This is a genomic window from Thermomonospora sp. CIF 1 (assembly GCF_001896795.1).
GTDB classification, from domain to species: Bacteria; Actinomycetota; Actinomycetes; order Streptosporangiales; family Streptosporangiaceae; genus Thermomonospora; species Thermomonospora curvata.
In genome coordinates, this window is sequence record NZ_MOYN02000011.1 from 1 (window position 1) to 228,458 (window position 228,458).

188 protein-coding genes, 2 tRNA genes and 1 pseudogene are annotated in these 228,458 nt (G+C 71.7%); 109 read left to right on the plus strand and 82 right to left on the minus strand.

The genetic code is table 11. The features are described from left to right. Positions 1 to 583: 583 nt before the first annotated feature. A complete protein-coding gene (locus BUE48_RS04685) occupies positions 584 to 1,285 on the minus strand; it encodes an HAD family hydrolase (protein ID WP_286989036.1) in 702 nt (233 codons plus the stop codon). 73 nt (positions 1,286 to 1,358) lie between these two features. On the opposite strand from BUE48_RS04685, the gene BUE48_RS04690 reads away from it, so the two are divergent. Continuing rightward, a complete protein-coding gene (locus tag BUE48_RS04690) occupies positions 1,359 to 2,144 on the plus strand; it encodes a dienelactone hydrolase family protein (protein ID WP_012851319.1) in 786 nt (261 codons plus the stop codon). A gap of 303 nt (positions 2,145 to 2,447) precedes the next feature. On the opposite strand, the gene BUE48_RS04695 is transcribed toward BUE48_RS04690, so the two are convergent. The 5 genes from BUE48_RS04695 to BUE48_RS04715 form a co-directional block, all read right to left on the minus strand. After that, on the minus strand, positions 2,448 to 2,906 hold the full coding sequence (locus BUE48_RS04695; protein ID WP_286989038.1) for a hypothetical protein: 459 nt from the start codon (positions 2,904 to 2,906) through the stop codon (positions 2,448 to 2,450). Positions 2,907 to 3,853: 947 nt separating this feature from the next. Continuing rightward, positions 3,854 to 5,023: a sporulation protein gene (locus tag BUE48_RS04700; protein ID WP_286989039.1), complete on the minus strand. Its 1,170-nt coding sequence runs from the start codon at positions 5,021 to 5,023 to the stop codon at positions 3,854 to 3,856. Between the two features lie 915 nt (positions 5,024 to 5,938). Next, positions 5,939 to 7,273 (minus strand): NsdA family TPR-like regulatory protein, encoded by a 1,335-nt coding sequence (locus BUE48_RS04705; protein ID WP_012851322.1) that lies wholly within the window; start codon positions 7,271 to 7,273, stop codon positions 5,939 to 5,941. A 584-nt stretch (positions 7,274 to 7,857) separates the two neighbouring features. After that, the gene (locus BUE48_RS04710) at positions 7,858 to 9,012 is read right to left on the minus strand and encodes a CaiB/BaiF CoA transferase family protein (protein ID WP_012851323.1); all 1,155 of its coding nucleotides are present in this window, start codon (positions 9,010 to 9,012) and stop codon (positions 7,858 to 7,860) included. Positions 9,013 to 9,045: 33 nt separating this feature from the next. Continuing rightward, positions 9,046 to 9,687 (minus strand): TetR/AcrR family transcriptional regulator, encoded by a 642-nt coding sequence (locus BUE48_RS04715; protein ID WP_012851324.1) that lies wholly within the window; start codon positions 9,685 to 9,687, stop codon positions 9,046 to 9,048. Between the two features lie 184 nt (positions 9,688 to 9,871). Here BUE48_RS04715 and BUE48_RS04720 point away from each other — a divergent pair, with 184 nt between their 5' ends. The 7 genes from BUE48_RS04720 (at position 9,872) to BUE48_RS04750 (ending at position 18,579) form a co-directional block, all read left to right on the plus strand. After that, positions 9,872 to 11,248 carry a 4-hydroxyphenylacetate 3-hydroxylase N-terminal domain-containing protein gene (locus tag BUE48_RS04720; RefSeq protein WP_286989042.1) on the plus strand — a complete coding sequence of 459 codons (1,377 nt, stop codon included), beginning with the start codon at positions 9,872 to 9,874 and terminating at the stop codon, positions 11,246 to 11,248. Beyond that, positions 11,245 to 12,471 carry an acyl-CoA dehydrogenase family protein gene (locus BUE48_RS04725; protein WP_286989044.1) on the plus strand — a complete coding sequence of 409 codons (1,227 nt, stop codon included), beginning with the start codon at positions 11,245 to 11,247 and terminating at the stop codon, positions 12,469 to 12,471. The genes BUE48_RS04720 and BUE48_RS04725 overlap by 4 nt, the downstream gene beginning before the upstream one ends. Positions 12,472 to 12,500: 29 nt before the next feature. After that, positions 12,501 to 13,622, plus strand: coding sequence for a homogentisate 1,2-dioxygenase (locus BUE48_RS04730; RefSeq protein WP_286989046.1), 1,122 nt, complete (start codon positions 12,501 to 12,503; stop codon positions 13,620 to 13,622). Then, a complete protein-coding gene (locus tag BUE48_RS04735; protein ID WP_012851328.1) occupies positions 13,619 to 14,803 on the plus strand; it encodes an alpha/beta hydrolase family protein in 1,185 nt (394 codons plus the stop codon). The genes BUE48_RS04730 and BUE48_RS04735 overlap by 4 nt, the downstream gene beginning before the upstream one ends. Beyond that, the gene (locus BUE48_RS04740) at positions 14,788 to 16,326 is read left to right on the plus strand and encodes a class I adenylate-forming enzyme family protein (RefSeq protein WP_286989048.1); all 1,539 of its coding nucleotides are present in this window, start codon (positions 14,788 to 14,790) and stop codon (positions 16,324 to 16,326) included. The genes BUE48_RS04735 and BUE48_RS04740 overlap by 16 nt, the downstream gene beginning before the upstream one ends. After that, on the plus strand, positions 16,323 to 17,456 hold the full coding sequence (locus BUE48_RS04745; RefSeq protein WP_012851330.1) for an acyl-CoA dehydrogenase family protein: 1,134 nt from the start codon (positions 16,323 to 16,325) through the stop codon (positions 17,454 to 17,456). Before BUE48_RS04740 ends, BUE48_RS04745 begins: the two co-directional genes overlap by 4 nt. A 205-nt stretch (positions 17,457 to 17,661) precedes the next feature. Next, the gene (locus BUE48_RS04750; protein WP_012851331.1) at positions 17,662 to 18,579 is read left to right on the plus strand and encodes a hydroxymethylglutaryl-CoA lyase; all 918 of its coding nucleotides are present in this window, start codon (positions 17,662 to 17,664) and stop codon (positions 18,577 to 18,579) included. A 73-nt stretch (positions 18,580 to 18,652) separates the two neighbouring features. On the opposite strand, the gene BUE48_RS04755 is transcribed toward BUE48_RS04750, so the two are convergent. Then, entirely contained in the window at positions 18,653 to 19,822 is a 1,170-nt protein-coding gene (locus BUE48_RS04755) for a hypothetical protein (RefSeq protein ID WP_286989050.1), read from the minus strand. Positions 19,823 to 20,157: 335 nt separating this feature from the next. Here BUE48_RS04755 and BUE48_RS04760 point away from each other — a divergent pair, with 335 nt between their 5' ends. Genes BUE48_RS04760 through BUE48_RS04770 form a run of 3 tightly spaced genes read left to right on the plus strand, consistent with a single transcriptional unit; the run spans position 20,158 to position 21,782 of the window. Further along, a complete protein-coding gene (locus tag BUE48_RS04760; protein WP_012851333.1) occupies positions 20,158 to 20,346 on the plus strand; it encodes a hypothetical protein in 189 nt (62 codons plus the stop codon). Next, entirely contained in the window at positions 20,343 to 21,038 is a 696-nt protein-coding gene (locus BUE48_RS04765) for a hypothetical protein (protein ID WP_286989051.1), read from the plus strand. The genes BUE48_RS04760 and BUE48_RS04765 overlap by 4 nt, the downstream gene beginning before the upstream one ends. Positions 21,039 to 21,086: 48 nt before the next feature. Next, positions 21,087 to 21,782: a histidine phosphatase family protein gene (locus tag BUE48_RS04770; protein WP_012851335.1), complete on the plus strand. Its 696-nt coding sequence runs from the start codon at positions 21,087 to 21,089 to the stop codon at positions 21,780 to 21,782. Here the strand turns inward: BUE48_RS04770 and BUE48_RS04775 are convergent, their stop codons facing one another. Next, complete coding sequence (locus BUE48_RS04775; protein WP_286989054.1) at positions 21,783 to 22,628, minus strand: ion transporter; 846 nt, start codon at positions 22,626 to 22,628, stop codon at positions 21,783 to 21,785. It lies immediately after the preceding gene. 236 nt (positions 22,629 to 22,864) lie between these two features. Continuing rightward, positions 22,865 to 23,230 carry a BlaI/MecI/CopY family transcriptional regulator gene (locus BUE48_RS04780; RefSeq protein ID WP_012851337.1) on the minus strand — a complete coding sequence of 122 codons (366 nt, stop codon included), beginning with the start codon at positions 23,228 to 23,230 and terminating at the stop codon, positions 22,865 to 22,867. A gap of 549 nt (positions 23,231 to 23,779) precedes the next feature. On the opposite strand from BUE48_RS04780, the gene BUE48_RS04785 reads away from it, so the two are divergent. After that, entirely contained in the window at positions 23,780 to 24,670 is an 891-nt protein-coding gene (locus BUE48_RS04785; protein WP_012851338.1) for a M48 family metalloprotease, read from the plus strand. 57 nt (positions 24,671 to 24,727) lie between these two features. Here the strand turns inward: BUE48_RS04785 and BUE48_RS04790 are convergent, their stop codons facing one another. Then, complete coding sequence (locus BUE48_RS04790) at positions 24,728 to 25,000, minus strand: hypothetical protein (RefSeq protein ID WP_012851339.1); 273 nt, start codon at positions 24,998 to 25,000, stop codon at positions 24,728 to 24,730. 87 nt (positions 25,001 to 25,087) lie between these two features. Beyond that, complete coding sequence (locus BUE48_RS04795; protein WP_012851340.1) at positions 25,088 to 26,116, minus strand: magnesium transporter CorA family protein; 1,029 nt, start codon at positions 26,114 to 26,116, stop codon at positions 25,088 to 25,090. A 103-nt stretch (positions 26,117 to 26,219) separates the two neighbouring features. Between BUE48_RS04795 and BUE48_RS04800 the strand changes: the two genes are divergently transcribed. After that, the gene (locus BUE48_RS04800) at positions 26,220 to 27,458 is read left to right on the plus strand and encodes an MFS transporter (protein WP_012851341.1); all 1,239 of its coding nucleotides are present in this window, start codon (positions 26,220 to 26,222) and stop codon (positions 27,456 to 27,458) included. On the opposite strand, the gene BUE48_RS04805 is transcribed toward BUE48_RS04800, so the two are convergent. Next, complete coding sequence (locus tag BUE48_RS04805) at positions 27,455 to 29,056, minus strand: dolichyl-phosphate-mannose--protein mannosyltransferase (protein ID WP_041439324.1); 1,602 nt, start codon at positions 29,054 to 29,056, stop codon at positions 27,455 to 27,457. The genes BUE48_RS04800 and BUE48_RS04805 overlap by 4 nt on opposite strands. 400 nt (positions 29,057 to 29,456) lie before the next feature. Between BUE48_RS04805 and rsmI the strand changes: the two genes are divergently transcribed. Further along, the gene (gene rsmI / locus BUE48_RS04810) at positions 29,457 to 30,302 is read left to right on the plus strand and encodes a 16S rRNA (cytidine(1402)-2'-O)-methyltransferase (RefSeq protein ID WP_012851343.1); all 846 of its coding nucleotides are present in this window, start codon (positions 29,457 to 29,459) and stop codon (positions 30,300 to 30,302) included. An 83-nt stretch (positions 30,303 to 30,385) separates the two neighbouring features. Continuing rightward, positions 30,386 to 30,700 carry a hypothetical protein gene (locus tag BUE48_RS04815; RefSeq protein WP_012851344.1) on the plus strand — a complete coding sequence of 105 codons (315 nt, stop codon included), beginning with the start codon at positions 30,386 to 30,388 and terminating at the stop codon, positions 30,698 to 30,700. Here the strand turns inward: BUE48_RS04815 and BUE48_RS04820 are convergent. Next, positions 30,694 to 32,175, minus strand: coding sequence for a hypothetical protein (locus tag BUE48_RS04820; protein ID WP_286989057.1), 1,482 nt, complete (start codon positions 32,173 to 32,175; stop codon positions 30,694 to 30,696). The two genes, BUE48_RS04815 and BUE48_RS04820, sit on opposite strands and share 7 nt — an antisense overlap. Before the next feature lie 291 nt (positions 32,176 to 32,466). Between BUE48_RS04820 and BUE48_RS04825 the strand changes: the two genes are divergently transcribed. Together BUE48_RS04825 and BUE48_RS04830 are read left to right on the plus strand one after the other, a co-directional pair. Then, the gene (locus BUE48_RS04825) at positions 32,467 to 33,759 is read left to right on the plus strand and encodes a glycosyltransferase family 2 protein (protein WP_012851346.1); all 1,293 of its coding nucleotides are present in this window, start codon (positions 32,467 to 32,469) and stop codon (positions 33,757 to 33,759) included. A gap of 67 nt (positions 33,760 to 33,826) precedes the next feature. Further along, positions 33,827 to 35,614: a hypothetical protein gene (locus tag BUE48_RS04830; RefSeq protein ID WP_286989059.1), complete on the plus strand. Its 1,788-nt coding sequence runs from the start codon at positions 33,827 to 33,829 to the stop codon at positions 35,612 to 35,614. A gap of 7 nt (positions 35,615 to 35,621) precedes the next feature. Here the strand turns inward: BUE48_RS04830 and BUE48_RS04835 are convergent, their stop codons facing one another. Next, complete coding sequence (locus BUE48_RS04835) at positions 35,622 to 37,178, minus strand: glycosyltransferase family 39 protein (RefSeq protein WP_012851348.1); 1,557 nt, start codon at positions 37,176 to 37,178, stop codon at positions 35,622 to 35,624. Positions 37,179 to 37,324: 146 nt separating this feature from the next. On the opposite strand from BUE48_RS04835, the gene metG reads away from it, so the two are divergent. Both metG and BUE48_RS04845 read left to right on the plus strand, forming a co-directional pair. Next, positions 37,325 to 39,124 carry a methionine--tRNA ligase gene (gene metG / locus BUE48_RS04840; protein WP_012851349.1) on the plus strand — a complete coding sequence of 600 codons (1,800 nt, stop codon included), beginning with the start codon at positions 37,325 to 37,327 and terminating at the stop codon, positions 39,122 to 39,124. A 70-nt stretch (positions 39,125 to 39,194) separates the two neighbouring features. Further along, complete coding sequence (locus BUE48_RS04845; protein WP_286989062.1) at positions 39,195 to 40,025, plus strand: TatD family hydrolase; 831 nt, start codon at positions 39,195 to 39,197, stop codon at positions 40,023 to 40,025. A 13-nt stretch (positions 40,026 to 40,038) separates the two neighbouring features. Here BUE48_RS04845 and BUE48_RS04850 read toward each other — a convergent pair whose 3' ends face one another. After that, complete coding sequence (locus BUE48_RS04850; RefSeq protein ID WP_286989064.1) at positions 40,039 to 40,461, minus strand: hypothetical protein; 423 nt, start codon at positions 40,459 to 40,461, stop codon at positions 40,039 to 40,041. 675 nt (positions 40,462 to 41,136) lie between these two features. On the opposite strand from BUE48_RS04850, the gene BUE48_RS04855 reads away from it, so the two are divergent. Further along, positions 41,137 to 41,937, plus strand: coding sequence for a resuscitation-promoting factor (locus BUE48_RS04855; RefSeq protein WP_012851352.1), 801 nt, complete (start codon positions 41,137 to 41,139; stop codon positions 41,935 to 41,937). Positions 41,938 to 42,083: 146 nt separating this feature from the next. Here the strand turns inward: BUE48_RS04855 and BUE48_RS04860 are convergent, their stop codons facing one another. Together BUE48_RS04860 and BUE48_RS04865 are read right to left on the minus strand one after the other, a co-directional pair. Continuing rightward, the gene (locus BUE48_RS04860) at positions 42,084 to 43,400 is read right to left on the minus strand and encodes a hypothetical protein (protein WP_286989067.1); all 1,317 of its coding nucleotides are present in this window, start codon (positions 43,398 to 43,400) and stop codon (positions 42,084 to 42,086) included. Continuing rightward, a complete protein-coding gene (locus BUE48_RS04865) occupies positions 43,397 to 43,918 on the minus strand; it encodes a SigE family RNA polymerase sigma factor (RefSeq protein ID WP_012851354.1) in 522 nt (173 codons plus the stop codon). Before BUE48_RS04865 ends, BUE48_RS04860 begins: the two co-directional genes overlap by 4 nt. Before the next feature lie 98 nt (positions 43,919 to 44,016). Between BUE48_RS04865 and rsmA the strand changes: the two genes are divergently transcribed. From rsmA to BUE48_RS04895, 6 genes are all read left to right on the plus strand, one after another. Then, positions 44,017 to 44,967 carry a 16S rRNA (adenine(1518)-N(6)/adenine(1519)-N(6))-dimethyltransferase RsmA gene (gene rsmA, locus BUE48_RS04870; RefSeq protein WP_286989069.1) on the plus strand — a complete coding sequence of 317 codons (951 nt, stop codon included), beginning with the start codon at positions 44,017 to 44,019 and terminating at the stop codon, positions 44,965 to 44,967. After that, positions 44,897 to 45,940: a glycoside hydrolase family 26 protein gene (locus BUE48_RS04875; protein WP_041439327.1), complete on the plus strand. Its 1,044-nt coding sequence runs from the start codon at positions 44,897 to 44,899 to the stop codon at positions 45,938 to 45,940. The genes rsmA and BUE48_RS04875 overlap by 71 nt, the downstream gene beginning before the upstream one ends. 29 nt (positions 45,941 to 45,969) lie before the next feature. Then, complete coding sequence (locus BUE48_RS04880) at positions 45,970 to 46,881, plus strand: 4-(cytidine 5'-diphospho)-2-C-methyl-D-erythritol kinase (RefSeq protein ID WP_041440911.1); 912 nt, start codon at positions 45,970 to 45,972, stop codon at positions 46,879 to 46,881. Between the two features lie 114 nt (positions 46,882 to 46,995). After that, positions 46,996 to 47,289 (plus strand): hypothetical protein, encoded by a 294-nt coding sequence (locus tag BUE48_RS04885; RefSeq protein ID WP_286989071.1) that lies wholly within the window; start codon positions 46,996 to 46,998, stop codon positions 47,287 to 47,289. A 79-nt stretch (positions 47,290 to 47,368) separates the two neighbouring features. Continuing rightward, entirely contained in the window at positions 47,369 to 47,662 is a 294-nt protein-coding gene (locus BUE48_RS04890; RefSeq protein ID WP_012851359.1) for a hypothetical protein, read from the plus strand. Between the two features lie 183 nt (positions 47,663 to 47,845). Next, positions 47,846 to 49,612: an ABC-F family ATP-binding cassette domain-containing protein gene (locus BUE48_RS04895; protein WP_012851360.1), complete on the plus strand. Its 1,767-nt coding sequence runs from the start codon at positions 47,846 to 47,848 to the stop codon at positions 49,610 to 49,612. Positions 49,613 to 49,933: 321 nt separating this feature from the next. On the opposite strand, the gene BUE48_RS04900 is transcribed toward BUE48_RS04895, so the two are convergent. Then, entirely contained in the window at positions 49,934 to 50,434 is a 501-nt protein-coding gene (locus tag BUE48_RS04900) for a MarR family winged helix-turn-helix transcriptional regulator (protein WP_012851361.1), read from the minus strand. A gap of 363 nt (positions 50,435 to 50,797) precedes the next feature. Between BUE48_RS04900 and BUE48_RS04905 the strand changes: the two genes are divergently transcribed. Then, positions 50,798 to 51,682 carry a trans-aconitate 2-methyltransferase gene (locus BUE48_RS04905; RefSeq protein WP_012851362.1) on the plus strand — a complete coding sequence of 295 codons (885 nt, stop codon included), beginning with the start codon at positions 50,798 to 50,800 and terminating at the stop codon, positions 51,680 to 51,682. 178 nt (positions 51,683 to 51,860) lie between these two features. Here the strand turns inward: BUE48_RS04905 and BUE48_RS04910 are convergent, their stop codons facing one another. The 3 genes from BUE48_RS04910 to BUE48_RS04920 all read right to left on the minus strand — a co-directional run bounded on the left by BUE48_RS04910 (position 51,861) and on the right by BUE48_RS04920 (position 54,295). Further along, the gene (locus tag BUE48_RS04910) at positions 51,861 to 52,139 is read right to left on the minus strand and encodes a hypothetical protein (RefSeq protein WP_012851363.1); all 279 of its coding nucleotides are present in this window, start codon (positions 52,137 to 52,139) and stop codon (positions 51,861 to 51,863) included. Between the two features lie 366 nt (positions 52,140 to 52,505). Beyond that, the gene (locus BUE48_RS04915) at positions 52,506 to 53,204 is read right to left on the minus strand and encodes a TetR/AcrR family transcriptional regulator (RefSeq protein WP_245536979.1); all 699 of its coding nucleotides are present in this window, start codon (positions 53,202 to 53,204) and stop codon (positions 52,506 to 52,508) included. Between the two features lie 143 nt (positions 53,205 to 53,347). After that, a complete protein-coding gene (locus BUE48_RS04920; protein WP_286989075.1) occupies positions 53,348 to 54,295 on the minus strand; it encodes an acyl-CoA desaturase in 948 nt (315 codons plus the stop codon). 572 nt (positions 54,296 to 54,867) lie between these two features. On the opposite strand from BUE48_RS04920, the gene BUE48_RS04925 reads away from it, so the two are divergent. Next, on the plus strand, positions 54,868 to 56,559 hold the full coding sequence (locus BUE48_RS04925; protein WP_286989077.1) for a helix-turn-helix domain-containing protein: 1,692 nt from the start codon (positions 54,868 to 54,870) through the stop codon (positions 56,557 to 56,559). Positions 56,560 to 56,599: 40 nt separating this feature from the next. Here the strand turns inward: BUE48_RS04925 and BUE48_RS04930 are convergent. After that, positions 56,600 to 56,672, minus strand: a tRNA-Gln gene (locus tag BUE48_RS04930). Between the two features lie 327 nt (positions 56,673 to 56,999). On the opposite strand from BUE48_RS04930, the gene glmU reads away from it, so the two are divergent. From glmU to BUE48_RS04980, 10 genes are all read left to right on the plus strand, one after another. Beyond that, positions 57,000 to 58,451, plus strand: a complete 1,452-nt coding sequence (gene glmU, locus BUE48_RS04935; RefSeq protein ID WP_012851367.1) for a bifunctional UDP-N-acetylglucosamine diphosphorylase/glucosamine-1-phosphate N-acetyltransferase GlmU — start codon at positions 57,000 to 57,002, stop codon at positions 58,449 to 58,451. A 29-nt stretch (positions 58,452 to 58,480) separates the two neighbouring features. Continuing rightward, complete coding sequence (locus BUE48_RS04940) at positions 58,481 to 59,458, plus strand: ribose-phosphate diphosphokinase (protein ID WP_286989079.1); 978 nt, start codon at positions 58,481 to 58,483, stop codon at positions 59,456 to 59,458. A gap of 239 nt (positions 59,459 to 59,697) precedes the next feature. Beyond that, positions 59,698 to 60,300 (plus strand): 50S ribosomal protein L25/general stress protein Ctc, encoded by a 603-nt coding sequence (locus tag BUE48_RS04945; RefSeq protein ID WP_286989081.1) that lies wholly within the window; start codon positions 59,698 to 59,700, stop codon positions 60,298 to 60,300. A 234-nt stretch (positions 60,301 to 60,534) separates the two neighbouring features. Continuing rightward, on the plus strand, positions 60,535 to 61,119 hold the full coding sequence (gene pth / locus BUE48_RS04950) for an aminoacyl-tRNA hydrolase (protein WP_286989165.1): 585 nt from the start codon (positions 60,535 to 60,537) through the stop codon (positions 61,117 to 61,119). A gap of 232 nt (positions 61,120 to 61,351) precedes the next feature. Next, the gene (locus BUE48_RS04955) at positions 61,352 to 62,827 is read left to right on the plus strand and encodes a sugar transferase (RefSeq protein ID WP_286989082.1); all 1,476 of its coding nucleotides are present in this window, start codon (positions 61,352 to 61,354) and stop codon (positions 62,825 to 62,827) included. A gap of 257 nt (positions 62,828 to 63,084) precedes the next feature. Then, on the plus strand, positions 63,085 to 63,912 hold the full coding sequence (locus BUE48_RS04960; RefSeq protein WP_012851372.1) for a 3'(2'),5'-bisphosphate nucleotidase CysQ: 828 nt from the start codon (positions 63,085 to 63,087) through the stop codon (positions 63,910 to 63,912). A 27-nt stretch (positions 63,913 to 63,939) separates the two neighbouring features. Next, positions 63,940 to 64,854, plus strand: a complete 915-nt coding sequence (gene cysD, locus BUE48_RS04965) for a sulfate adenylyltransferase subunit CysD (protein WP_012851373.1) — start codon at positions 63,940 to 63,942, stop codon at positions 64,852 to 64,854. 2 nt (positions 64,855 to 64,856) lie between these two features. Next, positions 64,857 to 66,125: a sulfate adenylyltransferase subunit 1 gene (locus BUE48_RS04970; RefSeq protein ID WP_286989085.1), complete on the plus strand. Its 1,269-nt coding sequence runs from the start codon at positions 64,857 to 64,859 to the stop codon at positions 66,123 to 66,125. 123 nt (positions 66,126 to 66,248) lie between these two features. Next, positions 66,249 to 67,154 carry a glycosyltransferase family 2 protein gene (locus BUE48_RS04975; protein ID WP_012851375.1) on the plus strand — a complete coding sequence of 302 codons (906 nt, stop codon included), beginning with the start codon at positions 66,249 to 66,251 and terminating at the stop codon, positions 67,152 to 67,154. A gap of 92 nt (positions 67,155 to 67,246) precedes the next feature. After that, the gene (locus BUE48_RS04980; RefSeq protein WP_012851376.1) at positions 67,247 to 67,963 is read left to right on the plus strand and encodes a hypothetical protein; all 717 of its coding nucleotides are present in this window, start codon (positions 67,247 to 67,249) and stop codon (positions 67,961 to 67,963) included. A gap of 20 nt (positions 67,964 to 67,983) precedes the next feature. Here BUE48_RS04980 and BUE48_RS04985 read toward each other — a convergent pair whose 3' ends face one another. The 8 genes from BUE48_RS04985 to BUE48_RS05020 all read right to left on the minus strand — a co-directional run bounded on the left by BUE48_RS04985 (position 67,984) and on the right by BUE48_RS05020 (position 79,042). Continuing rightward, the gene (locus BUE48_RS04985) at positions 67,984 to 69,159 is read right to left on the minus strand and encodes an RCC1-like domain-containing protein (protein WP_245536980.1); all 1,176 of its coding nucleotides are present in this window, start codon (positions 69,157 to 69,159) and stop codon (positions 67,984 to 67,986) included. Between the two features lie 281 nt (positions 69,160 to 69,440). After that, positions 69,441 to 70,760 (minus strand): ParB N-terminal domain-containing protein, encoded by a 1,320-nt coding sequence (locus tag BUE48_RS04990; protein ID WP_012851378.1) that lies wholly within the window; start codon positions 70,758 to 70,760, stop codon positions 69,441 to 69,443. Continuing rightward, positions 70,744 to 72,354 carry a lipopolysaccharide biosynthesis protein gene (locus BUE48_RS04995; protein ID WP_012851379.1) on the minus strand — a complete coding sequence of 537 codons (1,611 nt, stop codon included), beginning with the start codon at positions 72,352 to 72,354 and terminating at the stop codon, positions 70,744 to 70,746. Before BUE48_RS04995 ends, BUE48_RS04990 begins: the two co-directional genes overlap by 17 nt. Further along, positions 72,341 to 74,140, minus strand: coding sequence for a tyrosine-protein kinase domain-containing protein (locus BUE48_RS05000; protein WP_012851380.1), 1,800 nt, complete (start codon positions 74,138 to 74,140; stop codon positions 72,341 to 72,343). The genes BUE48_RS04995 and BUE48_RS05000 overlap by 14 nt, the downstream gene beginning before the upstream one ends. A 150-nt stretch (positions 74,141 to 74,290) precedes the next feature. Then, on the minus strand, positions 74,291 to 75,685 hold the full coding sequence (locus tag BUE48_RS05005) for a YveK family protein (RefSeq protein ID WP_012851381.1): 1,395 nt from the start codon (positions 75,683 to 75,685) through the stop codon (positions 74,291 to 74,293). Then, complete coding sequence (locus BUE48_RS05010; protein WP_012851382.1) at positions 75,682 to 76,551, minus strand: sulfotransferase domain-containing protein; 870 nt, start codon at positions 76,549 to 76,551, stop codon at positions 75,682 to 75,684. The genes BUE48_RS05005 and BUE48_RS05010 overlap by 4 nt, the downstream gene beginning before the upstream one ends. Then, complete coding sequence (locus tag BUE48_RS05015) at positions 76,548 to 77,750, minus strand: phosphotransferase (RefSeq protein ID WP_012851383.1); 1,203 nt, start codon at positions 77,748 to 77,750, stop codon at positions 76,548 to 76,550. The genes BUE48_RS05010 and BUE48_RS05015 overlap by 4 nt, the downstream gene beginning before the upstream one ends. After that, entirely contained in the window at positions 77,747 to 79,042 is a 1,296-nt protein-coding gene (locus BUE48_RS05020) for an O-antigen ligase family protein (RefSeq protein WP_012851384.1), read from the minus strand. The genes BUE48_RS05015 and BUE48_RS05020 overlap by 4 nt, the downstream gene beginning before the upstream one ends. Positions 79,043 to 79,317: 275 nt before the next feature. Here BUE48_RS05020 and BUE48_RS05025 point away from each other — a divergent pair, with 275 nt between their 5' ends. Then, on the plus strand, positions 79,318 to 82,149 hold the full coding sequence (locus BUE48_RS05025; protein ID WP_012851385.1) for a PKD domain-containing protein: 2,832 nt from the start codon (positions 79,318 to 79,320) through the stop codon (positions 82,147 to 82,149). Positions 82,150 to 82,623: 474 nt separating this feature from the next. Here BUE48_RS05025 and BUE48_RS05030 read toward each other — a convergent pair whose 3' ends face one another. Further along, positions 82,624 to 84,144 carry a CBM96 family carbohydrate-binding protein gene (locus BUE48_RS05030; RefSeq protein ID WP_012851387.1) on the minus strand — a complete coding sequence of 507 codons (1,521 nt, stop codon included), beginning with the start codon at positions 84,142 to 84,144 and terminating at the stop codon, positions 82,624 to 82,626. A gap of 630 nt (positions 84,145 to 84,774) precedes the next feature. On the opposite strand from BUE48_RS05030, the gene BUE48_RS05035 reads away from it, so the two are divergent. Continuing rightward, entirely contained in the window at positions 84,775 to 85,647 is an 873-nt protein-coding gene (locus BUE48_RS05035) for a beta-1,6-N-acetylglucosaminyltransferase (RefSeq protein WP_012851388.1), read from the plus strand. Positions 85,648 to 85,781: 134 nt separating this feature from the next. On the opposite strand, the gene BUE48_RS05040 is transcribed toward BUE48_RS05035, so the two are convergent. The 4 genes from BUE48_RS05040 to BUE48_RS05055 all read right to left on the minus strand — a co-directional run bounded on the left by BUE48_RS05040 (position 85,782) and on the right by BUE48_RS05055 (position 90,102). Then, positions 85,782 to 86,561, minus strand: a complete 780-nt coding sequence (locus BUE48_RS05040) for a WecB/TagA/CpsF family glycosyltransferase (protein ID WP_012851389.1) — start codon at positions 86,559 to 86,561, stop codon at positions 85,782 to 85,784. A gap of 116 nt (positions 86,562 to 86,677) precedes the next feature. Further along, positions 86,678 to 87,655, minus strand: coding sequence for a sulfite exporter TauE/SafE family protein (locus tag BUE48_RS05045; protein ID WP_502694593.1), 978 nt, complete (start codon positions 87,653 to 87,655; stop codon positions 86,678 to 86,680). A gap of 69 nt (positions 87,656 to 87,724) precedes the next feature. After that, positions 87,725 to 89,212: an adenylyl-sulfate kinase gene (gene cysC, locus BUE48_RS05050; protein WP_012851391.1), complete on the minus strand. Its 1,488-nt coding sequence runs from the start codon at positions 89,210 to 89,212 to the stop codon at positions 87,725 to 87,727. Between the two features lie 179 nt (positions 89,213 to 89,391). Then, entirely contained in the window at positions 89,392 to 90,102 is a 711-nt protein-coding gene (locus BUE48_RS05055; protein WP_148232930.1) for a class I SAM-dependent methyltransferase, read from the minus strand. 227 nt (positions 90,103 to 90,329) lie between these two features. Here BUE48_RS05055 and mfd point away from each other — a divergent pair, with 227 nt between their 5' ends. The 7 genes from mfd (at position 90,330) to icmF (ending at position 102,340) form a co-directional block, all read left to right on the plus strand. Then, entirely contained in the window at positions 90,330 to 93,836 is a 3,507-nt protein-coding gene (gene mfd / locus BUE48_RS05060) for a transcription-repair coupling factor (RefSeq protein ID WP_286989092.1), read from the plus strand. Between the two features lie 44 nt (positions 93,837 to 93,880). Continuing rightward, a complete protein-coding gene (locus BUE48_RS05065) occupies positions 93,881 to 94,546 on the plus strand; it encodes a hypothetical protein (protein WP_041439330.1) in 666 nt (221 codons plus the stop codon). 1 nt (position 94,547) lies between these two features. Further along, entirely contained in the window at positions 94,548 to 95,537 is a 990-nt protein-coding gene (gene mazG / locus BUE48_RS05070; RefSeq protein WP_012851395.1) for a nucleoside triphosphate pyrophosphohydrolase, read from the plus strand. 103 nt (positions 95,538 to 95,640) lie between these two features. Next, the gene (locus BUE48_RS05075) at positions 95,641 to 98,031 is read left to right on the plus strand and encodes a transglycosylase domain-containing protein (RefSeq protein WP_286989095.1); all 2,391 of its coding nucleotides are present in this window, start codon (positions 95,641 to 95,643) and stop codon (positions 98,029 to 98,031) included. A 92-nt stretch (positions 98,032 to 98,123) separates the two neighbouring features. Next, the gene (locus BUE48_RS05080) at positions 98,124 to 98,345 is read left to right on the plus strand and encodes a hypothetical protein (RefSeq protein ID WP_148232931.1); all 222 of its coding nucleotides are present in this window, start codon (positions 98,124 to 98,126) and stop codon (positions 98,343 to 98,345) included. Between the two features lie 130 nt (positions 98,346 to 98,475). After that, positions 98,476 to 99,012 (plus strand): MarR family winged helix-turn-helix transcriptional regulator, encoded by a 537-nt coding sequence (locus tag BUE48_RS05085; RefSeq protein WP_012851398.1) that lies wholly within the window; start codon positions 98,476 to 98,478, stop codon positions 99,010 to 99,012. An 82-nt stretch (positions 99,013 to 99,094) separates the two neighbouring features. Continuing rightward, entirely contained in the window at positions 99,095 to 102,340 is a 3,246-nt protein-coding gene (gene icmF / locus BUE48_RS05090) for a fused isobutyryl-CoA mutase/GTPase IcmF (RefSeq protein ID WP_286989097.1), read from the plus strand. Positions 102,341 to 102,416: 76 nt separating this feature from the next. Here icmF and BUE48_RS05095 read toward each other — a convergent pair whose 3' ends face one another. Then, on the minus strand, positions 102,417 to 102,863 hold the full coding sequence (locus BUE48_RS05095; RefSeq protein ID WP_012851400.1) for a DUF4334 domain-containing protein: 447 nt from the start codon (positions 102,861 to 102,863) through the stop codon (positions 102,417 to 102,419). Between the two features lie 47 nt (positions 102,864 to 102,910). Here BUE48_RS05095 and BUE48_RS05100 point away from each other — a divergent pair, with 47 nt between their 5' ends. Next, on the plus strand, positions 102,911 to 103,672 hold the full coding sequence (locus BUE48_RS05100; protein ID WP_012851401.1) for a helical backbone metal receptor: 762 nt from the start codon (positions 102,911 to 102,913) through the stop codon (positions 103,670 to 103,672). After that, positions 103,669 to 104,757 (plus strand): NAD(P)-dependent alcohol dehydrogenase, encoded by a 1,089-nt coding sequence (locus BUE48_RS05105; protein WP_012851402.1) that lies wholly within the window; start codon positions 103,669 to 103,671, stop codon positions 104,755 to 104,757. Before BUE48_RS05100 ends, BUE48_RS05105 begins: the two co-directional genes overlap by 4 nt. 4 nt (positions 104,758 to 104,761) lie before the next feature. On the opposite strand, the gene BUE48_RS05110 is transcribed toward BUE48_RS05105, so the two are convergent. From BUE48_RS05110 to BUE48_RS05120, 3 genes are read right to left on the minus strand one after another with little or no spacing between them, the layout of a single operon-like run. After that, positions 104,762 to 105,637, minus strand: a complete 876-nt coding sequence (locus BUE48_RS05110) for an ABC transporter permease (RefSeq protein ID WP_012851403.1) — start codon at positions 105,635 to 105,637, stop codon at positions 104,762 to 104,764. Beyond that, positions 105,627 to 106,445: an ABC transporter ATP-binding protein gene (locus BUE48_RS05115; RefSeq protein WP_012851404.1), complete on the minus strand. Its 819-nt coding sequence runs from the start codon at positions 106,443 to 106,445 to the stop codon at positions 105,627 to 105,629. Before BUE48_RS05115 ends, BUE48_RS05110 begins: the two co-directional genes overlap by 11 nt. Further along, positions 106,442 to 107,491, minus strand: coding sequence for an ABC transporter substrate-binding protein (locus BUE48_RS05120; protein WP_286989101.1), 1,050 nt, complete (start codon positions 107,489 to 107,491; stop codon positions 106,442 to 106,444). The genes BUE48_RS05115 and BUE48_RS05120 overlap by 4 nt, the downstream gene beginning before the upstream one ends. A gap of 218 nt (positions 107,492 to 107,709) precedes the next feature. Between BUE48_RS05120 and eno the strand changes: the two genes are divergently transcribed. The 9 genes from eno (at position 107,710) to BUE48_RS05165 (ending at position 115,813) form a co-directional block, all read left to right on the plus strand. After that, on the plus strand, positions 107,710 to 109,002 hold the full coding sequence (eno, locus tag BUE48_RS05125) for a phosphopyruvate hydratase (RefSeq protein ID WP_012851406.1): 1,293 nt from the start codon (positions 107,710 to 107,712) through the stop codon (positions 109,000 to 109,002). Between the two features lie 10 nt (positions 109,003 to 109,012). Next, positions 109,013 to 109,435 (plus strand): FtsB family cell division protein, encoded by a 423-nt coding sequence (locus BUE48_RS05130; protein ID WP_012851407.1) that lies wholly within the window; start codon positions 109,013 to 109,015, stop codon positions 109,433 to 109,435. A 22-nt stretch (positions 109,436 to 109,457) separates the two neighbouring features. Then, positions 109,458 to 110,006, plus strand: coding sequence for a DUF501 domain-containing protein (locus tag BUE48_RS05135; protein ID WP_012851408.1), 549 nt, complete (start codon positions 109,458 to 109,460; stop codon positions 110,004 to 110,006). Next, positions 110,003 to 110,929, plus strand: coding sequence for a Ppx/GppA phosphatase family protein (locus tag BUE48_RS05140; RefSeq protein WP_012851409.1), 927 nt, complete (start codon positions 110,003 to 110,005; stop codon positions 110,927 to 110,929). The genes BUE48_RS05135 and BUE48_RS05140 overlap by 4 nt, the downstream gene beginning before the upstream one ends. Beyond that, positions 110,926 to 111,831, plus strand: a complete 906-nt coding sequence (locus tag BUE48_RS05145; protein ID WP_012851410.1) for a uracil-DNA glycosylase — start codon at positions 110,926 to 110,928, stop codon at positions 111,829 to 111,831. The genes BUE48_RS05140 and BUE48_RS05145 overlap by 4 nt, the downstream gene beginning before the upstream one ends. 152 nt (positions 111,832 to 111,983) lie before the next feature. Further along, complete coding sequence (locus tag BUE48_RS05150; protein ID WP_041440933.1) at positions 111,984 to 113,348, plus strand: NAD(P)/FAD-dependent oxidoreductase; 1,365 nt, start codon at positions 111,984 to 111,986, stop codon at positions 113,346 to 113,348. Between the two features lie 18 nt (positions 113,349 to 113,366). Continuing rightward, positions 113,367 to 114,644, plus strand: a complete 1,278-nt coding sequence (locus BUE48_RS05155) for a class I SAM-dependent methyltransferase (protein ID WP_286989106.1) — start codon at positions 113,367 to 113,369, stop codon at positions 114,642 to 114,644. 211 nt (positions 114,645 to 114,855) lie between these two features. Then, positions 114,856 to 114,933 (plus strand) — tRNA-Leu (locus BUE48_RS05160). Between the two features lie 94 nt (positions 114,934 to 115,027). Continuing rightward, a complete protein-coding gene (locus BUE48_RS05165; RefSeq protein ID WP_012851413.1) occupies positions 115,028 to 115,813 on the plus strand; it encodes a Bax inhibitor-1/YccA family protein in 786 nt (261 codons plus the stop codon). 285 nt (positions 115,814 to 116,098) lie between these two features. On the opposite strand, the gene BUE48_RS05170 is transcribed toward BUE48_RS05165, so the two are convergent. The 4 genes from BUE48_RS05170 to BUE48_RS05185 all read right to left on the minus strand — a co-directional run bounded on the left by BUE48_RS05170 (position 116,099) and on the right by BUE48_RS05185 (position 120,405). After that, positions 116,099 to 116,323 carry a DUF4287 domain-containing protein gene (locus BUE48_RS05170; RefSeq protein ID WP_012851414.1) on the minus strand — a complete coding sequence of 75 codons (225 nt, stop codon included), beginning with the start codon at positions 116,321 to 116,323 and terminating at the stop codon, positions 116,099 to 116,101. Between the two features lie 184 nt (positions 116,324 to 116,507). Beyond that, positions 116,508 to 117,728, minus strand: a complete 1,221-nt coding sequence (locus BUE48_RS05175; protein ID WP_012851415.1) for an acetyl-CoA C-acetyltransferase — start codon at positions 117,726 to 117,728, stop codon at positions 116,508 to 116,510. Between the two features lie 166 nt (positions 117,729 to 117,894). After that, positions 117,895 to 119,235, minus strand: coding sequence for an outer membrane protein assembly factor BamB family protein (locus BUE48_RS05180; protein WP_286989109.1), 1,341 nt, complete (start codon positions 119,233 to 119,235; stop codon positions 117,895 to 117,897). Between the two features lie 138 nt (positions 119,236 to 119,373). Beyond that, positions 119,374 to 120,405 (minus strand): SGNH/GDSL hydrolase family protein, encoded by a 1,032-nt coding sequence (locus tag BUE48_RS05185; RefSeq protein ID WP_012851417.1) that lies wholly within the window; start codon positions 120,403 to 120,405, stop codon positions 119,374 to 119,376. 199 nt (positions 120,406 to 120,604) lie between these two features. Here BUE48_RS05185 and BUE48_RS05190 point away from each other — a divergent pair, with 199 nt between their 5' ends. Continuing rightward, positions 120,605 to 121,972 (plus strand): cystathionine beta-synthase, encoded by a 1,368-nt coding sequence (locus BUE48_RS05190; RefSeq protein WP_012851418.1) that lies wholly within the window; start codon positions 120,605 to 120,607, stop codon positions 121,970 to 121,972. 169 nt (positions 121,973 to 122,141) lie between these two features. Here the strand turns inward: BUE48_RS05190 and BUE48_RS05195 are convergent, their stop codons facing one another. Next, the gene (locus tag BUE48_RS05195) at positions 122,142 to 124,313 is read right to left on the minus strand and encodes an MMPL family transporter (RefSeq protein WP_286989111.1); all 2,172 of its coding nucleotides are present in this window, start codon (positions 124,311 to 124,313) and stop codon (positions 122,142 to 122,144) included. A 159-nt stretch (positions 124,314 to 124,472) separates the two neighbouring features. Between BUE48_RS05195 and BUE48_RS05200 the strand changes: the two genes are divergently transcribed. Then, positions 124,473 to 125,624 carry a cystathionine gamma-synthase gene (locus BUE48_RS05200; protein ID WP_012851420.1) on the plus strand — a complete coding sequence of 384 codons (1,152 nt, stop codon included), beginning with the start codon at positions 124,473 to 124,475 and terminating at the stop codon, positions 125,622 to 125,624. A gap of 116 nt (positions 125,625 to 125,740) precedes the next feature. After that, on the plus strand, positions 125,741 to 126,799 hold the full coding sequence (locus BUE48_RS05205) for an alpha/beta hydrolase (protein WP_245536984.1): 1,059 nt from the start codon (positions 125,741 to 125,743) through the stop codon (positions 126,797 to 126,799). A gap of 13 nt (positions 126,800 to 126,812) precedes the next feature. Here BUE48_RS05205 and BUE48_RS05210 read toward each other — a convergent pair whose 3' ends face one another. From BUE48_RS05210 to BUE48_RS05220, 3 genes are all read right to left on the minus strand, one after another. Then, complete coding sequence (locus BUE48_RS05210) at positions 126,813 to 127,301, minus strand: hypothetical protein (RefSeq protein WP_012851422.1); 489 nt, start codon at positions 127,299 to 127,301, stop codon at positions 126,813 to 126,815. 46 nt (positions 127,302 to 127,347) lie between these two features. Then, positions 127,348 to 129,315: a VWA domain-containing protein gene (locus tag BUE48_RS05215; protein WP_012851423.1), complete on the minus strand. Its 1,968-nt coding sequence runs from the start codon at positions 129,313 to 129,315 to the stop codon at positions 127,348 to 127,350. 67 nt (positions 129,316 to 129,382) lie between these two features. Then, a complete protein-coding gene (locus BUE48_RS05220; protein WP_012851424.1) occupies positions 129,383 to 130,798 on the minus strand; it encodes a sigma 54-interacting transcriptional regulator in 1,416 nt (471 codons plus the stop codon). A 165-nt stretch (positions 130,799 to 130,963) separates the two neighbouring features. Between BUE48_RS05220 and BUE48_RS05225 the strand changes: the two genes are divergently transcribed. Genes BUE48_RS05225 through ilvA form a run of 3 tightly spaced genes read left to right on the plus strand, consistent with a single transcriptional unit; the run spans position 130,964 to position 134,345 of the window. Beyond that, positions 130,964 to 132,133 (plus strand): FIST signal transduction protein, encoded by a 1,170-nt coding sequence (locus BUE48_RS05225; protein WP_012851425.1) that lies wholly within the window; start codon positions 130,964 to 130,966, stop codon positions 132,131 to 132,133. Continuing rightward, the gene (locus BUE48_RS05230) at positions 132,133 to 133,086 is read left to right on the plus strand and encodes an ROK family protein (RefSeq protein WP_012851426.1); all 954 of its coding nucleotides are present in this window, start codon (positions 132,133 to 132,135) and stop codon (positions 133,084 to 133,086) included. The genes BUE48_RS05225 and BUE48_RS05230 overlap by 1 nt, the downstream gene beginning before the upstream one ends. A 50-nt stretch (positions 133,087 to 133,136) precedes the next feature. Further along, positions 133,137 to 134,345 (plus strand): threonine ammonia-lyase, encoded by a 1,209-nt coding sequence (gene ilvA / locus BUE48_RS05235; protein WP_012851427.1) that lies wholly within the window; start codon positions 133,137 to 133,139, stop codon positions 134,343 to 134,345. 43 nt (positions 134,346 to 134,388) lie between these two features. On the opposite strand, the gene BUE48_RS05240 is transcribed toward ilvA, so the two are convergent. The 5 genes from BUE48_RS05240 to hppD all read right to left on the minus strand — a co-directional run bounded on the left by BUE48_RS05240 (position 134,389) and on the right by hppD (position 140,957). Then, complete coding sequence (locus BUE48_RS05240) at positions 134,389 to 135,816, minus strand: M1 family metallopeptidase (protein WP_353745271.1); 1,428 nt, start codon at positions 135,814 to 135,816, stop codon at positions 134,389 to 134,391. 137 nt (positions 135,817 to 135,953) lie between these two features. Continuing rightward, positions 135,954 to 137,402: a M1 family metallopeptidase gene (locus BUE48_RS05245; protein WP_286989117.1), complete on the minus strand. Its 1,449-nt coding sequence runs from the start codon at positions 137,400 to 137,402 to the stop codon at positions 135,954 to 135,956. Positions 137,403 to 137,509: 107 nt separating this feature from the next. Next, a complete protein-coding gene (locus BUE48_RS05250; protein WP_012851430.1) occupies positions 137,510 to 139,093 on the minus strand; it encodes a M1 family metallopeptidase in 1,584 nt (527 codons plus the stop codon). 84 nt (positions 139,094 to 139,177) lie between these two features. Beyond that, positions 139,178 to 139,813, minus strand: coding sequence for an RDD family protein (locus BUE48_RS05255; RefSeq protein ID WP_012851431.1), 636 nt, complete (start codon positions 139,811 to 139,813; stop codon positions 139,178 to 139,180). Between the two features lie 76 nt (positions 139,814 to 139,889). Further along, a complete protein-coding gene (gene hppD, locus BUE48_RS05260; RefSeq protein ID WP_245536986.1) occupies positions 139,890 to 140,957 on the minus strand; it encodes a 4-hydroxyphenylpyruvate dioxygenase in 1,068 nt (355 codons plus the stop codon). Between the two features lie 153 nt (positions 140,958 to 141,110). Between hppD and BUE48_RS05265 the strand changes: the two genes are divergently transcribed. Then, positions 141,111 to 141,587, plus strand: a complete 477-nt coding sequence (locus BUE48_RS05265; protein ID WP_012851433.1) for an Lrp/AsnC family transcriptional regulator — start codon at positions 141,111 to 141,113, stop codon at positions 141,585 to 141,587. A gap of 77 nt (positions 141,588 to 141,664) precedes the next feature. Here BUE48_RS05265 and greA read toward each other — a convergent pair whose 3' ends face one another. Both greA and BUE48_RS05275 read right to left on the minus strand, forming a co-directional pair. After that, positions 141,665 to 142,165, minus strand: a complete 501-nt coding sequence (greA, locus tag BUE48_RS05270) for a transcription elongation factor GreA (RefSeq protein WP_012851434.1) — start codon at positions 142,163 to 142,165, stop codon at positions 141,665 to 141,667. Between the two features lie 141 nt (positions 142,166 to 142,306). After that, on the minus strand, positions 142,307 to 142,696 hold the full coding sequence (locus BUE48_RS05275) for a DUF4307 domain-containing protein (RefSeq protein ID WP_012851435.1): 390 nt from the start codon (positions 142,694 to 142,696) through the stop codon (positions 142,307 to 142,309). Positions 142,697 to 143,006: 310 nt separating this feature from the next. Between BUE48_RS05275 and mca the strand changes: the two genes are divergently transcribed. The 3 genes from mca to BUE48_RS05290 all read left to right on the plus strand — a co-directional run bounded on the left by mca (position 143,007) and on the right by BUE48_RS05290 (position 145,499). Continuing rightward, the gene (gene mca / locus BUE48_RS05280) at positions 143,007 to 143,861 is read left to right on the plus strand and encodes a mycothiol conjugate amidase Mca (protein ID WP_174315342.1); all 855 of its coding nucleotides are present in this window, start codon (positions 143,007 to 143,009) and stop codon (positions 143,859 to 143,861) included. Beyond that, positions 143,852 to 144,124, plus strand: coding sequence for a hypothetical protein (locus tag BUE48_RS05285; protein ID WP_012851437.1), 273 nt, complete (start codon positions 143,852 to 143,854; stop codon positions 144,122 to 144,124). Before mca ends, BUE48_RS05285 begins: the two co-directional genes overlap by 10 nt. A 193-nt stretch (positions 144,125 to 144,317) precedes the next feature. Next, positions 144,318 to 145,499: a low temperature requirement protein A gene (locus BUE48_RS05290; protein WP_169312997.1), complete on the plus strand. Its 1,182-nt coding sequence runs from the start codon at positions 144,318 to 144,320 to the stop codon at positions 145,497 to 145,499. Positions 145,500 to 145,508: 9 nt separating this feature from the next. Here the strand turns inward: BUE48_RS05290 and BUE48_RS05295 are convergent, their stop codons facing one another. After that, a complete protein-coding gene (locus BUE48_RS05295) occupies positions 145,509 to 145,985 on the minus strand; it encodes a pyridoxamine 5'-phosphate oxidase family protein (protein ID WP_012851439.1) in 477 nt (158 codons plus the stop codon). Positions 145,986 to 146,056: 71 nt separating this feature from the next. On the opposite strand from BUE48_RS05295, the gene BUE48_RS05300 reads away from it, so the two are divergent. From BUE48_RS05300 to BUE48_RS05335, 8 genes are all read left to right on the plus strand, one after another. Continuing rightward, positions 146,057 to 147,007 carry a ribonuclease Z gene (locus tag BUE48_RS05300; RefSeq protein WP_012851440.1) on the plus strand — a complete coding sequence of 317 codons (951 nt, stop codon included), beginning with the start codon at positions 146,057 to 146,059 and terminating at the stop codon, positions 147,005 to 147,007. A 59-nt stretch (positions 147,008 to 147,066) separates the two neighbouring features. Then, positions 147,067 to 149,055, plus strand: a complete 1,989-nt coding sequence (locus BUE48_RS05305) for a thioredoxin domain-containing protein (protein ID WP_286989122.1) — start codon at positions 147,067 to 147,069, stop codon at positions 149,053 to 149,055. Between the two features lie 277 nt (positions 149,056 to 149,332). Beyond that, positions 149,333 to 150,514 (plus strand): C40 family peptidase, encoded by a 1,182-nt coding sequence (locus tag BUE48_RS05310; protein WP_286989123.1) that lies wholly within the window; start codon positions 149,333 to 149,335, stop codon positions 150,512 to 150,514. Between the two features lie 98 nt (positions 150,515 to 150,612). Continuing rightward, positions 150,613 to 151,125, plus strand: coding sequence for an ATP-binding transcription factor AbmR (gene abmR / locus BUE48_RS05315; RefSeq protein ID WP_012851443.1), 513 nt, complete (start codon positions 150,613 to 150,615; stop codon positions 151,123 to 151,125). A 116-nt stretch (positions 151,126 to 151,241) separates the two neighbouring features. Then, positions 151,242 to 151,847 (plus strand): hypothetical protein, encoded by a 606-nt coding sequence (locus BUE48_RS05320; protein ID WP_012851444.1) that lies wholly within the window; start codon positions 151,242 to 151,244, stop codon positions 151,845 to 151,847. Between the two features lie 53 nt (positions 151,848 to 151,900). Continuing rightward, positions 151,901 to 152,701 (plus strand): isoprenyl transferase, encoded by an 801-nt coding sequence (locus BUE48_RS05325; RefSeq protein ID WP_052305637.1) that lies wholly within the window; start codon positions 151,901 to 151,903, stop codon positions 152,699 to 152,701. Between the two features lie 165 nt (positions 152,702 to 152,866). Continuing rightward, positions 152,867 to 154,192: an RNA 5'-3' helicase PhoH2 gene (phoH2, locus tag BUE48_RS05330; RefSeq protein ID WP_012851446.1), complete on the plus strand. Its 1,326-nt coding sequence runs from the start codon at positions 152,867 to 152,869 to the stop codon at positions 154,190 to 154,192. A 462-nt stretch (positions 154,193 to 154,654) separates the two neighbouring features. Further along, positions 154,655 to 155,473 carry an aggregation-promoting factor C-terminal-like domain-containing protein gene (locus tag BUE48_RS05335; protein WP_012851447.1) on the plus strand — a complete coding sequence of 273 codons (819 nt, stop codon included), beginning with the start codon at positions 154,655 to 154,657 and terminating at the stop codon, positions 155,471 to 155,473. A 10-nt stretch (positions 155,474 to 155,483) separates the two neighbouring features. Here the strand turns inward: BUE48_RS05335 and BUE48_RS05340 are convergent, their stop codons facing one another. From BUE48_RS05340 to BUE48_RS05350, 3 genes are all read right to left on the minus strand, one after another. Then, positions 155,484 to 156,878, minus strand: coding sequence for a class II fumarate hydratase (locus BUE48_RS05340; protein WP_012851448.1), 1,395 nt, complete (start codon positions 156,876 to 156,878; stop codon positions 155,484 to 155,486). An 87-nt stretch (positions 156,879 to 156,965) separates the two neighbouring features. Then, on the minus strand, positions 156,966 to 158,234 hold the full coding sequence (locus BUE48_RS05345) for a serine/threonine-protein kinase (protein ID WP_012851449.1): 1,269 nt from the start codon (positions 158,232 to 158,234) through the stop codon (positions 156,966 to 156,968). A 472-nt stretch (positions 158,235 to 158,706) separates the two neighbouring features. After that, positions 158,707 to 160,347 carry a fumarate hydratase gene (locus BUE48_RS05350; protein WP_012851450.1) on the minus strand — a complete coding sequence of 547 codons (1,641 nt, stop codon included), beginning with the start codon at positions 160,345 to 160,347 and terminating at the stop codon, positions 158,707 to 158,709. A 203-nt stretch (positions 160,348 to 160,550) separates the two neighbouring features. Between BUE48_RS05350 and BUE48_RS05355 the strand changes: the two genes are divergently transcribed. Further along, positions 160,551 to 160,985: a GntR family transcriptional regulator gene (locus BUE48_RS05355; protein WP_286989126.1), complete on the plus strand. Its 435-nt coding sequence runs from the start codon at positions 160,551 to 160,553 to the stop codon at positions 160,983 to 160,985. 27 nt (positions 160,986 to 161,012) lie between these two features. Beyond that, the gene (locus BUE48_RS05360) at positions 161,013 to 161,258 is read left to right on the plus strand and encodes a hypothetical protein (protein WP_012851451.1); all 246 of its coding nucleotides are present in this window, start codon (positions 161,013 to 161,015) and stop codon (positions 161,256 to 161,258) included. 273 nt (positions 161,259 to 161,531) lie between these two features. Here BUE48_RS05360 and BUE48_RS05365 read toward each other — a convergent pair whose 3' ends face one another. Further along, positions 161,532 to 162,734, minus strand: a complete 1,203-nt coding sequence (locus BUE48_RS05365; protein ID WP_286989128.1) for an MFS transporter — start codon at positions 162,732 to 162,734, stop codon at positions 161,532 to 161,534. Positions 162,735 to 162,879: 145 nt separating this feature from the next. On the opposite strand from BUE48_RS05365, the gene BUE48_RS05370 reads away from it, so the two are divergent. Then, complete coding sequence (locus tag BUE48_RS05370) at positions 162,880 to 163,494, plus strand: DUF1707 SHOCT-like domain-containing protein (protein ID WP_245536988.1); 615 nt, start codon at positions 162,880 to 162,882, stop codon at positions 163,492 to 163,494. A gap of 32 nt (positions 163,495 to 163,526) precedes the next feature. Here the strand turns inward: BUE48_RS05370 and BUE48_RS05375 are convergent. After that, positions 163,527 to 164,484: pseudogene (locus BUE48_RS05375) on the minus strand (class II fructose-bisphosphatase family protein). 220 nt (positions 164,485 to 164,704) lie between these two features. On the opposite strand from BUE48_RS05375, the gene BUE48_RS05380 reads away from it, so the two are divergent. After that, positions 164,705 to 165,424 (plus strand): TetR/AcrR family transcriptional regulator, encoded by a 720-nt coding sequence (locus tag BUE48_RS05380; RefSeq protein WP_012851455.1) that lies wholly within the window; start codon positions 164,705 to 164,707, stop codon positions 165,422 to 165,424. A 20-nt stretch (positions 165,425 to 165,444) separates the two neighbouring features. Then, positions 165,445 to 166,161, plus strand: coding sequence for a DUF4245 domain-containing protein (locus BUE48_RS05385; protein WP_245536989.1), 717 nt, complete (start codon positions 165,445 to 165,447; stop codon positions 166,159 to 166,161). A 126-nt stretch (positions 166,162 to 166,287) separates the two neighbouring features. Here BUE48_RS05385 and BUE48_RS05390 read toward each other — a convergent pair whose 3' ends face one another. The 3 genes from BUE48_RS05390 to BUE48_RS05400 all read right to left on the minus strand — a co-directional run bounded on the left by BUE48_RS05390 (position 166,288) and on the right by BUE48_RS05400 (position 168,549). Beyond that, a complete protein-coding gene (locus tag BUE48_RS05390; protein WP_012851457.1) occupies positions 166,288 to 166,521 on the minus strand; it encodes an exodeoxyribonuclease VII small subunit in 234 nt (77 codons plus the stop codon). 10 nt (positions 166,522 to 166,531) lie between these two features. Beyond that, a complete protein-coding gene (gene xseA / locus BUE48_RS05395) occupies positions 166,532 to 167,743 on the minus strand; it encodes an exodeoxyribonuclease VII large subunit (protein WP_012851458.1) in 1,212 nt (403 codons plus the stop codon). A gap of 110 nt (positions 167,744 to 167,853) precedes the next feature. After that, positions 167,854 to 168,549, minus strand: coding sequence for a DUF8129 domain-containing protein (locus BUE48_RS05400; protein ID WP_012851459.1), 696 nt, complete (start codon positions 168,547 to 168,549; stop codon positions 167,854 to 167,856). A gap of 311 nt (positions 168,550 to 168,860) precedes the next feature. Between BUE48_RS05400 and BUE48_RS05405 the strand changes: the two genes are divergently transcribed. Then, positions 168,861 to 169,823: a 4-hydroxy-3-methylbut-2-enyl diphosphate reductase gene (locus tag BUE48_RS05405; RefSeq protein WP_012851460.1), complete on the plus strand. Its 963-nt coding sequence runs from the start codon at positions 168,861 to 168,863 to the stop codon at positions 169,821 to 169,823. A 13-nt stretch (positions 169,824 to 169,836) separates the two neighbouring features. On the opposite strand, the gene BUE48_RS05410 is transcribed toward BUE48_RS05405, so the two are convergent. Both BUE48_RS05410 and BUE48_RS05415 read right to left on the minus strand, forming a co-directional pair. Beyond that, positions 169,837 to 170,451, minus strand: a complete 615-nt coding sequence (locus BUE48_RS05410) for a DUF6542 domain-containing protein (protein WP_012851461.1) — start codon at positions 170,449 to 170,451, stop codon at positions 169,837 to 169,839. Further along, positions 170,448 to 171,953: a DNA recombination protein RmuC gene (locus BUE48_RS05415; RefSeq protein ID WP_012851462.1), complete on the minus strand. Its 1,506-nt coding sequence runs from the start codon at positions 171,951 to 171,953 to the stop codon at positions 170,448 to 170,450. The genes BUE48_RS05410 and BUE48_RS05415 overlap by 4 nt, the downstream gene beginning before the upstream one ends. A 158-nt stretch (positions 171,954 to 172,111) precedes the next feature. Between BUE48_RS05415 and BUE48_RS05420 the strand changes: the two genes are divergently transcribed. The 14 genes from BUE48_RS05420 (at position 172,112) to typA (ending at position 191,530) form a co-directional block, all read left to right on the plus strand. Further along, positions 172,112 to 173,119, plus strand: a complete 1,008-nt coding sequence (locus BUE48_RS05420) for an alpha/beta hydrolase (RefSeq protein ID WP_012851463.1) — start codon at positions 172,112 to 172,114, stop codon at positions 173,117 to 173,119. 58 nt (positions 173,120 to 173,177) lie between these two features. Then, a complete protein-coding gene (gene ychF, locus BUE48_RS05425) occupies positions 173,178 to 174,269 on the plus strand; it encodes a redox-regulated ATPase YchF (protein WP_012851464.1) in 1,092 nt (363 codons plus the stop codon). A gap of 287 nt (positions 174,270 to 174,556) precedes the next feature. Then, complete coding sequence (locus BUE48_RS05430; protein ID WP_286989129.1) at positions 174,557 to 175,591, plus strand: conjugal transfer protein; 1,035 nt, start codon at positions 174,557 to 174,559, stop codon at positions 175,589 to 175,591. An 80-nt stretch (positions 175,592 to 175,671) separates the two neighbouring features. Next, positions 175,672 to 175,953 carry a hypothetical protein gene (locus tag BUE48_RS05435; protein WP_012851466.1) on the plus strand — a complete coding sequence of 94 codons (282 nt, stop codon included), beginning with the start codon at positions 175,672 to 175,674 and terminating at the stop codon, positions 175,951 to 175,953. A 245-nt stretch (positions 175,954 to 176,198) separates the two neighbouring features. Continuing rightward, complete coding sequence (locus BUE48_RS05440; RefSeq protein ID WP_286989131.1) at positions 176,199 to 179,597, plus strand: TcpE family conjugal transfer membrane protein; 3,399 nt, start codon at positions 176,199 to 176,201, stop codon at positions 179,595 to 179,597. Positions 179,598 to 180,000: 403 nt separating this feature from the next. Further along, positions 180,001 to 182,466: an ATP-binding protein gene (locus BUE48_RS05445; protein WP_012851469.1), complete on the plus strand. Its 2,466-nt coding sequence runs from the start codon at positions 180,001 to 180,003 to the stop codon at positions 182,464 to 182,466. A gap of 206 nt (positions 182,467 to 182,672) precedes the next feature. Continuing rightward, the gene (locus BUE48_RS05450) at positions 182,673 to 183,362 is read left to right on the plus strand and encodes a hypothetical protein (protein WP_286989132.1); all 690 of its coding nucleotides are present in this window, start codon (positions 182,673 to 182,675) and stop codon (positions 183,360 to 183,362) included. A 251-nt stretch (positions 183,363 to 183,613) separates the two neighbouring features. Then, a complete protein-coding gene (locus tag BUE48_RS05455) occupies positions 183,614 to 184,744 on the plus strand; it encodes a TrbL/VirB6 family protein (protein ID WP_286989167.1) in 1,131 nt (376 codons plus the stop codon). Positions 184,745 to 184,852: 108 nt separating this feature from the next. Then, the gene (locus BUE48_RS05460) at positions 184,853 to 185,356 is read left to right on the plus strand and encodes a hypothetical protein (protein ID WP_286989133.1); all 504 of its coding nucleotides are present in this window, start codon (positions 184,853 to 184,855) and stop codon (positions 185,354 to 185,356) included. Between the two features lie 43 nt (positions 185,357 to 185,399). Next, on the plus strand, positions 185,400 to 186,449 hold the full coding sequence (locus BUE48_RS05465; RefSeq protein WP_012851472.1) for a C40 family peptidase: 1,050 nt from the start codon (positions 185,400 to 185,402) through the stop codon (positions 186,447 to 186,449). A 45-nt stretch (positions 186,450 to 186,494) separates the two neighbouring features. After that, the gene (locus BUE48_RS05470; protein WP_286989134.1) at positions 186,495 to 188,318 is read left to right on the plus strand and encodes a serine/threonine-protein kinase; all 1,824 of its coding nucleotides are present in this window, start codon (positions 186,495 to 186,497) and stop codon (positions 188,316 to 188,318) included. 137 nt (positions 188,319 to 188,455) lie between these two features. Next, positions 188,456 to 188,899 (plus strand): MarR family winged helix-turn-helix transcriptional regulator, encoded by a 444-nt coding sequence (locus BUE48_RS05475; RefSeq protein ID WP_012851474.1) that lies wholly within the window; start codon positions 188,456 to 188,458, stop codon positions 188,897 to 188,899. 102 nt (positions 188,900 to 189,001) lie between these two features. Beyond that, complete coding sequence (locus tag BUE48_RS05480; protein ID WP_012851475.1) at positions 189,002 to 189,439, plus strand: (deoxy)nucleoside triphosphate pyrophosphohydrolase; 438 nt, start codon at positions 189,002 to 189,004, stop codon at positions 189,437 to 189,439. 237 nt (positions 189,440 to 189,676) lie between these two features. Further along, a complete protein-coding gene (typA, locus tag BUE48_RS05485) occupies positions 189,677 to 191,530 on the plus strand; it encodes a translational GTPase TypA (protein WP_012851476.1) in 1,854 nt (617 codons plus the stop codon). Positions 191,531 to 191,670: 140 nt separating this feature from the next. On the opposite strand, the gene BUE48_RS05490 is transcribed toward typA, so the two are convergent. From BUE48_RS05490 to BUE48_RS05520, 7 genes are all read right to left on the minus strand, one after another. Next, on the minus strand, positions 191,671 to 192,090 hold the full coding sequence (locus BUE48_RS05490) for a DUF4282 domain-containing protein (protein WP_012851477.1): 420 nt from the start codon (positions 192,088 to 192,090) through the stop codon (positions 191,671 to 191,673). Positions 192,091 to 192,257: 167 nt separating this feature from the next. Then, complete coding sequence (locus BUE48_RS05495) at positions 192,258 to 193,427, minus strand: FHA domain-containing protein (RefSeq protein ID WP_012851478.1); 1,170 nt, start codon at positions 193,425 to 193,427, stop codon at positions 192,258 to 192,260. Then, positions 193,424 to 194,152, minus strand: coding sequence for a 4Fe-4S single cluster domain-containing protein (locus BUE48_RS05500; protein WP_012851479.1), 729 nt, complete (start codon positions 194,150 to 194,152; stop codon positions 193,424 to 193,426). The genes BUE48_RS05495 and BUE48_RS05500 overlap by 4 nt, the downstream gene beginning before the upstream one ends. Then, positions 194,149 to 196,068 (minus strand): AAA family ATPase, encoded by a 1,920-nt coding sequence (locus BUE48_RS05505; RefSeq protein ID WP_012851480.1) that lies wholly within the window; start codon positions 196,066 to 196,068, stop codon positions 194,149 to 194,151. The genes BUE48_RS05500 and BUE48_RS05505 overlap by 4 nt, the downstream gene beginning before the upstream one ends. Further along, a complete protein-coding gene (locus BUE48_RS05510) occupies positions 196,065 to 197,210 on the minus strand; it encodes a response regulator receiver protein (protein WP_286989139.1) in 1,146 nt (381 codons plus the stop codon). The genes BUE48_RS05505 and BUE48_RS05510 overlap by 4 nt, the downstream gene beginning before the upstream one ends. 502 nt (positions 197,211 to 197,712) lie before the next feature. Continuing rightward, the gene (locus tag BUE48_RS05515) at positions 197,713 to 199,650 is read right to left on the minus strand and encodes a serine/threonine-protein kinase (RefSeq protein WP_286989140.1); all 1,938 of its coding nucleotides are present in this window, start codon (positions 199,648 to 199,650) and stop codon (positions 197,713 to 197,715) included. 161 nt (positions 199,651 to 199,811) lie between these two features. Further along, positions 199,812 to 200,276 (minus strand): DUF4282 domain-containing protein, encoded by a 465-nt coding sequence (locus BUE48_RS05520; RefSeq protein WP_012851483.1) that lies wholly within the window; start codon positions 200,274 to 200,276, stop codon positions 199,812 to 199,814. 405 nt (positions 200,277 to 200,681) lie between these two features. On the opposite strand from BUE48_RS05520, the gene sdhC reads away from it, so the two are divergent. The 4 genes from sdhC (at position 200,682) to BUE48_RS05540 (ending at position 205,149) form a co-directional block, all read left to right on the plus strand. Beyond that, complete coding sequence (gene sdhC / locus BUE48_RS05525; protein ID WP_012851484.1) at positions 200,682 to 201,482, plus strand: succinate dehydrogenase subunit SdhC; 801 nt, start codon at positions 200,682 to 200,684, stop codon at positions 201,480 to 201,482. A gap of 31 nt (positions 201,483 to 201,513) precedes the next feature. Then, positions 201,514 to 203,445 carry a fumarate reductase/succinate dehydrogenase flavoprotein subunit gene (locus BUE48_RS05530; protein ID WP_012851485.1) on the plus strand — a complete coding sequence of 644 codons (1,932 nt, stop codon included), beginning with the start codon at positions 201,514 to 201,516 and terminating at the stop codon, positions 203,443 to 203,445. Beyond that, positions 203,442 to 204,212: a succinate dehydrogenase/fumarate reductase iron-sulfur subunit gene (locus tag BUE48_RS05535; RefSeq protein ID WP_286989142.1), complete on the plus strand. Its 771-nt coding sequence runs from the start codon at positions 203,442 to 203,444 to the stop codon at positions 204,210 to 204,212. The genes BUE48_RS05530 and BUE48_RS05535 overlap by 4 nt, the downstream gene beginning before the upstream one ends. Positions 204,213 to 204,426: 214 nt before the next feature. Beyond that, the gene (locus BUE48_RS05540; protein ID WP_286989143.1) at positions 204,427 to 205,149 is read left to right on the plus strand and encodes a Crp/Fnr family transcriptional regulator; all 723 of its coding nucleotides are present in this window, start codon (positions 204,427 to 204,429) and stop codon (positions 205,147 to 205,149) included. 33 nt (positions 205,150 to 205,182) lie between these two features. On the opposite strand, the gene BUE48_RS05545 is transcribed toward BUE48_RS05540, so the two are convergent. The 8 genes from BUE48_RS05545 to BUE48_RS05580 all read right to left on the minus strand — a co-directional run bounded on the left by BUE48_RS05545 (position 205,183) and on the right by BUE48_RS05580 (position 214,313). Then, entirely contained in the window at positions 205,183 to 205,935 is a 753-nt protein-coding gene (locus BUE48_RS05545) for a hypothetical protein (protein WP_012851488.1), read from the minus strand. Between the two features lie 192 nt (positions 205,936 to 206,127). Further along, positions 206,128 to 207,180, minus strand: a complete 1,053-nt coding sequence (locus BUE48_RS05550) for a LysR family transcriptional regulator (RefSeq protein WP_012851489.1) — start codon at positions 207,178 to 207,180, stop codon at positions 206,128 to 206,130. Positions 207,181 to 207,371: 191 nt separating this feature from the next. Beyond that, the gene (locus tag BUE48_RS05555; protein WP_012851490.1) at positions 207,372 to 208,127 is read right to left on the minus strand and encodes a succinate dehydrogenase/fumarate reductase iron-sulfur subunit; all 756 of its coding nucleotides are present in this window, start codon (positions 208,125 to 208,127) and stop codon (positions 207,372 to 207,374) included. 17 nt (positions 208,128 to 208,144) lie between these two features. After that, positions 208,145 to 210,085: a fumarate reductase/succinate dehydrogenase flavoprotein subunit gene (locus BUE48_RS05560; protein ID WP_012851491.1), complete on the minus strand. Its 1,941-nt coding sequence runs from the start codon at positions 210,083 to 210,085 to the stop codon at positions 208,145 to 208,147. Between the two features lie 2 nt (positions 210,086 to 210,087). Then, positions 210,088 to 210,786 carry a succinate dehydrogenase cytochrome b subunit gene (locus BUE48_RS05565; protein ID WP_012851492.1) on the minus strand — a complete coding sequence of 233 codons (699 nt, stop codon included), beginning with the start codon at positions 210,784 to 210,786 and terminating at the stop codon, positions 210,088 to 210,090. Between the two features lie 131 nt (positions 210,787 to 210,917). Next, complete coding sequence (locus tag BUE48_RS05570) at positions 210,918 to 211,415, minus strand: response regulator (protein ID WP_012851493.1); 498 nt, start codon at positions 211,413 to 211,415, stop codon at positions 210,918 to 210,920. Further along, complete coding sequence (locus tag BUE48_RS05575; RefSeq protein ID WP_286989148.1) at positions 211,408 to 213,102, minus strand: sensor histidine kinase; 1,695 nt, start codon at positions 213,100 to 213,102, stop codon at positions 211,408 to 211,410. Before BUE48_RS05575 ends, BUE48_RS05570 begins: the two co-directional genes overlap by 8 nt. Continuing rightward, on the minus strand, positions 213,099 to 214,313 hold the full coding sequence (locus BUE48_RS05580; RefSeq protein ID WP_286989150.1) for a PP2C family protein-serine/threonine phosphatase: 1,215 nt from the start codon (positions 214,311 to 214,313) through the stop codon (positions 213,099 to 213,101). Before BUE48_RS05580 ends, BUE48_RS05575 begins: the two co-directional genes overlap by 4 nt. Before the next feature lie 349 nt (positions 214,314 to 214,662). Here BUE48_RS05580 and BUE48_RS05585 point away from each other — a divergent pair, with 349 nt between their 5' ends. Both BUE48_RS05585 and BUE48_RS05590 read left to right on the plus strand, forming a co-directional pair. Further along, positions 214,663 to 216,405 (plus strand): ABC transporter transmembrane domain-containing protein, encoded by a 1,743-nt coding sequence (locus BUE48_RS05585; RefSeq protein WP_286989151.1) that lies wholly within the window; start codon positions 214,663 to 214,665, stop codon positions 216,403 to 216,405. Beyond that, positions 216,402 to 218,141: an ABC transporter ATP-binding protein gene (locus tag BUE48_RS05590; protein WP_286989152.1), complete on the plus strand. Its 1,740-nt coding sequence runs from the start codon at positions 216,402 to 216,404 to the stop codon at positions 218,139 to 218,141. The genes BUE48_RS05585 and BUE48_RS05590 overlap by 4 nt, the downstream gene beginning before the upstream one ends. 13 nt (positions 218,142 to 218,154) lie before the next feature. Here the strand turns inward: BUE48_RS05590 and BUE48_RS05595 are convergent, their stop codons facing one another. Beyond that, positions 218,155 to 220,233 carry a S9 family peptidase gene (locus BUE48_RS05595; protein ID WP_286989154.1) on the minus strand — a complete coding sequence of 693 codons (2,079 nt, stop codon included), beginning with the start codon at positions 220,231 to 220,233 and terminating at the stop codon, positions 218,155 to 218,157. A gap of 264 nt (positions 220,234 to 220,497) precedes the next feature. On the opposite strand from BUE48_RS05595, the gene BUE48_RS05600 reads away from it, so the two are divergent. From BUE48_RS05600 to BUE48_RS05620, 5 genes are all read left to right on the plus strand, one after another. Beyond that, positions 220,498 to 222,156: a serine/threonine-protein kinase gene (locus tag BUE48_RS05600; protein ID WP_286989155.1), complete on the plus strand. Its 1,659-nt coding sequence runs from the start codon at positions 220,498 to 220,500 to the stop codon at positions 222,154 to 222,156. Between the two features lie 13 nt (positions 222,157 to 222,169). After that, a complete protein-coding gene (gene mshB / locus BUE48_RS05605) occupies positions 222,170 to 223,063 on the plus strand; it encodes an N-acetyl-1-D-myo-inositol-2-amino-2-deoxy-alpha-D-glucopyranoside deacetylase (protein ID WP_012851500.1) in 894 nt (297 codons plus the stop codon). A 51-nt stretch (positions 223,064 to 223,114) separates the two neighbouring features. Beyond that, positions 223,115 to 223,654: a hypothetical protein gene (locus BUE48_RS05610; protein WP_041439338.1), complete on the plus strand. Its 540-nt coding sequence runs from the start codon at positions 223,115 to 223,117 to the stop codon at positions 223,652 to 223,654. Between the two features lie 42 nt (positions 223,655 to 223,696). Then, complete coding sequence (locus BUE48_RS05615) at positions 223,697 to 224,227, plus strand: flavin reductase family protein (protein WP_286989158.1); 531 nt, start codon at positions 223,697 to 223,699, stop codon at positions 224,225 to 224,227. A 291-nt stretch (positions 224,228 to 224,518) separates the two neighbouring features. Next, positions 224,519 to 225,769 carry a serine hydrolase domain-containing protein gene (locus BUE48_RS05620; protein ID WP_245536992.1) on the plus strand — a complete coding sequence of 417 codons (1,251 nt, stop codon included), beginning with the start codon at positions 224,519 to 224,521 and terminating at the stop codon, positions 225,767 to 225,769. 69 nt (positions 225,770 to 225,838) lie between these two features. On the opposite strand, the gene rocD is transcribed toward BUE48_RS05620, so the two are convergent. Beyond that, positions 225,839 to 227,038 (minus strand): ornithine--oxo-acid transaminase, encoded by a 1,200-nt coding sequence (gene rocD, locus BUE48_RS05625; RefSeq protein WP_012851504.1) that lies wholly within the window; start codon positions 227,036 to 227,038, stop codon positions 225,839 to 225,841. Between the two features lie 173 nt (positions 227,039 to 227,211). Between rocD and BUE48_RS05630 the strand changes: the two genes are divergently transcribed. Together BUE48_RS05630 and rraA are read left to right on the plus strand one after the other, a co-directional pair. Beyond that, on the plus strand, positions 227,212 to 227,703 hold the full coding sequence (locus tag BUE48_RS05630; protein ID WP_286989162.1) for an Lrp/AsnC family transcriptional regulator: 492 nt from the start codon (positions 227,212 to 227,214) through the stop codon (positions 227,701 to 227,703). 81 nt (positions 227,704 to 227,784) lie between these two features. Then, positions 227,785 to 228,264 (plus strand): ribonuclease E activity regulator RraA, encoded by a 480-nt coding sequence (rraA, locus tag BUE48_RS05635; protein ID WP_012851506.1) that lies wholly within the window; start codon positions 227,785 to 227,787, stop codon positions 228,262 to 228,264. Positions 228,265 to 228,458 lie beyond the last annotated feature (194 nt).

The following is a 228,458-nucleotide window of genomic DNA, read 5'->3' on the forward strand; positions in this document are numbered from 1 at the left end:
GGCCTCTTCCCCGCGCGAGTGGGGTGATCCGGTTCGGCGGCGGGTGACGGCCGCTGACATCACGTGTTCCCCACGCAGGCGGGGTTGTCAGGTGGAGGGCGCTATGGCCCTCTCAGGGGCAGGTGCTGCTTATGTAGGCGGAGGTGATCCAGTAATACGTCCGAGAATTGGGTGCAGGCGTTGTGCTCTCTGCGCAGGCGAGGGTAGATAGCTTGGGTCATCCTGGTTGCATCGTCCTTAGTAATGCTTGTGGACTGAGAATTCGCGGTGGACAAGGCCGGTTAGTCTTGTGGGAAAACAAAGAGGGTTCTTGGTCGCATCGGGGATTCCTGGATTTGGGGTGCTTCATCGCAGGTCGGGGAGGGCTGAGGAGGTTTTTCGCTCTTCGGTGCTCAAGGTTGCTCGCGGAAGACTCGATCAGTGGGCGGGCCAGATCTTTTCAGGGCGTGGCTTTGGGGGCCGAAGAGAGGGTCTCGGGGGGCGTCCGGTGATGTGACGGCCTCGGGCGCGGTGTCCTTCCCGGCTGCGACGCACCTGTTTCGGTCGGCGGAGACGGCAGGTTGGCAAGGCCCGCTGGGAGGGGTCATTTCGCGGTGGGCGTCAGGATCGCCTTGAGGATGGTGGGGGTGTCGGTGAGGTCGGGCAGGACGAGGTCGGCGCCGGCGGCTCGCAGGGCCGTCTCGTCGCTGGGGCCGGTGGCCACGGCGATCACGCGGGCGCCTGTGAGGCGGGCGGCCTGGACGTCCAGGGGGGTGTCTCCGATCAGGACGGTGCGGTCGGCTGTGATCAGTTCGCCGTGGGCGGCGGCGGTGCGCTGCCGGGCCAGGGCGACCAGCGGTGGGCGGGTGGCGGCGTCCATGCCGTAGGCGCCGATCCGCAGGTCCAGGTGCTCGTCGAAACCGAATGCGGCCAGTTTCGCCTCTGCGATCGGTCGCATGTTCCCGGTCAGCACCGACTGGATCACCTGCGGTTCGGCGGCCAGTGCCTGGACGGCGGCGTGCGCTCCGGGGAGTGCGCGCCCTCGGGTCCGGATCTCTTCGGTCCGTGCGGAGTAGTGGTCGGCCACGGCGCCGGCGAACGCGCTCACCAGTTCGGCGGTGGGCGTCAGGTGGCTGAGCCGCAGCGTCTCGGTGATGATCGCAAGGTCGGTCTTGCCCGCCATCGCGGGCAGCCTCGCCGGCCGGCGGCCGGTGACCTGGCGGTGCGCGGTGGCGTAGACCTCGGCGCTGAGGCCGTCGACGCTGAGCAGGGTACGGTCGATGTCCCACAGCACCAAGGTCCGCATCGAGTGGATGATAGACGTCCGGCTTGCCCAGCCCGCGTGACCGGGAGGAGATGAGCATGCAGGGGGAAGTCCAGTGACCGCCCACCGGAGCGTGCCGGGTGCCGTGGACCCGGCGGCGGTGCTGAGCGAAGAGGTCACCGTGGAGCGGGACGGGATGCCGGTCCGCGGCTACCTCGCCCGCCCGCGGAGCGGGACGCCCGCGCCGGGACTGCTGGTGCTGCACGAGGCGTTCGGGCTCAACGAGCACATCCGTGACCTGGCCCGCCGGTTCGCGGGGGCCGGTTTCGTCGCGCTCGCGCCGGACCTGTACAGCCGTACGGGGGCGCCCGACCCCGCCGACATGCCCGCGGTGCTGGAGGCGATGTTCGCGCTCCCCGACGAGCAGGTGGTGGCCGATCTGGACGCGCTGGCCGCCTACCTGCGCGGGCGTTCCGACGTCACCGGCGCCGTCGGTGAGATCGGGTTCTGTGCCGGCGGCCGGCAGGTGCTGCTTCATGCGTGTTCGAGCCGGGCGGTGGACGCCGCGGTGGACTGCTGGGGCGGGTACATACGGCGGGCCCGTCCCGAGGCGGAGGTGACGGCGAGCCGTCCGGTGCCGGTGATCGATCTGGTTCCGCGGCTGTCGTGCCCGCTGCTGGCGGTGGGCGGCGTGGAGGACACCAACCCCTCGCCCGCCGACCTTGCCGAGTTGGAGACGCGGCTGCGCGCGGCGGGCAAGCCGGGGAGGGTCCGGGTGTTCGACGGGGCGGGCCATGCCTTTCTCGCCGACTACCGGCCCACCTATCGTCCGGAGGCCGCCCACGCCCTGTGGGGGGAGGTCATCGAGTTCCTACGCGCCCACCTGGTGAAGCAGGACTGAGCTTGCACTGCGTGCGTGCTTCCAGGCCCACGGTGTCGTCGCGAAGGCGCGTCGAATCGTCCGGCCACTCCCTTGACATCTGCTCTTCGCGTCGAAGGACGGGCTGTACGGAACCGGGGTGTCCTCCCGGGCATGCCTGTGAGGTGGAGCTCGCTTTCGCCCGGCGGGCCGGACGAGAGCGACGCGGCCTGCGGGCCGGTCCCGCCGAGCCCGCCACGAAGACGCCGCAGGTGGAGGGTGCCGGTGCGGAGCGCTTGATCCGCACCGGCACGTCCAGTGCTCTCGGGGAAGTGGCGCGGCGGGTCAGCCGCAGGAGCCTTCCCTCTTGCGCTTGGCGGCCAGTGCCTCGGCCCCGAGCCGGTAGTCGGCGATGGTCTCGGCGTCCGGCTGGAACCGCCACCGGCCGTCCTCGTACAGGTACTTGTAGCTGAACTTGAAACCGAGCCGTTCGAACCGCACCACTGCGACGGTCTTGGCGGCGTTCAGCCTGACCGCATCGACCTTCATCGGAACGCCCTCGGCCAGTTGCGGGCACAGCTCGTTCAACCGCACGTATCCGGCCTGGTCGAGCACCTTTTTGGCGCTGTTCGACCAGCTTTCCCAGGCTCCGGCGTAATCGCCGGAGACGTAGGCGTCCACATGCTCCTGCGCGGCCTCCCGGACGGCCTCCTCCGTCTGCGGCTGCGCCGGCGCCGAGGCGGCGGGCGCCGGCTCTTGCGGGGCGGCCGAGGGGGCGGATTCACCGCCACAGCCGACGAGCATGAACGGAAGAACGACAGCGGGTATCACGCGATGCACAACAAACTCCTGAACACATCAAAAACAAAAAGCAGAGCTTTGAGGACGAACCGTAACAGCGAATTGATCATGGTGTGGGAGGATTCGCTGTGTCTAGCCGGGACAGGCCAGGAAAACCTGTCCGATAACGTGGTTCACCCTCTCATTCGAGGGAGGTCCTTGAACCGGACATGTCAGTCCGGTGTTTTGGGAATGGCCTTATTGGCCGGAACTATCGCACTGCCGTCGCGCCATCCCTAGACCTTTCAATGTGTGAGCACAGTCCTGTGCGCGGGGTGCCGGGGGCGTCTGGATTCTGGAGGAAGTAGATCGTGGCGTCGGTGAGTGGACGGGTCCGCTCTTCGCCCGGACGGGCCGACGGCGACTCGCGTTAGGGCACGGCCGTGTCCGTAGGCCGGAGTGCTGTCGCGGAAGGCCCGAAGTGTCGCTCTGCTCCGGCGCCGGCTTCTCGGGGCGCAATCAGGTTGGAGAGAGTCTGGGCTTGGAATGAGTTCTTGGGGGTTCTCGACGGAGCGGGGCGCGCGCCGTGTCGGCTTTTACCAGAGTCGTGGTGTGCTCAATCTGCTCCGGGTGAGCGTCCTCTGCCGGTGAAAGGACGCTGGTTTCGTACGCCCCCGGTGACGTTCTGTCGATATTTCACTCCGGCTCGGGCGGCAGGGGAGTTTTGCAGCCGGCCCTTCAGCCGGTTCCACGCACGGTACGGGAGGGCGGCGCGAGCTCGACGCCGCCCTCCCAAGACGGGTCGGTGAACCCGGTCAAGACCCGTTCCCCGCGGGCCGGAAGGGGTGGGGCAAGGGCACCGTCACCGGCTCCGACGGGCAACCGTTCCCCGCGGGCCGGAAGGGGTGCGTCGCGGCCGGGGGAGGCGGTGGCGCGGGGCGCCACCTGGGCCCGGCGTTCCCGGGGAAGAGTCAGTCCTCGTCCTCGAAGATTTCGGACGCCTCTTCGTAGGCCTCTTCATAGGCCGCCTCGTAGGCGGCCTCATAGGCATCTTCGTAGGCGTCTTCCACGGCCTCTTCGATCGCCTCCTGGTAGGCGACCTGGTACGCGGCCTCGTAGGCGGCGGCCTGGGCGGCCTCGACCACGTCGGTCTCTTGCTCTTCCTCTTCCTCCTCGGAGTCGTCGTCGAGCAGTTCGTTCACCACCGCGCCGGCGACGAATCCGGCGGCGGCCCCGGCGGCCACGCCCGCCCAGCCCGGACCGCCATGCCCGCCATGCCCGCCGTGCCCGCCGTGACCTTCGAAGTGGCCGTGAGAGCCGTGGCCGCCGTGCACCTCGTGGTGACCGTAGGTGACGTGCCCGCCGGACAGGCGGCCGATGACCGCCTGCAGCCAGTTGGTGATCTCGTGCTCCCACGCCATGTACAGGGCCTGGTCATGGGGGACGTGGAGGCGGCCGTAGACGTCCTCGCCCTCGGAGAACAGGTCGCCGCGGCGGTCGGCCTCCAGCACCACCACCAGGTGGTGCGGGTCGGTCACGAACGTCAGCTCGACCTCGTTGATGTGGCCGCTGTACTGCGGCGGGGCGTAGAACTCGATCTCCTGGTAGAACGGCAGCTGCTGGTTCAGCCCGGAGATCTGGCCGTATTCGAGGTCGGCGTTTTTGAAGACGAAGCCCAGCTCGGCGAAGGCGTCCAGCACCCGCTGCTGGGACGGCAGGGGAGTGACCGCGATCGGGTCCAGGTCGCCCTTGTCGAGCTGCCCGGCCACCTCCACCTCGGTGCGCACCCCCAGCACCATGCCGTCCAGGTGCCGCCCGTACACCTGGGTGATCGGCAGTTCCCACGGCAGCGGCACTTGGAACGGGATGGTGTGGAACTGGTGGGCGCCCACGACGAACCCGCCGGTGATCGCGCCCTGGTGGAACTCCAGCCCCGCGGTGCCCTCATGGTCGTCGTGCTCGAACTCCGCCTCGGTGACCAGGCTGAGCACGATCCGGTCGATGTAGGCGTCCTGCTCGCCGCCCTGCAGCCGCACTTCACCGGTCAGGATCTCACCCGGCCGGCACTGCGCGGACGTCAGCACCGTCTCCACCGAAGGGCCGCCCACGCCGAACGCGCCCAGCATCTGCCTGAAGATCATCGCTCCCCTACTCGTCTGCGATCGGTGATGTGCCTGCCGTCGGCGTCAGCGACGCCGGAGCCCCCGGTGGCGTCTGCGCGGGCACGAGCGGTCCGGCTGCGACCACCGCTTTCCGTCCGGCGACGCGCCGCCGCTCCTTCGGCCGGGCCGACGCCCATGGAGGCTCCCTCCACGCTTCGGGTCCTGGACGCGGGCGGGCGGCCCGGTCCGGTGTCCTCCCGCCGATCCGCTCCCGCTGCAGGGAATCAACCTTCGGGAGCGGGACGGCGGCAATACTTATTACTACTACACTTGTAGCAGATCGATCGGAGACCCGGCAGACCAGTCAGCGCATCGAGCGGCACGCACCCCAAGACGCGTGGGCCCCGGCATCGATGAGGGCGGAGCGGCGTGTCCGGCGCCGTTGTCCACCTCGACCGTTGGAGACGGGCCGCCCGGCAGTGCGCCCTTCCGGCATCTCCGTGGAGGGGGCGCGCTGAGGTTTTCTCAGTGATTCGGCACTGCCGGCAGGTGGTATCGGGGTGCTGATCGGCGGCCGGTGAAAGCGGGGGAGGACGGCATGGAGCGACCGGTGGAAGGGACATGCCGTCGCCATTAGGGGTGAGGGGCGTCCGTCTGAGGGCCGGGGCCGGGTGTGCCTTTGCCCTGAGGGTGCCGCAGCGCGGTCCCCACCTCGGTTCGCTGAGAAAGCTCGCTGTTTCCCGGCGTACAGAGCCGGCGAGAGCGCTTCAGCGGCCGGGGATGCTGCGGTGGGCCTTTTCGACACGTCGTTCTCACAGACGGCACGCGAGGTCCCGCGGTCAGGGGCGATGCCGTGAGCCGCAGCGGCGCGGCACCGAGGAACGTAGGCGCTCCCGGTGTCTTGGGCCGCGTGCCCGAAAGAGATTCACCCTTGCTGAGGTGCCGTCGCGAGGGTCAGGTTTTGCCGGCGGCGAGGGCGCGGAGTTCTCGGGCGGCGGGGAGGGCGCGGGTCTTCTCGTCGGGGAGGGCTTTGATGATCTCCTCGGTGATGCGGCGGCGGCTTGAGCTGGTGGGCATGCCGTTCAGGGTGGTTGCGGCGTGGTTGAGGCCCTCGGTGATGTCGCGGTCGTGGACGAGGGCGAGGGCACGCATGAGATTGAGATTTGTGCGGCTTCCCGAGCGCTCCTCGGGCATGAGGGAGAGGGCTTGGTCGATCGCGGACGTGGCGTGCTTCGTGTCGCCCAGCATCACGTGGGTGAAGCCTTCAACCTGTCTCAGGGAGCTTTCGGGAAAGCCGTGTGGTGATATCCGGTCTTGGAGGACGTGCTCAGGGAGGCGGCCGAATACCTCGTGTAGATCGCGGATCGCCTGCTTGGCTCCTGTCGCGTCCCCTTGGGTGGCAAGGAACTTGGCGCGTGTGCCGAAGGCTTTGGCCAGTCCGGAGGATGGTGTGCCGGAGGCATGTTTGAAGGCGTCGGCGAGCAGGTTGCTGATGACCTCTGGGGGACGGTTTTCCCATAGTGCTCTCGACGCTCGATACCAGCGGACCCAGACGGACAGTTCGCGGTCGCCGGACTCGTCGGCGGCGTGGGTGGCGGCCTGGAGGGCTCGGCCGGCGTCGCGGTAGCGGCCCAGGTCGCTGAGTTCCTGGGACATGTAGGTGGTGAGCTGGGCGCTGACCCGCAGCAGATCTTTGCGGGCGGAGGGGTTCTTTTCGCGTTGCAGGGCCACGCCAAGATCCATGATGTCGGCGGCCAGGTCGCGCATCAGGGCGCCGACCGGTTGGACCCAGATCTCTTGGGAGTACTCCCAGGCGAGGTTCTGCCAGCCGGGGGCGTCCAGTTCGGTGGCGGGGGCGTCCAGGGAGCTTTCCAGGGCGGCGAGCACGGCGGCGACCGTGCCCGCGGGCACTGCCGCTCCGGCGCCGAGGGCGGCCATCAGTTCCAAGAGCGCACGGCGTTTCACGTCGTCATCCCCATTGTCGGGACGGGTCTTCTTTTCAACGGTACCCGTGGGAGTGGTGCTTTGACCCCCTGGATAGGGGCATGCGGAGCCGAAAAGATCTTTTTCGTCCAGTTTGAAAGCGGTGGCGTAGGTGGTGGCCCAGTCGCGGGGAAAGACCTCTCCGGCTTCCCAGCGGTGGATCTGCCGGGCGAGGTTTCGAATCGAACCCCGTTCGATGTGGGATGCGGCCAGTAGCCGCCGGGCCATCTCGTGCTTACCCCAACCTCGGGCCGATCGTTCGGCTTCGAGCCTGACCGCCCATGCGGGGCGCCGCTTGTCGGTCATAAGCGCAGCCTCTCATTCGCTCCGGGCGGATGTGAGGCGGGCACAAAAGTGTCCGCAAAGTGTCCGCATCGTGTCCGCCTGATGTCCGCCCTGACACCCCCCGAAAGTGTCTGCAAAGTGTCAACATTGTCAGCCTTCCGGAGATTGCGTGTCCTGTCCTTTACTGAACGTGACCGGAAGCGGCCTCGTGGGCAGGTGCACCGGCAGAGTTCTGGAGTGGGGCGGCGCGGGACCCGGGGGTCTCGTGGGGCGTCGATCCGGTGGCGGGCGGCAAGGAAACCGAGTCAGGCACTCGATCACGGGACGGGACGCCGAGCATGGTTCGACAGGGGCCTGTGCAGAGCCCGCCATGTGGACTGCTCTTGTGACAAAGAGCGTCCTGCCGGGGGATCTGCGGCTTTCGGGACGTGGTGGCGCGGCGTCTCCCAAGGTCCCCGGCGTGTGCTTCACCCCGGGCGTCCCGTTCGCTTGCGTTGAGAAACCCCGGGGAACCCGAGTGGGAGGCTGCCTGCTGACGGATACCGCCGGGCGGGACGGAAGGCCGCAGGAAACCTCGGTCCCGGCCCGGCGGCGTCGCAGGCGGGTTACTCGTCCCCGCCGAACTCGCGGCGTACTGCTTCGGTGTGTTCGCCAAGTTCCGGGCCCGGGCGGCGGATGGTGCCCGGGGTGCGGGTGAACTTGGGGACCACGCTGGGCATCGGGATCGGTCGGGGGTAGCCGGGGGCCTCCAGGCGGGTGATCATCTTGCGGGCGGCGTACTGTTCGTCGGCCAGGATGTCGGCGGGGGTGTAGATCCGGCCGCGGGGGACGCCGTGGTCGTCGAGCAGGGCCTCGACCGTTGCGGCGTCCAGGGTGCCGACCCAGGACTGGATGATTTCGTCGAGTTCCTCGGCGTGGCGGCCGCGGGCCTGGTGGGTGGCGAAGCGTTCGTCGGTGGCCAGCTCGGGGCGGCCCATCGCCTGGCACAGGCGCTGGTAGATCGCGTCGGCGTTGGCGGCGATGAGGATCTCCACCCCGTCGCACGTCTTGTAGACGTTGGAGGGGGCGACGCCGGGCAGGGTGCTGCCGGTCCTGGTTCGCTGCACGCCGCCGATCTCCCAGTCCGGCAGCAGGGATTCGGTCAGCGCGAACACACTCTCATACAGGCCCACATCGACCTCTTGGCCGCGGCCGGTGCGGTTGCGTTCATGAAGCGCGGCCAGGGTGCCGATCACCGCGAACATCGCCGCGATCTCGTCTCCCAGGCTGATGCCGGCGCGCACCGGGGGGCGGTCCGGGTAGCCCATCAGGGCGCGCAGGCCGCCCATGGCCTCGGCGACGCTGCCGAAGCCGCGGTCGTGGGCGCGCGGCCCGTCCTGGCCGAAGCCGGAGACGTGCACCATGATGAGGCCGGGGTTGTCGGGGGCGACCGAGGCGTAGTCCAGGCCCCATTCGGCCATCCGGCCGGGGGCGAAGTTCTCCAGCACCACGTCGGCGCCGACCATGAGCGAGCGCGCCAGCTCGCGGTCCTTCTCGGTCTTCAGGTCCAGGACGACCGATTCCTTGTTGCGGGCGATCGCCGGCCACCACAGGCTGCGGCCCTCGTGCAGCACGCCCCAGCGGCGCATCGGGTCCCCGCCGGGGGGCTCGACTTTGATCACTCGTGCGCCGTAGTCGCCGAGCAACTGTCCGGCGAAGGGGCCGGCGATGAAGCCGCCGAACTCGATGACCGTGATTCCTTCCAGCGGCCCGGTGCTCATGTCACACCCCCGGGGGAGATTGCGGCCGTCCGGTCACGCCGAAGGGGCCGCGCCGTAGACCGTGCGGTACCAGATCTCGGTGAGCGTGGTGATGGCGGTCTCGTCGTCGGGAGGGGCGACATCGGCCTCACCGCCCGCCCCCAGCCACGTCCAGCAGAACGACTCCAGCAGGCTGACCAGGGCCGAGGCCAGTGTCGGCAGGTCCAGTCCGATGGTGTGGCCGGAGCGTTCGGCCGCGTGCAGGCCGCGCAGCACGCCCCGGATGCCGGCGGCCCGGTGCTCCCGCCACCGCTGCCGGAAACGCTCGTCCGTCATGGACATCTGGAACAGGCCGATCATCTCCGGCAGGTACTTGCGGTAGGTGTGCCAGTAGGCGGTGACCGCGGCGCGGACGCCCTCGTAGGGGTCGCCGGATCCGGACTCCAGCGTCGAGGCCGTCATGACCTCCTGGGCGAACTCCTCCAGCAGCGCTTCCAGGAGCTGTTCTTTGTTGTCGTAGTAGTTGTAGAACGACCCGGGCGAGCGGCCGGCCGCCGCCGCGATGTCGGAGATCTTGGTGTTGAAGTAGCCCTTCTCGGCGAACGTCCGCCGCGCCGCCTCCAGGAACGCGGCCTCTGTCCGCCGGCCCTTGGGCGTGGCCGGCTGGGCCTTCGTCGTGGACGCTCCGTCGCTCATCGATCTCTGTCTCGTCTTCTGCAGCGCTGGGTGGGGAGGGTTGCGCCCCGGCGATCACGTCCGCAAGCGCCCTTGCCGCCTGTGCTCGGACCATCATCTCCCCTCGGATTCCGCCCTTGCACACTTCTGAATCTGAATCTAGCCTCAGAAATGCCCCCGGAGCGACCCCCAGGAGAGCCCCCAGATGGCGATGATGAACAGGTCCCAGTACCTGGCCTCCCTCGACGACGGCCGGCGGATCTTCGCAGAGGGCCAGGAGGTCAAGGACCTCGCCTCCCACCCGCAGTTCGCCACCGCGATCAAGCTGGTGGGCGACGGGTACGAGGCGCACTACCGGCCGGGAGAGGACGCCAGCGGGCCGTACTTCAAGATCCCCCGCAGCCGCCAGGAGCTGAAAGAGATCCTGGAGGACCTGCTGACCTGGGACATGGTCACCGTGACCACCAGCCAGGGGCTGCTGGCCCTGCTGACCGCCGCGGCGCGGATCCGCCCCGCCCGGCCCGAGTACGCCCGCCGGATCGAGGAGTACTTCGAGTACTGCCGCGCCAAGGACCTGCGCTGCGTCCAGGCGATCACCGACGCCAAGGGGGACCGCCGGCTGCCGCCGAGCAAGCAGCACGACCCGGACGTCTACACCCGCATCATCGAGCGCCGCCAAGACGGCATCGTCGTCCGCGGCGCCAAACTGCACATCTCCTCGGCCGCGGTCAGCCACGAGCTGATCGTCATGCCGACCAAGAACATGAAGGAGGGCGAGGAAGACTACGCCGTCGCCTGCGCCATCCCGGTGAACGCCCCCGGCGTCCGCATCGTCAACACCAGCTACGCGCCCCGCGAACGCATCGAGGACTTCCCCGTCAGCTCCCGGCACAACATGCCCGAGGGCTTTGTGATCCTCGACGACGTCTTCGTCCCCAACGAGCGGGTGTTCCTGGCCGGAGAGATCGAGCACTCGGCCACCTTCGCCCACGCCCTGGGGCTGTGGGAGCGGCTGGGCGGCACCGCCCACCTGGCCGAGTTCGGCGACCAGCTCGTCGGCCTGGCGCAACTGGTCGCCGAGGCCAACGGCACCGACCGCATCCACCACATCCGGGAAAAGATCGCGGAGATGATCATCTACGCGACGCTGGTGCGCGCCGGGCTGGAGGCCGCCATCGCCAACGCCGAACCCAGCCCAGAGGGCTGGTACTTCCCCAGCGAGCTGTACACCAACGCCGCCAAGCACTACGCCGCCGCCGAATACAGCCGCATGGTCCGCCACCTGCACGACATCGGCGGCGGCGCGATCGTCACCGCCCCCTCGGTGCGGGACCTGGAAAACGAAGAAGTCGGCCCCTTCATCCGCAAGTACATGGCGACCAAGGAGGACATCGACGGCGAGTACCGCACCCGCCTGTTCCACGCCGTCCGCGACTTCACCGCCGACGCCTACGGCGGCTGGCAGCTGGTCACCATGATCCAGTCCGGCGGCGGCCTGTACGCCCAGCGGCTGGTGGCCCGCAAGCACTACGACATGGAGCGGGCGAAGGACCTGGCGCGCAAGCTGGCGGGCCTGGCATGAGCGCCGCCCCCCTCGACCCCCCGCGGGATCTGGCCGCCTTCGCCGGCTTCCTGCGCGAGCGGCTGGCCCCCCTCGTCGCCGAGCACGCCCGCCCGGCCGAGGCCGACCCCGACGACGACCGCATCGCGGCCGTCGAGGAACTCAGGGAAGGGCATGAGGAAGAAGTCGCCCGGGCGCGCCGCTTCCAGCGGGCGCTGTATGAGGCCGGCGTGGCCTGGCCCAGCGGCCCGGTCGAGTTCGGCGGCCTCGGGTTGACCGACGCCCACGACGAGGTCCTCGAAGACGTGCTGGCGGAGATGGGCTTCCCGTCGCGGGAGGCGTTGTTCGTCGGGCTCAACATCGTCGCCCCGGCCCTGCTCCACCACGCCACGCCGGCGCTGCGCGAAGAGATCGTGCCCGCGCTCTACCGCGCCGAGCTCATCGGCTGCCAGATGTTCTCCGAACCCGGCGCCGGCTCCGACCTCGCCGGCGTCGCCACCCGCGCCGTCCGCGACGGCGACCACTGGGTCCTCACCGGGCAGAAGGTGTGGACCTCGATGGCCCACCTGGCGGACGTGGGGGAGGTCCTGGTCCGCACCGACCCCGCCGCGCCCAAGCACGCCGGGCTGACGATGTTCCTGCTGGACATGCACGCCCCCGGGGTGACGGTCCGGCCGATCCGGCAGATGACCGGCGGCGCGGCGTTCAACGAGGTGTTCCTGGACGGGGTGCGCGTGCCGGACGCCCGGCGCATCGGGGGAGTCGGCGAAGGCTGGCGCGTCGCCCTCACCAGCCTCGGCTCCGAGCGCAGCACGATGAGCGGCGCGGCCGGCCCCCTCACCCCGCAGGTGATGGAACGGGTGACGCGGCTGATCCGCCGGCTCGGCGCCGAGGACGACCCGGTGCTCCGCCCCCAGCTGGCGCGGACCGTGGCGGCCGTGGTCGCCATGCGGGCCGCCGCGAACCTCACCCCCGGCTCCTACACCCACCGCCTGGAGCCGGTCTCCGGGTCGATCCGCAAGATGCTCATGAACCGCGCCGCCGACCACATCGCCCGCCTCGCCCAGGACGCACTGGGCGAAAAGGCGTTCGTCGATCTCGGCGAGAAAGACACCTACGCCTGGTCGGAGTTCGTGCTCGGCGTCCCCGCCCTGCACATCGCCGGGGGCACCGACGAGATCCAGCGCAACGTCATCGCCCAGCGCGGGCTGGGCCTTCCCAGATCCGCACCGCGCGCGTCGTGAACGGCACCAGCCAGTGAGGAGCAGCGCCCATGGAATCGTTCGTCCAGCTCCGCCGGGGGAGGACCCCGCGGCAGATCCACCGGGACGTGGGGGACCTCAAAGACGACGAGCTCGGCCGCTACGGCTTCACCGGCCGCACCGCCCACCTGTACCGCCGCAACGACCCCACCCGGTTCCGCATCGAGGGCGACCTGGCCGCCGTCAACGTGCAGACCGGCGAGCTGAAGCCCACCGACCTGGAGGCCGACGGCGAGCCGCTGGTGATGTTCCACAACCCCGACTGCCGGATCCTGCTGAGCCGCCGCGGGCAGGTCGCGCCGTTTTACACCCGCAACATCGACGGCGATGAGCTGATCTTCGTCCACGAGGGGACCGGGCATTTCGAGACCGAGTTCGGGCGGCTGCCGTACCGGCCCGGCGACTGGGTGTACCTGCCCAAGGGCACCACCTACCGGCAGATCCCCCAGGACCGCTCCCACCTGCTGATCATCGAGGCGACCGAGGAGTTCCGGGTGCCCGAGGCCGGCACGCTCGGCCGGTTCTTCCCCTTCGACTCGTCCCTGATCACCATCCCCGAGCCGGAGGTCTTCCCCGACGACGGCCGGGAGGAGTACGAGATCCGCCTGCGCCAGCGCGAGGGCCGCTCCTCGCTGTTCTACCCGTTCAACCCGCTGGACGTGGAAGGGTGGCGGGGCGACAACTTCCCCTTCACCTTCAACATCGCCGACTACGACGTCATCACCTCCGACGACGTCCACCTGCCCCCCACGGTGCACCTGTTCATGCAGGCCACCGGGGTGTACGTGCTGAACTTCCTGCCCCGCCCGGCCGAGGGCAAGCCGGGGGTGGAACGGGTCCCCTGGTACCACCGCAACACCGACTACGACGAGATCGCCTTCTACCACGGCGGCAGCGTCTTCGGCGTGGACATGCCCGCCGGGCTGATCTCGCACGCCCCCCAGGGCATCCACCACGGCGTCCCCGAGCGGGCCCGCCGGCGCGCCCGGCGCCTGTTCGAGCAGGAAAAACGGGTGGAGTGGAAGGTCATCGCGATCGACACGCGCCGCCGGCTCATCCCCACGCCGGTGATGCTGGGCGCCCAGCCCACCCAGACCAAGGAAGAAGCCGACAAGAAAGAGGTGCGGGCGTGAGCGAGCGGAAGAGATTCGAATACGAGCGCAAGCCGTACCTCATCGTCTTCGAGGACACCTCGGCCTACCGCGACACCTACGGCGGGGTCAGCGAGCACGTGGTGCTGGAGAGCTACCTGCTGCGCCCCAAGGGCGTCCCCTCCGACACGGTGATCGTGTTCATGCACCCCATCGGCGGCGGGGCCTACCTGCCGATGACCAACGCGCTGCCGCGCGCCGGCCACCACGTGATCTACTGCAACAGCCGCTACCGCGGCGTCGACAGCGCGCTGATCATGGAGAAGGTCGTCCAGGACCTGGCCGCCTGCGTCAAGGACGCCCGCGAGCGCCTGGGCTACCAGAACGTGATCTTGGGCGGGTGGAGCGGCGGCGGCGCGCTGTCGCTGTTCTACCAGCAGCAGGCCCAGCACCCCACGGTCACCTGCACGCCCGCCGGCGACCCGCCCGACCTCACCCGGCTGGACCTGCCCCCGGCCGACGGGATCATGCTGCTGGCCGCGCACATCAGCCGGCACGGCACGCTCACCGAGTGGCTGGACCCGTCCATCCTGGACGAGCAGGACCCCACCAAACGCGACCCCGAGCTGGACATCTATAACCCCGACAACCCCAACCAGCCGCCGTACTCGCCGGAGTTCATCGAGCGCTACCGGGCCGCCCAGATCGCCCGCAACCGCCGCATCACCGCGTGGGTGAAGGAGACCCTGGCCGACCTCAAGGCTCAGGGCGAGCCGCTGATGGAGCGGGGGTTCGTGGTGCACGGGACGATGGCCGACCCGCGCTGGCTCGACCCGACGCTGGACCCCAGCGACCGCCCGCCGGGCCGCTGCTACCTGGGCGACCCGCGGATCGTGAACATGGGCCCGGTGGGGCTGGCCCGGTTCAGCACGCTGCGCAGCTGGCTGTCGCAGTGGAGCTATGACGACGCCAACGCCGACGGGCCCCGCTGCGCGGCCGACATCAAGGTGCCGACCCTGGTCATCGGGAACACCGCCGACGACGCCTGCACCCCCAGCCACACCCACCGGCTGTTTGAGGCGATCGGGCACCCCGACAAGGAAATGCACATGATCAAAGGGGCGACCCACTACTACGCCGGCCCCGACCAGGTGCCGCACCTCAACCAGGCCGTCGACATCATCACCCGGTGGCTGGGTGAGCGGTCATGGACGGCGCTGTGACCCCCGACTGGCCCCGGCCCACGGTCGATCAGGCCGTGCGGCGGCACGCCGCCGAACGCCCCGATGAGGTGGCCGTCGTCGGGCCCGCCGCGTCCCTGACGTGGGCGCAGCTGGACACCGCCGCGGACCGGGCCGCCGCCGTCATCGCCGCCACCGGCGGGGCCGGCTCCCGCGTCGCCTGGCTGGGCGCCAACGACATCGGCTACCCGGCCACGCTGCTGGGCGCCTGGCGGCAGCGGTCCGCCCTGGTCGGCCTCAACTGGCGGCTGCCGGACCGCGATCTGGCCGCCTGCTGCGCCGAGACGGCGGTGACGCACATCTTCACCAGCACCGCCTTCGCCGGCCGCGCCGAGGCGATCGCCGGTCCCGGGGTCCACATCGAGGTCGTCGACCAGACCACCGCCGGCATGTGGCCCGGCCGGGCGGCGGCCGCGCCGCTGGAACCGGCCGCAGACGATGTGGCGATGGTGTTCTTCACCTCCGGCTCCACCGGCCCGCCCAAGGCGGTCCCGCTGGAACGGCTGGCCATGGAGATCGGGGCGACCACCCCGGTGGTCCACGGTTTTCAGCCGGACTCCCGGCTGCTGATCGTCCCGCCGGTCTTCCACCTGGCGGGGGCCTACTGGGTGCAGTACGGGCTGCTGTACGGCTCCCGGCAGGTCTACCTGGCCGACGCGGCCCCCAAGAGCATCGTGGCGGCCATGGCCGGGCAGCGCATCACCCACGCGGTGCTCGTGCCCACCCTCATCCGCGCCCTGATCGACCAGCTCAAGATCGAGCCCACTCCGCTGCCGGAGCTGCGTCATGTGGCCTACGGCGCCTCGCCCATCCCGCCGCCCACGCTCCGGGAGGCCCTGGAGGTGCTCGGCTGCGAGATGTGCCAGGTGTACGGGATGACCGAGGCCGGCGGCGTGGTGACCTACCTGCCGCCCGAGGACCACCGCACCGACGGTGCGCACACCGGACGGCTGGCGTCGGCCGGGCGTCCCACGGTGGGCGTCGAACTGCAGGTCCGCGACCTGGTGACCGGCCAGGTCGTCCCGCCCGGGACCTCCGGGGAGCTGTGGTTCCGCACCCCGTTCATGGCCAAGGGCTACCTGGGGCGGCCCGCCGAGACCGCCAAGGTCTTCGTGGACGGCTGGCTGAACAGCCGCGACGTGGGGCACCTGGATGCGGACGGCTACGTGTACGTCGAGGGCCGCTCCGACGAGATGATCATCACCGGCGGGGAGAACGTCCACCCGCTGGAGGTGGAGTCCGCGCTCTGCGAGCTGCCGGACGTCGCGGAGGCCGCGGTGGTGGGGCTGCCGGACCGCACCTGGGGGCAGCGGGTCTGCGCCGCCATCGTGCGGCGCGAGGACCGCCTCACCGAGGAGGCGGTCCTCGCGCACTGCCGGGCCGAGCTGGCCGGCTACAAGGTGCCGCGGACGGTCGTCTTCCTCGACGGGCTGCCCAAGACGGCCAGCGGCAAGATCTCCCGCTCGGCGCTGGTGGACCTGCTCTCCCGACAGGAGCCGCGATGACCCACGACATCAGCCCCGATGAGGTCCGGGCATCCCTGCGCGCCTTCTTCGGCGACCACCCCGGCATCGCGGAGGCGCGGCGCCTCCGCGACGCCGGCGGCGGAGCAGACGACGACCTGGCGCGGGCCGGTTTCGATGAGCGCCGCTGGGCGGCGATCGCCGAGCAGATCGGCCTGACGGCGATGGCCGCCCCCGAAGACCGCGGCGGCCTTGAGCTCGGCGTCGCCCACCTGGTCGCCGCCGCCGAAGAGTGCGGGGCCGCCCTCTACCCGGGGCCGGCGCGGGCGGCGCTGCTGGTCGGCTGGTCGCTGCGGGCGCTGCCGTCCTCCGGCCTGCCGCAGGAGCTGGAAGAGCGGATCGAACGGTTCCTGACCGGCCGGGCCGTGCCCGCCCTGGCCGCCGCCGGCGAGGACGCCCCCGCGCCCACCCTCACCGCGGGACGGCTGCACGGCACCGCCGCCCGGGTGACCCACGGCCGGGTCGCCGACCTGGTGCTCTGCCCGGTCCGCACCGACCAGGGACCGGCCATGGCGCTCGCCGCGATCCCGCCGCAGGCGGCGCGCAGCGCACTGGCCACCGTGGACCTGACCACGCCCCGGGCCGACATCACCGTCGACGGCGCACCGGCCGTGCCCGTCACCGCCCCCGGCGACCGGGCCGACCTGGAGCGGCACCGCACCGTGGCCTGGCTGCTGGCGGCGGCCGAACAGGTCGGCGGCGCCGAAGGCTGCCTGGCCGCCATGGTCTCCTACGCCGCCGTCCGCGAGCAGTTCGGCCGGCCGATCGGCAGCTACCAGGCGATCCAGCACCGCTGCGCGGACACCGCGATCGACGCCACCGCCGCCCGCGCCCTGGTCGCGGCCGGCGCGAACGCCTGCGACGGCGGCGACCGGGAGAACGCCCACCGGCTCGCCCTGCTGGCCCGCGCCGAGGCCGCCGAGTGCTTCCTGGCCGCCGCCGGCGGCCTGATCCAGGTGTCCGGCGGCGTCGGCTTCACCTGGGAGCACGACGCCCACCTGTATTTCCGGCGCGCCCGGGCCACCGCGGTCGCCGAGGGAACCCCCGAGCAGTTCCGGCACCGCGCCGTCGAAGCCGGCTGCCTGGAGCTGCTGACCGCTCCCATCTCCTGACCCGGGCGCGCGTCCGTGCAGGGAAAAGGCCCGTACCGTTCTCGGCCGCGCCGCGTCCGGGACGGTCATGCAAGATCGAGGAGGAGCCGGGTCCGGTCGGCCGGTACGCCGTCCCCACGGGCCGCGGCGGGAGCCCGGCGACCGGGAGGATGCGGCCGCCGGCGCCGCACGAGGGGTTCGGCGGCGACGATCAGGGAGGTGAACGATGACGGCACCGGTCCGCATCGTGGAGGTGGCGCCGCGCGACGGCCTGCAGAACGAGCCGACCCGGCTGACCACCGAGCAGAAACGGCGGCTCGTGGAACACGCGGTGCGTTTCGGGGCCCGCAATATCGAGGTCACCAGCTTCGTGCACCCGGCGAAGGTGCCCGCGATGGCCGACGCCGAAGACCTCGTCGCCATGCTGCCCCCCGCAGACGGGGTCACCTACAGCGCGCTCATCTTGAACGAACGCGGCCTGTCCCGCGCGCTGGCGGCCGGGATCACCGAGGTGAACGTGGTGGTGCACTGCACCGACACCTTCAGCCGGCGCAACCAGGGCACCGACATCGCCGGGGGGATCGGCATCTGGCGGCGGATCGCGCGCGATGCCGAGGCGGCCGGCATCAGGGCGAACGTCACCCTCGCGGTGGCGTTCGGCTGCCCCTTCGAAGGCGAGGTCCCGGTGGAGGCGGTGCGCTCCGTCGCCGAGCAGGTCCTGCAGGAGCGGCCGCCGGCGGAACTGTCCCTGGCCGACACCATCGGGGTCGCCGTGCCCCGGGACGTGGCGGCCAGGGTCGAGGCCGTCCGCGACCTGCTGCCGGAGGGGACGGCGCTGCGCGCCCACTTCCACAACACCCGCAACTGCGGCATCGCCAACGCGCTCGCCGCGATCGACGCCGGGGTGGGCGTGCTGGACGCCAGCCTCGGCGGGATCGGCGGCTGCCCGTTCGCCCCCCGCGCCACCGGCAACATCGCCACCGAGGACCTCGCCTACGCCCTGGAACGGTCGGGGATCGACCACGGCCTCGACACCGCCGCGCTGCGGGAGGCCGGCCGGTGGCTGCAGGAGCAGATCGGCCGCCCGCTGCCGGCGATGGTGCTCCACGCCGGTGGATTCCCCACCGGCGACGCCGCCGCCTGAGACGGGCTCTTGCGCCGGGCCCCGCCGAACGGACGGCGCTTTTTTGAAGGAGAAGACCCCCGGGGCGGTGCGGCTACTGCGGTGCCGTCGAGGGCAGGTGCTCGCAGACCCCGCTCGGCGACCCGTCCGATGACCCGCCGAGGGCATGCAGGAGCAGCTGCTGCCCGGCTTGGGGATGGCCGTTGCGGTCGGCGCGGTCCAGCCAGGCCGCGGCGTCGCGAAGCCTGCCGATGCGCAGACAGTGCAGGCCATACCGGTAGGCCGCGTCGGCATGCCCGAGACCCGCGGCGCCCCGGTAGAACACCGCCGCCGAAAAGGGCAGGCCCTCCCGGTCGTACTCCAGGCCGATCTGGTAGGCGATCTCGGCGCCCTGCCAGTAGGGAAAGGCCGGCGCGGCGGCGGGATCCCAGGCGGCGGCCAGCTCGGCGGCCCGGCCGTGGCCGGCACGGGCGGCGCGGCGCAGCCAGTACAGCGCTTCGGCGGGACGGTCCGCGCAGGCCAGCAGCGCGGCCAGGCGGTAGGCGGGAATCCCCTGTCGTTCGCCCTCATCGCCTTCGGCCTGGCGCAGCAGCCGCATGCCGGTGCGCCCGAAGGCCTCCGCGTAGCGACGCCGCATGATCGTCGGCTCGGGCGGCGGCTCGCTCCCCGCACCGGAGGACTCATCGGGGCCGGAGGCTCGGGGGAGCGTTCCGGTGGACGGACGATCGACCTCACCGGTGGGAGAGGCGGGGACCTTGGGGCCCGGCCGGCTTTCTTGCAAGGTGTGTCGTCCCGGATCCGGGTCGCCCGCGTGGGGATCCGCCGGCTCGGCCCGCCAGTCCGCCGGGACGGGGGCGGACAGCGGCGGCCGGGGCGGTCTGCTCTGGGCGAGGGCCGCGCGGACGGCCCGGTATTTGGTGTGCCACTGGGCCGGCGTTCCGATGGCCTCCGGATCGAGGGCGTTCTCCACCGCCGCGTCCCGCAGCACCAGCACGAACGACATCACCCACGGCCAGGGCGGCAGCCTGTGCCGCTTGCCGCTCAGATAGTCGTGGGTGGTCGAGTGCGCCAGCGGCAGAATGCGGGGCCCGCCGTCGCGATCGGCGTTCTGGTAGCGGCGCGACAGCGTCTCCAGCCGCTCATACGTGGGCGGCCCGGCCAGCTCGAACGCGGTGCGCAGGTCGGCGATGAAGTCGTGCAGCGCGGCAAGGGCGCGAAGGTCGTCCGGCATGGCCAGCCCGATCGCTCTCCGGTAGGTGTCCACACGATGCGGTGGGCACATGCTCCCACCGCCGCCGCGGCCGTTCTGCCAGATATCACACACACGGAATCGGTCGGGGAGCAGAACGGCCCGCTGAAAAAGCTCCGATGGACGCCGCGGCCGGCCCCCTCCGATGCCATCCGGACGCATCCGCCGGCATCCGGGACCGTCCGCCGGCGGCCGCGGCACGCCCAAGGGATCCGGGTCCGGCGAAAACCGGCCCGGCGGCCGGCCGCGGGGGCCATAGTCACCCCATGACGACGTTGACCCGGCCGTCGCCGGGATCTGCGCCATGCCACCCGCCGAGCCCCTCGGCCGATTCCCCGGGCGGGGAGACGATGCCCGACGACCCCTGGCCGTGGCATCCCCGAAGCGATGACGACCTCATCGCCTACACCCTGGCGGTGCTGTGGGCCCTGACCACCGGCCGCGCCCTTCGAACCGACGTGCCGCCGCGGCAGTGGCACGAACGCGAGCTGATCGACTTTTGGTCCGACCCCGTCTTCGAAGAGGTTGCCCGCCCATGAGCATCTCCCGGCACGACCAGCCGCCCGTTCTGCAGACCGTGCGCCCGCCGGACCCTGCGCCCGCCTGGACGGCCGCCCCGGCGGAACCCGTCACCTGGATCACCTCGCCCCTGGCCGTGGCCGTTCCGCTCATGGCCGTCGACATCGCCGCCTTCGGCGACCCCATGCGCGACGGCGACGCCCAAGCCCACCTGCGGCGCACGCTGTATGAGCACCTGGCCGAGTCCTTCGCCCTGACCCAGGTGCCCTGGCAGGAGTGCTACCTGGAAGACCGCGGCGACGGCGCGGTCATCGTCGCGCCCGCCCAGGTGGACCCCGCCTACCTGCTCGACCCGTTCGCCCACCACATGACCGCCCTGCTGCGGCGGTCCAACCGGCTCGCCAGCCGGGCCGGCCGGCTGCGGCTGCGGGTGGCCGTGCACACCGGCCGGGTCCGCCACGACGGCCGGGGCCTGCTGGGGCACGACCTCATCCACCTGTTCCGGATGCTGGAGGCGGCGGCGTTCAAACGGGCGCTGGACGCCTGCGACGCCGACATGGGCATGATCGTGTCCGATCCGCTCTATGCCGACACCCGCGCCCGGGGCGGCCTGTTCAACCCGGACGCCTACCGGCCGCTGGAACTGCGGCACAAGCGGACCCGGGCCCGCGGCTGGCTGTGGCTGCCGCCGGCCTTCCGGCCCGCCGGCTGAGCCGGCCCGGCCTTTCGGCGGGCCGTGCCCGCATGCCAGCCTGTGGCCATGACCAAGGTGCGACGGGTGTGGCTGATCCGGCATGGGCAAAGCGAATCGAACGCCGGGCTGCCGACGAACGGGCCGGGCGCCTCCCCCCTCACAGAGCTCGGACGGCGGCAGGCGGCACGGGTGGCCGAGGCTTTCAGCGCACCGCCCGCCCTGGTGGTCAGCTCATCGTTCGTCCGGGCACGGCAGACCGCCGAGGCGACCATCGAGCGGTTTCCGCACGCGCCCTATGAGGAGTGGCCCGTCGAGGAATTCACATACCTGGGCCAGTTCCATGCCCTGCAGACCACGACGGAGCAACGCCGGCCTTTCGCCGAAGCGTATTGGAAGCGCTGCGACCCTTCTTATGTCAACGGCGGAGGTGAATCCTTCAAAGCGCTCATCACCCGCGTCCGCTCCTTCCTCGACCGGCTCGCCGGCCGCCCCGAGGACGGACTGATCGCGGTGTTCACGCACGGCCTGTTCATGAAGGCCGTGGTCTGGTCGCTGTTCACCGGCGTCACCGACCCCGGCGAGGCGGACATGCGCGCCTTCCACCACTTCCACGGGGTCTGCGACATCCCCAACTGCGCCATCATCGAACTGTGGCGCCCCAGCGGCCCGCATGGATTCCGCATCGTCGGCGGCGAAATGATGCACTTGGCGGGAACCCCCATCGCCACCCAGCACTCGGCTTCCACCACGATCCTGGATTAGCTATGAGACCGACTGCCCCGAGCGGTCCTCTTCTGGGATGCCGTGGGTTTTGCGCAGGGCCTGGATCTCCGCGCGCAATGCGGAGATCTCGGCGAGCAGCAGGGCGATGTCCGCCTGGGAGGCCTTGTCCGGGTGGGCCGCCCGTTGGGAGGCGGCGGCCTCGCCCTCCTCCATGGCCCGGACGACCACCGCTATGAACAGGTTCAGCACGACGAACGTGCACACCAGGATGAAACCGACGAAGAAGAGCCACGCCCAGGGGTGGTGGTCCATCACGGCGCGGGCCACGTTCGACCACGACTCCCCGGTCATGACCTGGAACAGCGTGAACAGGGAGGAGCCCAGGTCGCCGAAGTACTCGGGGTTGGTGGCGCCGTAGAGCTTGGCGGCCATGACCGCGGCGACGTACAGCACCAGCATGAGCAGGGCGGCTATGGAGGCCATGCCGGGGATCGCCGACAGCAGCGCCGACACCACGCGGCGCATGCTCGGCACCGTCGAGATCAGCCGCAGCGCCCGCAGGATGCGCAGCGCCCGCAGCACCGACAGGCCGGCCGAGTGCGGCACCAGGGAGATCCCCACGATCGCGGCGTCGAACAGGTTCCACGGGTCGCGGACGAAACCGGTGCGGTAGGCGCAGGCCTTGGCCGCCAGCTCGATCACGAAGATCGCCAGCGCGATCCGGTCGATGGCCTGCAGCAGCGGGCCGTGGTGCGCCGCCACCTGCGGGACGGTCTCCAGGCCCAGGGCCGCGGCGTTGATGAGGATCACCGCGATGATCACCCGCTGGGTGATCTGAGACTCCACCACGCCGCGCACGCCGCCGTGGCGTTTGGCGATCGGCATCTGGTCGGTTCCCCCCGCTCGCTGGCCGCTCGAGGCGATGCGGCCGGTGTCCGAAAGGCCCCACCGAACACCGGCATGGTCGGCGCTCGTCCCTTCAGCCCGCCGGTGCACCGATCACCGCATCCGCCGGTCCTCGGGCCGCCCGCAGGTAATCGACATCGGAACGGGACTTAAGGGCGATATTTGCTACGACTCTTGTAGCAGATCGGCCGGGAGGCACACGTCCCGATCCGCCGTTACGAGGAGTCCCGGTCCAAGGAATCGAGGATCTGGCGCAGCGCCTGCTCCTCGTCGGGGCTGAGGGTCTGCACGAACTGGCTCAGCACGCTGCGCGGATCGTTGGCGTACCGCAGATGGTCGTACATGCGGCCGGCCACCAGGCGGGACTCGTCCACCGCCAGCCGGTACAGATAGCGGCGCCCGTCACGGATCCGGGTGACGAGCTTCTTGTCGTGCAGCCGGGACAAGATGGTGTTGACCGTGGTGTGGGCGGGCTGCCCGGCCAGCCGGGCCCGCAGCTCCGCGGCCCCGGCGGGACGCTTCAGGGCCGCCAGCGCGGCCAAGACCTCGGCCTCCAGCTGTCCCAGGGGTCTACGCGCCACGATTCCCGGCCTCACGAGCTCACATGGTGAACGCCATCCACTGAACCCTTCGCAACATGCCGTCCCCCGTGGGCCGGGACGGGGCACCGCCGTCCAGGACGGTGCCGCTGGCTGCGATGGGCCTCGCCGGAGCCCCTCCTCGGCTTGCGAAGGACGGGTGTTGAAAAGGGTTCACTGATCAGCCTAACGGTCTTGCCGATCGTGTCACCTTCACCGGGGAGGCGACGGAGCGAGGCTTCTGCGCGTCCGGAAGCGCTCTTTCGAAAGCGGCAGGCGCCCTGGACGTCTGAAACCGCGGCCCGGCCCCGCCACCGGCCGCTCCCCGCCCGTCACACCCACCGGTTGAACAGGGCGGATACGGCGCGCTTGGGAACCGGCCGGGCCCCGGGGCCGGTCCTATGATGGGGGCCGTGCACGGCGGCCTGTGGCAGAGGTCCTGACTTCCTCCCCACGCCTGACGGCGGGGGATCTCCTCATCCTGCGGAGGAGATGGGACGAGGGGGAGGCTTTGCGCGAGATGGCGAACCGATCCGAGGCCGGAGACGTGCGGTGAGCTGGCTGACTCTCCTGCCCATGGCCTTGGTGCTGGCGGTGGGCGTCGCGTTCGGCGCGGCACCGCTGCCGCTGCATCCGCACTGGGCGGCGCGCACGCTGGCCACCATCGCGGCCGCCGCCACCGTCACCGCCGTCGGCACCCTGGTGTTCATCACCGTCAACTACGCCGCCGGCATCTTCCCCCGCGCCGCCGAACGGGTGCCCGAGTGGGCGCTGTTCGGCGACGACCGGCCGGTGCCGGACGCCATCGGCGTCCCCGCCGTCGTCTTGACCTGCCTGGTCGCCTTCCTCATCGTCCGGCTGGCGGTCGGCTGGAGCCGGCAGATCCGCCAGGCCCAGCGGTCCTGCCGGCAGGTGCTGGACTGCGACGCCCCGCTGGCGCTGGCGGTTCCCGGCCGGCGCCGCGGCGGCGTGCTGGTCTCCCGGGGGCTGCTGCGCATCCTCGACCGGGCCCAGCTGGCGGCGGTCTTCCAGCACGAGGCCTCCCACCTGCGCCACCATCACCACCGCTACCTCGCCCTGGGGGAGCTGGCCGCGACCATCCTGCCGCCGCTGCGGCGCTTGAACTCCCGGCTGCGCTTCGCCCTGGAACGCTGGGCCGATGAGGACGCCGCCGAGGCCGTCGGCGACCGCGCCCTGGTCGCCCGCACCATCGCCCGCGTCGCCCTGGCCCGCTCGGCGGCGGACGCCGCCCCGCCCGGCATGCCCGCCTTCACCGAGTCCGGCGTCGTCGAACGCGTGCAGGCGCTGCTGGAGGCCGCACCGGGCAGGAACACCATCACCGGCCCCCTCAGCCTCACCGGCGCCGGCCTGACCACCGGCTGCCTGGCGTCGCTGGCCTGGCAACTGGATCGCTTCTTCGGCCTCACCCTGCCCTACCTATAGGGGGCGGGCTTTTGGGAACGCGCAAAAACGCAACCGGCCCTTTGCCCGGGGCGCTTTTCAGGGCCGTTGATCCTCGGCGGTTTCCGGCCGAACGGTCTCCCCGCCGCGGCCTTTGCCGGCGCGGCGGGGGACCCGGGAGTAATCCTGACCGTCGATCTTGGTGATGTCCTCGGCCGGAACATGGGCGGTGCGGCCCTGCCGGCTTTCCCCCTCGACCTCCAGCCAGGCGATGTCGGCCTCCCACGCCCCCTCCGGGGACCGTATCCAGGCCAGCAGATAGGCGGGGCCGTTGGCGGTTCGGGAATGGACGATCGGCGGCACGTGCGGCATGTGAATTTTCTACCCGAGTCGTCCGACATTCGCCTGACGAATCGGCGCGGAGGTACATCGCCGAACGGGCGGGGCCGCGTCCGCCCCTCATAGCCAGTCCCGCCACTTGAACATGACGTACAGCACGACACTGACGGCGATCATGATGAGGGAACTGGTGATGAAACCGGAAAGCTCCAAGTAACCGGGGTAGGGCACGTTCTGGCCGTAGAAACCGGTCACGGCGGTGGGCACCGCGACGATGGCGGCCCAGGAAGTGATCTTCTTCATCACCTCGTTGAGCCGGTTGCTCTGCAGGGCCAGCCGGGTCTCCAGCAGGTCGGCGATCAGCTCCCGGACGCTGTCGGCCCGCTCGGCGGCGTGCACGGCATGGTCGTAGACGTCGTGGAAGTAGGGCCGCAGCTGAGGTGGGACCAGCTCCAGGTCGCGGCGCATCAACGTGGCGACGATCCCCTCCATGGGCAGCATCGCCCGGCGCAGCCGCAGCAGGTTCTTGCGCAGCAGGAAACTGCGCTGCTGGATGTCGCGCACCGAGGCGGACTCGTCGAAGACCAGCTCCTCCAGGTCGCCGGTCTGCTCATCGAGCGCCATGACGGTCGCCAAATGCCCGTCCACCAGCAGGTCCAGCAGCCCGTACAGCAGGTACGTCACCCCGTGGCCGTCCGGCGGCGCCGCCTCGTCCCAGCGGGCGATCAGCGCATCGACGTCGAACCCGGTGTCGTGCCGGACGGTGATCAGCGCCCGGCCGGTCAGGAACGCCGAGACCTCGTGCAGCTCCAGCCTGCCCGCGCGCAGCCCGGCGGCGTAGGCGTTGAGGAACAGGTAGCCGTCGTAGCGGTCCAGCTTGGTCCGCTCCTGGCGGGTGGCGGCGTCCTCCACGGCCAGGCCGTGCAGGCCCAGCTCGTCCCCGAGCACCTGCAGCCCTTCCCGGCCGGGCCCGCACAGGTCCACCCACACCACGGTGTCGGCGTCGGCCAGCCGGCCGGCGAGGTCGGCGACCGGGAAGCCCTCGGCCACCACCCGGCCGTCCCGCCAGGCCCGGGTGCGCGGCGGGTGCGTGCCGATCCGGTTGTGGGGGTGGGCGCTGGGGTCCACCTCGCAAGGACGCCGGGTCATGGTCGGTTCTTTCCCGCCGGCCGCCGGGACGGACGGAAACGGAGTGGAGCGGCCGTCCCCATCGGTGATACGTATGACCGACCGGACTCAAGGAGGCTGCACGGTGCGTGCCTACGTGGCGCTGCTGCGGCTGCCGCACGCCGCCCGGCTGCTGGGCGGGACGCTGCTGGGACGGCTGCCCAACGGCATGGGCGCGCTGGCGATCGTGCTGCATGTGCGCGCCGAGGGCGGCAGCTACCCGCTGGCCGGGGCGCTGGCGGCGGTCTACGGGCTGGCCACGGCGGCCGGTCAGCCCGTCCTCGGCCGTGCCATGGACCGGTTCGGCCAGCCGTGGGTGCTGCTGGGGAGCGCCTGGGCGGCGGCGGCCGGGTTCGTGCTGCTGGCGGCGGTGGGCGCCGATCCGCCGGCCGCGGCGGTGGCGGCGGTCGTGCTGGCCGGGTTCGCCACCCCGCCCCTGGAGGCCGGGCTGCGCGCGCTGTGGCCGGCCGTGCTGCCCGGGCCCGCCCACGTCCGGGCCGCCTACGCGCTGGACGCCGCCTCCCAGGAGGTGCTCTTCACCGCCGGGCCGCTGATCGTGGTGGCCGCCGCCGCGCTGTCCACCGAGGCGGCGCTGTGGCTCACCGGGGCGCTGGGCGTCGCCGGGACGCTGGTCGTGGCCTCCTCACCGCCCTCGCGCCGGTGGCGGGGCGAGCCGCGGGCCGCCGACTGGGCCGGGCCGCTGCGTTCGGCGGGCATGCGGACCCTGCTGACGGCGCTGGGCTGCGCGGGGATCGCGCTGGGCGTCTACAGCGTGGCGGTGGTCGCCTACGCCGAACGGTTCGGCCGCGACGCGCTGTCGGGGATGCTGCTGGCGGCGATGTCGGCCGGTGCGCTGACCGGCGGCCTGGTGTACGGGACGCGGCCGTGGCCGGGGGAGGACCACCGGCGTCTGCCCTACCTGCTCGGGGCCCTGGCCGTGGGCTATCTGCCGCTCGCTTCGGCCCCGGCGCCGCCGGTCATGCTGCCGTTGGCCTTCCTCAGCGGCATCTTCCTGGCTCCCACGCTGGCCTGCAGTTTCACCCTGGTCGACCGGCTGGCCCCGCGCGGCACGGTCACCGAGGCGTTCGCCTGGATCGTGGCGGCGATCGGGGTGGGCGCGGCCGCCGGCTCGGCGGTCGCCGGGTTCGGCCAGGACCTGGCCGGCGTCCCCGGCGCCTTCGCCGGAGCCGGTGCGGGCGGCCTGCTGGCCCTGGCGGTGTGCCTGGCGGGCCGCCGCACTTTGCGTCCCGTCCCGCCCGCCCCGGCGTCCGGCGGCCGGGACGCTCCGGCCAGGCGCCGGGAAGAAGAGCTGAACGGCCTTTAAATCCAGGAGTTGAACCAGATCCGGGCGTGCCAGTCCTCATACGGGATCGTCTCGGCCGCCAGCAGCGGATAGAGGTAGGCGAAGTTGGCCAGCACCACCAGCAGGTAGGCGCCCGCGAGCGCCGATCCCAGCACCCGCCGGCTGCCCGGCGCCGCGAGGGGATCACCGGCCGGATCCAGGGTCTCCTGACGGGCCGGGCCGATCAGCATGCCCAGCGCCAGCGCCAGGGCCAGCGCCATGAACGGCAGCAGCGGGGTGGCGTAGAACAGGAACATCGTGCGGTTGCCGAAGGCCGGGATGAACCACGGCAGCCACCCGGCCAGGAAGCCCGCCAAAACCGCCCCGGCCCGCCAGTCGCGCCGCAGCAGCCACACGCCCACCAGCACGATGAGCGCCACCAGCGCCCCCCACCAGAACGCCGGCGTGCCGATGCCCAAGATCTCCTGGGAGCAGCGGGCGGCCTCGCAGCCGGTCTTGGGCTCGGTGTAGTAGAACGCCACCGGACGGCGCAGGATCGGCCAGTCCCACGGCCACGACTGGTAGGTGTGCGGGGTCTCCAGCCCGCTGTGGAAGTCCAAGATGGCCTTGTGGTAGGCGAGCAGGTCCGGCAGCGCCTCGAACGGACGCGCCAGCACGTTGGCGGCGACCTCGCCGCGGCCCCAGCCGCCCGGCCGGAAGATCCACCCCCACCAGGTGGCCAGGTAGGTCAGCGCGCCCACCACGATCAGCGACACGAACGCCGGCACGGACTCCAGCAGCAGCGCCCCGGCGTGCGGGCGCTGGACGCGAGCGGCCTTGCGGGCGCCCGCGTCCCACAGCACCACCATGATCCCGAAGGCGGCGGCGTAGTACAGGCCGGTCCATTTGGTGGCGCAGGCCATGCCCAGGCAGATGCCGGCCGGGATCCGCCACCAGTGCATGACGAACGGCCCCAGCCCGGCGCCGCCGCTTTGCTCGACCTTGTCGGCCAGGCGCCGCCGGGCCAGGTCCCGGTCGATGAGCAGGCAGGCGAAGGCGGCCAGGATCCAGAACATCACGAAGATGTCCAGCAGCGCGGTGCGGCTGGTGACGAACGCCAGCCCGTCCACCGCCAGCAGCAGCCCGGCCGCGCAGCCCAGCAGGGTCGAACCGGTCATCCGGCGGCCCACCCGGCACAGGATCAGCACCGACAGCGTCCCGATCAGCGCGGGCATGAACCGCCAGCCGAACGGGGTGGCGCCGAACAGCCACTCGCCGATCGCGATCATCCACTTGCCGGCCGGGGGGTGGGCGATGAAGGCCGCCCCTTCCGCCCAGATGCCGTCGGTGCTGTCCTGCTCGATCAGGAGTTTGTCGGCGTCTTTGACGGAGTTGTGCTCCCAGCCGAACTCCAGCAGCGCCAGCGAGTCCTTGGCGTAGTAGGTCTCGTCGAAGACCACGGCGTCGGGCGTGGACAGCCGGTGGAACCGCAAGAACCCGGCCAGCAGCGTGACCAGCAGCGGACCGGCCCATCCCCACAGCGCGCCGCCGGGAACCGGAGGCGCCAGCCAGTCCCGCAATGACGGCGGGCGGCGGTGTTGCGCCGAGTCCGTCGCCGGCTTGATCTCCGTCATCGCCATCCCGCCATCGTATGGGGGTCCTCCCTGAGCTCTACGCGAGATCATCAACCGGCCTGATCCGGCCAGCCGGGGCGATGGTGGTCATTGCCGGTCGCAGTGGCCGAAACCCCGGCTGTCCCGGCATTGGAAATACGCACCATGCGCCCCTTGGGGATCGCATGCGCGTCCCATGCGCCCGTGCCGGCCCGGAACACCGGCGGGCGCGCCGGGAATGGCGTTCCTGGAACGCCAAAGCGCATCCATGTCACCCCCGCCTTCCGGCCAGGCCCTGAAATGCGCCGCTGGAGGCACCACCGCGCCGGCTCCCGGCCCCTGCCTACCCCGGTGCCGTCCATCGCCGAGAAACGATCCCGGAAAGATGCGGCCCGCCGGAGCACGGCCGGGCCAATAGGCTCGATGAGTGTCGCAGGAAACCGGAACGCTGACGTTGGCCGCCGCGCCGATCGGGCGGGTGGAGGACGCCTCGGCGAGGCTGCGCCGGGCGCTGGCCGACGCCGAGATCATCGCCGCCGAGGACACCCGCAGGCTGCGGCGCCTGGCCGCCGAGTTGCAGGTGGAGCTGCGGGCCAAGGTGGTGTCCTACTACGACCACAACGAGCGCGCCCGCACCGGCGAGCTGATCGCCGAGCTGCTGGCCGGCCACGATGTGCTGGTGGTGACGGACGCGGGCATGCCCGGGGTGTCCGACCCCGGGTACCGGCTGGTCGCCGCCGCCGTGGCCGAGGACGTGCCGGTGACCGTGCTGCCGGGGCCGTCGGCGGTCACCACTGCGCTGGTGGTCTCCGGGCTGCCGTCCGACCGGTTCTGCTTTGAGGGCTTTTTGCCGCGCCGGCCCGGCGAGCGCAGCCGCGCCCTGCACCGCCTGGCCGGCGAGACCCGCACGATGGTGTTCTTCGAGGCCCCGCACCGGCTGGCCGCCACCTTGGCGGCGATGGCCGAGGCGTTCGGCGCCGACCGTCCGGCCGCCGTCTGCCGGGAGCTCACCAAGACCTACGAGGAGGTCCGGCGCGGGCCGCTGGGCGAGCTGGCCGACTGGGCCGCCCACGGCGTCAAAGGCGAGATCACCGTGGTGGTCGGCGGGGCGGCCGAACCGGAGGGCACCGACGACCCGGCCGAGCTGGCCGCCGCCGTCGCGGCGCTGGAAAGCGGCGGCACCCCCCGCAAGGCCGCCATCGCCGAGGTGGCCCGCCGCAACGGCCTGCCCAAACGGGTCGTCTACGACGCCGTCGTGGCCGGCCGGAACTGACCGGGCCCTGCCGGATGCGCCCCTGAGCGGGGCACAATTGAAGTGGCGGCGATGCGACGGCTCACCACCGGGAGGTGGGAGCGATGCACAAGATGGCGCACGAGACGTGGACCACCCACGAAAGCTGGGTCTACCAATGCACCCGATGCCTGGAGACCTGGACCGAAGAGTATGACGCCCGGCACGTCGCCGACGGGCACGGCGGTGAGGCGGTGGCCTACCGGCACGACGGGCAGCCGTGCATATCGCCCTGGTGCGACCACATGTGCCCCCGCTGCCACGGCTACAGCGTCAAGGCGTTCGCGGCCCCCTGGAGCAGGACGGCCTCGGCCCACGCCCGCCGTGACATCGCAGACCAGCTGCTGGTGTCCCGGCTCCGCCGGATGGGCGCCTACTGACCGCCGGAGGGCGGCCGACCGGCCCGCCCCAGCGGCCCGGTGAACGCCAGCGCGGCGGCCAGCGACGCCAGCGGCACGGCCGGCAGCACGTACCGGTAGTCGAACTCGGCGGTGGCGGCCGGGGCCAGCAGCAACCCGGTCGCCAGCGTCCACGGCAAGAACACCGCACCGCCCAGTCGCCGCCACAGCGGCACCATGCCCGCCAGCCCGACCAGCAGCAACGCCCCCACCATCGTGCCCCGCAGATAGAAGTGGTCCTGGTAGAAGCGGATCATTCCGGCGAACGGCTCCACCACCTGAGTCTGCGCCGGGCCCCCCTCATAGGCGACCGCCACGTCGGCGGCGGTGGAGTCGGCGTCCATCCGCCACACCGGCAGCGGCACCGCCGACTTTTCGAACTCATACAGCCGGTAGGTCTTCAGGTCCGGGAACACCGTGCGCTCCCAGCGGAACGCCCGGAAGAAGTCCCCGGCCACCACCGCCAGGTAGTCGCCCGGCTGGGCCATGATCGCCTTGCGGGAGAAACCGCCGGCGATCTCGTTCTGCCGGGGCCCGAAACGCTGCAGGTCCACCACCCGCTTGAGCGGGGAGCGGCGGTCCCAGATGCCGTCTTGGGAGTTGGGCAGCTTGTTGCCGGGCTGCACGCACAGCTGCTGCTCATCGACGGTCAGGTTGGGGATCTTGTGGCAGTCGGCGAACTTGTAGGCGCGGGCGAACAGGAACACCCCGTCGCTTTCGGTCATCGCGAACTTGCCGTGCGCGGAGGCGAACCAGCTCATATAGGCCACGGCCGGCACCGCGCAGGCCGCCAGCATGACCGCCAGCGGCCGCCAGCCGTCCCGCCGCAGCAGCATGAACACGCACACCCCGGCCAGCACCGGCAGCCCCACCGTCCGGGTCAGCCAGGCCGCCGCCAGCAGCAGCCCCACCGCCGCGGCGATCCGCAGCGGCGGCCGCCCGTGCCACAGCAGCAGCGTGACCGCGGCGACCACCAGGAACGAAAACAGCGTGTCCGACAGCACCAGGTGCTCCAGCTGGATCTGGTAGGCGTCCAGCAGCACCGGGGCCGCCGCCAGTGCCGCGCCCCAGCCGGGCAGGCCGAACCGCCGCCGCAGCACCGCGTAGATCATCACGCCCATGGCCAGGCCCATCAGGTGCTGGACGAGGGCCACCAGCGTGAAGCTGTGCAGCGGGCGGAGCACCAGCAGCAGGAACGAGTAACCGGCCGGCCGCAGCGGATGCGGATAGGGCTCGACCGCCACGTGCAGGTAGTCGAAGCTGTCGTTGAAGTACATCACCGGCCGGTAGCCGAGCATCGCCACCAGCCGCAGCAGCACACCCAGCCCCAGGACCACGGCGAACGCCGGATGCCGGGCGATCAGCGCCGCCGGCCGCCGCAGCGGGGCGGCGCCCCGGCGACCCGCGCGCCCCCCGTCCGGCGCACCGGCGGTCGTCGCGGGGGGCGCGGCCGTCATGGCCGTCCGTCCCCTCGTCCCGGCAGCCCCATCCGTCAAGGCCGACCCCAACCTTTCTGGGCCGTGGTGCCCGTATGCTTAGTCCCCCAACCCCGCCGCCCAGGGTTCTCCGGCCGAGATCGTCACGTTGCGGCTTCGCAACACGATACGGGCGTTTCGGATTGCGAAGAGAGCGTGTCGCAGGGTGCGGGCCGTGCATCATGGAGTGCGGCCGTCCGCTCGCCGGAGCAAGCAGGAAAGTATATCGACAGCACCCAAAGACGGTCACCATCGGTAACGAAGGAGATCTCCGTGGAACTCTCCGTGGTGATGCCGTGTCTCAATGAGGCCGAGACGCTGGAGACGTGCATACGCAAGGCGCTCGGGTTCTTCGAAGAACACGGCATCGACGGCGAGGTCGTCGTCGCCGACAACGGCAGCACCGACGGAAGCCAGCAGATCGCCCGTGCCGCCGGCGCCCGCGTGGTGCCGGTGGCCGACCGGGGCTACGGCAACGCGCTGATGGGCGGCATCCGCGCGGCCCGCGGCCGGTACGTCGTGATGGGCGATGCGGACGACTCCTACGACTTCACCGCGCTGATGCCGTTCCTGAAGGAACTGCGCGACGGCGCCGACCTGGTGATGGGCAACCGCTTCAAGGGCGGGATCGAGCCGGGGGCGATGCCGCCGCTGCACCGCTACCTGGGCAATCCGGTGCTGAGCTTCATCGGTCGGCTGTTCTTCGGCAGCAAGATCGGCGACTTCCACTGCGGGCTGCGCGCCTTCCGCCGCGACTCCATCCTGCGGCTGGGGCTGCAGACCGGCGGCATGGAGTTCGCCAGCGAGATGGTGGTGCGCGCCACCCTGGCCGGCTACGACATCCGCGAAGTCCCCACCACGCTGTCCAAGGACGGCCGCTCCCGCCCGCCGCACCTGAACACCTGGCGGGACGGCTGGCGCCACCTGCGCTTCCTGCTGCTGTACAGCCCGCGCTGGCTGTTCCTCATCCCGGGCCTGCTGTTCATGCTGATCGGCCTGGCGGCCGGGATAGCGCTGTCGTTCGGCCCGGTGCGGGTGGGCGATGTCGCCTTCGACGTCGACACCCTGGTAGGCGCCGGAGCGGCCATGGTCATCGGCTTCCAGGCGGTGCTGTTCGCCCTGTTCACCAAGGTCTATGCGATGGAAGAGGGCTTTTTGCCGCGCGACCGCCGGGTGGACCGGCTGGTGGCCTGGTGGACGATGGAACGCGGCCTGGTGCTGGGCGGGCTGCTGGCGCTGGCCGGGCTGGCCGGCCTGGTGGCCTCGCTGCTGCACTGGCGGGTCAACAACTTCGGTGAACTGGACCCGCGCCAGTCGCTGCGCATGGTCGTCCCGTCGGCGACCGCGCTGGTGATGAGCTTCCAGGCGATCTTCGCCTCGATGTTCGTCAGCATCCTCTACATCCGCCGCCGCGAGCACCCGCGCCTGCCGGACGCGGCCGAGGAGGCCGCCGTGGTGGTGGACGCCGCCGCCGACCGGGTGGCCGCCGAGGAGACCGGCGACGGCAAGGTCTCCGCCGCTCGCGCCGCCGGACGCGACGAGGAGGGGGCGCAGGCCGCCGGCTGAACCGGCGCCTCCCCGCCCAGGGGGCCGGTTGGAGCCCGCCGCCCATGCTGTGCCAGGCTGCTGCGACATGACCACCAGGACCACCGGCTCCCTGCTGCTCGCGCCGCAAGCCCCACGGTCCTTCGGGGACGGTGCGGCAGGCGCGCGACGGCCCCTGCCGTGGGGGCTGTTGCTGGCGGCCGGCTGGCTGGCGCAGGCCGGGGTGCGGATCTGGCTGGCGTCCGGGCAGAGCGCGCCGGTGGCCAACCCCGACGAGACCGGCTACCTGTTCGCCGCGCGCCTGATCACCGGCGGCCCCGCGGCCGACATCTCCAGCAGCACCCCCTACCGGGGCGGCTACCCGCTGCTGCTCCTGCCCGCCTTCTGGCTGGGCGGCCAGGACCCGCAGGCCGTCTACCGGCTCGTCATGGTCATCAACGCGCTGGTGGGCGCTCTGCTGTTCCCCCTGGCCTACCTGCTGGCCCGCCGGTTGGGCCTGACGCGAGGGCGGGCGCAGGCCGTCGCGCACGCGACGGCGCTGCTGCCCGCCGCGGTCTTCTTCACCCAGTACGCCCTGACGGACGCGGTGCTGCCGGTCGTCCTGCTGGGCTGGCTGCTGTTGCTGCACTCGTGGCTGTGTCAGGACGCCTCCCCGGCGAGAACGGCGCTGCCGGGCGCGGCCGCCGGTCTATTGGCGGGGTACGCCTACGCCCTGCACTCGCGCGGCGTGGTGGTGCTGGTCGTCCACGGCGGCGTGCTGGCGGCGGCGGTGCTGCTGCGCTGGCGGCCCTGGTGGTCGGCGGGCGCGAGCGCCCTGGCGGCCGGCTGTGTGGCCGGCGGCGGCATGCTGCTGAACGGCTGGATCTGGCCGCGGCTGTACCCGCGCGGCTCCTACGACATGGGCGCGATGCTGGTCGAGCGGCTCACCACGGTGGACGGCCACGCCTGGACGCTCGGGGTGGGGGCCGGGCAGATCTGGTACCTGATCGTCGGCACTTGGGGGGTGGCGGGTCTCGGGCTGGCGGCCGTGGCGGCCGTCGCGTTCGGCCGCACCGCCCCGCCCCGGCTGCGGGCACTGGCGCTGGGAGTGCTGGCCACCGTCGCCGGGATCGCCTTCGCCACCGCCGCCGCCCTCCCCGATGAGCAGCGCGTCGGCAACCACGCCTACGGCCGCTACCTGGCCTGCCTGGCGCCGCTGCTGTTCACGCTGGGGACGGCGGTGCTGCTGCGCGCACGCCGCCGCACCGCCGCGGCGGCCGCCGCCGCGGTCGCCGCGGTGACCGTCGCCATCGCCGTGGTGATCGAACTGCGGGCCGGCGCCCGCTTCGACGAGTATGTGTTCTTCCCCTTCGACTTCCCCGAGACCGGCTTTTTGACCTGGGACTGGACGTCGCTGCACCTGTGGGCGGCGACGCTGGCGGGGCTGGGGCTGCTGGCGGCGGCGCTGGCGGTCGCCTCCTGGCGCCGGTGGGGGGCCGCCGCGCTGGTGGGGCTGCTGGTGGTGGTCAACGCGGCGGCGAGCACCGCGGCGGCCTGGCGGGTGTCGCGCCCGTTCGTCCGCGACATGCGCGCCGCCTCCGACCTGGGCGCGATCGCCGACCCGCGAGGCAGGCCGCAGGTGGCCATCGACAGCACGATCAACTGGAAGATCTGGGTGATGCAGCTCTACCAGATCTCCTGGACCGAGGTGCAGTGGTTCCGCGGCGACTCCCAGCGCCCCCCGGCCGGGGCCGAGGTGGTGCTGCTGGCCTGGGACGGCACCGCGCCGCCCGAGCGGACCTGGCCGGACGCCCCGCCCGGCTGGCGCGTGGCCGGCAGCCGCCGCAGCCACGAAGGCCACTGGGTCGCCTGGACGCGGCGGCCGTCCGTCCCCTAGCCGCAGGTCAGCGCGCCCAGATCTGCAGCAGCCCGTCGGAGGAACGCCACAGCAGCCGGTAGCCCTCCTCCTCCGTCAGGCGGGTGTTGGCCACCATGGGCGGCTCCTGGCCGCGCCACCGGGTGTACAGGAACGGCCCGTCCGCGGCGATCACCGGGATCGCCCGGTACTCGTGGGGGAAGGACCGGATCCGCCCGTCCCACAGCCGCTCACCCCACACCGAGCGGGTGTAGAAGGTCAGCGTCTGCGCCAGCCGGTGGTCCGACCAGATCACCGGCAGGTCGTCCCGCCCGGCCAGCCAGGCCCGCAGCTCCCGCCACGCCTTGTCGCGCGGCAGGTCCGGCACCTGCGCCACGGACACCGGAACGTAGAGCGCGGCCAGCGCGCAGACGGCCGCCGCCACCCCGGCGCGCACCCGCGCCCGGGGAATCCCGCCCGCCAGCAGCACCAGCGCGCCCAGCCCGCCGGCCAGCAGCGCGGGGAACACCGCGAACCAGTACCGCACCAGCCAGCCCCGCAGCGTGATGTGGTCCGGGTTCAGCAGCCCCGACAGCAGGGTCAGCGGCACCGCCAGCGTCACGAACCACACCAGCGTGAACGCCAGCCGCCGGTCCCGCGTCACCGCCCAGCCGATCACGTTCAACGCCAGCAGCGCCACGAACACCCAGCCCAGCGGGTGCCAGTCGGTCATGGCCCGCTCAAAGGACCGCAGCGCCAGCATCCGGGTGACCGGCTCGCCGGGCGTCCCGCCGTGCCCGGCCGCCGACCGCAGCGCCGACATGGCGTTGCCCCACACCAGCTGGTTGTGCAGCATGCTCACCGCCAGCACGCCCAGCATCGGCGCGGCGATCACCGGCAGCTTCCGCCAGGAGATGTCCAGCAGCCGGAAGAACACCGGGATCGCCACGTACATGAACGCCACGAAGTCGCGGATCAGGAACGCCGACCCCAGGCACAACCCGGCCGCCACCAGCAGCAGGGTCTGCTTGCGGCCGCTGCGGCGGCTCGCCGCGATGATCCCGGCGACCCCGAACGCGAACAGCCCCGCACCCGGCATGTCCGGCAGCAGCACCCCCGCCGACCAGGTCACCTCCCGGCTGAAGGGGTTGGTCAGCAGAAAGAACGGGTGCACGATCAGCAGCAGTGCCGCCGGCAGCCCCACCTTGTCGCCGAACAGCGAGCGGATCACCAGGTAGCAGCCGACGAAGAAGACGATCCCGCCGAGCGCGGCCATGGCGAAGTAGGCGGCCTGCCCGTCCCCCAGCAGCTCCTGCAGCAGCCGGGTGGGCAGCACCAGCCCGATCCGGGAGACCTGGTGGGGCACCTCGTTGAACGGCCAGCGGTCCAGCGGGATGTCCGGCCAGCGCCGCGCCCCCTCGAACACGTAGTAGGGGTCGTAGTACAGCGGCGGCGTCATGATGACCCACTGCACGGCCACGGCGGCCGCCGCGACCAGCGCCGACAGCCACACCACCCGGCGCCGCAGCAGCGGTCTGCGGGCCGGTTTCACGGCCTTGGGGGAGTCTTCTTCCGTGGCGGGCTCGCGCACCGTCGTTGGGGCCATGCCGAAATCCGAACCTCTGCCTTGGGCCGTTGCGGGAAAACAGTCGCGGGATCGTCGGCCTAGCGTATCGGCGCCGACGCCGCATGCCGGGATGGAGCGGCGATATCGAGACGACTGAAGATGCCAAGGCGACTAGGCTTGGCTGCATGTCCTCGTCGAGTCAGTCCAGGCACATCCTGGCCGCGCCCGCCTGGCCATATGCCAACGGGCCCCGCCACATCGGGCACGTCTCCGGTTTCGCGCTGCCCTGTGACATGTTCAGCCGCTACCAGCGGATGGCGGGCAACAAGGTCCTGATGGTCAGCGGCACCGACGAGCACGGCACCCCCATCCTGGTGCAGGCCGATAAAGAGGGCGTCGGGCCGCGCGAGGTCGCCGACCGTTACAGCCGTGTCATCGCCGGCGACCTGCAGGCCCTCGGCATGTCGTATGACCTGTTCACCCGGACCACCACCCGCAACCACTACGCGGTGGTCCAGGAGATCTTCAAGGGCCTCTACGACAACGGCTACATCTTCCCCAAGACCACCCTCGGCGCGATCTCCCCGTCCACCGGGCGCACCCTGCCCGACCGCTACATCGAGGGCACCTGCCCGATCTGCTCGTACGACGGGGCGCGCGGCGACCAGTGCGACAACTGCGGCAACCAGCTGGACCCGGTCGATCTGATCAACCCGCGCAGCCGCATCAACGGTGAAAAGCCACAGTTCGTGGAGACCGAGCACTTCATGCTCGACCTGCCGGCCTTCACCGACGCGCTCAGCGACTACCTGCGCAGCAAGCAGGGCCAGTGGCGGCCCAACGTGCTGAAGTTCTCCCTCAACCTGCTGGAGGACCTGCAGCCCCGCGCCATCAGCCGCGACCTGGACTGGGGCGTGCCGGTGCCGCTGGAGGGCTGGCGGGACCGCCCCGACAAGCGGCTGTATGTGTGGTTCGACGCGGTGGTCGGCTACTTCTCCGCCTCGGTGGAGTGGGCGCGCCGCTCCGGCGACCCGGAGGCCTGGCGGGCCTGGTGGCAGGACCCCGACGCCCTGTCCTACTACTTCATGGGCAAGGACAACATCGTCTTCCACTCCGAGATCTGGCCGGCGATGCTGCTGGGCTACAGCGGCAAGGGCGACAAGGGCGGCAAGCCCGGCTCCCTGGGCGCGCTGAACCTGCCCACCGAGGTGGTGGCCTCGGAGTTCTTGACGATGGAGGGCCGCAAGTTCTCCTCCTCCCGCCAGGTGGTCATCTACGTCAAGGACTTCCTGGAGCGCTATGACGTAGACGCGCTGCGCTACTACGTGGCGGTGGCCGGGCCGGAGACCCAGGACACCGACTTCACCTGGCAGCACTTCCGCGAGCGCAACAACAACGAGCTGGTCGCCCAGTGGGGCAACCTGGTCAACCGGTCGCTGAACATGGCCGCCAAGGAGTTCGGCGCCATCCCCGAGGCCGGGGAGCTGACCGACGTCGACCGGGCGCTGCTGGAACGCAGCCGCGCCGCCTTCGACCGGGTCGGCGCCGAGCTGGGCCGCTCCCGCTTCAAGAACGCCGTCACCGAGGCGTTCGAGGTCGTCCGGGAGGCCAACGGCTACCTGTCCACCCAGCAGCCGTGGAAGGTGGAGGACAAGGCGCGCAAGGGCACCATCCTGCACGTGGCGCTGCAGGTGGTCGACGACGCCAAGACGCTGCTCACCCCGTTCCTGCCCAAGTCCTCCGACAAGGTCCACAAGATGCTGGGCGGCGAAGGCGTCTGGGCGGCCATGCCGGAGATCCGCGAGGTGGACGAAGAAGGCGGCCCCTCGTACGCGGTGATCACCGGGGATTACACCGTCGAGCAGGCCCGCTGGGAGCACCGGCCGATCCGCCCCGGCACCCCGCTGGCCAAGCCCAAGCCGCTGTTCGCCAAGCTGGACGCCTCGATCGTGGAGGAGGAGCTGGCCCGGCTGGAACAGTCCTGACCGGCACCTCGTTGAACATGGTGGACGGGTGGCCGCCGCCCGGCGGCCACGGTCTCACACGGAGTGGGTCATGACCAGCGAACGGGCCGGCGACGGCTTCATCGGCGCGAGCTTTCCTCCCCTGCCGGAGGCGCTGCCGGTCGACATCCTCGACAGCCACTGTCACCTCGATCTGCTGAAGGTGCCGGTGCCGCAGGCGGTGTCGGCCGCGCACGCGGTCGGCATCCGCCGCATCCTCACCATCGGCTGCGACCTGAAGTCCTCCACCTGGGCGGCCCAGACCGCCCGGGAGAACCCCGACGTCTACGCCGGGGTGGCCATCCACCCCAACGACACCACCGGCGTCAGCGACGACGTCCTGGACGACATCGCCGAGCTGGCGGCGCGGCCGGAGGTGCGGGCGGTCGGGGAGACCGGGCTGGACTACTACCGCGACTGGGCCCCCAAGGAGGACCAGCACCGCTCCTTCCGGGCGCACATCGACATCGCCAAGCGCACCGGCAAGCCGCTGATGATCCACGACCGGGAGGCCCACGAGGACGTCCTGGCCGTGCTGGAGCAGGAGGGCGCCCCCGAGCGGGTCGTCTTCCACTGCTTCTCCGGCGACGCCGAGATGGCCAAAAAGTGCGCCGACCGCGGCTATGTGATGAGCTTCGCCGGCAACGTCACCTTCAAGAACGCCGAGCCGCTGCGCGAGGCGCTGCGGGTGGCCCCGCTGGAGCTGATCCTGGTGGAGACCGACGCGCCGTTCCTGACGCCGGTCCCGCACCGGGGCAAGCCCAACGCCTCCTACCTGATCCCGCTGACGGTCCGTTTCATGGCCGAGGTGAAGGGCGTGGACGTCGCCGAGCTGTGCAGCGCCATCGCCGCCAACGGGGAACGCCTGTTCGGCCCCTGGTGACCGGGAGGCCGCACTAGGAGAGGGCGAAGCGGCCGGCGTCGGCGAGCAAGGCCGGCACCAGGTCCCGCAGCAGCGGGTCGGTGCCGGGCTCGATGTGGCGGGCCCACCGCCGGAACGTGCCGGGGCCGACCGTGGCGACGTGACGGCCGGACCGGTCGCGGACGAGGTACCGGTCGGCCGGCTTGGGCGGCTGCGGGTCGTGTTTCAGTGAGCCGACGCGCTGTCCGTCGGCGCGCAGGAACTGGACGCGGGCAGGCGACCCGTCCAGGCGCCGCACCACGCCACGGGCCTGACCCTCGGCAGTCAGCGGCCAGGTCTCCGGATGGTTCGCCCCTGCGGGGCGGCGCTCGATGATGAACCGCACCGCGCCGGAGGGGGTCTGCGCGGCGAGGAAACGCTCGCGGCGGCGGGGATTGGCGGCCAGGTGGAACGCCACGTCGAAGATCGTGGCGCTCTTCTTCCCGGGTTTTGAGCCCGGAAGAGACACCGGGACGTGACCGGGCGGCGCCGGGACCGGACGCAGCACCAATGTCCGCCCGTCGGCGGCGCCCGGCCGGCAGCGCACCCGGCCGGGACAGCAGCGCGCGGCCATGGACCCGGACGCGCACCATCGCCCAGGACAGCATGACCGTGCCCACCAGCAGGGCGACGCCGGTGATCACCGGTGCGGTCAGCCACACCCACTGCCGGGACGGCCCGCCTGCGTAGACGCCCACCGGCCCGGCCTGCGCGCTCACCCGCCGTCCTTCCTCGCCGTGCCAGACCTCCTTGACGGTCCCTTCGTGCACCCGCCCGGCCGAATCGCGCCAGGTGCCGCGGCAGTGCCGGCTCTTGCGTTCGTAACGGCACTCGGTGATGTGGACGGTGACCTGCTCTCCGGCGATCTGGTTGTAGATCAGCAGGGCGGGATAGCAGTTGAACGCCCCGATGAGGGCCACCACCGTGGCGAGCAGGGTCAGGCGGGCGGCGAGCGGCATGCAGGACGCCATAGCAAGCGGTGCTGAGACCGTCCACGTTGGCGGGGAAGTGTCCCGGTTTCGGTGGCGGTGGGGTGGTGAATGCCCCTATCGTCTGGCGCGGTTGATGCTGTCGTGCCCTGGAGGGACCTTTGGTGCGCCGGACCCCCGCGATCGCGCTCACCGCCGCGCTGCTGGCGGCGGGCACGTCCGCCTGCGGCGGCGATGACGGCGGCTCCCGCAAGGCCCTGGCGGCGGACGCGCCCCGGGCCACCACGCCCGCCCCCAGCCCCCGCCAGGTGACCATCACGGTGGACGGCGAGACGACCACCGCCATGACCACCGGCACCACCGTCCGCGAGGTGCTGGCCCAGGCCGGGGTGGAGCTCGGCAGGTACTACCTGGTCAAACCGAAGATCGACGAACCGGCCGGGGACGCGATCAAGGTGCGGCGGCTGCTGTCGGCGCCGGTGACCAGAAAGATCAAGATCGACCCGCCGGTCAGGCGCCGGAAGAACCAGCAGCTGGCGGCCTGGACCACCAGGACCGTCCGGCAGGGCCGGCCCGGCATCAAGGTCGTCATGATCGCCTACGTCCGCAACAGCAAGGGCAAGAAGGTCAAGGCGGTGGTGGCCCAGAAGATCCTCCGCAAGCCCGTCACGCAGATCCTGGAGATCGGCCCGCAGCCGGCCAGCGTCGGCGGCCCCGTCGCCGGCCTCAACTGGGCGGCCCTGGCCAAGTGCGAGTCCGGCGGCCGTCCCAACGCCGTCAACCCCGCCGGCTACTACGGCCTGTACCAGTTCTCCCTGCAGACCTGGGCCTCGGTGGGCGGCACCGGCCTGCCCTCCCAGGCATCCCCCGAAGAGCAGACCTATCGCGCCCAGCTCCTTTACAACAAGGTGGGCGGCCGCTGGCAGGGCCAATGGCCCCACTGCGGCAAGTACCTGTTCAGCTAGCGCTCGGTGCCCGCAACGGGCCGTCCTTCGTCACGCGGCGCAGGCAGCCATCCGGATGGCTTCCGGATGGCCGCCCGTATTGGCGGGGACCGGTGTTCACCCTGGTGCGCCCGGCCCCCGCGGACGGGTGCGCCACCCGGTGGAGGTCAGCGGATCTTCGCCAGATCCACCAGGACGTAGGAGTCCTTGCGGTCGATCGTGAAGAGCCGGTCATAGGGCTCCTTGACCGGGCCGGGCACGGAATAGCTGCCGTCCTTTGCGGTCGGCAGCTCCATCGCGCCCACCTTTCCGGTCTGCACGTCATAGAGCGCTATCTTCGGGGCCGGCCGGCCGTCCTTCCTGGACTCCAGCGTGTAAGCCAGGAAACGGTCGTAGGCCAGCAGACCGGGCTCGGGCGGGAAGGGCGTGACGCCTCGCAGGACGCGGCCCTGAGTGCCGTCCCGGCGCTGCAGATAGACCGGTGACTCGAGCTCCGGCCCCGTCCGCTTCTGCGGCGGGGTCCGGTAGCCCACGCACCAGGTGATGCCGCAGTTCCACGGCCCGGGAATCCGGGCCAACGCCGCGGTCTGCGTCCGCCCGGTCCGCAGGTCGCGCAGCGTGCCGTGGTAGCGGTCGCCGGCTTTGCCCTCGCCGAACTCGCTCGGGCCCGGCGCGCCGATCCAGGGCCATGCCAGCACCTGGAACCCGGCGCTGCCGGGCACCTTGCCGGCCGGGCCGCCGCTCAGGGGAACCTCATACACGCCCTCGGGAGACCCGCCCCACTCGCCCATGGACCAGTAGATCTTGCCGCCGCCGATGGTCAGCAGCCGCACGTCCTCCTGCCCGCGGCCGCGGTCCATGGCGGCGACCCGGCGGCCCTCACCGCCGCCCAGCGGGGCCGCCCAGATCTCGATGACGCCCCGCCCGGCGGTCCTGCGCTTGATCCACCAGGCCACATGGCCGCCGCCCACGGAGAAGTCCGAAGGGAAGACGACGGCGTCAGAAGGCACGGGCACCCGGATGGCCCCGGTGACCCGGCGGGCATCGAGGTCATAGGTCAGCAGCTGGTCGGTCTTTTCGAAACCGGACTCGGTGGCCACCAGCAGCCTGGTGTCGTCCAGCAACGTGATCGGCCGGTAGCGGCGGCCGCCCGGCAGCCGGTCGGGGACGGTCCGCACCGCCTGCGGCCACAGCCGCTCCAGCGGGACCGGTTCGGGCGGCGCGGCGGGCGTCAGCGGGCCGGGGGTTGCGCGCATGGCGGGCTGCGCCGGGTCCGGGGCGTCCTTGGAACCCACCGCGGAGACGACGGCGCCGGAGCCGCCGATCACCGCCAGCGCCGCCACCGCGGCCAGCCCCGCCCGGCCACGGCGCCGGGACCGGTGCCGCCGCTCCACCCGCTGCAGCAGGTCCGGCTGCGGGGCCGGCGCGTCCTGCGCGGCGGCCTGCAACGTCGCCCTCAAAGCTTCGGTCAGTTCGTCGGTCATCGTGGGCTCCCGCTCTCGGCACGGTCGGGGGACGGCCGCCACTGCGCGCGGAGCTTGTCCAGGGCGCGTGCGGCCTGGCTGCGCACCGTCCCCCGGGAGATGCCGAGCGTCGCGGCGATCTCCTCATCCGACATGTCCTCGTAGTAACGCAGCACCAGCACCGCCCGCTGGCGGCGGGGAAGCGCCGTCAGCAGGTCCCATAGCCGCGGGTCGTGCTCGGCCCGCTCCAGGCCCCGCTCGATGTACCCCGCCTCCGGCAGCTCGCCGACCGGACGCTCGCGCCTGCGCCGCCGCCAGACGCCGATGTGCTGACGCGCCATGATCGTCCGCACATAGCTTTCGGGGTCGCGTTTGTTGACGACCCTCGGCCAGGCGGCGCGCAACCGCACCAGGCTCTCTTGGAGCAGGTCGGCGGCGTCGTGGGGGTCACCGGTCAGCACGTAGCCGTAGCGGAGCAGCGACTGGGCACGGCTGGTCACGAACGACTCGTAGGTCGCGCCGTCATCGTCCACAGGCATCCTTTCTGTCGCCTCCAGGACGCGCCAGGGGCCCGAGCTGTTGCACGATCCCCCGGCGGGCGGCACGGGCAGGGCCGCGGGGCTGGGACACTGGGCCGGTGGGGGACTCACAGGTGTTGCTGGGCCCGGCCGAAGTACGTGAGCTGGCCGCGCGGTTGGGCGTGCGGCCCACCAAGACGCTCGGGCAGAACTTCGTCATCGACGCCAACACGGTGCGCCGCATCGTCCGCGAGGCCGACCTGGACGAGACGGACGTGGTGGTCGAGGTGGGGCCGGGGCTGGGCTCGCTCACCCTGGCGCTGCTGGAACGCGTGCAGCGGGTGGTCGCCATCGAGATCGACCCGGTGCTGGCCGGGCAACTGCCGCACACCGTGCGCCGGCGGGCGCCGCGGCTGGCCGGCCGGCTGGAGGTGGTGCACGCCGACGCGCTGCGCGTCACCGAGCTGCCCGGCCCGCCGCCGACCGCCCTGGTGGCCAACCTGCCCTACAACGTCGCCGTCCCGGTGGTGCTGCACCTGCTGGCGGCCTTCCCGACGCTGCGCCGCGGCCTGGTGATGGTGCAGGCCGAGGTCGCCGAACGCCTGGTGGCCCGGCCCGGCGGCAAGGTCTACGGGGTGCCGTCGGTGAAACTGGCCTGGCACGCCCACGCCCGGCGGGCCGGGCCGGTGGGACGGGCGGTGTTCTGGCCGGTGCCCAACGTCGATTCGGCCCTGGTGGCCTTCACCCGGCGCGCCGAACCGGTGGCGCAGGTCTCCCGCGAAGAGGTCTTCGCGGTGATCGACGCGGCCTTCGCCCAGCGCCGCAAGACGCTGCGGGCGGCGCTGGCGGGCTGGGCGGGCTCGGCCGAGGCGGCCGAACGGGTGCTGCGCGCCGCCGGAGTGGACCCCAAGGCCAGGGGAGAGGCCCTGGATGTGGCCGCCTTCGCCCGCATCGCCCAGTATCGTCCTCTCATCGCTGTGGACGAACCTACGGAGGAGCATGGTGAAGGGGCGGTCGCGGGTCGTCGGAGCGATGATGCTCGCGGCGGTGCTGGCGCTGCCGGCCTGTAGTGGGGACACCAAAGCCGCACCGAAGATCCAGACCACGGCCCGTCCCGGGGTCGCGCCCGTCCCTCCGGCCAAGGGCGCCTACTTCGGGGCCTGGGTCGATCCGGACGGCGCACGGCCGTCGCCGTCGGCCTCACCGTCCCCCGCTGCCGCCGACCCCGACCGGGCGCAGGTGGCGGCGGTCACCGAGTTCGAACGCGACATGGGACGGCGGCTGGACATCGTCGCCGCCTACCGCTCCTGGAAGCAGCGCTTTCCCCGCGACTCTGACAGGGAGCTGGTGAGCGGCGGCCGCCACCTGCTGCTGACCTGGTCCGGAACCGACACCCGCGAAATCGCATCCGGTGAGCACGACGCCCACATCCGGCAGCGGGCCCGGGCCATCCGGGAGCTGGACAAGCCGGTCTTCTTGCGCTGGCAGCCCGGCATGGACGCCGAGAAGGTCCGCGAGCGGATCCACTCCCCGCAGGACTTCACGGCCGCCTGGCGGCGTCTGCGGGAGATCTTCCGGCAGGAACGGGCCGACAACGTCGCCTGGGTGTGGTCGCCGACCGCCGCCGGTTTCCGCAGCGGCGCCGCCACCGCCTACTACCCCGGCGACGACCAGGTCGACTGGATCGCGGCGGACATCTACCCCGGCGGCACCTACGCCTACCGGGACTTCTCCGAGGCCGCCCGCTTCTTCATGGAGTGGGCCCGCGAACACCCCAAGCCGATCATGATCCCGGAGTTCGGGGTGCCGCGCGCCTACGGCAAGCGCCGCGCCGAGTGGCTCCGCAAGACCGCCACCTACCTGCAGGACCCGCAGGTCAAGGCGGTCGTCTACTACCACTCCGACGACGATGCCGAAGACGCCGGCGACCGCCGCCACATGTATGCGCTGACCGGCGACCGCCCGGCCGCCTCGGCGCTGCGGGAGATGGCCACCACCCCCTTCTTCAACCCCCGCAGCCTCCCGGTCACCACGGGACGGTGACCGGCGCGCCCGCCGCGCCCGATACGATCATGGCCGTGACAGCTGTGACCGTCCGGGTGCCGGCCAAGGTGAACCTGCAGCTGGCCGTGGGGCCGCTGCGCGCGGACGGCTACCACGACCTGGTCAACGTCTTCCACGCCGTCTCCCTGTTCGATGAGGTGACGGCCGAGCCCGCCGACGAGCTGACCGTGACGGTGCGCGGGGAGTCGGTGGAAGGCGTGCCGGTGGGCGAGGACAACCTCGCCGCCCGCGCCGCCCGGCTGCTGGCCGAGCGGATCGGCGCGAGGCCGGACGTGGCGTTGACCATCCACAAGACGATCCCGGTCGCCGGCGGCATGGCCGGCGGCAGCGCCGACGCCGCCGCCGCTTTGGTCGCCTGCGCCCGGCTGTGGGACGCATCCGGCGTCCGCCTTGCGGACCTGGCCGCGGACCTGGGCAGCGACGTGCCGTTCGCCCTGCTCGGCGGCACCGCGATCGGCACCGGGCGGGGCGAGGTGCTCACCCCCGTCCCGGTGGGCGGCCGCTTCCACTGGGTGTTCGCCCTCGCCGACGGCGGCCTGTCCACCCCCGCCGTCTACGCCGAGTGCGACCGGCTGCGCGAGGCGGCCGGGCAGCGGGTCGGCCCGCCGCGCCGCTCCCAGGCCCTGCTCGATGCGCTGGAGCGCGGGGACGCCGAAGCCCTCGGCGCCGCCCTCGCCAACGACCTGCAACCGGCGGCGCTGTCGCTGCGCCCGTCGTTGCGCCGCACCCTGCAGGCGGGCCGGGAGGGCGGCGCGCTCGGCGCCCTGGTCTCCGGCTCCGGCCCGACCTGCGCCTTTTTGGCCCGTTCGGCCGGGCACGCCGCCGAGCTGGCCGCCGCCTTGTCCGAGGCCGGCCTGGTGCGCGCGGCCGTCAGCGCCCATGGCCCGGTGCCCGGCGCCACCGTCGTGGCCGGCGGGTGAGGCCCGGGCGAGCCGCCCCGCGGATTTTCCGCCCGTGAACTTCCGGGCGTCGTGCACCATCGAAAGGTGCGTATCCGGCGAGCAGCGCCGGAACCGGCTTCCGGGAGGATGCGGATGTGGACTTTCGTCGTGGCGGGCGCCGTCGTTTTCCTCATGCTGCTGCCGATGGCGCTGGCCGGGATTTTGGCGTTCTTTCTGATCCGCAAGATCCGGAAGACCGTGCCTCCGGTCTCCCCGTACTCGCCGGCCGGCTACGGCCACAGGGGACGGTGGGGCGGACCCCGGCCGTGGGGGCCCGTTGACGTCGGCGGCGGCTTCTCCTCCTCCTTTTCCAGCGGTGATAGCGCTTTCCAGGACTTCTCGTGCGACAGCGGCTCCTCCGACGGCGGATCGTCCTCCTGCGACTGAGCCCGCTTGCGGCCGTCTGCGCCGGAACCGATGACTTTCCGGCCCCGTCCAAAGCGCAACCGGACCAGTTGGAGGAACCATGCCGGGCATCGCCGTCGTGTCGATCCTCACTTTCGCCGCGCTGATGTCGCTCGCCACGGTCGTCCTGCTGGGCGTGCGGCGCAGGCGGCGGGCGCGCCGCTTGCAGGCCGAGCCCTGCTCCGAAAGCACCGCGTCCCGCACCACCGAACGGCGGGATGAGCCGTACGGATCGGGCGCATCGGACATCCGCCCCGTCGTCCCGGTGATCTGCGACCCCGGCCCCACCACGGTGGTCTCCGACACCGGCTCCAGCGTGACGGTCTGCGATGCGGGCGGCGCCGTGGGGTGCTGACGGCCGGGGAGACGGCGCCGCGCCTTCTGCGAGCACGCCGTTCCCGCAGGCCGCATCCGGGACGTCGCAGGTCGGGGACGACGCCGTGGCCTGTGACGACGTGCTTTCGGGCAGCGCCGGGGCTCCCGTCCGGGCCCGCTGAGGCCACGTGGGGAAACAAGGCCCACTAGCCTGGGTGGTGCCGTGAACTTGATCAGTCTTGAGACCGTCAGCAAGTCCTACGGGCCCAGGCCGCTGCTGCAGGAGGTGTCCCTCGGCGTCCACGACGACGACCGGATCGGCGTGGTCGGCCGCAACGGCGGCGGCAAGAGCACCCTGATCTCCCTGCTGACCAAGCGCATCGAGCCCGACGCCGGGCGGGTGACGCACGCCCGCGGGCTGCGGCTGGGATACCTGGCCCAGCGGGACGAGTTCGCCCGCGATGCCACCGTCGCCTCCGTGGTCCTGGGGGACCGGCCCGAGCACGAGTGGGCCGGCGACACTCGCATCCGCGACATCCTGTCCGGGCTGCTGGCCGACGTGCCGCTGCAGGCACCGCTGGCCGGCATGTCCGGCGGCGAGCGGCGGCGGGTCGCGCTGGCCGCCCTGCTGGTGCCCGATACCGACCTGCTGGTGCTGGACGAGCCCACCAACCACCTGGACATCGAGGCCATCGACTGGCTGGCCCGCCACCTGAAGGCCCGGCGCGGCGCGCTGGTGGTCGTCACCCACGACCGCTGGTTCCTGGACGAGGTCACCGAGCGCACCTGGGAGGTCGTGGACGGCCGGGTCGAGCGCTACGAGGGCGGCTACTCCGCCTACGTGCTGGCCAAGGCCGAACGCGCCCGGCTGGCCGCGGCCGCCGAGGCCAAGCGGCAGAACCTGCTGCGCAAGGAGCTGGCCTGGCTGCGCCGCGGCCCGCAGGCCCGCACCTCCAAGCCCAAGTTCCGGGTGGAGGCCGCCCAGGCGCTGATCGCCGATGAGCCGCCCCCGCGCGACAGCGTGGAGCTGACCCGTTTCGCCACCGCTCGGCTCGGCAAGACCGTCCTGGACCTGGAGGACGTCTCGCTGGAGCTGGCCGGCCGCACCCTGTTCCACCGCCTGACCTGGCGGCTGGGCCCCGGCGACCGGGTCGGCCTGGTGGGGGTGAACGGCAGCGGCAAGAGCACCCTGCTGCGCCTGCTGGACGGCGCGCTGGCCCCCACGGCGGGCCGGATCGTCCGCGGCCGCACCGTCAACCTCGCCCACCTGACGCAGAACCTGGAGGAGCTCGACCCGTCCCGGCGCGTCCTGGAGTCGGTGGAGGAGATCCGCCGCCGCATCACCGTGGGCAAGCGCGAGTGGACCGCAAGCCAGCTGCTGGAGCGGCTGGGTTTTCGCGGCGAGGCCCAGTGGACCCCCATCGGCGACCTGTCCGGCGGCGAGCGCCGCCGCCTGCAGCTGCTGCGGCTGCTGATGGGCGAGCCGAACGTGCTGCTGCTGGACGAGCCCACCAACGACCTGGACATCGAGACGCTGACCGAGCTGGAGGACCTGCTGGACGGCTGGCCGGGCACGCTGGTGGTGGTCAGCCACGACCGCTACTTCCTGGAACGCGTCACCGACCATGTCGTGGCCCTGCTCGGCGACGGCCGGGTGAGCCTGCTGCCCGGCGGGGTGGACGAATACCTCGCCCGCCGCCGCGCGGCCCAAAGCGAGCGGGCCCGCGCCTCTTCCTCCTCCTCGGCGCCGCCGGCCAAGGCGAAGGCCAAGCCCGCCGCGCAGAGCTGGAAGATCAAAAAAGAGCTCGACCGCATCGAACGCCGCCTGGACAAGCTCGCCCGCCGGGAGGCGGAGCTGCACGAGCAACTGGCCGCCCACGCCACCGACTACGAAAAGCTCACCGAGCTCAACGAGCTGCTCAAGGCCGTTCAGGCCGAGACCGCCGAGCTTGAGGAGCAGTGGCTGCTGCTGGCCGAGGAGACCGGCTGACCTGCTCGGCGAGCGCCCGGTCTGCGGCAGGACTCCGGCCGCGGGGGCCCGGGCGTGTTCGCCCAGCGGTGCCGGGCAGGCGGCGGCGGTTTCGTCGCGGGCGCATGCGTTCGGGGTTCGGCCGGGGGAGAACGGCGTTTGCGGGGCCTTGACGGCCGGGGAGATCGTCGGCGGGCGCCGCATGGGCATGTCCCGCAAGCCGCGAACTCGCCCCACCGCGCCCGCCGCGACCGGCGGGGGCGCGCCGCGTGACCGTCGCTCACGAGTGCCGCAGGGGCTCACCCCCGGCCATGGCCGTGGGAGGCGCACCGCCCCGGGCGGTCATGGGTTCGGCGGTGCGTCGAAGGGGGCCAGCAAGGTGCGCAGCAGGTTCGCCAGCGTCTCGCGGTCCGATGGGCTGAGGCCGCTCAGGAGGTCGTGTTCGCGGGCCAGCAGGTCGGCGAAGGCCGCGTCCACCCGGGTGCGTCCCCGGTCGGTCAGCCGCACCTGGACGCCGCGCTTGTCGGCCGGGTCGGGGTGGCGGCGCACCAGACCGGCCGCCTCCAGCCGGTCGATCCGGTTGGTCATCGTGCCGGACGTCACCAAGGTGGCCCGCAGCAGCTGTCCCGGGCTCAGCTGGTAGGGGTGGCCGGCGCGGCGCAGCGCGGTCAGCACGTCGAACTCCCAGGGCTCCATGTCGTGCGCCGCGAACACCGCCCGCCGGGCGCGATCCAGGTGCCGGGCGAGCCGGGAGATGCGGCTGAGGACATGCAGCGGCTGGACGTCCAGGTCCGGCCGTTCGGCGCGCCAGGCCGCGACCAGCCGGTCGACCTCATCCTCCATGGCAGGGAGCCTACATGTCTCGACATCAAGAAGATTGCCCTGATGCCGTGTCACGGTCTCCCGGCGGACGGTGCCCGGGGCGGCCGATCCGCCGGGATGCCGCGCCTGCGTCGCTTCCCGGAAGCGTCGCCGACCACCTTGAGGAGGGCGCGCGCCGTTCGCCGGCGGGAGTGGGCGGGGCGCCGTTCGCTCGGCACTGCCGGTCCGTTTCCGCGGCCCGGTCGGCGGATCTGCGCCGGATTGTCCTGTGATCAACGTTTCCGCGTGCCGGAAAGCCCGTTCGGTAACCCTGACGTGCGGTTTTTGATTTCTCGGCGCAAAGATACTTGACATCAAGATATTTGCGGGCCATGCTCTGTCTTGATGTCGAGAGAAGTCGTCGCGCCGCAGCACGGGCCCGTCCTGTGGGACCCCGCGCAGTACGGCCTTTTCGGAGCCGAGCGCGCGCGCCCGTTCGGCGAGCTGATCGCCCGCATCCCCCTGGCGGCGCCGCGCCGCGTGGCCGACCTGGGCTGCGGGACGGGCGAGCTCACCTTGCTGCTGGCGCGCCGGTGGCCCGAGGCGACGATCGACGCCATCGACATCTCCCCACAGATGATCACCGCCGCCCTCTCCGGTGCGGACGTCCGCACCGACGGGCAAGCCGGCACCGCGCTCGGCGGCCGGGTGCGCTTCGCCGTGGCGGACGTGCGCGACTGGCGCCCCGCCCGGCCGGTGGATTTGATCGTCTCCAACGCGGTGCTGCACTGGGTGCCCGGCCACGAGGAGCTGCTGGCCCGCTGGGTGGACTGCCTGACGGCCGGGGGATGCCTGGCCTTCCAGGTGCCGGGCAACCATGACGCGCCCAGCCACACTCTGCTGCGAGAGCTGTGCCGGTCCGCGCGCTGGCGGGACCGGCTCGCCGACGCGCTGCCCGACCGTCCGGTGCGCGACGCGGCCGGCTACCTGGACCTGCTCAGCGGACTCGGCTGCGCCGTGGACGCCTGGGAGACCACCTACCTGCAGGTGCTCGGCGGCCCGGACCCGGTGCTGGAATGGGTCAAGGGCACCACACTGCGTCCCGTGCTCTCCCTGCTCGACGAGGAGGAGAGCGGCGAATTCCTCGCCGAGTACGCAAAGCTGCTGCGCCGGGCGTATCCGCCGCGGCCGAACGGCACGGTCTTCCCGTTCCGGCGCATCTTCGTGGTGGCCCGCCGCCTTGGGAACGAGGCGGGCACCGCCTCGAGCCGGGCGGGCCCCTCGCCCTGAGGTTTCCCGAGCGGGGTGCCGCCCATCCGCGCGGACGAGGTGTTTCGTTTCCCCTGCGGTGTGCCCGTTGCGCGATGGGCGGCACCCGTGATGATCCCGGACTCGCGACCCGAGCCCGGCGACCCCTGGCCGGCGGCCGCCTGGACGAACTTCGGACGGCCGCCGGCATGACACCCTCTCACGGCGGCGCCTTCTGCCACTGCGACAGCAGCTCGTGCAACCGGTCGAGCAGCCGGCGCAACTGCCGGATGTGCTCATGCCGCCGCGCGGCGCCCGCGAACGCACAGGCCGGTGCGCGCTGGGCGTCCAGCAGCACCCACAGGGCCTCATCGACGGCGCTCAAGAACGCCGTGGCGCAGTCGTCGGCCGGGGTATCGCGCTCATCGTGCGGGCTCCGGCGAGCAGCGGCGCGGAAACCGCCCGATTCCTCCCAGCGGTGACCGGTGAACGAGTCCATGACGACCTCCCAGATTCGAATGTGTGTTCGAATCTAAGGGTGAGGTGTGACATTTCCTCGCTGGGCCAAGGCGCTGCGTTCCACGCGGCCGCAGGGAGCACTCGGGCGGACCCCGGCCCTCTCCCGGAACCGAAACCGATGCGGCCCACCCGTCTTCGGACATGGCCGCACCCCGCCCTCGTTCTCCGTCCCGGAAATGAAAAAGGCCGCCACACCCCACAAGGTCGGAGTGCGGCGACCGCAGCGGGCCCCACACCTTTCCGGCGCAGCCGGGAACGGGAACCTCGGCCTCACCTCGTTCCCCTCACCGTCGCCGCCGCCCGCACCATGGCGTCCGGCCTGCGGAGACGGTGAGGTGGAAGGGCTTCAGCGCTCCTCGGCGACGTCCTGGGGATCCTCCTCCGGCGGCCGGGCCGGCTCGGCGGCCTGCTCCTCAAGGTCGCCCCGGCGCGCCTTGCGCTGCGCCTTCTCCGCGCGGGCCGCCGCCTTCTCCTGCCTGGCGGCCTCCTTCTCCCGCAGCCGCTTCAGCCGCTCCCGTTCCTTACGGCGCCGCTTGGGATCCAACGTGGGACGCTGCTCCAGGCCCGACAACCCGTTCCAGGCCAGGTTCACCACATGCGCGGCGACCTCCTCGCGCTTGGGCTTGCGCGCGTCCAGCCACCACTGCCCGGTGAGCGCCACCATGCCGACGAGCATCTGCGCATACATCGGAGCGTGCTTGTCGTCATAGCCGTGCCGGTCGAACTCCCGCGCCAGCAGGTGCTCCACGTGGCTGGCGATCTCGCTCAACAGGCTGGCGAAACTCCCGGTGCCCGTCCCGCCGTGGGAGTCGCGCACCAGGATGCGGAAACCGTCGCTGCTCTCCTCGATGTACTGCAACAGCGCCAGCGCGGCCTTCTCCAGCTTCTGCCGGTAGTGGCTGCCCGCCATCAGCGCCTCGGTGATCAGACCGAGCAGTCTTTCGAACTCCCGGTCCACCACCACCGCATACAGACCCTCTTTGCCGCCGAAGTGCTCGTAAACCACGGGTTTGGAGACCCCCGCCGCAGCGGCGATCTCCTCCACCGAAGTCCCCTCGAGCCCTCGCTCGGCGAAGAGGGTCCGGCCTATTCCAAGAAGCTGCTCGCGTCGTTCCTTGCCAGTCATCCTCTTACGGCGAGAGCGCGGGGCGGGTTCAGTCACAGGTCAATTGTCCCGTGAACTGGGCCTCAACCAACCCGTTTGGCGGCCAGCCGCTCCTGATTGGGCCAGCGCACCGCCGTCGCCCAGCCGAGCTTCTCAAAAGCCCAGATGATCCGGGCGGAGATGTCCACCTGCCCCTTGAGAACGCCGTGGCGCGCACAAGTGGGGTCGGCGTGGTGCAGGTTGTGCCAGGACTCGCCCAGCGACGGGATGGCCAGCCACCACACGTTGCGGGACTTGTCGCGCGCCTCGAAGTGCTCCTTGCCGAAGGTGTGGCAGATGGAGTTGACCGACCAGGTCACGTGGTGCACCAGCGTGATCCGCACCAGCCCGGCCCAAAACAGCGCGGTCAGCGCGCCCTGCCAGGACCAGGTCAGCAGCCCGCCCAGCAGCGCCGGCAGCAGGAACGAGGCGGCCACCAGGGCCGGGAACCACCGCTGCACCCGCACGATGTCCCGGTCGGCCAGCAGGTCGGGCGCGAAGCGGCGCTTGGAGGTGCGGGCCCCGTCGAACAGCCAGCCGTAGTGCGCCCAGAACATGCCCTTGGTCAGGGCCTTCCAGTCGTTGCCGAACCGCCACGGCGAGTGCGGGTCGCCCTCCTTGTCGGAGTACTTGTGGTGCCGGCGGTGGTCGGCCACCCAGGTGATGACCGGCCCCTCGATGGCCATGCTGCCGGCCACGGCCAGCGCGATCCGCAGCGGCCGCTTGGCCTTGAACGAGCTGTGGGTGAAGTGCCGGTGGTAGCCCACCGTGATGCCGGCCGCCGTCACCAGGTAGAAGACCGCCATCAGCGCGATGTCCACCCAGCCCAGGAAGTTCCCCCAGGCCATCGGGACGGCCGCGAACAGGGCCAGGAAGGGCACACCGGTGAACAGCCCGATGAGGACCCGTTCTCCGGTGCCCGCGCGGTCTGGTTCGATGTCGGGAAGAGGCCGGCGGCCGGTAGGTGGGTCGAGTACGGGGGCTGTAGCCATGCGAAACGCTCCAGGTCGGGAACCTTACCTACGCCACCGTAACCTACGGAACCGTAGGTTGGACAGTGCTCTTCGGCAAAAACAGGGTGGCCTGTCTCCGAGGTCACATAGCGCCGGCCCGGCCGCACCCGCCGGGGGGACGGCCGAGGCCGCCCGCCTGCGCGACCGGCACACGCCACCGGCCCAGGTCTCCCTGACCGGGCCGCCGCTCGGCGATGCCTCCGGAGAACAGTCCTTCTCCCTCCGCGACGGAACGTCCTGCCTGGCACCCGGCCCGCCGCCCGCCTGCGGGGCGAGCAGACCGCATGAAAGAGGTCTGCTCGGTAAGCGAGCCGCTAAACCGGGACGGGCCGCATTGATCGGGTGATCTCGGTCAAGGTTCGCCAGGGGGTGCGTCAGCCCTCGGAGATCGTCGCGCCGCATCCCCTCCCGGCTCGGCCTCGCATCGTGACAACGCCATGCGCGCAGGGCTCTCCACGCTGCGGCGGCCTCCCCGCCGAGCCGCCCCGATGTGAACGCGTTAAGTGTGGAATCGGTCACAAAGTGTCAGATGTGTGCGCTACGGTGCGCATATGTCAAATGACCCTCGGTATGAAACCCTCCGCCGCAGGGCCGTCGCCCTCCGCCGCTCCGGCAAGTCCACCCGCCAGATCAGGGAAACCCTCGGCATTGGCAAAAGGCTGACCGCCGAGCTCGTCCGGGGCGAACCCCCGCCCGAGTGGACCAAACGCCCCAACGCCAAGGACGACCTGCGCGCCCGTGCCCGCCGACTGCGCGCACAAGGCAAGTCCTACAGCGAGATAGCCGCCGCCCTCGGAGTCTCCAAAAGCTCTTGTTCGCTGTGGCTGCGCGACATGCCCCGCCCGATCGACAAGGCAGAGCAGATCCGCCGCTCGGTCGAGGCCCGCCGCCGGTCCGGCCGGACCGGCGGCAAGACCCACGCCCGTCGCCTGGCGACCAAGCTGGCGGCCGCCCGTCAGATCGGCGAGCTCACCGACCGCGACCTCACTCTCGCCGGCGCGATCGCCTACTGGTGCGAAGGGGCCAAGAGCAGACCCGGCGCCCCGGGCGGCCGAGTGATCTTCACCAACTCCGATCCTGCTTTGGTCGTCCTGTTCTTGCGCTTCCTCGATGCGCTGGGGGTGGATCGGAGCCGTCTGAGGTTCCGGCTCCAGATACACGACACCGCCGACCTTGAGGAGGCGCACCGGTTTTGGGAGGAGACGGTCGGTGTTTCGGCGCGGCAGTTCGGCGAACCGACCATCAAACGATCGAATCCGGTGACGAACCGTAGAAACCTCGGGAAGGACTACCGCGGCTGCTTGCAGGTCGGCGTGCTGCGGGGCGCGGAGCTGTACCGGCGCATCGAGGGATTGGCGAAAGCAGTGCTACAGCAATCGGAGAACGATGGTTCCGGGGCGCTCTTCGCCGCACCGATGACGCGGCTTCGGGAGCGGGCGGTGGCGATGCGGCGCGCCGGGCACTCCCGGACCGACATTCAAAACCTCCTGGGCATACCCGATGAGGAACTTGTGGACGGACTGCTGGCCGTCCAGGCGCCCGCCCCGCGATGGGCCGCCGGGGCGGGCCGGCCGGAATCGCTGAAAGACCAGGCCAGGGAACTGCGAGCTCAAGGGTGGGGATACCGGCGCATCGCCGCACACCTGCGCCATCCGCGCGCCGAAGTCAGGGAATGGCTGCTGGGGGAGCGCATGAGGACGCGGGGGGACGGCGATCCTCGAACGGCCGGCCTGCGGGAGTACTGGAGGCAGCGGCGTGCGTACGCGCATGTCGCCCACCGGCTCATCGCCGAGCGGGCCGCGCGGGAGGTCCACCCGCTGAGCGAGCGGGAGCTGCTCCTGCTCGGCGCGGTCATGTACTGGTGCGAAGGGGGCAAGGACAAGACCTACCGCAGGCGGGAGCGGGTGTGCTTCATCAACAGCGATGCCGCCTTGGTGAAATTCTTCGTCGCTTTCCTCGAGTCCTGCGGAGTCGAGCGGTCACGCATGGCCATGCGCGTTCACATTCATCGGACGGGGGACGTCGAGGCCGCTCATGAGTTCTGGGCGAAGACCCTGGGCGTCGAACGGGACTTCTTCCGCAGCCCGGTGATCAAGCGACATGAACCGAAAACTTCATACCGGGACCGGGAGTATCGGGGGTGTCTCCAGGTGGACGTCCTGCGCAGCAGGGAGCTCTATTGGAAGATAGAGGGGTGGTTCCTGGGAGCGGTCCTCGGTGGAGAACCGGCGGCAAATAAATGAACTCCCCGAGGCCATTTCGGCCTCGGGGAGAGTGAAGAAGCTCCGGGAGGAGGATTCGAACCCCCACTTAACTGCACCAAAAACAGTCGTCCTGCCAATTAGACGATCCCGGATCGGTGAAGTCGAATTCTCTGTTATTCAATTGTTCGGCATCCGGCCCCTCGTCCCTCTCGGCAGAGACCGGGACCCTGTCCCATCATACCGACTGTGCCCTCTCTCTCCACCGTTTATACCGGGAGCGGCGGCCGCCGGGCGTGCCGGGACGAGCGGGCCTGCCGGAGGCGGGCAGGCGACAGTGCCGGGCGGGGCGGTATCCTGCAACTGTCGGGTGGCAGATGCCCCCTGCCCAGCGTGGGTGCAGGCCAGGGCGTCTTGGACAGCTCCATCGGCTGCCGAGCCCGACCCCTTCATCTACAGTCCGCGATGCCGAGGAGCCTCCTGTGAGTGCGCGCCGCCCGGCTGCCGTGATCGTCCTCGCCGCGGGTGAGGGCACCCGGATGAAGTCCCGCAAGTCCAAGGTGCTGCACGAGCTGTGCGGACGCAGCATGCTGGGGCATGTGCTGGCCGCCGCCGAGCAGCTGCGGCCCCAGCGCCTGATCGTGGTGGTCGGGCACCGCCGCGAGCAGGTGATCGAGCACCTGGCCGAGCACGCCCCGCACGCCGAGACGGTCGTGCAGGAGCGCCAGGGCGGCACCGGCCATGCGGTCCGCATCGCCTTGGAGCAGGTGGGCGCACTGGCCGGCACGGTGGTCGTCACCAACGGCGATCATCCGCTGCTGCGCGGCCGGACGCTGCAGGAGCTGGTGGACGCCCACGAGCGGGAGGGCAACGCGGCCACCGTCCTCACCACCGAGATGCCCGACCCCACCGGCTATGGGCGGATCCTGCGCGGCCCGGACGGCGCGGTCACCGCGATCGTCGAGCACAAGGACGCCGACGAGGCCCAGCGCGCGGTCCGCGAGGTCAACGTGGGCATGTACGCCTTCGACGGGACGCTGCTGGAGGCGGCGCTCAAGCAGGTGACCACCGACAACGCCGGTGGTGAGGAGTATCTGACGGACGTGCCGGCGATCCTGCGCGAGCAGGGGCACCGGGTGGGGGCGTTCACCGCGCCCGACTGGGTGGAGACCCAGGGCGTCAACGACCGGGTGCAGCTGGCGCAGGCCCGGCGGCTGCTGAACGCGCGGATCCTGGAGGAGCACATGCGGGCCGGGGTGACGGTGGTCGATCCGGCCAGCACCTGGATCGACGTGCAGGTCACCATCGAGCCGGACGTGGTGATCCATCCCAACACCCAGCTTCACGGCCGCACCCATCTGGCGGAGGACGCACAGGTCGGCCCGAACGTCACATTGACCGACACCTCGGTGGGCGCCGGAGCCGTGGTCACCAACGCGGTGGCCGTCGGCGCCGAGATAGGCCCGCAGGCCTCGGTGGGCCCGTTCGCCTATCTGCGTCCGGGCACCAGGCTGGCCCGCAAGGCCAAGGCGGGCACTTATGTGGAGATGAAGAACGCCGTCGTGGGGGAAGGGTCGAAGGTGCCCCACCTCACCTATGTCGGTGACGCCGAGATCGGGCAGGGCTCGAACATCGGCGCCGGATGTGTGTTCGTCAACTACGACGGGGTGAACAAGCACCGCAGCGTGGTGGGCGATCACGTCAAGATCGGCAGCGACAACATGCTGGTCGCGCCGGTGCGCATAGGCGATGGGGCCTATACGGCGGCCGGTTCGGTGATCGTCAGCGACGTCCCGCCGGGGGCGATGGCGGTCGCGCGCAGCCGGCAGCGCAACATCGAGGGGTGGGTCGAGCGCAAGCGACCCGGGACCCCCGCCGCGGAGGCGGCGCGCCGGGCCATGGAACGGGCCGATGAGGCCGGGTCCGGCGAGTGATTTTTCCATCGAGGGGGAGTTGTCTTCAGGTGAGTGGGATCAGGGCGAGCGGTGAGAAGAAGCTGATGCTCTTCTCCGGCCGGGCGCACCCGGAGCTGGCCAAGGAGGTCGCCGCCAATCTCCATGTCGAGCTGACGCCGACCGCGGCCTATGACTTCGCCAATGGCGAGACCTTCGTGCGCTTTTTGGAGTCGGTGCGCGGGTCGGACGCTTTTGTGATCCAGTCGCACACCGCGCCGATCAACCAGTGGATCATGGAGCAGCTGATCATGGTCGATGCGCTCAAGCGCGCCTCGGCTGCTCGGATCACGGTGGTGGCGCCGTTCTTCGGGTACGCGCGGCAGGACAAAAAGCACCGGGGCCGGGAGCCGATCTCGGCGCGGCTGATGGCGGATCTGTTCCAGACCGCCGGGGCCGACCGGCTGATCACGGTGGACCTGCACACCGCGCAGATCCAGGGGTTCTTCAACCACCCGGTGGACCACCTGTTCGCGTTGGAGCTGCTGGCCGATCACGTGGAGTCCAAGCTGGACACCTCGCAGGTGACGGTGGTGGCTCCGGACGCCGGCCGGGTGCGGGTGGCCGAGCGGTGGACCGACCGGCTGGGCTGCCCGCTGGCGATCATTCACAAGCGCCGCGACCCGGAGGTGGCCAACGAGGTCAAGGTCTTCGAGGTGGTCGGCGAGGTCGAGGGCCGCACGTGTGTGATCGTGGACGACATGATCGACACCGGCGGCACGATCGTGAAGGCGGCCGATGCGCTGTTCGAACAGGGCGCGGCGAAGGTGGTGGCGACGGCCACGCACGGGGTGCTGTCGGGCCCGGCCGTGGACCGTTTGAAGAACTCCCGGATCTCTGAGGTGATCTTGACCAACACCCTGCCGATCCCGGAGGAGAAGCGCTTTGACAAGCTGACGGTGCTGTCGATCGCGCCGCTGATCGCCCAGGCGATTCACGAGGTGTTCAGCGACGGGTCGGTGACCAGCCTGTTCGGCGGGCAGAGCTGACGGGGCGGCCGTGCCGGACGGCCTTGTGGCGTGGGGGCGTGCGGCGATCGGCTAGACTTGGTGATCCGTGTGTGCCCCGGGTCGTTGTAGTACGGCTCCGGTGTTGGACTCGCACTCCCCGGGGACCGCAGAGGATCTCACGAGGCGCTTGCCGCATTAAGCCTTCGCCTTGATACGCATTGTCCGTAACGGACGTCCCATGGGGACGGCCGTGGATCGCAACATGAGGAGTTTCCGCCGTGTCCGAGGTACGTATCGCCGCCGAGCCGCGCACCGAGTTCGGTAAGGGCGCCGCGCGGCGCACTCGCCGGGCCGGCAAGGTTCCCGCCGTCCTCTATGGCCACGGCACCCCTCCGCAGCACATCACCCTGCCGGGGCACGACCTGATGCTCGCTCTCAAGACGCCCAACGTGCTGCTGCGGCTGGAGGGCCTGCCGGGCGGTGAGGAGCTGGCCCTGCCCAAGGACGTGCAGCGGGACCCGATCAAGGGTTTCTTGGAGCATGTGGACCTGCTGCTGGTCAAGCGCGGTGAGAAGGTCACCGTGGAGGTGCCGGTGGTGGCCACCGGTGACGTGGTGGCGGGGGGACGGCTGGAGCAGCCGGTCATTCAGGTCGCCGTGGAGGCCGAGGCCACCCACATCCCCGAGACGGTGGAGGTGGACGTCTCCGGCCTGCAGGTCGGCGACTCGGTGCTGGCCAAGGACCTGAAGCTGCCGTCGGGTGTGGCGCTGGCCGCCGACGAGGAGACGCTGATCCTGCAGATCGCGGACGCGTCGGTGCCGGCCGGGGCGGTCACCGAGGAGGCCGAGGCCGAGTCCGGCGAGGAGGCGTCCGCCGAGTAACGGCACCGGCTGTCGGTGTGCATCGGCCCCCGTGCGGTCTCATCCGGCACGGGGGCCGCTTCATGGGCGAGCCTTTGCGGCACGTGGCCTTGGAGCCCGGGCGGTGTTCCGGGGTCGGTGACGTCGCGGGTCACGGTCCGTCCCGGCTGCGACATCCCCGCGTGCGACCTGCGGGAACGGCGTGCCGCAGAGGGCTCGGTGGGGCTGTGGCGCGGGAGGATCCAGGCGGGTGTGATGGAAGCGGATCTGTGGTTGGTGGTCGGGCTGGGCAACCCCGGTCCGGGCTATGCCGGCAACCGGCACAACGCCGGGTTCATGGTGGTGGACGTGCTGGCTGACCGGATGGGGGGCCGTTTCAGGTCGCACAAGACCCGTGCCGAGGTGTTGGAGGGGAGGCTGGCCGGGCGGCGGGTGGTGCTGGCCAAGCCGCGGTCGTTCATGAACGACTCGGGCGGCCCGGTGGCCCGATTGCGAGATTTCTTCAAAGTCCCCCTCGACCGGATAGTGATCGTCCACGATGAATTGGACATTCCTTATGGCACGGTGCGGCTGAAGCAGGGCGGTGGTGCGGGCGGTCACAACGGGTTGCGATCGATTAGTAAGTCGCTGGGGTCGCCGGATTATCTGAGGGTCCGTTTCGGGGTGGGCAGGCCGCCGGGGCGGATGGATGCGGCGAGCTTTGTGCTGCGGGACTTCTCGGTGGCCGAGCGCCGGGAGCTGGAGCTGCACCTGCAGGCGGCAGCCGACGCGGTGGAGATGCTGCTGGCCGAAGGACTGCAGGCGGCCCAGAACACGTATCATGCCCGCCCCACCCGCTGAGAGGCTTTGTTGCCTTCTGACATGTTTTGGTGGGTTGATCTAGAAAAATTACCAAGGATGGGGGATGTCACATTGTGGCCACTGGCTCACCTTGCGCACCTTAAGAGAGGCTTAACATGCTGGATGCGGCTGTAAATCCGAACGGCACGTGAACCAGAAGTGGCGTCTGCGCGTCTCTGAGGTAATAGGTGACGCAGGGGCCGATCGTCGCCCACTCCTGTGAGGACGCTTCATGGCCGTCGTCGACGAGGTCGAGGTTAGAAGATCACAAGCGGCTGCGCAGGAGCGCAGCAAACGTACCGACTGGATTCCCCGTTACCTCTACTGGGCCCTCGCGCTGGACTTCGTCGCCATGCTGGTGGCGGGCATGGTGGCGTTCGTGGTGCGCTTCACCCCTGTTCCGGAGGAGTATCACCTGCCCTACCTGGCGCTCGGGGTGGCGCTGCCGATGCTGTGGGTGGCGACGCTGTCGGTCGAGCGGGCCTATGAGGCCCGCTTCATCGGGGTGGGCTGGGAAGAGTTTCACCGGGTCGTGCGATCCGGGTTCGTGATGACCGCCATCGTGGCGACGGCGGCCTATGCCACCAAGACCGAGATTGCCCGCGGCTATGTGGTCATCGCGCTGCCGCTGGGCACGCTGCTGACCTGGGTGCTGCGTTACCGGCTGCGCAAGTGGCTGCACCGGCGGCGCGGCAGGGGCGAATGCATGCGCCGGGTGGTGGCGCTCGGTCACCGGGGCGCCCTGTCCGACCTGATCAAGCTGCTGCGCAAGCAGCGCTACCACGGCATGGACATCGTCGCGGTCTGCCTGCCGCAGGCCCTCAGCCGGGGCGAGGACGCCGTCCGCGAGGTGGAGGGCGTGCCGGTGCTGGGCGACTTCAGCCGGGCCGCCGAGGTGGTCAAGATGCTGGACGCCGACTCAGTAGCGGTGCTGGCCTGTCCGGAGATGGACGGGGTGGCGCTGCGCCGCCTGGCCTGGCAGATCGAGCGCGATGACGTGGAGTTGGTGGTGGCGCCGGCCCTGATGGACGTGGTCGGTCCGCGTATTTCCATCCGCCCGGTGGCGGGGCTGCCGCTGTTGCACGTGGAGCATCCGGAGCTGAGCGGCGGCCGGCGGTTGGTCAAGGGCCTGGTCGACCGGGTGGGCGCATTGTGTATCCTGATCGCGCTGCTGCCGGTGCTGGCGCTGATCGCCCTGGCGATCAGGGTCTCCGATGGCGCTCCGGTGCTGTTCCGGCAGACCCGGGTGGGTCGCGACGGCCGGTTGTTCACCATCTACAAGTTCCGCACGATGGTCACCGACGCCGAGGCCCGCAAGGCCGAGCTGATCGAGCATAACGAGCACGACGGAGTGCTGTTCAAGATCAAGGAGGATCCGCGGATCACCCGGGTGGGGCGGGTGCTGCGCCGTTACTCCCTCGATGAGCTGCCGCAGCTGCTGAACGTGCTGCGCGGGGAGATGTCGCTGGTCGGCCCGCGCCCGCCGCTGCCGGACGAGGTCGCCCGCTATGGCCAGGACGTGCACCGCAGGCTGGTGGTCAAGCCCGGCATGACCGGTCTGTGGCAGGTCAGCGGCCGCTCCGACCTGTCGTGGGAGGAGTCGGTCCGGCTCGATGTGCGGTATGTGGAAAACTGGTCGCTGACGCTGGATCTGCAGATCTTGTGGAAGACCTGGTCGGCCGTGTTCCGCGCCTCGGGGGCCTACTGAATCCCTTTCAACACGCCGCCTTTCACAGGTCGAAACGGAGACGCCGCAGTCGGGGACGATGCCGTGACCTGCAGCGGTATGGCACCGGATACCGCCGGGCTCCCGTCCCCAGCACGTGAGGCCGAGCATTGGGAAAGGCTCACCGGGCCATGGCGGGCGCCCTGAGGGGCCGGGATCGGTGAAGCGGGGACCGGAATACTCCGATCTTGGGGAACAATGGACGGCAGCCCACCAAACCGAGTTCGGAAGTAGGCTTCATGGCGTCCATCTCCCGATCCGACGACCACGCGCTGGCGGCCGAGCTGGCCACCGCCGCGGGCGAGGTGCTGCTGGGCATCCGCGCCCGGGTGGGGCACGCCGACGGCAAAGCGCTCAAGAACGCCGGTGACCAGGGCTCGCACGAGTTCCTGATGGCCGCGCTGGCCGAGCGCTGTCCCGGCGATGCGGTGCTGTCGGAGGAGGGCAAGGACGATGCGGCTCGCCTGCGGGCCGAGCGGGTGTGGATCGTCGACCCGCTGGACGGCACCCGGGAGTTCTCCGAGGAGGGGCGCACCGACTGGGCCGTCCACGTCGCGCTGTGGGAGCGCGGCAGGCTCGTCGCCGGCGCGGTGGCGCTGCCCGCCCAGGGCCGTACCCTGCACACCACCGCGGCCGACGGCGGAGTGCGCGCAGTGGTCGGTGGCGCGGCCGGCCGGCAGCCGCTGACGGTGCCGGCTCCTCAGCCCGACCTGCTGCGGATCGCGGTGAGCCGGACCCGTCCGCCGCAGTTCGTGCAGAGCCTGGCCGAACGCTTGGAGACGAAGGTGGAACTGGTGCCGATCGGCTCGGCCGGAGCCAAGATCTCCGCCGTGCTGCTCGGCGACGTCGACGCCTACGTCCACGCCGGCGGCCAGTACGAGTGGGACAACGCCGCCCCGGTCGCGGTGGCCAAGGCCGCCGGGGCGCACGCCACCCGGATCGACGGCTCGGAGCCGACCTACAACCGCCCCGACCCGATGCTGCCGGATATCCTTGTCTGCCACCCTGCGTCGGCGCCGATGCTGCTGGCCGGCATCCGGGATGTGAAGCAGGAGCCGCAAGGCTGATCAAGCCCCACAGAAAGCCCTTTGATAATGCAGCGCAGTGACTATCTGCTGTCTCAGCTCGATGTCCTTGAGGCCGAGTCGATCCACATCATCCGCGAGGTGGCCGCCGAGTTCGAACGGCCGGTCCTGCTCTTTTCCGGGGGCAAGGACAGCATCGTGATGCTGCACCTGGCCAAGAAGGCGTTCTGGCCGGCGCCCATCCCGTTCCCGGTGATGCACGTCGACACCGGTCACAACTTCCCCGAGGTGATCGAGTTCCGCGACCGCAGGGTCGCCGAACTGGGCGTGCGGCTCATCGTGGCCTCGGTGCAGGAGTCGATCGACAAGGGCCGGGTGGTGGAGGAGACCGGCAAGTGGGCCAGCCGCAACCGGCTGCAGACCACCACGCTGCTGGACGCCATCGAAGAGCACCGCTTCGACGCGGCCTTCGGCGGTGCCCGGCGCGATGAGGAGAAGGCCCGCGCCAAGGAGCGGGTGGTCTCCTTCCGCGACGACTTCGGGCAGTGGGACCCCAAGAACCAGCGTCCGGAACTGTGGAACCTGTACAACACCCGCATCCGGCAGGGCGAGCACGTGCGGGTGTTCCCGCTGTCGAACTGGACCGAGCTGGATGTGTGGGACTACATCCGGCGCGAGCAGCTGGAGATCCCGTCCATCTACTTCGCCCACACCCGCCGGGTGTTCGAACGCGACGGGATGCTGCTGGCCGACAGCCCGTACGCCAACCGCCAAGAGGACGAGCCGGTCTTCGAGGCGATGGTGCGCTACCGCACCGTCGGCGACGCCAGCTGCACCGGGGCGATCAAGTCCACGGCCACCACGCTGGACGAGGTGATCGCCGAGATCGCGGCGACCCGCATCACCGAGCGCGGCCAGACCCGCGCCGACGACCGCACCAGCGAGGCGGCGATGGAAGACCGCAAGAAGGAGGGCTACTTCTAGCCATGGCCATGGACATCCTGCGGTTCGCCACCGCCGGCAGCGTCGACGACGGCAAGTCCACGCTGATCGGCCGGCTGCTGTACGACTCCAAGGCGATCTTCGAAGATCAGCTGGAGGCGGTGGAACGCACCAGCGCCGACCGCGGCGAGGAGTACACCAACCTGGCGCTGCTGACCGACGGCCTGCGGGCCGAGCGGGAGCAGGGCATCACCATCGATGTGGCCTACCGGTACTTCGCCACCCCGCGGCGCAAGTTCATCATCGCCGACACCCCCGGCCACATCCAGTACACCCGCAACATGGTCACCGGGGCCTCCACCGCCGACCTGGCGATCATCCTGGTGGACGCCCGCAAGGGCATCCTGGAGCAGTCCCGCCGCCACGCCTTCCTGGCCACGCTGCTGCGGGTGCCGCACCTGGTGGTGGCGGTCAACAAGATGGACCTGGTCGGCTATGAGGAGTCGGTGTTCCAGGCCATCCAGGACGAGTTCACCGCCTTCGCCGCCAAGCTGGACATCGGCGACCTGACCTTCATCCCGATCTCGGCGCTGCACGGCGACAACGTGGTGGAGCGGTCGGTCAACATGCCCTGGTACGAGGGGCCGTCGCTGCTGCACCACCTGGAGCACGTGCACATCGCCTCCGACCGCAACCTGATCGACGTGCGCTTCCCGGTGCAGTACGTGATCCGGCCGCACAAGGCCACCGACCCGGAGCTGCACGACTACCGCGGCTATGCCGGGCAGGTCGCCGGGGGCGTGCTCAAGCCGGGCGATGAGGTGGTGCACCTGCCCTCCGGCCTGACCACCACCATCACCCACATCGACGGGCCCAACGGGCCGGTTCAGGAGGCCTTCCCGCCGATGTCGGTGACGCTGCGGCTGGCCGACGACATCGACATCTCCCGCGGCGACATGATCGCCCGGCCGCACAACCAGCCACGGGTCACCCAGGACCTGGAGGCGATGGTGTGCTGGATGACCGATGTGCGCAAGCTGACCCCGCGGATGAAGCTGCTGATCAAGCACACCACCCGCACCGCCCGCGCCATGGTCAAGGACGTCCACTACCGGCTGGACATCAACACCCTGCACCGCGACGAGCAGGCCGACGGCCTGGCCCTCAACGAGATCGGCCGGGTCAGCCTGCGCGTCACCCAGCCGCTGTTCGTCGACGACTATGCCCGCAACCGGCTCACCGGCGGTTTCATCCTCATCGACGAGGCCACCAACGGCACCGTCGGCGCCGGCATGATCATCAGCTCCGGCTGAGCGTGCGGCGGGGCGGCCGCCGGTGCGCGGGCCGCCGGCAAGATTCCGGAATTGCCCGGACAGTGGCGCTGTGACCAGGGAAGAATGGTCCGGTCCCGGTCATGCGGAGATGAAGGCGGTCGCATGAGTGACACCCATCCGTCCGTGGGGGTCGTCCTGCCCACCCACAACCGGCCCGAGATGCTGCGGCGGGCGCTGGAGTCGGTGCTGGCGCAGGACTACCCGGGCAAGGTCCGCGCGGTGGTCGTCTACGACCGGGCCGAACCCGACCAGAGCCTGGCCGGCGAGCGGGTGCAGGTGATGGCCAACCGGCGCACCCCCGGCCTGGCCGGGGCGCGCAACACCGGAATCCTGGCGCTGGACACCGACCTGGTGGCCTTCTGCGACGACGATGACGTGTGGCTGCCGGGCAAGCTGACCGCCCAGGTCGCGGCGCTGCAGGCCGAGCCGCGGGCGGTGCTGTGCAGCGCGGGCATCGTCATCGATTTCAACGGCCGGCAGCTGCCCCGCCTGGCCGGGCGCGACCGGGTCCACTACGCGGAGCTGGTGCGCGACCGGCTGATGATGGTGCACTCGTCGACCTACCTGGCCCGCCGCGCCGAGCTGATCGAGATCGGCATGGTGGACGAGGAGATCCCCGGCAGCCAGGGCGAGGACTGGGACCTGGCGCTGCGCGCCGCCCGCCGCCATCCCATCGTGCACGTGGACCGCCCGTACGTGCGCGTCCTGTGGGGGCTGACCTCCTACTACGCGCACGCCTGGGAGACCAAGGTGGCCGCCCTGCAGTGGTTCCTGCGGCGCTACCCGGAGATCGAGCGGGACGGCGCCGCGGCCGGACGGGTCTACGGGCAGATCGCCTTCGGGCACGCCTGCAACGGCCGCCGCAGGGAGGCGCTGCGCTGGGCCGGCCGGGCGCTGCGCGCCAACTGGAAGGAACGCCGCGTTCCCTTCGCCCTGCTGGTGGCCTCCGGCCTGGTCTCCGGGGAGCGGGTGCTGCTGGCACTGCACACCCGCGGGCGCGGTATCTGATGACTCACCGGGCGGATATCCGATATCGGCGTCTTTTCGCAGGCATTGCCGATACCGTCTGCTCAGGGGTCCATTCGCTAGGGGGTCGTCTCGTGAAAGCACGGCTGCGCCGTATCGTCCTGCCGCTCGTCGCGTCGGTCATGCTGCTGCCGATCTGGGGCACCGGAACGGCGCGGGCCGAGGTCGACTACATCACGGTCGCGGACGCCATCATCGAGCATGGCTACTACGTCGACTCCAAGTCCAAGCTGCTGCGCTCCGACGCGGCGCTGGACGTGCTGCGTTCTACGCTGGAGCGGAGCGAGCCGGCCTATGTGGCGGTCTTCCCCGCCTCCGTGGATCCCAACGCCGCGCTGGAAGGGCTGATGAAGCAGCTCGACCAGAAGGGCACCTACGTGGTGCTGGCCGGGCGGAGACTGCGGGCCAAGTCGAACACCATCGATGAGGCGACGCTCAGGCAGCACTACGTCCAGGCGGTCAAGAGCAACCCCGGCCGTCCCGACCGCGCGCTGATCGCGCTGCTGCGGCTGCTGCCCACCGCCAAGGCGGCTCCGCTGAAGACTCCCGAGCCGACCACGCTGGCGGACGCCCAGCGCGCCATGGAGGCCGGTGCCAAGGAGGCCGCTGAGAAGAAGGACGACGGTGGCTTCCCGCTCGGCTACCTGCTGGGCGGGCTGGGCCTGCTGGCCGTCATCGCGGCCGGGTTCGTGCTGTTGCTGCGCCGTAAGGGCAAGTCCAAGCCCGCGGCGGGGGCCGGGGCGCAGAGCCCGGCGGCAGGCGGCGGGCCCGCGGACGCGCCGGGCGCCTGAGCCGCGCCGGGGAGCGGCTGTCAACCCTGCGGCGCCATCAGCAACAGCAGGTGCCGCTCTCCGGCCGCCGCGGTCATCACATCGCTGGGGGCCCGGCCGTCCACGGTGATCAGCGGGCCGGGTCTGCTGCGGTGCAGCCGCTTGCCCCAGCCCAGTTGCCCTTTGCGGCCGGCTCCCCAGCTCAGCGCCGAACCATCGGACAAGATCGCCACCCCGTGGGCCTCCCCGGCGTGCACCTGGGCCACGCCCTGCAGCAGGGGACCGTGGGTGCCGACCACGTTGACCGGAGTGTCCCGCAGCGTCAGCGTGCCGTCGCCCAGCTGCCCGGCGGTGTTGTTGCCCCAGGCCACCAGCGTGGCGTTCTTGGTGAGGGCGAAGTTGTGCTTTTCCGCCGCCGAGATCGCCACGATGCCGCTCAGCTCGCCCTTGCCGCCCACACCCGACACCGGTTTGGGGACGGTGCTGTCGGTGCGGGTGCCGTTGCCGAGCTGCCCCAGCTCGTTGCGGCCCCAGGCGACCACCCTGCCGTCCCTCAGCAGCGCCAGCCCGTGCTGCCCGCCGATGGCGATCTTGCTCACCCCGCTCAGCCACCGCCGCCCGTTCAGGCCGCGCACCCGCACCGGCAGGGATCGCTGCTTGCGGGTACCGTCCCCCACCATTCCGTAGTCGTTGGCGCCCCAGGCCAGCACCGACCCGTCCTTGCGCAGCACCAGCTCGGTACGGCCGTCGGCGGCGATCTGCACCACGTCGGTGAGCGGTTTGCGGCCGTCGGGGCGCAGCACCACGGTGGGCAGCAGCGGGGCCTCCTTGCGGCCGATGCCCCGCTGGCCCGCATCGCCCTTGCCCCAGGTCACGACCCTGCCGTCCTTCAGCAGCGCCATGGAGAAGTCCGAGTCGGCCGCCACCGCCACGGCCCCCCTCAGATGTCCCTTGCCGGAGCCGGGGGCCCGCACCAGCACCGGGTGCCGGCTGTCGCGCCGGGTGCCGTCGCCCAGCTGGCCATGGTCGTTGGCTCCCCAGGCGACCACCCGTCCATCCGACAGCACCGCCAGGGAATGCCGGCCGCCCGCGGCCACCGCCACGACGTTTCGCAGCCGGCCCTTGCCGCCCAGGCCCAGAACCGGCCCCAGCGACAGGTCCATTTCCCGGCTTTCCCGCCCCAGCTGGCCGTTTTCGTTGAGGCCGGAGCTCCACACCTCCCCGGGGCCGTGGGCCCGGTCACCCGGGGGTGGGGCCTCGTCGGGACCGTAGCCCCTTTGGACGGCGCATGCGGTGAGGGAAAACGCCAGCGCCGCCGCCAGCAACGGCCGCAGACGGCGCCGGACGCCGCTTGGGTGAACCTTTTTCAACACGCCGTTTCCGCAGGTAGGGACGGGATCCTTGCGGTCGGGGAGGATGCCGTGACCGGCGACGTCGTAACCCCCGATATCGCCGCGGCCCCCGTCTTTGGCACCCCGGACCGCGCGCTGAGAAAGGTTCAGGCGTGCCGGACGCAGGCGAACAGGTGCCGTCCGTAGTTGTCCTGGTAGGGGGGACGGGAGTCGGCGTCCGGGCCCAGATCGACGATTTCGTCGAAGGACGTGTGCCGGGAGAGGAATTCCGCGATCGTCTTGGGGTTCCACCCCCTCAGCGACGTCCGGAACCATTCCTCATTCTCCTGACCGGTATCGAAGAACAGCACACGCCCTGTCACGCGATCCAGCAGCCGGAGAAGCTCCTCGGCACTGACAGAGCCGCGACCGAGTACGAAATGATGGAGCAAACTGAAGCAGGACACAACATCCCAGGTACGGTCGGCGGCGCGCAACAGGTCCACGCAGTCGCCGGTGGCGATGGCGCCGTCGGGCAGTCCGTAGACCGCCTTGCCCAGCGGAACCGCCAGGGGATCGCGTTCCATCCCCGAGGCCGCGAAACCCAGCTTGCCCATCTCCTTGACGAACCAGCCGTAGCAGCTGGCCACATCCAGGTAGGTCCCCTGGGTGGGGATGCGGCGTTCGGCCAGGAAAGAGATCATTTTCTCCAGCCGGTCGGTGCACTGGCGCACCGTCGTCCAGCTGTCGCGCAGCTCGGGTGCGTCGATCGGCTGGTACAGCTCACGGGTGCCGTCCAGCCAGCTCATCTTGAGCAGCAGGTCCTGCAGGGGAGTGGTCACGGGCAGCCATTTGGCGACCGCCCACACCGACTTGTGGCCGTTGCGCGCCGCCACGGCCAGCCGGTGGTGGCCGTCGAGGACCTGGTAGTAGCTGGAGTGGCGGATGGGGGCCACCAGGATCGGGTCCAAGGCGCCGCTCTGCTCGGGCCGCCGCCTGGTCGGGGCGGGAATGGTGCCCTTGTAGCGGCCGATGAAGGTGCGGGCCGAGTCGATGATGCCGGCGTCGTCGGCGGCGCCGAAGTAGCGGCCGCCGGCGGCGATGCAGCGCCGGGCCAGCCGGCCGTAGTCGCTGTCGAGGATCTCCTCGTCCGTCAGGTGCTCTTTGCTGTCGGCCAGTTCCAGCAGCCGCACGTGCGGCCCCTCCAGCAGCGGGGTCGACGGCCACAGCAGGTCACCGGTCCGCTCGGCGAACTCACGGGCGGTCCACCCGCTCTGCGCGCCCAGCAGCAGCCGGTCCAGCGGGACGCGGATGCGCCAGGGCCGGCGCAGCACCGCGGTGGAGAGCACGACCCGGGCCTTGGGCGGGATGGGCAGGCTGCGGCCGGCGTCGACCAGCCGGCCGTACAGCGGGCCGCTGGGGGTCAGCCCCGCCTTGCGCAGCACGGTGCGGGAACGGCGGCGTATCTGATCAAGGGCCGGAGACATGGGCTCTCCTCGCAGTCGGGTGGTCGGGGGTCGGGGCGGTCCGGGCGGCCAGGCGCCCGGGGACCAGCGAAGCGAACGCGGTGAGCGCCAGCCGCTCCCGGCCCGCCCACAACAGGGCGAGGTACGCCGGGCAGGCGAGCGCCAGGCCGGCTGCCAGCCCGCCGATGTTCGAACCGAAAAGAAGGCGCGCCAGCAGGGAAATGCCGCCGAAGCACAACGATACCGACGCCGTGGCCCACAGCAGGGCGGAACTGAAGGGAGTCATCGAGAGCATGGCCCGCACCTGCAAGAGCGGCAGCAGGTTGCGGGTCACCAAAGCCGCCGACCAGGCGATCGCCGCTCCGGTGGCGCCGTGATCGGGGATCAGCAGCAGGTTCAGCGCCAGGTTGACCGCCAGCGCCGCGACGTTGTTGGCCAGGCTCAGCCCGCTACGGCCGGCCATCAGCAGCATCACATCGACGGGGCCGCACGCGGTGGCCAGCAGCATGGTCAGCGCCAGCAGCACCGTCGTGGTCTGCCCGGCGCCGGCGTACCCTTCGCCGAACAGCGACAGGTAGACCGGGGCACCGACGGCGACGGTCAGGTGCACCGGCCAGGTCGCCATCACGATCCAGGCGGTGCTGGTGGCGAAGACCCGCTGGGCGCCGGCGCGGTCCTCCAGCGTCAGCTGCCGGCTCACCATGGGCTGCATCACCTGCTGGATCGCCTGGGTGGCCAGCTGGCCGATCACGATGAAGCGGGTCGCCGCGGTGTAGATGGCCGCGTTGCGGGGAGAGCTGAGCGCGGCCAGCAGCATGATGTCGGCCCGCTGCAGCGCCGTCTGGCAGATCTGCGCTCCGGCGCGCGGCGCGGTGTAACGCCAAAAACCGGAGATGAGCTCGGCCCGCTGCACCATTTCCCCCGGGCCGATGCGCGCGTCGGAGCGGCGGGCCAGGGCGCGGTACCACAGCGCGGCCGCCGCCAGCCCCGGCAGGTAGGGCAGCGCCCAGGCCAGGGCCAGCGCCACCGGGTGGTCGGTGAGCAGCCCGGCCAGCGCCGCGCCGCTCACCTGGGCGGTCTGCCGGAAGATCTTTTCGATCAGCACCGTCGGCCGCATGGTGCCGTGTCCCCGGGTGGCCGCCAGCAGCAGGTCGTGGGCGGTGGCCACCGGCAGGAACCCGGCCAGCACGCGCAGCATCGTGGTCACTTCGGCCGTCTGCTGCTCGCCCAGCAGGGCGGCCAGTGCGGGCGCCGCCACGGCCAGCGCCAGCGCCGCCGTCGCGGCCAGCGCGAAGACCGGCAGCAGGGCGATCGGGACGGTCCGGCGGGCCGCGGCGGCCCGTCCCAGCGCCAGATGCCGGGGCAGCCAGCGCACCAGGCCCGCGTCGGTGCCCAGCCCGCAGATCGCCGCCAGGATCACAAACAGCGACACCGCCGCGAAGAACGCACCGGCGGTCTGCTGCGAGTAGGTGTGGGTGACGACGACGACCAGGGCGAACCCCATCACGCCGGCCAGGACCGCGCCCACCAGGTTCAGGGAGCCGCCCCGCGCCAGCCGGGTGAGATCGCCGCCTCCTCCGTCCTTGCCGCCGGTCTTCTCCTCAGATGTCGCCATCGCCGCTGCCGGTCTTGCCGCTGGGTTTCATGGAGAACTCTTCCTGCTGCTCCGACCGGCGGGTCGGGGCCACGCGCCGGTCAGTGGGGTACTCCTCGGCCGCCGACCCGTTGTCCCGGTCGCCGGGCAGGCGGATGTCGTGGCCGTCCTTGACCGGCTTGCGGCCGGTGACCAGCTCCTCCCACACCACGGGCTCGTCCTCGGGGTCGGGGACCGGGGCGGGGATGGGCGCGGTGTCGGTGGACGACTCGCCGGCGCGCCGCTCGGTCGTGCCGGGCCGCCTGTCGGGTTTCCTGCCGGGCTTGGCGATGGGCAGCGGGCTGCTCTCCAGCACCGCCCCGATCACGGTCGCGCCGGCGCGCTGGGCTTCGATGTGCGCCTGGATGAGGTCCTGGCGGGTGGTCACCCCGCGTGAGACGACCAGCAGGACGGCGTCGGCGAGGGTGCACAGGGCCTGGGCGTCGGCGTCGTGCAGGCTGGGGCCGTTGATGACCACATAGTCCGACCGGCGGCGCATCGCCTTGATGGTGCTGCGCATCAGCGGCCCGCTGAAGCGGTGGGTGGCCTGCGCGGCGTCCCGTCCCCGCGGCAGCAGCCGCAGGTTGGAGTCGGCGTGAATGAGCAGCGTCGCCGGGTCGGTCCCGGAGATCAGGGTGTCCGACAGTCCCTTGGCGGGGCTGAGGCCGAACAGCTCCAGCGGGTCGGCCGCCGAGGCGGTCGCGTCGATCATGATCGTGGGCGAGCCGGCGAAGGCCAGCGCCACCGCCAGGTTGGCGGCGGTGAGCGTGACGGTCCCGCCCGGGGTGGCGCTGGCCACCAAGATCACGTACTGCTTGCCGGGCGCCCCGGCGACCACGGCGGCGCGCAGCCGCCGGTACCCCTCCGCCTGAGGGCCGTCCGGCTGGGTGACGAGCACCAGTTCCTCGCCCGAGGAGGGCGCCTCCGGGATCGTGCTGAGCGTGCGCAGCCCCAGCGCCTCGACGCTCTCGGCGTCCCGCAGCCGCTTGTCCAGCCGCGTGCGCACCAGCGCCAGCCCCGTTCCCAGCACCAGCCCGGCCACCAGGCCGGCCGCCCCGTAGATCAGCAGCATCATGTGGCCGGAACTCTTGGGCAGCCCGGCCGGCGTGATGATCTGCCCCGGGTCGATCGGGGTGCTGGCGATGGTGTTGATCTGCTCGTCGATGACGCCGAGCTGGTTGGTGTAGGCGGTGATCCGCTGGTTGAGGAACGCCCGTTCGGTGGCGTTGGCCCCGCTGAGCTGGCGGGTGGCCTGCTGCAGCGCCCGCTCCACCCGCTGGGCCTGCTCGCGCAGCTTGGCCATCTGGCCGTCGGTGACCGCCTTGGCGCGCTGCTCGCGGTGCTGCAGATAGGCGTTGGCGAACGCCTGCGCGCCGTCGCGCGCCCCCCTGGCCGACTGGTCGGTGTAGGAGATGTTGAGCACCTGGGTGTTGGGCGGCACGCTGACCGACACCTTGGCGCGCAGCCGGGCCGGATCGCTGCCGGGCAGCTGGCCGGCGGCCAGCTTGGCGACGGTGTCGGTGGTGACCAGCTGCGCCTCGGTCTCCAGGTTGATCAGATCGTCACCGCGGCCCTCCGGGGAGTAGGGGTTGCCTTCCAGAGGGGTCACCAGCACCGAAGTGGTCGCGGTGTAGGACGTTCCCTGCAGGAAGCCGACCGTGACCGCGAGCGCGGTGGTGATGAACGTCACGATGCCCAGGAGGAGCAGATGCTGGCGCACGGTGCGGATCAGCTGGCCCTCGCCCGGGGCTGGATGGTCAGTGGGCACGTGAATCCCCTCAGTCCGTCCGGTCGCGGCGCCTGTGGCTGCTTTGACCATATCTTGGTCTGCAGCTTGTCTGGTTGCGTTCATGTAAGGCCCGTTAGTGGAGAGATTGCAGCCGCCGGCGGGTGACTGTTGTGTGGTATGGAGGGCCGGTCAGGCTTTCTGCGGGCCGGTGAGCACCAACCCTTGCGCGGGAACGGTGGCCTGTTCGAAGGCCTGCATTCCCTTGACCAGTTCGCGGTCTGAGGCCCGTTCCCGTTCCACCACGATGAAGGTGAGGTCGCTGATGGCGGCCATGCTCAGCGCCTCGGCCGTGTGCGGCGCCACACCGGTGATCACCACGAGCTGAGCCTTTTCCCGGGCCTTGGCCAGGGCGCGTGCGAATCCGCGGTCCCCCTCACCGGAGGGGGTGCGGAAAACGGGAAAGGACGCATGTTCATCGGCGGTGCCCTCGTGTCCGCGCCGCGCCTTCCCATCGCCGGTGGCGTCCACGTGCACCAGCGCGGTCCGGGCCCCGCCCTCCACGCACAGGGAGGCCAGCCCGCGGGCGACGCGGACGCCCGCCTCGGGGGGCAGACCGGCCACCAGCACCGTGGAGGCCCGCTTGTCGAAGGCGAGATTGCGCAGCCGGCGATAGGTGTTGGAGCGGGCGGCCGAATGCTGACCGAGTTCCGCCAGGACCGGCACCTGCACCTGCGGCGGGATGTCGACGGCGGTGCGGATCAGGCGTGGCCGCCGGTTGCGCACCAGCGCGATCCCCACCCCGACGATCAGCCCCACTCCCGCCCCCGTGGCCGGGCCGAGCTCCCCGTTGACATCGTCGGGAGCGGTCGGCAGGGCGGGGCTGCGCAGCACCTCGCCGGACTGGATGGCGCGGCTCTCCAGCGCATGCAGCTCCTTTTCCACCGAAGAGAGCTGGTTCACCAGGGCCTGGCGCCTGCTGCGCGCGGTGAGGCGGGGCATCGCCGCCTCGTCTCCGGGCAGCGCGGCCAGCCGCTTCTCCAGCACCGCCCGCCTGCGCTGCAGGGCCTCCCGGTTGCGCTGCTGGACGCCTCCCACGATCTGCTCGCGCAGACTCAGATAGGCCTCCGCGACGATCCCGGCGCCCTGCTGGGCGGTCTCCGGCCGGGACGCCGAGACGGCGATGTTGAGCACCCGGGTGTTCGCCGGAGCAGTGATCTTGATGCGCCGGCGCAGCTCGTCATGGCCGACCCGGAAGCCCTGAAAGGAGCTCAGCCGGGTGAGCACCTCGTTGGAGAGCACCAGCTGGGCCTCGGTGTCCATGGTGGAGTTGCGCGGCCTGCGGGAGGAGCCGTCCTGGCCGGTCAGCCGCCGGCTGCCGGTGTGCAGCGGCTCGGCCGGCGCCATCACCGAGACCGTGGAGGTGTAGACGGGGGCGGTGGTCATCGTCCGCAGCAGCCCCAGGGCGGTGCCCAGCAGCACCGCCCCCACGATCACCAGGGCCTGCCGCCGCAGCAGCGAGGTGTAGTACGTCAGCGGGACCACATCGGGTCCCGCCTGCGCGCGGCGGCCGGCCCGGCTCTTCATCGCCGCCAAGGCGGTACGGTCCCCAGCATCTCGGCCAGCTTCTCGTCATAGGGCTCGAAGTGTTTCCTGAGCCGCTCCTGCAGCGCCTTCGGCAGGGCCGAGCCGGGACGGGCGTTGTGCCGTTCGAAGGAGGAGGGCCGCCAGGACGGCAGCCCCAGGTAGTCGATGATCCGGTCGTAGACGGACGCCGGATCGGCGAAGAAGTCCTCGGCGAACAGCACCAGCACCCGTTCCCGCCCGAACAGGGCGAACAACACCTCCAGCTGCTCGCAGTATTGACCGCGGTCCAGGTAAGAGTGGTGCCGGTGGCTGTGGCTCAGGTAAGTCGGGTCGGCCTTGATCCGCTCGACCTCCCCGGCCAGCCGCTGCGGCTCCAGTTCCAGGGCGCGTTCAAAGGACTGCTCGGTTTCAAAACCCCGGGCCAGTTCGTGCTTGTAGGCCGAGTAGGCCCGCTCGACCGGGTCGCGCAGAATCGCGATCAATTTCACACCCGGCAGATCCTGGGCGATCCGATGGGGCGCCAGCGGGTGGTGCATGTAATAGCCGGCGGATTCGAAGGCCAGCGGGCGTGTCCCGGCGGGCGCGCGCCGGTAGGCCGTCGCCCGCAACGGGAAATGCCCGCGGTACCAGTTGAAACCGCGGTGGTAATTGACGTCGAAGTAATGCACGCCCTTGTGGAAGTTGGGCTGGACGATGGCCGGATGGGCGGCCAGCGCGCGAAACAGCGACGTGGTGCCGCCGCGCTGGGTGCCCACCAGCAGGAAGTCGGGGATCATCCGGCCCTTGGCGGTCAGCCGCCCGCCCGTTCTGGAGATGGCGCGGCCGCTTTCCTTGACCCACTGCGGGGCGTCACGTCGCGAGATCACCTCACGCTCCCGTCATGCGCTCCGCCGGCCCGCTCGGCCAGCAGATCCAGCAACCGGTCGGCCGTCGGCCGCAGCGGGTCCCCGATCGGTTCCTGCGCGGCCAGCTGGTACCGACGGCACAGCTCCAGCAGGTACAGCTCCAAGGTGGCCAGGGCGGTCCGCCCGGTCAGCCCCAGCGGGGCCAGGCAGGCCACGGCGCCGGCCGGCCAGGTGCCATAGGGGTCGGCGCCCTTGGCCCGCGACGCCTCCTGCAGCCGGTAGTGCAGCAGGTCGAAACCGTTGGGCACGTCACGGGAGAACCGCTCCCAGTCCCACAGCTGCACCCGTCCCCGATGCCAGGCCATGTTCCACGGCGTCCAGTCGCCGTGCCAGGCGCCGAAGTCCAGCTCCACATCGCCGTAGGCGCTCTCGACGCGCTTGATCACCTCGGCCAGCCGCTCGGCCCGGCGCCCGTCCGCCACCTGGGCGGGCACTTCGGTCATCGCGGCCCAGAACGTGCTGTCGGCCAGCGCGGCGCGGCGGACCTCCACCGCGCCGAACACCGTGCGCATGGCCGCCAGCGGGACCGTGCGCCGCGGCCGCCAGCCGAGGGCGGAAGTGTGCAGCGCCGACAGCACCAGCAGCCCCCGGCCCTGCCAGTCGCCCAGGTGCAGCACCTCGGGGACGGTGACGCCGGGAAGGCTGCGGGTGCTCAGGTAGCGCAGCGCGGCGGCCTCCTGCGCGATGAGCGCGCGGGCGGTGGAGGTGTCGCCGACCTTGACGAAGGCCAGCGCGCGGCCTTGCGGGGTCAGGACGTGCAGGATGGGCTTGCGGTTGGCGCGGGCGGTGCCCAGGCCGACGCTGACCAGCACCCGCCGGCCGAGCAGCTCGCTCAGCCGGTCCTCCACCGACTCCCCGCCCCCGTCGATGCGCAGCCGGTCGCGCAGCGCCCGCTGCGGCCCCCCGCTGCGCAGCGCCAGCGCGCTCACGCTGCGCGAGATCCGCTGCCGGAGGCCCAGATCGTGGCTGTAGCGCCGCAGCGCCGCCGCCGAGGCGGCCGCGCTCTCCACCGGCAGCAGCAGCCGCGGCCGCGCGGCGTTGGGCAAAAAGGCCAGTTCCCGGCGGCCGGCCGCAACCGGGTCGGCGCTCGTCGTCACCCGCACCGACGCGCCGGGCCACAGCTCGGCCACGGCGTCCACCCAGGCCTGATCGACGCTCACCGGACCCTCTCCAGCACCGGCAGGACGGGGTTGTCCCGTTTGGCGCGCCACATGAGCGCCACCGCCACCATCACCGTGTACAGCGGTACCTCCACCAGGTCGTAGGTGAATAGGAAAAGACCGCACGACAGCAGCACGCAACAGCCGGCCAGGGAATAGGCCGACCGGTCCCGCCAGTGCCGGACGAACCGGAGCGTGAAGAACGCCAGGAACGCCACGGTGCCGACCAGGCCGTGCGCGAAGATCAGCAACCACAGGTGGCCCTGGGTGCCCAGCGGAGGAGGGGCGCACGCTTTGCACCCGGGGCGTTCCCCGCCGGCCACGGAGTCCAGGTCGCCCTCCACGTCCCTGGTGGAGCCGAAGCCCAGCAGCGGCGATCCGGTCCACGCGCTTTTGACCGTCTCGACGGCCAGCAGCGTCCGCCGGGTGTTGCTGTGCGGGTTGTCCAGCCGGGACTGCACCATGCCGGGCAGCGGCGAGGCCGCGATGATCAGCGCGCCGGCGCACAACCCGGCGATGGTCCAGCCCAGCACCCGGGCGCCGCCGATGGCGACCAGCCTGATGAGGCCGAACACCCCGATCAGGATCAGCGCCCCCCACAGGCCCCGGTTGAGCGAGTAGACGACCGGCCACAGCGAGGCGATCAAAATCACACAGCCGGCGATCCGCCGCCTGCCGCGGGCGCGCACGATCCAGGTGAGGACGAAGAACGGCAGGAAGAAGGCGTAGGCGGCGCCCCAGGTGTTGGAGTAGGCGAAGGGCGCCATGGGGCGGGACTGCTCAAAGCCCAGGATCGTCGACACGTCGGCGACCTTGGGATGGATGGCGTCCCGCAGGAAGGCGTTGGAGGCCAGGCCGTGCGGCAGCAGCATCTCCATCAGGGAGGTGAGCTGCAGGGTTGGCCAGAACGTGCCGACCAGCCCGCCGACCGTGGTCACGATGAACATGAAGCCCAGCAGGCGGCCGACCCTGCCGGTGGGCAGCTCTTCTTCGCTGCTGTTGCAGATGTAGAGCAGCACCACCGTGAACGACAGGTACCAGACCATCCGCCAGCCGAAGACCAGCAGCCGGGTGATGCCGCCTTCGGGAGAGGCGCCGGGGGCGTGCACCCACAGCACGGTGACGCCCAGCAGAACCCAGACGATGAAGAACAGCCACAGGCCGAATCCCGCGGGGGCCACAAGGGTGTTTCTGCGGCGCCACAGAAACATGGCCATGGGCACGGTCATCGCCATGAAGACGATGTGACCCAAACCCAGCAGCCACCACAGCGGATACCCCAGGAAGATCACACTCAGTGGCCATCCGGTGGGCAACCGCCACGGCAGGAGTGGCCGCGACGGCGTCAACGTGGATGTCACGTTCGCTCCAGATGTGCCCTGGCAGGGGGGTGAGATAAGAACGTTAGCGGTTCCCTGGTCTGCCGCGTGTGTCCAGCGATACCTTATGCGCCACGTAGGTGTGGGTGTACTCGGCTATATGAGTGGATCGGCCATCGGGGGTGCAGGCCGAGAACACATGGGGCGCCGGGCTGGATGTGCCCGGTAGGAACGACATGAGGAGCGCTATGCGCTTGCGAAAAGCTGTGTCGGTCATGGCCGGGCTGGCCATGGCCACGGGTGCGCTGGTGGGCGTGCCCACTGTGGCGCAGGCCAGTCCGGCCACCGGAGAACCGCACAACCGGATCGTCTCCGACGACCCGGTGGACTACACCCCGCAGATCCAGGACGGGTCGGTCAAGTCCATCGTCAAGATCGGCGACCGGATCTTCATCGGGGGTGACTTCACCCAGGTCAAGGAGCCGGGCGGCGGCAAGCCGATGCTGACCCGCAACCGGCTGTTCTCCATGAACGCCACCACCGGCGAGATCGACGCCGGCTTCAACCCCAACGTCGGCAACGGCGAGGTCAGCGTGCTGCTGCCCGCCTCCGACGGCCAGTCGCTGTACGTCGGCGGCACCTTCACCAGCGTGGGCGGGGCCTCCACCTCCCGGCTGGTGCGGATCAACGCCACCACCGGCCAGGTGATCAGCAGCTTCTCCGTGCAGACCAACGGCCGGGTGCGCGACCTTCGCCTGGCGAACGGGCGGCTGTACGTCGCCGGTGACTTCACCCACGTCAACGGGGTTTCCCGTCCGGCCCTGGCGGCGGTCAACCCCAACACCGGCGCGCTGCTGAACTTCCTGGACCTCAACATCTCCGGCACGCACCGGGGCCTGGGCGTGACCCTCGTCTACAAGATGGACATCACGCCCGACGGCTCCAAGCTGGTGATCATCGGCAACTTCAACTCGGTGGCCGGGCAGACCCGCAACCAGGTGGCCATGATCGACCTGAGCGGCGAGCAGGCCACGCTGGCCCCCTGGAGCACCACGCGTTACGCGGAGCTGTGCTCCTCGTCGTTCCACACCTACATGCGGGACGTGGACTTCTCGCCCGACGGCTCCTTCTTCGTGATCACCACCACCGGGGCCTACTCCGGCGGCCCGCCGAAGCTGTGCGACACCCACGCCCGCTGGGAGACCGCCGGTGGCGCCGACCAGCAGCCCACCTGGGTGAACTGGACCGGCGGCGACACCAGCTACGCGGTGGAGGTCACCGACGCCGCCGTCTACGTCGGCGGGCACTTCCGCTGGGCCAACAACCCCTTCGGCTCCGACAAGGCCGGCCAGGGCGCCGTCTCCCGGGAGGGCATCGCCGCCCTCGACCCGGCCAACGGGCTGCCCTTCTCCTGGAACCCCGGCCGCACCCGCGGCGTCGGCGTCTTCGACCTGCTGGCCACCTCCGAGGGCCTGTGGATGGGCAGCGACACCGACGAGGCCGGCGGCGAGTGGCACCCCAAGCTGGCGATGTTCCCGCTGGCCGGCGGGACCAAGGTCAAGCCCAACCACACCGGTGAGCTGCCGGGCAACGTCTACTACGCCGGCGGCCTCGGGCTCGCCGCGCAGAACTTCCTGCGGCACCGCTCCTTCGACGGCTCCACCGCCGGAAGCACCGTCAACCACTCCACGGGTGGCTTCGACTGGCGCACCATGCGCGGCGCCTTCATGATCAACGGCGAGCTGTTCTACGGCCACTCCAACGGCAAGTTCTACCGGCGCTCCTTCGACGGGGAGACGCTGGGCACGACGGTGACCGAGATCAACACCGCCGACCAGCTGACCAACATGTCGACCTGGCACAACCAGGTGCCCAACATCACCGGCATGTTCTTCGCCAACGGCCGGATCTACTACACCCGCGGCCAGTCGGCGCTGTACTACCGCTACTTCACCCCGGAGAGCAACGTGGTCGGCGCCCAGGAGCTGACCGCCGTGGGCAACATGTCCGGGGTGAACTGGAGCTCGGTCGGCGGGATGTTCGTCCACGGCGACAAGCTGTACTTCGTCAACAACAGCTCCAGCGGCCGGCTCTACCGGATGAACTTCGTCAACGGCGTGCCCTCCGGGACGCCCCAGCTGGTCGACAGCAACGACTGGCGGGGCCGCGCGGTGTTCCTGTACAGCGGCGTGCCCAACGAGCTGCCCGAGGCTTCTTTCACCAGCCAGTGCGATCAGCTGGAGTGCAGCTTCGACGCCTCGGCCTCTGAGGACCCGGACGGCACCATCGCCTCCTACTCGTGGGACTTCGGTGACGGCAAGACCGGCACCGGCAAGACCGTCGAGCACACCTACGACGAGCCCGGCACCTACACGGTCAAGCTGACCGTGACCGACAACCGCGGCGGCCAGGGCACCGTCACCGAGCAGGTGTCGGTGACGCAGAACGCCACCGCGATCGGCTACCGGGGCGGCGCCGGCTTCAACGCCAACACCCGCGAGGCGACGGTGACCGTGCCCAGCAGCGTCCAGCCGGGCGACGGCATGGTGCTCATCATGACCGCCAACAGCACCAGCGTCACGATCACGCCGCCGGCCGGGTGGACCCAGATCGGCACCCAGACGGCCGGCAGCGCGGTCTCCACGGTCTGGAAGCGGGTCGCCACCGCCGGCGACGCCGGCTCCACGGTGAGCGTCGGGGTCAGCGACTACGCCAAGGTCGACCTGCGGCTGCTGGCCTACGAGGGCACCGACACCGGCAACCCGGTCGCGGCCATCAGCGGACGGGTCGACGCCAGCACCGTCACCGAGCACGCCACGCCCACCGTCACGGTGAGCTCGGCCGGTGCGTGGGCGATCTCCTACTGGGCGGACAAGTCCTCCAGCACCACCGAGTGGACGGCGCCCAGCGGTCCGACCATCCGCGGCACCGGCGTCGGCTCCGGCGGCGGGCGGATCATGACCCTGGTCGGCGACACCGACGGCCCGGTTCCGACCGGCTCCTACGGCGGCCTGGTCGCCACGACCGACGCGGCCAGCCGGGGCCTGATGTGGACCATCATCCTGGCCCGTCAGAGCTGATCTAGGGGCCTGAGCCCGGAGAAGGGACGGCCGCCCGGGAATCCCGGGCGGCCGTCTTGTTGTGCCCCGGCGTGCGGACCAGGGAGTGCGAAGGGCTCCGGCCCGCAGGAGCGCCGGCCGCTACGGCCGGGGTCTGCTTGGGGGCGTTCTCCTGGCCCGGCAGGGCCGGGGCACCCATCAGGGCCGCCACGGTCGGCTTCAGGCTCGCGTTCTCCTGGCCCGGCAGGGCCGGCATAGGGCTTGAACCCGGTGAAGGGACGGGACCGGGCGGGGGCTTCGCCGCGTGCCGTGCACGGCGGGTTCGGCGCGTATGGCGGTCGCCATGATTCGCCGGGCCGTCCAGGGCATGGCGCGGGGGCGCCGGTTCGGCTCATGAGGGGCGGCGGGAAAGAGCCGCCGTGACACGGGTCGGCCCGCCCGGAAGCCCTCCGGGCGGGCCGACCCGTTCAGCTGCTGGGCGGAGAGCCGGCAGGCTCAGTCGCGGCAGAAGTCCTGCCAGGCCTTGCGGCTCGGCGCATCCAGCAGCCGGAAGTCACCCGAGGGCCAGTCCAGGTCGAAGTAGGCGACCCACAGGGCACCGGCCTTGCCGAGGTGGGCGACCATCTCCCGCAGCCACTTGGCGCGCTTTTCGCCGGTGTCCCCGCCGACCAGGTAGCTGCCCGTCTCGGCGATACCGAAGGGCAGTTTCTCCTGCTCGCTGACCTCGATGACCTTCTGGTACATCTGCTTGGGCGGCTCGTAGAGGCCCTTCTTGTCCAGCAGGTTGTACACGTCCCAGCCGAGCACCTGGATCACGTCGCGGCCCGGGTAGTAGTCGCGCCAGTTGCGCCCGGACCGGGCGTCCAGGGTCCAGCTCATCAGGACCAGCGTGGCCCTCAGGCGGGGATTGCCGGCCTGGTCGGCCAGGGAGCGCAGCCGCTTCCAGGCCGCCCGGTAGTCCGGGGCGGTGAACTCGCCGCTGCGGATGTTGTCCTCGGGCTCGTGGTAGTAGACCCAGTAGATGTCCTGGTCCTTGGGGGCGGTGGCGAACCACTCGCGCATGTAGCCGTCGTGCTTGCCCGACAGCACGTCCCGGGGGTTCATCTTGAACGACACCACGATGGGCCGCTTGCCGACGTCCATCTTGCCCGGCCACTTGGAGGGCAGGCCCGCGTAGAAGATGCGGACCATCTGGAGCCCGCCGTAGTACTTGTCGACCCGCGCCAGGGCCTGCTGGAAGGTCTCTCCGGGCAGGGTGTTGAACGAGGCGCCGCACAGCGGGGCGTCGGCGGGCTTGACCGGCGGCTGGGACGGCTGCGCGGGCGGACGCGGCTGAGCGCTGGTGTCGGGCGACGGCTGGGAGGTCGCGCTCGCGGTCGGGGTCGGCTTCGGCGTGGCCGTCGCGGTCGGCGTCGGCGACGGGGCCGCCGGGACGGTGGGGGAGGGCCGCCCGCCGTTCTCCTTGGCGGGGGTCAGGATCAGCCGCGGCCCCCGCGCGCCGGCCTCCCGGGAGTAGAGCGAGGCCGCCGACCAGTAGTTGGGGTTGGTCAGGGCGAAGGCGTAGGTGCCCGGACCGTTGACCCACGAGCTGACGTCGAAGGACAGCTCCCGGGTGCCTTGGGCGGTGATCTCGGCGGTGGCCAGCACCTCACCGGCTTTGGGGCGGTTGGCCCACGTGGTGTCCTTTTCGGACCAGCCGGTGGTGGGCAGCGAGCGCAGCTCCACGGTGGCGGGCTGGTGGTCGAGGCGGTTGAAGGTGAACCGCAGCCGGGCGCTGCGCAGGTTCTTCACCCCGGGCGGAACGACGAAGGACACATAAGCCTCGGTGTGCCAGTCGCTCCAATGGGAGGCCGTCAGTTTTTCGGCGGACCCTTTGTTGAGCCAATCCATCTGCCGCACCACATAGGTGTCGGCCACGGGGGGCACGGCCAGCGGATCCCCGTCCGTGGCGGTCATCGTGGCCGGGGCGCGGCGCGGGAGGGGCGCCACGTCGGCGGCGAGGACGCCTGCGGCCACTGTCGCTCCGGCCGCGCCCAACGCCACGAGGGCGCGTGTCCTGACGCGCCTTCGCTGCCTGCGCCGCCGTCGAGGAGGCAACGGTTGCGAACGCCGCGCGTCGGGCCGGTGATGGCGGGAAGGGAACCGATCTGGTGGCCGATGAGCTGACACGGACCGTTCCTTTCTGACGGATGCGGCGCGCGGGGCCGCTGTGTAAATTGCCGCTCAGAGTAGCGGGTGCGCCCGCACATCGCAGCACAGTGCCGTTTTCGGTATGGCCTTCGACCGGTTGCGGTGACCGGAGCATACCGCCGTGGCCGCCCCGTCAATCATTGTCGTCACTTTCTGTGAGTAAACTGTCACTGGCGCGGTGGGCGGTTCCCCTATTGATCTTTTCGGTGTGCTTCTGCCGGTGCATTGCCGTCATGGCCGACTGCGGTCGCAGGAGGCCCTCCCGCAGTGGGCGGCGGCGCGGGAGCATGGGCCGCGGAGCGAAAAACGCCGCCGGAGCGTGATCGGTGCGACGCGGGGAGTCGCACAAAATGGCTTGCGAGTTACCGCAAGTAACGTTCGTGATAACTGAACGCCGTGTGGATAAGCGGCACATAGGCTCGCGGGACGACGCTGGGGAACCGAAACGGGGGAGCGATGTCCAAAGGGCCGATTGCGGTGATCGTGCTTTCGCACCGCGACAGTGAGCAGGTGACACGCCTGATCCACCGGATCACCGAGGGAACCAATAGCTTCGCCGTCATCCATCACGACCCCTCCGGGGAGCCGCTGTCGATTCCGCCCTCGTCGCAGGTGGCGGTGATCCCCGATCCGATCCCCTGCAAGTGGGGCAGGCTGTCGCTGGTGCAGGCGCAGTGGAAGACGCTGCAGTGGGTCGCCCGGAACGTTCCGGAGTTCTCCTGGGCGCTGCTGGTGTCCGGGCAGGATTATCCGATCCGGAAGATGAGCGCCATCGAGCAGGAACTCGCCGGCTCGCCCTACGACGCCTACCTTCGATATTTCCGGGTGGGCCCCGACCCGGCCGAGGACGTCATCCCCTGGCAGGCGCTGACTCGCCGTCGCTACCTCTACAAGCGGCGCGTACCGTTTTCCCGCCGTTCGGTGACGCTGCCGTTCAAACGCCGTCACCCGTATCGGAACGGCGTTGAGCTGTATGTGGGGGACATGTGGTTCAACCTGTCGGCGCCCACCGTCGCCGCGGTGCTGGATGCACGGCAGATGTCCGAGCGGATGTTGTCCTACCTGCGCTTTGCGCCGATCCCGGACGAGACGTTCATCGCCTCGATGACGCTCAACGTCCACCCGGCCCCGAACGTGGCGCACGACAGCAAGCGCTACATCAAGTGGGGAAGGCGGCAGCTGCACCCGCAGATCATCACCGCCGAGCACCTGCCCGATCTGCGCGCCAGCGACGCCTTCTTCGCCCGCAAGATCGACCGCTTGGCGCATCCGGAGATCCCGGACCTGCTCGACCGGCTCGCCGAGGAGAGAACGGCCTCATCCGGGTGAGCCCTTCCCGGCGTGCATCTTGAGGGCCGGGGGCGGAAACCTCAGGGCGTTGCGACGCTGCAGGGCCGGGACGGCGTGCTGAAAAGTGCCGGTGAGCAGAGCGCCCTCGGCCGGAGGAGGCGTGCCGGAAGGGTTCAGTACTGCTTGCCGTGACGGATCCGGTGGGCGAACACCCGCAGCACATAAGAGCCCAGCTCGATGGTGTAGCGGTACCACAGCCGCTTCGGGTCCCGGCTGAGGCGGTAGAGCCAGCCCAGGCGCAGCCGCAGCACCCATGCCGGGTACCAGTCCCGGCGCTCGCTCAAATGCTCCAGGTAGGCGCCGCAGGTGACGATCACCGGGACGTCGAGCCGGTCCCGGTTCTCGGTCACGAAGATCTGCTGCAGCGGGGTGCCCAGGCCCACGTGCAGGATGTCCGGGCGGGCGGCGTTGATCTCCTTGACGAGCCGGTCGGCATCGGCGGGCGGGATGCGGCCCGACTCATCGGCCCAGTGCCCGTGCTGGACGCCGACGATGGGCAGCCCCGGGTACCACTGGCGCAGGTTGGCCGCGGCGGTCTCGGCGACGCCGGGCGCGCTGCCGAGCAGGTAGGTGCGCCAGTTGTGCCGGGCGGCCAGGCCGAAGAACTCGTCGGTGAGGTCGTCGTTGGCCATCCGGCAGGGCACCGGGCGGCCGAAGATCCGCGTCGCCATCACCACGCCCCACCCGTCGGCCAGGACGAGGTCGAAGGAGTTGATCATCTGGCGCAGCCGCGCGTCCTTGCGGGCCGCCATCACATAGTTCGGGTTGGCGAAGGTCACGGTCAGCCGGCGCCGCGTGGCGATGGCCTTGGCCATGAGCTCGCTGAAGCGCTCGGCGTCGAGCCGGCTCACCTCGACACCCAGGACGTCCACGGTGTCGTGTGCCCAGTCCATTCCCATGCTCCCAGCTCGGTCCTCCTGCCCAGGGCGCAGGCTGGGAGAGTCTACGGGAAACGCGGGCAGAGCGCCGGAAAGCGCCGCCAAGGGGTCTGGGGCGGGCGCGGGGCGGCTCAGGAGTCCCGGTCGGCCACGGCGCCGGCCCGCTGCGGCTCGTCCCGCGCCGGCCGCAGCAGCGGCAGGCCGTGGCGGTGGCGGACGAAGAGCCACACCGCGACGGCGGCGGCGATGGCGCCCAGCAGGCTCCAGGCCATGGCGGTGGGGCCGAGACCGAACATCTTCAGCGCGGAGGCCAGCAGGACCAGCGCCAGCAGCCGGCGGATCAGGCCGCCGGGGGCGCGCGAGGAGATCCGCGAGCCCAGGTAGACGCCCGGGATGGAGCCGGCCAGCAGCGCCAAGGTGACCTCCAGGTGGAAGTCGCCGAACAGCAGATGCCCCAGCGCCGCGGAGAAGACCAGCGGCACCGCCTGCAGCAGGTCGGTGCCCACCAGCTGGTTGGCCTTCAGCGTCGGGTACAGCGCCAGCAGCCCCACGATGATCAGTGAGCCGGAGCCCACCGAGGTGATGCCGACCACCAGCCCGCCGATCGCGCCGACCAGCGCGGTGGGGATGGGCCGCACTTTGATCGCGGGGGGTTCCACGGCGGCCGGCTCGCCCGGTTCGGCGGTGCGCCGCCGTGCCTTGGGGTGGCGGGCCGCCCGGTCCACCATCGCCTGGTAGATCCGCACCGCCAGCCCGGCGGCGGCGATCAGCAGCGCGACCCCCATGGCGTTGCGGATGACGTCCTGGACCTCTTCGCCGTCGCCCAGGGCGCGGGCGACCAGCACCCCGCAGAAGGCGGCCGGCACCGAGCCGACGCACAGCCAGCCCACCAGGCGCATGTCGATGGTGCCCCGGCGGTAGTGCACGGCGCTGCCGACCGGCTTCATCACCGCGGCGGCCACCAGGTCGCTGGAGACCGCCGTCAGCGGGGAGACCCCGAAGAAGGTCACCAGCATCGGCGTCATCAGCGCGCCGCCGCCCATGCCGGTGAGCCCGATGACGATGGCCACCAGGAACGAGCCGAGCGCCATGGCGTAGTCGAAGTGCATCGGCATGACCTACTTATTTAGTGGACAATTCTGGCAAACCGCCCACCAGAATACGCAGGTCTCAGGAATTCACTCCGGTCGCACCCAGCCCCCGGCCACCAGCAGGTCCAGCACCCGCTGCACCGCCTCCTCAGGGGTCATCTGGGAGGTGTCCAGCACCAGGTCGGCGTCGTCGGGCTCCTCATAAGGATCGGAGATGCCGGTGAACTCCTGGATCAGCCCCGCCCGCGCCTTGGCGTACAGGCCCTTGCGGTCGCGCCGCTCGCACTCCTCCAGCGGAGTGGCCACATACACCAGCACGAAATCCCCGACCGCCGACACCATCTTGCGCACCTCGGCGCGGGTGGCCGCGTACGGGGCGATGGGCGCGCAGATCGCCACCCCGCCGTGCCGGGTGATCTCGGCGGCCACATAGCCGATCCGCCGGATGTTGAGGTCCCGGTCGGCCTTGGAGAACGTCAGCCCGGCCGACAGCAGCCGCCGCACCACGTCCCCATCCAGCAGCGTCACGGTGCGTCCGCCGCGCTCGATCAGCGCGTCGGCCAGCCCGCGCGCCACCGTCGACTTGCCCGAGCCCGACAATCCGGTGAAGAACACCGTCAGCCCGCGGCGCAGCTTCGGCGGGCGCGCCGCGGCCAGCTCGGCGGCCACCGCCGGCGGGGTGAACCACTCGGGGATCGGCTCGCCCTTGTCCAGCAGCTCGTTGAGCTCCTCTTGGGTCAGCTCGGCCCGCACGTGCTCGGGGTCGATGCGGGCCAGGGGACGCCACACCTCCACGTCGGCGTCATAGGCCCACGGCTCGGGCACCACCGCCGGGATCGCACCGCCCTCGACCTCCCGGTCGCTCATCAGGTGGGTCGCCCCATAGGCCGCCGCCACGTGCGAGCGCAGCAGCAGGTCGCGGTCGGAGCCGGACGGGGCCTCCGGGCGCGGCGGCAGCGGCACCGGCACCACCTGCGTGCCCTCGGGCAGCTCCCGGCGCACCGCCAGCAGCGCCCGCACCAGCGACTCGTCGTGGTCGCCGCCCAGCAGCGGCAGCACCAGCACCGTGGCGCCGAGCTGCTCGGTGAGCTGGCGGAGCTGGCCGAGCTGCTTGCGGTGCAGCGGCTCGCGGGTGGTCACCGCCAGCACCGGGCCGCCCGTCAGCTCGGCGGCGACCTGCTCGGGACGGCGCCGCAGCCGGTGGAACGGTCCGTGCGCCGGGGCCCGCAGCGGCTCCAGCGGACCGGCCAGCCGCCACCCCGAGGAGGTGGGGTCCTGCCAGGCCTCGGTGACCTGCAGCACCGCCAGCGGCACGCCCTCGGGGTCCTGCAGCACCAGCCGCTCGCAGTCGGTCATCTCCTTGGGGACCGCCAACGTGACCGGCACCGGCCAGGGCGTGCCGTCCGCCAGTCGCCCACCGGCGATCACCATCGCGGCATCGAACGAACCCAAAAAGCCCGCCAGCGGACGGTAGGCCCCGGCCAGCAGCAGCTCCAGATCGGCCAGCTCGACCGGGTCGGGCGTCCAGGCCGGCAGGTCGCGCAGCATCTCAGGAAGGCCGGCTTCGGCGGTCACCGCTTCTCTCCGTTCCCGGCCCAGGCGACATCCCGGGCCGGCCAGGTCAGTTGGGGTACGCGCCAAAAAATACTGCCGAGCGGGCGGCCGGTGCACATCGAGTCCGGTTCCCGGTGACAAGGACCGGCCTCCTGCGGCGGCCGAGCGGGAACCGGTGCGGACCGAGGCGGCCGCGGCGGTCAGATGACCCGGGCGAACCGGTTCTCCGGTTTGCGGATGACCAGCGTCACCTCGCTGTGGGTGCCCGGCAGCCGGCCCCGGCTGCAGGCCGCCACCAGCCGGCACATCGTCGCGGTGCCGCGCCCGGCCCCGGCCAGCAGCCGGTCGGACAGGTACTCCTCGGCGATGGCCAGCCCCCGCATCATGCAGTACCAGTGCATGCCCGCGCGGGAGGTCACCGGCTCGTAGACGGCCGGCGGCGGCTCGTCGCCGCCGCGGCGGCGGCGCCGCAGCGGGCCGCGGGACGGCAGCAGCCGGTCCACGAAGCCGAAGGCGGTGCCCCGGTCGCGCAGCGTGACCAGCAGCAGCCCGCCCGGCTTGAGCGCGGCCACGATCCGGTCCAGCACCAGCTCGGCGTGCGGCAGCCGCTCGATGAGGAACGGGGCGTGGACGATGTCGAAGGCCCGCGGCGGCAGCGGCACCGTGCGCAGGTCGCCCAGGTGGAAGGCGTCCAGGTCGGTGCGGGCCTCGGTGTGCGCGCGCAGCGCGGGGACGTCCAGGTCCACCCCGGTCACATGGCGCTCCACGTCGCCGAGGTCCAGACCGCCCCCCCAGCCGCAGCCGGCCTCCAGGATGCGCAGGGGCCGGCCCCGCTGCGCGTGGGCGTACTGGCGGGCGCGTGCGGAGAACAGATCGCCGTCGCTGACCGGCGGCGTACACAGGTCGGTCACGCTCCGCAGAGTAGCCATCCGACTCCGCAGCGTCCGTTATTTGCGGTACCTTGACGTGTTCCTGACATGACCGCCGGCGGGACGAGGGGCGTGCTCGCCGCACCGGCGGCCGCCCGGGCGGTGCGTAGACTGGAGGCGGCCCGGAAGGTCGCCCGCGGGGACCCCGGGTTCTTCGGGCCGCCCCCGGGCGGGGCTGTCGCGGCCTGGCCTGCCGACCCTGGGTGATCATGACTCTTACTGGACTTTTGGACGTCGCCGCCGGCGATCGGGCCCTGGCGCAGGCGCTGCGGCGGGCGCGCGCCGACCACGACCTGGTGGCCCCGGCGGCGCTGTGGCCGATCGTGGCCGCCTCGCTGGCCCGGGCGAGCGAGACGGGCGTGGTGCTGGCGGTGACCGCCACCGGCCGCGAGGCCGAGGACCTGACCGCGGCGCTGGGCTGCTTTCTGGACCCCCACCGGGTGGCGCACTTTCCGGCCTGGGAGACGCTGCCGCACGAGCGGCTGTCGCCGCGCTCGGACACCGTCGGCCGGCGCCTGGCGGTGCTGCGCCGCCTGGCCCACCCCGACCCCGACGACGTGGCCGCCGGGCCGCTGGATGTGGTGGTCACCCCGGTGCGGGCGGTGCTGCAGCCGATCGTCTCCGGGCTGGGCGACCTGGAGCCGGTGCGGCTGCGCACCGGCGACGAGGCCGACCTGGAGGAGGTCGTGCGGCGCCTGGCGGACGCCGGCTACCAGCGGGTCGACCTGGTCGAAAAACGCGGCGAGCTGGCCGTGCGCGGTGGCATCCTGGACGTCTTCCCGCCCACCGAGGAACACCCGCTGCGGGTGGAGTTCTGGGGCGATGCCGTCGAGGAGATCCGCTACTTCAAGGCCGCCGACCAGCGCTCCCTGGAGGTCGCCCAAGACGGGCTGTGGGCGCCGCCGTGCCGGGAGCTGCCGCTGAACGCCGCCGTCCGGCAGCGGGCCCGCGAGCTGGCCGAACGGCACCCGGCGCTGGAGGAGGTCCTGCTGCGGATCGCCGACGGCGAGGCGGTCGAGGGCATGGAGGCCTTCTCCCCGGTGCTGGCCGACCGGATGCAGCTGCTGGTGGAGCTGCTGCCCGAAGGGTCGTCCCTGCTGGTGTGCGAGCCGGAGCGCATCCGCACCCGGGCGCACGAGCTGGTGCGCACCAGCCAGGAGTTCCTGGAGGCCAGCTGGGTCAACGCCGCCGCCGGCGGCCAGGCCCCCATCGACCTGGGCGCCGCCGCCTTCCGCGACCTGGCGGAGGTGCGCGAGCAGGCGGCCGCCCTCGGCCTGGCCCGCTGGACGGTGACCGCGCTCACCCCCGAGGAAGAGGACGCCGTCCAGCTGGACGTCCACCCCGCCGAGCAGTACCGGGGCGACACCGCCCGGATGGTCGGCGACATCAAACGCTGGGTGGACGAACGCTGGCGGGTGGTGCTGGTGACGGCCGGGCACGGGCCCGCCGCGCGGCTGGCGGAGATGCTGGGCGAGGAGGGCCTGGGCGCCCGCCTGGCCGACCTGCCCGAGCCCCCCGAGCCGGGGGTCGTCCACGTGACCACCGGGACGCTCGGCGGCGGCCTGGTGTGGCCGGCGGCCCGCCTGGCGCTGCTCACCGAGACCGACCTGTCCGGGCAGCGCGCCTCCACCCGGGACATGCGGCGCATGCCCTCGCGGCGGCGCGGCGGCATCGACCCGCTGCAGCTGCGCCCCGGCGACTACGTCGTCCACGAGCAGCACGGCGTCGGCCGCTACGTGGAGATGGTCAGCCGCACCGTGCAGGGCGCCACCCGCGAGTACCTGGTGCTGGAGTACGCCCGCGGGGACCGGTTGTTCGTCCCCACCGACCAGCTGGAGGAGATCACCCGCTACGTGGGCGGGGAGTCCCCCACCCTGCACCGGCTCGGCGGCGCCGACTGGGCCAAGTCCAAGGCCAGGGCGCGCAAGGCCGTCCGGCAGATCGCCGGGGAGCTGATCCGGCTGTACTCGGCGCGGATGGCCACCCCCGGCCACGCCTTCGGCCCCGACACCCCCTGGCAGCGGGAGCTGGAGGACGCCTTCCCCTACACCGAGACCGCCGACCAGCTCGCGGCGATCGAAGAGGTCAAGGCCGACATGGAAAAACCGGTCCCGATGGACCGGCTGATCTGCGGCGACGTCGGCTACGGCAAGACCGAGATCGCGGTGCGCGCGGCGTTCAAGGCCATCCAGGACGGCAAGCAGGTGGCGGTGCTGGTGCCCACCACGCTGCTGGTGCAGCAGCACCTGTCCACCTTCACCGAGCGCTTCGCCCCCTTCCCGGTGGTGGTCAAACCGCTCAGCCGCTTCCAGACCGACGCCGAGGTCGAACAGACCCTGCGCGGCCTGGCCGACGGCACCGTGGATCTGGTGATCGGCACCCACCGGCTGTTTTCGGCGCAGGCCCGCTTCAAGGACCTGGGCCTGGTGATCATCGACGAGGAGCAGCGGTTCGGGGTCGAGCACAAAGAAGAGCTCAAGCGGCTGCGCACCCAGGTGGACGTGCTGGCGATGTCGGCCACCCCCATCCCGCGGACGCTGGAGATGGGCCTGACCGGCATCCGGGAGATGTCGACCATCTTGACCCCGCCGGAGGAGCGGCACCCGATCCTGACCTTCGTCGGCCCGTACGACGACAAGCAGATCGCCGCCGCCATCCGCCGCGAGCTGCTGCGCGAAGGGCAGGTGTTCTTCGTCCACAACCGGGTCCGCTCCATCGACCGGGTGGCCGCCAAGCTCAAGGAGCTGGTCCCCGAGGCGCGCATCGCCACCGCCCATGGCCAGATGAACGAGCACCAGCTCGAGAAGGTCATGGTGGACTTCTGGGAGAAGAACTACGACGTGCTGGTGGCCACCACCATCGTCGAGTCCGGCCTGGACATCCCCAACGCCAACACGCTGATCGTGGACCGCGCCGACACCTACGGCCTGTCGCAGCTGCACCAGCTGCGCGGCCGGGTCGGCCGGGGCCGCGAACGCGGCTACGCCTACTTCCTGTACCCGCCGGAGAGCCCGCTGAGCGAGACCGCGCACGAGCGGCTGGCCACCATCGCCCAGCACACCGAGATGGGCGCCGGCATGTACGTGGCGATGAAGGATCTGGAGATCCGCGGGGCCGGCAACATCCTGGGCGTGGAGCAGTCCGGCCACGTCGCCGGCGTCGGCTTCGACCTGTATGTGCGGATGGTCGGCGAGGCCGTCCGCGAGCTGAAGGCCAAGGCCGGCGGCGAGCCCGAGCCGCCCCAGCTGCCGGAGACCAAGGTGGAGCTGCCGGTCGACGCGCACCTGCCGCACGACTATGTGCCGGGGGAGCGGCTGCGGCTGGACGCCTACCGCAGGATCGCCGCCATCACCTCCGACGAGGAGATCGCCGAGGTGCGGGATGAGCTGACCGACCGCTTCGGCGCCCCGCCGGAGCCGGTGCTCAACCTGCTGGAGGTCGCCCGGTTCCGGGCCCGCGCCCGCCGCGCCGGGCTCACCGAGGTCACCGTCCAGGGCAACCACATCAAGTTCGCCCCGGTGGAGCTGCCGGACTCCAAGCAGGTGCGGCTGCAGCGGCTGTACCCCAAGAGCATCTACAAGGCCGCTGCGCGTACCCTGCTGGTGCCGGCGCCGAAGACGGCGCCGCTGGGCGGCCGCCCGCTGCGGGACGTCGCCCTGCTGAAGTGGGCCACCGACCTGGTGGAGGCAATGTTCGCCGAGCCCGCGCGCACCTAGTGAAGACGACTTGTGACGATGGGAGCCTCGTGTTCCGTATCCCCGTGAAGACGGCGCTGACGGCCGGGGTCGCCGCCGTGCTGCTGACCTCCTGCCAGCCGATGAAGATGGGCTCGGCGGTCATCATCGGCGACGAGCGGATCACCACCGCCTCGCTGGACCGCACCGTCCGGCAGTGGAACGAGCAGTTCCGCGCCGACCCCGAGGCCAACATGAAGCGCAGCCGCACCTCCGCCCCCGGCCAGCAGCTGCCGCTGGACTCGGTCAGCGAGTCGGAGATGCGCCTTGCGCTCTCGCACCTGGTGCGCATCCGCATCTCCGACCGGGTGGCCCGCGAACAGGGCATCGACGCCGGCAACAGCCGGGTCGACCGGCTGATCGAGCAGTTCGGCGGGCAGCGCGAGGCCGAGTCCACCACCCTGGCCTTGGGGCTTCCGGTCGGCTACACCCGCGACCTGTTCCGCGACCTGCACATCCAGCAGGAGCTGCTGCGGCGCTACGGCGACGACGGCGTGCAGGGCAGCGAGCGCAACGTCCAGGCCAACCGCCGGGCGGTGGCGCTGTACACCGAGACCGCCCGGCGCATGAACATCAAGATCAACCCCCGGTACGGCACGTTCCGGATCGACCAGCTGGCGGTGGGCCCGGTCGTCCACCGGCTGTCGAAGGGCGAGACCGGCACCGGGCGGGCTCCGGGGAGCGCCGGCTGACATGGGGCTGACCGTGCTGGCGACCACCCACCGGGTGCCGGCCGGGCTGCTGAGCTGGCGGGCCTGGCAGGCGCTGCGCTCGGCCGACCGGGTGCTGGCCCGCGACGGGCAGCCGCAGCTGCCGTACCTGCGCGAGGCCGATGTCGCCGTGGAGATCGTCGAGCGGACCGAGGCCGGTCCGCTGGCCGAGCTGCTGGTGCGGGCCGCCGCCGACCGGGCCGTGGTGTGGGTGGCCGACCCCGACGGGGACGAGGAGCTGATGCGCCGGGTCGGCGAACTGGTGGTCGCCGCGCCCGAGCCGGTGGAGGTCGAGGTGCTGCACGGCTCCTACGACCTGCCGGGGGCGCGGCTGCTGGACCTGGTGTCGGTGATGGACACGCTGCGCCGCCAGTGCCCCTGGGACCGCAAGCAGACCCACGCCACGCTGGTGCCGTACCTGCTGGAGGAGGCCTACGAGCTGGCCGACACCGTCGAGGACGGCGACTATGCGGCGCTGCGCGAGGAACTGGGCGATGTGCTGATGCAGGTGGTCTTCCACGCCCGCGTCGCCGAGGAGCGCACCGACGACACCCGCTTCACCATCGACGATGTGGCCGCCGGCATCGTCGACAAGCTGGTGCGCCGCCACCCGCACGTCTTCGGCGACGTGACGGTGGCCGACGCCGACGAGGTCAACGCCAACTGGGAGCAGATCAAGGCCGCCGAACGCGCCGCCAAGGGGGAGAAGGCCTCCATCCTGGACGGCGTGGCGATGGGGCAGCCGGCGCTGTCGCTGGCGGCCCAGCTGCAGCGGCGCGCCGCCCGCGCCGGGGTTCCCCAGGAGGTGTGGCGCGAACTGGCCGAGGAGAGCGGCGAGGAACTGGGCGTGGAGCTGTTCGAGCTCGTCCGCAGGGCACGGGAGGCGGGGCGGGACCCCGAGGCCGCGCTGCGCACGGTGGCCCGCGCCTATGCCGCCCGGGTGCGCCAGTGGGAGTCCTCCCGCAAGGAGTGACCCCTTTCCCGGACCGCCGCCGGCTGTGCCGGGACCCAAGAAGGGGGCCCAGGTCGGGGACAGTCGCTGGGGCCGCCTCCGGTGCCAGGTCTACATTAGGGGCGTGCCTCCAGGAGCAACCGAACGCGCGCGGCGCCGCGACGCCGTCGGCGCGCTGCGCGGACTGGCCGGCATGGGCTCGCTGGCCGGGGTGCTGGTCGCGCTGATCGTGCTGCCCGTGGCCTGCACGGTGGGGGTCGGCGCGCGCGACGGCGCCAACTGGCTCCAGGAGGAGCCGGCGGACCTGGACCTGGGGCCGCTGGCGCAGCGCTCGAAGATCCTGGCCGCCGACGGCTCCACCATCGCCACCTTCTACTACCAGAACCGCGTCGAGGTGAAGCTGGACCAGGTCGCCCCGGTGGCCCGGCAGGCGGTGCTGGCGATCGAGGACAGCCGCTTCTACCAGCACGGCGCGCTGGACGCCCAGGGCACGCTGCGGGCGCTGCTCAAGAACCTGAACTCCGGCCAGGTCACCCAGGGCGGCTCGGGCATCACCCAGCAGTACGTCAAGAACCTGCTGCTGTACCAGGCCGACTCCAAGGAGGAGCAGCAGCGGGCGCTGGCCCTCACTCCCGCCCGCAAGCTGTATGAGCTCAAGCACGCGGTGGCGATAGAAAAGCGCTTCTCCAAGGACGAGATCTTCCAGCGCTACCTCAACATCGCCTACTTCGGGGACGGCGCCTACGGCATCGAGGCCGCGGCCCGGCGCTACTTCTCCACCTCCGCCGCCAAGCTGACGCTGGGGCAGGCGGCCACCCTCGCCGGGATCATCCGCAACCCCCAGGCCTACAACCCCCGGCTGCACCCGGGGGCCGCCCGCGAGCGCCGCGACGTGGTGCTGAACCGGATGGTGGAGCTGGGCTGGGCGGACCCCGAGCAGGCCCGCCGGGCCGCCGCCGAGCCGATCAAGCTGAAGATCACCGAGACCCCCAACGGCTGCACGGTCAGCAAGGCCCCGTTCTTCTGCGACTACGTGCAGCGGGAGATCCTGACCAACCCGGTCTTCGGCAAGAGCGCCGCCGAACGCGAGCGGCTGCTCAAACGCGGCGGCCTGATCATCCGCACCACGCTGGACCCGCAGACCCAGCAGGCCGCCCAGCGCGCCGTGGACCGGCACGTGCCGCCCAAGAACTCCGCCGGCAAGGCCGCCGCCGAGGTGCTGATCGAGCCGGGCACCGGCCACATCAAGGGCATGGCGGTGGACCGGGAGCTGGGCCCGGACTCCGAGCGCGGCAAGACCTGGATCAATTTCGCCGCCGACGCCAGCCACGGCTCCAGCATCGGCATGCAGGCCGGCTCCACGTTCAAGGCGTTCACGCTGGCGGCGGCGCTGGAGGAGGGCATGCCGTTCGGCACCCGCCTGATGGCGCCGGTCCGCTACGTCCCCACCGGCTACCGCAACTGCAAGGGCCAGCCGGTCGGCGACACCAAGCCGCTGCGCAACTCCGCCGACGGGGAGGGCGGACGCTCCTTCAGCCTGGTCACCGGCACCCACCACTCGGTCAACACCTTCTTTTTGGCGCTGCAGAAGAAGGTGGGGCTGTGCGACACGGTGAAGATGGCCGAAAAGCTCGGGATGCGGCAGGCCAACGGCAAGCCGCTGGAGCAGTTCCCCTCCTTCACCCTGGGGTTCAACGCCGTCTCCCCGCTGCGGATGGCGGCGGCGTACGCGGCCTTCGCCGCCCGCGGCAAGTACTGCAAGCCCATCGCCATCACCTCCATCACCCACACCAGCGGCCGCAAGCTCAAGGTGCCCGAGCCCGAGTGCAAGCAGGTGATGAAGAAGGGCACCGCCGACGCCGTCAACCACGTCCTGGCCGGGGTGCTCACCAAGGGCACCGCCCGCGGGATGGGCATCGGCCGCCCGGCGGCGGGCAAGACCGGCACCGTCGACAACTACTCGGCGGCCTGGTTCGCCGGCTACACCCCCGAGCTGGCCGCGGCGGTGTGGGTGGGCGACCCGCGCGGCGGCTACAAGTACCCGATGACCAGCCTGTGCATGGACGGCCGCTGCTATGGGGCGGTGTTCGGCGCCACCATTCCCGCCCCGATCTGGCGCGACACCATGATCGGCGCGCTGGCGGGGCGTCCGGCCTCCTCCTTCCAGCGGCCCCCGGCGCACTTCTTCAGCCGCGGCTCCGGCGAGGACCTGGTGGAGCTGCCGGACGTGCGGGGGCTGAAGCTGCCGGACGCCATGGAACGGCTGCGGCGGGCCGGGTTCCGGGTGGTCGTGGGCGCGGCGGTCGACTCCGAATACCCCGCGGGCACCGTCGCCGAGACGTCCCCCGGCCCGGGCAGCAGGGTCGAGCCCGGCATCACCGTCACCCTCCACCCCAGCAGCGGGAAGCCGCGGGAGCGGGAGCCCCGTCCCGATGACGACGATGACGACGAGGACGATCTGCCGCCGGATCTCCCGCCGCCCGTTCCCGAGCACCGCCGGATGCCGCCGGACTGACCTGCGCCGCCGGGGACCATCGGCCCGGTTGGAGCGTCCCGCCCAGGGAAGATCCTCCGCACGGTGCAGAGGACACGAGGGGACGGATGGGCATGGATCCTGCCGAGGAGACCGCCGAGGACCTGCGGGCGCAGCTGCGCGAGGTGGAGAACGACCTGGCCGTCCTGCGCGCGGAGGCCGCTCCGCCGAGCGAGGAGCCCCAGGACTTCGGGGACGCCGCCGAGGAGATCACCCAGCGCGAGGAACTGGCCGCTTTGATCGAGACGCTGGAGCGGCGGCGCGAGCGTCTGCGCGCCGCGCTCGGCGAGACCTGAAGCGGGTCCGGTGAGACCGCCTCCGGTGGGCGTTCCGGGCCGCGGGGCGTGTGCCGCGACGCGGCTCGGCCGGCGGGGATCGGTGTTCCGTTGCCGTCGTCGCCGCGAAGGGACGGTACGGTTGCCGGTGATGACGACCGGAGCCCCCCTCGACCCGATCGCCGAGGCCCGCCGGCAGTGGCTGCGGCGCTGGCCCGAGCACGCCGAGCACATGGCGGCCATCACCTCGGTGATGCGGGTGCAGCAGATCCTGCTCGGCGAGGTCGAGCGCGCCCTCAAGCCGTACGGGCTGACCTTCGCCAGCTACGAGGCGCTGGTGCTGCTGCACTTCAGCCGGGCGGGACGGCTGCCGCTGGGCAAGATGGGCGAGCGGCTGATGGTGCACCCGACCAGCATCACCAACACCATCGACCGGCTGCAGGCGGCCGGGCTGGTGCGGCGGGTGCCCGACCCGGCCGACCGGCGGCGGGTGCTGGCGGAGATCAGCGAGCGGGGCCGTCAGGTGGCGGTGGCGGCCACCGAGGTGCTCAACGGCATCGACTTCGGGCTGGGCATGCTGAGCGAGCGGGAGGCGGTGGCGTTGAGCGGGTTGTTGCGCCGGATCCGGCAGGCGGCCGGGGACTTCGGCCCGGAGGCGGCCGATCCCTGGGCGAGCGCCACCGGCTGACCTGCGGGAATTTTGCGAATCCGGGGTTTTGCCGCCCCCTGGTGTATGGACGTCAGATAGTTGGACGTCCTAGTATTTTTGTATGACCACTACGTCCGCCCTGCACCATCCCGTGCACCCCGTTCGGTTCGTCACCGCGGCAGCGCTGTTCGACGGGCACGACGCGGCGATCAACATCATGCGGCGCATCCTGCAGGCCCAGGGCGCCGAAGTGATCCACCTGGGGCACAACCGGTCGGTCGCCGAGATCGTCGAGGCCGCCATCGCCGAGGACGTCCAGGGGGTGGCGGTCAGCTCCTACCAGGGCGGGCATGTGGAGTTCTTCCGCTACCTGGTGGACCTGCTGGCCGAGCGCGGCGCCGGGCACATCCGCGTCTACGGCGGGGGCGGCGGCGTCATCGTCCCCGAGGAGATCGAGCTGCTGCACGCCCACGGGGTGGCGCGGATCTTCTCGCCCGCCGACGGCCAGCGGCTCGGCCTGCCCGGAATGATCAACCAGCTGATCCGCGAGTGCGACGTGGACCTGGCCGCCCAGGGGAACCTCGCGGAGCTGGCCGCGGAGCTGGCCGGCGGGGACGTGCGGGCGCTGGCCCGCGCCATCACGATCATCGAGGCGGGCCGCGGCGGGCCGGAAGGGCTGCAGGCGGTGCGCCAGGCCGCGGCGGGCCGGACGGTGCCGGTGCTGGGCATCACCGGCACCGGGGGATCGGGCAAGTCCTCCCTCACCGACGAGCTGGTGCGCCGCTTCCGGGTGGACACCGAAGACAAGCTGCGCATCGCCGTGATCGCCGTGGACCCCACCCGGCGGCGCAGCGGCGGCGCGCTGCTGGGGGACCGGATCCGGATGAACTCCCTGGCCGAGGGCGTCACCTACTTCCGCTCCCTGGCCACCCGGGGCGCCCGGGAGCTGCCCGAGCACCTGGGCGACGTCATCGCCGCCTGCAAGGCCGCCGGCTACGACCTGGTGATCGTGGAGACCCCGGGCATCGGCCAGGGCGATGCGGCCATCGTGCCGTTCGCCGACGTCAAGCTGTATGTGATGACCCCCGAGTTCGGCGCGGCCTCCCAGCTGGAGAAGATCGACATGCTGGACTTCGCCGACGCGGTGGCCATCAACAAGTTCGAGCGGCGCGGCGCCGAGGACGCGCTGCGCGACGTGCGCCGCCAGCTGGTGCGCAACCGCGAGGCCTTCGGCGCCAAGCCCGAGGACATGCCGGTGTTCGGCACCATCGCCGCCCGCTTCAACGACGACGGCGTCACCGCCCTCTACCACCACCTGCGCGAGCTGCTGGCCGAGCACGGCCTGCCCGCCGGCGGCGGTGTGCTGCCGCGGGTGCCCGGCCGGGTCTCCTCCCGCATCCAGGCCGTCATCCCGCCGGAGCGCTCCGGCTATCTGGCCGAGATCGCCCGCACCGTGGCGGCCTACCACGCCGAGACCAAGGCCCAGGCCGAGGCCGTGCGCCGCAGGCAGCACCTGCGGACCGCCCGCGACCTGGCCGCCGAGGCCGGCGCGGACGTGGCCGCGCTGGATGAGCTGCTGGCCGAGACCGAACGGCAGATCAAGGACGAGACCCGCGAGCTGCTGGAGTCCTGGCCGCAGACCGTGGCCGACTACTCGCGGGAGGAGCTGGTCGTCCGCGTCCGGGACCGGGAGATCCGCACCCCGCTGTGGCGGGAGACCCTCGCCGGCACCCGCATCCCCCGCGTGGCGCTGCCCCGCTACAGCGACCACGGCGACCTGCTGCGCTTCTTGCGCTCGGAGAACCTGCCGGGCCGCTTCCCGTTCACCGCGGGGGTGTTCCCCTTCAAGCGGGACGATGAGGACCCCACCCGCATGTTCGCCGGGGAGGGCGACCCCTTCCGCACCAACCGGCGCTTCAAGAAGCTGTCCGAGGGCCAGCCGGCCACCCGGCTGTCCACCGCCTTCGACTCGGTGACGCTGTACGGGCACGACCCGGCCGAGCGGCCCGACATCTACGGCAAGGTGGGCACCTCCGGGGTGTCGATCGCCACCTTGGACGACATGAAGGCGCTGTATGCGGGGTTCGACCTGACCGACCCGAAGACCTCGGTGTCGATGACGATCAACGGGCCGGCCCCGGTGATCCTGGCGTTCTTCTTCAACACCGCGATCGACCAGGCGATCGACCGCTTCACCGCCGAGCACGGCCGCCCGCCCACCGAGCAGGAGGCCGCCGAGCTGCGCGCCCGGGTGCTGGCCACGGTGCGCGGCACCGTCCAGGCCGACATCCTCAAGGAGGATCAGGGCCAGAACACCTGCATCTTCTCCACCGACTTCGCGCTGCGCATGATGGCCGACATCCAGGAGTGGTTCGTCGCCAACGGAGTGCGCAACTTCTACTCGGTGTCGATCTCCGGCTACCACATCGCCGAGGCCGGGGCCAACCCCATCACCCAGCTGGCCTTCACGCTGGCCAACGCCTTCACCTACGTGGAGGCCTACCTGGCGCGGGGCATGCACATCGACGACTTCGCCCACAACCTGTCGTTCTTCTTCTCCAACGGCATGGACCCCGAATACAGCGTGCTGGGCCGGGTGGCCCGCCGCATCTGGGCCATCGCGATGCGGGAGCGGTACGGGGCCAGTGAGCGCGGCTGCAAGCTCAAGTACCACATCCAGACCTCCGGGCGGTCGCTGCACGCCCAGGAGATGGACTTCAACGACATCCGCACCACGCTGCAGGCGCTGATCGCCATCTACGACAACTGCAACAGCCTGCACACCAACGCCTACGACGAGGCGATCACCACCCCCACCGAGGAGTCGGTGCGCCGCGCCATGGCGATCCAGCTGATCATCAACCGGGAGTGGGGGCTGGCCAAGAACGAGAACCCCAACCAGGGCTCGTTCATCATCGAGCAGCTCACCGACCTGGTGGAGGAGGCGGTGCTGGCGGAGTTCGAGCGCCTCAGCGAGCGCGGCGGGGTGCTCGGCGCCATGGAGACCGGCTACCAGCGCGGCCGCATCCAGGACGAGTCGATGCTGTATGAGCAGCGCAAGCACGACGGGTCGCTGCCGATCATCGGCGTCAACACCTTCACCTCCGACAAGGACGACCACCTCAACGGCCCGCTGGAGCTGGCCCGCGCCACCGAGGAGGAAAAGCGCAGCCAGCTGCGGCGGCTGGCGGAGTTCCACGCCGCCCACCGCGAGGAGGCCCCGGCGGCGCTGCGCCGGCTGCGCGAGGCGGCCACCTCGGGGGAGAACGTCTTCGCGGTGCTGATGGACGTGGTGCGGGTCTGCTCGCTGGGGCAGATCACCGAGGCGCTGTTCGAGGCGGGCGGCCAGTACCGCCGCAACATCTGAGGCCCGGCGGGCGAGGCCCATGAGCTCACCGATCTCGTCCCTTCCGCGGGTCGAGATCGGTGAGCGTCCGGTGCGCTCAGCGTTCCCGGGTGAGGTGGAAGTAGAGGATGTCGGGCTGGCCCTTGGCGTCCATGGCGCCGACCACCATGTCGTCGTTGACCCGCCGGAAGTGGTCGATGATGGGCTGCTTGTCGTAGATCATGGCCGCCGAGACCGTGCCGCGCAGGGCGACCTCGCGCAGCCGGGCCAGCCCGAGCTTCTCGTAGGAGTAGATCGAGCCGTCGGGGGAGCGGCACAGCAGCGGCTCGACGTGGTCGCGGTCGATGAACCGCTTGCCGTACCAGTTCATCCCCAGCAGCATCCCCGCCAGCGCGTCGCCCCGGTCGAAGATGCCGCCCCGCCAGGTGCCGAGCATGAAGTCCACCGGCACGGGGGCCAGCCGGTCGTACAGTTCCTCCACGGTGGCCCGGTCGCACTCGTCGCCGGACGCGATGATCTTGGCAAGGCGCTGTTCCGCATCCATGGGGCGACACTAGAATCAGATTCGGTTTAAGGTCAACCGGGAGAGACATGCGGGACGACACCGGGGCCGTGGTGCCCGTACCCGAGCGGGTGCGACGCGTGGTGTCGCTGGTGCCCTCGCTCACCGAGACCGTGGCCGCCAGCGACCCGGCCCTGCTGATCGGCGCCACCGACTGGTGCGACCACCCGCCGGACCTGCAGGTCACCCGGGTGCGCGGCACCAAGAACCCCGACATCGAGCTCATCAAGGCGCTGCGCCCCGACCTGGTGCTGGCCAACGAGGAGGAGAACCGGCCCGCCGACCTGGCGGCGCTGCGCGAGGCCGGGCTGCCGGTGTGGGTCACCGTCGTCCGCACCGTGGATCAGGCGCTGGTCTCGCTGCGCCGCCTCCTCACCGAGGCCTGCCGGCTGCCCGTCCCGTCCTGGCTGGAGGAGGCCCGGCGGGTCTGGGCGGCGCTGCCGGAGCCGCCGCGGCGGCGCAGCGCGGTCATCCCGGTGTGGCGGCGGCCGTGGATGGTGGTGGGCCGTGACACCTTCGCCGGGGACGTGCTGGCCCGCCTCGGCGTGGACAACCTCTATGCCGGCCATCCCGAGCGCTACCCCAAGGTCGCCCTGGAGGAGCTGGTGGCCTCCGGCCCCGACCTGGTGGTGCTGCCGGACGAGCCCTACCGCTTCCATGCCGCCGACGGCCCGGAGAGCTTCCCCGGCATCCCCTGCGCCCTGGTCAGCGGGCGTCACCTGACCTGGTACGGCCCGTCGCTGGCGAGCGCGCCGCAGGTGCTGGGCGCCCAGCTGGAGGAGACGCCATGAAGATCACCGCCGCCCTGGTGCGCACCCCGGGCGAGCCCCCGCGGCTGGAAGAGGCCGAAGTGACCGACCTGCGCCCCGACGAGGTGCTGGTGCGCATCGTCGCCGCCGGGATCTGCCACACCGACCTGGTGGTGGCCGCCGGGCAGGACCCGGCCGCGCCGCCGCTGGTGCCCGGCCACGAGGGCGCCGGGGTCGTGGAGGCGGTGGGCGAGGACGTCGGCGCGGTGGAGGTCGGCGACCATGTGGTGCTCAGCTACGGCTGGTGCGGGGACTGCGCCAACTGCGTCCGGGGCGCGATGGCCTACTGCGCCGACTTCCTGAAGCTGAACTACTTCGGGACGCGGCCGGACGGCAGCACCGCCCTGAGCCAGGACGGCCGCCCCGTCCGCTCCCACTTCTTCGGCCAGTCGTCGTGGGCGACCTACTCGGTGACCACCGAGCGCAACGTGGTCCGCGTCGACCCGGAGCTGCCGCTGGAGCACCTGGCCCCGCTGGGCTGCGGGGTGCAGACCGGCGCCGGGGCCGTGCTCAACGTGCTCGCCCCCCGCGAGGGCTCGTCCATCGCGATCTTCGGAGCCGGGGCGGTGGGGCTGAGCGCGGTGATGGCCGCCGGGATCGCCGGTTGCGACCCGATCGTGGCGGTCGACCCCGACCCGCGCCGCCGCGCCCTGGCGAGGGAGCTGGGCGCCACCGCCGTCATCGACCCGGCCGAGGGCGACCCGGCGGCGGCGATCGTCGCCCTGACCGGCGGGGTGGACCACGCGGTGGAGTGCGTGGGCCGCCCCGAGGCGGTGCGGGCGGCGGTCGGTGCGCTGACGGCCCCGGGCATGTGCGTCACCCTCGGCTTCCAGGGGACGGCCAACCCCGTCGAGCTGGATCAGCGGCTGCTGATGATGGGTCGGGGGATCCGCGGCTGCATCGAAGGCGACGGCATCCCCCAGCGCTTCATCCCCCGTCTCATCGAGCACTACCGCTCCGGCGAGCTGCCGCTGGAGCGGTTGGTGCGCACCTACCCCTTCACCGACCTGGCGGAGGTGTTCGCCGCCCGCGGCGGCGACGCCGTCAAGCCGGTGCTGGTCTTTTGACCGGCTAGTCGGTCTCGGTGTCCAGCCCCCAGCGGTTGCGCAGCGTCCGGTCGGCCAGCCCGAACAGCTGGTCGATCAGGATGCCGATGATCAAGATCACGATCATGACCGAGATCATCCGGGGGGTGTCGGACAGCTCGCGGGAGTAGTGCAGCAGGGTGCCCACCGACTGGGTGTTATTGATGATCACCAGCAGCTCGCCGGCCATCAGGCTGCGCCAGGCGAACGCCCACCCCTGCTTGAGCCCGGCCACGAAGGACGGCAGCGCGGCGGGGATGATCAGGTGCCGGTACAGGGCCAGCCCGCGCAGCCCCATCACCTTGCCGACCCGCAGCAGGATCGGCGGGGTGTAGTCCACTCCCGCGATCAGCCCGTTGGCGATGGACGGGGCGGCGCCCAGCACCACCACGAACATGATCGCGCTCTCGCTGAGCTTGAACAGCAGGATGGCCAGCGGGAACCAGGCGATCGACGGCATGGTCTGCAGCCCGGTGATCAGCGACCCGAAGGCCCGGCGCAGGATCCGCGACTGGGACACCAGCGAGCCGATCACCACGCCGATCACGATGGCCACCGCGAACCCGACCAGCGCCCGCCGCATGGTCAGCCCGACGGCCGCCCAGAAGCCGCCCTCGCTGACCACGTTCCAGAACTCCGGCAGCACATCGCGCGGGCCGGGCAGCACCCAGGGCTCCTTCCAGCCGCTGAGCACCACCAGCTCCCAGACGCCGAGCGCGATCGCCACCGCGGCCAGCATCGGCCACAGCGCCGACCAGGCCCTGGCCAGCGGGCTGCGCCGGGCCCCACTCGCCAGCTCCAGCGCGTCCAGCCCGGCCAGCTGCCGGTCCAGGTCGGGGGATTTGCGGGTTTCAAGAGCCATGGCGGCTGACCTCCTCGCGCAGCCGGTCGGTGATGGTGGCGGCCAGCGCGGCGACCTCGGGGGAGTCGATGCGGCGGGGGCGCTCCAAGGTCACCGGGAACTCCTCCACCACCCGGCCGGGACGGCTGCTGAGCAGCACCACCCGGTCGCCCAGCCGCACCGCCTCGCGGACGTTGTGGGTGACGAACAGCACCGTCAGGTCGCGCTCGCGCCAGATCCGCTCGATCTCGTCGTGCAGCAGGTCGCGGGTCATCGCGTCCAGCGCGCCGAACGGCTCGTCCATCAGCAGCACGGTGCCCTTGCCGTCGTCGTGGTTTTCGTCCGGCACCGTCAGCGCCAGCGCGCGGGCCAGGGCGACGCGCTGGCGCATGCCGCCCGACAGCTGGTGCGGCCGCTTTTTCTCAAAGCCGCTCAGGTGCACCGAGGCCAGCAGCTCGGCGGCGCGCTTGCGGCGCTGGGCCTTGGGGACGCCGCGCTGGCGCAACGCCAGCTCCAGGTTGCCGCTGACGGTCAGCCACGGGAACAGCGCCGGCTCCTGGAACATCAGCGCCACCCGGGCGCCACCGGTGTCGATGGTGCCGGCGGTGGGCTTGTCCAGGTCGGCCACCAGGTTGAGCAGGGTGCTCTTGCCGCACCCCGAGGCCCCCAGCAGGCAGACGAACTCGCCGGGAGCCACCTGCAGGGAGACGTTGTCCAGCGCCAGCAGCGCCGCGTTACCGGAACCGAATGCTTTGGAGACGCCACTGAGCCGGACCGCGACGGCGTCCGCCGCGGCCCGGCTCGAGGCGGCCGTAGTGGCCTGGCTCATTGCGCGTTGACCTGAGCCTTTCCGCTCGCCTTGAGCACTTCGTTGAGGATGGTGAGGTCGTAGATGCCGTTCAGGTCCACCGGCTCCAGCAATCCCACGGCCTCGGCGTTCTTGGCGCCGGTGATCAGCGAGGAGGCCACCGGGTCGGTGGTGAAGGTGATGTTCTTGAAGGAGGCGTCGAGCACCTCGTCCGCCAGCGGCTTGCCGGCCAGCTTGGTGAGCTGGTTGTTCACCGACTTCTTGGCCTCGTCGGGGTTGGCGTTGATGAAGTCGATGGACTCGACGGTGGCCTCGACCAGCTTGCGGACCGTCTCGGGGTTCTCCTTGAGGAAGTCGGTCCGCACGATCAGGTGGGTCACCACGAACTTGCCGTCCGGCCACAGGTCCTTCTCGTCCACCAGGACCTTGGCGCCGGCCTCCACCACCAGGCGGGAGGCGTGCGGCTCGGGCACCCAGGCGCCGTCGATGACGCCCTGCTTGAAGGTCTCGATGGTCTGGGAGTTGTCCTGCGGGACGATGCTGATGTCGCCGCTGCCGTCCTTGTTGACGGTGAAGCCCTTGGACTTGAAGTAGGAGCGGGCCGCCACGTCCTGGGTGTTGCCCAGCTGCGGGGTGGCGACCTTCTTGCCCTTGAGGTCCTCCAGGGACTTGATCTCGGGCTTGACCACCAGCATGGCCCCGCCGGAGGCCGCCCCAGAGATGATCTTGATGCCCTGGCCCTTGGACTGCGACCAGGCGTTGATGGCCGGGTTGGGTCCGATGAAGGTGGCGTCGATGCCCTTGGCGAACAGCGCCTCCACCGCCGAGGGACCGGCGTTGAAGGTGGCGGTCTTGGGAGCGACGCCCAGGTGCTTGGCGAAGATCCCCTTGTCCACGCCGACCAGCGCCGGCGCGTGGGTGACGTTCGGGAAGAAGCCGAGCTTGAGCTCCTTGGCCCCTCCGGCGCCCCCCTCCTCGGAGTCGCCGCCGCAGGCCGCCAGCGCCCCCGTGGCGGCGAACAAGATGAGGGCGGCGGCGACGGCGCGCCGTTTCAAACTGTGTAGCATTGGCCAGATTCCCTACTAATCATGTTGGTTTGCTCAGGCGGATAGTAGACAATGCCGATAGAGATTGGTCAAGTCGCTCGCCGGATACGGGCCGATAACACCGATTCGCTGGCCGAAGTCCGCCATGCCGCAAGGCGGCGTGCCAGTTGGGCGCGCCGGATGCGCCCCCGATAGGCTCTGTGGCAGAACAGCTCAGCCGTCACCACAGGGAGTGATCCGTGTCCTCGATCGAGGCAGTGTTCGCTCGGGAGATCCTCGACTCCCGCGGAAACCCCACCGTCGAGGTCGAGGTGCTGCTCGACGACGGAACCGAGGCCCGGGCCGCGGTGCCGTCCGGCGCCTCCACCGGCCAGTTCGAGGCCGTTGAGCTGCGCGACGGCGGCAAGCGCTACGGCGGCAAGGGCGTGGAGAAGGCCGTCAGGTCCGTCAACGAGATCATCGACGACGTCGAGCAGGGGCTGATCGGCTACCAGGCCAGCGACCAGCGGGTGATCGACCAGAAGCTGATCGAACTGGACGGCACGCCCGACAAGTCCAAGCTCGGCGCCAACGCCATCCTGGGAGTCTCCCTGGCGGTGGCCAAGGCCGCGGCCGAATCGGCCGATCTGCCGCTGTTCCAGTACGTCGGCGGGCCCAACGCGCACCTGCTGCCGGTGCCGATGATGAACATCCTCAACGGCGGGGCGCACGCCGACACCAACGTCGACATCCAGGAATTCATGATCGCCCCGATCGGGGCGCCCACCTTCCGCGAGGCGCTGCGCTGGGGCGCGGAGGTCTACCACGCGCTCAAGTCGGTGCTCAAGGGCCGGGGCCTGGCCACCGGGCTGGGCGACGAGGGCGGCTTCGCCCCCGAGCTGCCCAGCAACCGCGACGCGCTGGACCTGATCATGGAGGCCATCCGGCAGGCCGGCTTCACCCCCGGCTCGGATGTGGCGCTGGCGCTGGACGTGGCCGCCAGCGAGTTCTGCTCCGACGGCGTCTACGCCTTCGAAGGCGGCAAGCGCAGCGCCGAGGAGATGACCGCCTACTACAGCGAGCTGGCCGACGCCTACCCGCTGCTGTCCATCGAGGACCCCCTGGACGAAGAGGACTGGGACGGCTGGAAGGCGCTGACCGACACGCTGGGCGGCAAGCTCCAGCTCGTCGGCGACGACCTGTTCGTCACCAACCCCGAGCGGCTGGGCCGCGGCATCAAGGCCGGCGTCGCCAACGCCCTGCTGGTCAAGGTCAACCAGATCGGCACCCTCACCGAGACGCTGGACGCGGTGGCGCTGGCCCACACCAACGGCTACCGCTGCATGATGAGCCACCGCTCCGGCGAGACCGAGGACACCACCATCGCCGACCTGGCGGTGGCCACCAACTGCGGCCAGATCAAGACCGGCGCCCCGGCCCGCAGCGACCGGGTGGCCAAGTACAACCAGTTGCTGCGCATCGAGGAACTGCTCGGCGACGCCGCCCGCTACGCCGGCGCCGCGGCGTTCCCGCGCTTTGCCTGGAAGGGCTGACCGGCCCGCCGTGCCGGGCAAACCCGCTCCGCCCAGGGCCGCCGGGCGCCCCAGGCCCCGGCGGCCCGGCGGCCACCTGACCGGCCGGGCCGCCATCTTGGCGCTGGTGCTGTGCGCCATCGCGCTGACGCTGGCCTACCCCGTCCGCGAGTACATCGCCCAGCGCCAGGAGATCGCCCAGCTGCGCAACCAGGAACGCCTGGTCCGCCGGCAGGTGCAGCAGCTGGCCGAGCACAAGCGGCGCCTGGCCGATGAGAACTACATCAAGCAGGAGGCCCGGCGGCGGCTGCACTACTGCATGCCCGAAGAGAAATGCTTCGTGGTGCTCGACGGCGGCACCGAGGGCGACCGGCCGCAGCAGGCCGGCCCGCCGCGCAGGCCGCCGTGGTACGAGACGCTGTGGCGGTCGGTGCAGACCGCCGACAGTCCCTGAGCGAAGGCCGACCGAGGGGCCGATGGGTGAAGAGAACGTGACCGAACGAGGCGGGAGAAAGCCCGTGGCGCCCGCCGACCTGGCCGCCGTCGCCGCGCAACTGGGCCGGCGGCCGCGCGGGGTGCGCGCGGTGGCCCACCGCTGCCCGTGCGGCCTGCCCGACGTGATCGAAACCGCCCCCCGGCTGCCCGACGGCACGCCCTTCCCCACCTTGTTCTATCTGACCTGTCCCAAGGCGGCCTCGGCCATCGGCACGCTGGAGGGCAGCGGGCTGATGCGGCAGATGACCGAGGAACTGTCCCGCGACAGCGAACTGGCCGCCCGCTACCGCGCCGCCCACGAGGACTACCTGCGCCGCCGGGACGAGGCGGCGCGCGCCGAGGGCCTGCAGCCGCTCCCGCCGGGCACCCAGAGCGCCGGCGGCATGCCCGAGCGGGTCAAGTGCCTGCACGCCCTGGTCGCCCATGAACTGGCCGTGCCGGGCGTCAACCCCTTCGGCCGGCGGGCCCTGGACGCCCTGCCCGAATGGTGGCGCGGCGGGCCGTGTGTGCAGATCGAGGAGAGCCGATGACCCGGGTGGCCGCCGTGGACTGCGGCACCAACTCCGTCCGCCTGCTGATCGCCGACATCGACGGCGACCGCCTGACCGACCTGGAGCGCCGGATGGAGATCGTCCGGCTGGGGCAGGGGGTGGACCGGACCGGCCGACTGGCGCCCGAGGCGCTGGAGCGCACCTTCACCGCCATGCGCAGCTACGCCAAGCTCATCGACCAGCACGGCGCCGGCCCGGTGCGGGTGGTGGCCACCAGCGCCACCCGGGACGCCGCCAACCGGGACGACTTCGTCGCCGGGGTGGTGGAGATCTTCGGCGTGGAACCGGAGGTCATCACCGGCCGGGAGGAGGCCGAGCTGTCCTTCACGGGCGCCACCCGCGAGCTGGCCGCGCTGCGCCCGCCCCGCCCCTACCTGGTGGTGGACATCGGCGGCGGCTCCACCGAGTTCGTGCTGGGCTCCGCCAACGTCCAGGCGGCCCGCTCGGTGGACATCGGGTGCGTGCGGATGACCGAACGGCACGTGCGCACCGAAGGCGGCGCCCCGCCCAGCCCCGAGCAGGTCGCCGCCGCGGTGGCCGACATCGACGCCGCGCTGGAGACCGTCCGCCACAGCGTGCCGGTGGACGAGGCACGCACCCTGGTGGGCCTGGCCGGCTCGGTGACCACCGTCGCCGGCATCGCGCTCGGGTTGGAGACCTACGACTCGGCGCGCATCCACCTGTCCCGCATCACCGCCGCGCAGGTCCACGACATCACCCGCCGGCTGCTGCGCATGACCCACGACGAGCGGGCGGCGATCGGCGTCATGCACCCCGGCCGGGTGGACGTGATCGGCATGGGCGCGCTGATCCTGGACCGCATCATGCGCGAGTACGGCTTCGGCGCGGTCGTGGTCAGCGAACACGACATCCTCGACGGCATCGCCTGGTCGCTGGTGTGACCGCCTCCAACGCCCCCTTCGTGCCGCCGGGCACCGGCTGGCCCGGCGACCCGGCGACGCCGCGCACCCCCGTCGCCGGCACCCCGCAGCAGGTGCGGGAACTGGCCGACCAGGCGCCGACGCTGCAGGAGCTGTGCGCCCGCCAGTCGGTGTGCCGGGCCTGCCCCCGGCTGGTGGACTGGCGCGAGCAGGTGGCGCTCCGGCGGCGGCGGGCGTTCGCCGACCAGCAGTACTGGGGACGTCCCGTCCCCGGCTGGGGGCAGGAGCGGCCGCGGCTGCTGATCGTGGGGCTGGCCCCGGCCGCGCACGGCGGCAACCGCACCGGGCGGATCTTCACCGGGGACCGCAGCGGCGACTGGCTGTTCGCCTCGCTGCACCGCACCGGGCTGGCGGAACTGCCCACCAGCGTCCACGCCGGAGACGGCCAGCGCCTGCCGGACGCGCGGATGGTGGCCACGGTGCGCTGCGCCCCGCCCGCCAACAAGCCCACCCCGGCCGAGCGCACCACCTGCCTGCCCTGGCTGGAACGCGAGGTCGCGCTGGTGGCGCCGTGGGTGCGCGTGATCGTGGCGCTGGGCGGATACGCCTGGCAGGGCCTGTGGCCGGTGCTGCGGCAGGTCGGCTACCGGATTCCCCGGCCGCGTCCGGCGTTCGGCCACGGCGTGGAAGTGGAGCTGGGGCCGCCCGCGGCGGCGGGGCCCGAGCCGGTGACGCTGCTGGGCTGCTACCACCCCAGCCAGCAGAACACCTTCACCGGGCGGGTCACCGAAGAGATGCTGGATGCGGTGTTCACCCGCGCCCGCGATCTGGCGGGACCGCCGCAGCGCGGCGGAAGGGAGCCGGTGGCGGGGTCAGGGCCGTGCTCAGCGGTGGACACCGCTGAGGCCCCCGTCGGGCCCTGACCCGCCGGCTTCCCCCGTCGTCAGATGAGATGCACCGGCGGCCGCCGTGGTTCATGCCGCTCGCAAGTTTTCTCAGGAAATTTCCGTCACCGGCGTCGCAGCGGTCCCGCCGGGCCGGGTGAGGGCGGCCGATGCGGGGGTACCGCACCCCCATGCCTGCTACGAGTGCGCACAAGACCATCCGGGTGCTGATCGTCGGCGGCGGCTATGTCGGCATGTTCACGGCGTTGCGCCTGCAGCGCCGGCTGCGCCGCCAGATCGCCGCCGGCCGCGTGCACATCACCGTCGTCGACCCCCAGTCCTACATGACCTACCAGCCGTTCCTGCCCGAGGCGGCGGCCGGCAACCTCGAGCCGCGGCATGTGGTCGTCCCGCTGCGCCGGGTGCTGCACCGCTGCACCATCCTCAACGGCCACGTGGTGCGGATCGACCATGCCGCGCGGCGGGCCGTGGTCCGGGTGGTGGGCGCCGAGCTGCTGGCGGACGGCGAACGGCAGGTGCCCTACGACAAGCTCGTGGTGGCGGCCGGCTCGGTCTCCCGGACGCTGCCGATCCCCGGGCTGGCCGAGTGCGGCATCGGCTTCAAAAGCCTGGGAGAGGCCATCTACCTGCGCAACCACGTGCTGGCCCAGATGGACATCGCCGCCTCCACCGCGGATGCGGCCGCCCGGCGCCGGGCGCTGACGTTCGTGTTCGTCGGCGGCGGCTACGCCGGGATCGAGGCGCTGGCCGAACTGGAGGACATGGCCCGCGACGCCTGCAAGTGGTACCCCGACATCGAACCGGGCGACATGCGCTGGGTCCTGGTCGAGGCCTCCGGGCGGATCCTGCCGGAGGTCGGCGAGGAGATGGGGGTGTGGACGCTGGAGACGCTGCGGCGCCGCGGCATCGAGATCAAGCTGAACACCCTGCTGAAGTCCGCCGAGGGCGGTCACATCGTGCTCAGCGACGGCCAGGAGTTCGACGCCGGCACGCTGGTGTGGACCGCCGGGGTCAAACCCAACCCGCTGGTGGCCGACACCGACCTGCCGGCCGACGAGAAGGGACGCGTCAAGGTCACCGCCGACCTGGTGGTCGAGGGCACCCGCGACGCCTATGCGGCCGGGGATGTGGCGGCGGTGCCCGACTTGACCAGGCCGGGGGAGCTGTGCGGGCCCAGCGCCCAGCACGCGCTCCGGCAGGCCCGCCGCCTGGCCGACAACCTCATCGCCGACCTGCGGGGCAGGCCGCGCATCCCCTACCGGCACGCCTACGCCGGATCGGTGGCCGGCCTGGGGCTGCGCAAGGGTGTGGCGAACGTCTACGGCGTCAAGCTCAGGGGGTTCCCTGCCTGGTTCCTGCATCGGACATACCATCTGTCTCGTATGCCGACGGTCAACCGCAAGGTCAGGGTGACCGCGGACTGGACGCTCGCGATGTTCTTCCGCCGGGAGATCATCTCCACCGGGGAGATGCACCGTCCGCGGCAGGAGTTCCAGGCGGCGGCGGGGCGGCGCGAGGCGTCGCTACGACGATGACGGGAGGGTGGCTTGGGCATGCAGGAAGGTGTCGCCGTACGACTCGCTCCGTTGCTGGTCAAGATCATGCTGGGTGCGGAGCAGGCCGCCGGCGACGTGCATGCCGCGGCCGCCAGGCTGCCGATCAGAGTGCGGGCCTGGGACGGCAGCGCGATCGGGCCCGCCACGGCTCCCACGTTCGTGATCCGGCACCGCAGGGCGCTGCGCCGGCTGCTGTGGAAGCCCGGCGAGATGGGCCTGGTCCGCGCCTACGTGGCCGGTGAGCTGGACATCGAGGGCGACATCTTCGCCGCGCTGGGCGCCGTCCAGCAGGTGATGCGCCGCGGGGACGAGCCGATCCGGCTCAGCAGCGACGACAAGCGCGAGATCGTGCGCACCGCGGTGATGCTCGGGGCGGTCGGCCCCGAGCCCAAGCCGCCGGCCGAGGAGTTCCCCACCGGGCGGCACGCCGGGGAGGTCACCGGTCCTTTCGGGGAGTCGGCGGACTTCTTCCGGCTGCTGCTGGGGGAGAGCATGGCCTATTGCTGCGGCGACTGGGACGGCGCGGCGGACCTGGAGGACGCCCAGCGCGCGATGCGCGAGTCCGTCGTCGAGCGGCTGGGCCTGTTCCCCGGGGCGCGGGTGCTGGACCTGAACTGCGGCTGGGGCTCGTTCGCCTTCCACGCCGCCGCCAAGGAATCGGTGCGCGTGGTCGGTCTCACCCGTTCCCGCGCCCAGGCCGACCATGTGCGGCGCCGGGCCGAGGAGGAGGGGCTGGTGGACCGGGTGGAGCCGCGGGTGGGCGACCTGGCGGTGGCCGGCGAGGGCCCCTATGACGTGATCGTGGGTCTGGGGGGCGCCGAGCTGGGCGGCGGGATCGGCTCGGCCGCGCTGCCGGCGGCCCGGCTGCAGCGGCTGCTGGCCCCCGGCGGGCGGCTGCTGGTGCAGCAGACCCTGCGGCGGCCGGGGCGGCACCATGCGCGCCGCACGTTCACCACCAGCTACATGTTCCCCGAGGACGGCGAGCTGCACCCGCTGGGCGAGGTGGTCTCGGCGCTGGAGGAGGCCGGGCTGGAGGTGCGCACGGTCACCGCGCTGCGCGAGCACTACGCCCGGACGCTGCGGTCGTGGGCCGACAACCTGCGCCGGCACTGGAGTGAGTGCGGGAGGCTGGCCACTCCGGGGCGGGCCCGGGTGTGGCTGCTTTACCTGGCGGCTTCCGCGCTGGCCTGCGAGAGCGGCCGGATCGGGATGCACGAGATCTATGCGGTCCGCCGTGATCACGGCGGGGCCGCGCACCCGGCGCCCACCCCGTGACCTTCGGCGGCGCGGTTGCCGAAGGCATGCATTGGAACCGGTGCCGATAAAAACTCATTGTGTCTTGTCAGTGCCTCGGTGAACGGCACCCGGGTGAATTGGGGGGACTTGCCGGACTTTTGGAAATAGCTGGTCCTGGAATAGGCAAAAGCCGGTCTCGGTCCAATATCGGAGCGCTTTTCTTTCCCGGTGACTTCGGTAGGCTGTCGCCGCCCCCGTAGCCCAACCGGGAGAGGCGGGCCCCCTAAAAGGGCCATTGGTGTCGGTTCGAATCCGACCGGGGGCACCAGGCATCGATACCGACCCGTCATGCGCCGGGGAACTATCGGTGACGCGCCGACGTCTACACTGGGCGGAGGACTGTGTAGTTCGGAGGCCAACGTATGGACAGCCGTAACCCCGCCTTCCGGAGGGTTTCCTTCGGACAGCACATGGGTCAGGGGCATGCGCCCAGCCCACAGCTGCTGCACGAGATGTACAACCGGCCGGCCTACACGCCGCCGGCGCAGCGCACGATGACCTACGACGACGTGGTCGTCAAGGGTTTCCTGGCCCTGGGTACGCTGGTGCTGACCGGCGCGTTGACCTGGACGCTGGTGCCGCTGCCGACCGCGATGGCGGTGGCCGTCGTCGCCTTCCTGCTGCAGCTCGGGCTGGGGCTGTTCATCAGCTTCACCCAGAAGGCCAACGCCCCGCTGGTGCTGGCGTTCTCCGCGCTGTACGGCGTGGGCATCGGGGCGATCAGCCACTTCTTTGAGACGCTTTACCACGGGATCGTCCTGCAGGCCGTCATCGGCACCGCCCTGGCCTTCGGGGGGATGCTGGCGGTGCACTCGCTGCGCATCATCCGGGTGACCCCCAAGCTCACCCGGTTCGTCGTGGCGGCCGGTTTCGCCATGCTCGGCCTGATGCTGATCAACCTGGTGGTCGCGCTGTTCAACGACACCGGGATCGGCATCCGCAGCGACGGTCCGCTGGGCATCGCCTTCAGCGTGGTGGCGATCCTGCTGGGCTGCTTCTTCCTGCTGCTGGACTTCGACACCATCGAGCAGGGCGTGCAGGCCGGCGCCCCGGAGAAGTTCGCCTGGTACTGCGCCTTCGCGCTGGTGTTGAGCCTGGTGTGGATCTACCTGGAGCTGCTGCGGCTGCTGTCGTACTTCCGCGAGTAGCCCGCACCCGCGTGCTGCACATGACGATCGGCCCTCACCGGAGCACCGGCGGGGGCCGATCGGTGTTTTCAGGGCCGGTGAGTGTCGTCGGATGGGCTCCGCGCCGGTCCGCAGCAAACGGGAACGGCGGCCGGAGCGGGTTCGGTGAACCTTTTCAACGCGACGTCCCCGCAGGCGGGGACGGGGCCTCGGAGTCAGGAGAGAGGCCGTGACCTGCGATGTCATGACCTCGGATGCCGCCTGAGCTCCCGTCTCCGGTGCCCGCGAGCACGTGCTGAAAAGGGTTCAGTGGCGCATGCGGCGGGTGCGCTCGTGTTCGCGGACGAGGGCGGAAGCGTAGCCGTGCGAGATGCCGTGCTCGTCGGCCAGCCAGTGCGAGCGTTCCTCATAGCGCAGGAACGCCGGCCCGTTCTCGATCGTCTCGAACCACTCGGGCAGGTCACGTCCCGTGACCTCGGGGATGCGCGCGAGGAGCTTGCTGTGCGTTTCCGGCGAGTGGTTCAGTGACATCGGCACCTCCAGGTCGCGGGGGCTCTTCCTGCGACTGTGCAACACGACCTGGAAAGTGACAACCCCTCAACGAGGACCTATCCGCCTCGTAACGTAGATCATTTTTTGGGAATGCCGCAGGCGGCCCGCGCAGGTGACGCGGGCCGCCTGAGAAAACACCGTCACGGGCGAGGCGGAAACGGCCTCAGCTCAGGCGCTCCAGGATCATCGCCATGCCCTGGCCGCCGCCCACGCACATGGTCTCCAGCCCGAACTGCTTGTCGTGGAAGCGCAGGCTGTTGATCAGCGTGGTGGTGATGCGGGCGCCGGTCATCCCGAACGGGTGGCCGATGGCGATGGCGCCGCCGTTGACGTTCAGCTTGTCGTAGTCGATGCCCAGGTCCTCCACGCAGGGGATCACCTGGGCGGCGAACGCCTCGTTGATCTCCACCAGGTCGATGTCGTCGATGGTCATCCCGGCCTTGGCCAGCGCCCGCCGGGTGGCCTCCACCGGGCCCAACCCCATGATCTCCGGCGACAGCGCCGAGACCCCGGTGGCCACGATCCGGGCCAGCGGGGTGATGCCCAGCTCGGCGGCCTTGGTGTCGCTCATGATGACCAGGGCGGCGGCGCCGTCGTTGAGCGGGCAGCAGTTGCCGGCGGTCACCGTGCCGTCGGGGCGGAAGGACGGCTTCAGCTCGGCCAGCTTCTCCAGGGTGGTGCCGGGCCGGGGCCCGTCGTCCTTGGACACGGTGCTGCCGTCGGGCAGGATCGCCGGGGTGATGTCCTGCTCCCAGAACCCGTTCTCCAGCGCCTTGGCGGTGAGCTGCTGGCTGCGCAGGCCGAACTCGTCCTGGGCCTGGCGGGAGATCCCGCGCAGCGAGGCCACGTTCTCGGCGGTCTGGCCCATCGCGATGTAGACGTCGGGAATGTCGCCGTCCTCACGCGGGTCGTGCCAGACGCCGGCCCCGCCCTGGGCGGCCTTGGCGGTGCGCGCCTCGGCCGCGGCGAACAGCTCGTTCTTGGTCCCCTCTGGGCCGTCGCTGGTGCCCTTGACGTAACGGCTGACCATCTCCACCCCGGCCGAGATGATCACGTCGGCCTCCCCGGCCTTGATCGCGTGCAGCGCCATCCGGGTGGTCTGCAGCGAGGAGGCGCAGTAGCGGGTGATCGTGGTGCCGGGCACCTGGTCCCAGCCCAGCAGCACCGCGACCACGCGGGCCATGTTGTAGCCCTGCTCGCCGCCGGGCAGACCGCAGCCCAGCAGCAGGTCGTCGATGTCGTCGGCGCTCAGCTGCGGCACCTTGGCCATCGCGGCGGTGATCATCTGCGCGGTGAGCAGGTCGGCGCGCAGATCCTTCAGTGAACCCTTGAACGCACGCCCGATCGGGGAACGGGCGGTCGAGACGATGACGGCCTCGGGCATTATGGCTCTCCTCATGGTCGGCGACCGGAGGTTACTCACCGGTCAACATGTGCAACTTAGCCGCTCTCGCGGGCACTGGCACATCCCGGGTGGAGGTTCGCCCTTCCCGTCATCTCATAAGCGCCCACTTGCGCAGTTGGGTGAGCAGCCGCAGGCGGCGCGGCGGTCAGCCGTACATTCCCGGAAGCGTCCCGGCGGCGTCGCGGACGGCGTGCAGCGCCCCCTGCTCATCCCGCCATACCCGCCAGCCGTCGAAGACACCGGTGTACCAGGCGGGCGGCGGGCCGGGGTCGCTCACCTTGCGCCCGGTGCCCAGGTCGTAGGCGCACAACGGGGCGATCGGGTAGAAGCCGCGGTGCCCGGCGATGCGCAGCTCGGCGGGGTTGACCGTGCAGAACGACCAGGCGCGCAGCCCGCGCGCGGCCACCGCGGTCCCCTGCCGCAGGTCCACCGCGCTGCCCGGCCTGCCCTGCGACAGAAAGCCCAGCTTGGACAGGTCGGCGGGGAAGGCCAGCCACCAGGCGGCCTTGGGCGCCAGGTCGGCGGCCACCCGTCCGATGGTCCGGCCGGTGCGCGGGTCCAGCCGGGCGAAGTCGCCGTAGCCCCCGCGGGCGTCCACCTCCCTGGTCAGCAGCGCCACCGACGGGCTGGCGCTGGGGTAGACCCGCAGCAGCCGCTTGCGCGTCCACAGCGGCTTGCCGTCGGTCATCCGCAGCCCGAAGAACCCGAACGCCGACAGCGGGCGGCCCTTGGCCTTCTGGTAGGGGGCCAGGTAGCCGACCAGCGTGTTCTCCGTCGCGGTGAACGTCCAGCCGCCGGCCAGGTCCACTCCCGGGCCCACCGCCTGCTCCACCGGGAACGACCACAGCGTCCGGCCCGTGCGCAGCTCGCGGTACTCCAGCGTCGGGCTGCCGGTCATCCGGAACACCACCACGCGCCGGCCGTCGGAGGACTCCACCTCGGCCACCCCGGGGAGCTGCCACAGGACGCGGCCGCTGGACCACTCCAGCGCCACGAACCGGGCGTCGCTTCGATCGGTGGACTCCGACATGCACAGCTGGGGGCCGCAGCGCACCGGGCCGAAGGTGGAGTCCACCGGCCTGCTCCACCGGCGCTCACCGGTCCGCGCGTCCCGCACCACCAGCGTCGCCTTCCCCTGCTCACCGGAGTCTTTGGCGGCGCGCGGTTCCAGGGCGGCCACCACGGGGGAGCGGTCCGGCCCGGCCACCGCCGGCGGCTGCACGCCCATTCCCGGCAGCCGCCCGGCCATCGCCGCCGGCCGCGCCCACCGGCGCTCACCGGTCGCCAGCTCATACACCGCGGTCTCCAGCCGCCCATCGGCCCGCAGCGCGGTGACCGCCGTGACGCCGCTCGCGGTCACCGGACGGCTGACCGCGTTGACCGTGGTGTCCGACCAGGAGGGGACGGACGGGGCGGGCGGGCCGCCGGTTCCGCCGGTTCCGCCGGTGCAGCCGGTGACGCCCAGCAGCATGGCTCCTGTCGCCAAGAGTACGGATTTGTAAGCGAAGGGTAGTCGGCGGTGGGCGTGCAGGACCATGGGGCTGACTCCTGGTGGTCGGCGGGGGCCTTCCTGGTCGGGTGGTTTGCCTGGTCGGGTGGTTCGGTCGGGCGGTGCGGACGGCGGTCAGGCGGCGCCCGCCGGCCCCGGCGCCACCGTGGCCGCCGGCCCGCCGGGCTCCTCGCCGGCCGCCGCGCCGCGGCGCCGCAGCAGGGTGACCCAGCGGCCCCGGGGACCGCGCTCGCGGCCCGCGACCCGGGTGCCGGCCACCTCCATGCCGGGCTCCTCGGCGGCCTCGGCCGCCGCGAGGTAGACGGGCAGGACGCCCACGCCGCGCCCGGGCTCGGGCTCCGCCTCGGCTTCGGGCTCCAGCCCCAGCGCGGCCGCTATCGACGGTAGCAGTGCCATGGCCGCCGCTGCGTAACCTCGCGCAGACGGATGGTAACGATCCGCGGAGAACATCTCCACCGGGTCGGCGGCGAACTCCCGTCCCAGCAGGTCGCCCAGGGAGACCGTGCGGGCGCCCCGCTCCACCGCCACGATGGTCTGCGCCGCGGCCAGCTGCCGGCTGGCCCGCTGGGCGATCCAGCGCAGCGGCTGCATCAGCGGCTTGACCGAGCCCAGGTCCGGGCAGGTGCCGACCACCACCCGGCAGCCGGTGGCCAGCAGCCGCCGCACCGCCTGGTCCAGGTGCCGGACCGACACCGCAGGGGAGATGCGGGCGGTCACGTCATTGGCGCCGATCATGATGACCGCGATGTCGGGACGGGCCGTCAGCGCCTGGGTGACCTGGCCGTCCAGCGCCTCGCTGCGGGAGCCGGAACGTGCCACGTTCGTCAGCCGCACCGGCCGGCCGGCGATCGCCGACAGCCCGGTGGCCAGCAGCGCGCCGGGCGTCTCATCCGGCCGGTGCACGCCCAGCCCGGCCGCGGTGGAGTCGCCCAGCACGGCGAACGAGATCGGCTCGCCCGGCAGGTGGGCCCCGTACAGCCCGTCGGCCACCGGCGGGTCCCCGGTCGGGGTGGCCTGGATGATCCGCCGGGCCAGCTTGGCCTCCACCACCAGCAGACCGAAGGCCAGCCCGCCCAGAGCGGTGATGCCACCGCCCCCGTAGACCGCCGCCGTAGCTATCCGACGCGCCGTCAGAGCCCTCAGCATCGCTCACCCGCCTTGTTTCAGCCAGCCGCGTCGCTCACGCGGTGTAACGAATCCTTGGAGGTCGATCCTCCTGCTCACTGTGGTCGGCTACCGTCAGGTATAGGAATCTATACGACCGATCGTGTCGCGCACCCTCCCCCTACGGAGTTGGAACGCGAGCGCGACACTTCCGCCGGTAGACCTGACAAGGACGTCGATCGTGCGTGTTCATGATTCGTTGACCGAACTGATGGGAAATACCCCGCTGGTTCGGTTGCGCAAGGTGACCGAAGGACTGGCACCTCAAGTGCTGGCCAAAGTCGAATACTTCAATCCCGGGGGTTCCGTCAAGGACCGCATTGCCCTGCGGATGATCGAGGCCGCCGAGGCCTCCGGGCAGCTGCGCCCCGGCGGGACCATTGTCGAGCCGACCTCCGGCAACACCGGGGTCGGGCTGGCCATCGTGGCGGCCGAACGCGGCTACCGCTGCGTATTCGTCTGCCCCGACAAGGTCGCCCAGGACAAGATCGACGTGCTGCGCGCCTACGGCGCCGAGGTGGTGGTCTGCCCGACCGCCGTGCCTCCCGATCACCCCGACTCCTATTACTCGGTTTCCGACCGATTGGCCGCCGAGATTCCCGGCGCCTGGAAACCCGACCAGTACTCCAACCCCAACAATCCCCGCTCCCACTATGAGACAACCGGCCCGGAGATTTGGGAGCAGACCGAAGGGCGCATCACCCATTTCGTGGCGGGCATCGGCACCGGCGGCACCATCAGCGGCACCGGCCGCTATCTCAAGGAGGTCTCCGGCGGACGGGTGAAGGTCATCGGCGCCGACCCCGAAGGCTCGGTCTACTCCGGCGGCACCGGCCGTCCCTACCTGGTCGAGGGCGTCGGCGAGGACATCTGGCCGGCCACCTACGACCGCGACATCTGCGATGAGGTCATCGCGATCTCCGACCGGGAGTCCTTCACCATGACCCGGCGGCTGGCCCGCGAGGAGGCGCTGCTGGTCGGCGGCTCGTGCGGGATGGCGGTGGTCGCCGCGCTGCGGGTGGCCGAGCGCGCCGGCCCCGACGACGTCATCGTGGTGCTGCTGCCGGACGGCGGACGCGGGTACCTGTCGAAGATCTTCAACGACGACTGGATGGCCAGCTACGGGTTCCTGTCGGCCCCCACCGAGGAGGCCAAGGTCCGCGAGGTGCTGGCCCGCAAGGACGCCGGGATGCCGCAGTTCGTCCACGTCCACCCGCACGAGACGGTGGAGACCGCGATCTCGATCATGAGCGAGTACGGGGTCTCCCAGCTTCCGGTGATGAAGGCCGAGCCTCCGGTGATGGCCGCCGAGGTGGTCGGCGCCATCCGGGAAAAGGACCTGCTGGCGTCGCTGGTCCACGGCAACGCCAGCCCCGCCGACCCGGTGGAGGAGCACATGGCCGAGCCGCTGCCCATGGTCGGCGCCGGCGACCCGGTCAGCAAGGCCGTGGGGCTGCTGGAGAAGTCCGGCGCCGCCGTCGTCTTGGACTACGGCAAGCCCACCGGCCTGATCACCCGCCAGGACCTGCTGGCCTTCCTGGCGAGCTGAGCCGCCGGCGGGACGGCCAAGGCCCGTCCGGCGTGCCGGACGGGCCTTCGCAGGCCGCCTTGCGGATGCAGGCTGTGGGACGGGTCCGCCGGGCGGCGGGCCGGGACGCGGCGCAGGGGCCGGTTGGGCGGCTGGTGCCGGGCCGGCCGGGCCGCGCCCCGGCGGTCTTTCACACCCGCCCGGCCGCCTCGGGGGCCGGTTCCTCCCCGGCGGCCGGCACGGCCTTGGGCGCCTTGGGCTCGTCGCCGTGACCGGGCCACCAGGCCTTGTGCCCCAGCAGGGCGGTGATGCCGGGGACCAGGAAGATCGACATGACGAACGCCGACAGCGCGATGCCCAGCGCGATGGAAAAGCCCATCTGCTGCAGCATGGACACCGGGGCCAGCAGCATCACCGAGAAGGTGCCGGCCAGGATCAGCCCGGCGGCGGCCACGGTGGGGCCGCCGTGCTCGACGGCCAGGGCGGCGGCCCGGCGCGGCTCGTTGCCCTCCCGGGCCTCCTCGCGCAGCCGGGCGGTCATCAGGATGTTGTAGTCGGTGCCGATCGCCAGCACGAACAGGTACAGCATGATCGGCAGGTGGAAGATCTCCCCGGGCTGGTCCTTGAGGCCCTGGAAGACGTACACCGCCGAGCCCAGCGTGGCCGCAAAGCCCAGCAGCACCGCCGGGACCAGGTACAGCGGGGCGACCACCGAGCGCAGCAGGGCCAGCAGGATCAGCGCGATCAGCACCCCGGCGACCGGCAGGATCACCGACAGGTCGCGGTTGACCACCTTGTTGATGTCGCGGTAGATCGCGGTGGCGCCGCCCACCTTCACCTCGGTGCCCTGCGGGGCGATCTTGTGCACCGCCGGGCCCAGCTCGTCCTTGAGCAGGTTGATGGAGTCGTTGCTGTTGGGGTTGCCCTTCAAGATCAGGTTGACCCGTCCGACCGTGGGGTCGGTCTGGCTGATCTCGGCGGGCTGCACCGCGCCGACGCCCTCCAGCGACCCGGCCCGCTGCCCGAAGGCGTTCAGCTGCTCGGCGGTGAGCGGCCGTCCGTCGGTGGAGCGCACGATCACCTCCACCGGGGTGGTCTGCCCGGCCGGGAAGCCCTTGAGCATGTCCTTGGCGGCCTGGGCGGACTCGGTGTCCCGCGGGAAGCTGGCCTGGAAGTCGTAGTCGGACTTGAAGTTCAGCGAGCCGACCGCCAGTGCGCCCAGCAGCACGGCCGCGCCCAGCGCCACCGCGGCGGGTCGGCGGCCCACCAGCGCGCCCAGCCGGGCCGAGGCGGTGCCCTTGGGCTGCCTGCGCCACGACTTCGACGGCCAGAACACCGCGGTGCCCAGCAGCGACAGGATCGCCGGGAACAGCGTCAGCGAGGTGATGCCCATCGTCACCACGCCGATGGCCAGCGACGGACCCCAGGCGGCGAAGATCTCAAAGGAGGCCAGCATCAGCACCAGGAAGGTCACCGCGATCGCCGCGGCGGCCGAGGTGATCACCTCGCCGACCCGTTCCACCGCGCTGATCAGCGCGGTCTTCCTGTCCTCGCCGGCGCGCAGCCGCTCCCGGTAGCGGAACAGCAGGAACAGGTAGTAGTCGGCACCGATGCCGAACAGCACCACCGTCAAGATGATCTGCAGGCTGTCGTCGCCGGAGAAGTCCAGCAGCTTGGCGGCCGTCCCGATCAGGCCCATCGACACCTGCTCGGTGGCGGCGATCACGATGATCGGCAGCACCGCCGCCAGCGGCGCCCGGAAGATCAGCAGGATCAGCCCGATGATCAGCACGAAGGTGGCGATGCTGACGATCGCGAAGGACTGGGTGAAGGAGTCCTCGTTGTCGACGAACGTGGCGATCTCCCCGCCGACCTTGGCCTGCAGCGTGGGGCCGAGCACGCCGGGCAGGTCGGCGCGGATGTCCTTGATCGCCTGGGACTGCTTCTTGCCCTCCTGCTGACCGGCGACCAGCGACATCGGCACGGTGATCAGCTGGATCGACCTGTTGGGGGCCACCGCCTGCTCATTGGTGACGAACCCCTGGACGGTCGCGTACTTTTTGACGTTCGCCGTCATGGTCTGCGCGGCCTGCGCGATCTTCTCGCTGTCGGCCGGCGTGAGCGGCCGCCCGTCGGAGCGCTGCACCACGATCAGCGCGCTCATCTCGGCCTGCTGCGGGAACGCCCGCGCGGCGATCTCGGCTGCCTGCACCGACTCATACTCTGAGGGCAGGAACTCGCTCTGGTCGGATTCGGTCTTCAACGCGGGGGACAGCGCGATGATGGCGACGGCCGCGACCAGCCACGCCAGGATCGTCCACCACGGGTGTCTTACGACGACGCGCGCCAGTGCAGCGAACATCCGCGCCTTCCTTGAGTGGGGGGCATTGTGAACTACCCCAGTACGGTACGGGCGTGAACTTTTGCCCTGAGTCGGTCGATGCGGGGAAATCCGGTCTGATACCTGGGGTGGACGTCCTCCTCCTTCAGGAGGGCAGGACACCCGTTAGCCTCGTCTTTCATGGACGAGGACGTTCAACGGGGCTTTGAGACGCTGGCCATCCATGCCGGGCAGGAGCCCGACCCGACGACCGGCGCGGTGGTCCCGCCGATATATCAGGTGTCCACCTACAAACAGGACGGGGTGGGCGGGCTGCGCGGCGGCTACGAGTACAGCCGCTCGGCCAACCCGACCCGCACGGCGCTGGAGGAGTGCCTGGCGGCGCTGGAGGGCGGGGTGCGCGCCCTGGCGTTCGCCTCCGGCCTGGCCGCCGAGGACACCCTGCTGCGCACCATCTGCGCGCCCGGGGACCACATCATCGCCCCCAACGACGCCTACGGCGGCACCTACCGGCTGTTCTCCAAGGTCTACGAGCGGTGGGGCGTGACCTGCGACCCGGTGCCGCTGGGGGACCTGGAGGCGGTGCGGGCGGCCGTCCGCGAGGGGGTCACCAAGGCGATCTGGGTGGAGACCCCGACCAACCCGCTGCTGGGCATCGCCGACATCGCGGCGCTGGCGGCCATCGCGGTCGAGGCCGGGGCGCTGCTGGTGGTCGACAACACCTTCGCCTCCCCCTACCTGCAGCAGCCGCTGACGCTGGGCGCCCACGTGGTGGTGCACTCCACCACCAAGTACCTGGGCGGGCACTCCGACGTGGTCGGCGGGGCGCTGGTGACCTCCGACGCCGAACTGGGGGAGCGGCTGGCCTTCCACCAGAACGCCATGGGCGCCATCGCCGGGCCGTTCGACTCGTGGCTGACGCTGCGCGGCATCAAGACGCTGGGCGTGCGGATGGACCGGCACTGCGCCAACGCCGCGGCGGTGGTGAAGCTGCTCACCGAGCACCCGGCGGTACGGCAGGTGCTCTACCCGGGACTGCCCGACCACCCAGGGCACGACATCGCCGTCAAGCAGATGCGGGCCTTCGGCGGGATGGTCTCGTTCCGGATGGACTCCCCGGAGGCGGCGCTGCGGGTGTGCGAGCGCACCAAGGTGTTCACCCTCGGCGAGTCGCTGGGCGGCGTGGAGTCCCTCATCGAGCATCCGGCGAAGATGACGCACGCCTCGGCGGCCGGTTCCCCGCTGGAGGTCCCCGCCGACCTGGTACGCCTGTCGGTGGGCATCGAGAGCGTCGAGGATCTGCTGGCCGATCTGAGACAGGCTCTAGGGTGAGGTGTCTCCTACCGCAAGGCCACACCGTCCTGCCCAGCCGATGCCGCAGAAGGTGTGATCTTGGGTCGAAGTGGACCAAAATCTCAGCGCGGTTGCGCTAGGTTTCCTCCCCGGAGGTGGCATTGGTGCGAAAGGTGCTGGTGTGCGGGACGGCGCTCGCCGTGGCCTCGCTGTCCGGTGCGGTCGTTCCAGCCGGTGCATGGGCGCAACCCGAGCCCGCCGGGAGCGGCACGCCCACCACATCCGGCAGCCCCGCCGCCCCCGCACCGTCGGAGCCCGTGGCGACGCCCGACGGCTCCAGCGCACCGGTTGAGCCGAGCGGCGGCGGCATCACCGCACGCGCCGTCATGGTGACCCCGCCGCCGCCGAACACCGCCACCTACTCCTACGGGGAGGGGCCCCGCCGGCAGCTGGACGTCTACTGGCGCACCCCCGATGCCTCCGCCGGCCCGGACGCCCAGGCGGCCCGGCCCGGCGTGCTGGTCCTGCACGGCGGCTACTGGATGGCCGGGGACAAGCGGTCCTGGCGGTACATCGCCCGCAAGCTGACCAGCCGGGGCTATGTGGTCTTCGCCGCCAACTACAGCCTCGTCCCCCACGAGCAGTGGCCCACCCAGCGCCGGGACGTGCGGGCCGCGCTGCGGTACGTCAAGAACAACGCCCACCTGTGGAACCTGGACCCCACGCGCATCGTGGTGCTGGGGTCCTCGGCGGGCGGTCACCTGGCCACCCAGCTCGGCACCCACGGCCGGGGCGCCCAGAGCGTGCGCGGCGTGGTGGCCCTCTCGCCGGTGGTCTCGCTGCAGCGGGCCTACCACGACGGCGGCGAGCTGGGCGCCGACGCCTCCCGGGTCAAGCTCCGGCAGGCGGTGCGGCTGCTGGTGGGGTGCGACCCGCAGGAGGAGGACGCCGAGCCCGAGTGCCTGGAGCGGGTGGAGGACGCCACGCCGGTCACCCACGCCGGCCCCGGGGACGCCCCCATGCTGCTGGTGCACGGCACCGAGGAGTTCGTCCCGGTCGAGCACTCCGAGGAGCTGGCCGGGGCGCTGCAGGCCGGCGGGGTGCCGGCGACGGTGCGCACCGTCGCCGGCCCGGCGCACGGCGGGGAGCTGCTGCGCGACGAGTCGACCCAGGAGGCGGTCTTCTCCTGGATCGACTCGGTCGCCAAGGAGTGAGCCGCCCGGCCGGTCAGCCGTACCAGATCATCAGCAGCAAGGTCACCACCCACAGCAGGCCGATCACCCCGGAGATGGCCGCGATCCGGCCCCGCTCCACCTGGGCGACCTCCTGCCGCGCGGCGGCGGTCTTCTCCTGCGCGCCCGCCTGGGCCTCCCCGGCCGCGGCGTCCCCGGCGGCGGCCGCCTCCAGCAGGTGGGCGGCCTTGCGCTGGTCGCGCTCCACCAGCAGCAGCAGGACCAGCGACACCAGGAACAGCGTCATGGACGCCGACAGCCACGCCTCGGCGAACCGTCCCCGCGACAGGAACAGCCCGAACAGGAAGACGCCCAGCGCCAGCATCCCGTACAGGCGGGTGATCCGGTTCAGGTAGCGCAGCACCGTCACGTTGCCCTGCCGGATGTAGCGGGGCGTGGACATGATCGCGGCGGTCAGCGGCCCCAGCGCGAATATCGCGAAACCCACGTGGAGGAACAGCAGCAGTTGATCGGCGGTCGACATGGCGATGACCTTACCCAGCCGCCGGCCGCCCCCACGGGCAGGTCCCTCATCCCCGGCGCATCCGCAGGTAGTCGCTGACCACGTACTCGCCGAGCCGGCCGGCCTCGGGGGCGAACACCCGGCCTCCGTTGCGCCGGGCGACCTCCTCCACGAACGACACCAGCCGGGGGTCGTCGGCCAGCATGAACACGTTCAAGGTGGCGCCGCGCCGGGTCATCTTGTCGATCTCGGCCAGCGTCAGCGTCAGCGTCTGGCGGGAGGGCGGGTAGTCGAACAGCGAACGGCCGTTGGGCTGCAGGTGGGCGGTGGGCTCGCCGTCGGTGACCACCAGCACGATCGGCTCGAAGTCCGGGTGCCGGTCCAGGTGCCGTCCGGCCAGCATCAGCGCGTGGTGCAGATTGGTGCCCTGCACCATGTCCCAGTCCAGCGCGGCCATCTCGGTGGGACGCAGCACCCGGGCGTAATTGGAGAACCCGATGATCTGGATGGCGTCCTGCGGGTACTTGCCGGTGACCAGCGAGTGCAGCGCCAGCGCCGTCTGCTTGGCCGCCCCCCACGCGCCGCGCAGCACCATCGAGTACGACAGGTCCACCAGCAGGCACACCGCCGCCGCGGTGCGCCGCTCGGTCTCCAGCACCTCGAAATCGTCCACGCTGAGCTTGACCGACCGGTCGCCGGTGGGGTTCTGGGCGTTGCGCCGGATGGCGTTGCCGACCGTGCGGACCACATCCAGCGGCTGCTCGTCGCCGAACCGCCAGGGACGTGAGGAGCCGGTCAGCTCCCCGGCCTGCCCGGCGTCGCGCTGGTCGTGGTCGCCGCGCCGGCCCCCCTCCAGGTGGGAGAACACCCGGCGCAGCGCGGTCTCGCCCAGCCGGCGCACCGCCTTGGGGGTCAGCTCCAGCCGGCCGCCACTGCGCTGCAGGTAGCCCTGGCGTTCCAGCTCTTTTTCGATGCGGCGCAGCTCGGCCAGGTCGTCGACCGCCTGGCGGCCCAGCGCCCGGCGCACCGCCTCCTCGTCGATGTCGTCCAGGCTGGCGCCCGGATAGTCCTGCGCCAGCGCAGCCTCCAGCTCGGCCAGGTCCGCCAGCTCCGCCAGCGCGGCGGTGGCGTCGCTGACGCTCAGCGGGTCCGAGCCGCTCATCCGCTCCGGGGTCCCCCAGCCCAGGTCGGGGCGGCGGGCCCGCAGCGCCTCGCCCAGCCGGGTCATCTCCATCGCCAGCCCGGCGTCCTCCATCACCTGCGCCATCAGCGCGGCCAGCTCCTGGCGCTGCTCGGGGCTCAGCGAGGCCAGCAGCCGGTCCATCGCCGCCGCCCGCCGGGCCAGCGAGTCGACCAGCTCCTCCAGGTTGCGCGGGTTGTCGGGGAAGAAGTCCCCGTACTCGCGCATGAAGTTCGCAAAGTCCTCCTGGGTGTGCTCGCCGCGGGCGTCGGCGTCGAGCATGTCGTTCAGCGCGGCCATCATGTCCCGGACCCGCTGCATGGCCTGCGGGTCGGGGTTGGCCAGCGCCTGCCGCATGCCCTGGAACTGGGCGTCCAGCACGTCGCGCCGCAGCAGGTCCTTCAGCTGCTCGAAGGTGGCGCGGGCGGCCGGCGATCGCCAGTCGTAGTCGCTCAGCCGCCGGATCGCCTGGGCGGTGTCGGACGGCAGCGCGTCCAGTTCGGCCTCGCGCATGCGCGCCTCGTCGCTGGGGTCGGGGAACAGCTCGGCCCGTTCCTGCCCGATGGCGGTGTCCAGCAGCGCCCGCGCCTGCTCCAGGACGCCGTCCAGCCGTCCCCGCTCGCGCAGCTCCCGCCGCCGCTGCCGCACCTGCCGCAGCAGCTCATCCAGGCCGCGCCGGGCCCGCCGGTCCCGGCCGCCCGGCAGTCCGCGGCGCAGCAGCGCGCGCAGCGCCTCGCCGGGGCTGGAGCCCTCCAGCACCGAATCGCCCATGGCGTCCAGCGCCGAGCGGATGTCATAGGGCGGCTCCAGCGGGTCCGGGCCGCCTTGGTAGGCGCCGTATCGGTATCGGCTCATGGCCACATCCCTGTCTTGTGCGGGCGTTCGCGGTGCTCTCCGGCCGCGGCTCGGACGAGCTGCCGCCTCAGGTGCGGTAGGTGGCCGTCCCGTCCCCGCCGGGGGAGACGTCCTTGGACAGCCGGCGGGTCAAAAACAGCCCTTCCAGCGCGAACTCCAGCGCGGCGGCGGCCTGGCCGGGCGACTCCCCGGACATGCCCAGCCGCTGCACCAGCTTGGCCAGCCCGGGCACCGGGCCGATGCGGCGCAGCAGCTCGGTGGCCGGGACCAGCTCACCGGACTCCACGGTCTGCCCGGAGTCGAACTTCTCCAGCAGCCCGCTCAGGTCGGCGCCGCCCAGCGTGCGGCGGTAGGTCTCGGCGACGGCCCGGCGCAGCAGGTGCTCCAGCACCTCCTGCTCGCGGCCCTCCTCGCTGACCTCGAACTCCACCTTGCCCATCACCGCGGGCACCACCGCCGGCACGTCGCACACCCGCGCCACCGCCTCGTCCTCTCCGGCCAGCGCGGCCCGGCGCAGGGCGCCGGCGGCGATGGTCTCCGCCCCGGCGATGGCGAAACGCGCCGACACCCCCGAGCGGGAGTCCACCGCGGGCGACTCGCGCACCAGGCGGGTGAAGCGGGCCATCACCTCCAGCAGGTGGTCGGGCACCTGGGCGTTCAGCTCGGCGACCGCCGCCTCCTGGCGGATCAGCTCCAGCTCCGTCTCCAGCGTCAGCGGGTAGTGGGTGCGGATCTCGGCGCCGAAGCGGTCCTTGAGCGGGGTGATGATCCGGCCGCGGTTGGTGTAGTCCTCGGGGTTGGCGCTGGCCACCAGCAGCACATCCAGCGGCAGCCGCAGCGCGTACCCGCGGATCTGCACATCCCGCTCCTCCAGCACGTTCAGCAGCGCCACCTGGATGCGCTCGGCCAGGTCGGGCAGCTCGTTGACGGCGAAGATGCCGCGGTTGGTGCGCGGCACCAGCCCGAAGTGCACCGTCTCCGGGTCGCCCAGGGTGCGGCCCTCGGCCACCTTGATCGGGTCCACGTCGCCGATCAGGTCGCCGACGCTGGTGTCGGGGGTGGCCAGCTTCTCCCCGAACCGCTCCTCCCGGTGCTTCCAGGTGACCGGCAGCTCATCGCCCAGCTCGGCGGCCAGCCGCCGGCAGCGCACGCACACCGGCGCGTACGGGTGGTCGTTGATCTCGCAGCCGGCCACCACCGGCGTCCACTCGTCCAGCAGGGTGACCAGGGTGCGGATCAGACGGGTCTTGCCCTGGCCGCGTTCACCCAGCAGCACCAGGTCGTGCCCGGCCAGCAGCGCCCGCTCCAGGTGCGGCAGCACCGTCTCGTCGAACCCGACGATGCCCGGAAAGCGCTCCTGCCCGGATCTGAGGCGCTCCAGCAGGTTGCTTCTGATCTCTTCCTTCACCGAGCGGTGCCGGTGACCGGTGGCGCGCAGGGCGCCCACGGTGGTGTCGGCGGGCGCGGCTTCATTCTTCGTCATGGACACGAGATCGACAGTACGTCGCCGATGCGAGCACTCGCACCTGCCCGGGGAGGGAAATCCACGCGCCGCCGGGCGCCGGATCCTTGGGTACCCCGCATCGCAGCGGGGAGAATCGAGGAATGAGCCCTCAAATCCAGGGACAGCGCAAGGGAGGGGAGGGCGATGGCACGCTTCGGTGATGGCCTGGCTCTCGGACCCGATCTGATCGGCGCCGCGGAGTCGGCCGTCAAGCAGGCGCTGGAGCCGCTGAGCGCGCCCCCCGACCTGGTGTGCGTGTTCCTCGCCTGCGAGGACGTCGGCGCGGTGGGGGAGGCGGCCCGCCGGGCGATGCGGGTGGCCGACGCCGCCGGCGCCCGCCTGGTGATCGGCTGCAACGGCAGCGGGGTGATCGGCGGCGACCGCGGCGTGGAGGAGACCAGCGCGGTGAGCGCGTGGGCGGGGGTGCTGCCGGGTGCGCACCTGGAGCCGTTCCGGCTGGAGACGCTGCGCGCCGAGGACCGGCTGGTGGTGGTCGGCATGCCGGAGGGCAGCGACGAGGACGTGGTCGCCGTGCTGCTGGCCGACCCCTACTCCTTCCCGGTGGACGCCTTCGTCGAGCGTTCCGAGGAGGCGCTGCCCGGGCTGCCGATGGTGGGCGCGCTGGCCGGCGGGCAGGGCGCCGGACGCACCCGGCTGCTGCTGGACGGGGAGGTCTACGACGACGGGGCGGTCGGCGTGGTGCTGGGCGGCCCGATCAGCGCGGCCACCGTGGTCAGCCAGGGGGCCCGCCCCATCGGCCCGGACATGGTGGTCACCAAGGCCGACGAGAACGTGCTGTATGAGCTGGCCGGCACCCCGGCGCTGGAGAAGCTGGAGCAGATCGTGCTCGCCCTCCCGGAGGAGGAGCAGCAGATGGCCTCCCAGGGGCTGCTGATCGGCGTGGCCATGGACGAGTACGCCGAGCAGCACGAGCACGGCGACTTCCTGGTGCGCGGGGTGGTCGGCGCCGACGCCGACACCGGGGCCATCGCCATCGGGGACGTGGTGGAGGTCGGCCGGACCGTCCGTTTCCAGGTCCGCGACGCCGAGGCCGCCGAAGAGGACCTGACCGCGCTGCTGCAGCGCTTCGACCTCAAGCCCGTGGAGGGGGCGCTGCTGTTCTCCTGCAACGGACGGGGCCGGGCGATGTTCCCCGACTCCGACCACGATGTGAAGCTGCTGCGCCGCACCTTCGGCCCGGCCGGGGTCGGCGGGTTCTTCGCCGCCGGTGAGATCGGCCCGGTCTCCGGCCGCAACCACGTGCACGGCTTCACCGCCTCCATCCTCGCCTTCGGCCCGGCGGCGGTCTCCTGATGGGCCAGGAGCACGACGCGCCGGTGCTGGCGGTGGACATCGGCGGGACCAAGCTGGCCGCCGCGCTGGTGGACCCGGAGGGGCGGATCACCCACTACGACCGGATCGCCACCCCGGCCGACCCGGACCCGCGGGTGCTGTGGCGCACCCTGGAGTCCCTGCTGGACAAACTGCTGGCCGAGGCGGGCTGCCCGCAGCCGGCCGGGGTCGGGGTGGGCTGCGGCGGGCCGATGCGCTGGCCGTCGGGGGAGGTCTCCCCGCTCAACATCCCCGCCTGGCGGGACTTCCCGCTGCGGCGGCGGCTGCGCGCCCGCCACCCGGATCTGCCGGTGCGCGTCCACAACGACGCGATCTGCGTGGCGGTCGGCGAGCACTGGCGGGGCGCCGGACGCGGCTATGACAACGTGCTGGGCATGGTGGTCTCCACCGGCGTCGGCGGCGGGCTGGTGCTGGGCGGCCGGCTGATCGACGGCGCCAGCGGCAACGCCGGGCACATCGGGCATGTGGTGGTCGACCCGCAGGGGCCGCCGTGCGAGTGCGGCGGCCGGGGCTGCCTGGAGGCGGTCGCCCGCGGCCCCGGCCTGGTCGCCTGGGCGCAGCGCCAGGGCTGGCGGCCCGGCCAGGCCGGGGTGAGCGGGGTCGAGCTGGCCGAGGACGCCCGGCTGGGGCACCCGGTGGCCGGTGCCGCGCTGCAGCGGGCCGGGCGGGCGCTGGGGGTCGCCATCGCCTCGGCGATGCACCTGTGCGACCTGGAGGTGGTCGCGATCGGCGGCGGGCTGGCGCAGTGCGGGCCGCTGTTGTTCGACCCCCTGCAGGAGGCCCTGCGGGAGCACGCCCGCATGGAGTTCGCCCGCCGGGTGCAGGTGGTGCCCGCCGCGCTGGGGCAGACCGCCGGGCTGGTCGGCGCCGCCGCCCTGATCCTGGCCGGCGACCGCTACTGGAACGCCGACTGAACGGCCCCACCGGCCCGGCGCGGCCTGACCGGCGGGCTTACACTGCCCCAATGGCACTGGTCGGTGCACGGCGGGTCGAGGAGGCCCGGGAGCTGCTGCGCGGGGTGGTCACCGAGACCCCGCTGCTGCACTCGCGGGCGCTGTCGCAGATCGTGGGCGGCCCGGTGCTGCTCAAGTGCGAGAACCTGCAGCGCACCGGCTCGTTCAAGGCGCGCGGCGCCTATGTGCGCATCGCCCGGCTCACCGAGGCCGAACGATCCCGCGGCGTGGTCGCGGCCAGCGCCGGCAACCACGCCCAGGGGGTGGCGCTGGCGGCGTCGCTGCTGGGCTGCAAGGCCACCGTCTTCATGCCGCAGGGCGCCCCGCTGCCCAAGATCGCCGCCACCCGGTCCTACGGCGCCGAGGTGCTCTTTCCCGGGCCCGGCGTGGACGAGTGCCTGAGCGCCGCCCGCCGTCACGCCGATGCGCACGGCGCGGTGCTGATCCACCCGTTCGACCATCCGGACGTCATCGCCGGCCAGGGCACCATCGCCCTGGAGATCCTGCGGGCGCGTCCCGACGTGCGCACCATCGTCACCGCGGTCGGCGGCGGCGGGCTGATCTCCGGCCTGGCCGTGGCCGCCAAGGCGGCGCGCCCCGACATCAAGATCATCGGGGTGCAGGCCAAGCGCGCCGCGGCCTTCCCCCCGTCGCTGGCCGCCGGGCGTCCCGTGCGCATCCGGCCCGGCCCCACCATGGCCGACGGCATCGCCGTGGGCAGTCCCGGCGAGCTCACCTTCGCCCTGGTCCGCGAGCTGGTCGACGCCGTGGTGACGGTCACCGAGGAGTCCATCTCCCAGGCCCTGCTGTTGTGCCTGGAGCGTGCCAAACAGGTGGTGGAGCCCGCCGGCGCCGCCGGGGTGGCCGCGATCCTGGAGCACTCCTACGCCTTCGAGCCCCCGGTTGTGGCCGTCCTGTCCGGCGGCAACATCGACCCTTTGCTGCTGTCGAAGGTGCTGCGCCACGGGCTGGCCGGCGCCGGCCGCTACCTGGTCGTCCGGGTCCGGCTCCCCGACCGTCCCGGCGCCCTGGTCACCCTGCTGAGCGAACTGGCCGAGCTGGGCGCCAACGTGCTGGACGTCATGCACGAGCGGGTCGCCGCCCGGCTGCACGTGGAGGAGGCCGAGGTCCTGCTCCACCTGGAGACCCGCGGGCCCGACCACTGCCAGGAGGTCCTCGGCCGGCTGCGCGCCAAGGGCCACGCCCTCAAGCTCGGCTGAAAAGGAGACCGGGCGCGCCCAGCGGACACGCCCGGTCGGCCGGTCACAGGGACGGCTTGCCGGTGGTGAAGATCCACTTGGTGAACAGGGCGTCGATCCGCCCGGCGTTGCCGTACCGCTTGGCGTGGGCGACGAAGTCGGCGGTGGTGACGGTGCCGTTGCGGTTCTTGCGGTACCAGTCCCGCAGGAGCCGGAAGAACTTCTTGTCGCCGACGGTCCTGCGGAGCACGTGCAAGGTCATGGCGCCGCGGTCGTAGACGGCGTGGGCGTACAGGTCGTCACGGCCGGGGTCGGCGACCTTGACCTGCCACAGCTCGTCGCCGGCGGGGGTGGCGTAGACCTCATCGAAGATCTGCTGGGCGGTCCGGCCGCCGGACTGCTCGCTTTGCAGCCACTCGGCGTAGGTGGCGAAGCCCTCGTTGAGCCAGATGTGCCGCCAGCTCCCGGGGGTGACGCTGTTGCCGAACCACTGGTGGCCGATCTCGTGGGCGACCAGGGCGGCGCTGGGGTTGACGCCGGGACGGCCCCGGCGGTCGTAGACCGGGCGGCCCTGGGTCTCCAGCGCGTAGCCCACCCCGATGGCGTCCACGATGCCGCCGGTGGACCCGAAGGGGTAGCGGCCGAAGACCTTCGAGCCCCAGTCGGTGATGTCGGCGGTCAGCTTGTGGAAGGCCGCGCCCTGCCCGGGGGCGGTGTCGAGGTTCTTGTCGATGGCGGTGATGTTGGGCACGCCCTTGGGGGTCCTGCCCCAGGTGATGTTGTACTTGCCGATCGCGACCATGGCCAGCTCGCTGGCCATGGGCTGCGGCATCCGCCAGCGCCAGGTGGTCAGCCCGCCGGCGGTCCGCCGTCCGGCGAAGTCGCCGTTGGCCAGCGCCTGCAGCCCGCTCGGCACGGTGATCGCGAAGCTGTAGGACGCCTTGTCGGCGGGGGTGTCGTTGACCGGCATCCAGGTGGCGGTGCCGGTCGGCTGGTTGACCGCCACCGCCCCGTCGTCGGTGGCCACCCAGCCGGAGGTGCCCAGCGCCGGGTCGTCGACCCGCTTGGGGACCCCCGAGTAGGCGACCGTGACGGTGAAGCGCTTGCCCTTGGGCAGGCCCTTCTTCGGGGTGATCACCAGTTCCTGGGCGCCGGTCCGCGTGAAGGCGGCCCGCTTGCCGTCGACGGTGACCGAGTGCACCTTCAGCGGGCCGAGGAAGTCGAGGTTGAACCGCGACAGGTGCTGGGTGGCCTTCGCCTTGATGCGGGTGGTGGCCTTGATGCTCTTGTCGGAGGGCTCATAACGCAGCTTCACGTCGTAGTGGGCCACGTCATAGCCGCCGTTCCCCATGTCGGGGAAGTACGGGTCGCCGACCCCCGGGGCGCCCGGAGTGAATTTCGGCGCCGCGTTCGCCGGGGTCGCCGACGCCACCAGCCCGGCGGCCGTCGCCACCGCCACGGCCGCCAGCGCTGCGCCTTTGCGTGTCCTCACCGGGTTGGACGTCACCATGAGCTACAAGCTCGCAGCGCGGCGACGGCCGGACAAGCGCGATTTCGTTGCGATTGAGCAAGGACGTTCACGGCGATCGAACAAGGACGCCCGGCGGCCGGTGCGCCGCCGGGCGGAGATCACCACTTCTTGGGCTTGCCCTTGCTGTAGAGCCAGACCTTGAACAGCTGGTCCAGCTGCTTGCCGGATTCCTTTTCGGCCAGCGCGATGAAGTCGGCGGTTCCCGCGTTGCCGTGCCGGTACCGGGTGGTCCAGGCCCGCAGGATGCGGAAGAACGTCCGGTCGCCGACCTTCTTGCGCAGCGCGTGCACGGTCATCGCGCCGCGGATGTAGACCGAGTCGCCGAACAGCTTGTTGCGTCCGGGCCGCCCCGGCGGCGGGCTGAAGATCGCCGACGAGGCGGGCTGCTTGTAGTAGCTGCGGAAGATCTGCTCGGCGCTCTTGCCCCGGTGCTGCTCCCGCCACAGCCACTCGGCGTAAGAGGCCAGCCCCTCGTTGAGCCAGATGTCCTGCCACCGCTTGAGGCTGACGCTGTTGCCGAACCACTGGTGGGCCATCTCGTGGACGATGAAGTTCATCCGCGGCGTGATCCCCGCGTACACCGGGCGGCTCTGGGTCTCCAGCGCGTACTTCAGCTTCGGGTCGTCGATGACGCCGCCGGCGGTGGTGAACGGGTAGGGGCCGAACGTCTTCGACAGCCAGGCCAGCGCCTTCTTGGTGGAGCGGTGGAGTCTGGCGGCGTGGCGCCGGTAGCGCGGGTCCACGGCGGTGATGACGGGGATGCCGTCGGCCTCGCTGCGGGTGACCTTGAATTTGCCGATCGCCACCAGGGCCAGGTAACTGGCCATCGGGGACGGCTCGGACCAGGTGTAGGTGCTGGTCTTGGCGCGGTGCACCGGCTTGGACGGCCGGCCGTTGGCGATGACGGTCAGCCCCTTGGGCACGGTCACCCGGAAGGTGTAGGTGGCCTTGTCCAGCGGGTGGTCGTTGACCGGCATCCACGCGGGCGTGCCGTCCGGCTGGGAGAGCGTGACGACGCCGTCCCGGGTGCGGATCCAGCCGTAGGTGCCCAGCGACTTGTCGGTGCGCGAGCCGGGGCCGCCGGCGTAGCGGACCCGCACGGTGAACACCTGGCCGCGGCGCAGCGCCACCGCGGGGGTGATCAGCAGGTCCTGGCCCCGGCGCTGGAAGGTGGCGCGGCGGTCGTCGACCTCGACCTCTTTGATCTTGGGGCCGCGGAAGTCCAGGGACAGGCCGGACAGGTCCTGGGTGGCGCGGGCGGTCATGGTCACCACGGCGGAGGCGGACCGGTTGCGCCGGTAGTCGAGGACGACGTGGTAGTGCAGGGCGTCGTAGCCGCCGTTGCCCATATGGGGAAAGTACGGGTCGCCGATCCCCCGCGCGCCGTTCCTGGGGTAGTGGGCGGACGCCGAAGGGGCGAGCCCGCTCCCGGTCGACTGCGCGGTGGCGGTGCCCCCGCTGGAGGCCGACAGCGCCAGGGCCGTGGTGACGGCCGCCAGGGCGGTGATCTTGAAGTGGATCTTGCCGTGCGGAGTGTGGGCGTTCACGCGCCCCACTGTGTCAATTACTCAGCGTCTCGGTTAAGTTGCCTTCCGTGACTTTGATGATCCCTGACATCCCGTTCACCTGGGCCAGACGCCGATCTGGGCGGGGTTTACCGGGGCGGGCGGGTGCGCCCGTACAGCCACGCCTGGAAGAAGGAGTCCAGCTGCTGCCCGGAGACCCGCTCGGCCACCTCGATGAACTGCTCGGTGGTGGCGTTGGAGTGCCGGTACTCGGCCGTCCAGGTCTTGAGGATCTTGAAGAAGGTCTCGTCGCCGACCTTCTTGCGCAGCGCGTGCAGCGTCATCGCGCCCCGGTTGTAGACGGCGTCGGAGCTGAACATGTTCTCCCGGCCGGGGTCGCCGGTGGGGATGCCCCACAGCTCCTCCCGGTCGGCCTGCTGGTACAGCGCGTCGAACTCCTGCTGCGGGTCCACGCCGTGGGCCTTCTCGGCCCACAGCCACTCGGCGTAGGTGGCGAAGCCCTCGTTGAGCCAGATGTCCTTCCAGCGGGTGACGCTGACGCTGTCGCCGAACCACATGTGCGCCAGCTCGTGGGCGACGATCCCCTCGCTGGCGCCGAAGGACCCGTACACCGGGCGGGTCTGGGTCTCCAGCGCAAAGCCCACATCGGCGTTGTCGACCAGCCCGCCGGTGGAGGAGAACGGATACGGCCCGAACAGCTTGGTGAACTCGTGGGTGATCTCGGCGTTCTTGGCGTGGAAGTCCTCCAGGTCGGTGGTGCGCACCGTCGGGTCGACGGCGGTGATGACGGGGATGCCGCCGGCCGTCTTGCCGGTGCGCACATCGAACCGGCCCACCGTGACCGTGGCCAGGTAGGGGGCCATGGGCTCCTTGACCCGCCAGGTCACCGGGGCGGCCGCCTGCCGGCGCCGCAGCAGGACCGGCTGGACGCCCGCGCCCGCGCCGTCGCCGGGGAGCAGCGATCCGTCGGTGCGCCGGTTGCCGCCGGGGCCGCGCTGCAGGCCGGGCAGGCCGCCGTCCGGCTCGCCGTTGGCGATGGCGGTCAGCCCCTCGGGCACCTTCACCCGGAACTCGAAGGTGGCCTTGTCGCTGGGGTGGTCGTTGGCCGGGAACCAGGTGTGCGCCCCGCTGGGCTGGCAGGCCACGAACACCCCGTCAGAGGTGCGCACCCACCCGTAGACGCCCAGCGGCGGCTTGGACACCGGCTGCGGCGTCCCCGAATACCGCACCGTCACGCTGAAGGAGGCGCCCTTGGCCAGCGGCTGCGCCGGGGAGATGATCAGCTCGGCGCCCTCGTGCTCGTAGCGGGCCGGTGCGCCGTCGACCTTGACCTCGGAGACGGTCAGCCCGGCCAGGTCGAGGTTGAACCGGCTCAGCCGCTGGGTCGCCTTGGCGGTGATGTCGGCGGTGGCGGTCAGCTCCGGGGAGCCTCCGGGGCGGATGTCCAGGTCCAGCTTGTAGTGCTGGACGTCGTAACCGCCGTTGCCGTCCCCGGGCACATAGTCGTCCCCGGCGCTGTCGGCTCCGTGCGGGCCGGTCGCCGGAGGGGCCGTGGGGGCCGGGACGGTCCGGGACGGCTGGGCGTTCTCGCCGCCGTCCAGCGTGACCTGGCAGGCGGCCAGCGAGCCCGCCAGGGCGAGCGCCATGGCTCCGCGCAGGGCGGCGCGGGGGGCCTGCGGAGGTGCAATGCGGGAGTTTCCGGCCGTCGTCACGAGCACAGCCTAGACGGCCGGGCCCGCGCCTTCGGTGACCGAGCGGCATGTGGCGGCATGCGGCCAAGCGGCGCGTCACGCCGCTCAGCGTCCGGCGTAAGGATCGGGCGCGCCCGGTTCGATCTTGCGCACCACGGTTTGGGCGACCTTGTCGTGCAGGGCCTGCCTGCGGTCGTCCCACAGGATCCACGCCACGTCCAGGAAACCGATGCAGCCGCACAGGCCGCCCAGCACGGTGAAGAACGCCGCCCGGCCCGCCGCCTGCCCCTGGGTGACCGGACCGCCGTCGGCGGCCCGGACGACCTGGATGCCCAGCACCTGCTTGCCGAGCGTGCGGCCCCATTTGTACGTCGTCAGCCAGTAGTACAGGAAGGCGATGACGATGCTGAGGAAGTTGGCGACCCACTGGCCGGTCGGCAGGTACCCGGTCTCCCCGCCGGGGGTGCGGAACACCCGGCCGTAGTCGATGAACGGGAAGGTCACCAGCCCGATGACGGCGGCCAGCAGGATCAGGTCGATGAGCGCCGCGCCCAGCCGCGCCCACCGGCCGGCCAGCCCTGCGGCCGGGTCCCGATACTCCCATGGCGATCCCGGATGGCCCGGGTAGTGACCGCCGTACGGCGGAGGCCACCCGCCCCCGCCGTAGGGGCCGGGCGGCTGGTCCTGCGGCGGCTTCCAGAAGCGGTCCCCGGGGGAGGGGCCCTGTGGCGGCTGCGTCATAGGGTGAAAGTGGACATTCACCCGCCGGGCAAACCCCTCCCCGCCCCGATGAGGACCGATCTTTAACGCGGGCCGGTCACAAATTTCCGCGCCGCGCCTGCTCCCGCTCGATGGCCTCGAACAAAGCCTTGAAGTTGCCCTTGCCGAACCCCATGGAGCCGTGCCGCTCGATCAGCTCGAAGAACACGGTGGGCCGGTCCTGGACCGGGTGGGTGAAGATCTGCAGCAGGTAGCCGTCCTCGTCCCGGTCCACCAGGATGCGGCGCTTGCGCAGCTCCTCCACCGGGACGCGGACCTCGCCGATCCGGGCGCGCAGCTCGGGGTCGTCGTAGTAGGAGTCGGGGGTGTCCAAAAACTCCACCCCGGCGGCCTTCATCTGGTCTACCGCGGCCAGGATGTCGTTGGTGGCCAGCGCGATGTGCTGCACGCCGGGCCCGCCGTAGAACTCCAGGTACTCCTGGATCTGGGACTTGCGGGGCCCGTCGGCCGGCTCGTTGATGGGGAATTTGACCTTGCGCGTGCCGTCGGCCACCACCTTGGACATCAGCGCCGAGTACTCGGTGGCGATGTCGTCGCCGATGAACTCGGCCATGTCGGTGAAGCCCATCACCCGGTGGTAGAAGTCGACCCACTCGTCCATCCGCTCGACGTTGCCGACGCAGTGGTCGATGGCCTGGAAGTAGCGCCGCTTCGGCGGCTCCACGATCGGGTCGGCGGCCACGTAGCCCGGCAGGTAGGGGCCGGAGTAGTTGGACCGGTCGACCAGGGTGTGGCGGGTCTCGCCGTAGGCGGCGATGGCGGCCAGGTGCACCTTGCCGTGCTCGTCCTCCAGCGTGTAGGGCTCTTCCAGGCCCCGGGCCCCGGCCGCGACGGCGTGCTCGTAGGCGGCCTCGACGTCGGGCACCTCGATCGCCAGGTCCACCACCCCGTCGCCGTGCTCGGCGACATGGCGGCCCAGGTCGGTGCCGGCCCGCACCGGGCCGCGCAGCACGAACCGCACGCTGCCGGACTCCAGCACGTGGGCGGCCTCGTCGGGGCACCCGGTCTCCGGGCCGCGGTAGGCCACCCGGCGCATCCCGAACGCGGTCGAGTAGTAATGCGCGGCCTGCCGGGCGTTCCCGACGGCGAAGACCACGGCGTCCATGCCTTTGACAGGAAATGCGTCGCTCATGGCGCCAAATGTCCGCTCGGAATACAGGCTGCGCAAGAGTTACGTGGAATGCTGGACAATATGCATAGCGTCAGACGGAAATGATCAGACGATCTGTACAGTCTGACCACCGTTTGGAGGCCGCTCGTGGCGATCGACGAACTGGACCGGCGGGTGATCGAGCTGTTCACCGCCGAACCCCGCATCGGGGTGCTGGAGGCGTCCCGGCGGCTGGGCGTGGCCCGCGGCACCGTGCAGGCCCGGCTGGACCGGCTGGCCAGGGACGGGGTGATCTGCGGATTCGGGCCCCAGATCGACCCGGTGGCGCTGGGCTATACGGTGACCGCCTTCGTCACGTTGCAGATCCGGCAGGTCGGCGGGCACGACCCGGTGGCCGAGCGGCTGAGCGCCATCCCCGAGGTGATGGAGGCGCACACCATCACCGGGACCGGGGACATGCTGTGCCGCATCGTGGCGCGCAGCAACGCCGACCTGCAGCGGGTGATCGACCAGGTGGTGGCGGTCGAAGGGGTGGAGCGGACCTCCACGGTGATCTCGCTGGCGACCCAGATCCCGCTGCGCACCCTCCCGCTGGTGCGGGCGGCGGCCGCCCGGAAGGGATGAGGCGGGCATGCGCAAAGGCCCGCCGGCGGCATCGGGCCGGCGGGCCGAAAGGGGATCGCTCGGTGTGGTGCCGGTGGTCAGGCGCCCGCGTAGGGCGTGGCGTCGAGGATCTCCACGGTCATGCTGCGGCCGTTGGGCAGGGTGTAGGTGGCCTTCTCGCCGACCTTCTTGCCGTTGATGGCCGAGCCCAGCGGGGACTGGGGGGAGTAGACGTCGATCGGGGCGCCGCTCTCCTCCCGGGAGGCCAGCAGGAAGGTGAGCTCCTCATCGTCGTCTTCGAAGGCGACCGTGACCGTCATGCCCGGACCGACCACCCCGTCGGTGCGAGGAGCCTCGCCGACCCGGGAGTTTTCCAGGATGTGCTGAAGCTGGAGGATCCGCCCCTCGATCTTGCCCTGCTCCTCCTTGGCGGCGTGGTAACCGCCGTTCTCGCGCAGGTCGCCCTCCTCCCGCGCCGCCTCGATCTTCTGCGCGATCTCGATGCGGCCCGGGCCCGACAGGTACTCAAGTTCAGCCTTGAGCCGGTCGTACGCCTCCTGGGTGAGCCAGTTGACGTTCTCAGCACGGGTCTCGGTCACGGATGCTCCTCTGTCCACACGTAGCGGTCCACGGCGTGTCTGCCGGCGAACCGGCCTGGCCGGGCCGGGCGAAACCTCAAGCCTATCCCGTATGTGAGAGTAAAGGTTCCCCTCTGTGTTCACCGGCAATCCGTCAGACCGTCATATAGTGCGGCACTCTTTCACCCTGGCCGCCGCGGCGCGCCGGGTGGTGCGCAGAATGTCGGTGCGTTCCACGTGCGATCGCCCGGCCGGGACGATGACCTCCTGCTCGGCCACCGGGGCGAAGCGGGCGTCCAGCGCGTCCACCACGCACCGCACCGGCTTGCCGGACGGCTTGGCGACCTGCCAGCGGATCTCGACCGTGGAGTCGTCCACGATCCGGTAGGTGATCGTCTGGGTGCTGATGCCGGGGACCTGCCCGACGTGGGCCATGACGATGGCCCAGCCCACCGAGCAGATCGCCACCACCACCCCGATGACCGCCAGGCCGAGTCTGCCGCCGCGACGGGGGCGCTGGTCACCGGCTGCCTGGCCGGCCGAGGTGCTCATGGCGGGAATTCTCCGTTGGGGTGCCGTCGATACCGTGCAAGAACGCATCCGCGGGCATGTCCGCGCCACGGCGATGCGTCCGGGACAATTGTCATCGGTGGGAGCCGATGCTCCGTACCGGGGGCGGTGGGAACCGGCGACAGGGAATTCCCCTGCGGGTGAGGGGCGTTGTCGGGAACAATCGTCCTCTGCTGCGGCGTCCGCCCCCCGCGATGCGGCGCGGACGCCATCTACGGTTGGACAGGGAGACACTGTGGGGTCCGAAGCACCGATCGGCATGACCTCGTGTGAGGACGGCCCGTTGCGGCTGATGGCCGTCCACGCCCACCCGGACGACGAGTCCAGCAAGGGCGCCGCCACCATGGCGCGCTACGCCGCCGAGGGCGTCGAGGTGCTGGTGGTGACCTGTACCGGCGGTGAGCGCGGCGACATCCTCAACCCGGCCATGGACCGTCCGGAGATCAAGGCCGACATCGCCGCCGTCCGCCGGCAGGAGATGGCGCGCGCCCGCGAGATCCTGGGCGTGCAGCAGATCTGGCTGGGCTTTGAGGACTCCGGCTTCCCCGAGGGCGACCCGCCGCCCCCGCTGCCGGAGGGCTGCTTCGCCCTGCAGCCCCTGCAGGTTGCGGCCGAGCCGCTGGTGCGCGCGGTGCGCGAGTTCCGCCCGCACGTGATGCTCACCTACGACGAGAAGGGCGGCTACCCCCACCCCGACCACGTCATGTGCCACCGGGTGTCGGTGGAGGCCTTCGAGGCCGCCGGCGACCCGGACCGCTACCCCGGAACCGGCGAGCCCTGGCAGCCGCTCAAGCTCTACTACCACATGACCTTCAACAAGGAGCGGATCGAGGCGCTGCACGCGGCCATGGAGAAGGCCGGCCTGGAGTCCCCCTACGGCGACTGGCTCAAGCGCTTCGAGGAACGGCCCGCCCCGTGGGCGGTCACCACCCGCGTGCCGTGCGCGGACTACTTCGAAACCCGCGACCGGGCGCTGCTGGCGCACGCCACCCAGATCGACCCCGACGGCTTTTGGTTCCGCTGCCCGCTGGAGGTGCAGCGCCAGGCATGGCCGACCGAGGATTACCATTTGGCCAGGTCTTTGGTCGATACCGAGCTTCCTGAGGACGATCTGTTCGCGGGAGTCAGGGAGAAAGTGTGTCTGTAGCGCTGCTGGCCGCCCAGCCCAAGAACGACTTCCCGCTCACTGACGAGACCGTCAGCCCCGGCATGCTGGGGTTCGCCGTCTTCATCCTGCTGTGCGTGGCGGTGTTCCTGCTGCTGCGCTCGATGAACAAGCAGATGGGCAAGATCCAGGTCCCCCGGGAGGCCGACCTGGAGCAGGAGGAGGAGCAGTCCTCCGCCGCCTCCGCCGCCAAGAGCAAGGGCGAAAAGGCCGCGGGCAAGGACGGGGAACGGCCGAAGGACTGAACTTTTCGGCGCGCTGTTCCCTCAGCTCGCAGCGGATGCGTCCCAGCCTCTGGGACGGCTCGGTGCCCGGGGGCCACCGGCTCCAAGGACGGATGGCCCCCAGGCACCGAGCCCTCGCCCGTGCCGGTTCCGGCCATGTCGCATCGGTCCTGATTCGCCGGATCCGCCGGGTTCCCGTGACATGATCCCTCGCGTGAGCGAGGGCACCGGCGTCCTGAGAACCCGCGACGGGAACGGCACCCGGGTCGGTTTCTTCGAACTCTTCTTCGACCTGGTGTTCGTCTTCGCGTGCACCAGGCTCTCCCACCGGATGTTGGAGCACCTGACCTGGGTGGGAGCGGCCGAGGCGCTGCTGCTGTTGCTGGCGGTCTGGTGGGCGTGGATGTACACCTGCTGGACCACCAACTGGTTCGACCCCGACCATGCGGCCGTCCGGCTGATGCTGGGGGCGGTCATGCTGGCGGCGATGTTCATGGCGGCGGCGATCCCGGAGGCGTTCGAGGCGCGCGGCCTGTGGTTCGCCTGCGGCTATGTGACCGTTCAAGTGGGGCGGACCGTCTTCGTGGTGCTGACCACCCTGCGGCACGAGCTGGGTCCCAACTTCCAGCGGGTGCTGGCCTGGATGATGCCCGCCGCCGTGCTGTGGATCGCCGGCGGGCTGGTCCACGACGAGGCCCGCCTGGCGCTGTGGGCGGCGGCCGTCGCGGTGGAGTACACCGCCCCCTGGATCGGCTACGCCACCCCGGGCCTGGGCCGTTCCAGCACCGCCGACTGGACGATCGACGCCCGGCACATGGCCGAGCGCTGCCAATTGTTCGTGATCATCGCGTTGGGCGAGTCGATGCTGGTCATGGGGGCCACGCTGAGCGGCCTGGCCCCGGCCTCACCGGGCGCCGTGGCGGCCTTCGCGGTGGCCTTCGCCGGCAGCGTCGCCTTCTGGTGGATCTACTTCGGCCGCACCGCCGAGGCCGCCGCCGAGCGGGTGGCCGCCTCGCCCGACCCCGGGCGGCTGGGCCGGTCGGCCTATACGTTCATCCACATCGTCATGGTGGCCGGCATCGTGGTCGCCGCGGTCGGCGACGAGCTGGTCATCGCCCACCCCGGCGGGCACGTCGAGGGAGGCGCGCTCGCCACCGTCCTGGGCGGGCCGGCCCTGTTCGTCATGGGACACGCCCTGTTCGAGAAGGTCGTCTTCGGACGACTCTCTCTCGCCCGGCCGGCCGCCTCGGCGCTGCTGGGCGCGCTGGCCCTGCTGGAGTGGACGACCCACCTGTTCACCCCGCTGGCCCTGGCGATCGCGGCCTTGGCGGTGCTGGTGGCCCTCGCCGTCCGGGACGCCTTCATCCCCCGGCCGCAGCCCGTCTCCGGCCCCTGAAGGCGGGGCTTACAGCTTGCGGTGGTCCCAGCTGGTGATGTGCTCCGGCTCCATGACCACCACGACGCGCTTGGCCAGGGCCTTCTCGATGCCCTCGGCGACCACCGGGTCGATGGGCTCGCCCAGCTCGGGCACCGGCAGACCGGCCATCCGGGAGCCGACCACCTGGCCGACCATGGTGCGGATCTTGGGGTCCTCGATGATGCGGCCGGTGCCCTTGAGCTTGACCCCGCGCAGCTCGTTGTACTCCAGGCCGTCTTCGACCAGGCAGGTCATGGCCGGGTTGCGGCGCAGGTTGACCACCTTCTGGGAGCGGGCGTAGGTGGTGAAGGCGATCTTGCCGTCCAGCAGCGTGTAGAACATGGTCACCAGGTGCGGGGCGCCGTCGCGGTCCACCGTGGCCACCTGCACCTTGAAGTTGTCGGCGAGGAAGGCGGCCACCTCCTCGGGGGTCATCCGGATCTGGTCGCGCTTGTTGCCGCCCACCTGGCTTCTCCTCCTCGCCGCCGGGATAAGGACCGGGAACAGAATAACGTTCGGTCCTCAGAATGGAAGGCATGTCCACCCGTGACCTCCTGGTGCTCGGCACCGCCAGCGCCGTCCCCACCAAGACCCGCAACCACAACGGCTACCTGGTGCGCTGGGACGGGCAGGGGCTGCTGTTCGACCCGGGGGAGGGCACCCAGCGGCAGATGATCCGCGCCGGGGTGGCCGCGCACGACATCGACTGGATCTGCATCACCCACTTCCACGGCGACCACTGCCTGGGCCTGCCCGGGGTGATCCAGCGCATCGCCCGCGACGAGGTGCCCCACCCGGTGCGGGCGCTGTTCCCGGCGAGCGGGCACCGCTACTGGCGGCGGCTGCGGCACGCGGCCGTCTTCCGCGACACCGACGTCGTCCGGGAGCGGCCGGTCGAGGGCGGGCACGCGGTGATCGAGACCGGCGAGGCACCCTTCACCCTGTCGGCGCGGCGGCTGGACCACCCGGTGGAGGCCTACGGATACCGGCTGGAGGAGCCCGACGGCGTCACGATGCTGCCCGACCGGCTGGCCGCACGCGGCATCACCGGCCCGATGATCGGCCGGCTGCAGCGGGAGGGCCGCGTCACCGCCCCCGACGGCCGCACCGTCACCCTGGCCGACTGCAGCGTCCCCCGGCCCGGGCAGAAGCTGGCGTTCGTGATGGACACCCGGGAGTGCGAGGCGGCCTACGCCCTGGCCGACGGGGTGGACATGCTGATCATCGAGTCGACCTTCCTGGAAGAGGACGCGGACCTGGCCCGCCGCTACGGGCATCTGACCGCCCGGCAGGCCGGCCGCATCGCCGCCGCCGGAGGGGTCCGGCGGCTGGTGCTGACCCACTTCTCCGAGCGTTACCCGGCCGAGGACTTCCCCCGCTACGCCGAGCAGGCCGCCCAGGCCTACGACGGCGACATCGTCTTGGCCCGCGACCTGGACCGCATCTCCGTCCCCGCCCGGCGAAAGCCCCGGGCCGAAGACGGATGAGCCGGCGCGTTCCGCCCGGGCCATGGGTCGGCGGGCCCTGATGGGGCAGGATCATTGACATGAACCGCCTCAAAAACGCGACCAGCCCGTACCTGCTGCAGCACGCGGACAATCCGGTGGACTGGTGGGAATGGGGCGAGGCCGCGTTCGCCGAGGCCAGGCGGCGCGATGTGCCGATCCTGCTGAGCGTGGGATACGCGGCCTGCCACTGGTGCCATGTGATGGCGCACGAGTCGTTCGAGGACGAGGCCACCGCCCGCCTGATGAACGACCTGTTCGTCAACATCAAGGTCGACCGCGAGGAACGCCCCGACGTCGACGCGGTCTACATGGAGGCCACCCAGGCCATGACCGGCCAGGGCGGCTGGCCCATGACGGTCTTCGCCACGCCCGACGGCGAGCCGTTCTACTGCGGCACCTACTTTCCCCGCCAGCAGTTCCGGGCGCTGCTGATGGCGGTCGCGCGGGCCTGGCGCGAGGAACGCGAGGACGTCCTCAAGCAGGGCCGCAAGGTCGTGGAGGCGCTCACCGCCCGCGGTCCCGCCCCGGGGGAGACCGAGCCGCCCTCCCCGGAGCGGCTGTCGGCGGCGGTGCGCTCGCTGGCGGCCTCCTACGACACCGCCTACGGCGGCTTCGGCGGCGCCCCCAAGTTCCCCCCGTCGATGGTGCTGGAGTTCCTGCTGCGCCACCACGCCCGCACCCAGGACGCCCAGGCGCTGGCGATGGCCACAGGCACGCTGGAGGCGATGGCCCGCGGCGGGATCTACGACCAGCTCGGCGGCGGCTTCGCCCGCTACTCGGTGGACGAGGCGTGGGTGGTGCCGCACTTCGAGAAGATGCTGTACGACAACGCGCTGCTGGCCCGCGTCTATGCGCACTGGTGGCGGCTGACCGGCAGCCCGCTGGCCAAGCGGATCGCGCTGGAGACCTGCGAGTGGATGCTGCGCGATCTGCGCACCCCGCAGGGCGGGCTGGCCTCGGCCCTGGACGCCGACAGCGAAGGCCAGGAGGGCAAATATTACGTGTGGACGCCCGAGCAGCTGCGCCGGGTGCTGGGGGAGGCCGACGGGAACGCCGCCGCCGAGCTGCTGGGGGTCACCGAGTCCGGCACGTTCGAACACGGCACGTCGGTGCTGCGGCTGCCCGGCGACCCGGGCGATCAAGAGTGGTGGAGCCGGGTCCGCGCCCGGCTGCTGGCCGCCCGCGCCGAGCGCGTCCCCCCGGCCCGCGACGACAAGGTGGTCACGGCCTGGAACGGCCTGGCCATCGCGGCCCTGGCCGAGTGCGGGGCGCTGCTGGGACGGCCGGATCTGGTCGGCGCCGCCGAGGAGATCGCCCGCCTGCTGCGCGAGGTCCACCTGCGCGACGGGCGGCTGACCCGCACCTCCCGCGACGGCGTGCCCGGGGCGAACGCCGGCGTCCTGGAGGACTACGCCGACTTCGCCGAGGGGCTGCTGGCCCTGCACGCGGTCACCGGCGACCCGGCGCACGTGCGGCTGGCCGGGACGCTGCTGGAGACGGTGCTGACGCACTTCCCCGACGACCGCGGCGGCTTCTACGACACCGCCGACGACGCCGAGCGGCTGTTCCGCCGCCCGCAGGACCCCACCGACAACGCCACGCCCTCCGGCCAGTTCGCCGCCGCCGGGGCGCTGCTGTCGTATGCGGCGCTGACCGGCTCGTCCCGGCACCGCCAGGCCGCCGCCTCCGCGCTGGCGGCGGCCACGCTGCTGGCCGGCCGGCACGCCCGTTTCGCCGGCTGGGGCCTGGCGGTGGCCGAGGCGCTGGTCAGCGGCCCGCTGGAGATCGCGATCGTGGGGGATCCGGCCGATGCGCGCACCCGCGCGCTGCACGGCGCCGCGCTGGCCTCGCCCGCCCCCGGCGCGGTCATCACGGTGGGCACCGGCGAGGCCGCGGGCGACGTCCCGCTGCTGCGGGGACGGACCCCGGTGGACGGCGCGCCGGCGGCCTATGTGTGCCGGAACTTCACCTGCCGGCTGCCGGTCACCACCCCCGCCGACCTGATGGCCGAACTGGCCGGAGGCTGATCCCGGCCTCGCCCGCCGGGTGACGATATCGTGCCGCTCGCGGGATTCGCCGCAAGAGCGGCCTTGATCTACTTCTCGGTTGGTGTTACCTCTTGGTAACGCGTGTCCGTGCGACGGCTCGTCACTTGCGGGGACGGCGTGACCGGCGGGACGTGCGGGTACCAGGTCAGGTGTCTGGACGGCCGCCGGGCGCATGGGTGATAGTCGTGAGGGCGCGCACCGGCCCGGCGGGGGCGGACCGCCGGTCCGAGGGGCCTGGTGATGAGGGAGTGGTGCGGTGCGAAGGCCGAGCCGCCGTGTTCTGCCGACGGCCATCGGCGTTGCCGTGGTGGCCACTCTGGCGTCCAACGCAGTGGTGCTGCTTTCGTGGCGGAACGCCGGCTCTCCCCAGCCGCAGAGCCGGTGGCAGCGTTATGTCGCGGCCTCGTCCGACACCTGGGTCTCGCCCACCGCGGTGGCGCCGCTGCGCGGCCGGGTGAGCCCGCACCTGCTGGTGGCCTCCTCCGCGACGCTGCCCGCCGACGCGGTGCGGCGGGTGGGCGCCGTCAAGGGCGTCAAGCGCGTCGAGGTGCTGGACGCGGCGCAGACGACGGTCGGCGGCAAGCGGGTCGGCCTGCTGGGCGTGGACCCCTCCACCTTCCGCGCCTTCACCCCCAAGCCCACCGCCGAGTCCGACGATCTGTGGCGCAACATCGCCGGCGGCGATGTGGCCATCTCCTTCACCATGGGCAACGACGGCGGCTTTGAGCTCGGCTCCCATGTGACGGTGGGCGGCCGGCAGCGCCAGAGGCAGCTGCGCGTGGGCGCCTACGCCACCATGGGCCTCGGCGATGTGGACGCGGTGGTCTCCCGCCACGTCGCCCGGCAGCTGGGGGTGCCGTCCGGCAACGCCCTGCTGATCAGCGCGCCCAAGACCGACCTGAAGAAGCTGTCGCGGACGCTGCGCAAGGTGCTGCCCAAGGGCGTCAAGACCGTCGAGGTCGACCCCCAGATCGACTACCCCGCGCCCGGCGGGCGGCTGCCCACCGCCAAGGGCCAGGTGATGACCGCCGAGCAGGTGCGGACCGTGATCAAGGCCGCCTACAGCAGGATCGGCTGGCCGTACGTGTGGGGCGGGGAGTCGGAGGAAGAGGGCGGCTATGACTGCTCCGGCCTGATGCAGTACGCCTTCGCCCAGGCCGGGATCCGGCTGCCCCGGGTCGCCGCCGACCAGGCCCGCGCCGGCTGGATCATCCCCTACAGCAAGGCCCGCCCGGGGGACCTGCTGATCTGGGCCAACGACCCCACCGCCCCCGGCTACATCTCGCACATCGCCCTCTACATCGGCAACGGCAAGATGGTGGCCGCTCCCCGGCGCGGCACCGTGGTGCAGATCCAGAACGTCTACACCCGCAACTTGAAGGGCGCCGTCCGCGTCAACCCGCAGATGGGCGCCCGCCTGGCGGCGTCCGGCCTGTGACGGTGCCGATCCCTGTGCCGCAGCCGTTCGCCTCCGGTTTCCCCAGCGGTGTGCCGCTGTGGGCCGGATAGTTCATCTTTCTATGTAATACTGATTACATGACTACGGCGGAGGAGGTCCGGGGCTGGTTCACCGGCCGGCTGCCGCAGGATTGGTTCGTCGGCCCGCCCGAGGTCGTGGTAGACCGCGAAGAGGTCAGCGTGGTGGGCCGGCTGGCCCCGCCGCCCCACGCCGAGCAGGTCTCCGGCGCCGAGCGCACCGCGCTGCTGGACGGGCACATCCAGCGGTTCCGCGAGGAGACGCGGGAGCGGCGCATCGCCATCGCCCGCGAGGCCGAGCACCGCTTCGGGCGCAAGGTCTCCTGGGGCGCCGCCTGCGAGGACCGGCGGGAGATGTTCACCAATCTGTCGGTGCCGGTGATGACCCGGCTGCGCCAGCCCGAACGCCGCGTGCTGGACACGCTGGTGGAGGCGGGCGTGGCGCGCAGCCGCAGCGACGCGCTGGCCTGGTGCGTGCGCCTGGTCGGCCGCAACGCCGAAGAGTGGCTGGCCGAGCTGCGCGAGGCGCTGCGGCACGTCGAGCGGGCCAGAGCCGCCGGCCCCCAGGTTTAGCCATCCGATACGCGAACCATTACGCAAAGCCGAGGCACCGCGGGTGCGGCCGGGCCTAGTGTGCCGATGTGGGGTGCCTGCGCTGTACGGACGGCTCACGCCTGACGGTGGTCCCGGTGCCCGAGCGCGATCGCAGCGGGGTGCCGTATGAGATCACGCTGGAGCTGTACCGGGACGGCGGGCGCTTCGGCGTGGTCGGCCAGCGCTGCGGCTACCTGCTGGCCGCGCTGGCCGGGCGGCTGGCGGCCGCCCGCCGCGACGGCTCGCCGCAGGCCGCCCGCTGGCCCGATCCCGACGACCGCTTCCCCGACCCGCCGGCCGGTTCCCCGGAGAGCTGCACGCGCTGCCGGCGCCGGCGCCTCCAGCCGTCCCCCGATCCAGAGCTGTTCGACTTGCGCTACCGCGACCGGGTGGACGTCGTCAGCACGGGGGAGCTGCGCTGCACGGTGCGCACCTCATCGGTCTGGCTGCCGGGCGCGGAGGCCGGCGGCGACTCCTGGTCGCCGGCGCGCTCGCGCCGGCGGGGGCGCTGGCGGCTGGCGCGCCGGGCGATCGTCGAGGCGTGGGGCGCCGGTGGACACGGCGTGCGGGCCGTGCTGACCTCACGGCAGCTGGCCGAATTCCTGGCGGCGCTGCTGGCCGAGGCCGAACGCCAGATCGGTCCAATATCGGGTGAAATGCTGCAAGCAGGCCGCGGAACTGGTGATTCGGGCCATAATTAGGCGTCGTCTGACGGGGGGCTGCGGGGAGGTAGGGGCCCATGACGGTGCGGCGCATGAGGCTGACCGCGACGATCAAGCGCAGCAAGGCGTACCAGGCGCTGCGCGACTCCATCTACCGGCTGTATGAGCGCCGGCTGGAGTCGTCGCTGCCCACCGACAAGATCCCCCGGCACGTCGGGGTGATCCTGGACGGCAACCGCCGCTGGGCCCGCGCGATGGGGCTCAGCGACGTCAGCACCGGCCACCAGCGCGGCGCCGACAAGATCAGCGAGCTGCTGCAGTGGTGCACCGAGGCCCGGGTCGAGGTGGTCACGCTGTGGATGCTGTCCACCGACAACCTCAACCGCCCCGCCAAGGAACTGAACCCGCTGCTGGAGATCATCGAGAACACCGTCGCCAAACTGGCCCGGGAGGGCTGGCACATCAAGGCGGTGGGCGCGATGGACCTGCTGCCCGATTCCACCGCACGCGTTCTCAAACACGCCGAGGAAAGCACATCTGACCGCCCTGGGCTGATTGTGAACGTCGCCGTTGGGTATGGAGGTAGGCGTGAGATCGCTGATGCGGTGCGCTCCCTGCTCCTGGAGCAGGCGGGTAAGGGCACCAGCATCGAGGAGCTCGCCGAGGTCCTCGACGTCGAGCACATCGCCAAGCATCTCTACACGCGCGGCCAGCCCGACCCCGACCTGGTCATCCGCACCTCGGGAGAGCAGCGGCTTTCCGGCTTCCTGCTCTGGCAAAGCGCCCACTCGGAGTTCCACTTCTGCGAGGTCCACTGGCCGGACTTCCGCAAGATCGACTTCTTGCGGGCGCTGCGCTCGTACGCCGCGCGGCACCGGCGCTTCGGCTCCTGACTCGCCGTCCGGCGGATCGCCCTGTCCGCCGGTCCCGCACGCCGTGCGGGAGAGGAGGCCGGGCCGGGGCGCTCCGCCGATCCGGAGGTTCTCCGGACCACACCAATGGGCATGTGGCCGCCGGTTCGCCCCGGCGATCCGGTGGCGAGGCCCGAAGGAGAGCGAGTGGCCACTACCTCCCGGCGCCGCGACCAGGAGCCGCAGCGGCGCACCTACGTCCTCGACACCAGCGTCCTGCTCGCCGACCCCGGAGCGATGACCCGGTTCGCCGAGCACGAGGTCGTCCTGCCCATCGTCGTCATCACCGAGCTCGAGGCCAAGCGCCACCATCCGGAACTGGGCTATTTCGCCCGGCAGGCCCTGCGCATGCTGGACGACCTGCGCATAGCGCACGGTCGGCTGGACCAGCCCATCCCCCTCGGCGACCAGGGCGGTTCACTGCGGGTGGAGCTCAACCACGCCGACCCCAGGGTGCTGCCGGACGGCTTCCGGCTCGGTGACAACGACACCCGGATCCTGTCCGTGGCCGGCTGGCTGGCACGGGAGGGCAAGGAGGTCGTGCTGGTCTCCAAAGACCTGCCGCTGCGGGTCAAGGCCGCGGCGGTGGGGCTGGCGGCCGAGGAGTACCGGGCCGAAATGGTGGTGGAGTCCGGCTGGACGGGCATGCGGGAGCTGGAGGCGACCGCCGCGCAGCTGGAGGAGCTGTATGAGACCGGGACGCTGGAGCTGGAGAGCGCCCGCGACCTGCCCTGCCACACCGGGCTGCGGCTGCTGTCGGAGCGCGGCTCGGCGCTGGGGCGGGTGCAGCCGGACAAGTCGGTGAAGCTGGTGCGCGGCGACCGCGAGGTGTTCGGGCTGCGCGGCCGCTCCGCCGAGCAGCGCATCGCGCTGGACCTGCTGATGGACGAGGAGATCGGCATCGTCTCGCTCGGCGGCCGGGCGGGCACCGGCAAATCCGCCCTGGCGCTGTGCGCGGGCCTGGAGGCGGTGCTGGAGCGCCGCCGCCACCGCAAGGTGGTGGTCTTCCGCCCGCTGTATGCGGTCGGCGGCCAGGACCTGGGCTACCTGCCCGGCACCGAGAACGAGAAGATGTCGCCGTGGGCGCAGGCGGTCTACGACACCCTCTCGGCGGTGACCACCCCGGAGGTCATCGAGGAGGTCCTGGACCGTGACATGCTGGAGGTGCTGCCGCTGACCCACATCCGGGGCCGCTCCCTGCACGACTCCTTCGTCATCGTCGATGAGGCCCAGTCCCTGGAACGCGGGGTGCTGCTGACCGTGCTGTCGCGGATCGGCACCGGCTCGCGGGTCGTCCTCACCCACGACGTGGCGCAGCGCGACAACCTCCGGGTGGGCCGCTACGACGGGGTGGCCGCGGTGGTGGAGAAGCTCAAGGGACACCCGCTGTTCGCGCATGTGACGCTGACGCGCTCGGAACGTTCCCCGATCGCCGCGCTGGTGACCGACATGCTCGGCGACATCGGGGCCTGACGAGGGCGACGCCCGCGGGCGTCGCCCTCGTTCCCGCGGACGGGCGGGCCGGGTTCACCTTCCGCTACCGGTCCGCCCGTTTCGGCTCTGTTGTGGCAAAAGTCACACAGCTCTCAGGAAGATCACAGAATCGCAGCTCTCAGGCGGGTTTTGCGGATCTCGCGCCGGCTTGCGGTGTGCGGCGAATGGCACAAATCCTGCGTTCTTGTTGCGAAGTACCCCCTGACCTCGGGCATTGTGTGCAGCCGTAAGCACCGTGGAGCGGCGTGGCCCGCGGCGACCCCCGAGGAACCCGCCGGGCCGATCGCCGCTGTGAGCCCGGCGCCCGCCCGCCGGCGGGCCCGCGGCCGTGGTGGACGCCTTCGCGCGCGTGCCCATGCGCGTGCGACCGTCGGAAGGGCCGCCTTGTACGGAGACCGACCGAGGTTTCCCGAACAGGACGATCGCAGCGATGGACGGCAGATGCAGCCGGGGCCGTACGGGCCGCCGTCGCGGCCCTCGTCCACTCCGGCGCCCGGGGACGTCCGGGTCGCCGGAGCGCCGCTCGGGCCGTCTTCGGACGCGCCGCACGGCCCGGACGTCATCAGCGACGCCGACGCCGCATCCCCCCGGCCTTCCCCTGAGCGCCCCGCGCCCAAGGGTCTGCGCCTGCCGGTGAAACTGGCCGCCGCGGCGGGTGCGGCGGTGGTGCTGGCGGGCGGAGGCGCCATCGCCGGCCTCCTGGTGGGAGGCGGCGAGGAGAAGACCACCGTCCGGCCCATCCCGCTGGCCGACGCCCCCAAGGCGCCCGACCCCCAGGTGCTGGCGGCCCAGCAGCGGCAGCTGAACCTGGAGCGCGCCTACCGCGCCGCCGCCAGGGACGCCCGCAAGGAGATGGTGCTGGAGGCCAAGGGCCACACCCCCACTCCCACGCCCACCCCCAGCACCGGCGCCGGTGAAAGCGGCGGCGGCACCCCGTATGCGGGCAACCCCGTCCCGGCCGGGGAGGCGCAGCGCATCGCCAAGGCGATGCTGCCGGAGTTCGGCTTCGACCCCAACACCCAGTTCGGCTGCCTGGTCGAGCTGTGGCAGCGGGAGAGCGGCTGGCGGGTGAACGCGCAAAGCCCGTCCGGTGCCTACGGCATCCCGCAGGCGCTGCCCGGCAGCAAGATGGCCAGCGCCGGTCCCGACTGGCGGACCAACCCGCGCACCCAGATCAAGTGGGGCCTGGGCTACATCAAGGGCCGCTACGGCACGCCGTGCGGGGCCTGGGGTCACTTCCAGCGGAACGGCTGGTACTGATTCCCGCCGGTCATTTCCGCCCGGTCATCGCGAGCACGTCCAAAGCCTCGTCGAGCTGCCGCAGGGTGAGCGTGCCCCGGTCGACGTGGCCGCGTTCCAGCACCACCTGCCGGATCGTCTTGCGCTCTGCCAGCGCCTGCTTGACGACGGCGGCGGCCTCCTCATACCCCAGGTAGCGGTTGAGGGGCGTGACGATCGACGGGGAGGACTCCGCATAGATCCGGCAGCGCGCCACGTCGGCCTCGATGCCGGCCACGCAGCGGTCGGCCAGCAGCCGGCAGGCGTTGCTCAGCAGCCGGATCGACTCCAGCAGGTTGCCGGCCAGCAGCGGCAGCATCACGTTGAGCTCGAAGTTGCCGGAGGCCCCCGCGAAGGCGATCGCCGCGTCGTTGCCGATCACCTGGGCGGCCACCTGCAGGACCGACTCGCAGATCACCGGGTTGACCTTGCCCGGCATGATCGATGAGCCCGGCTGCAGGTCCGGCAGGCGGATCTCGGCCAGCCCGGCGGTGGGCCCCGAGGCCATCCAGCGCAGATCGTTGGCGATCTTGTGCAGCCCGACCGCGATGGTGCGCAGCGCCCCGCTGGTCTCCACCAGGGCGTCCCGGGCGCCCTGGGCCTCGAAGTGGTTGCGGGCCTCGCGCAGCGGCAGCCCGGTGTCGGCGGCCAGCTCGGCGATCACTCGGGCGGCGAAGCCGGGCGGGGTGTTGACACCGGTGCCGACCGCCGTGCCGCCCAGCGGCAGCTCCGCCAGCCGCGGCAGCACCGCCTCCAGCCGTTCCACCCCGTAGCGGGCCTGCGCCGCGTAACCGCCGAACTCCTGCCCCAGCGTGACCGGGGTGGCGTCCATCAGGTGGGTGCGCCCGGCCTTGACCACGTCGGCGAATTCCCCCGCCTTGCGTTCCAGCGCGGCGGCCAGGTGCCGCAGCGCGGGGATGAGGTCGCGCACCACCCCCTCGGTGGCGGCGATGTGGATCGAGGAGGGGAAGACGTCGTTGGAGGACTGGGAGGCGTTCACCTCGTCGTTGGGGTGCACCGGGCGGCCCAGCCGCTCGCTCGCCAACGCGGCGATCACCTCGTTGGCGTTCATGTTGGAGGAGGTGCCCGAACCGGTCTGGAACACATCGACCGGGAAGTGGGCATGCCACCTGCCGTCGGCCACCTCGCGCGCCGCGGCCTCGATCGCCGCGGCGACCTGCGGCTCCAGCACGCCCAGTGCGGCGTTCACCCGGGCGGCGGCGGCCTTGATCCGGCCCAGCGCGCAGATCTGCGCCTCGTCGATGGGACGGCCGGAGATGGGGAAGTTCTCCACCGCCCGCTGGGTCTGCGCGCCCCACTTGGCCTCGGCGGGGACGCGCACCTCGCCCATGGAGTCCCGCTCGATCCGATGATCTTGTTCGGGCATCTGCGACACCTCCGGCTGCGATCTACTCCGCTGTAGACGGCAGCCGACAGATGCCCGCTCGCATTCCCGCCATGCCCGTGACCGGGCTCACTTGTTGATCTGCAGCTGCTTGCGGGCGCCGGGTTTGCCGGGGGGCTGCTTGACCCCCTTGACCCACACCTCGCAGGCGGCGGTGTCGTAGATGACCGCCGTCAGCCGGGGTTTGTCGAAGATCCGCTCCTCGCCCTTGGCCAGATCGCCGTTGAACTCATAGCCCAGCGATCCCGGCTCGGTCACAAAGGCCCGGCAGGTGTCGCCGATCGCCCGGATGACCAGCGGGTGGTCGACGGCGGCCGACGGGATCGCCGCCGGCTGCCCGGGGGACTGCGGGGGGCCCTCGCCGGCGGCGGCCTGCCCGGGGCCGGGGTCGTCGTTGCGGGTGACCATCCCGACGACCAGCGCGCCGGTGCCCACCCCGCAGGCGGCCACGGTCGCCGCGATCAGCCCGACCACCACCGCCAGCCGGTAGCGCGGGGTGGCCTGGCGGCGGGCGCTGCGGGGCGCCGACATCGCCCGCTCCAGCCGGTCGGCGGCGCGGGCGTGGCTGAGCCGGCGCAGCGGGTTCTTCTGCAGCAGCCCCGACAGCACCGGGGCCAGCGGGCCGGCGTTCTGCGCGGGCGGCGGCTCCTCGTTGGCCAGCGCGCTGAGCGTGGCCATCACATTGCCCCGGTCGAAGGGGGGACGGCCCTCCACCGCGGCGTACAGGGTGGCGCCCAGCGACCACAGGTCCGACTGGGGGGTGGCGCGCTCACCGGCGGCCACCTCGGGCGCCACATAGGCGGGTGAGCCCATGAAGTGCCCTGACTTGGTCAGGTTCGTCGCGCCGGAGGAGAAGGCCAGCCCGAAGTCGGTGAGCACCACCCGGTCGCCGTCCAGCAGCACGTTGGACGGCTTGATGTCGCGGTGGATGATGCCCGAGCGGTGCGCCACCGCCAGCGCGTCCAGCAGCTGCCGGCCGATGTGCGCCACCCGCTCCGGCGGCAGCGGCCCGTTGGTCTCGATGAGCTGCTCCAGGTTGGGCGCCTCGATCAGCTCCATCACGATCCACGGCCGGCCCTGCTCGATCACCACGTCGTAGACCTCGACGATCGAGGGGGTGCGCAGCTGCGCCGGGGCACGGGCCTCCCGCAGGGTGCGGCGGTAGAAGACCACCCGCTCCTCTTCGCTCAGATCCGGGGGAAGCCGCAGCTCCTTGATCGCTACCGCGCGATCCAGCAGCTCATCGTGCCCACGCCAGACCGTCCCGTTGGCGCCTTGGCCGATTTCGGAAACCAGCCGATAGCGCGTCGCAAGTACGAGGCGCTCTGACTGAGACATGGCGAGAAAGATACCGGATTGACATCCTTCCCATGGCTGAAGTCGGGGGATTGCGGTCCCTCACGGGCCGGCTTTCCCCCGCCTCCCCCGCCGGTCGCCTGCGGGAAGTTCCCCTCCGCCGGGCCTTCCGCGGTGCCGCGGCGGGCCGTCTCTTCTCTGCTCCTGCCGGGGCGCCGGCCGGGAAGACCGCTCGTGACGTGGGTGTCTTGGCCGCACATGACGCCACGGGCCGGGGAGGTCCCGAAGGGGCGCGGCCCGGTCGCCCTCCGCCGTCGCCGATTGCGCGCCGCTTTGTGAAATCCCTTACGGTGGCGCGCCGTGTTTCCCGCTCGGAAGCCGAAGGGTTCTTCAAACTTCAAAGAATTTCCGCCGAGATTATGACCGCCTGGTCATTTTGCTGGGCGCACATGAGGACGGCGGTAATCCGGCCGGGACGGGCTCACCGCCCCGGCCGGGATCGGCGCGCGGGCCTTTAGCGGCGTCCGATGGTCAGCAGCGGCCCGGTGGTGTCGGCGAAGAAGTCATTGCCCTTGTCGTCCACCACGATGAAGGCGGGGAAGTCCTCCACCTCGATCTTCCAGACCGCCTCCATGCCCAGCTCGGGGTACTCCAGGACCTCGACCTTCTTGATGCAGTCCTGGGCCAGGCGGGCCGCCGGGCCGCCGATCGAGCCCAGGTAGAACCCGCCGTACTTCTTGCAGGCCTCGGTGACCTGCCGGGAGCGGTTGCCCTTGGCCAGCATGACGTAGGAGCCGCCGGCGGCCTGGAACTGCTCGACATAGGAGTCCATCCGCCCCGCGGTGGTGGGGCCGAAGGAGCCGCTGGCGTACCCCTCGGGGGTCTTGGCCGGGCCGGCGTAGTAGACGGCGTGGTCGCGCATGTACTGCGGCATCGGCTCGCCGGCGTCCAGCCGCTCCTTGATCTTGGCGTGCGCGATGTCGCGGGCCACCACCAGCGGGCCGGTCAGCGACAGCCGGGTCTTGACCGGGTACTTGCTCAGCTCGGCGCGGATCTCGTCCATCGGCCGGTTCAGGTCGATGCGGACGACCTCGCCGCCCAGCTCCTCGGCGGTGGTGTCGGGCAGGAACCGCGCCGGGTCGGTCTCCAACTGCTCCAAGAAGACGCCCTCCGGCGTGATCTTGGCCAGGGCCTGCCGGTCGGCGCTGCAGGAGACCGCGATGGCCACCGGGCAGGAGGCGCCGTGCCGGGGCAGGCGCACCACCCGCACGTCGTGGCAGAAGTACTTGCCGCCGAACTGGGCGCCGATGCCCAGGTTCCGGGTCAGCTCCAGCACCTGCCGCTCCATCTCCAGGTCGCGGAAACCGTGCCCGGACATCGACCCGGAGGTGGGCAGCCCGTCCAGGTAGCGGGCCGAGGCGTACTTGGCGACCTTGAGGGCGTACTCGGCGCTGGTGCCGCCCACCACGATGGCCAGGTGGTAGGGCGGGCAGGCGGCGGTGCCCAGGGAACGGATCTTCTCCTCCAGGAAGGCCATCATCCGCTTGGGGTTCAAGACGGCCTTGGTCTCCTGGTACAGGAACGATTTGTTGGCGCTGCCGCCGCCCTTGGCCATGAACAGGAACTTGTAGGAGTCCCCGGCGGTGGCATACAGCTCGATTTGCGCCGGCAGGTTGTTGCCGGTGTTCTTCTCCTCCCACATGGTCAGCGGGGCCATCTGGGAGTAACGCAAATTGAGCTTGGTGTAGGCGTCGTACACGCCGCGCGAAATGTGCTCCTCATCGCGGCCGTCGGTGAGCACGTGCTGGCCGCGCTTGCCCATGACGATGGCGGTACCGGTGTCCTGGCACATGGGCAGCACGCCGGCGGCGGCGATATTGGCGTTCTTCAGCAGGTCCAGCGCCACGAACCGGTCGTTGGGGGAGGCCTCGGGGTCGTCGAGGATGTTGCGGAGCTGCTGCAGGTGCGAAGGGCGCAGCAGATGCGCGATGTCGCGCATCGCCGTCTCGGTGAGCATCCGCAGCACCTCCGGCTCCACCTGCAGGAACGTGCGGCCCCCCGCCTCGAGGGTGGAAATCCCGTCGGTGGTCAGCAACCGGTATTCGGTCTCGTCCGGTCCGGTCGGCAGCAGGTCGGTGTAGGAGAACTCAGCCATCTCACGTTCCTCGCATCGCCATGAGCAGGGGCGTCCCTCAGGTTACGACGTGCCCTCCGAGGCACTGTGCGGGGTCGGCCGCGGTGAGGCAGATCACCACATGCCACGATCGGATCGGTCCGGGGCCGCGGCCGCCCCGCCGACGCAAGGCAGCGGACCATGGTGAGCGAGTTCACCCCGCCCGCGAGGGCCTGGAGGCCGATGTGCGGGACCTGCATCTGCCGCTGGACCCTGCCGCCGGAAAGCTGCCGGCGCAGATCGCCGCGGGCGTGCGCGCGGCGGTCCGGGAGGGGCGGCTGGCCGCCGGCGCCCGGCTGCCGTCCACCCGCGCCCTCGCCCGCCGCCTGGGCGTCTCCCGCGGGGTCGTGGTGGCGGCGCCGGCCGGGCTGCCGGGCGTCGCCGTCCGGGGCGTGGCGGCGGGCCTGCACGTGTACGCCGAGCTGCCCGCCTCCTGCGACGAGGAGAAGGTGGTCACCGAGGCCTCGCATCGCGGCCTGCTCCTGCAGGGCGCGGCGCCCATGTGGTCACGGCCGGCAAAGCCCGCCCTCGTACTGGGCTATGGACGGGTAAACGAGGCCCGCCTGAGGTCTGCCGTCGACATCCTCAAGCAGGTGATTGCCCCAGGGGGCGGTGGGTAGAAGGGCAAGGGGAGGAGAGGGGGACCCATGAGCCTGGAGGAAGCAGCGCGTCAACTCAAGCTGGCCGTGCACGACGCGCAGGTGGCGTTCGACTGCGTCGGGCTGGGAGAGCTGGACCGGGCGCAGGAGCACACCATCATCGCGCGCACGGCGGCGGACGCCGCGGCGCTGGCGCTGCAGGAGGCGTTGCGGACCATGGCCCCTGACGAGGCCGCCCGCGAGGGCGAGCGGGCGGTGGCGGCCTTGGAGGACCGGCACACGCCTCCGGTGTGAGTGAACCTTTTCCAACACGCGGCCCAAGGCACCGAGGACGGGAGTCTCGATGGTCTCCAATGCCGCGACGTTGTAGGTCACGGCATCGCCCCTGACCGCGGGCCCCCGTCTCGCCCTGCGGAGACGGCGTGTTGAAAAAGGTTCAGCGACTCTGGCGGCCCGGTGGAGGGGAGGGCCGCCGGAGCAGCCGCGGGAGAAAACAATCGGGGAGATGAGACACGCTGCCGGCGACCGCGCCGCAGGGGCGGCCGTCGCCGGATCTGCATGCCGGTTTCAAGCGGTCGCGGCGGCCGGACGCGCCGCGCCCACCGGTTCCGGGGCGAATCCCCCGGCCAGCGCGACTATGAGGGCGACCAGCACGGCGGGCGCCGCGAAGGCCACTCGCAGCCCGTCGGTGGCGCTGAGCGGGGCGATCGCCCCCATCAGGGCCGCGCCCAGCACGAACCCCACGTAGTTGAAGACGTTCAGCCGCGCCACGGCCACCCCCAGCCCGGTCGGGTCGACCCGCCCGGCGGCCGAGAACGCCACCGGCGCCACCACCGCCAGCCCCAGCCCGGCCACGGCGAACGCGGCGATGGCGGCCGCGGCGCCCGGAGCGGCCACCACGCCGATCATCCCGGCCATCCCGGCCAGCCCGCCGAGCCTGACCACCCGCACCCCGCCCCACCGGCGCACCCCCAGGTCGGCGGCGGCCCTGCTGGCGACCATGGCGATCTGGTAGGCCACATAGCCCAGCGGGACCGCATACCCGGCGGCGCCCAGCTCGTCCTCCAGGTACTTGGCGCTGTAGTTGGAGATCGCCGCGTCGGCCAGGTAGAAGATCCCCATGGCCGCGCCCACGACCAGGACGGGACGCCAGGGCACCCGCCGGGCCGCGGCCTTCAGCTCCGCGGCGCCGGGGCCCGTTCCCTCCTCGCCGCGGCGCAGCAGGCGCGGCCCGGTGAGCAGCGAGACGGCCGCGCCCAGCGCGGCCGGGACGGCAAAGCCCGCCGCCAGGCCCAGCTCCAGCCGGTTGGCCAGCGCCACCCACAGCCCGCCGGCGATCCCGGCCACGCTCCACACCGCGTAAAAACCGGTCAGCAAACTGACGCCGTAGCGGCGCTCGACCGCCACCGCCTGGGCGTTCATGGCCGCGTCCACCGCGCCGACGAACAGCCCGAACAGCGCCACCGCCGCATACAGCAGCGGCATCCGCCCGCCGGTCAGCCCGATCATCGTGACGGCCAGGCACACCCCCGGCTGCGCCCACCGCAGCACCGGGGCGCTGCCGAAGCGGGCGAACAGGGCGCCGGCGGCCACGCTGCCCACCCCGGCGATGACCGGGACGAGCAGCAGCACCACCGCCAGCGTCCCGTCGCTCATGCCATGGGCGTCCTGCACCCGCGGCACCCGGGTCACCAGGGAGGCAAAGCACAGCCCTTGGACGGCGAAGGCGGCGTACGCCGACAGGCGCGCCTGGCGGTCCCGCGGGCTCATGAGCGGTCCTCGAAGCTCAGAAGGAGAACATGAAGAATGTTCGCGTCAGCCTAGAGAGCCGGAAACCGCCCGGTCAATGCCCGCACAAGAGCGCATTCACTTTCTGATCTCCAGCGCCGGCACCCAGGACGCTATCGTCGAATGCGTGGACGTCTCCAGGCCTCCGATCCCCGCGGAACCGGTGACCCGCGTGCACGACCTGCGCGCCTCCGACGCCGATCGCGAGCGCGTGGTGCAGGTGCTCACCGAGGCGCTCGCCGACGGACGGCTCACCCCCGAAGAGCACGCCGAGCGCACCGCCCGGGCCTATGCCGCCCGCACCCTCGGCGAGCTGACCGGCCTGACCGGCGACCTCACCCCGCCGGAGGCGCAGCCCATCCTGGTCGACGACCGCCCCCTGCAGGCCACCTTCGGCTCGCTGCGCCGCGAAGGGCGCTGGGTGATGCCGGTGCGGCTGCCGCTGCTGGCCCTGTTCGGCACCGTCGAGCTCGATCTGCGCGAGGCCATCCTGCAGCGCCGCCACGTCGTGCTCGACACGCTGTCGCTGTGCGGCCGCATCCGGCTGCTGGTCCCCGAGGGCGTGCAGGTGGACGTGACCGGCCGCACCATGCTCAGCACCCGCGAGGTGCGGGTCAGGCCCGCCGACGGGGGACCCACCGTGGAGATCAGCGGGCGGATGATCCTGAGCTCGGTCAAGGCCCGCGCCCCCAAGCGCACGCTGCGCGAACGGGTGCGCGGGCGGCTGCGCCGGACGTCCTGACCATCCGCCCGCCCCTCGCCGCGGGCGGGCCGCTACACCGCCTGGTCGAAGTTGATGGCGCTGTAGGCGCGCAGCTTGCCCAGCTGGTGCTCGCTCTCCACCTTGCGGATGGTGCCGCTGCGCGAGCGCATCACCAGCGAGTGCGTGATCGCCTTGCCCTTGCCGAAACGCACCCCGCCCAGCAGCTCCCCGTCGGTGATGCCGGTGGCGGCGAAGAACACATCGTCGGAGGTGACCAGGTCGTCGGTGGTCAGCACCCGCGACAGGTCGTGCCCGGCCTCGGTGGCCTTGCGCCGCTCGGCCTCATCGCGCGGCCACAGCTTGCCCTGGATGACCCCGCCCATCGCCTTGACCGCGCAGGCGGCGATGATGCCCTCGGGGGTGCCGCCGATGCCCAGCAGCAGGTCCACCCCGGTGCCCTCGCGGGCCGCCATGATGGCCCCGGCCACGTCGCCGGACGTCCTCCACCGCCGAGCCCTTGGCCCGGGCCACCGCCTTGATGTTGTCGGCGATCGGCCGCTCGATGTCCACCACATCGGCCGCCTCCGGCCCGGTGACCAGCTTCTCCATGTAGAAGACCGCCGAGGGGTCGTACATCGAGCCGCGGGCGGCCACCGCGATCACCGCGATGGCGTTCGGCATGCCCATCGAGGTCAGGCGGGTGCCGTCGATCGGGTCCACCGCCACATCGCACTCCGGGCCGCTGCCGTCGCCCACTTCCTCGCCGTTGTAGAGCATGGGGGCGTTGTCTTTTTCGCCCTCGCCGATGACGACCACGCCCCGCATGGACACCGTGTTGATCAATTGGCGCATGGCGTTGACGGCCGCGCCGTCGGCCCCGTTCTTATCGCCCCGGCCGACCCAGCGCGCGGCGGCCATGGCCGCCGCCTCGGTCACCCGTACCAGCTCCATGGCCAGGTTGCGGTCGGGCGCGGCGGGCTCGGTGACCAGCGGCGAGGAGACGGAGTTTCCATCGGACCCAGCGGACATGGCAGACATCGCGTTACAGCCCTTTCGGTCGCAGGTGCCTGAGATTTTCCGTTCGGCCGGCCCGAGCCACAAAATTGGACCAGACCAACCCGACGGTACCCATGCCCCGCCGATCGGCCCTTCACCGGGTCCCCGGCAAGGGACCCGGCTGTTGCGATTGGGTGACCACCTGTAGCGAGGAATCGTTCCCGCCGTCCCATAGGGCGTAATCTCTGCTGTCATGAGCAGCGACATCCAAGTGCCGCCCGGTGAGGCCGGAGCGGGCGGCACGGCCTCGGCGAGCGCCACCTCCGGTGGAGGGGCCGACAACGCGGGCCGGGTCCCCGCGCAGGGCGGGGAGACTCCGGCGCGGGGTTCCGACCGCGGGGCGGCCACCCGCAGCGCCCTGCTCGCCGCGGCGCGGGACGTCTTCGCCGAATGCGGGTTCGCCCAGGCCGCGGTGACCGACATCGTCGCCCGGGCGGGAGCCAGCGTCGGCAGCCTCTACCACCACTTCAACGGCAAGGCCGACCTGTACCTGACGCTGTGGGAGGAGTTCCAGGCCCGCCAGCAGGAGCGCACCCGCCAGGCCGTGCACGCCGCCCGGGCGGCCGGGGAGAGCGACCCGATGCGGCTGTTCATCGCCGGGGCCAACGCCTACCTGGACGGCTGCCTGGCCGACCGGCGGCTCTCCCGACTGTTCGTGCGCGGCGACGGCCCGCCCGGTTTTGAGCGGGTGATGCAAAAGCGGCTGCGCAAGTGGGCCCGCCGCAACGCCGCCCTCTTCCACGCGCCCGACGGGACCGTGGACGAACCGCTGGTCACCGTGCTCACCGGCGCGATGGCCGCGGCCGTCACCGAGATCGCCGGCGAAGAGGACGAGCAGGCCGCCCGCAAGACGGCCTCGGAGATCATGGCCATCATCGAGACCATCCGCAACCCCCGTACGGAGCGCTCCTGACCGTGCGCGATCCTGGCAGCGTGACCGACGAGACCTCGCAGCCGGCCACCCGGCCGCAGCCCTCCGCCCCGGCCGGGGCGCCGGACGCCCCCCACGACACGGCACCGGAGGGCCGGCGGGCCGAAGGGCCGTATGAGGTGAGCCCGGGGGTTTACAAGCGGCTGACCACCGGCCTGGGCGGCTACGCCCTGGCGATGCTGACCTGCCTGCTGCTGGTCGGCCTGGTCGTGCTGATCAGCCCCCGCGAGCACACCGAGAACCTCCCCACCGTCGACTACGGCGTCCACCTGGCCCGGCTGCGCGCCGACGCCCCCTACACCCCCTACGCCCCCGAAGGGCTGCCGTCCACTTGGCGGGCCACCAGCTCCCGGCTGAGCGGCCTGGACGGCGACGACGCCGAGGACCCGGTGGCCTGGCACCTGGGCATGGTGACCCCTTCGGACGAGTACGCCGCGCTGGAGCAAAGCGACGAGCAGCCGGTCAGTGAGTACCTGTGGCGGATGACCAACTCCCGCGAGCCGGTCGGCGTCCAGCAGGTCGCCGGCCAGACCTGGCAGCGCTACTACCGCAGGGACAAGAATCAGCGCTCGCTGGTGCGCACCCTGCCCGGCCTCACCCTGGTGGTCACCGGCACCGCCTCCTATGAGGAACTGGCCGTGCTGGCCGCCTCCCTCAAGCCCCAGCCCAAGGACACGGCCGCCCCCTCCCCGTCGGCCGCTCCCACGAGCGGGTCCTGAGCCCGGCTCCGGCCGCAAAGCCCGCACGACCGCCGGATTCGCCCGGGGACACGGCATCGCGCTTCCCGGGGGCGGAAGCATGCGCTGAAGAGCCGGGCCCGGCGGCTGCTTTCAGGGCCGGCCGCCTCAAAACGGCGGGGCGGAGTCGGGCTCGGCGTCGTCCTCGGCGGCGGCCGTGGCGGCGGCCAGCCGGGCGCGGGCTCCCTCCAGCCACTCCTGGCAGATCTCGGCGAGCTTTTCGCCGCGCTCCCACAGCTTCAGCGACTCCTCCAAGGTGAGCCCGCCGGCCTCCAGCCGCCGCACCACCTCGGCCAGTTCGTCGCGGGCCTGCTCGTAGGAGGGCCTGGTGTCGTCCGTCACGGCGCCCAGCCTAATCCGCCGGTCCGACGGCGGTGGCGCGCAGGCGGCCGCCGGCCAGCCGCACCAGCAGCTCCTCGCCCGGCTCGGCCTGCGCCGCCGCCCGCAGCACCGTCCCGTCCGGGCGCTGCACGATCGCATAGCCGCGCTCCAGCGTGGCGGCCGGTGACAGCGCCCGCAGCCGGGCCCGGGTGTGCGCCAGATGATCGGCCTCCCGCTCCAGGGACGCCGCCAGGGCGCGGCGGGCCCGCTCGCGCAGCCCTTCCACCTGCTCGGCCTTGCGTTCCACCTCGCGCACCGGGTCGGCCAGCGCCGGACGCGAGCGCATCGCCTCCAGCCAGGCCAGCTCCCGCTCCAGCCGCCCGGCCAGGCAGCGCCGCCCCCGGTCGCGCAGCTGCCGGATGAGCCGCAGCTGCTCGCGCACGTCCGGGACGATGTGCTTGGCGGCGTCCGTCGGCGTGGAGGCCCGCACGTCGGCGACCAGATCCAGCAGCGGGCTGTCCTGCTCGTGCCCGATCGCGCTGACCACCGGGGTGCGGGCGGCGGCCACCGCGCGCACCAGCGCCTCGTCGGAGAACGGCAGCAGATCCTCCATCGACCCGCCGCCCCGGGCGATGACGATCACCTCCACCTGCGGGTCGGCGTCCAGCCTGCGCAGCGCCTCCAGCACCTCGGGGACGGCCTGGGCGCCCTGCACCGCGGCGTGCTCGATGCGAAAGCGCACCGCCGGCCAGCGGCGCCGGGCGTTGCGCAGCACATCGTGCTCGGCGTCGGACTCGCGGCCGCAGATCAGCCCGACCACCGCCGGCAGGAACGGCAGCGGCCGCTTGCGCTCGGGCCGAAACAGCCCCTCGGCGGCCAGCACCTGCTTGAGCCGTTCCAGCCGGGCCAGCAGCTCGCCGACCCCGACCGGGCGGACCTCCAGCGCGCTCAGCGAGAAGGCCCCGCGGTTGACCCAAAAGTCCGGCTTGGCGCAGATGACCACGCGGGCGCCGCCGGTCACCGCCGGGCCGGCCGCCTCGAACACCGCCCGGGGGCCGACCACCCGCACCGACATGTTGGCCACCGGGTCGCGCAGCGTCAGATAGACGGTGCCCGCCCGCCGGTTGAGCTCGGTGATCTGGCCCTCCACCCAGATGCGGCCCAGCCTGCCGATCCAGCCGGCCACCGCGTTCAGCACGGTCCGCACCGGCACCGGGGACTCCGCCGAGGTCTGCATCGCCATGCCCGGCAGCCTAACCGCGGGGATGCCGGGGAGCGGCCCTGAACGCCGGACGCCGGGCCCGGTGCGCACCGGGCCCGGCGTCCGGCCGGAAACCGCTCGAAAACGGGTCGTCAGCGGTCGCCGTTGAGCTTGGCGAGGCGGTTCTCATACATGCGCAGCACCTCGGCGCGGGCGGCGTGGTTGCGCTCGTACTCGCGCAGCAGCCGGACCTGCTCGGCGCTCAGCCCGCGCAGCCGGGCCCGCAGCTGCGGCAGCGTGGCCTCGTCGTAGTTGGGCACCGGCAGCTCGGCCGCGGTCTTGGCCGCCTTCTTCGGACCCGGCTCGCCGCGGGCGGCCTGCGGCTCGGGCTTCTCGGACTTCGGCTCAGGCTGCGGCTCGGTCTTCGGCTCAGGCTGCGGGGCGGGCTCGGGACGGGCGGCAGGGGAGGACTCGGCGCCGGCCTTGGCCGCGGGCTTGCCGACCGCGATCTCCTTCGGGGCGGGCCGCGGCCTGGAGCGGGCGGCGGGCGGCTCGGCGACCGGGGTGGGGGCGGCCGCGGTCTCCTCCTCGCCGCCGCGCACCAGCGTCGCCACCCGGTCGGCGACCTTCGCCGCGGTGTGCTGGGCGTCCTCGCGGAGCCGGTGGAGCACCGGCCCCACCCCGTGCTCGCGCAGGTCCTTGTAGTCCCTGGTCACCCGGTCGCTCAGCAGCAGAGCCCGGCCCACGCCGAACATCGCCAGCCGGATCGCGTGCAGCGGGAGGTCGCGGACCTGTTCGCTCACGGCGTGCTGGAGTTGCTGTTTGAGGCGGCGCGGCGACTTGGTCATCGTCCTCGTCTCCCTGCTGTCCCCGGAAATCGGTCTGAAGCGGTTTGGAACAATCGAATGGCGTTGAATCGACACAACACGGCCGTCCTGTATCACTGTGCCGCACCGGTGCGATCACGGGCACCCCGCGCCGGACCCTTCCCGGCGGCCCGGAACGTGGAACGGATCACATCATGGCACCCGGCGGGCTCGGCTCCTTTCCCTGGCCGGTACCCGCCGCGGTTCCGCCGAACACGGGACGGACGGCCCTATTCACCGGGCCGCGGCGTCCGTGGGGCGGGCGGATCCGCCCTCGCCCGTACAATTGGCCCATGACCTCCACCGCCGACCGCCGTGTCCTACTCGCCAAGCCGCGTGGTTATTGCGCGGGCGTCGATCGCGCCGTTCGGACGGTGGAGATCGCCTTGGAGAAGTACGGGGCGCCGATCTACGTCCGCAAGCAGATCGTCCACAACGTCCACGTGGTCAAAACGCTGGAAGAACGCGGGGCGATCTTCGTCGACGAGACCGAAGAGGTCCCCGAGGGCGCCATCGTGATCTTCTCGGCGCACGGGGTGGCCCCGGCGGTGCACGAGGAGGCGCGGGCCCGCAACCTGCGCACCATCGACGCGACCTGCCCGCTGGTCACCAAGGTGCACAAGGAGGCGGTGCGGTTCGCCGCCGACGACTACGACATCCTGCTGATCGGCCACGAGGGGCATGAGGAGGTCATCGGCACCTCCGGCGAGGCCCCCGACCACATCCGCCTGGTCGACGGCCCGGACGATGTGGCCAACGTGCAGGTCCGCGACCCGGACAAGGTGGCCTGGCTGTCGCAGACCACGCTGTCGGTGGACGAGACGATGGCCACGGTGGCGGCGCTGCGCGAACGCTTCCCCAATCTGGTCGACCCGCCGTCGGACGACATCTGCTACGCCACCCAGAACCGGCAGACCGCGGTCAAGCAGATCGCCGCGCAGGCCGAGCTGGTCATCGTGGTCGGCTCGCAGAACTCCTCCAACTCGGTGCGGCTGGTGGAGGTGGCCAAGGAGTACGGCGCCAAGGCGGCCCATCTGGTGGACTACGCCGACCAGATCGACCCGGCCTGGCTGGAGGGCGTCTCCACGGTCGGGGTGACCAGCGGCGCCTCGGTGCCGGAGATCCTGGTCCGCGGCGTGCTGGACTGGCTGGCCGAGCGCGGCTACGACCGGGTCGAGGAGATCGAGTCGGTGCCCGAGAGCATGCGCTTCGCCCTGCCCAAGGAACTGCGCAAGGACCTGCGCGCCCCCGCCTGAGCGGGGCGGGCCTTCAGTCGACCTCGCCGTGGTGCGGCGGCGGGGTGCGGCGCGGGGACTCCTCCCAGCGGACCGGGTCGGCGTTCTCGTCCTCCTGCAGGATCCGGCTGCCCGCCAGGCGCCTGCGCAGGTCGCGCACTTGCTCCGGCAGCCCGCGCGGGATCGCGATGAGCACCACCAGCGCACTGCCCCCATACAGCCAGGGCGCGCCGGTGGCCAGCGAGGTGAGCACGCCCACCAGCACCCCGCGCAGCAGGGACTCCTGACCGAGCGTGGTCAGCGTCTCGGCGACCACGGTGAGCACGAAGAACACCAGCGGCGGGCTCACCGTCAACGTCAGCAGGTCCGCCGGGCGGGTGGTCAGCGCGGCCAGCGCGCAGCCGGCCACGAACCCCAGCCCGGCCAGCAGCTCCAGGTCCAGCCAGCGCGCGGCCAGCGCACCGGTCAGCCCCAGCCCGAACAGGATGACGATGCCGCCCCGGCCGGTGACCGCGCCCGCCGACCGGCCCGGCCTGCCGGACCGGCGCGCCCTGGCGGGCCGGCCGGCTCGGCCCCGGCGCGCCGGCGCCTGCCCCGCCGACGCCGGTGCTGCGTCCCCGGACGGGCCGCGCGACGCCGTAGCGGTCATCTGTCCTCCTCGCTCGCCCCATCGGCATGGCCGTACCCGCCGTCCGCAGGCGGCGTGTTCGCCCGGGCCCGCACCGCCGCCTCAGCGGCCGTCGCGCCATGCCGTTCGTCGACGGGCACGGCGGTGGGACCGTCGGCGTCCCCGGGCGGCGCCTCCCGGCCGACCGGACCGGGGACGACCTGTTTTCCGAAACTTACAGGTCCGGAGGGCGAGTGCGCGGCCGGACGCCGGCCATCGCAGAGGTCATCGGGCGGGCCGGCGGCGGGGGAGGAGCCTGCCGCGGCGGGTTTCGCCGCAAGCTCGGCCGCCGACGGGGCGCGGGGACTGTCGGTCACCGGCCGCGGCGCCCGAAGCGGCTCATCGACCAGGCCCAGCTCGTTCATCCGGCGGGCGCTCACCAGCACCCGGCTCTCCAGCGACCCCACCGCCCGGTTGTAGGACCTGACCGCCCCGCTCAGCGACCGTCCCAGCTCGTCGATGTGGCCGCCCAGCGTGCCCAGCCGCTCATACAGCTGCCGGCCCAGCTCGAACACCGTCCGCGCGTTGCGCGACAGCGCCTCCTGCTGCCAGGCGTAGGCCACGGTGCGCAGCATCGACACCAAGGTGGTGGGGGTGGCGATGTGCACCCGGCGGGAGAGCGCGTACTCCAGCAGCTCGGGGGAGTGCTCCAGGGCCGGCGCCAAGAACGCCTCGCCCGGGATGAACAGCACCACGAACTCCGGCGCCGGGCTGAAGGCCCGCCAGTACGCCTTGGAGGCCAGGTGGTCCACGTGGTCGCGCAGCTGCCGGGCGTGCGCCTGCAGCCGCGCCGTCCGCAGCTTCGGATCGTCGGTGGCGGCGGCCTCCAGGTAGGCGCTCAGCGGCACCTTGGCGTCCACCACGATGGTCTTGCCGCCGACCAGGCGCACCACCAGGTCCGGCCGCAGCGCGCCGTCGTCGCCGTGGCCGGTGACCTGCTCGTCGAAGTCGCAGTGGCGCATCATGCCGGCCAGCTCCACCACCCGCCGCAGCTGCAGCTCGCCCCAGCGGCCCCGGGCCTCGGGCCGCTGCAGGGCGCGCGCCAGCGCCTGGGTCTCCGCCCGCAGCTCTTCGGAGCTGCGCCGCACGAACTCCACCTGCTTGGCCAGCATGGCGTGGGACTCGCGGCGGCCGGTCTCCACCTCCCGCAGCTGTTCGGCCACCTTCTCCAGCGTCTCCCGCAGCGGCGCCACCAGGTGCTCCACGGCCTGCTTGCGCCGCTCCAGCTCACCGGCCGCCTCGGCGCCGGCCGCCCGCAGCCGGGCGTCGGCCAGCTCCAGGAACCGCCGGTTGCTGGCGTCCAGGGCCTTGGCCGACAGGCTTTCAAAGTGCTCCGACAGCCGCTGCTCCAGGCGGCTCAGCTGCTCTTCGGCGGCCTTGGCGCGGGCGACCAGCACGGCCTGGCGGGTGGTGGCCAGCGCGTACCCGGCCACCGCGCCCAAGGCGAGCCCCAGGACCAGGCCGAGCAGCAGCGCGAGATCCATGCCCGAATCGTGGCACCGCAGTGGGGGCGAACCGACTCGACGCGCCGAGACACGGCCCGCCCCGGCAATTAGACTCACCGTTCACCAGTCGGATATGACGGGCGTCTTGCACCGGGCGATGACGTCCACGGACGGCAGGAAGCAGGTAGGAGGCCACGATGCCCGCCACCCCCCGGGCTGCTTCGAGCCGGCCCTTCGCGGCCGGGGCCAGGCGCCGCCTCGCCGCGGCGATCGCGCTGGAACCCCAAGACGGCCCCACCCCGCAGGCCCGCATGGCCGGGCGCTTCATCCGCATGTTCGGCAAATCGGCCTGGCAGTACGGGCCGGACGGCGACGCGGGCCTGGTGCGCCTGCAGCGGGCCACCGCCCTGCTGAGCCGGCTGCAGTTCGTCCCGCCGGGCGTGACGATCACCCCGGAGGACATCGGCCGGCCCAGCGGCAGCGAATGGGTCCGGGCGGGCATGCCCGATGAACGCAAGGTGCTGCTGTACCTGCACGGCGGTGGTTATTTCTTCGGCAGCCCGCGGCTTTACCGGCCGTTCAACTGGCGCCTGTCAGCCGCTACGGGACGTCCGGTATTCGCACTCGATTACCGGCTCGCCCCCGAGCACACCCCGGCCGACGCCCTCCAGGACGCCCTGGACGCCTACGACTTCCTCCTCAAACGCGGATATCGCGCCGAGGACGTCGTCGTGGGCGGCGATTCGGCCGGCGGGCACCTGACGCTGGCGCTGCTGCTGGCGCTGAAGAAAGAGGGCCGGCCCCTGCCCAGGGCCGCCATCTGCCTGTCCCCGTGGGCGGACCTGCTGTGCACCGCCGACTCCCACCGGGTCAACCGCCACAGCGACGTCCTCATCCCGGCGGACAAGCTCGCCTGGCTGGGCAGGCGGTTCTGCGCCGGCAAGAAGGAGGACGACCCGCTGTTCTCGCCGGTGCGCGGGGACCTGACGGGCCTGCCGCCGTTGATGCTCATCGCCAGCACCACCGAGATCCTCCGCGACGACTCCCGCGAGGTGGCCCGCCGGGCCCGCGCCGCCGGGGTCGAGGTCGTCCACCAGGAGTGGGCCGGGCAGGCGCACGTGTTCCCGGTGTTCGCCGACTACATCCCCGAGGGCAAGGCGGCCTTCCGGCACATGGCCGAGTTCCTCCGCCGCGTCGAAGGCTGACCGCGGGGCCGGCCGCGGAGTACGGAGGGACGCCCGGCAGCCAATAGACTCGCCTGGCGTGAGCCTGTCCATCGGAATCGTCGGGCTGCCCAACGTCGGCAAGTCCACGCTGTTCAACGCGCTGACCAAGAACGACGTGCTGGCCGCCAACTACCCGTTCGCCACCATCGAGCCGAACGTGGGCGTGGTGGGCGTGCCCGACCCGCGCCTGGAGAAGCTGGCGGAGATCTTCGGCTCGGCCAAGATCGTCCCGGCCACCGTGGAGTTCGTGGACATCGCCGGCATCGTGCGCGGCGCCTACGAGGGGCAGGGGCTGGGCAACAAGTTCCTGGCCAACATTCGCGAGACCAACGCCATCTGCCAGGTCATCCGGGTGTTCCGCGACCCGGATGTGACCCATGTGGACGGCTCGGTGGAGCCGCTGCGCGACATCGAGACCATCAACACCGAGCTGATCCTGGCCGACCTGCAGACCATCGAGAAGGCCCTGCCGCGCCTGGAGAAGGAGGCGCGCACCAAGAAGGACCGCGACGGGCTGGCCCTGGTGGACGCCGTTAAGACCGCCCAGAAGGTGCTGGACGGCGGCACCACCCTGTTCGCCGGGGCCGGTGCGGCCGGCATCGACCTGACACTGCTGCGCGAGCTGCAGCTGCTGACCGCCAAGCCGTTTTTGTACGTGTTCAACCTGGACGAGGACGAGCTGGCCGATCAGGAGCTGCGGGCCCGGATGAGCGAGCTGGTGGCCCCGGCCGAGGCGATCTTCCTGAACGCCAAGATCGAGGCCGAGCTGATCGAGCTGCCCGATGAGGAGGCGCTGGAACTGCTGCAGAGCATGGGCCAGCAGGAGTCGGGCCTGTCCCAGCTGGCGCGAGTGGGGTTCGACACGCTCGGGTTGCAGACCTTCCTGACCGCCGGGCCCAAGGAGGCCCGCGCCTGGACGATCCGCAAGGGCGCCACCGCCCCGGAGGCGGCCGGCGTCATCCACAGCGACTTCCAGCGCGGATTCATCAAGGCCGAGGTCATCTCGTTCGAGGACCTGGTGGAGGCCGGGTCCATGGCCGCCGCCCGCACCGCCGGCAAGGTCCGCATCGAGGGCAAGGACTATGTGATGCGCGACGGCGACGTCGTGGAGTTCCGTTTCAACGTTTGAGCAGGTCAACGGGCCATTCTTACGGCTATGACCTGACTTGGGCGGCAGATAGTCGATTGTGGCCGTCGGGTCATCTTCTCGGCTCCGGCGCCAGGTGGAGCGAGTTGTCCACAGCCGCGCGGCGGGGTGTGCGCCATAGCGTGTCGCTGGAACAATTGACATCCGTGGTTAGGCTGGGCCGGGTTAGGCTGAACGGGCCCTAATGCGGCCTAAGCCGATCCATGACCAGAGGATGACCAGAGCAGGCAGATGACCGCGCCGACGGGGTAGGCGCGAGCGGAGGCGCGATGGCTCGCCGAGCGGTGGCGCGGGAGCGGACCGTGGCACACAGCGGGGAGACGGCCGTCCAGCGGGACGGGGCGACGAGCGGCCCCGGCATCGCCGGTGCCGTGGAGACGACCTCCGGCCTTGCCGACTTTCCGGAGGAGGGCGCAGGGAGGCGGCGCGGCGGCCGCTGGGCCGGCTCCGGCGGCCGCTGGTGGGTCTGGCTGGGCCGGGCGGTGCTGTGGGCGTTGATCATCGTCATCGTGGTCAACGGCGTGCGCGCCCCCATCGAACGGCTCACCGCCGACCCCGCCCCCACACAGGCCCCGTCCAGCCGGTCGCCCGCCTCGCGTTTCCCGACCGCGGCCGCATCGGCGTTCGCGCTGCAGTTCGGGCAGGTCTACCTCAACTACGACCAGGAGAAGCCCGCCGAGCGCGAGCGCCGGCTGCAGGCCTTCCTGCCCGACGGCACGCTGGGCCAGTTCGGCTGGAACGGGGTCGGCACCCAGCAGGTGCAGTCCGTTCAGGTCGCCGGGGTCGAGGTGCGCGACGACAACAACGCGGTCGTCACGCTGCTGGCCCGCGCCGGGGACCGCTGGCTGTCGCTGGCCGTGCCCGTCTACGCCAAGGACGGCGCCATGGTCGTCTCCGCGCGCCCCGCCCTGCTGCCCCCGCCCGCCAAGGCCGCGCTGCCGCAGCGCGGCGTCGGCGAGCGCGACGGCGAACTGGAGGGCGAGCTGCAGACCGTGCTGCTGGGGGCCTTTTTCGAGGCCTACGCCGGCAGCGAGGAGGCCGCGCTGGCCCGCTTCACCGACGGCCCGCCCATCACCGGGTTGGGCAAGTCCGTCACCTTCGTCCGGCTGGCCGAGGTGATCGCCCCCCGCGGCCCGGCCGACCGGCGCACCGTCACGGTCGTCGTCACCTGGCGGATGCCCGGACAGGACGCCGAGGGCGCCGCTGCGGAGTTGGAGTCGGCCTATGAGCTCACGGTGGTGAAGAAGGACGGGACCTGGTACGTCAGAGACATCCGGGGCGTGGGCAGACCCATCGGGCCATAAGGGAAGTGACATGAGCCCATACGCCGACCCCGACCCCCGCAAGCGTTGCAAGCCCGCCGAAGCAGAGAGGTAGTCAGTCGATGCTGCTGCACACCATGGCGTCGATCTCCGACCTGATTCTGGCTTCGCCGGACGAATTGAAGACCGACCAGCTGGCCGACTGGTTGCGTCAGATCTTCGGGCCGTTGTTCCTCGTCATCGTGTCGATCGTGGCGATCTTCTTTCTCTTCACCCGCGAGATCACCCGTTTTGTGCAATTCATCGTCCTGGCGATCGGAATCGGAATCATCTTCTATGTGCCGAACATCATCGAGGTCACGGCCAAAGCGATCGCGGCGGCCCTGGGAGTGAATTTGAGCTGAGCGACGAATGAGCCCTTTTCGACACCCGTCCCACCGGCCCGCCGGAAGGCCGGTTCGCCGCCGGCGCGGCCCGGGCGTCTTCGCGGCCGTCCCGGGCGGTGTCTCAGCCCGGCGCGGAGCCGTGGGCCGGGTGCCGAAGCAGCGGGCGAGGAAGGTCCCATCCGCCGGTCCGGCGGTGACGTCCGGTGCGGATCCATGACGGAGTCGGCACGGCGCTGTGCTCGTCACAGTTAGGGGAGTAGGGCGTGGATCTACCCACGTACACGAACATATGGCGCATCGAGAAGCGGTTGTACAAGCTGTACGACCTGCGCCTGCCGATGCCCCTGCCGCTCGTGCAGATCGGCGTCTTCGTCGGCGTCTTCGTGCCCTGGGTGCTGCTGCTCATGCTCATCGGCGTCCCGCTCAAGACGCCCTGGCACGTGCTCTACCTGGTGCCGCCCGGGGTGCTCACCTGGCTGGCCACCCGTCCCGTCATCGAGGGCAAGCGGCTGACCGAGCTGCTGCTGTCGCAGGCGCGCTACCTGACCGAGCCCCGCACCTGGTGCCGCCTGACCCCCATCCGCGAACCCCGTGAGGTCGTGGTCGTCGCCCGCATCTGGCGGCGCCGCACCGACCCGCCCGTCCCGGCCGCGGCTCCCGCCCGCGCCGCCGTCCGCGCTCACAAGGAACAGCAAAGCAAAGAACACAAGGAACGGGAGCAGACCCCCGCTCCGGCGCGCCGCCGGCACAGCGCCGTGGTCCCGATGGCCGGTCTGGCCGCGGCCGCCCCGCCCGCCGCGCCCTCCGGGCACGCTCCCGCCGTCGGCACCGGGACGCCCGCCCGCCGCGCCGCCAGACCGTGGCGCCCCACCACGCCGCGCAGCATCTCCCACGAATCCGACGTCCCGCCGTCCCGGATTCGGCCGGTCCCTTCCGCGGACCTGGAACGGCCGCCGGCCACTCCCCGGCTGGAGGTCCCCCCGCCGGCCTCCGGCAGGCGGGCCTTGGCCTCCGGGGTCAAACGGCCCGGCGAGGCCGCCGAACTGTGGCCCGCCGTGCCCCCGGCCGGGCCGCAGCCCGCCCGGCCCCAGGGCGTTCCCGGCCGCCCGGCGCCTTCCGCCTCCCCCGCCTCCGGTCCCGGCACGTCATCGGGTGCCCCCGCGCCGGCACGAGCGGGCCTGCCCGCACCGCAGGTCCCGCCGCCACGCCCCGTGCCCGCCGAGGCGCCGCAGGAGCGGCCTTCCCCGCCCGCCCCGCCTCCGGCTCCGGCCGGCCCGCCCACCGCGGCCGGCGAGACCGCACCCGCCGCTGCGCCCTCTGCCGCCCCCGGCACGGCACCGGCTGAGACCTCCCATCCTTCGGCGCAGCCCGCCGCGAGCGGCCCCCTCGCCCGCCGGCCCGAGCCCCCGGCCGCCGCGGATGATGCGTCGGCCGGTCCGCCGGCATCCTCCGCCCGGCACCCCGGCAGCGCCTCCGAGCAGGAGGGCGCCCTCGCCGCCTCGGAGGCCACCGGCGCGGCGGCGGAGGCGCCCCTTCCTCCGCAGGCCTCCGCCGAGCCCTCCGGTCCCGAAGACCGGCAGGAGGCCCCTTCTGCTCCGAAGACCGCCGACGAGGCGCCGGCAGAGCCCTCCCGGGCTCCAACAGACCCTGCCGCGGCCGAGGCCGCCACCGAACCGACACCGGACGCAGGCCCGCAGGACGAACCCGCGGCGACGGAGGCCCCGGACGCCGCCGAAACACCGGCCGAGGCCGCCGCAGGCGACTCGCAGGCGGCTCCCGCCGCGGGCGAGCCGCAGCGGGAGACCGCGGCGCGCGAACCCGCCGAAGACGACCAAGCAGGGGAGACGGCCGCGGCGGACGGCGCTCCTCGCACGCGGCCGGACATCCCCCGGCAGGTCCCGGGCACCACCGTGCCCGACATCCCTCAGGTGCCCCGGGCGTTCGGCGCCGCCCGCACCGATCGGGAAGACGGCCGGCAGGCCACGGCCGCCGAGCCGCAGCCCGCCGCCGAGGCCGCCTCCGCCCAGAACCGGCCGCCCACCGAGCCGCAGGCCGGTGAGCAGGACCGTCCCCAGATGCCGACCCGGCCCTGGCGGGACGGGCTGTCCCGGCCGCTGCGCCCGGCGAGAACGGACGTGCTGGTGTGGCCGCCGGTGCCGGTCGCCGGAGCCCACCCGAAGGGGAACACCGGCGCCCCCGCAGACGGCGGACGGCCGGCTCGGGAATCCGGGCCCGCCGGACCTCCTTCGCAGGCTCCCGGAACCGCCGCCGCTCACGGCGGCGTGCCCGCCGCGCCGCCCGGCGGACTGCCGCCGGCCGCGCCGCCGCCCCACGGCCAGACCCCCGCCGGTCCGCCGCGCACCGTCGATCAGCCGCCGCCCGGCCCCGCGGTGGGACACCCGCCCGCCGACCGGCGCGCCACGGGGCCGCAGCCGGCGATCCGGGCGCCCTGGCCGCCCGCCGCGGCCGGGGGACAGCCCGCGCAGGGCCGTCCCGCCCCCGGCCCGTTCCCCCAGCCGCAGGGCCATGCCCCCGGCCGGCCCGCGGGCGCGCCGCCGGCGGGCCGACCCGCCCAGGGGACGCCGTTCACCCCGCCGCCGGACCAGCGGGTCGCGGGCGCAGAGCACGCGGCACAGCCGTCTCCGCCGCCGGCCCCGGCCCGGCAGGTGCGCTCGGGCCCGGCTTCGCCGGTGCGGCCGCGTCCGCTCCCGCCGCCCCCGTCGCCGCCCCCGCCCAGCGGCCCGGCGATCACCCCGCCCGGCCCCGAGCAGGAGAGCACCTCCGGCGGCGGGCTGCGCCGGCTCATCGCGGCGGTCAGCGGCGGGCACAGCCACCTCGACGAGGAGTACCAGGAACGGCTGCAGCGCCCCTTCCAGGGCACCCGCCGCATCGTGGTGCTGGGCTGCACCGGCGGGGCCGGGCAGACCGTCACCGCCCTGATGCTGGGGCACACCTTCGCCCAGTACTGCGGCGAACCGGTGGTGGCGATCGACATCAACCCCGGCCCCGGGGCGCTGGCCCGGCGCACCCGCAGCGACACCCACGAGACCCTCACCAGCCTGATCACCCGGGCCGACCAGGTCACCACGCTGACCGCCATGCGCCGCTACACCTCGCAGGCCAAGTCCGGCCTGGACGTCATCGCCGCGGGCAAGAACCCGCTGCAGGCGCTGGACGACCGCGACTATGCGCTGGCGATCCGGACCATCGACAAGTTCTACTCGATCACGCTGCTGGACGCGGCGGCGGCGGTGGTGGCGCGGGTGCTGCCGCACGCCGACCAGATCGTGCTGGTCGCCCCGGCCAGCGCGGACGCGCCGCGGGCGGTGGCGATGACCTTCGAGTGGCTGGACGGGCACGGCTATGACGAGCTGCGCTCCCGCGCGGTGACCGTGATCAACGGGGTCAGCCGGCGCAGCATGGCCGACGTCGAGCAGGCCGAGGCGGTCGCCCGGGGGCGTTGCCGGGCCCTGGTGCGCATTCCGTGGGACGATCACCTCAGCATGGACCGAGCCCCCCGCAACGAACTCAAGTCGCTGCGCTCTCCCACGCGCCGCGCCTACCTGGCGCTGGCCGGTGTCATCGCGGGCGGCTTCTCCGAACTGCCCGAGCGCTACGTGCGGCACGAGGACGCGGAGCGGCAGCAGGAGGGCACCGTATGAGCGCCGCCGCCCTCCGGCCCCGCACCCCCGCCTGCGGACGGCCGCCGCAAGGCCGGGGATGCGGTGCGTCGCTGCGATATGAACGCAACGTGCACCGGATGCGCCGCCGATCCGGGATGATCGAGGACGCCGCCCGCCGCGCCGCGCCCGCGCCGGGCGCAAGGGAAGATGTGAGTTCCGTGCAGGGCCGGGCGGATGTGGCCTCTGGGGGAGATGGCGCCGGAAAGAAGGCGGGGGACCCTGTGAGCAGACCACACGCCGAGGGCGCTGCAGGAGCGGGTGCCGTCGTGCGCCGTGAGGAGGACGGGACGGCCGCCGAAGGAGCGGCGCCGCACCGCCGCCGTCCCGCCGGCGGCGGGCGCGCGCGCACGGACGGACGCGACAGGCGAGCGGAGCGGATGAGATGAGCAGGAGCAGGGCGCGTTCCAGCCGCCTGGCGGTGCGGTACTTCGACGACCGCATCCTGCTGACCGACCAGGCGGCCTGGGCGTACTTCCGGTTGCCGACGGTGTCGTATGAGTTCACCACCGCCGAGGAGCGCGAGGCGCTGGCCACCAACATCACCATCGCGCTGGCCGGTATCCGGATGCAGGACGCCGAAGTGCACCTGCGCATCGCGCACCGTCTCTACCCGGCCGCCGAGTGGGCGCGCAGCCTGGACCGCACCTCCGACGGCGGCCCCGGCTGGCGCGAGTACCTGGAAGAGATGTACGCCCACGTCTGGAGCCAGGAGTTCTGGACCAAGGAGGTCTACCTCGGCGTCCGGCTGGGGCCGCGCGGCATGGGCGCTCAGCTGTCCGGCGGGGTGCTGTCCCAGCTGCTGGGCTTCTACAAGCGCAGCGAACAGGTGCTGGGCATCGAGGACGACGCGATCGACGCCAAGGAGATCGCCCGCTGGACCGAGCAGGCCGAACGGATAGGCCGGGCCCTGGGCAGCTCGGCCCTGTACGCCCGCCACGCCACCTCGACGGAGGTGGCGTGGCTGTTCCAGCACGCGGTTTCCGGGTCGCTGCAGGACCCGCCGCCGTCGGCGGTGCCGCGCCGCACCTGGGGCGCCGGAGAGATCGAGGCGCTGGTGGAGGGAGCGATCCACAACGGGCGCTCCTACCTGCGCATGGAGCAGCCGGGCACCAACGGCGCCGGAGGGGCGGTCAACTCCTCCTACGTGGCCTACCTCAGCTTCGCGCGCTTCCCCGACCTGATGCCCTTCCCCGACGGCGAGCCGTGGATGCACTACGCCGACGCGCTGCCGTTCCCGGTGGAGATCAGCTCCCGGATGAAACTGATCTCCCCGGCCAAGGCCTCCAAGGACGTCTCCCGCAAGCTGGCCCACGCCCGCGACATGGACCAGCACATCCGGGAGGCCGGCGCGGAGGCGCCGCTGGCGCTGGCCGAGCAGATCGACGCCGCCCGGATGCTGGAGCACGGCATCACCAAGGAGCGGCTGCCGTTCGTCTACGGCTGGCACCGGCTGATCGTGACCGCCCCGACCGAGGAGCTGCTGGCCCAGCGGGTGGACGCGGTGGTCGAGCACTACCGCGACATCGGCATCGACGTGGTCAACTCCACCGGCGACCAGTTCTCGCTGTTTTTGGAGTCGCTGCCGGGCGACCGGATCCGGGTGGGCGCCTACGCCCAGCGGCAGCCGCTGCGCACCATCGCCGGCGGCATGCCCACCGCCACCGTGGACCTGGGCGACCGGCGGGACGAGAACGGAGGCGGCTGGATCGGCCCCTACATCGGGCAGACCCTGGGCCGGGCCCGCTCCATCGTGCACTTCGACCCGCTGGTGGCGGCGGCCCGCAACCGTCCCACCGCGGTCGCCATCACCGGCGAGCCCGGCGGCGGCAAGACCACACTGGCGCTGCTGCTGATCTACCAGATGGCGCTGCGGGGGGTGACGATCGCCGCCATCGACCCCAAGGGCGACGCCGAGTCCCTGGTGGAGCTGCTGCGGGCCCGGGGCCGCAAGGCCCGGGTGCTGCCGCTGGGCTCGGCCGCGCCCGGCCTGCTGGACCCGTTCTCCTTCGACGACGACCTGGCCGCCAAGAAGACGATGGCCACCGAGACGCTGCGGCTGCTGCTGCCGCGCATGTCGGAGGAGCGCGAGTCGGCGATGATCCAGGCGGTCGGCGCGGTGGCCAACGGCGAGCGGCCCTCCCTGGGCAAGGTGGTGGAGTACCTGGAGAACGCCGACGACCCGGCCTCCAAGAACCTGGGCGCGGTGCTGCGGTCGATGTCGGAGATGCGGCTGGCCCGGCTGTGCTTCGACCCCTCCGGCGGCGAGCGCATCGACACCGCCGGCTGGACGACCGTGTTCACCTTGGGCGGGCTGACGCTGCCGGACGTGGCGATCTCCCGCGACGACTACTCCTATGAGCAGCGGCTGTCGGTCGCGCTGATGTACCTGGTCTCCCAGTTCGCCCGGCGGCTGATGCACGGCCTGGACCGCCGGCTGCCCAAGGCGATCTTCCTGGACGAGGCGTGGGCCATCACCTCCACCCCCGAGGGCGCCAAGCTGGTGCCGGAGGTGTCGCGGATGGGACGGTCCCGCAACACCGCGCTGATCCTGGTCTCCCAGAACGCCGGAGACCTGCTGAACGAACAGGTCACCAACTGCCTGTCGTCGGTGTTCTCCTTCCGCTCCTCCGAGCGGCAGGAGGTCGGCAACGTGATGTCGCTGCTGGGCGTGGAGCCCTCCGAGGAGCACAAGGCCGTACTGCGCAACCTGGGCAACGGCGAGTGCATCTTCCGCGATCTGGACGGCCGGGCCGGCCGGATCGGGGTGGACCTGGTCTCGGAGGAGCTGCTGGCCTGGCTGGACACCAACCCCACCCGGGTCCGCCCGACGTCCCCCCTGAAGAGCTAGGAGGTCTGCCCATGAACGGGTCGTGGCGGAGCCGCGTTCGGCCGGCGGGCGCGTTCGGCCGCCTGCGGCCGCCGGCCGGGACGCGCCTGCCGCGAGGCGCTCGGCTGCAGCGGTCGCCGGCCGAGGGCGTCATCTCGCCCGGACGCGGGCGCCGCTTCCTCCCCGCCCGCCGGAGCCGCCGGGGCGCGGTGCTGTTGACGGTCCTGATGCTGCTCGTCTTGGGCCCGATCGTCCCGGCCGCGGCCGGCCCCTTCGGCAGCGACCCCTGCCGTCCGGCCGACAATCCCGCGCCGGAGATGTACGGGGCGGGATATGAGGGTCTGATCAAACCCCCGAGCTATCCGAGCGAGGAGCTCAAACGGACCCCTCCAGAGCAGCTGACGTACTACGACCGGTACGGCACCGCCGGCCAGTTCTGGTACGCGGTGGACATGGGCTGCTCCGACGCCATGGACATGATGGGCAACGCCCTGGCCAACACCACCTTCACGCTGGCCCGGGTGATAGATCGCACGACCATCACCGTCTACCAGGCGGCGGCCTCCGAGTCGCTGCTGGGGTGGCTCAAGAGCACCGTCGACGACGTGATCAGCGGGATGGGCAAGACCTTCAACGCCCGCTACTGGTCGTGGGTGGTGATCCTGGGCGCCATCTGGCGAGGGCACCATCTGGATGGTCGCCGCCATGGTCGCGCTGATCGGCCCGCCCCGCCGACTTCACCACGCTGGGGACCAAGGTGTCGGAGGCCACCAGCGCCGCCTTCAACGCGGCACTGCCGCAGGCCGACAACAAGGGCACGACCTGCATCCCCTCGCCCACCGGCAAGAACCCGCTGGACTCGCCGGATGTCGATGCCACCACCCTGTGGATCGCGCTGGTCTGCAAGCCCTGGCTGATGGGTGAGTTCGGCACCGCCGACCCCAACGCCAAGATCGTCAAGGACAACGCCGACAAACTGTTGTGGGCCCAGGCGGTCGACCTGTCAGAGGCGCATGGCCAGCGGGACCTCGACATGAGCAAGAAGGCCGACGCCTACAAGGAGGTCGCGAAGAACATCAAGGAGGAGCACCCCGGCGTCTACCCGATCTTCCAAGGCAAGAACTGGACCAACCGGCTGGCGGTGGCCTTCGGTGCGCTGTTCGCCGCCATGGTCGCCGGTCTGCTGGTAATGGTCATCGCGGTCGCACTGATCGTGGTGAAGATCGCCTTCTTGCTGCTACTGGTGGCCGGGCCGATCTTCCTGGGCATCGGCATCCATCCGGGGGTCGGCCGGGTGATCGCGATCCGCTGGCTGGAACTGCTGCTGTCCATGCTGCTCAAGCAGGCCGCGCTGATCGGGGTGCTGGCGCTGCTGCTGTGGACCTACGGCCTCATCCTGAGCGAGGGACTGCCCTGGGGCCTGCAGATCCTGCTCATTTCCTTGGTCACCTTCGCGGCGTTCATCTACCGCAAGCCGTTCCAGCACCTGTTCTCGGCGGTCGGCTACTCGGCGGTGGGCGCCCGTGAAAAGGGCGAGATCCACCTGGACAAGTCGATCGCCGAAGCCCGCAAGAGCACGGTGGCCGCCGCCACCGCGGTGGTGCCCGGGGCCGCCGGATACCGCCTGGCGCGCTGGGCGCGGCGGGAACCGTTGGAGGCCGCCGCAGCCGGGGAGACCGGCGCCGAGCGGCGGGCGGGCCTGGCCACCGCCGAGGCCGGGGAGACCGCCGGGGCGGTCGCCGGCCGGGGCCGCAGCGGCGTGGCGGCGGGGGCCGGACGCGGCCGTGCGGAGGCTCCGCCGCTCAACCTGCCCTCCCGGAGCAAGTCCGCCGGTGACGGGCGCTCCGGCGGCCTGACGGCCGGCGGGAACGGCTCGGATGAGGCGGTCGGCGGCGGGACGGTCAAACCCACCTCCTGGACGGCCGGCCGGGGCGGCCGGGGCTCCGGCGGCGGGACGAGCGGCGGCGGCGCTTCGTCCGACGGCTCCTCGGGCGGTGGCATCCGCCTCACCCGGCCCTCCTCCGGCGGGGGCGGCTCGTCCGGCGGCGGCTCGGCCGCAGGAGGCGGGAGCAACGGGGCCGGTCGCGGCGGGGGACTGTTCGGAGGGTCCTCCGGCGGGGAGCGGCCCAAGAGCCCGGCGGCCGGAGTGCCCCGGCCGCGGAGCGGAGGCGACGGGGCCGGGCAGAGCACCGCCCGCAAACCTCCGCCGCCGCTGTGGGGAGGCCGGCCCCGCGACGAGGGCCCGCCGATGCCGTTCTGGCTCCGTCCGGTCGAAGGCGCAAGTGAACGAGAGGACTGATGGAGCTCACCGATCGCCGGCGCAAGCGGCCCCGGCGACGAGGCCGACTCCGCGCAGCCGCGGGCCGCCGGCAGCCCGGCGGCCCCGGCCGGCCCGGCGGCGCCGTCGGTGCCGCCTCCGGGCATCGACGACGCCGTCACGGCCGACAACTTCGACATCTACCGGCTGCTGCCCTTCCCCAAGCGGGACTTCGCCGCCGCGGCCGCGCTGGCCCAGCGGTTCACCGCCGCCTACGGCACCTACCGCTATGACGAGGACCCGCAGGCCTACATCGACCGGCTCGCCCCCATGGTGACCGAGGAGCTGCGGATCCAGCTGGCCCGGAGCGCGTCCGCGCCGGGGCTGATCGAAGAACGCCGGGCCGAGCAGGTCGTCGCGCACAGCACCGCCACGCTCGACAGCGTCTACGACATCCAGGCCAATTCCCTGATCTTCCTGGTCACCGGCAACCAGGAGATCACCAGGTCCGGCTCGACCACCCGGGAGAGCAAGCAGTTCGCCGTGACGATCGCCCGGGACGGCTCGGCCCTGCGGGTGTATGCGTTCGAACCGGCCGGCGCCGACCAGGGCCAGGCCGGCGACACGGGCGCTCCGGACGACGAGGGCGATTGACCGGGCGCGCCCTGGGGCGATCCGGTGGAGGTGAGTGGAACGGATGAGACGGGGTCTGCTGTTCCTCGGGGCCGCCGTCGCGGCCGGCGCGCTCTTTGCGGCCCTGATCGTCTTGCCCGTGTTCATGGGAGCCGGGCAGCTGCTGTACGGCGGAGGGTCAGGGGGGTTTTGCGTCGACACCAGCCAGGCGAGCCGGCAGCCGGAGGAGACCTCCGACGCCAAGGCGATCCCCGCCGACTACCTGAAGCTGTACAAGAAGGCGGGCAAGGACTACGGGCTGCCGTGGAACGTCCTGGCAGGAATCGGGAAGGTGGAGACCGACCACGGAAGGTCGACGCTGCCCGGTGTCTCTTCCGGGGAGAACTACGCCGGGGCCGGCGGGCCGATGCAGTTCCTGGAGTCGACCTTCAAGGCGTTCGCCGTGGACGGCAACAAGGACGGCAAGAAGAGCCGCTATGACCCCGCGGACGCCATCCCCTCGGCGGCGCGCTACCTCAAGCACAACGGCGCCCCCGAGCGGATGCGCACCGCGCTGTACATGTACAACCACTCCTGGGACTACGTGGACCTGGTGCTGTCGTGGTCCAAGCGCTATGGCGGCGGCGACTTCACCATCGTGCAGGCGAACGGCCCCAAGTGCTCCGACACCGAGAACCTGCCCGACGACGTCGATGAGATAGTGCAGCGCATCATCGACTTCGCCCTGGCCCAGCGCGGCAAGCGGTACGTCTTCGGCGCCAACGGCCCGGACGCCTGGGACTGCTCCAGCCTGGTGGAGGGCGCCTACAAGTCGGTCGGGCTGACCATCCCGCCCTCCACCTGGACCCAGTGGCCGTTCGGGGTGCGGATCCCCAAGGGCTCCGAACGTCCCGGCGACCTGGTGTTCTTCAACTCCGGTCCCGGCACCTCCTGGGACCGGCCCGGCCATGTGGGGCTGGTCATCGGCAACGGCAAGATGATCGCCGCCCGCTGCGCCACCTGCGTGCCCAACATCGGGGTGCAAAGCTACAAGCGCTCCGACTGGGTGGGGGTGACCCGCCCGCTGGCCAATCCGCAGGTACAGGAGCAGCTGAAGAAGCTCCAGGCGAGGTGACCGGGCGCCACGGCGGCCGTGGTGCAGGCCTCCTGAACGGAGACCATGGGCGATTGGCGAATCGACGGTTTCACCGAGATACGCGAGCTCGGCAGGGGCGCGCAGGGCCGGGTGGTGCTGGCCCGGCACGAACGGTCGGGCACTCCCGTGGCCATCAAGTACTTGGGCGCGGGTGCGGACCGGTCGGCCCGCGAGGCCTTCCGGCGGGAGGCCCGGTTGCTGGGACGGGTCGATGACCCGCATGTGGCCCGGCTGTACCGGCTGGTCGAGAAGGCCGAGGGCATGGCCCTGGTGATGGAGGCGGTCAACGGCGTCTCCCTGCAACGGATCCTGCAGGAGTACCAGAGGCTGGAGCCGGAGGCCGCGCTGGCGGTGCTGAGCGGGTCGCTGCACGGGCTGGCCGCCGCGCACGCCGTCGGAGTGGTGCACCGCGACTACAAGCCCGCCAATGTCGTGGTCCCGGCCGACGGCAACAGCAAGCTGGTCGACTTCGGCGTCGCCGCCCTGGCCGGCGAGGGCACCAGGGGCGGCACGCCCCTGTACATGGCGCCGGAGCAGTGGCGGGGCGGCCCGGCGAGCCCGGCCACCGACGTGTACGCCGCGACCTGTGTGTTCTACGAATGCGTCACCGGTCGCCGCCCGTTCAGTGCGGGCAGTTCGGCGGAGCTGGCCGCGCTGCACCTGAACGCGCCGGTGCCGGTGGCGGACCTTCCCGAGCCGCTGCGGCCGCTGGTCGAACGCGGCATGGCCAAGGACCCCGCCGACCGCCCGGCCGGTGCGGCCGCTTTCGCCGCCGAACTCCAGGAGGCCGCACGGGCCGCTTACGGCGATGACTGGCTGGAGCGGGGCGTGCGACGCCTGGCCGGGGCCGCCGCCGGGCTGGCCGCGCTCTTCCCGCTGGCCGCGCTGGCCCTCCCCTCGGGCGCGGCCGGGACGGCGGGCGCCGCGGTCGGTGCCGCCGGGGGCGCCGGCGCGGCGGGTTCTGTGTCCGCCGGGGCGAGCGCGGCGGGCCAGGGGCTGCTCGCCGCCGTCGGGACCAAGGCGGCCGCCGGCGCCGTGGCCGCCGTCGTGGCCGGCGGCGTGGTCACCGGGGCGGCGATCTATGCCGGGACGAGCGAACGCCGGGCCGATGCACCGGTAAGGCTCCAGGTGACGGTGACCACGGCCGCGCTGAACCGGACGCTCTCTTTGAGCGAGGGCCGTCTGGAGCTCAGGAACGGGCAGTACCCGCAGATCAGCGGGCACCGGGACGCGCAGACGCAGCGCCGTGTCAACGAGCTGCTGCGCGCCCCGGTGGAAGACCAGCTGGCCTTCATGCGCGAGGCCATCGAGTCGAACATGAGGAACACGCCGGGATGCAACTCCCGGAACTCGCAGCTGACATCGCGCTTCAGCTTCGGGGTGCGAGGCCCGGCGCTGCTGTCGGGACGGTACCGCTTCGAACACCGGACCGATTGCTACCAAGGCGGTGAGCTGGCCGTCACCGTCACTGTGGACCTGCGGACCGGGCGCAGGCTGCAACCCGCCGACATCCTGCGCCCGGAGATCCTGAACACCCCGGCCGGACAGCGGCGGATCAACCAGCGGATCGACCGCTACTGGCGGAACCGGGATCCGCTGAACCCACCCCTGCCGATCACCTTCTCCCCCTACCGCCCGCCCAAGTTCGGCGTCCCCGAGCAGTCGGTCGACGATGGGGGGCAGCTGACCCTCGGCGTCGGGCATCTGGAGATCGTCTGGGGGTGGACCAGCGGCGGCTCCACCATCGCAGGCCCGGTGCGCATCCCCTACCACGATGCGGCGGACCTGCTCAGGCCCGAGATCCTCGCCGCCGTGACGGGTTCTTCCGCCTCGCCCTCACCGTCGTGACCTTCCCTCCGTACCTCCTGGTGGGCAGTCCTTGCCGGCGGCTGCCGCGCGCCGGGATGGGCCGGTCGGCCGATTCCCGCGCACCGGGGCGGGCAGGCTGCCTGAACAGGCCGCAAGGCAGAAGGCGGAGGGCGACAGTGGGTGCACGGATTCACGGTGGCACGGGGATCGGCCCGGGGTTTCTGCTGTGGCGGGCCGCCTTGCGCTGGCAGCGCGAGGTCACCTCGGCGCTCAGGCCCTTGGGCCTGACCCATGTGCAGTTCGTCCTGCTGGAGGGCCTGTGGCGGTTCGACGCCCAGGGGCGCTGCCCCAGCCAGCGGGAACTGGCCGACCGGGCCGGCACCGACGTGATGATGACCAGCCAGGTGGTGCGGGTGCTGGAGGGCAAAGGGCTGCTGCGGCGCGCGGTGGACCCCAGCGACGCCCGCAAACGGGTGCTGACCATCACCGACGAGGGACGCGGGCTGGCCGAGCGCGCGATCGAGGTCGTCCGCGGCACCGACGACGCCTATTTCGCCGGCGTCCCGGACCGCGCCGCGCTGCTGGTGGCGCTGACCCGGCTGGCCTTTCCCGGGCATTGACCGTTCCGGCCGCGGCTCCGATGACCCCCTCGCCGAGATCGAAGGGAGCCCTGACGGGGCGGGGCGTCGATTCATGCGAGACGGCGACGGTCCGGTCGCGCGATGATGGGCACGCGTCCGCGATCGGCGCGGGCCGGGCGAAGCGGGGTGGTTCTCATCGTCGTCGTGGTCGGGGCAGCGATCATCCGGGCGGGCCGGCTGCTGGCCGCCCAGCGGGCCGAGCCGGCGCACCTGGCGGGCGGCTGGGAACTGCCGGGCGGCAAGGTCGACGCGGGAGAGTCGGAGACCGATGCGCTGATCCGCGAGTGCTATGAGGAGCTGGGCGTCAAAGTCCGGCCGGGCGCGCGGATCGGCGGCGACTGGCCGCTGGGCGGCGGGGACGATGTGCTGCGGGTGTGGACCGCCGAGATCGTCGAGGGGGAGCCGCGGGCCCTGGAGCACCTGGCGCTGCGCTGGCTCGGCCCGTCGGAGCTTTACGAGGTCTCCTGGCTGCCGGGGGACCTGCCCGTCATCGATCTTCTGCACGACCACCTGCGCTGACGGCGCACCGCCGGGGAGGCCACCCCATGGCGCCACGGCTGTGAATCCTCGCCGGAATACGCGGTGGACGGCCGGGTGTTGGCCTTCTGGCGGACAGAGGCGGGCACGGGGCGGGGTCGTCCCGCACTCATCCCCTTCGTGCTTTCCGCGGTGGGAGCCGTCTGTGACGGCCCGTAGAATCGAGCCTGCCGCGCCCGTCTGCGGCGGCTCCGACACCCAGATCCGAGGCGAGAACGCATGCCCCTTTCCACCCGCGACGACCTTCGCAACGTCGCGATCGTTGCTCATGTCGATCACGGCAAGACCACCTTGGTCGACGCGATGCTCTGGCAGTCCGGGGCCTTCCGCGACAACCAGGACGTGGACGAGCGCGTCCTGGACTCCGATGACCTGGAGCGGGAGAAGGGCATCACGATCCTGGCCAAGAACACCGCCATCCGCCGGAACGGGATGACGATCAACATCATCGACACTCCCGGCCACGCCGACTTCGGCGGCGAGGTGGAACGCGGGCTGTCCATGGTGGACGGGGTGGTGCTGCTGGTGGACGCCAGCGAGGGGCCGCTGCCGCAGACCCGCTTCGTGCTGCGCAAGGCGCTGGCCGCCGACCTGCCGGTGATCTGCGTGATCAACAAGACCGACCGGCCGGACGCGCGGATCGACGAGGTGGTCGATGAGGTCTATGAGCTGTTCATGGACCTGGAGGCCACCGAGGAGCAGATCGACTTCCCGATCGTGTACGCCTCCGGGCGGGCCGGGCGGGCCTCGTTGAACAAGCCCGGCAACGGCGAGCTGCCCGACAACCCCGACCTGGAGCCGCTGTTCCAGACGATCCTGGAGACCATCCCGGCGCCCACCTACGACCCCGACATGCCGCTGCGGGCCCATGTCACCAACCTGGACGCCTCCAGCTACCTGGGCCGGATCGCGCTGTGCCGGATCCACTCGGGCACCCTGAAGAAGGGCCAGCAGGTCGCCTGGTGCCGCCGGGACGGCGGCATCGAGAAGGTCAAGATCACCGAGCTGCTGATGACCGAGGCGCTGGAGCGCAAGCCCGCCGACGAGGCCGGCCCCGGCGACATCGTGGCCATCGCCGGCATCCCGGACATCATGATCGGGGAGACGCTGGCCGACCCCGACGACCCCCGCCCGCTGCCGCTGATCACCGTGGACGAGCCGGCCATCTCGATGGTGATCGGCACCAACACCAGCCCGATGGTGGGCCGGGAGAAGGGCACCAAGGTCACCGCCCGCCTGGTCAAGGAGCGGCTGGAACGCGAACTGGTGGGCAACGTCTCGATCCGGGTGCTGCCCACCGGGCGGCCGGACGCCTGGGAGGTGCAGGGCCGCGGCGAGCTGGCGCTGGCGGTGCTGGTGGAGAACATGCGCCGGGAGGGCTATGAGCTGACCGTCGGCAAGCCCCAGGTGGTCACCCGCGAGATCGACGGCAGGAAGTGCGAGCCGGTCGAGCGGCTGACCGTGGACGTCCCCGAAGAGTACCTGGGCGCGGTCACCCAGCTGCTGGCGGTCCGCAAGGGCCGCATGGAGCAGATGACCAACCACGGCACCGGCTGGGTGCGGATGGAGTTCCTGGTCCCGGCCCGCGGCCTCATCGGGTTCCGCACCGAGTTCCTGACCGAGACCCGCGGCACCGGCATCGCCCACCACGTGTTCGAAGGCTATGAGCCGTGGTTCGGCGAGCTGCGCACCCGGCCGTCCGGTTCGCTGGTGGCCGACCGGGCCGGGGTCGCCACCGCGTTCGCCCTGCTGAACCTGCAGGACCGCGGCACCTTCTTCGTCGGCCCGGGCACCGAGGTGTATGAGGGCATGGTCGTCGGGGAGAACTCCCGCGCCGACGACATGGACGTCAACATCACCAAGGAGAAGAAGCTCACCAACATGCGCTCTTCCACCGGGGAGGAGCTGGAGCGACTGACCCCGCCGCGGGTGCTGTCGCTGGAGGAGGCGCTGGAGTTCATCCGCGAGGACGAGTGCGTGGAGGTGACCCCCGGCGCGATCCGCATCCGCAAGGCGGTGCTGGACGCCAAGGAGCGCGAGCGCATCCGCGCCCGGGCCAAGCGCTCGGGCTGACCCCACCCGCGGGGCCGGTGAACGGCGAAACCCGCTCCACGCCGAGCGTGGAGCGGGTTTTTCCGTTCCTCCGGGCCGCACCGCCCGAGACTGCGAAGTCTTCCGCCGTCACCGGCCGCCTGCGGCGGGACGCCGCAGGGCTACTGCAGGGTGCGGCTGTCGCGGATGTCCTTGAGATCCTCGCTGATCTTGAACATGACGATCAGCATCTCCAGGTAGACCCTGGCGACCATGACCGAGAAGAACCAGATGACCGGCGAGAGGATGATCAGGAACAGCCCGCCGACCGCGGCGCCGCTGCTGCCGTCGGCCATCATGGCGAAGCCGCTGACCACCCAGAAGACGGAGGCCACCGAGGTCAGGACCAGGATCAGCACGTAAAGGAACTTGATCAGCTTCGGCGCCACGAAGTTGTCGAAGCTGAAGTCGAACAGCGATCCGAAGAAGCCCTTGTCGTTGTCGTAGCGAGGGCCTGCCGGCGGCTGGTATCCGGCGGGCTGGGGGTAGGGCTGCTGGGGCTGCCAGCCGCCGGGCTGTCCCGGTCCGTAGGGGGTACCCATTCAGTGAACTCCTGACTGCTCCTGGTCGATCCGTGTGATCCAGATCATGTGTGCGGGGGCGGGCGACGCACGACCATACCGGATCCACACCTCGATATTCCGTTGTGAAGACGAATGCTGACCGGAATGTTGGCCGTCGGTGACAAACCGATCGCCGGTTCAGACGGTCAGGTCAGCTGCACGGTTCCGGTGACGTCGGCCGCCAGGCGGAGCTGGTCGCCGTCGTGCAGCGGCGCCTCCACCCCGCGCGGCAGCCGCTCGCCGTTGACGAAGGTCCCGTTGGTGGAGCCCTCGTCGCGGACCCAGGCGGCGCCGCTGGGGTCCAGCCACAGCGTCGAGTGCCGGCGCGAGACGTTGTCGTACTGGATGAACGTGGAGGCCACCGGGGACTGCCCGGCGTCCCGGCCGAGCACCAGATGCTGCCCCACCGACACCTTCACCTCACCCGAGGGGAAGATCACCCGCAGCACCGGGGTGCGCTGGCGGATCGGGCGCAGGCAGTTGTCGCACTGGACGGCCGCCGGGTTGCTCAGCACCGCCTCACAGTGCGGGCACATGAACGCCGTGCTGTCGGAGGCCGGACCGCGCTGCCCGGCGCTCTCGTCCGGCGGCAGCAGCGTCGCCTCCCGGCCGTGCGGCGGCGGGGTGAACGACCGGCCGCCGTGCTGAGGGGGCGGCGTCTGGTGGTCGGCCGGTCCGTGCGGCACGCCCGGGTAGGGGGGCTGCTGGTGCGGCGGGGGCGCCTGGTGCTGGGCGGGTGACCAGTTCTGGCCGCCTCCCGCCGTGCCCTGGGCTCCCTGGTCGGACGGCCAGGCGGGACCGCCGCCCTGGGCGGGCGGCCAGTCGGCGCCGTGCCCCGGCCTGCCGCCCTGGGCGGGCGCCCAGTCCTGGCCGGCGGACGGCCCGCCCTGGCCCAGTGCCGGGGCGCCCCAATCCTGGCTCTGCGGCGGGTGCTGCGGCGAGTGCTGCGCCGGCGGCCAGTCGCCGCCCGGCCCCTGGCCCTGCGCCGACGTCCCCTGACCCCAGTCGTGGGCGGGCTGCTGGGGGGAGCGCCAGTTCTCGGCGGGCGGCTCGGGCCGGCCGGGCTGGGGCGAAGGCCCCCACATCTCCTGGCCGGGCAGGCCGGGCGGCTGCTGGTGCTGACCGTACTGCGGCTGGGGAGGGGCCTGGTGGGACGGCTGCGGGCCGTAGCCGGGCTGCGGCGCGGGCTGCTGCTCGCCGGCCGTCGAGTGCCGGCGCACCCCGCCCACCCGGGCCAGGTTCGCCCCGCAGGACATGCACAGCACATCACCGGGCTGGAACGGCTCATCGCAGATGGGACAGGTGAGTTCGCTCATGGCCGCCAGGACACCTCCCCCGCTCGTATTCCGGCCTGTTCCAACATCGATGTGAGGTGATCAAGATCACCTCGTCGCGGGATCCCGATGTAGTACACCCGCCTTCCCTCCGGCCCTTCGTCGACGGAAACCTGCACCCGGGGCCGTGCCTCCGCGCAGGAGGCGGCGTCCTCGGACCCCTGGCCGCGGGCCGGCGATCCGTATCGCTCACGACCCAGGGCGGTCAGTGGCACGATGCGTTGATTCGCCGACCCCTTCCAGAGTAGAGAGCCCTGGCCGGGGTGTCCCCCTTCCGGTCTCACGGGATTGAGTCGGTCTATGTACGGCCCCGTGATGACAGCGTCGCACAAATCCAGAATGTCGCGGGTCGTGGCCGAACGGGAGAGCCGGGAGTAGACGTACCCGCTGTAGACGAGTATGTCCACCGGCCGGTTTCCCCGCCAGGCGTGGATTCCGCGCAGCAGCGCCGCCAGCGCCCGCGGCTGCTGGAACGGCTCGCCACCGGAGATCGTCACCCCGTCCGGCAGGGCGGGCAGCGACTCCAGCCACCCCAGCACCGCCTCCACCGGCACCGCTTTGCGGGGGTCGGGCTCCCAGGTGTCCCGCGACAGGCAGCCGGGGCAGCGCAGCGTGCAGCCCTGCGTCCAGATGCCCGCCCGCGTTCCCGGGCCCAGCGTGGTGACCGGGTAGTGCGCCTTGGCCAGCAGCAGCGAAGGGCCGCTCACGCCAGATCCAATTGGACGATGCTGCCGACGCGCCGGATGCCGGTCACGGTGATCCGGTCCTCCCGCGTCAGGTCCCGGTCGAACAGGGCGCGCGCCAGCGGGTTGACGAAGTGTGACTCCAGCGCCATGCCGATGCCCCGGCCGCCCTTGTCCAGCTCACTGGTGCACCATTCGCGCAGCGTCTTGCGGACCTCGCCCTTGATGGTCAGGTCCAGCCGGTGCTCCTCGGTGACCCGGCGGCAGATGTTGGCCAGCTGCAGATCGAAGATCCGGTCGGCGGCCTCGGGGGAGATGAAGTTGAACACCACGATGTTGTCGCCGAACCGGTTCAGCAGTTCCGGGCGGTTCAGCACCGTGGTGAAGTGGTCGGAGATGGCCCCTTTGATCCTGGCCTCGATCTCGTCATAGGACATGCCCGGGTGGATGTTCTGCACCCGCCGGCCGGGGGTGAGGGCGCCGTCCACCCGGGTGGCGCCGGCCGCCCCGGGGGAGTCCACGTACATCCCCAGGTTCGAGGTGAAGATCAGGATCGATTCGGAAAAGTGCACGGTGTTGCCGCGCCCGTCGGTCAGCCGGCCGTCCTCCAGGATCTGCAGGAACTTGTCCAGGATCCGCGGGTGGGCCTTTTCGATCTCATCGAACAGGATCACCCGGAACGGGTCCTCGCGGATGGCGTTGGTCAGCTCCCCGCCGGCCTCGTGCCCCACATAGCCGGGCGGCGCCCCGATCAGCCGCTCCCCGGCGTGGTCGGAGGAGAACTCGCTCATGTCGAAGCGCAGGTAGGCCGACTCGTCCCCGAAGATCAGCTCGGTGATCGCCTTGGCCAGCTCGGTCTTGCCGACCCCGGTCGGCCCGGCGAAGAACAGCACCCCGCGCGGCCGGCTGCCGGACCGAGTGGCCTGGGCGCCCGACAGCCCCAGCACCGCCCGCTTGAGGATGTCCAGCGTCTTGGTGACCGCCTGCGGCTGGCCCACCACCCGTTCGGGGACCTTGCTCTCGCCCTCCAGCACCCGCTTGCGCAAATGGCCCCGGCTCCAGGGGTTGTCCAGCACCCCCAGCTTGTAGGTGCGCACCGCGTCCGGCAGGTCCGCCAGGTCCACGTTGCGTTCGCGGGCCAGCCGGGTGACCTCGATCATCGACTGCAGCGTCAGCCCGTCGGCCTGCTCGGCGAAGGCGTCGCAGGCCTCGGCCGCCGCCGGGTCCGCCGACACGTCCCGCACCCCGAACGCCCGGGCCAGCAGCCGGGCGGTCTCCTGCCGGTCGCCCAGGTGCGGCCGCGGAATGGTGATCTCCCGGATGTTGTCGTTGCCGGCCGTCAGCCACGGCGGCAGGTCACCGGGCCGCTCCACCAGCCAGATCACCGGGTTGTACAGCGGCTTGGGCCGCGGCCCGGCCACCCGCACCGGGCGGGCGGTGCGCGAGAGCTTCTCGCAGTAACGGAAGAAGTCCCGCTCGGCCGGCTCCAGGTCGGTGGGGGTGCGCGCGATCCGCGACGCGGAGTCGATCACGAACGCGGCGCGGATCTTCTCCACCGGCCGGGCCACCGCGGCCAGGTGCCGGGTCAGCGCCTCCAGCGAGGGCCGCTCGTCCGGCTTGAGCTTGCCCACCAGCCGCTCGGCCGCCGCGGCCGCCTCCGCCCCGATCTCGTCCTCGGTGTCGGGGTACACCAGCAGCCCGTCCACCGGGTCGTAGATCACCAGGCAGGAGTAGCCGCTGGAGCGCAGCGCCTCCCACAGCAGATCGCGCAGCGGCAGCAGGCGGGCCGGTCCACCTTCGGGCGGCGGCGGGGCCAGGAAGCTGTCGTACAGGTTCCCCGACAGCACGTACTGGGAGTGCACCGACAGTGTGGCGTCCAGTTCCCGGATGAACGCCGGCCAGCCCTGCAGCCGTCCCCCCAGCGTTGGCGACTCCGTCATGATCCTCCGCGTTCCCGCCCGCGCTCTCGGGCTCGTTGCCTCGTCCGGGCTCTAGTCTGCCGTGCCCGGGAGACCACCGGCAGTTCGTGCTCTCCCGGCTCGGTCCGCCAGGTCACGGTGGAGCCGATCCCGGCGGCGGCCAGCCTGGCGCGGGCCTGCTCGAACGCCTGGCACCACTCCCGCTCCCGTTCGGCGTCCCGGCGCCGGTCCTCCTCGCTCTCGGGCGGCCGGGTGCGGACCATCGCGGCCCTGATCGTGCGGGCGTCCTCCACCCGCATCTTCACGCTGTGGTCGCTCCAGCCGCCGCGGCTGAGGATCAGGGTGCCGTCGTGGGCGGTCATCGTCTCAAAGCCCGCCTCCACCCGGTACCCCATCTCCTCGAACGCGGCGGTCACGGCCTGCAGCACATACCGCCGCTCGGCCTCGGCCTGCTCGGCGGCCTCCCGCTCGGCGGCGCGGCGCCGCTCGGCCGCGCGGCGCGCGGCGGCCTGCTCGTTGGCCCGCTGCACCCGCAGCCGCACCTCGGCCAGCAACGCCTCGGCCTCCCCGTCGGTGGCCGCCGCGGCCAGTTGCTCGGCCACCTCGAGCACCGGGCCCCGCTCCGCGGCGGACACGTCCGGGGCCAGCCGGGCCAGCACCCGGGCCAGGGTGTGGGCCCGGCGCCGCGTGTCGGCCTCCCGGTCGCCGGCGGGCTGCGGCGCCTCCAGCTCCGGGCGCAGCCCTTCGGCCGGGACGCCGAACACCCGCCCCGCCGCCTGGGCGGCGCGTTGTTCGCTGATCCGCCGCTCCGCCTCGGCCAGCGCCCGGTCGGTGGCGGCGCACCAGGCGGTCAGCTCCTCGGCGGATCGGTCGCCGGGCGGCAGCGGCGCCGGCAGCGGCACCTGGATCCCGGCCTCGCGCTGCGCCTCGGCCAGCACCGCGATCCGGGCGTTGCGGTCGATCACCTCCCGGATGGCGCGGTCCTGCCGCTCGGCCTCGGCCAGCGCCGCGGCCCGCTCTTCGGCCCGGCCCCGGGCCAGCGCCGCCAGCGCCTGCGCCCCCGCCGCGGTCAGCCCGGCGGCCTTGCCCGCCGCCCGGGTCATCCCCAGGCTGAGGACGACCGCCGCGTCCAGCGCGATATCGGCCTCGACCCCGCTACTCATACCGTTCCTCCAGGGCTGCCGGCGGGCGCCCCCAGGGACGCCTGCCGGGCGCGCTCGTGTTCGGCCTTCCAGCGGTGCAGCCGCAACCCGGCCGCGACCAGGTGCGCGGCCGCCGCCGCCACCGGCACCAGCAGCCACAGCAGGCCGGCCATCGCCGTCACCATGCTCAGCAGCAACAAGATGATCAGCAGCGGAATGGTCCCGGCGAGCAGCAGCAGCCCGCAGCCCCGCCGTCCGGTACGCCGTGCCGAGGCCGACATGACCTGCGAGGCTCTCGACAGCCCGCGGCCGGATGCGCCGAGCACCTTCGACAGCCACGACCAGGGTCCATAGGGCAGGTAGTCGCGGCCCTGCGCGCGGGCCAGCAGCACCTCCGCGCCGCATTGGACGGCCCAGGCCACTATCGAGACCGCCACCAGCAGCCCGAACGGCACTCCTGCGATCCCTTGCTGGACTCCCGGATTCTGCGGTCCGTGGACTTCTTCTGAGCCGGTCAGTGCGTTCACCAGCCAGCTGCCGAACAGCCACACGGCCAGGATCGGCAGGGTCCACCCCACGGCGCGGGCCACCGCCGGGCCGCGGCCGGCCAGCCGCCGCCGTTCCAGCTCCTCCCAGTGCCGGGTGCGTTCGGCCAGCCGGCGTTCGGCCAGCCGGCGCTCCTGGTCGGCGGCCTGGGCGGCCATGGCGGCCTCGGGGGCGGCCCCAGCAGCCGCAGCGGATCGCCGCCGCGGGGATCCGCCGCCCCGGCCCACTCCGCCAGCCGCTCGAACCACGGGACCGCACCGCCGGCGGCGGCGCGGGCGCGGGCGGCGGCGTCGGCCAGCGACGCCGTGGTCTGCTCGGGGGCGGCGGCCAGCGCCAGCAGGGTCAGCAGCACCACCGGAGGGTCGTCGGCCGGCGCGTCCGCCTCGGGACCGGCCAGACCTGCCTGTGGCAGGCGCACCTGTGCGATCGGAGGGCGGGGCTGCGCCGGGACCTGGCCGTGGCGTTGCGGGCGGACCAGCCGGTTCCACTCGGCGACGTGCGCCCGCCACCGGTCGTCGATCGCCCGCAGCTCGGCGGCGCCCTGGAACTTGGCCAGCTCGGGCAGCAGCCGGTGCTCCCACAGCGCCCGGCCGATCAGACAGGCGGCGCGGTGGTCGGGGTGGCGGGCATCGCCCGCCAGCGCGGCCAGGCGGGGCAGGTCCGCGGCGCTCACCCGGCGGCCCAGGTAGTGCGGCGGCAGCGTCGGGTCCAGCCAGCGCACCAGATGCAGCACTTTGACGTCCGGCGGCAGCCCGGTCGCCAGGTAGGCGTCGATCAGCTCGATGCGGCTGTCGTCGGGGAAGCGCCCCAGCCACTCCCGCAGCGCCCGCCAGGCCTCTCCGTGCTCGCCGCGGGCGAAGAAGTAGCGGGCCGCGTCCTCCCACCGCTCCACCAGGGCGCGGGCCAGCTCGGCCCGGTCGGTGAAGCGCCGTCCGGCGAACGGCAGGCCGGAGCCGTCGGGCTGCGCGAAGGAGCGCGGCTCGGCGGCCACCGGCGGGGACTGCCCCGCCAGCCACGCGGTGACCTGCTCGGCGCCCCAGCGGTGGCGGGGGTCGCGGGTCAGCAGCCCCTGGCACAGCAGCCGCAGCCGCGGGTCGGCCACGTCGGAGTTGTCGATCGGCCGGGTGGCCAGGTGGTCGACCACCACGGTCTCGCTCAGCCCGGCGAACGGCGGCCGCCCGGTGGCCAGCTCCCGCACGATCATGCCCAGCGACCACCAGTCCCGCGCCGGGGAGACCTGCCCCGACAGCGACTCGGGGGCGGCGTAGGCCAGCGTCCGGGACGAGGAGGCGAACACCACGCTTTGGTCCAGCACCTTGCTGAGCCCGAAGTCGGCGATCGCCACCTGCAGCGGGTCGGAGGCGGTCACCAGGACGTTCTCGGGTTTGAGGTCGCGGTGCACGATGCCCGCCCGGTGCAGCGCCTGCAGGCCGGCGGCCAGCTGCGCCACGATCGCGGCGACGGTCTGCGGCGGCAGCGCCTCACCCGGCCGCGCATCCAGCATGGTGCGCAGGTTGCCGCCGGGGGCGTACTCGCTCAGCTCGTAGTCGCGGCCGTCGGCGTGCCCGGTCTCCAGGATCTGCACCACGTGCGGGGAGGTGAGCTCCGGCAGCTTGGCCCACACCTCGCGGTCGGCGGAGTATCCCCGCCGGAACACCTTGACCACGTACCGGCGGCCCGCTGCGTCCCGCACCAGCAGCAGGTCCGATTCGGCGCCTTGGACGGGCAGCTCTCCCACCACGGTGAAGCGCCCGGCCAGCGGCCCCGGCAGCCGGATCAGCGGATCGGCGGCGGGCTGCGGGGCGTCCCGGCGGGTGGCCGAGGGATCGGAGCGCGCTTGGGGGACGTGCGGGTCCCGGTGGGTCACCGCCGGGTCTCGCCGGGTCCGGTGCGGGAAGTCCTCGAACTCGGCCACTTACCGCTCCGTTGGTGCCGCCGTGACCGGCTCCCGTTCCGCGGGCCCGCCGCGCCCGGCCCGGAGCGGGCGGACGGCGTCTCGCCGTACCGGCGCACGCGCCGGAACGGGGAGCCGGCGATGGTGGGAGGGGTTCACTCAGGTGAGCCTAACGCGCCGGTTCAGATCTTGTCCCTGATGACCCGAAGGTGCTCCACGCCCTTGAAACGGACCACCATCGCCTCCATCGCGATCCGCACCAGCAGCGCCTCAAACAGCCACACCAGCGGGCAAGCGATGATCATTATGACCCCCCAGGCCCAGCCGTCGTCCCAGGTGGCCATCCACAGTCCCAGGAAGAAGAAGACCAGGCACTGCAGGCTGATCAGCAGCAGGGCGACGATGTACCACAGCCTGATCAGCTTCGGGGTCACCAGGTGGTTGAAGCGGGTGTCCAGCAGCGCCCCGATCACGCCCTTTTCGGGGGGCGCCGGCCGTCTCTCCCAGGCGCCGGGCGGGGGAGCGGCCGGCCCCGGTCCGTGGGACGGCCGGGCACCCGGCTGCGGAGGGGGGAAGGGACCGGTGCCGCCGCTCGCCCCGGGGCCGGGGGCGGGGCCGGGACCGTAAGGGCCGGAGGGGTTGCTCATCGCCTGGCTCTCCATGAACGAACGTGCCTACGGGGGGCGCCGGCAGGGCGGCAAGGCCGACTCTAGAACGGTTCCCCCGCGGCGGGGCGTGACGCGCCCGGGGACGCCACATCCACGTGTCCGCATCGCCCCGCGAGAAGGGCCCGCGGGGCCGTTCGAACATAGAGATAAGTGATCGGGTCCATAGGCGTCTGGCATGACGCCAGTATCCGGGGGTACCATGCCACACCTTGTGGCCAGGGTCACATGATTGGCCTGGCTGTTGTATGTATCACAAGGTCAGGCTGGTGGCATATGGTCGCCTAACCAGCAGCGGGTGCACTGCATGTAGCCGTGGTGCGACACGGCCTTGGACGTGCGGACCGATCCCGTACGAGCGAAGACCTGAAAACTGGGGTGCTATCGATGAGCACTGTGGAGGCGCCGGCCAAGAAGCGTGCGCAGATCTCGGCGCGCACGCTCCGGACCGACAACTGGCGTAGCTATCCGATCTTCATCGTGGTGCTCTTCACCACCTGGGTGGCGTATGCGACCGTCCGGGCGATGATGGGCAAGTACTACTGGGTCGATGAGTACAACTATCTGACCCCCTTCTACTCACCCTGTGTCAGCACCGAGTGCGTACCGGGCTCGGCGCACTTCGGCACCTTCCTTCCCGAGCTGCCGTTCTTCATCCCGTTCGCGGCGGTCTCCCTGCCGTTCCTGCTGCTGTTCCGCCTGACCTGCTACTACTACCGCAAGGCCTACTACCGCAGTTACTGGCGGTCCCCGGCGGCCTGCGCGGTGCGCGAGCCGCACAAGAAGTACACCGGGGAGCGGCGCTTCCCGCTGGTCGCGCAGAACCTGCACCGCTACTTCTGGGCGGCGGCGGTCATCATCTCCATCATCAACACCTATGACGCGCTGCTGGCCTTCACCGACTCCAACGGCGACTTCCGGATGGGGCTGGGCTCGCTGATCCTGCTGGGCAACGTGATCCTGCTGTGGGGTTACACCCTCTCGTGCCATTCCTGCCGGCACATCGTGGGCGGGCGGCTGAAGAACTTCTCCAAGCACCCGCTGCGCTACCGCGCCTGGACGCTGGTGTCCAAGCTCAACGAGCGGCACGGCCAGTACGCCCTGATCACGCTGGGCTCGCTGGTGGTGGCGGACCTGTACGTGGCGCTGGTGTCCGGCGGGGTCATCTCCGACCCGCGCATCATCTGACCCCGCGCATCCTTCCTGACAAGGACTGATCATGACCGAGATCGAAAGGCATTCCTACGACGTCGTCGTGATCGGCGCCGGCGGGTCCGGGCTTCGTGCGGCGATCGAGGCACGTCTGCAGGGCAAGAAGACGGCGGTCATCTCCAAGTCGCTGTTCGGCAAGGCCCACACCGTGATGGCCGAGGGCGGCGCCGCCGCCGCGATGGGGAACGTCAACCCCAACGACAACTGGAAGGTGCACTTCCGGGACACCATGCGCGGCGGCAAGTTCCTCAACAACTGGCGCATGGCCGAGCTGCACGCCAAGGAGGCCCCGGACCGCATCTGGGAGCTGGAGCACTGGGGCGCGCTGTTCGACCGCACCAAGGACGGCAAGATCAGCCAGCGCAACTTCGGCGGCCACGAGTACCCGCGCCTGGCGCACGTGGGCGACCGCACCGGCCTGGAGCTGATCCGCACCCTGCAGCAGAAGGTGGTCGCGCTCCAGCAGGAGGACCACCGCGACCACGGCGACTATGAGGCCTACCTGAAGGTGTGGCCGGAGACCACCATCACCCGGCTGCTGGTCAAGGGCGGCAAGATCGCCGGGGCGTTCGGCTATGTCCGCGAGACCGGCAAGTTCGTGGTGTTCGAGGCCCCGGCGGTGGTGCTGGCCACCGGCGGCATCGGCAAGAGCTTCAAGGTCACCTCCAACTCCTGGGAGTACACCGGGGACGGGCACGCGCTGGCGCTGCTGGCCGGCGCCACGCTGCTGAACATGGAGTTCGTCCAGTTCCACCCCACCGGGATGGTCTGGCCCCCCTCGGTGAAGGGGATCTTGGTCACCGAGTCGGTGCGCGGCGACCGCGGCATTCTCCTCAACTCCGAGGGCCGGCGGTTCATGTTCGACTACATCCCCGAGGTGTTCAAGGAGAAGTACGCCACCACCGAGGAGGAGGCCGACCGCTGGTACGACGACCCCGACAACAACCGGCGCCCGCCGGAGCTGCTGCCCCGCGATGAGGTGGCCCGGGCCATCAACGCCGAGGTCAAGGCCGGCCGCGGCTCCCCGCACGGCGGGGTGTTCCTGACCGTGGTGGGCCGGATGCCCGGCGGCGCCGAGGAGATCAAGCGGCGTCTGCCGGCCATGCACCACCAGTTCAAGGAGCTGGCCGACGTCGACATCACCAAGGAGCCGATGGAGGTCGGCCCCACCTGCCACTACGTGATGGGCGGGGTGGAGGTGGACCCCGACACCGCCGCGGCCGTCGTGCCGGGCCTGTTCGCGGCCGGCGAGTGCTCCGGCGGCATGCACGGCTCCAACCGGCTGGGCGGCAACTCCCTGTCGGACCTGCTGGTGTTCGGCCGCCGCGCCGGGCTGGGCGCCGCCGAGTACGTCGACTCCCTGGGCGATGACCGTCCCGTCCCCGACCAGGAGGAGATCGACTACGCCGTCGCCGAGGCGCTGGCGCCCTTTGAGCGCAAGGGCGGGGAGAGCCCGTATGCGGTGCACGCCGACCTGCAGCAGACGATGAACGACCTGGTCGGCATCATCCGCACCGAAAAGGAACTGCAGCTGGCGCTGGAGAAGCTGGAGGAGCTGCGCGCCCGGGCGGCGAAGGTGTCGGTCGAGGGCGGCAAGGGCTACAACCCCGCCTGGCACCTGGCGCTGGACCTGCGCAACATGCTGCTGGTGTCGGAGTGCATCGCCAAGGCGGCGCTGGAGCGCACCGAGAGCCGCGGCGGGCACACCCGTGAGGACTACCCGCAGATGTCCCCCGAGTGGCGCAAGGTCAATTTGATCTGCCGGCTGGTCGGCAAGGCCGACGACCCGCGGGTGGAGATCAAGCGCCAGGAGATGGAGCCGATGCGCGAGGACCTGCTCGCGCTGTTCGACGTCGAAGAGCTGAAGAAGTACATGACGCCGGAGGAACTGCCGGCCGGGATGCGGGCCGCTGCCGGGGCCGAGGAGGACGACAAGTGAGCTACCAGGCGAAGTTCCGGGTCTGGCGCGGGGACGCCGGCGAGGGCGAGCTGGTCGACTACACCGTCGAGGTCAACGAGGGCGAGGTCGTCCTCGACATCATCCACCGGCTGCAGGCCACCCAGGCGCCCGACCTGGCGGTGCGGTGGAACTGCAAGGCCGGCAAGTGCGGGTCGTGCTCGGCGGAGATCAACGGCATGCCGCGCCTGATGTGCATGACCCGCATGTCCACCTTCTCCCAGGACGAGACCATCACGGTCACCCCGATCCGCACCTTCCCGGTGATCCGCGACCTGGTCACCGACGTGTCGTTCAACTACGAGAAGGCCAGGCAGATCCCGGCGTTCAACCCCGGCGACGCCAAGCCCGGCGAGCTGCGGATGATGCAGGAGGACGTGCAGCGTTCGCAGGAGTTCCGCAAGTGCATCGAGTGCTTCCTGTGCAACAACGTCTGCCACGTCATCCGTGACCACGAGGAGAACAAGCCGGCCTTCGCCGGGCCGCGCTTTTTGATGCGCATCGCCGAGCTGGAGATGCACCCGGCCGACCAGTCCGACCGGCGGCACATCGCCCAGGAGGACCACGGGCTGGGCTTCTGCAACATCACCAAGTGCTGCACCGAGGTCTGCCCGGAGCACATCAAGATCACCGACAACGCGCTGATCCCGCTGAAGGAGCGGGTGGTCGGCCGGCGCTACGACCCGCTGGTGTGGCTGGGCTCCAAGCTCGGCATCGTCAAGAAGAGCCAGGACACGCCCTCGGCCTGAGCTGAAAGTCCGTCCACGCCCCGGAACCTCGCGCAGGTTCCGGGGCGTGTGCGTGAGGACGGGCTTCCCGGGGGCGGCGTGCCCCGGCGACGCCGTCCCCGGGCGGCCGTGTCCCATAGCGCTCCGGCAGCGCGCACGGCACGTTGCAGTCTCTCCCGATCTGTGATGCATGAACTAGGGAGAAGTGCACACATGACGTGATGTAGTGAACCGTATGAACGCCTATGAACCTGGTTCGTTCCTTGCCGTCCTGACCGCCCAGGAGCGCGCCGATCTGCTGCGGCGGGGCAGGGAACGCCGGATGGATCGCGGCGATGTGCTCTTCACCGAAGGGGAGCAGACCACCTGGGTGGCGGTGCTGCTGTCGGGAATGGTGAAGGCCTGCTCGCACGCCGACAACGGCGTGGAGGTGGTGCTGGCGGTGCGGGGACCCGGCGCGCTGCTGGGGGAGGTGTCGGCGATCGACGGGCTGCCCCGTTCGGCCACGGTGACGGCACTGCGGCCGGGGCGGGTGCGGGCGCTGTCGGCCGAGGAGTTCATGGACTTCCTGCACGGCCACAGCCGGGTGTCGGTGCTGCTGATGCGGATGCTGTGCCAGCGCTGGCGGGACGCCGACCGCAAGCGGGTCGAGTTCGGCAGGTACGACACCACCGGCCGGGTGGCCCAGCGGCTGGTGGAGATGGCCGAGCGCTACAGCGAGCCGTACGAGCCCCGCCGTCCGCAGGCGCGAGGCGCCGGGGCGAGGGGACCGCAGCCGGCCGGGAGCGTCCAGATCACGTTGAACCTCACCCAGGAGGAGCTGGCCGGCTGGGTCGGCGCGTCCCGTGAGGCGGTCAGCAAGGCGCTGCGCACCCTGCGCAGCCGCGGCTGGATCGAGACGGGACGCCGCCGGGTGATCGTCCACGACCTGCAGGCGCTGCGCCGCCACGCCCGTTGAGAGGGGCGCGACGGCGCAGCCGGGACTCACCTTTTAGGCGATGTTGTTGTCTGCGGCGTACTGGCCGGTGATCTGGCCGAGCCGGTAGTTCTTGACGCGGACGACCGCCTTCATGGTGGCGGAGTTGGCGCCGGCGGGGCTGGGCAGGCCCACGACGGAGTTGATGGCGGGGTTGCCCAGCAGTCCGCAGGTGGAGACCGCCGGGACCGCAAAAGCGTCGTCGGAGATCGTGGTGGTGATCACCGGGACGTTGTTGATGCTGGTCAGCGCCAGGTTCGACAGGTTGGGGGTGATCGCGATGGGGTTGGCCTCGCTGCCGATGTAGCAGTTGTTGCCCAGCAGCCAGTGGTTGAGCTTGATCTTCAGCGGGATGGTCTTGGGCAGGATCGGCGCGGGCTTGATCTGCCCGGCCTGCTGCACCTGGACGGTGATGCCCAGCAGGTCGACCGGCAGCGGCAGCGGGTTGATCGAGATCGGGTCGCTCTTGATCCCGCCCTCGACCAGGGTGAGCTTGCCGCCCTTGAGGCCCATCGCGACGGTGATCTTGACGGGCTTGGTCAGGTCCTGCTTCAGCGAGCCGAGCTTCATCTGCCCCTCCACCAGGTTGATGGAGATGCAGTTCCACAGCAGCGGCAGCGTGCCGGAGGGCAGCTTCGGGCAGTCGGCGAAGTCGGCGTTGCTGGGCTGGTAGGAGGTGTCGGCCTGCGCGGTGGTCGCCGGCCCGGCCAGCAGCCCGGCGGACACGGCCAGGGCGGCCAGTCCGGCGAGCAGCCGAGGACGTCTCATCGGACCTCCGATGGGGTGATCGAGACAGAGTGAATGCCGCGAGCAGCGTAGTGATCATCCCGAGCGCCCGGCTAGCCGGAATGGAGAAAAAGCTTCACTTTCAAAACTGTGCGGAAGTGATGACGGGCGCTTGTGGATCGCGCACGGGATGCGGGCGGACGGGCCGAAAAGACCGTCCGCCCGCCTCGTCTCTCACTTCAGCGGCACCAGGGCCTCGACGCCGGGCGGCAGGGTGCCGGCGCGGGCGGCCTCCCGGATGAAGGACTCCAGCACCCGCTGGAAGGCGCGGGCCGCGTGGGTGAGCGTCACGTCCTTGCGGTGCGCCAGCGCGATGGTGCGCAGCAGTCCCGGCACCGGTTCGGTGCGCCGGGACGAACCGGCGCCCGGTGCGCCCGCCGAGCCGCGCCCGCCGGACTCCTCGGGCGGGTCGCCGATGGCCAGCGGGGTGCCGCGCAGTCCCGGCCGTCCCGCCAGCACCATGCTGGGGACGACGGCCACGCCCAGCCCCGCTTCGACGAAGCGCAGCACGGCGTCCATCTCCCCGCCCTCGACCGCGAAGCGGGGCTCAAAGCCCGCCTGCCGGCACGCCCCGATGGTCGCCTCGCGCAGGTCGTAGCCGGGCCGGAACATCACCAGCGGACGGTCCCGCAGATCCTCGATCCGCACGTACGGGCGGCGCGGCAGCAGGGCGCCGCGGACGGCCGGCGGCCGGGAGCCGTTGCGGCGCGGCGCGGGAGAGGCCACCACCAGGTGCTCGCGCAGGATCGCGGTGGTCTCCAGCGGGGCGTCCCCCGCCAGCGGCAGGATCACCAGCGCCAGGTCGAGCGCGCCCCGGGTCAGCTGCCGGACCAGGTCGCGCGAGCCGCCCTCCTCCACCAGCAACTGGATCCCGGGGTAGGTGTCGTGGAAGCGGCGCAGCACGTCGGCCAGCAGGCCCGCGCACAGCGACGGCGTGGCGCCCAGCCGCACCCGGCCCCGCCGCAGCCCGACCAGCTCCTGCACCTCCAGCCGGGCGGTGTCCACATCGGCCAGGATCCGCTTGGCCAGCGGCAGCAGCGCCTCTCCCGCCGGGGTCAGCGTGATGTTGCCACGCGCCCGGCTGAACAGCGAGGCGCCCAGCTCGGTCTCCAGCGCGCGGATCTGCTTGGACAGCGATGGCTGAGCCACCCGCAACGCCTCGGCCGCATGAGTGAAGTGCCGGATCTCGGCTACGGCGACGAAGTACGCAAGCTGCTGCAACTGCACAGCTTAAGAGCGTACGGGTAGCGAACTCGGCGACATATGCCCGGTCTCGCCGGGAGAGCGAACCTTGTCCCCGCCTGTGTCCTGTGACAGGCCCCCGCGCCGGGGAGAAGGCGCATTGATAGGGGCGCCCCGCCGGTGAATCCCCGTCGACCGGTCCGGGGCGCCCCTGGCTCGAAGGCGCCCGCCGCGCTTTACGACTTCTTCTTGCCGGCGGCGGTGGCGGCCAGGTAGTCGCGGTTGAGCCGGGTGATGGTCTCCAGCGGAATGCCCTTGGGGCAGGCCACGGTGCACTCGCCGGTGACGGTGCAGCCGCCGAAGCCGGCCTCGTCGTGGGCCTGGACCATCTTCACCACCCGGTCATAGCGCTCCGGCTGGCCCTGCGGCAGCAGCCCCAGGTGGGTGACCTTGGCGGCGGTGAACAGCATCGCCGACCCGTTGGGGCAGGCCGCCACGCAGGCGCCGCAGCCGATGCACTCGGCCGCCTCGAAGGCGGCGTCGGCGGCCGGCTTGGGCACCGGGATGGAGTGGGCGTCGGGGGCCGAGCCGGTGGGCGCGGAGATGTACCCGCCGGCCTGGATGATCTTGTCGAAGGCCGACCGGTCCACCACCAGGTCCTTGATCACCGGGAAGGCCTGGGCGCGCCACGGCTCCACGTCGATGACGTCGCCGTCTTTGAACTTGCGCATGTGCAGCTGGCAGGTGGTGGTGGCCCGCTCCGGGCCGTGCGGGACGCCGTTGATCACCAGCGAGCACATGCCGCAGATGCCCTCGCGGCAGTCGTGGTCGAAGGCGATCGGCTCCTCGCCCTCGGCGATCAGCCGCTCGTTGAGGACGTCCAGCATCTCCAGGAAGGACATGTCGGGGGAGACGTCGTCGAGCTGGTACTCGACCATCTTCCCGGCGTCCTCGGGACCCTTCTGGCGCCAGACGCGCAGGGTGATTTTCATGGAAAAGGTCCGTTTTCCTACTTGTACGAGCGCTGGCTCGGCTTGACGTATTCGAACTCCAGGTGCTCCTTGTGGAGGATGGGCGGCTTGCCCTCGCCGGCCCACTCCCAGGCGGCCACATAGGAGAAGTTGGCGTCGTCGCGCTTGGCCTCGCCGTCGGCGTCCTGGGACTCGGCGCGGAAGTGGCCGCCGCACGACTCGGTGCGGTGCAGCGCGTCGATGACCATCAGCTCGGCCAGTTCCAGGAAGTCGGCCACCCGGCCGGCCTTCTCCAGCGACTGGTTGAGGTCGTCGGCCGACCCGGGCACCTTGACCCGCTGCCAGAACTCCTCGCGCAGCGCCGGGATGAGCGTGAGCGCCTTGCGCAGCCCCTCGTCGGTGCGCTCCATGCCGCAGTACTCCCACATGATGTGGCCGAGCTCGCGGTGGAAGGAGTCGACGGTGCGGTCCCCGTCGATCGACAGCAGCCGCTCGATCTGGGCCTTGACCCCGGCCTCGGCCTCGGCGATCACCTCCGCCGGGACCTCGCCGAGCTTGTTGTTGTTGGCCAGGTAGTTGCCGATGGTGTTGGGCAGCACGAAGTACCCGTCGGCCAGGCCCTGCATCAGCGCCGAGGCGCCCAGCCGGTTGGCGCCGTGGTCGGAGAAGTTGGCCTCCCCGATCACGAACAGGCCCGGGATGGTGGACTCCAGGTCGTAGTCCACCCACAGCCCGCCCATGGTGTAGTGAACGGCCGGGTAGATCCGCATCGGGACCTCGTACGGGTTCTCCCCGGTGATCCGCTCGTACATGTCGAACAGGTTGCCGTACTTGGCCTTGACGGCATCGATCCCCAGCCGCTTGATGGCGTCGGCGAAGTCCAGGTAGACGCCGCGGCCGCCGGGGCCGACCCCGCGCCCTTCGTCGCAGACCTTCTTGGCGGCCCGGGAGGCGATGTCGCGCGGCACCAGGTTCCCGAACGCCGGGTACATGCGCTCCAGGTAGTAGTCGCGCTCGTCCTCGGGGATGTCGTTGGGGTTGCGGGTGTCGCCGGCCTTCACCGGCACCCACACCCGGCCGTCGTTGCGCAGCGACTCCGACATCAGCGTCAGCTTGGACTGGTGGTCGCCGCTGACCGGGATGCAGGTGGGGTGGATCTGGGTGAAGCAGGGGTTGCCGAACAGCGCCCCGCGCTTGTGCGCCCGCCAGATCGCGGTGGCGTTGGAGCCCATCGCGTTGGTGGACAGGTAGAAGACGTTGCCGTAGCCGCCGGTGGCCAGCACCACCGCGTCGGCGGTGTAGGTCTTGATCTCGCCGGTGACGAGGTTGCGGACCACCACGCCGCGCGCCCGGCCGTCGGCCACCACCAGGTCCAGCATCTCGTGGCGGGGGTGCAGCTCCACGTTGCCGGCGTCCACCTGGCGCATCAGCGCCTGGTAGGCGCCCAGCAGCAACTGCTGACCGGTCTGGCCGCGGGCGTAGAAGGTGCGGGAGACCTGGGCGCCGCCGAAGGAGCGGTTGTCCAGCAGGCCGCCGTACTCGCGGGCGAACGGCACGCCCTGCGCCACGCACTGGTCGATGATCTGGGTGCTGATCTCCGCCAGGCGGTGCACGTTGGACTCGCGGGCGCGGAAGTCGCCGCCCTTGACCGTGTCGTAGAACAGCCGGAAGACGCTGTCGCCGTCGTTGCGGTAGTTCTTGGCGGCGTTGATGCCGCCCTGCGCGGCGATCGAGTGGGCCCGGCGCGGGCTGTCCTGGAAGCAGAACTGGATGACCTTGTAGCCCAGCTCGCCCAGCGTGGCCCCGGCCGACCCGCCGGCCAGCCCGGTGCCGACCACGATGATGGTCTTCTTGCGCTTGTTGGCCGGGTTGACCAACTTCATCTCGAACTTGCGCCGGCTCCACCGCTCCTCGATGGGCCCCTTGGGCGCCTTGGTGTCGGCGATCGGGTCGCCGAGGGTGTAGAAGCTGTCGGTCATGGTCAGTCCACCAATCCCACGGTGACCGCGAACGGCACGGACAGATAGCCGGCGACGAGCAGAACGGAGAACGCGGTGGCGGCCAGGTTGAGGGTGCGCGCCCGCTGCGGGCTCTTGATGCCCAGGCTCTGCACCGCGCTGGTCAGGCCGTGCCGCACGTGGAAGCCCACCGCGATGACCGCCAGGGCGTAAAAGAGGGTCACATACCAGCGCTCGGGGGCGAAGTCGTTGACCAGGTTGTTGTAGACCTCGCCGTCCCGGTAGTCCGGGTGCACCGTGCCGGTCGTCAGGTCCAGGATGTGGTAGATCACGAACAGCACGATGATCACACCGCCCCAGCGCATGGTGCGGGCCGCGTACGAGCCCTGCACCTTGGGACGGTGCCGGTAGCGGGTCGGACGGGCCCGCTTGGCGCGGCGGGTCAGCTGGAAGGCCATCAGCATGTGCAGGCCGATCACCACCAGCAGGCCCACCCGCTGGATCCACAGGAACCACTCGTAGTGCAGGGCCGGCGCACCGATCCTGCGCAACCAGGCGGCGTACTCGTCGATCTCCGCCGGGCCGTAGAAGGCCTTCAGGTTGCCCACCATGTGGACGACGAGGAACAGGATCATCAGGGCGCCGGTGACCGCCATGATCGCCTTCTTGCCGATCGTGGAACGGTACAGCGCCGGAAGCGCGCGGGGTGACGTTTGAACCACGGGGGCGACGGTAAGTCGCCCCAGGTCAGAGCGTCCAAGTCATGAAAGCACTCGTTTCGATAGCCATAGGCTATGAGTGGTGCATTTCGGGCATTGAGTGCGTTTCGTCACATCGTTCCAGGTGAGGGGGCTCACACGGTTTTCGGGAACTTCGCCTCTTGCGGCAGGGACCTTGGTCCCGAACCGGACCGGTGCCCCGGCAGCTTCACCACGGTCACGAAGAAGTCGTCGATCTGCCGCACCACCTCGATGAACCGCTCGAAGTCCACCGGCTTGGTGACGTAGGCGTTGGCATGCAGATCGTAGCTGCGCAGGATGTCCTCATCGGCCGCGGAGGTGGTGAGCACCACCACCGGGATGGAACGCAGCTCGGGGTCGGCCTTGACCTCGCTGAGCACCTCCCTGCCGTCCTTGCGGGGCAGGTTGAGGTCCAGCAGGATCAGATCCGGCCGGGGCGCGTCGGCATAGCGGCCCTCGCGGCGCAGGTAGGCCATGGCCTCCTCGCCGTCGCCCACCACGTTGAGGTTGTTGCGGACCTTGTTGTCCTCGAACGCCTCGCGGGTCAGCAGTACGTCCCCGGGATCGTCCTCGACCAGCAGCACCTCGATCGCGCCAGGATTGTCACCCATCGGCAGCGTCGTCGCCTTCCTCACTCTCGGTGTCGGCCCGCTCCTCGGTGTCCGCCTGCCGCACGGGCAGCGTCCAGCGGAAGGTGGTACCGGGCCCTTCGTGGCCGGGATCCAGCCAGATGCGGCCGCCGTGGAACTCCACGATCTTGCGGCACATGGCCAGCCCGATGCCGGTGCCACTGTAGGTGTCCTGGGGATGCAGCCGCTGGAAGATCATGAAGATCCGCTCGGCGTACTTGGGGTCGATGCCGATGCCGTTGTCCCGGCAGGCGAACTCCCACATGCCCGGATCGTCGGCCGACGGCTCGGCGGACAGGTGCACCCGCGGCGGATCCTCGCCGCGGAACTTGATGGCGTTGCCCACCAGGTTCTGCAGCAGCACCGCCAGCAGCGTCCGGTCGCCGGTCACCGTCGGCAGCGGGTCGGCGGTGACCTCGGCCCCGCTCTCCTCGATCGGATGCCCCAGGTCGTGCTTGGTCCGCTCCAGCAGGGCGCCCATGTCCACCGGCTCCACCTTGCGCTCCGAGCGGCCCACCCGCGACAGCATCAGCAGGTCGCTGATCAGCGCCTGCATGCGCTTGGCGCCGTCCACCGCGAAATCGATGTAGCGGCGGCCCCGCTCATCCAGCCGGTCGCCGTAGCGGCGCTCCAGCATCTGGCAGAAGCTGGCCACCTTGCGCAGCGGCTCCTGCAGGTCGTGGCTGGCGACATAGGCGAACTGCTCCAGCTCGGCGTTGGAGCGGCGCAGCTCGGCGGCCTGCGCGGCGACCATCTGCCGGGCCTCGGAGGCGGCCCGCCACTCCTGGACGATGCGGTGCCGCATCGAGTCCACGATGTCGGCCAGCTCCACGAAGTCGGCCGGGCCCGAGCCCCGCAGCGGATGGGCGAAGTCGCCCTGGGCGATCGCCCGCACCTGCTCGCTCAGCCGGTTCACCGGGCGCAGCACGGCCCACCGGATCAGCAGCGTGATGGCCGTAGAGCCCACCACGAACACCACGCCGGTGAGCGCCAGCCACAGGTACAGGGTGCGGGCCCGGTCGCGCAGCTGCTGGTCATAGGTGCCGTGCAGCCTCGTCAGCTCCCGCTGCGTGGCGGAGTTGGCGGCGTTGACCTGGCGGAACAGCATCCGCCCGGTCTCGTTGGAGTCCCGGGTCAGCTGCGCGCCCTCGGCCAGCGGGCCGGCGAACCGCTCCCGCCAGACGGCGATGGCGGCCACGGCCGCGTCCACCCGCCTGCGGGTCTCCTCCGCCCCGGGCACCGCGGCCAGCTGCCGGGTCATGGCGGCGGCGGCCTGGCGTTCGGCGGTCACCGCGTCCTTGTAGGCCTTCAGGTCGGCCTCCCTGCCGTGGCGGGCGTAGGCGCGGATGGCCGAGTCCTGCTCCTCCATCGCGGTGGTGAGCTGGAACTGCCGCAGCGCCGCCGGGTCGATCTGGTCGATGAGGATGGCCCGGGCCTGGTTGTAGCCCTGCAGCGCCAGCACCGCCAGCGTCACCGTGATCGCCATCAGCACCGTCAGCGCCGCCGCGGTGGTGTAGAACCACTGGCCCAGCCTGATCCGGCTCAGCCCGCGCAGCTGAGTGGGCGGCCGCAGCGGCGCCAGCTGCGGGGGCAGCGGCGAACTGGCGCTCATCGACCCGGCCGAGACCACCGGCTCGGGCAGCTCGGCGGGACGGGGCGCGGCGGTCACGTGCGCTCCCGGGTGGCCAGCAGCAGCACCGCCACGTCATCGGCCAGCGCCTCGCCGTTGAGCGCCTCGACCCGCGACACCAGCGTGTCGATCAGTGCGTCGCCGGAGGCGCCCTCCTGCACGGCGGTGCGCGCCAGGCCGACCAGGCCGTCGGTGCCCAGCCGGGCCGAGCCCTGCCCGATCCGGCCCTCGATCAGCCCGTCGGTGTAGAGCATCAGGCCCCAGGAGGCGCCCAGCTCGATGTCGATGCCGGGCCACAGGGTGCCGTCCACCAGGTCGACCGGCAGTCCCAGCGCGGGCCCGGCCGGCTCTTCGGGCGCCGCGTTCACCCCGGCCTCGTTCAGCAGCAGCGGCGCCGGGTGACCGGCCAGGTGCAGCCGGGCACTGCGCCGCGAAGGGTCGACGGTCACCATGCACACCGTGGTGAACAGCTCGTCGCTGCGCCGCTCGTGCACCAGCACGGTGTTGAGGATCGACAGCAGCTCCCCGCCGGTGTGCCCGGCCAGCACCAACGTGCGCCAGGCCATGCGCAGGCACACCCCCAGCGCCGCCTCGTCGGGGCCGTGCCCGCACACGTCCCCGATCATCAGGTGCACCGACCCGTCGGCGGTCTGCACCGTGTCGTAGAAGTCGCCGCCCAGCAGCGCCCGCCGCCGGCCGGGCCGGTAGCGGGCGTGGTGCACCAGCGAGTCGTCGTCGATCAGCGGGACCGGCAGCAGCCCCCGCTCCAGACGGGCGTTCTCCCGGCTGACGATGCGGGCCTCCACCAGGCGCCGCTCGCTCTCCTCGGCCCGCTTGCGCTCGATGGCATACCGGATGGCGCGGGCCAGCAGCGGCCCGTCCACCTCCCCTTTGACCAGGTAGTCCTCGGCGCCCAGGGCGACCGCCCGCACCCCCAGGTGGGCGTCGGCCAGCCCGGTCAGCACCACCACCGCCGCCCGGCCGGTCAGCTTCAGCACCTCGCGCAGCAGGTCCAGCCCGCCGGCGTCGGGCAGCGTCATGTCGGCCAGCACGCAGTGGATCCGGCCCGTCATCCGGCGGCGGGCCTCCTCCAGCGTGCGGGCGTGCAGGATCTCCACATCCAGGCCGGACTCGGCGAGCAACTCCTCCACCAGGAACGCATCGCCCGGGTCGTCCTCGATGAGCAGCAGGCGGAGCCTGCCGTCGATCCCCGGCACTGCCGAGGTCGTGTGATCGCTGGTCGTGCTCACCAATGGCTTCCGGTTGGTCGGCGGGGGCAAGGGCCCGGGTTTAGGCTCGACATGGGCGGCTCTGATGGGGGTTGTGACAAGGCTCGGCGGAGGCGTCACCGACCACACGGTGATGGGCCGGACGACGATGCTGTCCCGCACCGGAGCCCGGCTCACGGGGCTGCGCCGGGGATGTCCCGTGCTCGCTCCGTACGCCCTGACCTTACAGTCTTCCTTCCAACGTGCGCATCCATCCGGGCCGGATCCGATCGTCCGGCGGCTGCGGAGAAGGGTTTTCGGGGGTCGCCACGCCCGGCCGGCCCTGGAAAACCGTTCGAGATCCCAGGGGAGAGCCGCCTAGGGTCGCCGTGTGCGAACCGCGCTGCCGGCACCCGACCCGGGTATTCCCGACCACCGCTCACCGGGACGGTACCTGTGGTGGCTGGCGCGGTTGCAGGCCGGGCCGCTGCTGCGCGGCATCGGATGGGGCGTCACCTGGATGGCCTGCATGGCCCTGGGCCCCGCCGCGATGGGCCGGGCGATCGACGAGGGCGTGCGGGGCAAGGACGCCGGTGCCCTGCTGCTGTGGTCGGGCGTGCTGCTTGGACTGGGCGTGCTGCAGGCGGTGAGCACTGCACGGCGGCACCGGCTGGCGACGCTCGTCCGGCTGGCCGCCGCTTACCGCACTGTCCAGGCGGTCACCCGGCAGGCCACCCGGCTGGGCGCCACGCTGTCGCGGCGGAGCGGGGCGGGCGAGGTCGTCAGTGTCGGGATCTATGACATCTCCCACATCGGCGATGTCATGGACGGTGTGATCCGCGGCACCGGTGCGGTGGCGGCCATCGTGGCGGTGCTGGTGCTGCTGGCGGCCGCATCCCCGCCGTCGGCCCTGGTCACGCTGGCCGGCATACCGGTGGTGCTGGCGGCCGGCGCCCTGCTGCTGCGTCCCCACCACCGCCACAGCGAGCGGCTGCGGGAGCTGGTCGGCGACCTCAACACCCGCGCCACCGACATCGTGGCGGGACTGCGGGTCCTGCGCGGCATCGGCGGTGAGGACCTGTTCGCCGAGCGCTACCGGGCCCAGTCCCAGCGGGTCCGGCGCGCCGGGACGCGCCTGGCGCGCTCGGAGGCGCTGCTGGCCGGTGCCGAGGCGCTGCTGCCGGGACTGCTGGTCGCGGCCGTGGTCTGGCTGGGGGCCCGGACGGCGCCGGCGGGCTCGATCACCCCCGGCGAGCTGGTCACCTGCTACGGGTATGTGATTTTTCTGACCCTGCCGATGGCCACGCTCGGCGAAGTCGCCGACAAGATCACACGGGGGCGGGTGGCGGCCGCCCGGGTGGCGCGCTTCCTCGCGCTGGAACCGGAACTGCCCGACTGCGGCACCCTCACTCCGCCCCCGCCGCTTCCGGGGACGCCGGCCGATCCGGGCAGCGGGTTCGTCGCCCGGGCCGGACGGCTGACCGCGCTGGCCGCCGCCGACCCGGCCGATGCCCGCGCCATCGCCGACCGCCTGGGCCGCTACACCGACAGCGAGGCCACCTACAACGGGGTGCCGCTGCGGGAAGTGGCCGGCCTGCGCGAGCGGATCATCGTCGCCGTCAACGAGGACGTCCTGCTGTCGGGCCGCCTGGCGGACGTGCTGGCCTGCGGGCGGCCCGGCGCGTCCGTCCGCGAGGCCGTCCACGCGGCCGCCGCCGAGGACATCGTCATGGCGGTGGGCCTGGACGCCCGCGTGGGGGAGGCCGGCCGGGAGTTCTCCGGCGGCCAGCGGCAGCGGCTGCTGCTGGCCCGGGCGCTGGCCGCCGACCCCGAGGTGCTGGTGCTGGTGGAGCCGACCAGCGCGGTGGACGCGCACACCGAGGCCCGCATCGCCGAGCGGCTGCGCCGGGCCCGGGCGGGCCGCACCACGGTGGTGTGCACCACCAGCCCGCTCATCCTCGACCGCGCCGACCATGTGGTCTTCGTCGCAGACGGCAGGGTCGTCGCAGAAGGACCCCACCGAGTGCTGCTGGCCGCCGAGCCGCGCTATGCCGCCGCCGTGGCCAGGGGGAGCGCCTTGGAGGCCTCTGATGGCCCTGTGCGGATCGGCGAGCAGGAAGGCGAAGGGCGATGAGCGCCGAGACCCTGCCGGTGGCCACGGCCGGCCAGGTGCGGGCGTACGCGTGGCGGCTGGTGCTACGGCACCCGCGGGCGCTGGCCCGGGTGCTGGTGCTGCACGCGCTGGCCGCGGTGGCCGGGCTGGTGGGGCCCTGGCTGCTGGGCGACCTGGTGCAAGGCATCGCCGACGGACACGCCGACGTCGACGGCGTCGCCCTGACCATCGCCGGATTCGTGATCGCTCAGGGCGTGCTGATGTACCACGCCCACTACGCCGCCGCCCGGCTGGGCGAACGGGTCCTGGCCGAGCTGCGGGAGGAGTTCGTCGGCCGGGCCTTGCGGCTGCCGCTGTCGACGGTGGAACGCGCCGGCACCGGCGACCTGGTCAGCCGCGCCTCCCGGGATGTGGGCGCCCTGTCGGACGTGGTGCGCTTCGCCCTGCCGGAGACGATGACCTCACTGGTCCTCGTGGTGTTCACGGTCGGCGCGCTGGTCCTGGTGGGGCCGCTGCTGATGCTGCCGTGCCTGCTGGGCGTCCCGCTGATCTGGGCGGTCACCCGCTGGTACCTGCCGCGCGCCCGCACCGCCTACGTGCGGGAGAACCAGGCGTGGGCGCACCTTGCCGGTGGTCTGGCCGAGACCGTCGCCGCCGCCCGCACCGTCGAGGCGCTGGGCCTGCAACGGCAGCGGCACCGGCGTGTCGACGCCGACATCGCCGCTAGCTGGGAACGCGAGCGCCGCACCCTCCGGCTGCGCCTGGTGTACTACCCGGTGATCGAGCTGAGCTTCACCGTGCAGACCGCCGCCGCCTTGCTGATCGGCGGGCTCTACCACCTCCACGGCTGGGCGTCGCCGGCCCAGGTGACCGCCGCCGTCCTGTACGTCCGGCAGCTCGCCGACCCGGTGGACCAGATCCTCAGCCGGCTGGACAGCCTCCAGCTCGGCGGCGCCTCCCTGGCCCGGCTGCTGGGCGTGGCGCACGTCCCGCCCGACCGGATCCCCACCGCCGGGCGTCCCCCGCTGGACGGCGAGCCCTCCCTGGCCGCCTGTGACGTCCGCTACGCCTACCGCGCGGACCGGGACGTGCTGCACGGGGTGGACCTGGTGCTGCGCCCGGGAGAGCGGCTGGCGGTGGTCGGGCCGAGCGGGGCGGGCAAGTCCACTCTGGGGCTGCTGCTGGCCGGCGTTCACACCCCTCGCACCGGCACGGTGACGGTCGGTACGGACGGCCTCCGGGTGCCGTTGGTGGAGCTGCCGTTGGAGGAGCTGCGCGGCCAGGTCGCCCTGGTCACCCAGGAGCACCACGTCTTCTACGGCACGGTGCGCGACAACCTGCTGCTGGCCCGTCCCGACGCCACCGACGAGCAGGCGCGTGCCGCGCTGGAGGCGGTCGAATGGGACGGCCCCGGCCTGGACGCCGTGGTGGGCTCCGGCGGGCGGGCGCTGTCCCCGGCGCAGGTCCAGCAGCTCGCGCTGGCCCGGCTGGTGCTGGCCGACCCGCACACCCTGGTGCTGGACGAGGCCACCTCGCTGCTGCACCCGCGGGCGGCCCGCAGGCTGGAGCGGTCACTGGCGGCGGTGCTGGAGGGCCGCACGGTGGTGGCCATCGCGCACCGCCTGCACACCGCCCACGACGCCGACCGGGTGGCGGTGATGGAGGACGGCCGCATCAGCGAACTCGGCTCCCACCAAGAGCTGATCGAGGCCGGCGGCCGGTATGCCGCCCTGTGGCGCTCCTGGCATGGCACCTGACCGCCGGCCCGGTTCAGCCCAGGTGGGTCTTGAGGAACTCCACCTGCAGCTTCAGCAGGTTCTCGGCGACGACCTCCTGCGGGGTCATGTGGGTCACCCCCGACAGCGGCAGCACGCTGTGCGGACGGCCGGCCGCCAGCAGCGCCGACGACAGGCGCAGCGTGTGGGCGGCCACCACGTTGTCGTCGGCCAGGCCGTGGATGAGCAGCAGCGGACGCTCCAGCTTGGCGGCGTCCTCGATCAGGCTGTTGCGCCGGTAGTTGTCCGGCTCCTCATCGGGGTGGCCCAGGTAACGCTCGGTGTAGTGGGTGTCGTACAGCCGCCAGTCGGTCACCGGGGCGCCGGCGACCGCCGCGTGGAAGACGTCCGGGCGGCGCAGCACCGCCAGCGCCGCCAGCCAGCCGCCGAACGACCAGCCGCGGATGCCCACCCGGCTCAGGTCGAGGGCGTCCGGGAAGTTGCGGGCGGCCTCCTGCAGGGCGGTGATCTGGTCTTCCAGCACCGGCCCGGCGAAGTCGCCGTGCACCGCGCGCTCCCAGGCCGGGCCGCGGCCCGGAGTGCCCCGGCCGTCGGCGATGACCACCGCGAACCCCTGGTCGGCCAGCCACTGGGCCTCGTTGTAGGCGCGCCGCACCGCCAGCACCCGCTGGGCGTGCGGGCCGCCGTAGGGGTCCATCAGCACCGGCAGCCTGCCGTCGGCGGCCTTCCAGCCGGTGGGCAGCACCACCGCGGTGCGGATCCGCCGCTCGCCGGCGTGCAGCAGGCGCACCGACGGCGTGATCACCGGGGTCTCCGCCCGGGAGGCGATCTGGTGCTCGCCGCCCGGGGTGATCACGCGCACCTCCACCCCGTCCCGGTCCAGCCGGGAGGCGGTCAGCACGGTCACCTTCCCCGCCCGGGCGCCGCCGAAGACCCCCTGCCCTTCGCTGAGCCGGGTCAGCTCACCCGGCGCATACGACCACACGTGCACCTCGGTCGGCTCCTCGGAGGCGGTGAACAGCACCGCATCGCCGTCCACCCCCAGCACCGACCGCACCTGCAGGCCCGGCGGGGTGACCGGGACGCCGTCCACGGTCAGCCGCCGGGTGTCGGTGTCGGCATCCTCCACCGTCCACACCAGGGCGCCGCCACTGGTGCGGGCCGGCAGGCCGCGGACGATCTCCAGCCACACCGGGTCGTGGGACACGTGCAATACCGAGGTGGCGCCGTCGGCGGGGGAGACCTGAAGCACCCGCATGACCCGCTGGTCGCGGGACTGGACGACGATCAGCGGCCCGTGCCGGTCCCAGCCGGCGGTGACCAGGTAGGGGAACTCGGCGCGGTCCCACACCACGGGCGTGCGGCCGCCGTCCACGCCGATCACATACAGCGACACATAGGCGTTGGGGGTGCCCGCCGCCGGGTAGGCGATCTCGGTGGCCGGGCGCTGCGGGTTGGCGGGGTCGGCGATGTGCCAGCGCGTCACCGGGGTCTCATCCACCCGCGCCACCAGCAGCGACTCCCCGTCCGGCGCCCACCAGTGGCCGCGGGTGCGGCCCATCTCCTCGGCGGCGATGAACTCGGCCAGCCCGTAGGAGACCTGCTCGCTTTCCGGGCGCACCAGCGCCCGGTCGCCGGTGCCGTCCATCTCCACCACGCGCAGCGTCCGCCCGGACACATACGCCACCCGGCGCCCGGTCGGGTCCGGGCGCGGGTCGAACACCGGCGTGGCCGTCTCCAGCGTCCGCACCGCGGCCTCCCGCAGATCGGCCACCATCAACCGGCCGTCCAGCGCGAACGCCGCCCTGCGCACCTCGCGGTCGGTGGCGTACCCGACGATCCCGCCGGCCTGCTCGCGGACGCGCTCGCGGCGGGCCCGCTCCTCGGGAGGAAGATCCTCCTGGCCGGAAGAGGCCAGCGCCGCCGGGTCGGCCACCAGGCGTTCCTCACCGCCGCCCAACTCCAGCGTCCACAGGCAGGTGACCGGGTCGGTGCCCGACTTGGTGCGCAGGAACGCCAGGCGGGAGCCGTCCGGGGCGATGCGGAAATCGCGGGGAACTCCCAGGGTGAACCGGCGGGTGCGGGCGCTTTGCCGCGGGTAGCTCGTGGTCATGCCCCCGAGTCTGCCAGCCCGAGTTCGCCTCATGCGGTGGCCGGGCGCCGTGCGCTCTGGCAAGGTTGAGAAAGTTCACCTTTCCCTTGCCGTCGGCCATGCCGATCGGAAAGCGCCGCGTGGGCGGGTACCGTGAGAGATCGCCCCCGGGGTGAACGTTATGCAATCGATCCACACCCGCCCCTTGACGGGCAGGCGGGTGGGCGGCCTCTCCGGTAGTTTCGGAGACTCCCGCCCCTTGGCCCCCGTGTAGCAGGAGTGTCGATGCCGGAGCTGCAGTCGAGTGATCCGCGGCGCCTGGGTTCCTACCAGATTCTGGAACGTCTCGGCGAGGGCGGCCAGGGTGTCGTCTACTTGGGGCAGGACGCCGAAGGCAACAAGGTCGCCATCAAGCTGCTGCGCGGCGACCTGACCGAGGACGCCTCGGCCCGCAGCCGGTTCGTGCGCGAGGCGCAGGCCGCCAAGCAGGTCGCCCGGTTCTGCACCGCGCAGGTGCTGGAGATCGACCTGGAGGGCGACCGGCCCTACATCGTCAGCGAGTTCGTGCCCGGCCCCTCCCTGCAGAAGCTGGTCACCGAGCAGGGGCCGCGCACCGGGGCGGCGCTGGACCGGCTGGCCATCGGCACCATGACCGCGCTGGTGGCCATCCACCAGGCCGGCATCGTGCACCGCGACTTCAAGCCGCACAACGTGCTGATGGCCCCCGACGGCCCCCGCGTGATCGACTTCGGCATCGCCCGGGCCCTGGACGCCGGCTCCACCAACAGCACCAAGGCCATCGGCACCCCCGCCTACATGGCGCCCGAGCAGGTGATGGGCGCCCAGCTGACCGAGGCGGTGGACATCTTCTCCTGGGCCTCGACGATGGTGTTCGCCGCCACCGGGCGGCCCCCGTTCGGCCAGGACAGCATCCACGCCGTCATCAACCGGCTGCTGAACGAGCCCCCGAACCTGGAGGGGGTGCCCGACGACCTGCGCGAGCTGCTCCGCGAGTGCCTGGCCAAGGACCCCAAGGCCCGTCCCACCTCCCAGGCGCTGATGATGCGGCTGATCGGCGGCGGTGGCGGCGGCGCCGCCCAGCTGCCGCTGCCGGGGCCGGCCGACGGCGCGACCGTGCTGGACGGCTCGGCGGCCGGCGAGGCCACCCGCGTCGCCGAGGCGCAGACGGCGGCGATGAACCCGCTGCCGCCCGGCGGTGAGATCCCCACCACGGTGCTGGCGGAGGGCCAGCAGATGGCGGCCAGGTCCACCGACCCCGGGCGGACCCGGGTGGCCGGCCCGATGGGCATCCCCCCGGCGGGCCCCTCCGGTCCCCCGCCCCACGGCCCGGTGAGCGGGACGCTGCCGGGCGTGCCCGGTTACCCGCCCCCGCCGGGACGGCGCGGGGCGCCGCCGGGCGAGGACCGCTCCAAGAGCCCGCTGCTGCTGGCGGTGGCGGCGGTGGCCGGGGTGCTGGTACTCATCGGCGCGCTGGCGTACGCGGCGAGCCGGGGGGACGACCCGGCCGACCCGAACCCCTCTCCCACGGCCGAGCAGACCGTCGACGACGACGCCGGCGAGGAGCGGCCGCAGGACGACTCGCAGCAGACCGAGCCGCCGCAGGAGACCTACCAGCCCCAGCCGCGTCCCCGGCGCACCGAGCGGCAGCAGCCCCCGCCCCCCTCCGAGCCGTCCCAGCCGCCGGCCACCCAGCCCCCGCCCACCCAGCCGCCCGGCGGCGACGGCGGTGACGGCGGTCCCGGCGGCGGTGATGAGGGCCCCGGCGGTGACGGCGGTCCCGGCGGTGACGGCGGCCCCGACGGCGGTGACGGCGGTCCCGGCGGCGGTGATGAGGGCCCCGGCGGCGGCCCCGGGGGCGGAGGTCCCGGCGGGGGCGGCGGCCCCGGTATGGGCACCGGCCAGCAGATCATTCCGGCGCCCTGAGTATGGTCGGCCTATGAGTGACACGGACCGGCGGATCCTGTTCGTCCACGCCCATCCGGATGACGAATCGATCAGCACCGGCGCGACCATGGCGAAGTACGCCGCCGAGGGCGCCCATGTCTGCCTGGTGACCTGCACGCTGGGCGAAGAAGGCGAGATCATCCCCGAGGAGCTGCGTCACCTCGCCTCCGACAAGGAGGACCGGCTCGGCGAGTTCCGGATCGGCGAACTGAAGGAGGCCTGCGCGGCGCTCGGCGTCACCGACCACCGCTTCCTGGGCGGCGCCGGCCGCTGGCGGGACTCGGGCATGATGGGCGCCCCGTCCAACGACCATCCCCGCTGCTTTTGGCGGGCGGACGTGGAGGAGGCCGCCAGGCTGCTCGCCGAGATCATCCGCGAGGTGCGCCCGCAGGTGATCGTCACCTACGACGAGCACGGCCACTACGGGCACCCCGACCACATCCAGGCCCACCGGGTGACGGTGCGGGCGCGTGAGCTGGCCGCCGACCCCGCCCACGGCGAGGGCGAGCCCTGGTCGGCCGCCAAGCTCTACGCCACCGCCACGCCGCGCACGGTGCTGGCCCGGTCGATCGCGCTGATGCGCGACTCCCGCCACCCCTTCGAACGGGTCTCCAGCATCGACCAGCTCGGCTACGGGGTGCCCGACGACCAGGTCACCACGGTGGTGGACGCCCGCGCCCACCTGCCGGCCAAGCTGGCGGCGCTGCGCGCCCACCGCACCCAGGTCGTGGTGGCCTCCGAAGGGCCGTTCTTCGCGCTGTCCAACAACATCGGGCAGCAGGCGTTCGGCGCCGAGTACTACACCCTGCTGGACGGGCCGCGCGGCCCGGCGGTGGCCGACGGACGCGAAAGCGGGCTGTTTTCGGGGCTGCCCGGCCTGGAGTAGACCGGCGACGGGGAACGGGCGGCCCGAACCGAATGGATAACCTCAGTGGCTGTGGACAACGACCAGGACACCGGAGTGCCGCTGACCGGGGACGGCGGCACCCCGGTCCTGCCCGGTGGGCCTTCGCCCGAGGACTTCCCGGCCGTTGCGAAAGCGAACCCGCCGGCCGCGCCGCCGCCCGATGAGGGGGCGCTGCGGGCCTTCGTCGTCGGCGGCGCCTACGGGCTGCTGGCGCTGCTGGGTCTGGCCATGGGATGCATCGGCTCCCTGCACTACCGGTGGAGCGCCGGGCCGGTCCCGGTGGCGGCGATCGTGCTGGTGGCGCTGAACTTCGCGGTGCCCTGGCTGGTCGGCTGGGGGATGCGCGCCAAGTCGGCCGCGGCGGTCCCCTGGGTGACCTGGATGGCCGTGGTGATCGCCGCCTCCAGCCCGCGCGCTGAAGGCGACCTGCTCATCACCGGGGACCTGCCCGGCTACCTGTTCATGATCGGCGGCATGGTCACCGGCGGCCTGGCCGTGGCGCTCACCCGGTCCGCCGGAGTGCCCGGAGCCTGGCTGCTGGGCCCCGGCGTGACCCGTGACCGGACCTGACCTGCGGTACCTTCCGGGCGCCTGGGTAGTGTCTGGGGCATTGTGAGCGAAGAGCGTCTTTTGCAGCCGTCCGACCAGCCCGCCGTCCAGCTGGACCCCCGCGAGTTCCGCCGGGTGCTCGGCCGGTTCGCCACCGGGGTGGCGATCGTCTCCACGGTGGCCGATGGCGTGGACTACGCCATGACCATCAACGCCTTCACCTCGGTCTCCCTGGACCCGCTGCTGGTGCTGTTCTGCGCGGACAAGAACGCCCGCCTGCACGGGGCGGTGCTGAAATCCGGCCGGTGGGCGGTGTCGGTGCTGCCCGAGAGCGCCCGGGACCTTTCTGAGTGGTTCGCGACCCGGGGCCGGCCGCTGGACGGCAGGCTGGGCGGCCACCCGTTCACCCGGGGCGAGCACACCGGGGCGGCGATCTTCACCGAGGCGCTGGCGGCGCTGGAGTGCCGCACTCACGCCGTGCACGACGGCGGCGACCACAGCATCGTGGTCGGCCGGGTCCTGGCGGCGTCCACCCCCGCCCCCCAGCACCGTCCCCTGCTGTATTTCGAGGGCCGCTACCGCACCCTGGCCTAGCCTCCCGCGGGACCTGCGGATTCGCATGCCGTCGTCCTTCGCGGGAGGGAAAACGGTCTCCTCCTCGCGAAGAGGGGATATCCCTCCGCACGGAGGGTGACATTTCCTGCCGTCTCCAGGAGAGTCACTTTCCGACCTCGCGTTCGACGAGAGGACGGAGCAGTGAACCTTTTCCGGCACCCTGGGCACGGAAACCTCGGCGGCACTCGGTCCCATACCGCGGGCGGGCCATGGCAGCGTCCCCGGCGCACCCGTTCCGGCCTGCGGAAACGGCGTGCTGAAAAAGGTTCGGTGAAAAAGCGGCTGGCGGCGTTCGGGATCGCGGCCGCCGGGGCGGGCGTGCTGATCGTGACACCGGCCTCCGCCGCGAGCACCGCGGCCGGGCTCGACCCGGCGAAACTGCAGGCCGCCATGGACGGGGTGCACCGGGCGGGCATGCCGGGCCTGTACGCCCAGGTGCGCGACGGCGGCCGGGTGTGGCGCGGGGCCTCCGGGGTCGCCGACGTCCGGACCGGCCGTCCCGTCACGCCCCACATGCGCCAGCGCGTCGGCAGCATCACCAAGACCTTCACCGCCGCCGCCGTCCTGCAACAGGCCGAACGGGGCAGGATCCGGCTCGACGACCCCATCGGCCGCTACCTGCCGCACCTGGTGCCCGGTGAACGCGGCCGGCGCATCACCGTCCGGATGCTGCTCAACCACACCAGCGGAATCGCCGACTACATCCCCTACGCCTTCCCCTCCCTGCTGCAGGGGTCGCCCCGCAGCCTGGAGGACAACCGGTTCCGCCGGTTCCGCCCGGCCGAGCTGATCAGGATGGGGCTGGCCGCGCCCGCCACCGGCCGGCCCGGTGAACTGCCCGGGTCCTACTCCAACACCAACTACGTCATCCTCGGGCAGCTGCTGGAACGGGTGACCGGCACCCCGGCCGAAAAGCACATCACCCGCAACGTCATCGAACGCGCCGGGCTCAAGCACACCGCGTTCCCGGCCGGCCCCCGCATCAAAGGGCCGCATCCGCGGATGTACGAGGCGATGTACGGCCTGATCGACCCGCCGCGCGACTACAGCGTCTACGACATGTCCTGGGTGGGCACGGCGGGCGCCGTGGTGTCGACCATGGACGACCTCAACCGCTTTTACGCCGCCCTGCTGAACGGCAAGATCATCAGCAGGGCGTCGCTGGCGCAGATGCAGCGCACGGTGCCGGTCGGCGTCGGCGGCGGGACCATGGACTACGGCCTCGGCCTGTATGCGGTCCACACGCCTTGCGGCGTCTTCTGGGGGCACGACGGCGTGGTCTGGGGAGCGGGAGCACAGTCGCTGATCCGCGCCGACGGCGGACGGCAGGTCTCCTACGCGGTGAACCTCACCAAGTACAACCGGCCGGACTCCTCGGGGAACCTGCAACCCCACCCCATCGACGAGGCGTTCGGGCCGTTCCTGCAGCTGGCCCTCTGCGGGGACCGGCAGGCCCAGGTCACCTTCGCCCGGCGGCCTGTGACACCGATGCCCTTGATGGGCGTGCCGGCCCTGCGCTGAGCGGGCCTCCCCGTTCCTCGGAAAAGAGCGCCCGGGGCCAGGTGCCCCGGGCGCCCGAGCGGGGAGCGATCAAAACTCGCGCAGTGCGATCTCCAGCCGGTCCAGCGCCCAGTCCAGGTCCTCCCTGCTGATCACCAGCGGCGGGGCCAGCCGCAGCGTGGTCTCGTGGGTCTCCTTGGCCAGCACGCCCAGCTCCAGCAGCCGCTCACTGACCGGGCGGGCCTTGCCGTTCAGCTCCACCCCGGCCCACAGCCCGCGTCCGCGCACCTCGCGGACCACGTCGCCGGGCAGCGCGCTCAGCCGCCGGTGCATGTGCTCACCCAGCGTCCGCGACCGCTCCTGGTACTCGCCGGTGCGCAGCATCGCGATCACCTCGCGTCCCACCGCGCAGGCCAGCGGGTTGCCCCCGAACGTCGAGCCGTGCTGGCCGGGCTTGAACACCCCCAGCACATCGGCGTCGGCGACCACCGCCGACACCGGCAGGATGCCGCCGCCCAGCGCCTTGCCCAGCACGTACACGTCGGGGACGACACCCTCGTGCTCGACGGCGAACGTGGCGCCGGTGCGGCCCAGCCCGGACTGGATCTCGTCGGCGATCATCAACGCGCCGTGCTCGGTGCACAGCCGGCGCACCGCCGTCAAAAACCCCCTGGGCGGCACGATCACCCCGGCCTCGCCCTGGATCGGCTCGACCAGCACCCCCACGGTGTTCTCGTCCATCGCCGCCGCCAGCGCCTGCGCATCCCCGTACGGGACGATGCGGAAGCCGGGGGTGTAGGGGCCGTAGGAGTTACGGGCGTCCGGGTCGGTGGAGAAGCTGATGATCGTGGTGGTCCGGCCGTGGAAGTTGCCCTCGAAGGTGATGATGTTGGCCCGGTCGGCCGGCACGCCCTTGACCTCGTAACCCCACTTGCGCGCGGTCTTGAGGGCGGTCTCGACGGCCTCGGCGCCGCTGTTCATCGGCAGCACCATCTCCTTGCCGGCCAGCTCGGCCAGCTCGGCGACGAACGGCCCGAACTGGTCGTGGTCGAAGGCCCGGCTGACCAGGGTGACCCGCTCCAGCTGCCGCCGCGCGGCGGCGATGAGCCGGGGGTGACGGTGCCCGAAGTTGACCGCCGAGTAGGCGGCCAGCATGTCCAGCAGGCGCCGTCCCTCGACATCGGTCACCCAGGCGCCCTCGGCCTCGGCGATCACGACCGGGAGCGGATGGTAGTTGTGGGCGCTGTGCTCGTCGGACAGTGCGCGCAGCTGTTCGGTTCGCGTCGTCACGATGCTCCTTCGGCGGTCCGCCGACCTTTAGATGACCGTGGCCGGAGTCGCCCGCACCGGGGATCGGCCCGGCGCAGGCCGGGAAGGCGAGGTGGCCGCCTCCCCTGCGTCCAGCGTATGTTCGAAGCAGACAGCGGAGACAGTCACAAAACCGACTTCAGAGGGTGCGTTCGTTGCGTCTTGACGAGCTCGACCGCAGGATCGTTGCGCAGCTGATGGAGAACGCCCGGGCCTCCTACGCCCAGATCGGCGACGCCATCGGGCTGTCGGCGCCCGCGGTCAAACGCCGCGTCGACCGGCTGCGCGAGGAGGGCGTCATCACCGGCTTCGCCGCGGTGGTCGACCCGGCGGCGCTGGGCTGGACCACCGAGGCGTTCATCGAGATCTTCTACGACGGCGCCCGCTCCCCGGAGGAGACCTACGAGAGCGTCCGCAAGTATCCGGAGGTCATCGCCGCCTACACCATCACCGGCGAGGCCGACGCCCTGATCCACCTGCGGGCCCGCGACATCAGTCACCTGGAGGAGACCCTGGAGCGCCTGCGCCGCGAACCCAACATCGCCCAGACCAAGACCTCGATCGTGCTGTCCCGCCTGATCGGCCGCCCCACCGACGGCCCGGGTCCACCGGGGATGACCTGCGATCGGACACCGATGGGGAGTTGAGAACTGCGCCGCGGATCGTTCTCCGCACAGGCCAGGGGGCGGGTTCCGGGCGCTTGGTTACCAAACGGTAGGCTCCCTGGCATGGAGTTCGCGACCGCCGACCTGATCGACGAATTCGACGCCGAGCTGGCCAGCTGCGAGACCCAGTTCCGGCAGTACGGTGCGCGCACCGCCTTCGCCGGCCCGATCGCCACCATCCGCTGCCACCGCGACAACGCACTGGTCAAGAAGCTGCTGAACACCCCCGGCGAGGGCCGGGTGCTGGTGGTGGACGGCGGCGGCTCCCTGGCCTCGGCCCTGATGGGCGACCTGATCGCCGCCTCCGCGGTCGAGCAGGGCTGGTCCGGCGTGGTGATCAACGGCGCGGTCCGCGACGTGGCGACCCTGCGCACCCTGAACCTGGGCATCAAAGCCCTGGGCTCCAACCCCCGCAAGAGCGCCAAGGAAGGCGTCGGCGAGGTCGACGTCCCCGTCACCTTCGGCGGCGTGGAGTTCCGCCCCGGCCACTGGCTCTACAGCGACGAGGACGGCATCGTAGTGGCTTCCCGCCGCCTCATCTGATCCACTCAAAAGTTGTGGAAACGCTACGGAAAAGCTTCCCGCTGGAGCCAAAACTAATCCTGTAGCTTGATCTTTGTTAATGCTCTGGGGTTGCGAAGGCTTGAGCGCGGACGAATGTCGATCTGTGCTAATAAGGAGAGCAGGCGGGCGCGAGTTGAGTCAGCGTGCTGAAGGTGACGAAGAACCTCGGAGGG

Excerpts from the sequence above, each read along its gene's own strand:
- BUE48_RS05325 (WP_052305637.1), top strand. The coding sequence starts at position 151,901 with ATGAGGCTGACCGCGACGATCAAGCGCAGCAAGGCGTACCAGGCGCTG.
- BUE48_RS04705 (WP_012851322.1), bottom strand. The coding sequence starts at position 7,273 with ATGACCGACAAGCGGCGCCCCGCATGGGCGGTCAGGCTCGAAGCCGAA.
- ilvA (WP_012851427.1), top strand. The coding sequence starts at position 133,137 with ATGGCACTGGTCGGTGCACGGCGGGTCGAGGAGGCCCGGGAGCTGCTG.
- BUE48_RS04815 (WP_012851344.1), top strand. The coding sequence starts at position 30,386 with ATGCACAAGATGGCGCACGAGACGTGGACCACCCACGAAAGCTGGGTC.
- BUE48_RS04910 (WP_012851363.1), bottom strand. The coding sequence starts at position 52,139 with ATGGACTCGTTCACCGGTCACCGCTGGGAGGAATCGGGCGGTTTCCGC.
- BUE48_RS04970 (WP_286989085.1), top strand. The coding sequence starts at position 64,857 with ATGGCCATGGACATCCTGCGGTTCGCCACCGCCGGCAGCGTCGACGAC.
- BUE48_RS04695 (WP_286989038.1), bottom strand. The coding sequence starts at position 2,906 with ATGCTCGTCGGCTGTGGCGGTGAATCCGCCCCCTCGGCCGCCCCGCAA.
- BUE48_RS05345 (WP_012851449.1), bottom strand. The coding sequence starts at position 158,234 with ATGTCTCAGTCAGAGCGCCTCGTACTTGCGACGCGCTATCGGCTGGTT.
- metG (WP_012851349.1), top strand. The coding sequence starts at position 37,325 with ATGTCCTCGTCGAGTCAGTCCAGGCACATCCTGGCCGCGCCCGCCTGG.
- BUE48_RS05555 (WP_012851490.1), bottom strand. The coding sequence starts at position 208,127 with ATGAAAATCACCCTGCGCGTCTGGCGCCAGAAGGGTCCCGAGGACGCC.
- BUE48_RS04955 (WP_286989082.1), top strand. The coding sequence starts at position 61,352 with ATGGCCGTCGTCGACGAGGTCGAGGTTAGAAGATCACAAGCGGCTGCG.
- BUE48_RS05510 (WP_286989139.1), bottom strand. The coding sequence starts at position 197,210 with ATGAGTAGCGGGGTCGAGGCCGATATCGCGCTGGACGCGGCGGTCGTC.
- BUE48_RS05600 (WP_286989155.1), top strand. The coding sequence starts at position 220,498 with ATGCCGGAGCTGCAGTCGAGTGATCCGCGGCGCCTGGGTTCCTACCAG.
- BUE48_RS05410 (WP_012851461.1), bottom strand. The coding sequence starts at position 170,451 with ATGACCGCTACGGCGTCGCGCGGCCCGTCCGGGGACGCAGCACCGGCG.
- BUE48_RS04790 (WP_012851339.1), bottom strand. The coding sequence starts at position 25,000 with ATGCCGCACGTGCCGCCGATCGTCCATTCCCGAACCGCCAACGGCCCC.
- BUE48_RS05465 (WP_012851472.1), top strand. The coding sequence starts at position 185,400 with ATGAGACGGGGTCTGCTGTTCCTCGGGGCCGCCGTCGCGGCCGGCGCG.
- abmR (WP_012851443.1), top strand. The coding sequence starts at position 150,613 with ATGACTACGGCGGAGGAGGTCCGGGGCTGGTTCACCGGCCGGCTGCCG.
- typA (WP_012851476.1), top strand. The coding sequence starts at position 189,677 with ATGCCCCTTTCCACCCGCGACGACCTTCGCAACGTCGCGATCGTTGCT.
- BUE48_RS04740 (WP_286989048.1), top strand. The coding sequence starts at position 14,788 with ATGGACGGCGCTGTGACCCCCGACTGGCCCCGGCCCACGGTCGATCAG.
- BUE48_RS05545 (WP_012851488.1), bottom strand. The coding sequence starts at position 205,935 with ATGAGACGTCCTCGGCTGCTCGCCGGACTGGCCGCCCTGGCCGTGTCC.
- BUE48_RS05380 (WP_012851455.1), top strand. The coding sequence starts at position 164,705 with ATGAGCAGCGACATCCAAGTGCCGCCCGGTGAGGCCGGAGCGGGCGGC.
- BUE48_RS04725 (WP_286989044.1), top strand. The coding sequence starts at position 11,245 with ATGAGCGCCGCCCCCCTCGACCCCCCGCGGGATCTGGCCGCCTTCGCC.
- BUE48_RS05035 (WP_012851388.1), top strand. The coding sequence starts at position 84,775 with ATGTCCAAAGGGCCGATTGCGGTGATCGTGCTTTCGCACCGCGACAGT.
- BUE48_RS05255 (WP_012851431.1), bottom strand. The coding sequence starts at position 139,813 with ATGACGCAGCCGCCACAGGGCCCCTCCCCCGGGGACCGCTTCTGGAAG.
- mca (WP_174315342.1), top strand. The coding sequence starts at position 143,007 with ATGGCCGTCCACGCCCACCCGGACGACGAGTCCAGCAAGGGCGCCGCC.
- BUE48_RS05400 (WP_012851459.1), bottom strand. The coding sequence starts at position 168,549 with ATGACCAAGTCGCCGCGCCGCCTCAAACAGCAACTCCAGCACGCCGTG.
- BUE48_RS05445 (WP_012851469.1), top strand. The coding sequence starts at position 180,001 with ATGAGCAGGAGCAGGGCGCGTTCCAGCCGCCTGGCGGTGCGGTACTTC.
- cysD (WP_012851373.1), top strand. The coding sequence starts at position 63,940 with ATGCAGCGCAGTGACTATCTGCTGTCTCAGCTCGATGTCCTTGAGGCC.
- rraA (WP_012851506.1), top strand. The coding sequence starts at position 227,785 with ATGGAGTTCGCGACCGCCGACCTGATCGACGAATTCGACGCCGAGCTG.
- BUE48_RS04880 (WP_041440911.1), top strand. The coding sequence starts at position 45,970 with ATGGCCGTGACAGCTGTGACCGTCCGGGTGCCGGCCAAGGTGAACCTG.
- BUE48_RS05005 (WP_012851381.1), bottom strand. The coding sequence starts at position 75,685 with ATGAAGAGCCGGGCCGGCCGCCGCGCGCAGGCGGGACCCGATGTGGTC.
- BUE48_RS04775 (WP_286989054.1), bottom strand. The coding sequence starts at position 22,628 with ATGCCGATCGCCAAACGCCACGGCGGCGTGCGCGGCGTGGTGGAGTCT.
- BUE48_RS05085 (WP_012851398.1), top strand. The coding sequence starts at position 98,476 with ATGACGACCGGAGCCCCCCTCGACCCGATCGCCGAGGCCCGCCGGCAG.
- BUE48_RS04885 (WP_286989071.1), top strand. The coding sequence starts at position 46,996 with ATGTGGACTTTCGTCGTGGCGGGCGCCGTCGTTTTCCTCATGCTGCTG.
- BUE48_RS05455 (WP_286989167.1), top strand. The coding sequence starts at position 183,614 with ATGGTCGCCGGTCTGCTGGTAATGGTCATCGCGGTCGCACTGATCGTG.
- BUE48_RS05365 (WP_286989128.1), bottom strand. The coding sequence starts at position 162,734 with ATGAGCCCGCGGGACCGCCAGGCGCGCCTGTCGGCGTACGCCGCCTTC.
- icmF (WP_286989097.1), top strand. The coding sequence starts at position 99,095 with ATGACCACTACGTCCGCCCTGCACCATCCCGTGCACCCCGTTCGGTTC.
- BUE48_RS05215 (WP_012851423.1), bottom strand. The coding sequence starts at position 129,315 with ATGAGCCGATACCGATACGGCGCCTACCAAGGCGGCCCGGACCCGCTG.
- BUE48_RS05200 (WP_012851420.1), top strand. The coding sequence starts at position 124,473 with ATGGACGAGGACGTTCAACGGGGCTTTGAGACGCTGGCCATCCATGCC.
- BUE48_RS04960 (WP_012851372.1), top strand. The coding sequence starts at position 63,085 with ATGGCGTCCATCTCCCGATCCGACGACCACGCGCTGGCGGCCGAGCTG.
- BUE48_RS04830 (WP_286989059.1), top strand. The coding sequence starts at position 33,827 with ATGACCACCAGGACCACCGGCTCCCTGCTGCTCGCGCCGCAAGCCCCA.
- BUE48_RS05495 (WP_012851478.1), bottom strand. The coding sequence starts at position 193,427 with ATGAGCGAACTCACCTGTCCCATCTGCGATGAGCCGTTCCAGCCCGGT.
- BUE48_RS05275 (WP_012851435.1), bottom strand. The coding sequence starts at position 142,696 with ATGAGCACCTCGGCCGGCCAGGCAGCCGGTGACCAGCGCCCCCGTCGC.
- sdhC (WP_012851484.1), top strand. The coding sequence starts at position 200,682 with ATGAGCACTGTGGAGGCGCCGGCCAAGAAGCGTGCGCAGATCTCGGCG.
- BUE48_RS05520 (WP_012851483.1), bottom strand. The coding sequence starts at position 200,276 with ATGAGCAACCCCTCCGGCCCTTACGGTCCCGGCCCCGCCCCCGGCCCC.
- BUE48_RS04835 (WP_012851348.1), bottom strand. The coding sequence starts at position 37,178 with ATGGCCCCAACGACGGTGCGCGAGCCCGCCACGGAAGAAGACTCCCCC.
- BUE48_RS04750 (WP_012851331.1), top strand. The coding sequence starts at position 17,662 with ATGACGGCACCGGTCCGCATCGTGGAGGTGGCGCCGCGCGACGGCCTG.
- mfd (WP_286989092.1), top strand. The coding sequence starts at position 90,330 with ATGACTCTTACTGGACTTTTGGACGTCGCCGCCGGCGATCGGGCCCTG.
- BUE48_RS05175 (WP_012851415.1), bottom strand. The coding sequence starts at position 117,728 with ATGCCCGAGGCCGTCATCGTCTCGACCGCCCGTTCCCCGATCGGGCGT.
- BUE48_RS05350 (WP_012851450.1), bottom strand. The coding sequence starts at position 160,347 with ATGGCTGAGTTCTCCTACACCGACCTGCTGCCGACCGGACCGGACGAG.
- BUE48_RS05335 (WP_012851447.1), top strand. The coding sequence starts at position 154,655 with ATGCAGCCGGGGCCGTACGGGCCGCCGTCGCGGCCCTCGTCCACTCCG.
- BUE48_RS05195 (WP_286989111.1), bottom strand. The coding sequence starts at position 124,313 with ATGTTCGCTGCACTGGCGCGCGTCGTCGTAAGACACCCGTGGTGGACG.
- BUE48_RS04710 (WP_012851323.1), bottom strand. The coding sequence starts at position 9,012 with ATGAGCACCGGGCCGCTGGAAGGAATCACGGTCATCGAGTTCGGCGGC.
- BUE48_RS04920 (WP_286989075.1), bottom strand. The coding sequence starts at position 54,295 with ATGGCTACAGCCCCCGTACTCGACCCACCTACCGGCCGCCGGCCTCTT.
- BUE48_RS04820 (WP_286989057.1), bottom strand. The coding sequence starts at position 32,175 with ATGACGGCCGCGCCCCCCGCGACGACCGCCGGTGCGCCGGACGGGGGG.
- BUE48_RS05300 (WP_012851440.1), top strand. The coding sequence starts at position 146,057 with ATGTCCACCCGTGACCTCCTGGTGCTCGGCACCGCCAGCGCCGTCCCC.
- BUE48_RS05360 (WP_012851451.1), top strand. The coding sequence starts at position 161,013 with ATGAGCCTGGAGGAAGCAGCGCGTCAACTCAAGCTGGCCGTGCACGAC.
- BUE48_RS05220 (WP_012851424.1), bottom strand. The coding sequence starts at position 130,798 with ATGACGAAGAATGAAGCCGCGCCCGCCGACACCACCGTGGGCGCCCTG.
- BUE48_RS05340 (WP_012851448.1), bottom strand. The coding sequence starts at position 156,878 with ATGCCCGAACAAGATCATCGGATCGAGCGGGACTCCATGGGCGAGGTG.
- BUE48_RS05305 (WP_286989122.1), top strand. The coding sequence starts at position 147,067 with ATGAACCGCCTCAAAAACGCGACCAGCCCGTACCTGCTGCAGCACGCG.
- BUE48_RS05185 (WP_012851417.1), bottom strand. The coding sequence starts at position 120,405 with ATGCTGAGGGCTCTGACGGCGCGTCGGATAGCTACGGCGGCGGTCTAC.
- BUE48_RS05225 (WP_012851425.1), top strand. The coding sequence starts at position 130,964 with ATGGCACGCTTCGGTGATGGCCTGGCTCTCGGACCCGATCTGATCGGC.
- BUE48_RS04845 (WP_286989062.1), top strand. The coding sequence starts at position 39,195 with ATGACCAGCGAACGGGCCGGCGACGGCTTCATCGGCGCGAGCTTTCCT.
- BUE48_RS05140 (WP_012851409.1), top strand. The coding sequence starts at position 110,003 with ATGACCCGGGTGGCCGCCGTGGACTGCGGCACCAACTCCGTCCGCCTG.
- BUE48_RS04975 (WP_012851375.1), top strand. The coding sequence starts at position 66,249 with ATGAGTGACACCCATCCGTCCGTGGGGGTCGTCCTGCCCACCCACAAC.
- BUE48_RS05420 (WP_012851463.1), top strand. The coding sequence starts at position 172,112 with ATGCCCGCCACCCCCCGGGCTGCTTCGAGCCGGCCCTTCGCGGCCGGG.
- BUE48_RS04745 (WP_012851330.1), top strand. The coding sequence starts at position 16,323 with ATGACCCACGACATCAGCCCCGATGAGGTCCGGGCATCCCTGCGCGCC.
- BUE48_RS05480 (WP_012851475.1), top strand. The coding sequence starts at position 189,002 with ATGATGGGCACGCGTCCGCGATCGGCGCGGGCCGGGCGAAGCGGGGTG.
- BUE48_RS05095 (WP_012851400.1), bottom strand. The coding sequence starts at position 102,863 with ATGGATGCGGAACAGCGCCTTGCCAAGATCATCGCGTCCGGCGACGAG.
- BUE48_RS05450 (WP_286989132.1), top strand. The coding sequence starts at position 182,673 with ATGCTGCTCGTCTTGGGCCCGATCGTCCCGGCCGCGGCCGGCCCCTTC.
- BUE48_RS05430 (WP_286989129.1), top strand. The coding sequence starts at position 174,557 with ATGGCTCGCCGAGCGGTGGCGCGGGAGCGGACCGTGGCACACAGCGGG.
- BUE48_RS04905 (WP_012851362.1), top strand. The coding sequence starts at position 50,798 with ATGTCGAGAGAAGTCGTCGCGCCGCAGCACGGGCCCGTCCTGTGGGAC.
- BUE48_RS05590 (WP_286989152.1), top strand. The coding sequence starts at position 216,402 with ATGAGCGCCGAGACCCTGCCGGTGGCCACGGCCGGCCAGGTGCGGGCG.
- BUE48_RS05230 (WP_012851426.1), top strand. The coding sequence starts at position 132,133 with ATGGGCCAGGAGCACGACGCGCCGGTGCTGGCGGTGGACATCGGCGGG.
- BUE48_RS05040 (WP_012851389.1), bottom strand. The coding sequence starts at position 86,561 with ATGGACTGGGCACACGACACCGTGGACGTCCTGGGTGTCGAGGTGAGC.
- BUE48_RS05570 (WP_012851493.1), bottom strand. The coding sequence starts at position 211,415 with ATGGGTGACAATCCTGGCGCGATCGAGGTGCTGCTGGTCGAGGACGAT.
- BUE48_RS05505 (WP_012851480.1), bottom strand. The coding sequence starts at position 196,068 with ATGACGGAGTCGCCAACGCTGGGGGGACGGCTGCAGGGCTGGCCGGCG.
- BUE48_RS05560 (WP_012851491.1), bottom strand. The coding sequence starts at position 210,085 with ATGACCGACAGCTTCTACACCCTCGGCGACCCGATCGCCGACACCAAG.
- BUE48_RS05490 (WP_012851477.1), bottom strand. The coding sequence starts at position 192,090 with ATGGGTACCCCCTACGGACCGGGACAGCCCGGCGGCTGGCAGCCCCAG.
- BUE48_RS04700 (WP_286989039.1), bottom strand. The coding sequence starts at position 5,023 with ATGATCTTCAGGCAGATGCTGGGCGCGTTCGGCGTGGGCGGCCCTTCG.
- BUE48_RS04715 (WP_012851324.1), bottom strand. The coding sequence starts at position 9,687 with ATGAGCGACGGAGCGTCCACGACGAAGGCCCAGCCGGCCACGCCCAAG.
- BUE48_RS05080 (WP_148232931.1), top strand. The coding sequence starts at position 98,124 with ATGGATCCTGCCGAGGAGACCGCCGAGGACCTGCGGGCGCAGCTGCGC.
- BUE48_RS04760 (WP_012851333.1), top strand. The coding sequence starts at position 20,158 with ATGCCCGACGACCCCTGGCCGTGGCATCCCCGAAGCGATGACGACCTC.
- mazG (WP_012851395.1), top strand. The coding sequence starts at position 94,548 with ATGGGGCTGACCGTGCTGGCGACCACCCACCGGGTGCCGGCCGGGCTG.
- BUE48_RS04770 (WP_012851335.1), top strand. The coding sequence starts at position 21,087 with ATGACCAAGGTGCGACGGGTGTGGCTGATCCGGCATGGGCAAAGCGAA.
- BUE48_RS05165 (WP_012851413.1), top strand. The coding sequence starts at position 115,028 with ATGGACAGCCGTAACCCCGCCTTCCGGAGGGTTTCCTTCGGACAGCAC.
- BUE48_RS05530 (WP_012851485.1), top strand. The coding sequence starts at position 201,514 with ATGACCGAGATCGAAAGGCATTCCTACGACGTCGTCGTGATCGGCGCC.
- BUE48_RS04765 (WP_286989051.1), top strand. The coding sequence starts at position 20,343 with ATGAGCATCTCCCGGCACGACCAGCCGCCCGTTCTGCAGACCGTGCGC.
- BUE48_RS04685 (WP_286989036.1), bottom strand. The coding sequence starts at position 1,285 with ATGCGGACCTTGGTGCTGTGGGACATCGACCGTACCCTGCTCAGCGTC.
- BUE48_RS05210 (WP_012851422.1), bottom strand. The coding sequence starts at position 127,301 with ATGTCGACCGCCGATCAACTGCTGCTGTTCCTCCACGTGGGTTTCGCG.
- BUE48_RS05105 (WP_012851402.1), top strand. The coding sequence starts at position 103,669 with ATGAAGATCACCGCCGCCCTGGTGCGCACCCCGGGCGAGCCCCCGCGG.
- BUE48_RS05110 (WP_012851403.1), bottom strand. The coding sequence starts at position 105,637 with ATGGCTCTTGAAACCCGCAAATCCCCCGACCTGGACCGGCAGCTGGCC.
- BUE48_RS04890 (WP_012851359.1), top strand. The coding sequence starts at position 47,369 with ATGCCGGGCATCGCCGTCGTGTCGATCCTCACTTTCGCCGCGCTGATG.
- BUE48_RS05435 (WP_012851466.1), top strand. The coding sequence starts at position 175,672 with ATGCTGCTGCACACCATGGCGTCGATCTCCGACCTGATTCTGGCTTCG.
- BUE48_RS05415 (WP_012851462.1), bottom strand. The coding sequence starts at position 171,953 with ATGGATCTCGCGCTGCTGCTCGGCCTGGTCCTGGGGCTCGCCTTGGGC.
- BUE48_RS05540 (WP_286989143.1), top strand. The coding sequence starts at position 204,427 with ATGAACGCCTATGAACCTGGTTCGTTCCTTGCCGTCCTGACCGCCCAG.
- BUE48_RS05150 (WP_041440933.1), top strand. The coding sequence starts at position 111,984 with ATGCCTGCTACGAGTGCGCACAAGACCATCCGGGTGCTGATCGTCGGC.
- BUE48_RS04925 (WP_286989077.1), top strand. The coding sequence starts at position 54,868 with ATGTCAAATGACCCTCGGTATGAAACCCTCCGCCGCAGGGCCGTCGCC.
- BUE48_RS04730 (WP_286989046.1), top strand. The coding sequence starts at position 12,501 with ATGGAATCGTTCGTCCAGCTCCGCCGGGGGAGGACCCCGCGGCAGATC.
- pth (WP_286989165.1), top strand. The coding sequence starts at position 60,535 with ATGGAAGCGGATCTGTGGTTGGTGGTCGGGCTGGGCAACCCCGGTCCG.
- BUE48_RS04805 (WP_041439324.1), bottom strand. The coding sequence starts at position 29,056 with ATGGCGATGACGGAGATCAAGCCGGCGACGGACTCGGCGCAACACCGC.
- BUE48_RS04900 (WP_012851361.1), bottom strand. The coding sequence starts at position 50,434 with ATGGAGGATGAGGTCGACCGGCTGGTCGCGGCCTGGCGCGCCGAACGG.
- BUE48_RS05115 (WP_012851404.1), bottom strand. The coding sequence starts at position 106,445 with ATGAGCCAGGCCACTACGGCCGCCTCGAGCCGGGCCGCGGCGGACGCC.
- BUE48_RS05025 (WP_012851385.1), top strand. The coding sequence starts at position 79,318 with ATGCGCTTGCGAAAAGCTGTGTCGGTCATGGCCGGGCTGGCCATGGCC.
- BUE48_RS04875 (WP_041439327.1), top strand. The coding sequence starts at position 44,897 with ATGGTGAAGGGGCGGTCGCGGGTCGTCGGAGCGATGATGCTCGCGGCG.
- BUE48_RS04995 (WP_012851379.1), bottom strand. The coding sequence starts at position 72,354 with ATGGCGACATCTGAGGAGAAGACCGGCGGCAAGGACGGAGGAGGCGGC.
- BUE48_RS04795 (WP_012851340.1), bottom strand. The coding sequence starts at position 26,116 with ATGACCCGGCGTCCTTGCGAGGTGGACCCCAGCGCCCACCCCCACAAC.
- BUE48_RS04865 (WP_012851354.1), bottom strand. The coding sequence starts at position 43,918 with ATGCCTGTGGACGATGACGGCGCGACCTACGAGTCGTTCGTGACCAGC.
- BUE48_RS04990 (WP_012851378.1), bottom strand. The coding sequence starts at position 70,760 with ATGTCTCCGGCCCTTGATCAGATACGCCGCCGTTCCCGCACCGTGCTG.
- mshB (WP_012851500.1), top strand. The coding sequence starts at position 222,170 with ATGAGTGACACGGACCGGCGGATCCTGTTCGTCCACGCCCATCCGGAT.
- hppD (WP_245536986.1), bottom strand. The coding sequence starts at position 140,957 with ATGGACGCCGTGGTCTTCGCCGTCGGGAACGCCCGGCAGGCCGCGCAT.
- xseA (WP_012851458.1), bottom strand. The coding sequence starts at position 167,743 with ATGGCGATGCAGACCTCGGCGGAGTCCCCGGTGCCGGTGCGGACCGTG.
- BUE48_RS05100 (WP_012851401.1), top strand. The coding sequence starts at position 102,911 with ATGCGGGACGACACCGGGGCCGTGGTGCCCGTACCCGAGCGGGTGCGA.
- BUE48_RS05120 (WP_286989101.1), bottom strand. The coding sequence starts at position 107,491 with ATGCTACACAGTTTGAAACGGCGCGCCGTCGCCGCCGCCCTCATCTTG.
- BUE48_RS04860 (WP_286989067.1), bottom strand. The coding sequence starts at position 43,400 with ATGACCGACGAACTGACCGAAGCTTTGAGGGCGACGTTGCAGGCCGCC.
- BUE48_RS05595 (WP_286989154.1), bottom strand. The coding sequence starts at position 220,233 with ATGACCACGAGCTACCCGCGGCAAAGCGCCCGCACCCGCCGGTTCACC.
- BUE48_RS05405 (WP_012851460.1), top strand. The coding sequence starts at position 168,861 with ATGACCTCCACCGCCGACCGCCGTGTCCTACTCGCCAAGCCGCGTGGT.
- BUE48_RS05470 (WP_286989134.1), top strand. The coding sequence starts at position 186,495 with ATGGGCGATTGGCGAATCGACGGTTTCACCGAGATACGCGAGCTCGGC.
- BUE48_RS05170 (WP_012851414.1), bottom strand. The coding sequence starts at position 116,323 with ATGTCACTGAACCACTCGCCGGAAACGCACAGCAAGCTCCTCGCGCGC.
- BUE48_RS05135 (WP_012851408.1), top strand. The coding sequence starts at position 109,458 with ATGGGTGAAGAGAACGTGACCGAACGAGGCGGGAGAAAGCCCGTGGCG.
- BUE48_RS05155 (WP_286989106.1), top strand. The coding sequence starts at position 113,367 with ATGCAGGAAGGTGTCGCCGTACGACTCGCTCCGTTGCTGGTCAAGATC.
- BUE48_RS05045 (WP_502694593.1), bottom strand. The coding sequence starts at position 87,655 with ATGCACTTCGACTACGCCATGGCGCTCGGCTCGTTCCTGGTGGCCATC.
- BUE48_RS04720 (WP_286989042.1), top strand. The coding sequence starts at position 9,872 with ATGGCGATGATGAACAGGTCCCAGTACCTGGCCTCCCTCGACGACGGC.